Origin of the sequence: Polaromonas sp. JS666, assembly GCF_000013865.1 — a bacterium.
GTDB lineage: Bacteria > Pseudomonadota > Gammaproteobacteria > Burkholderiales > Burkholderiaceae_C > Polaromonas.
In genome coordinates, this window is sequence record NC_007948.1 from 1739148 (window position 1) to 1964871 (window position 225724).

Here is a 225724-nt window from a genome sequence, read left to right on the forward strand (position 1 = left end):
CGCCTTTGACTTCATGAATGGCTTCCACGATGCAGCCAATTCGATCGCGACGGTGGTGTCCACCGGTGTGCTCAAGCCGGGCCAAGCCGTCGTCTTTGCGGCCGCGTTTAACCTGATCGCCATTTTCGTCTTCCACCTCAGTGTGGCCGCCACCGTGGGCAAGGGCATTGTGCAGCCCGGTGTTGTCGACACACACGTGGTGTTTGGCGCGCTGACCGGCGCCATCACCTGGAACTTCGTGACCTGGTATTACGGCATCCCGAGCAGCTCGTCGCATGCCCTGATAGGCGGCATTGTGGGCGCGGTGATTGCCAAGGCCGGTGCTGGCTCCCTGGTTTCGGCGGGCATCCTGAAGACGGTGCTTTTTATTTTCGTGTCGCCATTGCTGGGGTTCCTGCTCGGATCCCTGATGATGGTGCTGGTTGCCTGGGTCTGTCGGCGCGCAACGCCGTCGAAAGTGGATGGCTGGTTTCGCCGCCTGCAGTTGGTGTCTGCCGGGGCCTACAGCCTGGGGCATGGCGGCAATGATGCGCAGAAAACCATAGGCATCATCTGGATGCTGCTGATTGCCACCGGCTATGCGTCGGCGAGCGACGCCGCGCCCCCCGGCTGGACGATCGTGAGCTGCTACCTCGCCATTGCGGCGGGCACCATGTTTGGCGGCTGGCGCATCGTCAAGACCATGGGCCAGAAAATTACCAAGCTCAAGCCCGTGGGCGGCTTTTGTGCTGAAACCGGCGGTGCGCTGACGCTGTTCCTGGCGACCGGGCTTGGTATTCCTGTCTCAACCACGCACACCATCACCGGTGCCATCGTCGGTGTGGGCTCCACGCAGCGCGCTTCTGCCGTGCGCTGGGGCGTCGCCGGCAACATTGTCTGGGCCTGGATTTTTACCATTCCCGCCTCCGCCTTCGTGGCGGCCATCGGCTACTGGTTCAGCCTGCAGATTTTTTAAACAATTTCCCGCAAGTCCGCCCCAAGCAAGTTCAGCCCCCGTGGAGGCATCCTTCGACAGGACGAACGGAATTCAGTGAATGAACGTTGGCCCCCAGCCGGGGCCGCGGAACCGGCTCCGCCGGGCCGCAGGCGCAGCGCCCCCTCGGGGGGCAGCGCATTACACGCAGTGAAAAGCGTGGGGGCCCTATTTACTGGCTGATCTTCCTTGCCTCTTCCACCTGGTATTCAAAATACCGCTGGAAGCTGAACGCGATGCTGGACATCAGGGACACGGCACCAAACAGCAAGGCAAACACCACGGCGCCTATCGTGAGCCAATTGGTGTGGCCGGCGGCGGCTTCGGGCGCATCCGGATTGTGGTGCGCATTCCATTTTTCGAACGGCATCAGGCCGTAGTAGATGGCGGTCAGCGCGGTGCCTGCCAGCGTGAAGCCCAGCAGCGGAATCAGCACCCAGGCGAGCTGATCGTCCTGGCCGTATAAGCGCACGCGCTCAACACCCCACCAGCCCAGGGCTGCGGCGATGGGGTGTACCCACAGCCAGCGGTCTCTCAGACCAAACAGGTACAGGCGATGCAGTCCCAACTGGCCGCCGATGAAGGCCAGCCAGGCGGCGGCCGTTTTGTTTTTTGAGGTGAGTGAGTGCATGCGGGGATTATGGAGCGGGCAGTTCGGTAGGCGGTTGCGTGTCGCCCACGCCCAGGGTCTTTTGCATGATGACGATGTCGCGCCAGGCGCCGAATTTCCACCCGCAGGACTCGACGATGCCAACTTGCGTGAAGCCCAGCGCGAGATGGACGCCGACGGACCCGGCATTGGCCGAGTCTCCAATAATGGCCATCATTTTGCGAATGCCCACAGCTTCGCAGTGTGCCAGCAGTGCGGTGAGCAGTGCGCGGCCCAGGCCCTTGCGGTGCAGGTCGGGTGCCAGGTAAATCGAGTCCTCCACCGAATACCGGTAGGCCGGCCGCGGCTTGAACCAGTTGCCGTAGGCAAAACCGGCGATTCTGCCGTCCTCCTCGGCGACCAGGTAAGGCAGGCCCTTGGACAGCACATCGGCCCGCCGGGCCGTCATGTCGGCCAAACTGGGTGGCTCGGTTTCAAAGGTGCCTGTGCCGTGGAGCACATGATGGCCGTAAATGGCGGTGATGGCGGGAAGATCTTCGTCGCGGCTGGGGCGTATGAGAGGCATGGGGTGCAGTAGTTCAAAAAAAGCCGGTTTGGCTGGGGGCAGGGGGAATCCATTTTCCGATAAATCCGCTTGGCTCGGGTCAGCAGGTTATAATGTCAGGCTTTGCAGCATTTCGCTGGCCGGGTGGCCATGTCGTGTGTCTCAAGCGCTGCAGGAATATTTGGGGTGTGTATTACCCGTCACATCCCACCACCCGAAGGATAAATCATGGTCGTCATTCGACTTGCACGCGGCGGTTCCAAACACCGTCCTTTTTTCAATATTGTTGTGGCTGACAAACGCGTTCGCCGCGATGGCCGCTTTATCGAGCGCATCGGTTTTTACAACCCGATCGCCAAAGGCGGTGAAGAAGGTTTGCGCATTGCGCAAGACCGTCTGACCCACTGGCTCGGTGTCGGCGCCCAGCCGTCGCCTACCGTTGAGCGTCTGGTCAAGCAGGGCGCCGCCAAGGCTGCCTGATTTTCAGCATTTTTCTGCAAAGATAAATGTTGGGGGTGAACAGGACAATTTCCCGCCGGGCCGCCCCAAGGGAAATTCGCCCCCTTGAGGGGCAGCGCAGCACACGAAGTGGCAAGCGTGGGGGCTAACAGTTCTTCGCCTGCGGGCTTGACACCGTCAAGCCTTCCGGACGACGCCATTGAGGTTGGGCGCATCCTGGATGCCTGGGGTGTCAAGGGCTGGGTGAAAATCCTGCCGCACAGCACCGATCCGGAGGCCCTTTTCTCGGCCAAATCCTGGTTTCTCCAGGCTCCGGAAGCCAAATTCCGCCCGGGTTTCAACGCGTTCTCCGGAACCGTTTTGCTCAGCGTGGACGAGGCCAAAACCCACTCCGACACTGTCGTCGCCAAATTCAGCGGCCAGGACGATCGCAATGCCGCAGAGGCCTTGCGGGGCGCCCGCATTTTTCTGCCGCGCAGCAGTTTCCCGGTTGCCTCCAAGGACGAGTATTACTGGGTCGACCTGATAGGCCTGAATGTCGTCAACCGCGAGGGCGTGCCCCTGGGGCAGGTGCGCGACCTGATGACGACCGGTCCCCATTCGGTGCTGTGCGTGGAGTACACGGCGCAGCAGGAAGACGGCACGGCTGTAACCGCCGAACGCATGATTCCCTTTGTCTCCGCCTATATCGACACGGTCGATATCGCGGGCAAATGCATCACGGTCGACTGGCAGCCCGACTATTGACGCCGGTGCAGGCTCTCGGGGGTGGATTGCCCTGAGCCGGCCGGTGCGCGCAAAATAGCCTTTCCATGCGTTTTGACGTCATCACCCTTTTCCCTGAGCTTTTTGGGCCATTTCTGGTCAGTGGCGTCACCCGCCGTGCCTACGAAACAGGCCTGGTCGAGGTGAAGCTCTGGAATCCGCGCGATTTTGCCGAGGGCAGCTACCGCCGTGTGGACGACCGGCCGTTTGGCGGCGGACCCGGCATGGTGATGATGGCTGAGCCGCTCACACTCTGCCTCGAACAAATACGTGCCGAGCGTACCGCTGGCGGCGTGGCAGATGTGCCCACCGTGCTGTTCTCCCCCATAGGCGAGGCGCTGAACCATGCGGGCGTCGAAGCCTGGTCAGCCAGCAGCGGTGCCGTGCTGGTTTGCGGCCGCTATGAGGGCCTGGACCAGCGTTTCATCGAAACCCATATCGATCGCCAGATCAGCCTGGGCGATTTCGTGTTGTCCGGCGGCGAGATCGCCGCCATGGCCCTGCTGGACGCCGTCGCCCGTTTGCAGCCCGGCGTGCTGAACGACGAAGGCAGCCACCAGCTGGACAGCTTCAATCCGGCGCTGGATGGCTTGCTGGATTGCCCGCACTACACCCGTCCGGAATCCTGGCGCGGCCAGCCTGTGCCGCCCATCCTGTTGTCCGGCAACCATGCCCAGATCGAGCGCTGGCGGCGCGAAGAGCGCCTGGCGCTGACCCAGCGCCAGCGTCCCGAACTGGTGCAAAAGGCGCGGGCGGCCGGCCATTTGACTGCGCGCGACGAAGCTTTCCTGGCAGATTTGTTCGAAAATCCTGAACAAGATGCCTAGCTGCTATAATCAAAGGCTTTTCGATCCTCTGGCGGCCACTGCAACCATCTGAATCATCTGCGGATGAATCCATGGATTTGCGGTCTTTAGCGTAGCGCGTGAATGAACGAAGAAGTTAGATGGAAAAATCATGAATCTGATTCAAACCCTCGAGCAGGAAGAAATTTCCCGCCTGAACAAGACCATTCCCGCTTACGCTCCCGGCGACACCGTCATCGTCAGCGTGAACGTGGTTGAAGGCACCCGCAAGCGTGTGCAGGCTTTTGAAGGTGTGGTGATTGCCAAGCGCAATCGCGGCCTCAATTCGAGCTTCATCGTTCGCAAGGTGTCAAACGGCGAAGGCGTTGAGCGTACCTTCCAGGTCTACAGCCCGCTGATCGCGAAGATTGAAGTCAAGCGCCGCGGTGATGTGCGTCGTGCCAAACTGTACTACCTGCGTAGCCGCAGCGGCAAATCCGCGCGTATCAAGGAAAAACTCGGCGCCAAAGCTGCGTAAAAGCAGTTCACCCCCCGAAAAGCCGCTCTTCCGGGCGGCTTTTTTGCGTCTGTCCTGCGGTGTGTCATGCTTGCGTGATAGCGCTATATATCCCGCCAAGCTGTGCTTCCCATGAACTTCACCAAACCCTTGCCAAAATTTGATCCCCGCAGCATCCCGGTGCTGGGCATCGATGACCATCTTGCCGGGGTGCCGCTGGAGCGCCTCATGCCGCAGGCCTTGCGCGACCGCTTCCGGCATCCGCCGGTCTGGACGCCAGAGCACAGCGTCGAAAAGAAATTTGCCGACCGTGAACCGGCTCTTGCGGCAGTGCTGCTGCCCCTGGTGATGCGGGACGAGCTCACCCTGCTGCTGACCGAGCGGGCGACCAACCTGTCTACACATTCCGGCCAGATCGCGTTTCCGGGCGGCCGCACGGACGAGTCCGACCAGGATGCGGTGGACACCGCCCTGCGCGAAGCCCACGAGGAAATTGGCCTGCCACGCGACCATGTGGAGGTGCTTGGTACCCTGCCTACCTATGTCACGGGAACGGCCTTCATCATCACGCCGGTGGTGGCGCTGGTGAAACCTGGCTTCGGCTTGCAGCCCAACCCTGGGGAAGTGGCGGATGTTTTTGAGGTGCCGCTGGGTTACCTGATGAATCCCGCCCATCATCGCCGCCATGAGGTCGAATTTGACGGCGTGCTTCGGCAGTGGCTCTCCATGCCTTACACCGAACTGGTGGGCGAGGCTGAGGGCAACGAATCGAGAGAGCGCTATATCTGGGGCGCCACGGCCGGCATGCTGCGCAACCTGTACCGCTTCCTGAGTGCGTAGGGCCTGTTAACGCTATTTTCGGTGGTGCGAACGTACTGAATCGGGTCGGGCGCCAATCCAGGCGCACGTCGCCGCCCGCACGCCTGTGCGGGTAAGGCGGGCAACAAAGCCTGCGCCCCGGTGCCAGACGCCGTTATGATTTGCCATGAGCTTTTTTGCCGTTTTGTTTGCACTCATCATCGAACAGGCCCGGCCCCTGGCCCGCGGCAACTGGGTTCATGCCGGATTTCGGGGATGGGCGCGCTGGGCCAATCGCAGCCTGGATGCCGGCAAACCACACCATGGCTGGATTGCCTGGACGGTCGCGGTGGTGTTCCCCGCGCTCGCAACACTGCTGATTCACTGGCTGCTCTGGAGCATCAACGCCTTGCTGGCCTTTGCGTGGAGTGTGGCGATTTTGTATGTCACGCTTGGCTTCAGGCAGTTCAGCCACTATTTCACCGACATACGTGACGCGCTGGACGATGGCGATGAAACCACCGCACGCGAGCTGCTGGCGCAGTGGCGCCAGGTGGATGCGAGTGAATTGCCGCGCAGTGAAATCGTCCGGCACGTCATTGAATACTCGGTGCTCGCCGCCCATCGCCATGTGTTTGGGGTGTTGGGCTGGTTTTCGGTGCTCGCCGCACTCGGCCTGGGGCCGGCCGGGGCGGTTTTTTACCGCATGAGCGAGTTTGTGTCGCGTTACTGGATCTACAAAAGCAAGCGGGCGGAAGCCGCCGGTGAGGGCGCCAGCCCAGCGCTCCAGCAGGCGGCCACGCGTGCGTGGGGCATCATTGATTTTCTGCCGGCCCGCGTCACCTCGCTGGGGTTTGCGGTGGTGGGCAGTTTTGAAGATGCCATTGACGCCTGGCGCAGCTACACCCAGCGCTTTCCCGCCAGTGCACCTGTAGCCTCCGAAAATCGCAACGACGGACTGATTCTTGCCGCCACGTCGGGCGCGGTGAATGTGCGGCTGGGTGGCGAAGCGCTTAAGACAGCATACTCGTCCGAGGCTTCCCGGGGCGGTGGGCTGGATGCCGAAGTGGTGGAAGGGCCTGGAATTATCGAGACCACGTCGGGCCGGGAACCGGAAGTGGCGCACCTGCGCAGCATTGTTGGCCTGGTGTGGCGCTCCGTGGTGCTGTGGATGGTGCTGCTTGCCTTGTTGACGTTGGCGCGCCTGCTGGGCTGAGCCGCGGATTCGAGTCGAATGAATTCTTCACAGTCTTTCTGGAGCCCGGTGGTCAGAGACCTGGTGCCGTACACGCCGGGTGAGCAGCCCAACATTGCGGGCTTGATCAAGCTCAACACCAATGAAAACCCGTATCCGCCTTCTCCGGCTGCAGTGCGGGCTATCGCTGCCACGGCACAAGATGGCTTGCAGCTTTATCCCGATCCGCAAGCCACTTCGCTGCGTCAGGCCATCGCGGCGTACCACGGCATTGACGCTGCGCAGGTGTTTCCAGGCAATGGGTCAGACGAGGTGCTTGCACACGCTTTTTTTGCGTTTTTCCAGCAAGATCAACCCATCCTGATGCCCGATATCACCTACAGTTTTTACAAGGTGTACTGTGGACTGTATGGCATTGCTTTCGAGGTCGTTCCCCTGGATGCTGCGATGCGCATTCAGGTGGCTGATTACCAGCGCGCTTGCGGCGGTGTGGTGATTGCGAACCCCAATGCGCCTACGGGCACGGGATTGCCGCTGGCGCAGATTGAAAAGTTGTTGCAACAGCACAGCCGGCGGACAGTGCTTGTGGACGAGGCCTATGTGGACTTTGGTGGTGAGAGTGCCATCGGCCTGATTGATCGTTATCCCAATCTGCTGGTGGTGCACACTTTGTCGAAGTCGCGCTCGCTGGCCGGTTTGCGGGTGGGGTTCGCCGCAGGGCAACGCCATTTAATAGAAGCGCTCGAACGTGTCAAAGACAGCTTCAACTCCTACCCGCTGGACCGTCTGGCGATTGCCGGTGCGGTGGCGGCCTACGAAGACAGGGCTCACTTTGAGAAAACACGGGCAGCCGTGATGCAGAGTCGGGAGCTTTTGAGCAGGCAATTGCAGGCATTGGGCTTTGAGGTGTTACCGTCACAAGCCAATTTTCTGATGGCCCGCCATGGGCAGTATGACGCTGCGGCGCTGGCAGCCCGCCTGCGTGAAAAAGGCATTTTGGCACGCCATTTCAAGCTGCCGCGCATTGAGCAATACCTCCGTATCAGCGTAGGCACTCCGTTGCAATGTGAGGCACTGGTAGGCGCTTTGCGTGTACTGCTTGCCGCCTGACGTCGGGTTTTCAGTATCGGGTCTGCGACAACTCCGCAAACAATTCGCCATACAAACGATAGCGGTTTGGGCTGATGCTGCTGGGCTTATCTGCCGAATTCACTTCTGAAATCACGCCGCAGCCGGGCTCATGAAGATGCGTGCAGTTGTAGAACTTGCAGTTCTGTGCGTGCGCCTTGAGGTCGGGCATGTAGCCGGCCAGCTGCATCGGGTCGATGTGGTGCAGGCCGAACTCCTGAAAACCCGGCGAGTCGATGAGTGCCGTGGTCCTGGCGCTGTCCACCCAGTACAGCGTGGTGCTGGTGGTGGTGTGCTTGCCTGAGTTCAGCGCTTGTGAAATCTCGGCCGTCAGCACCCGGGCCTGCGGCACCAGAAGATTGGTGAGGCTGCTTTTCCCGGCTCCGGAGGGCCCGAGCACCAACGTCTTTTTGCCCTGCAGCAGTTCGATGAGCCTGGCGGACTGCGTTCCGTCGATGTCGGTGTCGGCTTCGGGCTGGGCTGCCTTGGGCTTGATGGCCAGCGGCAGCATCTGGTAGCCCATGGCGCGGTAAGGCGCCAGTTTGGTCCATGCGCGCTGGAACGGCTCGGTCAAGTCGCTTTTGTTCAAGGCAATGATGGGGGTGATGCGCTCGGCTTCAGCCGCGATCAGGGCCCGGGTCAGCTGGCTTTCCGAGAATTCGGGCTCAGCCGCGATCAGGATGAGCACCTGGTCCAGGTTGGCGGCAAACGACTTGGTGCGCATCTCGTCCTGCCGGTAAAACAGGTTGCTGCGCTCCTCGATTTTCTCGATGGTGCCTTCATCCTGTGAGGGCAGCCAGCGTATGCGGTCACCGACCACGGCCTGGCTTTTCTTGCCGCGCGGGTGGCAAATCACGCGTTCGCCCGACTCGGTTTCCACCAGCACATGGCGGCCAAAACCGGCCACCACCAGACCTGGCCGGGTGCCCGAGACCGGCACCGCCCAGGCGCGGGCCGGTTTGCTCAAGTGAGCAGGGCGTCAACCTTGGACGCGCAGAAGAAGTCGCTGGCGGAAATGCCGTTTACATCGTGCGTGTTGAAGCGGACCGTGCATTTGCTGTAACTCACCGCCAGGTCGGGGTGATGGTCTTCGGCATGGGCAATGAAGGCCAGCGCGTTCACAAAGGCTATGGTTTCGTAGTAGTTCTTGAAGCTAAAGGTCTTTTCCAGCGCGCCATCGATCAGTCGCCAGCCCAGTGGCTGTTCGCCATTGAGCTTGCTCAGTTGCGTGACGATTTCCGTGGCGCTCAGGGCACGGCGGTTTTGATGTACGGGATGGCTCATGATGCTGCGCTTTGGGTTGAAGGGTTCATACGCCCCAGCCGCTCGGAGGCGGGCGGGTGCGAGTAATAAAACTTCACAAACACCGGGTCGGGCGTGAGGGTGCTGGCGTTGTCCTGGTAGAGCTTGAGCAGGGCACTTTGCAGATCCTTGCCGTCCGTTTGCGCAATCGCGTAGGCGTCGGCCTCGAACTCATGCTTGCGCGAGAACTGCGCGAACAGCGGCGAGACAAAAAAACTGAACAGCGGAACCACCAGCATGAACAACAGCAGGGCCAGCGCGTCGTTGGTCCCGGTCATGCTCGGCCGCACGCCCAGGCCGGTATAAAACCAGACCTGGGATGACAGCCATCCCAGCAGTGCAAAACCGGCCAGGCTCAGGGCAAACATCGCGACGATGCGCTTGATGATGTGTTTGTGCTTGAAGTGACCCAGTTCATGGGCCAGTACCGCGTCGACCTCGCCGGGGCTCAGTTGCTTGAGCAGGGTGTCATAAAAGACCACGCGCTTGGCCGCGCCAAAGCCGGTGAAGTAGGCGTTGGCGTGGGCCGAGCGTTTGCTGCCATCCATCACGAAAAGCCCCTTGGCCGCAAAGCCGCAGCGCTGCATCAATGCCGTCACCCGCGCCTTCAGCACTTCGTCTTCGAGTGGTTTGAACTTGTTAAAGAGTGGTGCGATCACGGTGGGGTAGAGCACCAGAACCAGCAGGTTGAAAGCCATCCACACCCCCCAGGCCCACAGCCACCACCAGTTGCCGGCGCTGCCCATCAGCCAGAGGATCAGCGCCACAATTGGCAGGCCGATGACAGCGCCGACCAGCGTGGACTTCACCAGGTCCGTCAGCCAGAGCCGCAAGGTCATTTTGTTGAAGCCGAAGCGTTCTTCAATCCTGAAGGTGCTGTACAGGGTAAAAGGCAAATCCAGCAGTCCGCTGATGACGCCGAAGGCCGCCAGCAGGGCAAGCTGGGGCACCAGGCTGCCATAGGCTGCCAGGCCAGAGTGGAGCAGCGCCTGATTGAGCGCATCGATGCCGCCCAGCAGCGTCCAGCCCAGCAGCAAGGCGGCGGCGAACGCCGTCTCCAGCATGCCGAAGCGCGCTTTGGCGACGGTGTAGTCGGCTGCCTTCTGGTGCGCCTCCAGTGAAATGGTGGCTGCAAACGCCGCGGGCACGCTGCTTCGGTGCCGCATCACATGGTGTATTTGCCGCGACGCCAGATAGAACCTGACCAGCAACCCGATCACCAGCAAGGCGGCAAACACCAGGGTAAAGACAAGTGAATAGTCGGTCATGATTCGCAGTTTAGGCTATCGGCGAGAATCGGGAGATGCCTGAAATTGAATCCACACTCAAAAAATCCGACCAGAACCTTGTCTGGCTTGACTGCGAAATGACCGGCCTGGACCCGGAAAAAGAACGGCTGATCGAAATTGCAGTGGTCGTCACCGGGCCGCAGCTCACGCCGCGCATCGAAGGCCCGGTACTGGCCATTCACCAGTCCGACGAGCTGCTGGACCAGATGGACAACTGGAACAAGGGCACGCACGGCCGCAGCGGGCTGATTGACAAGGTCAAGGCCAGCACGGTCACCGAGGAGGCTGCGGAGGCCCAGTTGCTGGCGTTTTTGGCCCAGTACGTACCCAAGGGCGGATCGCCCCTGTGCGGCAACAGCATCAGCCAGGACCGCCGTTTTCTGGTCAAGTACATGCCGAAGCTGGAAGCGTTTTTGCACTACCGCAATGTCGATGTCAGCACGTTCAAGGAGCTGGCCAAACGCTGGCGACCCGAGGTCTATAACAGTTTCAAGAAACGCCAGAGCCACACCGCCCTGGCCGATGTGCATGAATCGATTGACGAGCTGGAACACTACCGGCAGCATTTTTTGAAGTGATTCTTCAAGCGATTTCTGGCCATTTTCCGCGCAATGACGGAATTCGTAGCTCCTGAAATAATAGCAAACAGCCTGGCGAGCGCCTCCCGTGGAAAGCCGTAATGGCCTTGGTTGAGGCAGGGGACTGGTAGAAACCCGTAAACCAGGCTATAATCAAAGGCTTGCAGTTGCACAGGGTGCGCTGCATTTGTACATCTACCTCACACTTTTGGACTCTACCGACAGAGTCACCGCTTCAGGCTGATTCGCCTGAACCGCATATTCGTTTGATGGTTGGTGTTTTATTAACCATGAACGAATCCTCTCGCATCGCGGGGGGTGAAGTTTCCTGTCCTTCGCCAACAAGGCGTTGCGCACAGGTGATGATTGAGAATAAACATGACTGACTCTTTTGAGGCTCGCGGCGACTTTTTGCCTGAAGCAAACACCGATACCGACATCCTGGGCGTTCCGGACTTTTCCGATGCTCCCGCCGCTGCCGTGGCTACTTCGCTGGACGCCGTTGCACCCCAACCCAACGGTTTCGTGAAGCTGGGCCTGGCCAAGGAACTGCTGCAGGCCGTGGCCGACATGGGTTTTACCCAGCCGACCGCTGTGCAACTCGCCACCATCCCCAAGGCCATGCAAGGCCTGGACGCTGACGGCGCCGACCCGAAAGCCAAATTCACCGACCTGCTGGTTTCCAGCCAGACCGGCAGCGGCAAGACCGCCGCCTTCCTGCTGCCCGTGCTGCACACTCTGCTGATGCAGCAGGAAGAAGCCGAGCGCCAGGAACGCGCTGAATTTGAACGCCTGAGCGCGGAAGCCATCGCCAAGGGCGAAGCCCCTCCGAAAAAGCCCAAGCGCAAAGATCCGACCAATGCCCGCAACTTCAAGGCCGCCACCCCCGGCGCGCTGATTTTGTGCCCAACGCGCGAACTGGCCCAGCAAGTCTGCGCCGACGCCATTGACCTGGTTCGCCATTGCCGCGGCCTGCGCATCGCCAACGTGGTGGGTGGCATTCCTTACCAGCTGCAGATTGCCAAGCTGCAAAACGCCAACCTGGTGGTGGCCACGCCAGGCCGCCTGCTGGACCTGCAGCGCAGCATGCAGATCAAGCTCGACCAGGTGCAGTTCCTGGTGGTCGACGAAGCCGACCGCATGCTGGACCTCGGCTTTGCCGATGACCTGACCGAGGTCAACCAGCTCACCATTGAGCGCAAGCAGACCATGATGTTCAGCGCCACGTTTGCGCCGCGCATCATGCAGCTGGCCACGCGCGTCATGCGCACGCCGCAGCGCGTCGAGATCGATTCGCCGCACGAAAAGCACACGTCCATCACGCAGTCACTGCTGTGGGCCGACAACATGACGCACAAGCGCAAGCTGCTGGATCATCACCTTCGCGACACCACCATGAACCAGTCCATCGTGTTTGCCTGCACCCAGGTGGAATGTGATGGCCTGGCCAATGACCTGGTGCAAGAGGGCTTCAGCGCCGTGGCACTGCATGGTGCCCTGGGCCAGGGTCTGCGCAATCGCCGCCTGATGGCTTTCCGCGATGGCCGGGTGCAGGTTCTGGTTGCCACCGATGTGGCCGCCCGCGGCCTGGACGTGCCCACCATCACCCACGTGATCAACTACGGCCTGCCGATGAAAGCCGAAGACTATGTGCACCGCATTGGCCGTACCGGCCGTGCCGGCCGCGAAGGTCAGGCGATCACCATTGCCGAGTTCCGTGATCGCCGCAAGATCCAGGACATAGAGCACTACATGCAGCAAAACCTCAAGCCCAGCGTGATTGCCGGTCTGGAGCCGCAGCAGCGTTTTGCACCGACGTCCGAGCGTCCGCGCGGCAATTTCGGTGGTGATCGCGGTGGTCGCAGCTTTGGCGGCGGCGGCGGTGGTGGCTACGCAGGCCGCAAGCCGTCCGGCGGCTTTGGCGGTGGTTCGGGTGGTGGGTTTGGCGGCAACCGCGATGACCGCGGCGGCTCCTTCCCGGCGCGTCCTGCGCCGCAGGGCAACGGGTATGCCGACCGCACCAGTTTCAATGATCGCGGCCCACGCCGTCAGGACGACCGCGGCTTTGGTAACAACAGCGCTGGCTTCACGCCGCGCGATGACCGCAACTTTGGCGCCCGCAATGAAGGCTTTGCGCCACGCGCTGACTTTGCGAACCGCAAACCCGCGTTCGCCAAGCCTGCGGGCAAGGTGTTTGTGCCACGCGATGCCGCCAAGAAGGCGGGTAAGTTTGCCAAACCGGCTCGTGACTGAGCGGTTGATCAGCCTTTACAGCGCCTGAACAAAGAAAGGCCGCTGCGAACCGCAAGCTATACCGTGTAAAAGCTGTACTAATAGCGCGTGAGTGAGTGATTTCGGGGTTTTCCTAATAGTAAGCCAACTAAAAGCCGCCGAGAAATCTGCGGCTTTTTTTAAGAGTCTCGGGGCACTGCCCCCAACCCCAAGTTCACTAACTCCCGGCGCTGTGCGCCGCCTCCTCTACACGAGGGGCACCGAAGGTGGCGCGTATTCCAGTCCTTCCTGAGCAGGCAATCCAGTACGCCTTGATCAGCCAGCCTGACGCGGACTGCGCAAGCAGTCCGATCGATCTGATCAAGCGCCTAGTCCCTCATCTGTTCTTGCTGGACTTCACAGCCCGATCGATTCATCATCAATCCGATCCATCAAATGCCGGGGCTGGACACCTAGGTGCGGACGCTGGTTATGACTTTTATCCGGGCGCGTCAGCAGCAATCGTCCTGACGTAGCCGGCCTGTCAGTTGCTAGGGTTAAATGGCCGTCCGCACAGGCGCAACTTCCGACAACAGCTTCTCCAGACAGCCTGTCGTGAACTCGGGGTTTTCGATGCTTGGTAAATGCGCCATTCCCGGGAGCGCTTCGCATCGTCCGTCCTCGACCGATTCCGCGATCCAACGACTGCGCTCCTGAATGTATGGGACATCAAGATCCCCGCACAGAATTCGGATGGGGATCTGAATCTTCCGCAGTTGATCCCAGGCTGAGCATGGAGGCAGCATCTTGCTGATGCCTTGTGAATCAAGAATGATGCGGTGCATTTCGAGAAACTGAAAGCGGGCGACACCTTGCACCCGTGGATGTTTCGTATATGGTCCGTCCAGGAACAGCTTGGCTTTCAGTTGGTTCACCGCATCTTTTTCCCCGGATTTGCTCGCCGCCTCAATCTGTTTCAGGACTTGGTGAGTGACCTCATCGGTCTCGGGTGCAGGTGCGCCGCTGACTGAGGGAGAGATGAGCAGGAGCGCCGATATACGGTCTGGCATCTCAAGAGCGGCGTCAATAGCGATGCCACCACCCTGCGAGCACCCGACAAGAATCGCTTTCTCCCCCTTTGGCACGAGGTGATCGAGCACAGCCTTCAAATCGCCCGTGTTGCTATAAGCCGCATCAACAGCGTGTGTTTCCCCGCATCCCCTCCGGTCGTAGGCAATAGTTTTATAGCGCCCTCCAAGAACAGAAACTTGATGACGCCACATCCGGCGATCAGCGATTGCGGCGTGGAGAAACACAATGGCTTGTCCACTACCTACGTGCTCCACCGCGATGCTTGCGCGACCAGATTGCACGCGAGTGGTAGAGGTAGATAAAGCCGTGCACATCGAGCTGTCATCAGCAGGCATCACGTGGGTACCAACAATCTTCCGAATCGCTGTCACGTACCCAACTTTGTAGATCGCACGCCCTCTGGGGTTCAGAACTCGCCCGTGATCGTCCTGTGTCCAGCCCTCATCCTGCATCAGTTTCTCGCTGATGGCATACCGTAGCGCCTCCTTTTCAGAGTCGGTGAGGCCGGTGGAAGCCGGCAGGATCTGGATCGTATCCTTGGGCTGGCTTGCAGCCACCGTTCTCTGGTCAATCACCACTTCGGTGTTCGCCTTGAGCAGATTTACTTCGCCCCGCAGCTTCTTGTTCTCGGCCAACACCGCGCCCATGACGCCGCGAACCGCTGGATCGGGAATCTTGTCGAGGACGGCATAGACAGGGTTCTCGCTGACCTTGCGCACCTTGCGGGTCGCGCCACCCGTATGGCCGGCCCACGCCTGAATCAAGCCCTTGAAGTCATCGCCGGTCTTGTTGTGGATGGTCGATTTGACCGGACCCCCGCGCTCCTGGGCGATCCTTGAGATCGTCGCCACCGAGAAGTCGCTACTGCCGCGCTCGTGCTGCTCCCGGCACACGGCATGAATGATGTCGAGATTCCTGGCCTTGCGCGGCGTCGCGCTGGCCTTGAGTTGTTCCAGCAGTTCATCAGGATGCATCGCTGTCTCCACGGGGGGCGGGCAACATACGTTTGGCACGTGCCGCATCAAGGATTTCACGGGCGGGTGTCCCGGCGACATTCTCGGCAAGCACGTCCCAGGTCTCGTCGACAATGCCCAGATCGCGCAGCCGCCGCAGGCCTTCGACGTACTCCAGTGCGCCCTTGAGTGAGCCGGTGCGCGCCTGAATGAGTTGCATGACGGCGTTGCCTGCCGCCAGTTGCTGCCTGGGGTTCAGGCGGAAGAAGACCGGTGGCATCTTGTTGAATTCGAGCATGCAGTCGAGCAATTGACTGCGCCTGAGAACCGGTTTTCGGGCATCAATCTCGGGGTAGATCACGGCATTTTCGCAGAGGACTTCGATCTGGTGCAGTTCCGAAGGGGTCTCGGTGAAGGCCACTTTAATGTCGCTCATTTCACCGACCGCCACCAACTGCACCCCGTCCTTGTTCGCGTCCTTCATGATCTCCAGCGAGCGGGCGATCAGGTAGTGGGTTGCCTGCATGTCGTTGACCAGCATGCCCATCGCCTCCGCTTCGGCTTCGTAGCGCTGTGAGAGCCGTTCCAGCTCGCGGGTTTCGGTGAACAGCTGTCCATCACGTTCGCAGTCGGCACGCCGGTTTTCCATCAGGGTGACTTCTTCATGCAGCTCGTTATGGCGCTCGGAGCGTTCGTGCGCCTCGTAGCTGATGGCGTTGAAGTGCGCCTGCAGGCCCGGCAGGAAGGCGGGACCGGTCAGGAAGAAACGGCAACGCACGCAGTTGCGCTGCTGCGGGTAGCCGGAGACGGGAGCGTAGATTTGTTCAGTCAACCGCTCTTTGATGCACTCCCCGCCCACATCGCACATTGCGCCACCGACCGGGCAGATGCCCTTGTCCTCGAAGACAAAGGCGGCTGCCGACTTCTGCCCGATGGCGGCGCGCACGGCATCGACGCTCACGCTGGCAAAGCGCTGGCTGACCTGCTCCATCGTCGCATCCATCAGGAAGCGCCGATGGCTGGCTTCATCCGCCGCCAACACGTTGCGCTCGGCCGCATCCAGCACCTCCTTCATATAGGCGTGCCCGAACTTGGTGTAGTAGAGCGTCATGATGATGCGGGCGTGTCCGGCGATCAGCTTGGACACCACGGCAATAGGCAACTGCAGGTCCAGCACCAGATAGCTGATCAGAGACACCCGCAGCGCATGCGGAGGGTAATACGTCATTGTTTTACTGTCATGATCCACAAACTGGATGGGCGTGCCGTCGTCCAGCGTCTCGTCGTTCTCTGCGCAGCGCTGTTCGAGGCGGGCGAGGAGCAAATACCAGGGGCGGTCGAGCGCGGTCCTTGTCAGAGGCTTTTGCCGGTCGCGCCCCTCTGCCGCCGCATCGCGAAACAGGAAGCATGCGGTGCCGCGCGCTTCCAGCACCTCGGGGTGGGGCGGGGTGAAGCCGAAGTGCTTGGACTCCAGATCGCGCCACGCCATGGGCGCCCTGATCGGGTTGTAGCGCTCCTGCCACTGGCGCAGCTTGTCCAGCCAGTACAGCACGGTCTCGTGGGCCCAGGGAATGATGTAGCCTTTGGCGTTCTCCGGCTTGGTAATGTCGGCGGTCTTGTTGGTGTTGATGAACAGGCCCGCGCCGGATTCGCTGGCGTTGCGGTGAAACACGCCGCGCTGGTAGGGACGCCTGGCGCTGCCGGTGGCGAGCGGCGAATCGTTCAGCACGAAGCTGCCGCCTTGCGTTCCATGCAGGTAGCGCCAGGTATCGGCTTCACCGGAGTCCAGCATGCGGACCTGAAACGTGCGCAGCGGCAGCTCCAGCTTCACGTAGAGCGCCACGGCGCGTACCGGCGACCAGAGTTCGGTCACACGGGGCGGGAGGTCATGTGTTTTTTGCTCGTGCTCGGTCGTATCGCGCTCGCGCCACACGCAGTCCGGGTCGTCGGGGTTAATGGCTTGGGGGGCCACCATGAACCAGTCCCCGCCATTGCTGCCGCCCTCCATCGACTGCTGCGCCCAGACCCAGTCTCGGAAATGCAGGCCCTCGGCCAGCATCGTGCGCAGCTCCTTGATGTAGCGGATCGAGAGCGAGGATTTGGTGGTTTCCGTGGGCGCGGCGATTCCAGACCTGGACAGTCGCGCCACGGGATTGTGCAGTTCGTGCGGCACGATCCGGTGACCGAGATCGTCCTCGATGGAGAGCTTTTCGAGGAGCACCCAATCGATGAAGTCGGCGACATATTTATGGACTTTGACGTCCTCAGCGCTTAGCGAGCCGACGGCCCCTTTGGCTTTGGCCTTGAGCAGCACTTCGCTGAGGCTCGGTTTGGGTGTGGTGCGGGTCAGAAACACCATGGGATGGCGCGGCAGATCGCAAGCCAGGATGTACTGCACCAGAAACTTGTCGAGGGCTATGCGGCGTACGGACACGGCCGACTTTTGTACGCCCAGCCACTCGGCCGCGAGTTCCTGCCAATGCAGCAGGCGCGGATCAAGGGCCAGCACATGCGCGAACGTGATGTCCGAGCCCTTGCCGGTATGTTTGTTCTGAATACGCGGAAACGGATTTCTCAGTTGGGCTGGCACCACCCGATGACCAGCGGCATCGGGCTGCGCCAGTGTCGTGCGCAGCACCCAGTCGAGGAAGTCGCTGATGATGTCGTGCTGTTTTTTTCCTCGCTCTTCGCTTTGCCTGTCCAGTTCCAGTGTTGCCCACAGGTCGGGCTGGCGGGTGCCGGCGTCGAACAGGGTCGCGGGGCGCTTGTCCAGGGACTGCGCGTGAAGGCAGCGCACGAAGAAGGCGCTGAGCGCAACGGCCTTGTGGCTTGAGCCTTTCTGCTGCGCATACCACTCGGCGGCCAGCACCCGCCAGTCCTCGAAGGCCGGATCGAGGGCCAGCAGGAAGCGGAACCCGGGGTCGAAGCTTTGATCGGTTCCCTTAATTTTTTTGGCCATCTCAGTTTTTCCTCAACAATTTCGGGTTCGGACCGCTCATCAGTCCCAGCGGGTCGACGTCCTTGAAGCCATAGCGCAGCAGGTCGGGTGGCGGCAGTACCGTGCCGGCCTTCTCGCGCTCGGCGGCGGCCTCCAGTGCGCGCACGAGCCTGGCCCGATCCGGCTCGGTATAGACCACCTGCGATTCAAGCGACTTGTGGTGCAGCGCCTTCTTGCGGTAGATCGGGTCAATCTTGGCATCGGCCAGCGCCTGGCCGTAGGCATGGCGATGCCCGTGCGGCGAGGTGCCCAGGGCTTTGGCAGCTTGCAGCCCAATGCGCTCCACGGCGCGCCGATGCTGACGCTCGAACGAGTCGATGGCATAGGGTTTGCCCTCCCTGGTCACGAAGGCAAAGGGATGGTCACATTCCAGTTGCGCCCGCTGCGCCATGTACAGAAACCATAGCTTCCAGAACAACTCCCCCGCCCATGGTGGATACCAATTGACATACATGAAGTGTCCTTTGGAGTCGAGCGCATTGCCTTTCCAGCCGGCGTGCCACTGGTCGCTGCTGGCGTATTCGTCGCGTGGCCGCATCGCGTACTTGCCGTTCAAGTAGGCCAGACGGTTGCACTTGATGGGCTTGCCCCTGGCATCCAGCCAATCGGGCGGGGCGGTACCCAGACTCGGGTGGTAGATGTGCACCAAGGCCCGATCCGGACGGATGGGGTCGGCTGGACGCCTGGATTCGGACACCACGTCCCGCACATAGAGATGAAAGGGCTCGGACATGCGCAGCCCGCCGTAGTGCATCAGCATGGTGATCAGGATGTCGCGCAGGTTCAGCCGTTCTTCCAGACGCGGGCTTTTCTGTTTGCCCGGCACAATGAAGCCCTTGAACAGCAGATCGTGGATGCGATCCTCGGGAAACTTCTTGACCGGTTCATGGTCAATCACAGGCGTGCGCTTGAGCAGGACGTTGCGGGCGCGGGTCATGGCGAGCGACGCGGTTTCCCGATCCCAGCTGTGCGCCAGAAAGGCGCGGTCGCGCTTCTGATGCCACGCCGCCCAGGCCAGCATTTCTTCGCTGCGCGTGGCCTGGCGCCACGGGTTGAGCGGCTTGCTGCCCTGGGTTTGTGCCATCCAGTCCGAGAACCCCGAGATGCCCTGCACCAAGGGCCGCACGACCGCCGGGTTGCGTCCCTGCCAGTAGAGCCCGCTGGGATCGTTGCCGTCGTCGCCCACGGTGCCCGTGTAGAGACGCTGCGTAAAGGTTTCGAACAAGTCCTTGGGATCGTCGAAACAGTCATGGTTGGCAGCCATGTAGTCGATCAGGAGGCCGACCGCTTGCGTAACCTTGAGCATCCACGCATGGCTGCGCACCTGCACATGCGCCAACAGGTAGTCGACCAGCGGCTGCAAGGGGCCGTGCTCGGTCAGGATGATGGGGATTTCCGTGACCACGCCGCTGTTGTCGCGATGCACCTTGCCGCGAATCGTGGTGTGCTGCATCAGACCATCCTCTCGAACTGCTCACGCAGCAACGCGCCCAACGCGACATGCCGGCGATCCGAATGGCGCGGCGCTCGTATGGCTGTTTTGGCCGCTTCCACGTCGCCGACCAGAATCACCTGTTGCTCTGCCCGCGTCACGGCGGTGTACAGCAGCGTGCGATCCAGCAGCTTGCTCTGGCGCACAGGAATGATGACCCGCTGAAAGCCGCTGCCCTGCGCCTTGTGAATGGTGATGGCGTAGGCCAGTTCCAGATGCGCCAGCAACTCAGGGGTCAGGTCACGCGTGCGTCCGTCATCCCACAGGATGCGCCCAAGGCGGCGCTCCGGCGCAATGTCCGGCACGGGTGGCTCCACGGACAGCACGACGCCGAGTGAGCCGTTCTGCAAATCGATCTCCCAGTCATTGCGCAGACAGATGACAGGATCGCCCACGCGTATACCAGTGCCTTGCGGCTGGTCGAATTCCAGGTTCCAGTGCATCAGCCCTTCACCGTGGGCGTTGGTGTGGCGCTGGCACAGCGCGTTGATGGCATTCATGCCACCGGCTGCGGCATTGCGCGTGGCGCACAGAATCTGACTGGCACTGCGATCCTGGTCGTACAGACGCAGCACGACTTCGTTGATCTGATCCGGTGGACATGCCAGGAAGGCAATGTCGGCGAGAGCGTCGGCGGGCAAATCGGGCCACTCGCCGTCGCGGATCAGGGCGGCGGCCTCGGCAATCGCCCCGCCATAGCGCTTGACCTGCGAGAGTTCCACGACGGGAACTTGGGGTTGATGCGCCAGTTCATGCAGCAGCAAGCCTGGCCCAACCGGTGGCAGTTGGTTCGGGTCACCGACCAATACCACACGGTAGTGGAGCGGCAGATGCCGGATCACCCGATAAGCGGACGGCAAATCCACCATCGAGGCCTCATCGATCACCACCACCGCGTTCGAAGGCGCATCATCTGCATTGAAGTGCTTGAGGAAACCGGCGATGGTTTGGGCGCCATGGCCGGTGGCCTCGCCAATGCGCTTGGCGGCACGCCCGGAGAGCGCCATGGGGTAGATCGTGTGGCCAGCCGCCTCAAAGACGCGAAACAAGCCGCGCAACACGGTGGTCTTGCCGGTGCCGGCGCCCCCGGTAATGACGCAGAACGGGTTGGCATTCGCCAGTTCCAGCGCCTCGACCTGCTTTTGATGCAAGCTGATGCCGGCTTGTGCCTGATAGTCGGCGATGAGTTCCGCCAGTGAGTCGGCGTCGAGCAAGGGGTCTGGATTGGCGGCGCGGCGGGCGATGGCTTGGGCCACGCCCTGCTCCATCACAAAGGGGCCCGGCGCGTGCAGTCGCTCGCCATGGCGGATGAACCGCCCCGCTGATTCGGCTTGCGCCAGTGCCGACCCCAGCACATCGCTTCGCTGCAACAAGACGCGCAGGCGACGCGCAAGCTCAAGCTCGGGGATGCAGGTGTGGCCGGCGTCAAACGCGGCGTACAGCGCTTCCTCGACCGAGCCCGCGAGACGTCGCGGGTCGGTGGGACTGAGGCCGAAGGTGTCTTGCGCCAGGGCATCCACGGTGGCCCAGTTGGCGGCAAAGCTCAGCAGGCGATAGGGGTCGTCCTCGATCTTGCGGGCGGCGTCCTTGCCGAAGAAGTCCAGTACCTTGCGCCCGAGCGCTACGGCAAACCCCTTGGACTGCAGCCATTGCAGGGTAAAGGTGTTGCCCCACTGCTGCCATGCATCCGCGAGCTTTTGCGCCATCGGCCTGGGCAGTACCTCTGCGAGTCGGTCGACGTCCGACCGGTCGAGCAGGTCGTACAAGGCATCGCCAAAGTGTTCCCACAAGCGCCTTGCCTTGACTTCGCCGATGCCCTCGAAGGCTTCGCCCTGACCAAGCAGCGTAATGATGTGCTCGCCCGAGGGGCGCAGCATTTCCATGGATTCGGCCGTGATGGTGGCTTCGGTGAGCCGGTAGCCATTGACGACTATGGTGTTGGCCTCGGGTGTGCCGGCAATGCGCCACAGTTGCCCGCATTCGACCGGGGCCTGAAGCAATTGGCTGGAGGCTTTGATGACGTAGTGGGTTTTGGCATCGACGCGCCAGCCTTTGTCGTCCACCTCGATGCCCGTGAAGATCGCGCCACCCCGCCCACACGGGTTCTGGCTGCGCACGGCACTGATACGCACGGTGACACTTGGCACATTCATCGCGGCAGGCGTCCGGTGCTGCACAGCACGCTATCCATCAACCGGTAGCGATCCAGGTCCGCCCGCACCTGGGTGAGTTCGGCGCGCAGGGAGGCGTTTTCTGATTCGAGGCGCTTGAGACGCGCTTTGTCGGCTGCGACTCGTGGGTTGGGTGTTGCCTGAGCTGCCGCGTCGCTCTCGCCTGTTTCCGCCACAGGCGGCAGGACCTTGCGCTCACGCAATTGCGTCTCCAGCGTTTTGAGGGCATCCTTGACGCGCGGGTTCTGGAGCAGCGCCGATTTGGCGAATCCGCACTCGCGGGCAATTTCCTGGCGCGACAGCTGTCCCCGCGCCACCATCTCGCGGAAATCATCGTCGGTTTTGCTGGCCACCCATGAGCGGAAGGTGGCGAGGTTTTGCTCGGATCGTTGTTGGCCGTTCATGGGATTAGTAAGGGACTTACAATTAGTTCAAATAATACACCATAGCTAATAGCTTACAAGACAAAAAAATGCCACTCTCTGGATCGAGAGTGGCATTTTGGGGTGCTAATAGTAACGACTAGCTACACCATATAACGCAAGGTTTGCAGCGGCCTTTTTCATGGGCCGGAGCGAATCAGGCGGCTGAACCGACCTGATTGAAGCGACCTTATTCCAGCTTGATGCCGGTTTCCTTGACCACTTTGCCCCAGCGGTCCATCTCCTGCACCATGTACTCCGACATCGCCTCTGGGGTGGAGTGGGCCACTTCCACGCCAGCGTCGTACAGGGCCTTGCGGGTCTCTGGTGAACTCATCAGCTTGCCAATCTCCGTGTTGAGCCGGGTAACGATGTCACGCGGCGTGCCGGCCGGCGCAAGCAGTGCCAGCCACACTGACGCTTCATAACCCGGCACACCCGCCTCCTGCAGGGTGGGAACATCAGGTAGTTGCGGAATGCGTTTGGCCGTGGTCACGGCGAGCGCCTTGAGGCGGCCCTGCGGTACCTGGGCCAGGGCATTGGGCACACCCGCAAAGCTGCTTTCCACCACCCCCGCCACCAGGTCGGTGGCCGCACCGCCGCTGCCTTTGTATGGCACATGCTTGAGCCTGGCACCCGTCATCGACACAAAGAGTCCGCCCATCAGGTGCTGCGAACTGCCGTTGCCTGAGGACGCATAGTGAATGGTGTCGGGCGCAGCCTTGGCCAGCGCAATGAATTCCTGCACATTGCGGGCCGGCACCTTCGGGTTGACCAGCAGCACATACGGCGAGTCGACCAGTTTGGAGACCACCGTAAAACTCTTGATCGGGTCGTAAGGCATGTTTTTGTAGATCCACGGGCTGATCACATGCGTGGTCGACACCATCACCAGCGTGTAGCCATCGGGCGCTGCCTTGGCCACGAAGTCGGTGCCGATGATGGAGCCCGCTCCCGCCTTGTTTTCAATCACGAACTGCTGCCCCATGGCGGTCGAGAGCCGCAATCCGAGGATGCGGGCGACCACGTCGGTGAAGCCGCCGGGTGCAAACGGAACAATCAGCTTGACCGGTTTGGTCGGATAGGTCTGGGCCCATGCGGCAGACAGGGACACCGCGAGCAGCGAGCCCAGCAACAATGATCTGGCAATGGCTTTCATGGTCTTACCCCTTGTATGCCGGCTCTGGCATGGTGAAAAAGCTGTGCAGGATCTGGTAGACCATCATGTAGTTCTTCTGCTGGAAGCTCGCGTGCGATATGCCGCGCATCACGCTGAACTGCTTGTTCATGTTGGGCAAGAGCTTGAAGTAGTCGATCAGGTCGTCCATGCCGGCGATGCCGTCGTACTCACCGCGCAGGATGATGGTGGGCACGGTCAGCTTCTTTGGGTCCAGCAGCGGCAGTCTGGAACACATGTCCACGTAGGTTCCGGTGGGCATGGAGTCGTCCAGCGTCAGGATGGCATCGGCAAATGCCTCGACCACTGTCTGCTCCACCGTGTCCGGATGGTCGCGCTGAAAGATGCTGTGGACGAAAGGGCGGTCAATCGGGCGCCGGTTCCTGGCCAGGAACTCCGGCAGTTTTTTCCTGCGTTGCTCCAGCGTGTGACTGCCTTCGCCGGTCCACACAAACGCATCGAGTGCGACTTTGGCGATGCGCTCCGGATGCCGTTCGGTGAACAGGCCTGCCTTGAGCGCACCCGATGAAATGCCGTACATCAGCAGCGACGTAGCGCCGGAGACCTTCATGGCGTATTCGGTGCCGGCGGCGAGATCGTCGGCGCCGTTGCTGATGTCGAAGTTGATGTTGCGGTGCTTGTCCGAGCGGCCATAGCCCTCGTTGTCCATGGTCCAGGTGTTAAAGCCCTGGTCCGAAAACCAGTCCATTGCCGACGACCAGGGCCGGCCAGGCACGTGCAGGTCAAAGGTCGGTTGCGAGGCCATTGACGAGCCGTGCACAAAGAAAATAGTGCCCGCATGCGGCACCTTGGGCGAGGCTTTTTTCTCCCAGAGAAACAGCTTGATATCGCCCTCGGGCGTCTTCTTGTGGGTCCAGTGTTCCACACCGCCCGTCCACTTCACATCACTCATCAATGTCTCCTGTTACGGCACCCCGCAGGGCGTCTTTTTTTGATTCATGCCCGGATGGGCTCACACAAAACGGTTTTCAATCGCGCCGATGCCGTCAATCTCGATGCGCACGACGTCACCCGCTTTCAGGTATTGCGGTGGCTTCATGCCCATGCCGACACCGGCTGCCGTACCCGTGGCGATCACGTCGCCGGGGTAGAGCGTGATGCCGCGCGAACAGGTTTCGATCAGCGCCGGAATATCAAAGATCAGGTCGGTCGTCTGCGCGTCCTGGCGCAGCTCGCCATTGACCCAGCCGCGCACGCGCGTGCGGCTGCCGTCAAGCTCGTCAGCCGTGACGATCCACGGCCCCATGGGGCAAAAGGTATCGAAGGACTTGCCCAGGTCCCATTGCTGGTGCCGCATCTGGACATCGCGGGCCGTCACGTCGTTGATGATGGTGTAGCCAAATACATGCTGCATCGCCGCGGCGCGCGAGATGTTGCGCCCGCCTGTGCCGATCACGATGGCGAGCTCGGATTCGTAGTCGATCTCTTCGGAGACACCCGTTGGCAGCATCACGTCGTCCGTGGGACCGACCACGCATTCGGGCACCTTGGTGAACACGATGGGCCACGATGCCGGATTGGCGCTGTTGTCCTTGAACACCGACGCCGACAGCTCTTTGGCATGGGCATGGTAGTTGCGCCCCACGCAAAAGATATTGCGGCGTGGCAGCGGAATGGGGGCTTCCAGCTTCACGTCATGCAGCGATACGGACTCGCTGCGCAAAGGCAGCTTCTTCGGGTCGCCCAAAGCGATGACCGCCAGCGCGCCAGTGTCAGCCTGACCCGGCGCCAGGTTCACGGGTGTGAGGGACCGGCCGTCTTCAGACACGACGCCGACGTGCCGCTGTCCATTCCATTGATAAGTCGCGATGCGCAAAAGGATCTCCTTGACGATAACTGTTGGGATTGGCTGGCTCGGCGGGGCGGCCTCGATCGCGTTTCAGCGCGCATCGCCAGCCTGCGCAATTTCAACCAAATCACACCAATAGTCAACCAAAATGCGCAAGGAAATTCAAAATACCGGGAAAACCCCGTAAATGTAGAGTGAGAAATCTGTTGATCGTTAAAACCAATTAGGCCCAATTGTGTCGATTTTGGGACCGCCTCTGGCAAATTGGTATCATGTCGGCGGCTTCACCCCACACTTTTCGGATGAGATTTATGGACAGCGCGGCAGCTTTGGAAGAAACCATCCTCGACAACCTGAAGTCGCGGAAATGGCGCGCGGGTCACCGGATTCCGACCGAACGCGACTTCAGCGCCGAGAGCGGCCTGAGCCGGTCCACCGTACGGCGTGTGCTCGCAGGCCTGAAAGAGCGCGGGCTGATTACCCAGACCGTGGGCAGCGGCACTTATGTGAGCGAGCGCATTGCCGAGGCGCTGGGCAGTCTGCCTGATTCCGGTACGGTCACCTCGACCAGCCCGGCCGAGTTGATGAGTGCGCGTCTGGTGCTGGAGCCAGCCATCATCGACATGGTGATCGGCAACGCCAATTCCGCCGACTTTGCACGCATGGAAGAGTGCTGCAGCAAGGCTGAACTCGCCACCACGCTGGAAGATTTCGAGCGCTGGGACAGCCTGCTGCATGAGGTGATTGCGGATGCGGCCCACAATGCTTTGATTGCGGGCGTTTTTCGTCTCATGGGCCAGGCCCGCTCCGAAGCCGAATGGGGCATGCTCAAGCGCCGCAGTGCCACGCCCGCGCGACGGCTGGAGTACCAGCAGGAGCACCGCGCCCTGGTGGCCGCGCTGAAGGAGCGCGACGCGGTGCGGGCCAAGGCGCTGTGCGCCGCCCACCTGGCGCATGTACGCAGCAACATGCTGGGCTACTGAGCCGGCCTGCCTCCCCGGCCGTCCCGGCATCGGAGACGGTAGCGGAAGGCCTTCGCGGGCTTGAACTCAGCTCATGCCATTGCGGCTGGCCAGTTCCACAAAGAGTCCCGACTGGTCGAGGTCTGTCAGGCCGTGTTCCACACCCTCGGCGTAGAGCTGCTCGAAGAGCCCGGTGATGGGTGCATCAAAGCCGATTTCCTGCGCGGTCGCCAGCGCATTGCGCATGTCCTTGAGCTGTATCGACAAGCGCGCGCGTGGCGCGAAGTCCCGCTCCACCATGCGCTGGCCGTGCAACTGCAACACGCGGCTGTCGGCAAAACCGCCGGTGATGGCTTCCTTGACCTTGGCCATGTCGGCGCCGCCCTTGGTGGCGAACAGCAAGGCTTCGGCCACCGCGCCTATCGTGATGCCGACAATCATCTGGTTGGCCAGTTTGGTGAGCTGCCCGCTGCCGTGCGGGCCCACGTGCGTGGCGCGGCCGAATACCTTGAGCAAGGGCAGGGAGCGCTCGAAGTCGGCCGGCTTGCCGCCCGCCATGATGACCAGCGTGCCCTGCTCGGCGCCGACGGTGCCGCCAGAGACCGGCGTATCCAGGTGGGCGATGCCCAAGGCGCCCAGCCGCGCGGCGTGGTCACGTGCTTCACGGGGCGTGATGGATGCCATGTCGAGGAAGAGCGACCCTGGTTTCATCGCTGCAGCAACGCCTTGCGCGAACAGCACGTCTTGCACCACGGCGCCGTTTTCCAGCATGCTGACCACGATGTCGGCATCCCTGGCCGCTGCGCGGGCCTGCTCGTGAATGGTCGCGCCCAGCGCCGCCAGCGAGGCGGCCCTGGCTGGCGTGCGGTTCCACACCTGCAGTGCATACCCGGCCTCGCACAGGCGTCGGGCCATGGGCAGGCCCATGCTGCCTGTGCCCAAAAAGGTGATTTTTCTTGCGTACGGGTCGCTTTCAACGGTCATTCGGGTTCCTGGTTAATGGCAGATGTACCCATCATCCGGCACGCAGCGCAAGAAGGCTGTCAGGCAGCTTTCTTGATGGCCGGCGAGAACATGGTTTCCATTTCATGGCGCACCTTGTAGGCGGGCGTCGAGGTGTCCATGGCCACATCGGCCCAGCTCAGGCTCTGGCCCTTCTTGACCGCCCGCACCACCTTGACCTGGTGCGCCAGGCCCAGGGGCAGGCCGCCCATCTGCAGGGAGGTTTCGGCCGGCAGCAGCTTGCCCCAGACGGTATAGCCGCCTTCGCCGTCCAGCATGTCGCCGGGTTTGAGGTCGCGCTTGGCGGTGGCCACCACGTCGGCGTTCCAGCAGGTCGCCACGCCGGTCGGTTCGCCGCGCAGCGCCACGCTGGCCACCGACACGCCGACCTCCAGCCCGATCAGGTGCCAGCGCTTGTACAGCGTGAAATAGCGGCCGCTGGGATCGGTATGCGCGTTGTACTCTTCAAAGCAGTTCTTGATGTAGTCGGTTTCGGCCTCGACCGTGACCCAGACTCCCATGCGGATGTCGTAGGGAATCTTGCGGCCATTGGCTTCCAGCGAGGAGATGACTTCGACCATGCCCTTGCGTTCCAGCACGCCGCCCTCTTGAATAGGTCGCGTCACAAAGGGAATGTCTTCCACGCTGGCGGGCGGGTAGAGCAGGCCGTTGCTGGGCACGGTGAGGCCGGTGGCGTTGGCCACGGCAGTGCATTCGATGGACGGTTTGGAGCCATCGAGGAAGCTGTTGAACATTTTCGGGTTCAGTCCGCCACGCAGGGCCTGCTCGGGCGTGAGGCCGTAGTTGCCCCACACCGTATCGGGCGTGGATTCGCAAAAATGCGGCAGCCATTTATGGCCGCGGCCTGCCGCCACCACCGGAAACCCGCAGGTGCGGGCCCAGTCCACCAGGTCGCAGATCAGCGCCGGCTGGTCACCGAAGGCCAGCGAGTACACCACACCCGCTTCGGCCGCCTTGCGCGCCAGCAGCGGGCCGCAAAAGGCGTCGGCTTCCACCGTCACGTTGACCACATGCTTGCCATGCGCAAAGGCCTGCAGGCAGTGCTCGACGGCCGCCACCGGGTTGCCTGTGCATTCCACGATGATGTCGATCTGCGGATGCGTGACCACCGCCTGCCAGTCGTCGGTGATCCAGGTCGCTCCTGTCTTGATCGCCGTTTGCGCCGATTCCGCCTGGCTCATTTCGGGCTTCCAGCCGACGCGGGTGAGGTTGGTGCGGGCCGCGTCGGGCGACAGGTCGGCAATGGCGACGAGGTGCACGCCGGGGGTTCTGGGAATCTGCGCCAGGTACATGGAACCGAATTTGCCGGCGCCTATCAGGCCGATGCGCACGGGTTGGTTGTCGGCGGCGCGTTGCTGGAGTTTGGTGTAGAGGTTCATTGGGGTCCTGTCATTGCGGGCTTGACCCGCAATCCATGGTGGATCGAAATTAAAGTGGTTAACGGGTCATGGATGCCGGATCAAGTCCGGCATGACATGCCACTTGGCTCAGGCCGCTTTGCGTTCAGGTGCGATTTCATCCATCGAGGTCTGTAGTGCGCTCGCCGGCACACCGTCTTTCCACGGCAGGTCCACCGGGTAGTCTTTCAGCAGGCAGTCATCCGGCAGGCAACTGATCGGTGTGAAGTCGCGGTGCGCAATGTATTCAGGGCGCTTGTAGCGGCGAATGTGGTTGCTGACGGCGCACAGGCTCAGGTAGACGCTGACGCGGTTGAAGGGCGACAGGTTGCTCCCCGAGGCGTGGACCAGGCAGGAGTGGAACAGGATCATCGAGCCGGCTGGGCCTTTGGGGCTGACAATGCCACCCTGTTTGCCACCGGCGCGCTGCACCAGCTGGCGAATCAGGTCGTTGTCCACCGTCCACAGCGGGTAGCTGGTGGTGGTGAGGTCATGTTTGGCGTCCACCACGCCCTTTTTGTGGCTGCCGGGAATGAACATCAGCGGGCCGTTGTGCTCGGTGACATCGTCCAGGAAGATCGCCACATTCATCGCGCGTTCGGTCGGCATCATGTCGTCGTTCAGCCAGGTGCCGTAGTCCTGGTGCCACTGCCAGACATCGCCTTCAAAGGCCATCTTGCCGTTGATCTTGAACTGGTGCATGTAGAGTTTTTCACCCAGCAGGTCTTCCACCGGCTCGATCATGCGCGGATGCCGGCCCAGTTTGGCAAACGGCTTGCTGTACATGTGCGCGGCGAAGTTGGTGCGCACCGCGTCCTTGCCTTTTTCGCGCACGTTGTAGTCCTCGCGCCGGCTATAGAGCTCGGGTACGGCATCGTTGAGCGTTTGCGTTTCTTCCGGTGTGAACAGGCCAGGAAAAAACAGGTAACCGTCGCGGTCAAATTGGGCGAGTTGTTCAGGGGTCAGTTTCATCGCTTGTCTCCTTGGGGTGGGTGTGTTTGTGGCGGCTCAGGGCGCAGGGGCCGCAGAAGGGGCGGGCTGGCTGAGTGCGCTGGACAGCAGGCTCGCCAGGTTGCGGCTGGCGTCCTCGTCGTGTTGGCGGATCAGGGTTTCGGCCGCCTCTTCATCGCCGCGACCTATCGCGTTGGCAATCGCCTCGTGCTCATCCCAGATCGATTCGCGCATGGTCGACACCTGTAGCACCGCGCCCATGGCGCGGCGGATGTGGTGCCAATGCAGCTGCGCGCTCTGGGCGATCAGCGGGTTGCCGGATGCGGCATAAATCGCAGCATGAAACTGCGCATCCGCCGCCATCATGGCCTTGACCTTGTTGCTGCGTGCGGCAGCGCGACCCTGGCTGATCAGGCGCGGGTCCAGCGGGCTGCGGGCACGTGCAGCCAGCCGGGCGGCCAGCGCGTCCAGGGCGCCGCGCACCTGGTAAATCTGCACCAGCCAGGCCACGTCGAGCGGCGCCACCAGCACTCCGCGGCCGGGCGCGTCCAGCACAAAGCCATCTTTTTTCAGCAGCCGCAGGGCCTGCAGCACCGGCTGGCGCGACACCGCCAGCCGCTCCGCAATATCTTCCTGCATGATGCGCGAACCCGGCGCCAGGGAGCCGTCGCTGATGGCGTCCAGCAGGCTGCGGTAGACCTGGTCCACCAGGTCGGGGGTTGATTCGATTTTGATGAGATGGGAAGTCATTTTTGTACTCTGTATACAGAATACGCCAAATGGCAAAAAAGCTACTCCGGGTTTTCCCGTGGGGTCGGGGGCGTGTGCGACTGTGCCAAGATGGCGGCAGTTTGAGCAGTTTTGACGACTTGATCTTCAGGAGCATCCATGAACCAACCTGACCCTGCGTGGCTTGACCGCATGTACAACAACCGGGCGCGCGTGGCGGAGCACGAGGCGCATTTCACGCACTGGGCCGAGGCTTCGGCGCAGGCCAGAAGCACGCTGCCTTGCACGCTGGACATCCCCTACGGCCAGGGCCGCGGTGAAAAGCTGGACGTGTTTCCGGCTGCGAAGCCCGGGGCGCCGGTGGTGGTGTTCATTCACGGCGGTTACTGGCGGTCGCTGGACAAGGCCGACCACTCCTTTGTCGCTCCTGCCTTCGTGGAGGCGGGCGCCTGTGTGGTGATTCCCAATTACGACCTGTGCCCGGCCGTGACCATTCCCGACATCACGCTGCAGATGGTCAGGGCGCTGGCCTGGACTTACCGCAACGTGGCGCGGTTTGGCGGCGACCCGAAGCGCATCACCGTGATGGGCCATTCGGCCGGTGGCCATCTGGCCGCCATGCTGCTGGCCTGCCGGTGGCCGGTCCATGCCGGGGACCTGCCGGCCGACCTGGTCAAAAATGCGCTATCGATTTCGGGCCTTTATGAGCTTGAATCCATCATGCATACGCCGTTCTTGCAGGAGGCGCTGCGCTTGACCCCGGCGCAAGTCCTGCAGGTCAGCCCGGCGTGGATGCCGCCGCCTGCACAGGGCGTGCTCTACACGGTGGCCGGGGCCGACGAGAGCGAAGAGTTCCTGCGTCACAACGCGCTGATCGAGCAGGCGTGGGGGCCCCGGGTGGTGTCGGTGCGCGAAGCCTTGCTGGGGCTGAATCACTTCAGCATCGTCGAGGCCCTGGTGCAGCCTGGCCACCGGCTGAACCAGTTGGCCCTGGAGCTGTTGCGGGCTACGGCCTAGGGCCTGCTCACCCTAAAACGGGAGATGCATTGGTGCCTCATGTGGATGGGTGCGCGAAGGGCGGCGCAGCAAATAGCCGTAGCTATTTGCAAGCTGACCGACAAAGCAGACGCCGCATGAGGGACCAACCCGAAGGGAAGGACTCCCGTTTTAGGGTGAACAGGCCCTAAATATTGACGTCGTACTCCAGTGCGACGTCAGACGCCGGGATGCCGCCGCGAATCGCCCAGTTCTCGCGTGGCGCTTCCCGCATCACCACCTTGATGTGGTCGGCGGGGACGCCGCACAGGCCCAGGTTTTGCACGATGGCCTGGTACAGCGCGCGTTTGGTCTCGACGGAGCGCCCTATGAAGCAGTCAATGCTGACCAGGGTGTATTGGTCGCCCTTGTCCGGAGGCCCGACAAAGCGGTGCGGCTCGTGGACGAAAAGGCGAATCATCGTGGTGCAGTGCGGGACTTTAAGCGCCGCAATCATCGCGGCCTGCACGGCATCGATGAGGGCCGTTTCTTCTTCGCGTGAATATTTTCGGCGTATTTCAATGGCTGCAGTGGGCACGGATCCTCGCTTTCATGGTTTGGCGATGACTGTACTCCTGCGGCAGGCTGGATCGGCCAAGCCTCACATCAGCAGGTGCTCGCCTGCGTTGTCGCCGCCCAGGATCACGTAGTTGGCCTTGCGGATGTCCATCAGTTTTTTGCCCCCGGCATAGCTGATGGAGCTCTGGATGTCTTCTTCCATCTCGCGCAGGGTGTCCGCCAGCGTGCCCTTGATGGGTTCCAGGATGCGTTTGCCTTCAACGTGCTTGTACTCGCCCTTGTTGAAGTCCGAGGCGCTGCCGTAATACTCCTTGAAGAGCTTGCCATCGACCTCCACGGTCTTGCCGGGGCTTTCTTCCAGGCCGGCGAGCAGGGAGCCGATCATCACCATGGTCGCGCCAAAACGGATGGACTTGGCAATGTCACCGTGTTCGCGGATGCCGCCGTCGGCAATGATGGGCTTGGTCGCCACCCGGGCGCACCATTTGAGCGCCGAGAGCTGCCAGCCGCCGGTGCCAAAGCCCGTCTTCATTTTCGTGATGCAGACCTTGCCGGGGCCGATGCCCACCTTGGTCGCATCGGCGCCCCAGTTTTCCAGGTCAATCACCGCTTCGGGTGTGGCCACGTTGCCGGCAATCACGAACGATGCAGGCAGTTTCTGTTTCAGGTAGGCGATCATGCGCTGCACGGTGTCGGCATGGCCATGGGCAATGTCGATCGTGATGTATTCGGGGGCGAGACCCTCGGCCACAAACTGGTCCACCGTGTCGTAGTCTGGTTTTTTGACGCCCAGCGAGATCGACGCGTAAACGCCTTTGGCCTTCATGTTTTTGACGAACTGCAGGTTGTCCAGGTCAAAGCGGTGCATCACGTAGAAGTAGCCGTTTTTGGCCATCCAGGCACAGATGTTTTCGTCGACCACCGTTTTCATGTTGGCCGGCACCACCGGGATACGGAAGGTGCGCCCGCCCAGCGCCACACCGGCATTGCATTCCGAGCGGCTTTCCACCCGGCATTTGCGCGGCAGCAGCAGCACGTTTTCGTAATCGAAGATTTCCATAGTTTCCCAAGCTCCTGAAGACTGTTGATAACCAGGGATGCTCTGTCTAACTCGCGCCGCGCGCGGCGGGGCTTTTGCGGGATGAGCCGCAAGGCGCAAAACCCAAGGCAAGGCTGGACGCCTTGCCTGGTTTTGCAACGCGGCGGATCACCCGCAAAACCACGCCCCTTCGGGTTCGACCCAAAACGGGCGCTTTGCCCACCAAACCGCTTGCGTGTGCCTTCGGGCACGTGACGCGCGGTGTTGGCGGACAAATCATCCCGTTTTGGACTCGAACGCGCATGGCGGGAGTTAGGCAGAGCATCCCCAGGCACTTGGACTGGACCGGTCCTTGCTCGCATTGTCCCCATGGAACGCAGAAACAAAAAACCGGGCGCAATTGCTTGGGCCCGGTAAGTGATTCTAGGCGTGCGGGTGTCTGGCGATGATGCCGCGACCTGTATACCCTTTATATGGGCAGTCCCATTCCGGGACGCTATTCCGGGCTCCTATTTCGGGCCGCTATTTCGGGCCCTGGCTGGGTGTTTGGGGGCTTGCCTCGCAACGCGACTGGGCCGCAGCCCGCACCCGGTTTTTTTCATCCTCAACCCAGCCAATCACACGCAGCCGGCCCGCATTGGCGCCCTGCGCAATGGCCATGGAGCGCGCTTCGAAAAAGCGGTTCTGGTTCTGCTCTGTGTTTGACAGCTTTCGACCATCCCAGGAGACCTGGAGCAGGTTTCTGACGAGGTTCCGCTCGGTGGGCGAGCCTTCGGTGCCGGCGGGCAGGGTTTCAACCAATGCCAGCCAAGCCGTCCAGCGCTGGCCCCGTGCGGCGGGCGGGATGGGTTTGAGCTCTATCGAGGCACCCAGATAGTCGGCCAGCGGCAGGCCGTGGGCCACGCGCAGTGTGCTGCCTGTGAGGCGGTTGACGGAATGGGTACGGTTGCTGGCCTTGGCGGGAACGGCCTGCCCCGAGGCCTCCAGACGGGCCAGCGCATCGCGCGTTGCCACCGCAGACAGCGGCGCGTCGTCACCCTTGCTGCCCGGGACCACCCAATCCAGCGCGATCTGGCCGGCGCCCGCCTTGGGCGTGGCCGGGTCGGTCCAGCAGCTGTCGCAGTCGGCGTTGATGAAGCGCTCCATGAGCTGCGCGGGCCGCGGCTGGCCGTCGCTGGCGCAGAACGATTGGGCCCAGGTGCCGGGCGCGGTGCAACTGAACAAGGCGGTTAACAGAACAAGGTGTTTCATTTCAGGGGTTCCTGCAGCACAGGCATTTTCCCAGATGTCGTTTGGGGTGCCTGGCTCTTACATCCTCTAAGCAGCCTGGCCAAGCCTGAGCGCAGTCGCTATCAGGTGATCCCTGAAGTCGCTGGCCAGCGTGCCGGGCGTTTGCCCCTGCAGTGTCAGCACTTGCAGGCTGCGCTGGCGAAATTGCGGCTCGCTCACCGGCACGGCCACCAACTCACCTGCCCGAACGGCGTGCGCGGCGCTGACCAGCGCCGAGAGCGTCAGCACCTCGCCCTGCATGACCAGCGCCAGCAAGGTGGGGTAATTGCCGGTGTAGGCCACCTGGTAGTGCAGGCCCTTGAGGCTGCAGCACAGGTCCAGCATCTGCCGCACGGTGGTGCCGGCCTCGGGGACGGCCAGCGGATGGCGCACGATGTCAGCCACCGACACACTGCGTCGCCGGGCCAGCGCATGGCCGGGTGCCGCCAGCACCATGATGGGGGCGCTCTGGTTGTGTTCGATCTTCAGGCCCTTTTCCGGGGCGACGGAAAATTTGATCCCCAGGTCCACCTCGCCGCGCAGCAGGTGCCGGCTCACTTCGTCGGGCGTGCCCACCTGCAGGTGAATGCCGCAGCCGGGATGCGCTGTGCGAAATGAAGACATCACCTCCGCCATGAAGCCGCAGGCCAGGCCTTCGGTGCAGGCGAGGCGGATGCGGCTGGCGCGTTGCCCGCCCAGCCCCTTGACTTCGTCGACCACGCGTTCGGCATCGAGCATGGTGGTGCGCACATAGGCGGCCAGCCGCTCCCCGGCAGCGCTGAGCGCCATGCCGCGGGCCTGGCGCTCGAACAAGGCACAGCCCAGGCTGCCTTCGAGTTTGGTGATCTGGCGGCTGACGGCCGATACCGCCACATGCAGCTGCTCAGCCGCCTGGGTCACCGAGCCGGTACGGGCGACCTCCAGAAAGTAGCGGGTGGCTGTGCCCAGCAATGACAAGGACATCGTATGGCTTCCCGTGTGGCTTGCGTGCATTGCCGCCAACGCAAGGCTGAGTTGCTTATTCTCAAATTGTGAAAGCTTTTTGAGTTTATTAGACTTTTGGCAATGCTCCAAGGATGCCAAAACATGACGCGCGACCAATTACTCGAATCTGCCTCCGCCTGGTTTGACGCCGGGCATTTCCAGCGTGACCTGGCCCGCCGCGTGGCCTGGCGCACCGAGAGCGACGGCGGGCAGCCCGGCCCAGCCCTGGGCGACTACTTGCGCGATGACATCGTGCCATCCCTGATCCGGCTGGGCTTTGACTGCGAGGTGCAGGCCAACCCGGTGGCTACCGGTGGGCCGCTGCTGGTGGCGCGCCGCGTCGAGGGCCAGGACCTGCCTACCGTGCTGACCTACGGGCATGGCGACGTGGTCAACGGCCAGGACAAGCACTGGCGTGAAGGCCTGAGCCCGTGGCAATTGACCGTGGAGGGCGACCGCTGGTACGGCCGCGGCACGGCAGACAACAAGGGCCAGCACACCATCAACTTCGCGGCGCTGGAGCACACCCTGGGCGCGCGTGGCGGCCGGCTGGGCTACAACGTGACGGTGCTGCTGGAAATGGGCGAGGAGGCGGGCAGTCCGGGCCTGCGTGAGCTGTGCGAGCGCGAACGCGAGCTGCTGCGCGCCGATTTGCTGATCGCCTGCGACGGGCCGCGCGTGCAGGCGCAGCAGCCCACCCTGTTCCTGGGCTCACGCGGGCTGGTCAATTTCTCGCTGCGCCTGCAAAGCCGCGAGCGCGCCTACCACTCGGGCAACTGGGGTGGCGTGTTGACCAACCCCGGCATCGTGCTGGCGCATGCCATCGCATCCATGGTCGATGAACGGGGGCGTATCCAGGTCGATGGTTTGCGCCCACCGGCACTGGCGGACAACATCCGGCGCGCGCTGCGCGACGTGCAGGTCGGCGGCGGCACAGACGATCCGCAGATCAATCCCGCCTGGGGTGAGCCCGGCCTGACGGCGGCTGAACGCCTGGTTGGCTGGAACACGCTGGAAGTGCTGGCGCTGGGAGCTGGCTCGGCCGAGCGTCCGGTCAATGCGATTCCACCTCAGGCGGTGGCGCACTGCCAGCTGCGCTTTGTGCCGGGTACGCCGTGGCAGCAGTTGCAGAGCATCGTGCGCGCCCATCTGGACGCGCACGGCTTTGACGCCGTGGAAGTGAGCGTTACCGCCGACTCGCCCGCCACGCGCCTGGATCTGGACAACCCCTGGGTCGGCTGGGCCATGCAGTCCATGGCGATGAGCAGCGGCAAGCCCGTCACCCTGTTGCCCAATCTGGCCGGCTCGTTGCCCAACGACGTGTTTGCCGATGTGCTGGGCCTGCCCACGCTATGGGTGCCGCATTCCTATCCGGCCTGTGCCCAGCACGCGCCCAACGAACACCTGCTGGCGTCCGTCGCCAGCGAAGGCCTGCGCATCATGGCTGGACTGTACTGGGATCTGGGCGAGCCGGGCCTGCCCTGGCAGCGCAGTGCGCGTGCTCAATGAGCCTCACGGAGCCCCTCGCTTGAGTTTTTTAACCTGAAAAGAGAACAGCATGACATCGACATCGACATCGACATCGACATCGACATCGACATCACGCCGCGCGACGCTGATAACTGCCCTGGCCGCTCTGGTGACCAGCCTGGTGAGCCCGCTGGCCCTGGCCCAGAGCTGGCCCAGCAAGCCCCTCAAGCTGATCGTGCCGTTCCCGCCGGGCGGCGCAACCGACACCGTGGCTCGCCTGATTGCGGAGCGCCTGGGGCCACGCCTGGGGCAAGCCGTCATCATCGAGAACAAACCGGGTGCGGCGACCGTCATCGGTGTGGATGCGGTGGTCAAGTCCATCCCCGACGGCCACACGCTGCTGGTCTCAGGCACCAGCAGCTTCACCGTCGTGCCGGGCTTGCGCAGCAAGCTGCCCTTCGACGTGCTCAAGGATTTGACCCCGATCGCGCTGGTTGTCAATGCGCCCCTGGTGCTGGTGACGGCGCCGTCCAAGCCCTACCAGCGCCTGTCTGACGTCATTGCGCAAGCCAGGGCCAAGCCCAAATCGCTGACCTACTCCACCTATGGGCCCGGGACTGCGCCCCATCTTTCCGCGGAGCTGCTGGCCCACGCCGCCGGTGTCGAACTGGAGGCCGTGCCCTACAAGGGCAGCGCCGAAGCCCTGATAGGCCTGATGCGCGGTGATATTGATGTGGGCGTGGAAACCCTCTCGGCCGCCAGTGCGCAGATCAAGGCCGGCAAGCTGCGCGTGCTGGCGGTGACCAGCGGCAAGCGCACGAGCTTTTTGCCCGAAACGCCGGGCATGGAGGAGCTGCGCCTGCCGCAGGCCAGTTTTGATGGTTTCTATGCCGTCGCCGCACCTGCAGGAACGCCTGTGGCGGTGGTCCAGCGGCTGACGCGGGAAATCAGCGAAATCATGGCCATGCCGGAGGTGAAGGAAAAATGCGCCCAGTTGTCGCTGGAAGCCGTAGCCCTGGGCCCTGACGCGTTGCGTGCAATCATGAAAACCGACATCGCCAGGTTTCGTGAACTGGGGGAGCGGATCAAGATCAGTCTGGATTAACCATTCCCGGGGTGCGGGGAGGGGGTGTGGGTGCCGGTTTTCTACAATGGACCCATGTTTCCACAAGTCACCCGAGATTCCCCGCTGCTGCACAACCTCAACCCCGAGCAACATGCCGCTGTCACCCTGCCGAATGAGCACGCCCTGATTCTTGCCGGGGCGGGCTCCGGCAAGACCCGCGTGCTGACCACCCGCATTGCCTGGCTGCTGCAAACCGGCCAGGTCTCGCCCGGCGGCATCCTGGCCGTGACGTTTACCAACAAGGCTGCCAAGGAAATGCTGGCCCGCCTGTCTGCCATGCTGCCCGTCAATGTGCGCGGCATGTGGATTGGCACCTTCCATGGCTTGTGCAACCGTTTTTTGCGCGCGCATTACAAGCTGGCCAATCTGCCGCAGAGTTTCCAGATTCTGGACACGCAAGACCAGCTGTCGGCCATCAAGCGGCTGTGCAAGCAGTTCAATGTGGACGACGAGCGCTTTCCGCCCAAGCAGCTGGCATGGTTTATTGCCAGCTGCAAGGAAGACGGCCTGCGTGCCAAGGACGTGCAGGTGCGTGACGAGGAAGGCCGCAAGAAGGTCGAGATCTACGCGCTGTACGAAGAGCAGTGCCAGCGCGAAGGCGTGGTGGATTTTGGCGAGCTGATGCTGCGCAGCTATGAACTGCTGCGTGACAACACCGCCGTGCGCGAGCACTACCAGCGGCGTTTTCGCCACATCCTGATCGATGAGTTCCAGGACACCAACAAGCTGCAATACGCCTGGATCAAGATGCTGGCGGGCCAGGGCCCCGAAGCCACGCAGGGCGCCGCCGTGATGCCGGGCGGCTCGGTGGTGGCGGTGGGTGACGACGACCAGAGCATCTACGCCTTTCGCGGTGCGCGCGTGGGCAACATGACCGATTTCGTGCGCGAATTCGATGTGCAGCACCAGATCAAGCTGGAGCGCAACTACCGCAGCTTCGGCAACATCCTGGATTCGGCCAACGAGCTGATCAGCCACAACAGCAAGCGTCTGGGCAAGAACCTGCGCACCGAGGCCGGCCCTGGCGAGCCGGTGCGGGTGTACGAAGCCACCTCTGATTTTGCCGAGGCCCAGTGGTTTGTCGATGAGGTGAAGCAGCTGGTGCGAGACGGCGCCGAGCGCAAGGAGATCGCGCTGCTGTACCGCAGCAATGCGCAAAGCCGGGTGATGGAGACGGCGCTGTTCAACGCTGGTGTGCCTTACCGCGTGTATGGCGGCCTGCGCTTTTTCGAGCGCGCCGAGATCAAGCATGCGCTGGCCTACCTGCGCCTGCTGGAGAATCCGCACGATGACACCAGCTTTTTGCGCGTAGTCAACTTTCCGCCGCGCGGCATTGGCGCACGCAGCATTGAGCAACTGCAGGACATTTCGCGCGCCTCGGGTTGCTCGCTGCATGACGGTGTCAGTGCGGTGACTGGCAAGGCCGGAGCCAACCTGGGCGCCTTTGTGGCCAAAATCGATGTGCTGCGCGAGCAGACCACGGGCCTCACCCTGCGCGAAATCATCGAGCTGGTGCTGCAGCACAGCGGGCTGGAAGAGCATTACAAGCTGGAAAAAGAAGGCCAGGACCGCCTGGAGAACCTGGCCGAACTGGTCAACGCCGCCGAGTCTTTTGTCAGCCAGGAAGGCTTTGGCCGCGATGCCGTAGCCTTGCCGGTGGACGAACTGGGTTCGCGTGCGAACCTGGCCCTGGGCCAGTCGCCAGCCAGCCAGGGCCTCGATCCTTCGGCTGCGCTGCTGAGTGAACCCTTGCCGGAATTGCTGGCGCCCGACACCGAGACCGGTGAAACGCTGTCGCCGCTCGCGGCCTTTCTCACGCACGCCGCGCTGGAGTCCGGCGACAACCAGGCGCAGGCCGGCCAGGATGCCGTGCAACTGATGACGGTGCACTCGTCCAAGGGGCTGGAGTTTGACTGCGTCTTCGTCACCGGCATGGAAGAGGGCCTGTTCCCGCATGAAAATTCCATGAGCGACCACGATGGCCTGGAGGAAGAGCGCCGCCTGATGTACGTGGCCATCACGCGCGCGCGCAAGCGCCTCTACCTCAGCTATTCACAGACCCGCATGCTGCACGGCCAGACGCGCTACCACCTGAAAAGCCGGTTTTTTGACGAGCTGCCGGAAGCGGCGCTCAAATGGATCACGCCCAAAAACCAGGGCTTTGCTTCCGGCCTGGGCATGGGATCCAGCGGCTGGGGTGGTGCCGGTAATTCAGGTGCGAGTGGCACCCGTGGCGACTGGGCCAGCAACGTTTTTTCTTCAAAGTCCGGTTCATCGGAGCGCTTTGCCAATCCACCGGTGCCGCCGCAACGCAACGCGCCTTCGCATGGGTTCAAGGGCGGCATGCAGGTGTTTCACGCCAAGTTTGGCGAGGGCAAGGTGCTGATGCTCGAAGGCAGTGGTGACGATGCGCGGGCGCAGATCAATTTCACCCGGCATGGCGTGAAATGGCTGGCACTGAGTGTGGCCAAGCTGACGGTGGTTTAAGAGCCTTACATGGTTAAGATAGGTCAACCCTTGGTGCTGTGCCCGCATCCCCTTGATCCAGCCGCCCGCGAGAATACATGAACGAGCCCGAACCGTCCGCTGACACCTCTTCCCCGATTTACGTGCCGCATCAGGAGTTTTGCGCCGGTATGCCCATGGGGCGTTTCCGCTTGATCGTGAACCCGGAGCGCGCGCAAAAGTACGTCAAGCATCGGCTGTTTGTCGTGGGTATCTCGCTGCCTCTCCTGGGCATTGGAACGGCGCTGAGCCTGTGGGGTTACCTTTGGGCGGGGCTTCCGCTGGTCATCGTCGGCGTCCTGCTGCACCGTGTCATCAAGGCACACGCCGCGAAAATCCTGCTGTACCTTGCGATGCATGACGCCAAGACCTACGACCAGGCCATTGAATACGAAATCCTCGAAGTACGCTACGCGAACTGAGGACTGCCCGGGAACCCGCCACCAGCCTGCCTGACGGGCGCTCCCTGACCCGTCAACTCGCCAAAGGCAACAGCGCCAAAGGCAGCAGCCATCGCCGGCTCCCCGGCAGGCCGTGACTTGACCTGCATCAGGCGCCTGCCCCGCACCTGGCCCTGTTTGGTGCCTGGCGCCGGCGCGTCAGCTGCCGATACGCCCACCGTCGTTTTTCGTGATCACGATAGTGGCCGAGCGCGGGCGTTTGCCGGCGCCGTAACCCGCATTGGCCGGCCACTGGCTGGTGTATTTGGCCGGGTCGCCGACGTTGGCCTGTGCGGTAGTCTCGCCTGGGTGCTGGATGTTCACAAACAGGGTCTTGCCGTCCGGTGTTTCGGCCAGCCCCGTGATCTCGCAAGCCACTGGCCCCACCAGAAAGCGCTTGAGCTTGTCGGGCGTCGGTGCCTTGCCGACGTAGGTGTCAACCGTCAGCGCGCCACCATCCGCTTTGGGGTAGTTCAGCGTGACCTTGCGGCCGTCGCCCACCTGACCCGGCAGGCCGGCCAGCATCATGCAGTTGGTGACGTCGGTGTAGGCGCCGTCGTCGGTCTGGATCCAGCAAATGCCCGTGCTTGGGCTGAAGGCCAGGCCGTCAGGGCTCGAAAAATCCTGTTCGCCCGTCAATTTCGACAAATTCACCGAGCCGGGTGCTGCGCTGGCTTCGGCGCCAAAAAGATACACGTCCCAGGTGAAGCTGGTCGCTGCCGAGCCAGCGGCGCCTTCCTTCATGCGCAGGATGTGGCCATGTGGATTGCCGGTTTGCACCGTAACTGTGCCCTTGATGTCGGAGTAGGCACGCGGGTTGGCGCTGTCGGGGGCCAGCTGCGACGAACCGCTGGGCTCGACACGGCGGTTGCTGTTGTTGGTCAGCGAGTAATAAATTTCACCATTGGCCGGGTTGACCGAGCACCATTCGGGGCGGTCCATTTTGGTGGCACCCACGGCGTCGCCCGCCAGGCGCGTGTTCACGGCGATGTCGGCCTGATCGGCGAACGGGTATTTGGCATAACCGGCAACTGCCGGGTTGGTTTGCGAAAGCTCCAGCCACTGGCCGGTGCCGTCGGCGTTGAATCTGGCTGCGTAGAGCTTGCCGTTGTCGAGGTACTTGTCACCGGCGGCCAGGCGGTCGGCCGGGTTGGCGTCAGCCGCATCCCATTTGGCGGCAGACACCCACTTGTAGATGTACTCGTTGCGCGAATCGTCGCCCTGGTACATGGCCAGCGGCTGGCCGGGCACCACTTTGCCGAATGCCGCGCTTTCATGGGCGAAACGGCCCAGGCCGGTGCGTTTTTTGGCAAGTTTTGTTTTGTTGTAGGCGTCCATCTCGACGATGTAGCCCATGCCGTTGAGCTCGTTGCGGTAGTCGTCGCTGCCATCGGCGGAGGTGCCGGTCTTGGCGTTGATCCAGCGCGCGAACCTGTCGTCCTTACCGGCGGTTTCCCAGCCGTGGCGCGTGCTGGCGCCTTCTGCGCGGCCGTAGCGCACCAGTGCGGTGACGCTTTTGTGGCCTTCGCGGGCCGCGTCATCGCCCTTGGGTCGCGTGAAGTAGCCGGCCCAGTTTTCCTCGCCGGTCAAAAAGGTGCCCCAGGGCGTTTTGCCGGTACCGCAGTTGTTCAGCGTGCCGCGGGTTTTGGTGCCGTTGGGCGAGAACCTGGTGACCATCAGCGGGTTGCCGCGTGCTGGCCCGGCAATCTCGATTTCGCTCAGCGGTGTCAGGCGTGTGTTGAAAGCGGAGTCTTTGAGATATTCCCACTTGGCGCCCTTGCGGCGGACTTCGACCACGGCCACACCATGGATGGCAAGCTCTTTTTCGACTTCGCTGGCCGGGCGCGGCAGGCTGCTGGTGCCGCCGTTGGCATGCAGGAAGAAGGACGAGAGTTTTTCGTCGGTTGTCGCTTCGTGGTTCATTGCCAGCAGGCCGCGGCTATTGGCGTTGTTTGATGGCCGGCCGTTGTTGTCCAGCCCGAACCACTCCATGCCGTCGTGGTGGTCGCCCGCGCGGTTTTCATAGTCGCTGTCGGTGCCGTCGTTTTTGTAGGCGGGTGTGGACGCCGTCAGGGGGTCGCCCAACGCGTAGAGCACGCTGGTGGTATAGCCGGGCGGCACCACCACCATGTCGGCCAGGCCTTTGGCCACTTCCTTGAAACCCAGCAGCTTTTCATGGGGTGCGGCGACAGCTTCCTCGCCGATACCCACGGCCGACGCGGCCAGGCTGCCAAAGACGGCGGCGGCAGCGGTGCCTACCGAGCTCCGCAACACCGAGCGGCGGCTCAGGCGGGCATCCAGAACCGTTTCGAAAGACGGATTGTTCGACGTGTTGTTGTTCAGGTCATCAGGGTCGATATAGGTGCTATCGGTGTGGGTTGGCTTGGACATTGGCGGCTTTCGTGTGACATTGCATTGAAACTGGCAACGGGATCGCGTTGCCGATTCACGCATTGTGTGAAAGAAAGGTGTCAATTCCGTGACGCCCGCTCGCCCCAGGCTTGCCGGGATATGCGGGGATCAGGCTCGCGTATGAGCCTTGCCTGTGAATGCCCGGCCGGTTGCTTCTGCGATGTTCAGTCCGCGCTCAGGAGAGATCGGCTGGCTGGTCACCGGAGTCGGTGGGTAGCTCGGGCGTGGCCAGGAAGCTGTCCCGGAAGGTGAAGTAAATCGAGGTAAAAAACATCGCCACGATGACCAGCGCCACGGGAAACATCACGACCGTTGCGAGCGCGGGGTTGCCCAGCACGCTGGCAATCAATGAAACCAGCAGGGCGGCAAACAGAAACACGCCGGTCCAGGCGAAAGCAAATACGGTCAGGGCGCCCAGATTCTTGTAGCAGGCCATGAGGCTGAAAAACAGGCTTTTGATCGGCGTCACGCCATGCCAGTGCACCAGCGCCGGGGCATGCCAGAACAGCAGTGACAGCGGCAGGTAAAGAGCCAGCGCCACCCACATGGCCGTTTGAAAACCGCGTTGCAGCAGCAGCTCTTCGGTGATCTTGCCACCCACAAGATACAGCCTGGCAAATTCTCCGCCGTCGAACAGGGCCGAGATTCCCATCAGCGTTAAAAACCCTGCCGCGTACAGCCCGCCCAGCACCATCATGGCCCGCATGCGTTGCTGGCCGGCGCGAAACGCGCTGATCAGAATCGACGGCATTGGAAATTTGCCCTTGGTGGCTTCCTGCGTCGCAGCCATCAGGCCCAGGGTGGCGGCGGGCAGCAGGGCGAGTGCCAGCGCCGCGCCAATGAAGGGCACCAGCGTCGCCAGCGAGAGCATGGCCATGAACATGAAGAACAGGCCCGACATGGCCAGCGGCTGCATCATGAAGGTTTTGATGCCGAGCTTGACCCAGGTGATGCCGGTACGCGCGGGAACAATATTGAGTTTCATGGTGTTGACAGGGACGGGCCGAAAATAGGATGTAAAAGGGGGCAGGGGACAGGGCAAACCTGTTCAAGGATCTGCGACAACGCCGGATGACGCATAAATTGGACGCTGCAAAGGCACAGTTTGCCTCAAAGTCGGGCCGCCACGCCCGGAGTTGCCCCCTGCGGCGGGGAGCCGCAGGCTTGCTGGGGTTGAAGGTTGGTTTAAAGGGCGTACGGGTCTGTGAGCCGCTGGCGCAGCACACGCTCGAAATGGCCCGGGTCGTGCGCCTTGAGCACGGCCGCCTCGCGCGGCAAATGAAAGTCCCACAGCCGTGAGATCCAGAAGCGCAGCGCCCCGGCGCGTTGCATGGCCGGCAGCAAGGTGCGCTCCTGCGCAGTCAGGCGGCGCACGCTCTGGTAGGCGGCCACGAAAGCATCGGCACGCGCGCTGTCCTGCGCACCGCTGTCCAGATCAATGCACCAGTCATTGAGACAAACCCCGATATCAAACAAAAAGGTATCGCAGCCGGCAAAATAAAAATCAAAAAACCCGGTGAGCTTGCCGTCCTCAAACATGACGTTGTCACGAAACAGGTCGGCGTGCACCGCGCCCCGCGGCAGGCTGCGGCAGGCCGATGAGTCGGTGACATGGTTCTGATAAGCCAATTCACCCAGGATCAGGCTGCGCTGCTCTGGCGTGAGGTGCGGCAGCACCACGGGCACAGTTTCGTTCCACCAGGCGAGGCCGCGCAGGTTGGGCTGCTGGCGCGGGTAGTCCAGCCCGGCCAGGTGCATGCGGGCCAGCATCTCGCCTACGGCAGCGCAGTGCGCGGGTGTGGGGGCGAGTTCGCTGTGGCCACGCAGCTTGTTGACCACGGCAGTCGGCTTGCCCTTCAGCCGGTGGAGGATCTCACCCTTGCCGTTTTCGGCCGGATCGGGCACCGGAATGCCACGTGCCGCCAGGTGTTTCATCAGGTGCAGGTAATACGGCAGTTGTTCGAACGTCAGGCGCTCGAACAGCGTCAGCACGTAATGGCCCTGATCGGTGTCTACAAAGTAGTTGGTGTTTTCGATGCCGCCTGCAGCGCCCTTGATGCTCTGCAGTTGCCCCAAATTCAAGGCGTTCAAGAACGCTGCGGCCTCGTCAAACGAGACCTCGGTAAAAACGGCCATGCCTGAAACTGAACCCTGAGCTAAAAAATTAAAACTTGAGCACGTTCCAGACGCGCGAACCGTTGGTGTCGCCGCTGGCTGCTGCCGGTGCGGCGCCCCTTGCGCCTTCTGCCGGCTTGACCTCGTAGGCGGGGCCGCCGGTTTTGGGTTGGACGACGATTTGCTGGGTCTCGCCGCCTACCCGCAACTCGTCGATGCTCGTGCCGGCATCTTCGGTATGGATGCGTTTGATGGCTTTGTCCGGGCGTCCGGTGCGCGCTGGTGCCGCCTCTTTTTTCTCTGCGGCCGCAGGTGCCTGCGTTTGCGCCACAGCTGCAGCCAGCGGCAGCGCTGTGAGCACAGCGGCAAGAAGGGGGCTAAAAACGTGTTTCATACTTGTATTGTAGGCTTGCGGGGACGTGTTTACAAAGGCCTTGAGTGTCGTAAAAAGGTGGCTTGCGACGTAGGTGAAAATCCAGTGTGAAAGAAGGCGCCAGGCGCCGTTAGCGTTTGATGGAGGCATCCGCCGATATCCCTGACAATCAGGCCCTATGAGTTCTGACAAAAAAACACTGCTGCTGGTGGACGGCTCCAGCTACCTGTACCGCGCCTTCCACGCCATGCCCGACCTGCGCGCTAACCCGGGCGATCCCACCAGCCCGGCCACCGGCGCCATCCGCGGCATGATCAACATGATGCAGAAGCTGCGCAAGGACGTACGCGCCGACTACGCCGCCTGCGTGTTTGACGCCAAGGGCCCGACCTTTCGCGATGCGCTTTACCCGCAGTACAAGGCCCAGCGCTCGCCCATGCCCGACGACCTGCGCAGCCAGGTGGAGCCTATCCATGAAGTGGTGCGCCTGCTCGGCTGGAAGGTGCTGGATGTGCCCGGCGTGGAGGCCGACGACGTGATTGGCACGCTGGCCTGCCTGGCCTCGAAGCAGGGCATTGAAGTCATCATCTCCAGCGGCGACAAGGACCTGAGCCAGCTGGTCGACGAGAACATCACCGTCATCGACACCATGAACGACCGCCGGCGCGACCTGGCCGGCGTCGAAGCCGAATTCGGCGTGCCGCCGCGCCTGATGGTGGACTACCAGGCGCTGGTGGGTGATGCCGTGGACAACGTGCCCGGCGTGCCCAAGGTCGGTCCCAAAACGGCGGTGAAGTGGTTGCTGGAATACGGCTCGCTCGATGCCCTGGTGGCGCGCGCGGGTGAAATCAAGGGCGTGGTTGGCGACAACCTTCGCCTGTCGCTGGACTGGTTGCCCAAAGGCCGGGAACTGCTGACGATCAAGAAAGACTGCGACCTGATCGGGTACATCGATGGCCTGCCTGCCCTGGAGTCCATTGCCATCGGTGGTCAGCAGACGGATGCCTTGAAGGCTTTTTATGAGAAATACGGCTTCAAGGGGCTGGTCAGGCAAATCGACACCGAAAGTGCGCCGCCCGAATTGATTGGCGGACCCGAGGGCCGGCATGCCAAATCGCCGGGCTCCGTGGGTTCCGCGGGTTCTTCGGCTTCGCCCGGCCTGTTTGACGAACCCTCGCTGCCGGACGCCCCTTTGGCCGGGCGGGCCAGCAATCTCAAGTACGACACCATCTTCACCTGGGAGTTGCTTGACAGCTGGCTGGCCAAAATTGAAGCCGCAGAATTGGTGGCGGTGGACACCGAAACCACCTCGCTGGACGAAATGCTGGCCCAGATCGTGGGCATCAGCTTCAGCGTGACACCCGGCGAGGCAGCCTACATTCCGCTGACGCATGATTACCCCGATGCGCCCGCACAACTGCCACGCGACGAGGTACTGGCCCGCCTGAAGCCCTGGCTGGAAAACCCGGCTATAGCCAAGCTGGGCCAGCACGTCAAATACGACCGCCACGTATTTGCCAACCACGGTATTGAAGTGCAGGGCTATGCCCACGACACCATGCTGCAAAGCTATGTGCTGGAAGTGCACAAGCCGCATGGGCTGGCCAGTCTGGCCGAGCGGCATGTAGGGCGCAGCGGCATCAACTACGAAGACCTGTGCGGCAAGGGCGTGCACCAGATCAAGTTCAACCAGGTCGATATTGCCAAGGCCGCCGAATACTCGTGCGAAGACTCCGACCAGACGCTGGACGTGCACCGCGTGCTGTGGCCCCAGATCGAGGCCAACGACAAGCTGCGCTTTGTTTACGAACTTGAAATGAAAAGCAGTGAAACGCTCTACCGCATCGAGCGCAACGGCGTGCTGATTGACGCCCCCACGCTGGCCAAACAAAGCGGTGAGCTGGGCGCGCGTATTGTGCAGCTGGAAGCCGAGGCCCACGAGTTGGCGGGCCAGCCCTTCAACCTGGGCAGTCCCAAGCAGATCGGTGAAATCTTCTTTACCAAACTGGGTCTGCCGGTGGTCAAGAAAACCCCGAGCGGCGCGCCCAGCACCGACGAGGAAGTGCTGGAAAAACTGGCAGAGGACTACCCCTTGCCCGCCAAGATCCTGGAGCACCGCGGGCTTTCCAAACTCAAGGGCACCTACACCGACAAGCTGGCGCAGCTCGCGCACCCCAGGACGGGCCGGGTGCATACCCATTACGCACAGGCGGTCGCGGTCACCGGGCGCCTGTCGAGCAACGACCCCAACCTGCAGAACATTCCGGTGAAAACAGCGGAGGGCCGCCGCGTGCGCGAAGCCTTCGTCGCGCCTGCGGGCAGTGTGATTGCCAGCGCCGATTATTCGCAGATCGAGCTGCGCATCATGGCGCACCTCAGCGAAGACGAAGCCCTGCTGCGCGCTTTCACCGAGGGGCTCGACGTGCACCGCGCCACCGCGGCCGAAGTGTTTGGGGTGGCGGTTGACCAGGTGAGCAGCGAACAGCGCCGCTACGCCAAGGTCATCAACTTCGGCCTCATCTACGGCATGAGCAGCTTTGGCCTGGCGCGCAACCTGGGCATCGAAACCAAGGCGGCAGCCGCCTACATTGACCGCTATTTCCAGCGCTACCCAGGTGTCAAGCACTACATGGACGAAACGCGCCTTTCCGCCAAAAGCAAGGGCTATGTGGAGACCGTGTTCGGCCGGCGCCTGTACCTTCCCGAAATCAACTCACCCAACGGGCCGCGCCGGGGCGGCGCCGAGCGTGCTGCCATCAACGCGCCCATGCAAGGCACGGCGGCCGACCTGATCAAGCTCAGCATGGTCAAGGTGCAGGAGGTGCTCGACGCCGAGAAACGCGCCACCAAAATGATCATGCAGGTGCACGATGAACTGGTGTTTGAAGTACCCGAGGCGGAAGTCGAATGGGTGAGGGTCGAGATCCCTCGCATCATGGCGGGCGTGGCCGACCTCAGGGTCCCGCTGCTGGCCGAGATCGGAGTCGGCCCGAACTGGGACAAGGCGCACTGAACCTGCGGCGCTAGCGCGACACGGGAGGCAGCATGCCGGTCGCCAGACCGAGCGACAGGGCCTCGGGTGCGCCCAGCGTCTCGTGACTGCGGCAGGTCGCCTGGCGGATCTTCTCGTACAGCGAGGTCGCCGTCGGCAACGGCAGCATGGCGCGCAGATAGCGCAGCAGCGTGAGCTGCTGGCCGGGGCTGAGTTCGGTCGCACACGTTGCCTGACCGAAATCCAGGTCCGGGCGGACCTGCGACAGCAGCAGACGAGCCGGCGGGCTGCTGTCGGGCAGCAGGCGCTGGCGGCCTGCGGCCAGTACCAGCACGCAGGGTGTGTGGCAGTAGCTGCCCGGAAGCAATTCGGTGTTGAATTGGCGGTTTTTCAGCATGGAGCCGAGCGTGATGGCGGGGCCGATGTCACCGCCTTGCAGGTCCAGGGCCATGATCTTTCGCTGGCAGCGATGGTGCTCCATCTCGTACAAAGCCTGGTTCATCAGTGCCACGGCGTTGGAAGGGAACTCGCCGCGCCATTGCAGCTTGCAGGTCTGGCCCTGTATCTGCAACTCGAGTCGGCTGTTGTCAAAGCGCAGCAAGACAGGCGCATCACTGCCGCCCGGCACGGCTGGCGCCTGGGCGCCACGCCCCGCGGGCGGTGGTGAGGTGGCACAACCGGCCAGGGCCAACAGGCCGCAAATCGCCAGCCGGCAGGTCAATTTGAACCGGATGGCAGGCATGCCCGGACCTTTAAGTTGCGGGAGGGAGGTGACAGGGGAAAACATGGCTGTTCCTTTGCTCGACTGACGACGCTTTCACTGGCGCTCCGTTGCCGGGCACGCCGAAAGAAACCTTGAATTCGTCGGTGTTCATGTACCTTGGCGTAAAAGCGGTGAACAAGTGGTGGGCTCTGGATGCTGCGATGCGGACTGCTCGCCAGGACCAGGGCCTGTTTGTGCTATTTTGCACCGCATCAGGCCTCGGTTGGAACACTCGTGCGCCGGTACTGGCCAATAAGCTGAGAATACTGCGCATGACAGACATCAAGACCTATGGCATGTCCGAGCGCGCGGACCATCTCGACTTTGATATCCGGTCGCAACTGGTGCGGCCGCCGCTGGTGCGCCCGCATCGACACGAATATTTCCAGATCCAGATCAGCCTGCAGGGTGATACCGAGCAGAATGTGGCCGGTACCGTGCGGCCATTCCGGCGCGGTTACCTCAGCTTCATCCTGCCTTACCGCGTGCATGTGATCCCGCACCCGGAGGGTTCGCGCTACGTCATCATCAACATGGCGCAGCAGTTCCTGCGGCCCGGGCTGGATGTGGATCCGCTGGATCTGGAAGACGTGCCGCTGACCAGGGCGCCCGAGCTGGCACCGTTTCTCTTTCAGGAATACACCGACTTTTATTTTTCGGAGGACGAGTTTGCTGACGTTGAAGCCCTGCTGGACAAGCTGGCCCATGAAAACGCCAACCGCCGCTTCGGCTCGGTGGAAATCATCCGCGGCCTTATGCTGCAACTGCTGGGGCTGACCTGTCGCAAGTTTGAAGCCGACCTGCTGCGCTTGTCAGCCAGCCAGGCGCAACAGGGCAGCCGGCGGGCCGGCCTGCAACGGGCAGTCCGCTACATCCGCGAGCATCTGGCGGGCGAAATCACGCTGGCCGATGCCGCTGCGGCGGCCTTTCTGTCTCCCAATTACCTCGCGCATCTGCTGAAAAAAGAAACCGGCAAGACCTTCACCGATCTGGTGACGGAGCGGCGCCTGGAGTTTGCGCAGGAGTTGCTGGCGCACAGCAGCCAGCGCATTGCCGCCGTCGCCCATGCGTCGGGTTTTGCCGACGAGGCCTATTTCGCGCGGCGCTTTCGCCAGCGCTTCGGCCAGACGCCCAGGACCTTCCGCGACAGCGTGCGCGCCAAGATTTCCGGCGCAGCCTAAGAACCTGTTTACGATCTAAACGGGGCCGCGCAAGCACCTTCTCGGGATGGGATGCAAGGCGCGGTGCGCCGCCCATAGCTTGGGCTATGGGCAAGCGCCGCAACGCCGCAGACCGCCCGAGAAGGCGCTTGCCCTTCGGGTTGGGGTGAAATCGGGCGATTGAGCCACCCAGGCCCTTGCATGGGCATTAGCCCATGCGGCGGACCCGGGCGCCCCACTCATCCCGATTGCACCCCAACGCGGCCTCGTTTAGATCGTCAACAGGTTCTAAGAACCTGTTCCAAACCCTGCTGCAGCGCAACACCGCTGCATTGAATCGTCCGGTAAATGCGTAATTGCGTCTGCCTGCGCACGGCGCGCCCGCCCTAAGCTCAATAGTTGGAGAAAAACACGCTGACAACAAGCTCCAGCTTTTATCAATCCCAGGAGACACACATGACAAAACCAGACATGAGCAAACGCGGAGTTCTGCAAACAGGCGCCCTGATGGCGACGGGCGCCGTCGTCGGTTGCGCCACGCCGGGCACGGCGGCCAACGCACCTGCCACGCCTTTCAGCGTAGCCAATACCTATGTGCCCATCGCCGGCAGTGCCGAGATGTTTCCCGTGCGGCGCATTTACTGCATTGGCCGCAACTATGCAGCCCATGCGATCGAGATGGGCTCCGACCCCACCCGCGAGCCGCCTTTCTTCTTCCAGAAACCAACCGACGCGATTCAGGTCGTGCCGCCTGGCCAGGTGGCCGACCATGCCTATCCCACGCTCACCAAGAACTACCACTACGAAGTCGAACTCGTGGCGGCCCTGTCCAAAGGCGGACGAAACATTCCCATGAGCAAGGCGCTGGACCATGTTTACGGCTACACGCTGGGCCTTGACATGACACGCCGCGATCTGCAGCGCGGCATGGGCGACCAGAAAAAGCCGTGGGAAATCGGCAAGAGCTTTGACCGCTCGGCACCCATAGGTCCCATCCATAAAGTCGCGCAGACCGGCCACTACACCAAGGGCGCGATCTGGCTCAAGGTCAACGGCCAGGTCAAGCAGCAGGCCACGCTGAACCACATGATCTGGTCGGTGGCCGAGCAGATCTCCAAGCTGTCCGAAGCGTTTGAACTGTTTCCTGGCGACATCATTTACTCGGGTACGCCGGAAAACGTCGGGCCAGTCGTCAAGGGCGACGTGATTGAATGCCACGTTGATGGCCTGCCGGAGTTGAGCGTCAAGATCGTCTGAGCCGGCGGTCTCTGCGGTTGGGTCTGCTCCGGCAGGAACTTCCGCAGTCGCACGGACTCCGACTGCGTGCTTCAAACCGCTCCTTCTATGGAAATCACCATGCTGAACAACGACCAGAAAAATGACTTCAATGCCTTGTTGCCCGGGCAGTCCAGCGAAAACGGCGCCAGCCGTCGCACCGCCCTGAAAGCTGCCTTGGGTGTGGGCTACGCGGCCACCGCCATGCCCATCATGGCGCAGACCGCCATCAAGACGCCGGCTCAGGGTCTCAAGACCGGCGAGACGACCTATGAAGTCAACGGCTTCAAGGTGCCCGCTTTTTACGCGGCGCCTGAAGGCAAAACCGACCTGCCGGTGATTCTGGTGATCCAGGAAATCTTTGGCGTGCATGAATACATTGCCGACACCGCCCGCCGCTTTGCGAAGGCCGGCTACCTGGCCATCGCCCCCGAGCTGTATGCGCGCCAGGGTGACCCCGGCAGTTACAACGAAATGGCCAGGCTCATGACTGAAGTCGTCGCCAGGGTGTCGGATGAGCAGGTCATGGCCGATCTGGACGGCGCCGTCAAGTGGGCCGGTGCCAATGGTGGCAATGTTCAGAAGGTGGGCATCACCGGCTTTTGCTGGGGTGGCCGCATCACCTGGCTGTATGCCGAGCGGAGCAAAAACGTCAAGGCGGGCGTCGCCTGGTATGGCCGTCTGGTCGGCACCCCTTCGGCGCTCACGCCCAGGCATCCGGTCGACCTGGCGGCCAGCCTGAAGGCACCCGTGCTGGGCCTCTACGGCGGGCAGGACGGCGGCATTCCGCTGACCACCGTCAACCAGATGAAGGACGCGCTGGCCGAGGCCGCCGCCAGGGGCAACGCCGCCGCCAAAGCCAGCGAGTTTGTGGTCTACCCGAAGACCCCTCATGCTTTTCACGCTGACTATCGTCCCAGCTACCGCAAGGAAGCGGCGGATGACGGCTTCAGGCGTACGTTGGAGTGGTTCAAGGCCCGGGGCGTTGCCTGAACCCATAAGTTGACGCCAGGCGCGTGGGCGAGCGCGCCCTGGCGTTGTATGAGCCGCCGCCGCATGGGCCGGCGTCTTTTTTTACGTGCCCCTCTTGACACGCTTGATAAGATAAAGAGCAACCCCGGATGGCGGCGCCAACGCTGCATCCGGGGTTTTGTCGTCTGTGGTGTAACCTTCGGGTTGCCTCTACAGGTATCAGGTAATAATTCAGGGCCGCGGCCCAATAAAAACGGGCGTTATTGGCTATGATTTTGGTAGCAATTTTGGTGGGAACGCTGGCCGCCGGTATCGGCAGCGTGTGGCTGGCGGCCTTGCTCAGTTTTGGTGTGCTGGCCCGCTACACCCAGCACATGCTCAGTCTGGCGGCCGGGGCGTTGCTGGCCACCGCCTTCATGCACCTGTTGCCCGAAGCGTTTGAGAGCCAGGCCGGCGCCAAGGAGCTGTTTGCCACCCTGCTGGTCGGGCTGGTGTTCTTCTTCCTGCTCGACAAGGCCGAGCTGTGGCACCACGGCCATGAACACCATGACGGCGAACACCATGAGCCTGCCCAACCCGTTCACGATGCGCACGCGCATCACCATCACCGGCATGATCATCATCACCCCGCTGACGGCAAGAAGTCCGGCGGCTGGGCTGTGCTGGCGGGCGACAGCGTGCACGCCTTCGGCGACGGCATCCTGATTGCATCGGCCTTCATGGCCGACCTGCGCCTGGGCGCCGTTGCCGCGCTGGCGGTGCTGGTGCATGAAGTGCCCCACCACATGGGCGACCTGGTGGTGCTGCGCCAAAGCTCCAACAACAACCGCCGTGCGGCTGTGGTCAAAGTGTCACTGGCCGGCGCCGTCACCGCGCTGGGCGGCATGATCGGCTATGCGCTGGTCGACAAGCTGTACGACTACCTGCCTTTCTTTTTGATTGCCGCCTCCAGCAGCTTTATTTATGTGGCGCTGGCCGACCTGATTCCCCAGCTGCAAAAGCGCGTGACGGCGAAGGAAACCGCCGCGCAAATTGCCTGGCTGGTCATTGGCATCGGTATGGTGACGCTGATCAGCGGGCTGGCGCACTGGCATTGATGGGCAGGCGTGATTGATCGATTAATTCGCGGCCGGGCGCATCAGCCCTGCCAGCAGGAGATGTCAGTAGATGTCAGGAGATGTATGAGTAAGGATTTGCAGGCATTGATCAACTCTCTCCGGGAGTTTTCCAGCCAGCGCGATTGGGATCAATTCCATTCACCCAAAAATCTTGCTTCGGCCTTGACGGTGGAGGCTGCCGAGCTTCTGGAACATTTCCAGTGGCTGACGGAAGCTCAGAGCCGGGACCTCCCGGCCGACAAGCGCGTTGCCGTGGGGGAAGAGATGGCGGATGTATTGCTGTATCTGTTGCGCCTGTCTGACCAGTTGAACATTGATCTGGTCGAGGCGGCCAGGCGCAAGCTGACACTGAATGCAGCCAAGTATCCGGTAGACAGGTCGCGCGGAACCAGCAAAAAGTACACCGAGCTGTAAACGGCAGGGAGTAGCAGCTTCGTATCAATGGGTAGCTGCTACAAAAGCAGGCACTGATGCAGGCACTGATTTTTCTCAGGCTTTCCTGGCCGGCGTGTTGGGCGGAGGTTTGGCTGCAGGCAGGGCCGGCCCATCAATGATGACTTGATACTGGTTCTGCTATGAAGTCCCGGTGGCGAACACCGCCCCCGGCCGCTCCCCCGCCAGAGCCTGCAGCAGGTTGCTCGTCGCCAGCACCGCCATCGCATGCCTCGTCTCGAACGTGGCCGAGCCGATGTGCGGCAGGGCGGTCACCTTGGGATGGGTGCGCAGCGGTGAGTCCATTGGCAGCGGCTCGGTAGCAAATACATCGAGACCGGCGGCGCGCAGCGTGCCATGGTCCAGCGCATTGAGCAGGGCGTCTTCCTGCACGATGGCGCCGCGCGCACCGTTGACGAAGATGGCGCCGGGTTTCATCAAATCAAATTCGCGCGCACCCATCAGGCCGCGGGTTTCTTTCGACAAGGGCAGCACGGCGGCGACGATGTCTGCGCGTTGCAGCAATTCATCGAAGGGTGTGTGCGTGGCCTTGCCGGCGAGTTCGGGCAGCTCATGGGCGACGTCGACCGGCCGGCGGCTGTGGTACAGCACGGGCATGTTGAAGCCCAGCGCGGCACGCCGTGCCACGGCCTGGCCGATGCGGCCGAATCCGAGGATGCCCAGCGTCTTGCCGTGCACGTCCCAGCCAAACAGGTCTTCACCGATGTTGCGTGTCCAGCGGCCTTCGCGCACATGGCTGGCCAGTTCCACCAGGCGGCGGCTGGAGGCCATGATCAATGAAAAAATGGTATCGGCCGTGGTTTCAGTCAGCACGCCGGGCGTGTGGCACAGCATGATGCCGCGCGCAGCCAGGGCGGGCAGGTCGTAGTTGTCAACGCCGACGGAGACGCTGGAAATCACCTTGAGCTGCGGCGCGCTCGCCAGCAGGGAGGCAGTGATGGCGTAGCTCGAGCCGATCATGCCGTCCGCGCTGGCCAGGGCGGCGTGGAATGCGGCCAGCTGTCCGGGCAGGCGGGGGTTGGCCACGGTGACCTCGTGCATTGCCTGCAGGCGCGCCAGCTGGTCGGGCGGCAGCTCGCGGAAGACCAGGATCTTCTTGCGAACGGGTGGTGAAGCTGGCGCGCCCATGATTTAAAGCTTTGCGGCGTTGAGTTCGGCGCGCGTCGGCAGGCCTTCGCTGTCGCCCAGCACCTGCACCGCGCGCGCGCCGATCCAGGCGCCGCGCTTCACGGCCTCGGGCACGCCCAGGCCGTCGAGCAGCGCGCTGATCACGCCCACCGCGAAGCCGTCACCCGCGCCCACGGTGTCCACCACTTCGGCCACCGGAAAACCCGCCACACGGCCGCTGCCGGCTTCGCCGTCAAAGTAAGCCCCTTCTGCACCGAGCTTGACCACGACCAGCTTCGCACCGAGCTGGCGGTAAAAGCGGGCGACGCCTTCGGGCGTGGTTTCGCCGGTCAGGAAGCGGCCTTCTTCCATGCCGGGCAGCACCCAGTCGGCGCGCGTGGCCAGGTCGTTGATGGCGTCGCGCATCAGTTCGGGCGTGGCCCACAGCGTGGGGCGCAGGTTGGGGTCGAACGACACGCTGCGGCCGGCGGCGCGCATCAGGTCCATGGTCTTGCGGGCGGCGGGCAGGGTGGTGGCCGAGATGGCCGGAAACACGCCGGTGGCGTGCAGGTGCCGGGCCGACAGCAGCCAGGCTTCGTCAATGTCGGCAACGCCCATGTGGCTGGCGGCCGAGCCCTTGCGGTGGTATTCCACCGGCGGGTCGCTGCCGTCAGTGACCTTGCCCTTGAACTGGAAGCCGGTTTTTTGCGTCGCATCGCAGACCACGTGCGAGCAGTCGATGCCTTCGGCGGCCATGGCGGCCAGCAAGTAACGGCCCATGGAGTCTGTGCCCAGGCGGCTGGCCCAGCCGACCTTCAGGCCCAGGCGCGCCAGGCCGATGGCCACATTGGTCTCCGCGCCGGCGGTGCGCTTGTGAAAGGCCTCGGCATGCTCGAGCGGGCCTGGCCGGTCGGCAACCAGCAGCATCATGGCTTCGCCAAAAGTAATAACGTCCAGCGCACTGGTCATGAGGGGGCTCTCCTGCTGTTGGATGAAAGCGTGGGGCCGCGGCTTTGAAGGCTTAAAGCCGCGGCCAGATGGGCTTGATTGTGAAATCGGTTTCAGTGAATTATAAAAGAAGCGTGACTTGCGCCGCAACCGGGAATCTCCAGGGTTCCCGGGCATTCTTCCCGTCAATCTGGCGGCTAAGCAGTCCGGTCTGGCACCGACGAGCCGCGCGGCACCAGCCGGCCGGACAGCAAAATCTGGCGCGGCGGCAGGTCCAGGCCTTTGAGGCGCTCAATCAGGCAGCCGGCAGCCAGCTGGCCCAGTTCGTCGGTCGGCTGGGCGATGGTGCTCAGGCCTGGGCCCACATAAGGCGACCACTCGGTCTCGTCAAAACCCACCAGGCCCACCTCGGAGCCAAAGCGCCAGCCCAGCCGCGCCATGGCCGCCACCACCCGCAGGGTCACCACGGCGTTGCTGGAGACCACGCCGGGCAGGCGGTCACCGGCGCGCTGGCGCAAGTCACGCAGGGCCTGGTCCAGCCCTTGCGTGTCGTCTGCCGCGCTTTCAAACGTGTGGCCTGCCAGCCCTGGCGTATCCGCCGCAGACTCGCCGATAAAGTTGCGAAACGCGCTTTCGCGCTCCATGCGTGAGCTCACATCCTTCAGCGGCTCCGAGACAAAAAGCAGCTCGCGGTAGCCCGCCTCCACCAGGTGTCGGGCGCCCAGCCGCACGGCGCCGGCGTTGTCGAGCGACACGAAGTCGGCCTGCATGTCCTGGTGGCGCCGGTCCACCAGCACCACCGGCTTGCCGTGGCGCGCGGCTTCGGCGGCGGCGCCGGCATCGCGCCCCAGCGTGTTCAGAATCAGCCCTTCCACCTGGTAGGCGGTCAGGGCCTCGATGGCTTCGCTCTCGCGCTGGCTGTCATTGCCGAGGTTGAACAGCATGAGCAGGTAACCGGCCTCCCGGCAGGCCTTCTCGGCGCCCCGCAACACGGCGACGGAAAACGGGTTGCTGACATCGGCCACCACCAGGCCGATCAGGCGGGAACGGCCCCGCTTCAGCGCCTGGGCCATGGGGCTGGGGCTGAAGTTCAGCGCGGCAATGGCGACTTCAACGCGGGCCGCAATGTCCGGCGTGAGCAGCCGTTCGCGGTGGTTCAGAAATCGTGACACCGTGGCTTTGGAGACGCCGGCTTCGCGCGCGACATCGGCAATCGTGGCGCGTGCCGAAGGCTGGGTGGCGGAAAGAGGAGGCAGAATTTTCTTGCCGGGCATGGGTTGGGTGCTGGGGTTTTGAAACCAGTTTCAGCGAATGGTAGCACCAGTCGATTCATTCAAGGCGATCGAGTGGGCCTGCGATCTGACGAGCGATGCGGTCAGCGGCGGCGCCCGGCCTGGGCCGGCGGGCTGCGGATTATCGGGATTGGCCTTGACCATGGTCATCGGGTCACCGGGTCACTGATGATGGGTAGTGGGCTGCCGCGAATGTAGGTTTTTTCCTACTCGGTTCTCTGAAAAAGCTGAGGTGGCGCGTCCAGCCGAGTCCGTAAATTGAGGACATCGACCACCTGGCGCGAATCAATCACGTACAGCGAATTCCGGTGGAGCCAAGGAGACTTCCATGAAAAAAGGCATCGAGACAAGCGGCCCCAAGCCGGAAACCGGTCCGTGCAGGGAAGTCGTTTCCGACCGGCCCGATAACGGTTCACGGAGCAGCAAGGGCTCCGGGCCCAGTTCCGAGCCCCGCAAGGACAACCCGCATTGGCGAATCAAACTGGCCACCCACGCGAGTTGATACGGCGCGCTGGGCCGGCCTGCACCGGCGTCATCGCCGATGCCCTCAATTGAAGGCTCTCAATTGAATGCGCTGAAGTGAGCGGGCTCTGCAGGCTGGACCCGCGGTCGTTCCGCGTTCGTTATATTTCCCAGCCCCATGTCGCGCGTCTGCCCGGTGGCCCCGTCTGTGAAGGTCGACCCTGGAAGGCAAGACCAGGTCATAACCTCAGGCCTGTCTGGCGGTTCTCTTCAAGTTTTCGGGGCAAAATAACGGGGCGCCATTTATAGCGGGACGACATTTATAACGGGGCGACATTTGCCCCGCTGTCAGGTCGTGTAGCAGGGCTGCTTAGTTGCGGCTGCCCCGGTCGCCGCCTTGGTGATCATCCGGGCTGCTGCTGGCCTGGTTACCTCGCTGGTCGTCCCCTTGCCCTTGGCCAGTGCCTTGGTTGTCGCCCTGGCTGCTCCCCCGGTTTGCGCTCCGGTTACCGCCTCTGCTGGCCTGGCCTCCTTTGCGGCCCGCCTCGCTGGCTTCCCTGGAGGTGAACTGATGGGCCTTGCCGCTCTGGTGCGCAGCCTTGCCGCCTTCGCTGGCGATTTCCCGCTGGCGTTGCGGGTCCATGGAGGCGAAACCGCGCTCGGACTTGCCGCTGCCCGGGTTGTCGCCCCGGTTACCCATCTGGTTCTGCTTACCCTGATTGCCTTGATTCCCTTGATTGCTGGAAGCCATTTGAAAAAGTCTCCTTCAGGATTGAAACAACGCTGCGACTGATGGATTGCTCCGTCGCGTTGCCGGTGGAAGTGGCGGGCACCATTGCCCGCCACACCTTCAATTTAGGGAGGCAGAGGGCGCCTTTCTGTCAGCCCTGCCGGGCTGGCGATGTAGGACAGACGGAAGACGAAATTCGACGCGCATCTCGATGGCTGGTGTGGCAAATTTGCATTGTTATCGGCCTCCAGCCCGGTCAGGCCCGGCCGCAGCGCGATACAGCATAGCGACGCGGGGCGCAAGCCACTTTGGCAGCAGGCGAAGAATCCCTACAGGCGGGCAAGGCTGTGTCTCATGGGGAAAACGTGCGGTATGGCTACATTGAAATCTGGCTGGACACCCGGCCAATCCCCGTTTAAAAAAGGAAACATCTACATGCACGCATCCAAATTGAAATCCGCTGCCGCGACGGCGCTGGCCTTGTCTGCCTTGCTGGCGTTGGGCGCTTGCGGCAAGAAAGTGGACGACGCCACGAAAGCAACACCCTCACCGGAGCCCATGACGAGTCCTTCCACCACTCCCGGCTCCACCGGTTCCACCAGCGGTTCTGCCGGGTCTGCGGGCTCCACCGGTGCCGGCGCCATCTCGGGCAGCACCCCCATGGGAACCGATACGACGGGATCAGGCGCGACACCGCCGGCAGCGGCAGCCAGCGGCGCCCGCAACTGAACCGCCGCTGAATCTTCCCGCAGGGAAGGATGAGGAATTTGTCAAAAAAACGCCATGGCCCTGTGAACGCCATGGCGTTTTTACGCAGGTACTGACGGGTTTCAGCCCTGCGCCACCGGCCGGTCCGGGTTGCTGCACCAGTGGCTGCAGTTGCTGGTACTTTGGTTCTAAGTTCATGGTCATGCCTTACTTGCTCTGGAGTCGGGTGCTGCCTCCAGATTCGAGACGGCGGGGGGCTGAAGGCTTTTCGGCTGGGCAGATTGACTTTTCCCGTCCGTTTGTCCTGAGGCCTCAACGGGTACCTCAGGACGAGCGGGTCCTGGCCTGGTAGCTGAGCCCGAAACGGAAGGTGCCATGGGTTGGGTCAACATCAATAGAAGCTGCTTGCGTCCGTTGTTGTTGGGCTTGAGGTCGATTTAACCGGCACCCGGCCCGAAGCGCGGATCGAACGAGAAGTAAAAGCAGGCGCCAGCACCTTCGGTCGACTCGGCGCGTATCACGCCGCCGTGCCGTTCAAGAATGCGGTGCACGGTGGCCAGGCCGATGCCGCTGCCTTCGAACTCGTGCTCATGGTGCAGCCGGTGAAAGGGCTTGAACAGGCTGGCCGAGTAGGCCATGTTGAAGCCGGCGCCGTTGTCGCGCACAAACAGCATCTTGCGGCCGCCTTCGCGGGTCGGCAAGGCGCCAAATTCGATCTGCGCATCGGCTTGTGCGCGTGAGTATTTCCAGGCATTGCCGATCAGGTTTTCCAGAATGATGCGGGCGAACTTGCTGTCGCAGTGGGCGCTGATGCCGGGCTGGACGGTCACCCGCACCTGGCGCTGCGGCTCGCGCTGCCGCTCCTGCGCGATGACCTGCTGCGCCAGCGCACTGAGGTTGACCTGCTCAAGCAGCAGCTTGCCTTTGCTGACCCGGGCGAGCGCCAGCAGGTCGTTGATCAGCTCGTGCATGCGCACGACGTTGGCCTTGACCCGATCAAACAGACGCTGCTCCTCATGGCTGAGCCGCCCCCTGAGCCGGCGCGCCAGCAGCACGCTGAAGCCTTCAATGCTGCGCAGCGGCGACTGCAGGTCGTGCGATACCGAATAGCCGAAAGACTCGAGTTCGGCGTTGGTCGCCCTGAGCTGGTCGGTGCGTTCGCTGACACGCTGCTCCAGCGTTTCATTGAGGCGGGCGATTTCGCGGTCGCGGCGCAGCCGCATCAGCTCGGCCGTGATGCGGCTGGCAAAAATCTGCAACAGTGCGTCCCGATCCGGCGACAGGGGCTGGGGCTTGCGCCAGAGGGCGTTGACGATGCCGATAGGGGTGCCGTCCGCATCACGCAGCGCCACGCCGGCATAGGCCCGGTAGCCGCCGTCTACCAGGAACCCGTCTTGCGGAAACAGCTGTTGCACACCGTCGCCATAGACACAGAGATCGCTGTGTCCGATGACCATGTCGCAGGGTGTGCCGGCCAGTTCATAACGTATGTTGGGCTGCAGCAGGCCGTCCTGGACCATGGCCAGCGAGGTAACGCTCTGGTCGTCAGCCGTTTCGCCCACCATCACCAGGTCGGCCTCCATGGCCTTGGCTACATGCTGTACCACGGAGCGGAAGAAGGCTTCGCCGGTTTCAGTCGACAGGCTTCTTGCCACATCAATCAGCAGAGCCTCGCGCCGCTTCTGTTCGGTGATGTTGATGGTCGAGCTGAGTACGCAGGGCTCGCCCGCGATCTCGACAATCACCGCCCACATCCGGCAGTCGATCAGGGTGCCATCCTTGTGGCGCATCTGCCGGTCGTGGCTTTGAACCTGCCCCTGCGCGCGCAGTTCCTCCATGAACTTCTTGCGCTCCTCTTCATCGCGCCAGACGCCGGCGTCCACCGAGGTGCGCCCGATCAGCTCCGAGGCTGTAAAACCCTGCACCAGGTCTTCGGCGGAATTGACGGCCAGAAATTTTCCGTCGGAGACCCGGGTGATGGTCATGTTGATGGGGCTGAAGTCGAAGGCCTTGGAAAACAGCTCCGCCGACTGGCGCGCCGCCTGCCGGGCCTGGGTTTCGGCGGTGGCGTCGGTGATGGTGGACACCACGATGCGTTCCGGGCCCCTTCCCTCGATCTCGGACGACAGCAGGACGTTGATCAGCTGGCCGTCTTTTCTGCGTCCATCCAGCGGGAGGTTGATCACGCGGTCGGTCGCTTCCATCTGGCGCAGGAAGGCTTTGCGTGCCTTGGGGTCATCCCAGAGCGCGGCGTCGGTGCTGCCGATGAATTCGCCACGGGAGTAGCCATACAGGCGTTCGAAGGCCGGGTTGACGTCCAGCACCGTCATGTCATTCATGGCCTGCACGACGATCGCAGCCGGGCTGCTGCGGAATATCCGGCTGAACCGGGTTTCGCTCAGCAGCAGTTCATATTCGGCCTGTTCGCGCCGCTTCAGCTCGGTATGCTGCTCGCGCAGCGCCTGCAACACCACCTGGCGGCTGGTGTAGACACTGACGGCGATGCCTGTCAATAGCAGCACGAGGATCAGCCAGAACCGCAGGCCGACCCCGAAATCGGGCTTGACCAGCAACCCGGACGCCTCGGCCCATGTCAGTGCCGCAAGAGCTGCCGCGCTGAGTGCCACGGACAGGATCAGTGTTCTTTTACCCAGCGTCATGCCGGCTGTCACCACGGCGCCGGCAAAACCCAGCACCAGGGCATTGCGTACCGATCCGTAGGCAAGAATGCCCGCCACCGAGCAGGCGATCAGGGAGAAAACCACCAGTTGGCTGGCCAATGGGTAGTGGCCGCGGTGCAGCAGCCAGTAGGCCAGGCCGGTCAGCACGAGAGCCACCGCCACAATGGCGATCTGCGCGCCTGCGCTGTGTTGCACCACCGACAGACCCAGGACCAGCGGCAGGCCCAGCAGCAGCATCAGCAGTACAGACCGCAGTCCGCGTATGTAACGCTTTTCCAGCAGATCTCTGGCCGGCAGGTAGGCGGATTCAGGCAGAGAGGTGTTTGGCATGCGATGTTCGGTTCAACCCGATGCTAAAGCACCGCGATCGCGGTTGGCTGAACATTTCAAATACTCATCCGGCGCTTCCAGGCCCCCTCAGGCTCCCTGTGCCACTGGCCGGTCCGGGTCGCTGCACCAGTCGCTCCAGCTGCCGGCATACAGGCCGGTGCGACCCAAGCCCGCAATTTCCATCGCGATCAGGTTGGGCACCGCGCTGACACCGCTGCCGCAGTGGTGCACGACGGTGGCCGGGTCGCGCTGGCCCAGCAGGGCTTCAAATTCGGCCTTCAGTTGCGCTGCCGGTTTGAATTTTCCGTCGGCGCCGAGGTTCTGGCTGAAAGGCCGGTTCAGCGCGCCGGGAATGTGGCCGGCCACCGGGTCCAGTGGCTCCACCTCACCCCTGAAACGGGGTGCGGCACGGGCATCTATCAGGGTCTGGCCGGAGCGTCCGAGCTGTTCGGCCACCGTTTGCGCATCGACGAGCGTGGCGCGGGCAGGGGAGAGCAGAAAACTGGCCGCAAAGTGCGCAGGTTCTTCGCCGCTGTTGACGGCGCCCCCTGCTGCCTGCCAGGCCTGCAGCCCGCCGTTGAGTACCGCCACCTTGTCGTGGCCGGCCCATTTGAGCATCCACCACAGGCGGCCGCAGTAGTTGGCGCCGTTGCGGTCGTAGACGACGGCCTGCATGTCATTGGCCAAGCCGACGCTGGACAGCCAGGTGGCAAATTTTTCGCGATTGGGCAGCGGATGGCGCCCGCCTGAAGCGGGGGCGTCGGCGCCGGTGGCCGTGATCACGCCATGGGCGCCCGGCACCCCGTGCCTGGCGGTCAGGGCCCTGTCCAGGTCGGCGTACACGGCGCCGGGAATGTGCGCCTCCAGGTATTGCTGTTCTCCAGCGTGCGGCTGCATCAGGTCAAAGCTGCAGTCAAACACGCGCAGGCGTTGGCTCCGGGCCATCAGCCCCTGTAGCTGCTCCACGGAAATCAGGGTGGTGTAGTCCATCTCAATGCTCCTTCACTTGCAGGTCAATGCTCTTCAGCGGGGGCGTTGGGCGCCGCATTCGCCCGCAGCACGGTGGCAACAATCGCGCTGACAATAATGAGCGCCATGCCGGCCCAACCCATCAGGGGAATATTGTCACCAAACAGGATCAGGCTGTAGAGCGCCGCAAACACAATGCCAGAGTACTGCAGGTTGGCGACCATCAGGGTTCCGCCATGGCCATCGGAGGTGGAAGACATCGAATACGCCTTGGTCATGGCCAGTTGGCCGAGAGAAGCCAGAATCCCCAGCGGCGGCAGCCAGAGCGCATGTTGCCAGTGCCAGGGCGAAATTCCCATGACCAGCATGCCCAGGGCGCCGGCCACGGCGGTACCTACGGCAAAGTAGAACACTGTCCGCGTTTCGGGTTCACCCATGCGCGAAATTGCCATGACCTGCATGTAGGCAAATGCAGCGCCCAGCCCGGACAGCAGCCCAATAATGCCGGCAAAGGTCTGGTTCTGGTCCATGGCGGGGCGCAGCAGCATGACCACGCCGGCGAAGCTGGCCAGAATCGCCAGTACCAGCGGGCCCTGGCTGGTTCCCCGCTTGTTGGGGCGACCGAGCATGAGCGAGCCGCCCACCAAAAATGCGGCAATCCAGACGCTGCTCATGTAGTTGAGCGTCATCGCGGTGGCCAGCGGCAGGTGTGCAATCGCATAAAACCAGGCCGACAGTGCCACCACGCCGACGACGCTTCGCCACGCATGCATGGCGGGCACGCTGGTGCGCAGGGAGGTGCCGGTAGCGCGGGCATAGGCGGCCATGAAGAAAATGCCCAGCACGCCGCGGTAAAACACCAGCTCGGCGCTGTTGAAGTGTTGGGAGGCGTACTTGACGCAAACCCCCATCGTGGCAAACAGGAACGAGGAGGCGATCATCCAGACGGCTTGCATCGTGTGTGGTCGTCCGCAGATTTTTCAGGCGTAAAAAAAGGCCGTAACCCGGTACGGGTCCGGGTTGGCAGCCATCAAATGCATAGCGAGGGGCATGCCCTCAGATCATCTGCGTGGTTTTGCTGGCGCCCATTTCGCGGCGGTACCACTCGTGAAAGTGCTGCATGCCGTCTTCCATGGGGCTCTGGTAGGGGCCGAACTCGTTGTCGCCGCGCTGCATCAGCGCCTTGCGGCCGGCGTCCATGCGCAGTGCGATTTCGTCGTCCTCCACGCAGGTTTCCATGTAGGCGGCCTGCTGCGCTTCGATGAACTCGCGCTCGAAGGCGCAGATTTCCTCGGGGTAGAAAAATTCAACCACGTTGAGTGTCTTGTCCGGCCCCTGCGGGTGCAGCGTGCTGACCACCAGGGCATGCGGGTACCACTCGACCATCACATGCGGATAGTAGGTGAGCCAGATCGCGCCGTATTTGGGGGCTACGCCCTGGCGGTATTGCAGCACCACGTCATGCCATTTTTTGTAGATGTCTGTGCCGGGCTTGCCCAGTTTGTCGGACACGCCCACGGTTTGCACCGAGTAATTGGGTTTCAGTTCCCAGCGCAGATCTTCCGTGGTGACAAATCCGCCCAGCCCGGGATGGAAAGGCCCCACGTGGTAGTCCTCAAGGTAGACCTCAATAAAGGTCTTCCAGTTGTAGTTGCATTCGTGCAGGTGGACCTTGTCCAGCTGGTAGCCGACAAAATCCAGGTCGGCCCGGGTGGCCAGTTGCGACATCTCGCCGGCGATATCGCGGCCGTTGTCTTCGAATACCAGGCCGTTCCAGGTGGTCGTTTTGTAGCGGTTGAGGTTCAGGCAGGGGTCAATCTCAAAGTGCGGCGCACCGATCAGCTCGCCCGAGGTGTTGTAAGTCCAGCGGTGCAGCGGGCACACGATATTGCTGTCAGCCCCGTTGCCCAAAGAGCCGCGGCCCTGCAGCATGGTCGACTGGCGATGTCTGCAGACATTGGAAATCAGTTCAATGCCCGACCTGTTGCGCACCAGCGCGCGGCCTTCACCTTCGTGTGGCAGCGCATAAAAGTCGCCGAGGTTGGGCACCGCGAGCTCATGGCCCAGGTAGCGCGGCCCGCGGGCAAACAGTTTTTGCTGCTCCCGCTGGTACAGGCCGGTATCAAAGTAGCTGGAGATGGGAAGCTGGCTGGTGGCCTGCAGCAGGCGAAGGCTTAGATCAGACATGCAGTTTTGGTGGACATGCCGCAGCAGGCGGGCTTGGGAGGCAGGTAAATCGGCAGGCTGGGCAACCGTCAACGGGGGGAACAAGGCTGGAGGGATGCACTGCGCCCAAGGCGAGGTTATCAAGCGCTGTTATCGAGAACTGTTATCAATTGTACCCCGCGGGTGATTCGGGAGGGATATTGCGGACCGGTCACTGGATCGTCATCGGATAATAGTGCTGTGCCTCTGGAGAACCGGCCGGGGAGCCTAAAACGGACCTGTAACGGCCTAAAATCAGACCTTCACCCAATTGCCATGGCCAAAAGCTCCTCTTCCTCTTCCCCTTCCCCTGCTGCCGCTTCTGCGGCCACCACATCATCGGCTCCTCCATTACCTGCCAGCTATGAGGCTGCCCTGCAGGAGCTTGAGGGGCTGGTGGCTGGTCTCGAGTCGGGCCAGTTGCCGCTGGACCAATTGCTCACGGGCTACCAACGCGGGGCGCAGTTGCTGAAGTTCTGCCGCGACAAGCTTGAGGCGGTGGAAACCCAGATCAAGGTCCTGGAGGGCACGGAGCTCAAGCCCTGGGTGCAAGAGTAGGGTAAGGACAAGAGTAAGCGTAATTCGCAGGGTCATCCCTGAATACAAGTCATCAGATACAGATACAAGTCATAGAGACCATAGCTTGAACGCCCCTGAAAAACTGCCTTTGTTCACGTTGAGCGCCTGGAGCGCCCAGCAGCTTGAGACTATCGAGCAGGCCTTGTCCCGTTGGGTCGCTTGCCCGACCGATGCGCCCGCACCCGCGGGCCTGGGCGATGCCATGCGTTATGCCGTGCTCGACGGCGGCAAGCGCCTGCGCCCGCTGCTGGTGATGGCGGCCTGCGAAGCCGTGAACGGCAACGCAGAGGCCGCGCTGCGCTCGGCCTGCGCGGTGGAGCTGATTCACGCGTACTCGCTGGTGCATGATGACATGCCGTGCATGGACAACGACGTGCTGCGCCGTGGCAAACCGACGGTGCACGTCAAGTTCGGCGAGGCGCAGGCGCTGCTTGCGGGTGACGCCCTGCAAGCCCTGGCCTTTGAATTCCTCACACCCGACGATGGCTCGGTGGATGCCGCCACGCAGGCACGCCTGTGCCGCATGCTGGCGCAGGCCGCGGGCTTTCAGGGCATGGCCGGCGGCCAGGCGATAGACCTGGCCAGTGTGGGCCTGCCCCTGACGTCCGGGCAACTGCATGAAATGCACCGCCTCAAAACCGGCGCATTGCTGCAGGCCAGCGTGATGATGGGCACGGCCTGCGGCGCCGCGCCGCCGGCCGCCCAGCACGCCCTGCGCGAGTACGGCGCGGCGGTCGGCCTCGCATTCCAGGTGGTGGATGACATCCTGGATGTCACCGCGGATTCGGCCACGCTGGGTAAAACAGCCGGCAAGGACGCGGCCCAGGACAAGCCCACGTTTGTATCGCTGATGGGACTGCAAGCATCCAAAGACTACGCGCAGCAACTGCTGGGCAAGGCACTGGCCAGTCTTGACGCCAGCGGGCTTGGCAACACCCATGCCTTGCATGCGTTGGCCGACATGCTGGTCAATCGCCACCACTAGGAGCCGGGGACCGGCCTCGCCATAACAGACACACCACGATGTACCCATTGCTCGAAACCATCAACAGCCCCGCAGACCTGCGCAGGCTGCCCCGCGCCCAGCTCAAGGCCCTGGCTGACGAGTTGCGAGCCTTCGTGCTCGACAGCGTTTCCAAGACTGGCGGGCATCTGAGCTCCAACCTTGGCACGGTGGAACTGACGGTGGCGCTGCACTATGTTTTCAACACGCCCGAGGATCGGCTGGTCTGGGATGTGGGCCACCAGACCTATCCGCACAAAATCCTCACGGGGCGGCGCGATCGCATGGGCAGCCTGCGCCAGTTCGGCGGTTTGTCGGGTTTTCCGCGCCGGGACGAAAGCCCGTACGACACCTTCGGCACCGCGCATTCCTCGACCTCGATTTCTGCCGCGCTGGGCATGGCGCTGGCGGCCCACCAGCAGGGGGAAGACCGCCATGCGGTCGCCATCATCGGTGACGGCGCGATGAGCGCAGGCATGGCCTTTGAAGCTCTGAACAACGCGGGCGTGCATGACGACTGCAAGTTGCTGGTGGTGCTCAACGACAACGACATGAGCATCAGCCCGCCCGTCGGGGCCCTGAACCGCTACCTGGCGCAATTGATGAGCGGCCGCTTTTATGCATCGGCTAAAAATGTCGGCAAGCAGGTGCTCAGGGTGGCGCCGCCGCTGCTTGAACTGGCCAAACGCCTGGAGGCGCATGCCAAGGGCATGGTGGTGCCCGCCACGCTGTTTGAAAATTTCGGATTCAATTACATCGGACCGATTGACGGCCATGATCTGGAGTCCCTGATTCCCACGCTGGAAAACATCAAGCACCTCAAGGGCCCGCAGTTTCTGCACGTCGTCACCAAGAAAGGCCAGGGGTACAAGCTGGCCGAAGCCGACCCGGTGGCCTACCACGGCCCCGGCAAGTTTGACCCGGCCATGGGTCTGCAAAAATCCAGCGCGCCTGCCAAGCGAACCTTCACCCAGGTGTTTGGCCAGTGGTTGTGCGACATGGCGGAGCAGGACAAGCGCCTGGTCGGCATTACGCCCGCCATGCGGGAGGGCTCGGGCATGGTCGAGTTTCACAAGCGCTTTCCGGGCCGCTACCACGACGTGGGCATTGCCGAGCAGCATGCGGTCACCTTTGCCGCCGGCATGGCCTGCGAAGGGCTCAAGCCCGTGGTGGCGATTTACTCGACCTTTTTGCAGCGCGGCTATGACCAGCTGATTCACGATGTGGCGCTGCAAAACCTGCCGGTGGTGTTTGCGCTTGACCGCGCCGGCCTGGTCGGCGCCGACGGCGCCACGCATGCGGGCGCCTACGACATTCCGTTTTTGCGCTGCATTCCCAACATGAGCGTGGCCTGCCCGGCCGATGAGAACGAGTGCCGCAAACTGCTGAGTTCGGCGTTTGAGCAGAACCATCCGGTGGCCGTGCGCTATCCGCGCGGTGCGGGCGCCGGCGTCGAGCCTGAGCCGGGCCTGCAGCCGCTGCCCTTTGGCAAGGGCGAGATTCGCCGCGAAGGTTCAGGCGTCGCGATCCTGGCGTTTGGCACGCTGCTGTACCCGGCTCTGCAGGCGGCCGAGAAGCTGGGTGTCACCGTGGTCAACATGCGATGGGCCAAACCGCTGGACACCGAATTGCTGCTCAAGGTGGCGGCCAGCCATGAGGCACTGGTCACGCTGGAAGAGGGCGCCATCATGGGCGGTGCCGGCAGTGCCGTGGGCGAAGCGCTGCAGGCCGCCGGCCTCGGCAAGCCGCTGTTGCAGCTGGGCCTGAAGGACGAATTCATCGAGCATGGCGACCCCGCCAAGCTGCTGGCGCTGCAAGGCCTGGACGCGGCCGGTATTGAGGCCGCCGTCATGGCGCGGTTTGGGTCTGTGCTGCAGCCTGAAAAGTCCGGCAAGCCTGCCAAGCCGGCACTCAAGTCGGTCGCCTGAGTTCTCACATCTCTTCACTGGTTGAATCTAGCGTCCAGTTTTCCGCAGGATGCCCTTCGATACCTCAGGGTGAACGGCGGAGAAGGCGAACGCGAGGTTTCTACATTCCAGCCGGGGCCGCGGAACCGGCTTCGCCGGGCCGCAGGCGCAGCGGCCCCCGTCGGGGGGCAGAGAGCTACGCGCAGCGAGCGAACGAGGGGGCCACGCCGACAGCTTCCCGTCAGGTCTTCAAGGGTAAACCCGCGGGGATGCAGAGCGCCCCATTTTTACAATTTCCGAGGTCTTAGCAAACTGCAGCGCTGGCCGATCTGGCCAGTGCGGATTTCAATTCACAACTCGGAGTTAAACCTGATGGATCGTCGTTCCCTCATCAAGCACGCAGGCATTGCGGGTGTTCTGGCCGCCGGCGTCGCGCCTGCCGTTCACGCCCAGGCTGCGGTTCGCTGGCGCCTCGCCTCCAGCTTCCCCAAGTCGCTGGACACCATTTACGGCGGTGCGGAAACTTTTGCCAGGCATGTCAAAGCCGTGTCCGGTGGCAAGTTTGAGATTTCCGTCCACGCTGCCGGTGAGTTGATGCCTGCTTTCGGTGTGGTCGATGGCGTGCAGCAGGGCTCGATTGAGGCAGCCCATACGGCGCCGTACTACTTCTTCGGCAAGGATGAAACCTTTGCCATTGGCGGTGCGATTCCCTTTGGCCTGAACAGCCGCCAGATGAGCGCCTGGACTTTCGAGGGCAACGGCCTGAAGCTGATGCGCGAGTTTTATGCCAGGTACAACATCATCAGCTTCCCTTGCGGCAACACCGGTGCCCAGATGGGTGGCTGGTACCGCAAGGAAATCAAGTCGCTGGCCGACATGAAGGGTCTGAAGTTCCGCGTGGGAGGTTTCGCCGGCAAAGTCATTGAACGCCTGGGCGGCGTGCCGCAGAACATTCCCGGCGGCGAGATTTACCAGGCGCTGGAAAAAGGCACCATCGACGCAGCCGAATGGATCGGCCCCTACGATGACCAGAAGCTGGGTTTCAACAAGGTGGCGCCGAACTACTACTACCCTGGCTGGTGGGAGGGCGGCTTGCAGCTCGACCTGTACATCAACCAGAAAGCGTATGACGCGCTGACGCCCGAGTTCAAGGCCATTGTGGAAGTTGCCAGTGCCGCAGCGCATGTGGACATGCAGGCCAAATACGACACCAAGAACCCGACGGCCCTCAAGCAGCTCGTGGGCGCTGGCGCCAAGCTCCGCCCCTTCCCGGGCGATGTCATGAACGCGGCCTTCAAGGAATCCATGAAGCTCTATGAAGAGCTGTCCGCCAAGAACGAGAACTGGCGCAAGGTGTATGCGGACTACGCCAAGTTCCGCGGCGACCAGAACCTGTGGTTCCGCTTCACCGAAGCAACGTTTGACCGTTTCATGCAGGGCCAGAAGATGTAGCACAGTGTCGCGCTTTGAGTCGTCGAAAAACCGCAGCAAGCTGCGGTTTTTTTATGAGCGTCTACGGGTAAAAACCGGGGTCCGATGATTTTTAAACTGACAAAATGTCGAGGCTTCGCCTGATCGTTACAAGTTGTCTTGCAATGTCTTGACCTCCTGAGCGCGGTTCTGGCGAATCAAGGTCTAGCAAAACATTACATAACGTTCTAGGAGAGACTTCATGGATCGTCGTTCCCTTATCAAAAATGCCGGTATTGCCGGTGTGCTGGCAGCCGGTGTCGCGCCCGCAGTGCACGCGCAGGCTGCCATTCGCTGGCGGCTGGCTTCGAGCTTCCCCAAAGCGCTGGACACTATTTTTGGCGCAGCCGACATCTTCGCCAAACAGGTCAAGGCCATGTCGGGCGGCAAGTTTGAAATCTCGGTGCATGCCGCTGGCGAATTGATGCCGGCTTTTGGCGTGGTCGATGGCGTACAGCAGGGCTCCATTGAATGCGCCCACACAGCGCCTTACTATTTCTTTGGCAAGGACGAAACCTTTGCGCTGGGCTGCGCCATTCCCTTCGGCCTGAACAGCCGCCAGATGACGGCCTGGATGTACGAGGGCAACGGCATGAAGCTGATGCGCGAGTTCTACGCCAAATTCAACATTATCAATTTCCCTGGTGGCAATACCGGCGCCCAGATGGGTGGCTGGTACCGCAAGGAAATCAAGTCGCTCAAGGACATCAAGGGCATGAAAATGCGCATCGGTGGCTTCGGCGGAAAAGTGCTTGAGCGCATTGGCGGCGTGCCCCAGAACATTCCTGGAGGCGAGATTTATGCCGCGCTGGAAAAAGGAACGATCGACGCCGCCGAATGGGTGGGTCCGTACGATGACCAGAAGCTGGGCTTCAACAAGGTGGCGCCCAACTATTACTACCCAGGCTGGTGGGAAGGTGGTCCCCAGTTGGACTTCTTCATCAACAACAAGGCATTTGAAGCACTGTCCCCGGAAAACAAGGCGATTGTGGAAGCAGCGGCAGCCCAGGCCCACTCTGACATGCAGGCCAAGTACGATGCCCGCAACCCTGTTGCGCTCAAGCAATTGGTGGGTGCTGGTACCAAGTTGCGCCCCTTCCCCAAGGATGTGCTGAACGCCGCTTTCAAGGAGTCCATGGCGCTGTACAGCGAGTTGTCGGCCAAGAACGAGAACTGGCGCAAGGTCTACGCTGACTTTTCGAAGTTCCGTGCCGAGCAGCACCTGTGGTTCCGTTTCACCGAGGGCACGTTTGACCGCTTCATGCAGGAACAAAAACTGTAATTGAAGACTCCGGCCTGAGACTCCGGCCCTTTTTAAAAAACCGCATTTCGATGCGGTTTTTTTATGGGAAATTTGTCTGCGGGCGGCGACCATTTCGCGTGGAAAAGATATGTTCAAATAGGTTTCCCGCTATCCGTGGAGTTGGAAAAAAGCGGGTCATGAATCCGCGTGATTTCTATCGGGTGAGGCGGAAATGAGGCAGAAAAAACTGTTTTATTGTTAGTTGACACATTCCCCAGGAGTACAAAATGGATCGTCGCTCACTCATCAAAAACGCTGGTATCGCCGGTGTGCTGGCAGCCGGCGCCGCACCCGCGGTGCACGCGCAGGCCGCCATTCGCTGGCGCCTGGCTTCGAGCTTCCCGAAGTCCCTGGACACGCTGTTCGGCGGCGCCGAGACCTTTGCCAAAGCCGTGCGCACCATGTCCGGCGGCAAGTTTGAAATCTCCACCCACGCCGCCGGCGAGCTGATGCCTGCTTTTGGCGTGGTGGATGGCGTGCAGCAGGGTTCGGTGGAAATGGCCCAAACCGCGCCTTATTACTTTTTCGGCAAGGACGAAACCTTCACGCTGGGTTGCGCGATTCCCTTTGGTCTGAACAGCCGCCAGCTCACAGCCTGGATGTACGAAGGCAACGGCCTGAAGCTGATGCGTGAGTTCTACGCCAAATACAACATCGTCAATTTCCCCGGCGGCAATACCGGCGCCCAGATGGGCGGCTGGTTCCGCAAGGAGGTCAAGAGTGTCAAGGACCTGAAGGGCCTGAAGTTCCGCATCGGCGGCTTCGCCGGCAAGGTCATGGAGCGCATGGGTGTGGTGCCGCAGAACATTCCGGGCGGTGAAATCTACACCTCGCTTGAAAAGGGCACCATTGACGCGGCCGAATGGGTCGGCCCCTACGATGACCAGAAGCTAGGCTTTGTGAAGGTCGCCCCGTTCTACTACTATCCCGGTTTCTGGGAAGGCTCTGCGCAACTGGATTTCTTCATCAACCAGAAGGCCTGGGACAGCCTGTCGGCCGAAAACAAGGGCATTGTCGAGGCCGCGTGCTCGCAGGCCCACGTTGACATCCAGGCCAAGTACGACGCCCGCAATCCGCTTGCGCTGAAACAGCTGGTCGCCAGTGGCGCCAAGTTGCGGCCCTTCCCGACCGATATGATGAACGAGGCGTTCAAGCATTCCATGGCGATCTACCAGGAAACCTCGGCCAAGAACGAGAGCTTCAAGAAGATTTACGCCGACCTGTCCAAGTTCCGTGCTGACCAGAACCTGTGGTTCCGCTTCACGGAAGGCACCTTCGACCGCTTCATGCAGGCGCAAAAGCTCTGAGGCTTTCCCGCTCGCCCTCCCGCAAGTCAAGGCCGCCTTCGGGCGGCTTTTTCATGGGCGGTTGCGGAATGCCTTGAGTTCTGCAATCAGGCGTTCGAACTGGGCAATCATCTGTGGGTCAGCGGCGTAGAACACCTCGAACTTGCCCATCAGGGTACGCACATACAGCCGCGGTGCGATCAGCCAGTCCAGGCCAGGCACCCGGATCAGTTTGCCGAAGGCCAGCTCGCGTAATTCCATCTTTTTGTTCCAGATCCACGTCTGCTGCAGCATCTGCCCGTCCAGCCGGGTGACGCTGCGCATGATGCACCACCAGGTGTAGAACATCATCGCCATCGCCGCCAGCACCCAGACAAGCATGGAGGCTGCGCCGCCGCTCACCTTGCCGCCCCACCACAGCTGCGCAAACCAGCCCGCGGTACCGAACACCACGGCGCTGGCCAACAGCTTGAACAGTCGGGAGAAGGCGGGACCCTCGATCGCGGGGGGGCCGGAGGGGGTGAAGCGAAAGGGCGGCGGCCCCAGCGCTTCAAGAGGTATGTCGTTCATTTCTTGTTGAACAGATCGTCGATCTTCTTCTGCTCGTCGTCGGCATTCTGCGTGTCGCGCTGTCCCTGCGTTTCGCCCGGATTGAGCTCGGCAGGCTTGTCATCGATGGCTTCAGCGGGCATCTCGATCTTCACCTTGTCGATGTCGATCTTTTCCTCTTTGTCGAGAAACACGGTGACGGTTTGCGGCACGAAAATCACAATCGTCACGAGCACCAGCTGCATCGCCACCCAGGGAATGGCGCCGAGGTAGATATCGCTGGACTTGATGGCCTGGGGGATGCGGCCTTCCTTGAACAGCGTGTCGGCAATCCCGCGCAGGTAAAACAGCGCAAAGCCGAACGGCGGGTGCATGAAGCTGGTCTGCATGTTCACGCACAGCAACACGCCAAACCAGATCAGGTCAATGCCCAGCTTGTCGGCCACCGGCCCCAGCATGGGCAGGATGATGAAGGCGATCTCGAAGAAGTCGAGGAAGAAGGCCAGGAAGAAAATAAAGAGGTTGACCGCGATCAGGAAGCCCGTCTGTCCGCCGGGCAGGCCGCTGAGCATGTGTTCCACCCATTTGGCGCCGTCCACTCCCTGAAACACCATGGAAAAGACGCGAGCGCCGATCAGGATAAACACCACCATGGCGGTCAGCCGCATGGTACCGACCATGGCCTCCCAGATCAGCGCGCGGGTCAGTCGCTTATGCATGGCCGCCAGGATCAGCGCACCCACCACGCCCATGGCGCCGGCTTCCGTAGGAGTAGCGATGGCGGTGTTGATTCCTGGCAGACCGCCCATGGAACCCAGCACGGCGAAAATGAGAATTGCAGAGGGGATGATGCCGCGCAGGCATTTGGCCCACAGGGGCCAGCCGTTCAGGGTACGGGCATCTTTGGGCACGCCTGGCACATGATGGGGTTTGAAGACACCCAGCATGAAGGTATAGCCGGCAAAAATCAGCACCTGCAGGATGGACGGGCCCCAAGCCCCTTTGTACATGTCGCCGACGGAGCGGCCGAGCTGGTCGGCCATGACAATCAGCACCAGCGAGGGCGGCACCAGCTGGGTGATGGTGCCGGAGGCGGCCAGCACACCGGTGGCATAACGCATGTTGTAGCCGTAGCGGATCATCACGGGCAGCGAGATCAACGCCATGGCAATCACCTGGCCGGCGACCGTGCCGGTGATGGCGCCCAGGATGAAGCCGACAATAATGACCGAGTAGCCCAGCCCGCCCTTGGCCGGGCCAAACAGCTGGCCCATGGAGTCAAGCATGTCTTCCGCCAGCCCGCACTTCTCCAGGATGGCGCCCATGAAGGTGAAGAAGGGAATGGCCAGCAGCAACTCGTTCGACAGGATGCCGAACATGTTGAGCGGCAGGTTGGACATGAAGCTGGCCGGGAACCAGCCCATCTGAATGGCCAGGAAGCCTGAACCCAGCCCAAGTGCGGCTAGCGAGAAGGCGACCGGGAAGCCGATCAGCATGATCAGCACGAGGCCCGCGAACATGATCGGGGCAAAATTTTCCATCTGCATTTGGTGGTCCTGAGAGTATTTTTTTTCTGGATGAACGATGGAGCGGGTTATTGAACCGGCCTTTCGTAGTGGGTGTCCATCTCGAACTTGCCCTGCAGGTAGCAGATGCGCTTGATGATTTCGGACAGGCCCTGGACAAACATCAGGCCGAAACCGAGCGGCAGCAGCAGCATGGCCGGCCAGCGGATCAGGCCACCGGCATTGGGCGACATCTCGCCCGACTGGTACATGCTCACAAACAGCGGCCAGCTCAGGTAGGACAACAGGCCCATGACGGGAAGCAGAAAGAAGATCAGGCCGAACAGGTCGACATAGACAGGCCCGTAACCCTTGAGCTTGCCGTAAATGATGTCAACCCGCACATGCTCATTGAGCTTGAGCACCACCGGCGCACCCAGCATGACCATGGTCGCGAACAGATACCACTGGATTTCGAGCCAGGCATTGGAGCTGATGTCCAGGCCATAACGCACGAAGGCGTTGCCTGCTGAAATCAGCGCGGCCAGTAGTACCGTCCAGGCGGCGATTTTGCCGAACCGGGTGGAAATCCAGTCATAGGCAAGGGCGAGTTTGAGTAATGCGGACACAGATTGTCTCCGGAAAGATTTTGTAAAAATGCCCATGCGCGGGCCGTCAAGGCCTGAATGGTACGCTGTCTGCGTCCCCCGGCACTGAACAAAGACTGACAAAAAAATTTCGGGTTTACCCTAGTTTTTTTGCGCTATCCGGCCCTTCATTCGGGCCTTTTTATTCCGGCGCAGCAGACCGGGCGTTAGTGTCAGTAGACGCTGAGGCCATGTCCTGTGGTGACCTCGCCAATCACGGCGGCCTCGCCAAAACCCTGGGCCTGAAAAATCGCCATGACCTCGGCTGCAGCATCCGGGCTGCAGGACACCAGCAGGCCGCCGGAGGTCTGTGGATCACTGAGCAGCGCCCGGTCCACTTCGGCAAATGAGGAGGGCAAGGTGATCTCCTTGCCATAACTGGCCCAGTTGCGCCCCGACGCGCCGGTGATGCAGCCCTGCGCCGCCAGTTCGCGCGCACCGGTGATCAGCGGGATGCGTGACCACTCCAGCCTGACCTGCAGGCCGGCGCCGCGCGCCAGTTCCAGCCCGTGGCCGGCCAGGCCGAAGCCCGTGATGTCGGTCAGCGCATGCACGCCTTCGAGTTGGGCCAGGGCAATGCCCGGCTTGTTGAGCTGGGTGGTCAGGGCGATCATGCGGGCATAGCCCTCTGCGGGCAGGACTTCCTTCTTGAGCGCGGCCGACAGGATGCCGATGCCCAGGGGTTTGCCCAGCACCAGCACATCGCCGGCGCGGGCGCCCGAGTTTTTCTTGACGCGTGAAGGATGAACCAGGCCCATCACGACGAGGCCGTAGATCGGTTCCACCGAATCAATGGTGTGGCCGCCCGCAATCGGAATGCCGGCATCGCGGCAGACATCCTGCCCGCCGCGCAGGATGGCGCCAATGGTTTCCAGCGGCAGCACGTTGATGGGCATGCCCACCAGTCCCAGCGCCATGATGGGCGTGCCACCCATGGCATACACGTCGCTGATCGCGTTGGTGGCGGCGATGCGGCCGAAGTCGTAGGGGTCGTCCACGATGGGCATGAAAAAATCGGTGGTCGCAATCAGCGCCTGTTCGTCATTGAGCTGGTAAACGGCGGCGTCGTCAGCGGTTTCAATGCCGACCAGCAACTGCGGTGGGATCGGCAGATTGCTGGAATTTTTGAGAATCTCGCTCAGCACGCCCGGGGCAATCTTGCAGCCACAGCCGCCGCCGTGCGACAGGCTGGTTAATCGGGGCGCGGCGGGCGGTGTCACAGTCGAAATGGAGTCGGGCGCATTCATGATGAGTCTTTCAGGCAGGCTGGCTGGCGGGTCGGGGTATGCGGGGGCTACCCCAGGGCAGAAGTCACCAAGTTTATGACAAGGCGTTTTTCTTCCCGGGGGTCAAACAGATACGCGCGCTGGCCGCATTGCTTTTGCAGCAGCGCCAGGAAATCCGGCTCCAGCGCACAGCGCCGCACCAGCACGGCAAGCTGCGCGGCGTCCCCCAGCGTAAAGTAGCCCGCATAGTCCGGCCCCAGCATGCCTACATTGCCGCTGATGCGCGATGCCAGCACCGGCGTGCCCGACTGGACGGCTTCCAGGATGACGTGGGCGCCGCCTTCCATCCGGGAGCAGTTCACCAGCACATGCGCCCGCTTGATGTGCTGACGCGTTTGCGCGCGCGGCAGGCCACCCAGCCAGCGGTAGCGTAGCGTGCGCTGCGCGGTCGCACGTGCCGCCTCATCAAAATGGGGATCCAGCGCCAGGCCGATCTGGTCAAAATGGATGCCCGGCGGGAAGTCCTGGCAGGCGGCCTCCATGAAGGTCAGCGGATCTTTTTCGTCGCGCAAATGACCGACCATCACAGCACGAAAGCTGCGGCTGGATTTGACGGCGGGCCGTAGCGCCGGGGCTGACTGGTACACCACCTGCGCCTTGCCGCGCCACTCAGCGGGCAGCGCGGCCAGCCCGGCTTCCTGCAACACCACCAGGCGGGAGGCCAGGGCCAGCGACTGCTGGGCATCGGCATCGGTATGGATGTCGCGGTAGAGGTCGGTGCCGGTCAGTACCACGATGAGCGGCTTGTCAGGGTGCGCCCTGGCCCAGGCGTGAATGGATGGCGCCGAGCGGCGGGCGTGCAGCGCCAGCATGGCCTGCGGCGCGCGCCGGGGTGCCGGCTCTTGCGGCGGGGCAGGCCACCGCGAGGTCAGTGCGATGTCACAATGACCAGATAGAAATTGGGCCCAGCGGTGCGCGGTATGCCAGTTGCCGTTGTTGGCATCGGCCGTCGCCGGGCTTACGAGGACTATTGTTTTGGCTTCAGATTCCATACCCAACCCGTCATCCGGTTCGCCGGAAATTCACCCGCCATGGCCACCTCAGACCTGATCGATTCTTCCCAGATGCGCAGTGCCGGGCGGGAACTCCTGTCGCTGGCGCTGATGGATGCGCGCAATCATACGCTGCACCTCTTTGCCCAATACCAGAAGGCCCTGGAGGGCGTCAACTTCGTCGTGCCGCAGCTCGCCACGATCAATCCGCCCCTGTGGGAGTTGGGCCATGTGGGCTGGTTTCAGGAGTGGTGGATCGGCCGCAACATGCAGCGTGCGCTGGGCACGCGCTGTGAGCCCGCCCACCCCCGGCTGGCGTCCATCGAGCCGAACGCGGACCGCTGGTGGGACTCCACCCATGTGCCGGACGACACACGCTGGACGCTGGATGTGCCTGACATGGGCGGCTGCCGTGCCTATTTGCTGGACACGCTGGAAAGCACGCTGGATCTGCTCGACAAGGCTGCAGAGGAAGACCAGGCCCTGTACTTCTACCGGCTGTGTCTTTTCCATGAGGACATGCACGGCGAAGCTTTCGCCTACACCGCCCAGACGCTGGGCCTGCCGCTGGAGAAGCCCTTGCAGGAGGCATTGACCCCGGCACCGATGATGGTGCGCGAACCGTTGCTGATTCCGGCGACCGTCTGGCAAATGGGCAGCGCCGCCGGTGCCGAGGGCAATGGCTTTGCCTTTGACAACGAGAAGGCCGTCCACCCCATCAGCGTGCCCGAGTTTGAAATTGACGCGCAACCCGTCACCTGGGCGCAGTTTGTCGAGTTTGTGGACGATGGCGGCTATGACCGCGAGGAACTCTGGCAGGCCGACGGCTGGCAGTGGCTGCAACGCCAGGCGGCGGGTGAGGGCCGCCGCGGCCCGCGCTACGTGGACCAGATCGGCGTGGCCAGCGGCGCCGTCATGCAGACCCGCTTTGGCCACCCCATGCGTATGCTCGGCAACCAGCCGGCCATGCACATGACGTGGTGGGAGGCCGACGCCTGGTGCCGCTGGGCCGGGCGCCGCCTGCCGGCCGAAGTCGAGTGGGAAGTTGCCGCCCACTCGGCGGCGCGGCGCGGCTTTCGCTGGGGTGATGTGTGGGAGTGGATGGGCACGACCTTTCGCCCCTACCCGGGTTTTGTGCCCGATCCTTACCGTGAATATTCGGAGCCCTGGTTTGGCAGCCACAAGGTGCTGCGTGGTGCCTCCGTGGCCACCCGTGCGCGCATGAAAAGCCCGAAATACCGGAACTTCTACCCGCCCGAGCGCGATGACATCTTTTGTGGATTCCGATCCTGCTCGCTATAAAAACAATAGCCCTTGCCCAATAATTGATTGGGTCAGGGCTCTTTTTTATTGTTTTTTTCCTTGCGGTAGTTCCACCACGGCAAGGTGGCGCGCAGGGACAGCACCTTGCCGCTCTGGGCGTCCTTGCCGCTGTAGCCTGGCAGCTTTTCCAGGCTAGTCTGCCACTCGGGGCTTTGCAGCTCCTTCAGCAAGGCCTGCACCTGCGGCTCGGGCAGCGCCGACTTCAGGCACACCAGGTGGTAGCGCTCCTGGGTCAGGGGTACAAAGCCCAGCCCCTGCTCGCGTGCCGCCGCTTCAATGCCCAGCCCCGCATCTGCGGCACCGCTGGCCACCGCCTGTGCCACGGCCGCATGCGAGGGTTCCTGGCTCGGGTAGCCGTGGATATCCGTCGGACCCATGCCGGCCTGCGCCAGCAATTCGTCCAGCAGCACCCGCGTGCCGGTGCCCTCGGCGCGGTTGACATAGCGCAGGCCAGCCCGTTTCAAATCCGCCAGGCCCGTGATGCCCATAGGGTTGTTTCTGGCCACGATCAGGCCTTGTGTGCGGTGGGCAAAGCCGATCAGTTTGTGCAGGCCGGGCTTGAGCAGGCCGCGATAGGCGTGCGCCGCCACGGACTTGCTGCCAGGTTGGTCCAGGGCGTGAAAGCCGGCCATCATGCAGCGCCCGGCGTTCAGTGCGGCAATCGCATCCACACTGCCCATGAAGCGGATGTCCAGGTGCAGGCCGCGGGGAGCCGCCTGCTCGCGCAGGGCCGACAGCGCCGCGTCGTGGCTGGCATAGAGCGTCAGCACGTGGGCATTGTCGTCAAAGGCAGTTGAGAAGGCGCGTTCAATGTCGCCCCGCAGGGCTTCAATCTGCGGTGCGAGACGGGCCTGGGCCTGGCGCTCAGCCCACAGCAGTTTTTCGCCAAACTCCGTCAGCCTTGCATGCTGGCCTTTGTCCCAGACGATGAGCGTGCGGCCCAGCTTCTGCTCCCAGTTCTTCAGCGCGCCCCAGACATGGCGGTAAGACAGGTCCAGCGCCCTGGAGGCGCCGGAAATGGAACCTTCTTCCTGCACCGCATGGAGCATGTCCATCAGCGGGTTGCGGATCAGGGCATTTTTGCTCCGCTCGGTGGACAGCAGGTAGGAGAGTTCGACTTTGTGCATGGCGGGCGGTTTGCTGTGCTGATTATGCGGGCAAGGTCCCGAAGAAATCGGCGGGCCGGGCCACGCCTTCAGTGGTGCATGCGCATGGCGTCCTATGCAAACCCATTCATAACTGGTGAATCCCGATGCGGCTTCAGGCCTTCGCTCCTACGATAGAGTCTCCGCAGAACATTTGGCATGAACACCTTTTCCAGCAGCGCCTCCACGGCTTTTGCGCTCATCACCTCCCTCGATCCCACACTGGCCGGCATTGTCCTGCGGTCGCTGGCCGTAAGCGCCTGTGCCTGTGTCATCGCCTGCAGCAGCGGCCTGCTGCTCGGTGCGTGGCTCGGCGTGTCGCGCTTCAGGGGCCGTGCCGCGGTGCTGGCTGTGCTCAATACCGCCCTGGCCTTGCCGTCCGTGGTGGTCGGGCTGGTCGTCTACCTGCTGCTGTCGCGCACCGGGCCGCTGGGCTTTCTGGGCTGGCTGTTTTCCTTCAAGGCCATGGTGCTGGCGCAGGCCGTGCTGGTACTGCCGGTCGTCACGGCGCTGGTGCGCCAGACCATTGAAGACGCCGACCGCAGCCATGGCGAGCAATTTCAGTCGCTCGGTGCGCGCCGCTTCATGCGCAGCCTGATCCTGCTGTGGGATGAGCGCTACGCCTTGCTGACGGTGCTGATTGCCGCCTTTGGCCGCGCCATTTCAGAGGTGGGGGCGGTGATGGTGGTGGGCGGCAACATTGACGGCTTCACCCGCGTGATGACCACCTCGATAGCGCTGGAAACCAGCAAGGGCGACCTGCCACTGGCGCTGGCGCTGGGCATTTTGCTGCTGGCGGTGGTGCTGCTGCTCAACATTCTGATTGCGCTGGTGCGGCGTTGGCGTGAGCAGCTCGATGACCACCTGCCTGATGTGGCACCGGTCCCGGCCTCTGTCCTGGCAGCACAGAGCGCGCAAGGTGCGCAGCCATGAAGCCGCTGTTCAATTTGCATGCGGTCGGTGTGCAGTTCGGAAAGGTCCGTGCGCTCACCGCCTGCACCCTGCGCGTCGAGGCGGGGGAGCGGCTGGCGCTGGTGGGCTCCAACGGCAGCGGCAAAAGCACGCTGCTGCGCACGCTGCACGGCCTTGTGCGGCCCCAGTCGGGCGGGTTTTGGCACGATGCGCAGGCGCGCCAGGCCATGCTGTTTCAGCGCCCCTACATGCTGCGCGCCAGCGTCCTGAACAACGTGGCCCTGGGCCTGTGGCTGAATGGTCTGCCCTGGAAGCTGGCCCGCGATCAGGCACTGCAGGCACTCGGGCGGGTAGGGCTGGCAGACCTGGCCGGCCGCAATGCCAAGGCCCTGTCTGGCGGGCAGCAGCAGCGCGTGGCCCTGGCACGGGCCTGGGCCTTGAAGCCGCAGGTTCTGCTGCTGGATGAGCCCACGGCCAGCCTGGACCCGACGGCCAAGCGCGAGGTGGAGCACCTGATGGCCGAATTCGCAGATGCCGGGATGACGCTGATTTTCAGCAGCCACAACCTGGGCCAGGTCAAGCGCCTGGCCAGCCGCGTGATTTACCTGGAGCACGGGCGCCTGGTGGCGGATCTGCCGACGCCTGATTTTTTCAAGGGCCCCCTTCCTGCGGCGGCTGAGCATTTTTTAAAGGGAGAACTTGCATGAGTGGTTTGAGCATGGCGACGCGGGCTGTCAGGTCCACCAGAATGTTGAAGGCTGTGGTCGGCCTTGTCTGGGTTCTGGCGGCTGGCGCTTCAATGGGGCAGACGCCCTCCATCGTGATGGCGTCCACCACTTCCACCGAGCAGTCAGGACTGTTCGTCCACCTGATGCCCGCGTTCAAAAAGGCCACGGGCATGGATGTCAAGGTGGTGGCGGTCGGTACCGGCCAGGCCATCGACATGGGCCGCCGCGGTGATGCCGATGTGCTGTTTGTGCATGACCAGGTGGCCGAAGAAAAAGTGGTGGCCGAAGGCTTTGCCATCCAGCGCTTCGCGGTGATGTACAACGACTTCGTCCTGGTCGGTCCGGCGTCCGACCCGGCTGGCGTCAAGGGCAGGGACATTGCCCTGGCCCTGAAAAAAATCCAGGCAGCCAACGCCAACTTCGTCTCGCGCGGCGACAAGAGCGGCACCCATGCGGCCGAACTGCGCTACTGGAAGACCGCTGGTATCGAGACCCCGTCCGGAGCACCGGGCTTCGCCAACTACAAGGCCTGTGGCTGTGGCATGGGGCCAGCCCTCAATATTGCGGCCAATACCCCGGGTGGCGGCGCCTATGTGCTGGCCGATCGCGGCACCTGGCTGTCCTTCAAGAACCGGGCCGACCTTGCCGTGCTGGTCGAGGGCGACACACGCCTTTTCAACCAGTATGGCGTGATGGTGGTCAACCCGGCCAAACACCCGCACACCAAGGTGGCGCAAGCGCAGAAGTTTGTGGACTGGATTGTTTCGCCTGCGGGGCAAGCGGTCATTGCCAGCTACAAAATCAATGGCGAGCAGCTGTTTTTTCCCAACGCCGGGAAATAACGCCGAGGGGCGGACTGCCAGTCCCTGAAGGCCGTTTCCGTAGGCGGCGAGTGGGTGGCTCGTGCCCTGCGGGGGCTCTCTCCTGATTTGATGAACGAGCCCGGTTGTATCTTTCGGGCGAATCAGCCCCTACTTATAATCTGACCGTGTCCTGCCGTCCCTCCGCCCGCCCGCTGCTGTCTGTGTGGGTACGCCTTGCCGCTTTTTTAAGCTTCGTGGCCGTACTGTCGGCGCTGCTGGCACCGGTGTCCATGCTGGCCGAAGAAGTGCGCGTCGGCAAGCTGGGTGGCATTTGCACGGTTGCCACGGCATCAACTGCTGGCCAGCCGGCTTCCGGCGGTGATGGCGAGCACCAGGCGGGTTCGGGTTCGCATTGCGACTGGTGCGGCAGCTCTGGTGTCATGGCTGCGCAATGGCCCGTCCCGGCGCATTTCCCCTCGCTCGATCACAGCGTTTCTGCTGTTGCCTTTGCCGCGGTCTTTCCGGCTTCCGCCTTGGGGCTGCCGTTTAGTCGCGGCCCGCCTCCCGTCATCTGAACCCAAGCTTTTTCTTGTTGAATTTGAAGATGCCGCTCGCCTGAACGGCATCGTGTGTTCTTTTGGCGGAGTGATTCATGAAACATTGCTGTATTAATTTCGCGGCTGCCTGCGCCTTGCTGGCGGGTGGTGGCACCGCTTTTGCCCACGTGAGCCTGCAGGACCGGACGACGACGGTGCTCAGCACCTACAAAGCTGTCGTTCGCGTGCCGCACGGCTGTGAGGGTTCGGCCACCAAGCTGATCAGGGTCGCCCTGCCGGCCGGTTTTCAGGGCGTCAAACCCATGCCCAAGCCGGGCTGGAACCTGTCCACCACCCAGGGCAAACTGGCCGCGCCTTATGACGATGGCCATGGCGGCATGGTCACCGAAGGCGTGACCGAAGTGACGTGGGCCGCAGCCTCCAAAGACAGCATGCTGCCCGATGCCCACTACGACGAGTTCGTCTTCAGGAGCCGGGTGCCCAAGGAGGCCGGGCCGGTGTGGTTCAGGATTTTTCAGGGCTGTGAAAAAGGCAGCACCCACTGGGCGGAACTACCCGCCAGCGGCACATCTGACCGGGGGCTGAAACACCCGGCGGCCCTGCTTGAAATCCTGCCCGCCAAATGAGCGCCTTTGATCTTTTGTCTCCAGTCCTGAAAGGTCATACCATGAAGCCCATCCATTCTTTTCGCTGGCACCGTGTCGGCTTTCGTCCCCTGATGCTGATCGGTGCCCTGCTGATGTCCGTTTCGAGCCAGGCCTGTGACTCCGACGAGATGATTGCGCAGATGAGAGGTGCGTGCACTGAGATGATTGCCGGCTACCAGAAGGCGCTGGGCAAGCAGTTGGCCTCGCCGTCGGCTCTGAGCGCCATTGCCCAGGCCCGTACGCATTGCCAGGCGCTGGAGTTTGACAAGGCGGGGCTCAAGCTGGCGCTTGCCGCACGGCCTGCCAAGGCGGTGAATTGATCCATCCCGGTTGCTCGCGGGCCGCATCGCAAAAGGGTGAATACCCGTTTTTTAGAAAGAATCCTGTGAAACTGAACGTATTGATCACCGCAGCCATCGCTGCCCTTTCTGCTTTCTGCGTGGCCGGAACTTCGGCCTACGCGCAGACCATTGAAGTCAGGGAGGCCTGGATACGCACCACGGTGCAGGGGCAAAAAGGCACCGGCGCCTTCATGAAAATCACCGCCAAAGAAGGCGCCAAACTGGTGGGCGGCTCGACGCCGGTGGCGGGCGGGGCGGATGTGCATGAAATGAAAATGGACGGCAACATCATGAGGATGCGCGCCGTGCCGGCGCTAGACCTGCCTGCCGGAAAGACGGTCGAGCTCAAACCAGGGGGTTATCACTTCATGCTGACGGACCTCAAGCAGCCCCTGGTGAAGGGCAGCACCGTACCCCTGACGCTGGTGTTCAAGAATGCCCAAGGCGTTGAAAGCAAAGTCGAACTCAAGGTGCCCGTCGGTACCGAGGCACCGGGTGCCAGTGCTGCGGCGGCCAAGGCTGCGGATAAAGCGCATAGCGGTCACGGCGAACACAAGCACTGAACGGCTTGGCATCAGCCGGAGGGCAGGCCTGCCGGCAATATTCGGTGTCCGATTTCGGCCGCTGCAATAGGCGGAAGGCAGCTTTCCGCTCAATCCGCTTTCCCGGACGCCTGTCAACGGCTTGCGCGACGACGCTAAGCCGGCGGTGAGCCCACGATGGGGTCCGTACTTCGCAGCTCACCTGACAAGGCGAGTCGGCGCGCGATACCCACGATGATTTGGGCGGCCGCCTTGGCCGCCGGCGCCGTTGGGCTGTCGGCGCGCGTGTAGAGGCCCACATCCAGGGGCACCAGTGGCTTCGCCATCGGCAGCTCGACCAGCCGTCCGGCCGCCATGCATGAACGCAGCAGTGCGGGAGGCAACAGGCCCACCATGTCGCTTGCAGCGATGAGGTCAAGCGCAACGGAGTGAGACCCGCAATGCACAGCCGGCACTGGGGCGGGCAAGCCCTCCGCTAGAAACGACTGCCTGATGAGGTCGCCGGGAAGTCCCGGTGCGGCCATTGACAGCCACGCGCACTGCACGAGCTCGTTCAGGCTGCGCGCGCTGGCCAGCGGATGGCCCGGACGGACGACCACTCGCATCTGAATCTCGAACAAGGGCCGAAAGCGCAGGCCGGCATCGAGATGCGAGCGCGCGTGATGCGCCACCGCCATGTCCAGCGCCGCTTCGCGCACCAAAGGCGGCAAGGTCCCCGGGCTCAACTCGAGCAGGCGGATTCTGGTGTTCGGGCGCTGCTGCCGCAAGGCCGTCACGAATTCCGGCAGCAGCAGGCTCGCAGCCGACGGCGAGACACCCACCGTTACGAGGCCGCCGCCATCGTCGCTGCTGCGCCTGGCTTCGTCGGCACCCATGCGCAACTCCGCCTCGGCCACACGCGCGCGCGCAAGGAACGCGCTGCCCGCAGCGGTGAGCGAAGCGCCGCGAACGCTGCGCTGCATCAGCTGCACGCCCAGCTCCTCCTCGAGTTGCTGCAAGGCGCGGGTGAGCGCAGGTTGGGACACGCCGAGCCGGCGCGCTGCGCCACGGATGCTACCGGCGTCGACGACGGCGATGAATTGTTCGATTCTTTGAAGGCGCATGGCATTCCCCAGGGTGATGCACGGTCGGCATCGACATGCCGCATCATGCATCTTCCCCCAACTCGGCCGATGTGCGCAAATCGGGCTCATCGAATGCATCACCAACCGGGGAGATCACATGCAAGTTGACCCACGTTCCAACCCAAATTCGCGACGCGAGTTTCTTCGCGCAGGCTCGGCCACAGTCGCCGCCTTGCTGATCCTGGGCGCCGGCGAAAGCGCCCGTGCGCAGCCAGCGATCGAGACGTTGCATATTCTCAGCGGCTCTGCCGCAGGGAGCACACCCGACATTGTGGCGCGCCACGTCGCCGAGCAGTTGAGCGGCCGCTACGCCAAAACCGCCATCGTCGACAACCGTCCCGGCGCCGCAGGGCGGATCGCCATGAACGCCTTGAAGCTGGCCCCCACGGACGGGTCGACCGTCTGCCTGGCAGCCGGTTCGATCGCCACGGTCAATCCCCACATTTACGCCAATCTGGGGTACGACCCGGCGGTCGATCTGCAGCCGGTTTCGCTGGCGGCCGAGATGCCCTTGGCGTTGGCCGTCGGCCCCGCGGTGCCCGACAGCGTGGTCAACGTGCGCGACTTCATCGAATGGATGCGGCGCAACCCGACGCTTGCCAACGTCGGATCGCCGGGCGTGGGAAGCTTGCCGCACCTTCTCGAGGCCGTTCTCTTTCGTCAGGCCGATGTGGCTTGGCGGCATGTCGGCTATTCGGGCGGTGCGCCCACCGTGGTCGCCCTGCTGGGGGGACAGATTGCGGCGCTGGTCCTGCCCGAGGCGGTCTTGGGCCAGCACCGGGCGGCCGGAAAGTTGCGTGTCCTGGCCACGTCGGGGGCGCAGCGCAGCCGCTACATGCCCGACGTACCCAACCTCGTCGAGCAGGGGTATCGCGAGCTGGTGGTGAGCGAGTGGTTCGCGTTCTTCATGGCCGCCCGAGTGCCGGCGGCCATGATCGACGCCACCTCGCAAGCGATCCGCCTGGCCATAGCGCGGCCGGAACTGGCGGGCGCCTTCGCGGAGTTGGGCATGGTCGCGGCGTCGAGCACACCGGCAGAGCTGGCGGCTCGCATCGCGGCGGAACGACGCTATTGGGAGCCGATCATCCGCGCCACCGGCATTCGGGCCGAGTGATCTGGAGCGACCGTGGCACATGACGCTACCGATCCGGCGACCACGCTCCACCGCCTGGTGACCGGCTATCAGGTGTCGCAAGCGATTCACGTCGCGGCAACGCTTGGCATCGCCGACCTGCTCGCCGATGCGAGCCACACCGGTGACGAGCTGGCTGCGCTCACCAACACCCATCCACCCACGCTGTACCGTCTGCTGCGCGCACTGGCGAGCGTCGAAGTCTTGCATGAGCTCGACGGTCGGCGCTTCGAGCTGACACCGCTCGGTGAGCCACTGCGCTCGGGCGTTCCGGGCTCGATGGTCGACCTGGCCGCTTACATGGGCCGTCCCTACCGCCTGCAGGCATGGGGCGGGCTGCTGCACAGCGTTCGCACCGGCGAGAACGCCTTCCGGCATATATATGGCACCGACGTGTGGACGTACCGCTCGACCCGTCCGGACGAAAGTGCCATCTTCGACCGCGCGATGACCTCGCTCTCGCGCGGCGCCACTGCCGCGCTGCTCGCCGCGGTCGACTTCGGGGGATTTCGCACGGTCGTTGACGTCGGTGGCGGCAACGGCGCCCTGCTCGCGGCAATCCTGGCCGCGCACTCCCATGTCCAGGGCGTGTTGTTTGACCAGCCGCACGTGGTGTCAGGCGCCACCACGTTGCTCGAGCACGCCGGCGTTGCCGATCGCTGCCGGACGGTCGGCGGCAGCTTCTTCGAATCGGTCCCGGAGCATGCCGATGCCTACGTGCTTCGCGCCGTCATCCACGATTGGGACGACGACGCGTCCATTCGCATTCTCACGGCGGTCAGGCACGCCTTGGCGGACAACGGCCGGGTGCTGATCGTTGAGTACATGATCGCGCCTCCGAACGAAGGGCGCGAAGCTAAGTTCTCCGACCTGAACATGCTCGTCGGCCCGGGCGGCCGAGAGCGAACGCGCGAAGAGTTCGTCGCGCTTCTCGAAGCGTCTGGTCTGCGGTTGGCGCGCGTGATTGCGGCCGGAAGCCAATCCGTTGCTGAAGCCGTGCGCGCGTGAACTGTTCAAGCGAGCTGTTCAGGCGCGCCCTCGCGTGAGCCGGCGAGTGAGAAGGCGCGAGCGATCACTGCTCAGTTCGTCACGATTTCTCCGACGAAGACTTGTGCAGCAAGCGAGTCGGCAAGCCAGCGTTTATCGCGCATGGTAATGCTCGGCCTTCGAGTGTCCGTTTGGCCGCATTGACTTCCCCGCTGCACAGGGCCGCTGTGGGCCCAAAGCCCCGGCAGAATACAGCCAACAGCTGCCGGTCAAACGTGTGCCGCCGAATGCCTGCAACCCTTAACGATTTAAGCCGTTCAGCGCGAATCTCTGCATGCCAGAGGTCCGTTTTCCCGCCGTTTCCTATACCACCGTCCTTATACACGCCTCCGTCGACAGGCGCATTGAAATCCTGCGCCAGGCGCATTGAAATCCTGCGCCAGGCGCAGCGGCTCCATCACACAGTCCGGCGCGAAGCCGGGTCAACTACCAGGAGACTTGGCAGGCGATTGATGCGCTGACCAATCTGGCCGCATGGTTCTGATCGAGTGGGCTGAAAATTGCTATTGAATTGATAGCTTCTAGCGCGATATCGCCGAGGGCTAACGGGGTTTTTTGTTTCCAAGTTTGCGGTACACCGTTGCACGGCTGATGCCCAACTCACGCGCGGCTTTCATGACATTGCCTTTGGCGTCATCCACGGCCTTGCGGATCAGGCTGATCTCCACTTCCCTGAGTGGCATGCGCTCATCGGCTGCTTTGCCCGTGCGCGCCGTGGGCGGGCTGGTTTGCCCCGGGGCGAGCGCAAGGGCGTGCAGGCGCAGGCCTGACCACAAAGGCACCTCCAGCGGTTCGGCATCGCCAAACTTGTTGCGCCGCGCGGCATCAAACAGCATGTCGCAGGGTAGGGCCAGCAGCTCGCTGACATGCACTGGCACCGGGCTGGGCGCCATGAGCTGCGGCACCATTTGCCGGGCCGCATGGTTGACACCCGTCACCCAGCCATCGGCGTCGAGGCAGATCAGCCCGTCGGCGTCGTCGCCCAGTGTGCGGCCCGGCCAGTTCAGCCGGATCATCAGGCGATGCGCAAGGCTCAGGGTGAGCGCGTTTTCAATGCTGCGTGCAGATTGGGTGACCAGGTGCTTGAGCTCCGGCCGCTCGGCCGCTTCGATGCCTGTCAGGTCCAGCATGCCGACGCAGCGGCCATCAGGGCCAAACAGCGGCGCGCCAGCGCAGCTATACACCGAGGTCATGTTGAAAAAGTGCTCACCGCGGTGCAGCCAGACCGGCTGCAGCTCCGTCAGCGCCGCGCTGATCGCCGTGGTGCCGACCCGCTGCTCTGAAAGGTCCGTCCCTATGCGCGTGATCAGGTCGGCTCGCCGGTCACGCCGGTCGACAGGGCCGTTCACATCGACCACCACGCCGTGCTGGTTGGCGAGTATGGCAAAGTAACGGGTGTCGGCAATGGCGCGGCCCAGCGCCTCAAGCACCGGCCGCGCTGCCTGCACCAGCACACGGTTGGACTCCAGGGTACGCCGCAGCGCCGGGGCTGCAACCATGTCAAACGAGGGCTCGTGCTCCGGCCGGTAGCCGTTGCCCAGGCAGCGCAGCCAGGAGCGCTCTATCCAGCTCTCGATGGGCAGGGCCGTGCCGGCGGGTGGTCGGCCACCGTAAAGAATTGCCTGGCGTGCCTGGCTGATGTGCGCCAGGCGATCCTGCCCGGCAGGTGCCAGGCCGGAATGGGGGGAGCTCATGGAAGCCATGCGGCATTGTGGCCAATTTGGCAGGTTTGCGCGAGATGGCGACTTTGGTTGACTGCCGCCGTGTGGCAAGGTCTGGTCGGATGCGCGCGGCGCGTCCATGCCGAGGGCGCCGGTTTGGCAATAAAAATGCCATGACAAAATGCCATGACCTAAACGTCAACGGGCATTGTTTGCTATAAAAAACATAGCTGTTTTGAGGCCCGCCGCTGTCATGAGCAGCGAACCCAGCACATGCAGCACGGCCGTGAACACGGCCAGGCCGTAGCGCGCGTCCATCAGGTAGATGACGACCTCTGCCGAGAATGCGGAAAACGTCGTGAGGCCGCCCAGGAATCCCGTCACCAGCCCCAGGCGCCAGACCGGATCCAGCTGGGGCATGGACTCGAAAATGGCGATGCAGGCGCCGATCAGGTAACCGCCAACCAGGTTGGCGGCCAGCGTTCCCCAGGGGATCAGCCCGCCGGGCGTCAGCCATAAAGCCAGGCCCCAGCGGGACAGCGCGCCTAGTGAGGCACCGATACAGATGGCAACGACAGTCAGCATGGTGGTGGTCAAGGGTTGGTTTGGCGGGAAAATACAGGCATGACTTTAACCGCAGCGGTGATGACGGGCGCAGCCCGGCCCCAACCTCCAACCGGCGATGCAGGATTTCTGGGCATCCTGATGCTGGACACCCGGTTTCCACGGCCACCCGGCGACATCGGTCATCCGGATACCTTTGACGTCCCGACCCGCCGGCACGTGGTGCCGGGCGCATGGCCCGCCAAAGTGGTTCAGTCGGCCAGGAGTCTGCGGGCCGCACGGCTGCTGCCTGCTTTCCTCGGTGCGGCGCAGGCCCTGCAGCGTGACGGCGCACTGGCCATCGCGACCAGTTGCGGGTTCCTGGTGCTGCTGCAGCGCGAACTCCAGGCGGCCGTGCAGGTCCCGGTGGTCACGTCCAGCCTGCTCCAGTTGCCCGGGCTGCTGGCTGGCCAGCCTCACGTGGGCGTGCTCACCATCAGCGCCAGCCAGTTGGGCGCCGAGCACCTGCTGGCGGCCGGTGTGCCGCCTGAACGGCTGGGCGATGTGATCGTTCAGGGGGTGGACCCTGCGGGTGAATTTGCCACGGCCATTTTGGGTAATCGCGAGACCATGGATAGCCGGCAGGCCGGTGCCGATGTGGTCGCTGCCGCCGTGGCGCTGAAGCGGCGTGCGCCGTCGCTGCAAGCCATGGTGCTGGAGTGCACCAACATGCCGCCCTACCGACAGGCGATTGAGGCGGCGACGGGCCTTAAAACCTGGGCGCTGACCGATGACCCGCGGCTCACCCGGCCCTGGCGATGAAAAGCCACTTGCCGGTACTCAGGTGTCAGCCGTCTTGGCTATCAGCATTTTTGCGATTACATCTTGCCGGGCAGCCAGGTCGCTATCTGCGGGAAAAACCACAGCAGCAGTACCATGCCGCACATCAGGAAGAAGAATGGCAGCGTGACCCGCGCAATGTAGGTGATTTCCTTTTTGGTCATGCCTTGCAATACAAACAGGTTGAATCCGACGGGCGGGGTAATTTGCGCCATCTCCACCACGATGACGATGAAAATGCCGAACCAGATGAGGTCCAGGCCCGCCGTCTGCACCGTGGGCAGGATGACGCCCATGGTGAGCACCACCATCGAAATGCCGTCCAGAAAACAGCCCAGAATGATGTAAAACAAGCTCAGGGCGAGAATCAGCAGGAAAGGGCTCAGGCCCAGGCCGGATACAAACTCGGCCAGGTGGCGCGGCAGGCCGATGTAGCCCATGCTCAGCGTCAGGAACGCGGCACCCGCCAGAATCAGCGCAATCATGCAATACAGGCGTGTGGCGCCCAGCAGCGACTCTTTGAAGGTGGTCCACGTCATTGCGCGTTGCGCCAGCGATACCAGCAGTGACCCGACCACACCAATGGCCGCCGCCTCTGTCGCCGTGGCGATACCTGTGTAGATGGAGCCGAGCACAGCGCTGATGAGCAGCACCACGGGAATCAGGTGGCGCGATTCGTAGACCTTCTGGCTGAAGCTCATGGCCGCGTCGGGCGGCGGGATTTTGCCCTTGTTCATCAGCGCCCAGACGATTAGGTAGCCAGAGAACAGCGATGCGAGCAACAGGCCGGGGAAAACGCCTGCGATAAAGAGTTTGGCAATCGATACATCGGCGCTGACGCCGTAAACGATCATGATGATGGAGGGCGGGATCAACAGGCCCAGCGTACCGGCCCCGGCCAGCGAGCCGATGGTGATGTCTTCGGGGTAGCCGCGTTTGGCGAGTTCCGGCAATGTCATCTTGCCTATGGTGGCGCAGGTGGCGGCTGAGGAGCCCGACACCGCGGCAAAAATGGTGCAACCGATCACGTTGGTGTGCAGCAGGCCGCCCGGCAGGCGGCTGACCCACGGCGCCAGGCCTTTAAACATGCTTTCACTGAGCTTGGTGCGAAACAGGATTTCTCCCATCCACACGAAAAGCGGCAGGGCCGTCAGTGTCCAGCTCGATGAAGAGCCCCAGATGGTCACGGCCATGGCATCGCCGGCGGCGCGTGAGGAAAAAAGCTGCATGCCGATCCAGGCGACGCCCGACAGGGTGAGGCCGATCCAGACGCCCGAGCCCAATATGAGGAACAGCGAAAGAATCAGTAAAGAGGTGATGGCAAGTTCAGACATGGGATTTGTTCTTCTGATTATTCGTAGTGCAAGGCTTCGTCGCTGTCCGCCTGAACACGCCGCCCCATGATCTCCAGCACCAGTTCGTCGATGAAGGCAATCATCAGGATCACGGCCCCAACGCCCATGGTGATCTGTGGAATCCACAGTGGTGTTGCGTCATTGCCGGTGGAGATATCGTTGAACTGCCAGGAGTTGATCGATAGCTTGACGCTGTAGTAAGCAAACAGCATGGCCAGCGCCGTCGCTGCTGCAAGCGCCCATATTTCAATCGCCCGCCTGGCTCGTCCTCTGGCGGCGTTGAGAATCAGCGTGACGCGGATGTGTTCGCCTTTTTTGAGGGTGTGCGCCAAGGCCAGGAAGCCGCTGGCCGCCATGCAGTAGCCGGCGTACATGTCGGTGCCGCGCAGCGACCAGGCAAACTGCCGGTCCAGCACACCGGCCAGCACGGAGACCAGCGTGCCTATCATGCCGAGGGCACCCAGCCAGGCCGCGCCGTCATAAAGCGCATCAAGCAGCCGGCGCATGTTTATTTCTTGGCCGCGGCTGATTTCTCGTAGGCTGACAGCAGCGCTTCACCGTCGGCGCCTGCGCGTTTGATCCAGTCTGTTTTCATGATGCCGCCGACTTGCCGGAAGTCAGCCGCCAGCTTGGGCGACGGCGTCATGATCTTCATGCCTTTTTCAGCCAGCGCCTTTTTGTAAAACTCGTTTTTTTCTTCGCTGATTTTCCAGCCGCGCACCTCGGCGTCTGCGGCGGCTTTCAACACAGCGGCCTGGGTAGGCGCATCGAGCGCGTCAAACGATTTCTTGTTGACGATGACGGCGTTTTTCGGCAACCAGGCCTGCACGTCATACCAGTACTTGATGCTCTCGTAGGTCTTGGTGTCGTAGCCGGTCGAACCGGAGCTCATGTAGCTGTTGACCACGCCGGTGGCCAGCGCCTGGCTCAGCTCGGCAGCCTGTACTGTCACGGGCTGCGCGCCGATCAGCTCGGCGATCTTGCTGGTGGCGGGGCTGTAGGCACGCCACTTCAGGCCCTTCATGTCGGCGACGGCGGTGATTTCCTTGTTGACATACACCCCCTGCGGGGGCCAAGGCACGGTGTAGAGCAGCTTCATGCCTTGCGTGCCCAGCAGTTTGTCGAGCGCCGGTTTTTGCGCATCGGCCAGCTTGCGGGCGGCCGGATAGCTTGATGCCAGAAAGGGCAGACCATCCGCGCCATAAATCGGGTTTTCATTTTCAAAGTTGACGAGCAAAATCTCGCCCAACTGTGCCTGGCCGCCCTGAACGGCGCGCTTGATCTCATTGGCCTTGAAAAGCGATGCATTCGCATGCACCGTGATCTTCAGCTTGCCACCGCTGGCTTTGTCAACGTCTGCAGCGAATTGCGCCAGGTTTTCGGTGTGAAAGTTGGACGTAGGGTAGGCCGCCGGCAAATCCCATTTGGTCTGGGCGAATGCTGTAGTGCCAGTGCTCAGCACGGCGGCGATCAGTGCAAGTTTGAGTTTCATGAAAGCTCCAGGACAATAGGGTGATAAGTATGAAGAGGATAGACGCAAATCCCGCGCCAGCTTCCCCGGACATACCCCGAACACCTTAACGCCCGCTACAGAAGGCCCCCTCATGAATCTCCGGTTTGTTGAAGCTTTCTACTGGGTGGCATCACTGAAAAGCATCTCGCGGGCGGCTGAAAAGCTGTACCTGACGCAGTCCGCCATGTCCAGCCGCATCGCCACGCTGGAAGAAGAACTGGGCATCCTGCTACTGGACCGGCGCGACAAGCAGTTCAAGCTCACGGTGGCCGGTGCCCGTTTTCTGGTTTATGCGCAAAAGCTGCTGGAACTGCAGCGCGAAGTCAAAGCCGAGATGGGGTCGGGGCAGGCCATGGCGATGTCCATGCGCATTGGCGCGATCGAGTCGGTGCTGCACTCCTGGCTGATTCCCTGGCTGGAAAAGCTGCGTGCCGACTACCCGGGGCTGGAACTGGAACTGACGGTGGAAACCACGCCGATCCTGATCGACCAGATCCAGCGCGGCACGCTGGACCTGGTCTTTGCGGTGTTGCCCGCGTCGGCCGAGGGCGTGCGAAGCCAGGCCTTGCCATCCATGGACATGGCGTTTGTCGGGCACCCGGACCTGCACAAAAAAAGAATTTACAAACTCGATGAGCTGGCCGGGATGGAGTTGTTGACCTTCCAGAAAGGCTCCCAGCCGCATGTCACGCTGCTTGATTTGTTCAGGCAGCGCCGCATGGAACCCAAAAAGGTGCACGCCATTTCCTCAATTTCGGCGATGGTTCAGCTGGTGCAGGGCGGCTTCGGGGTGGCCTTGTTGCCGCGCGCCGCGGTAGAGCGGCTCACCGGCTTTGCGCGCCTGAAGCTGCTGACCTGCGACGCCAAGTTGCAGTCCTTGCCGATCAACGCCAGTTACCGCACCGACCCCAGTTCCAGGACTGTGGAGACCGTTGTGCAGTCGGCCATTGCTTTCGCCGGAGGCCGCAACAACGCACCAAAAAGGCGACTAAAGGTAAACCCTTGATATCGAAAAAATCGATGGTGTAAGCAAAAAATTTTGAATTTGCTGAAGGCTGAAGACCCCCACACAATTCGCTCATCGTCATCAAGGTGACACATGCAAACGGGGAATTTTCGGTGAGCACATCGTCTGAATCAGCACTGTCGGTTTTCGGGGCCGGCGACATCAACAATGCCGCGTATGTTCGCAGCATCATCCGGCAGGGCCGGTGGACCTCGCACACCAGCGGCCTGGCCAGCGAACACGTGCAGGGCAATGTGGTCATCCTTCCCGCAGACGAAGCCAACGACTTCCTGCGCTACTGCCAGCGCAACCCCAAGCCCTGTCCGCTGCTGGCGGTGTCGGAGCCGGGCCATGCCGGGCTGCCGACGCTGGGCGCAGACCTCGACATCCGTACCGATCTGCCACGCTATCGTGTCTGGCGGCACGGCGAGGTGGTGGACGAGCCTGCAGACATCAGCGCGCTCTGGCGCAAAGACCTGGTCACGTTTGTCATTGGCTGCTCTTTTTCGTTTGAAGAGGCGCTGATGCAAGCGGGCCTGCCCTTGCGCCATATCGAACAGCAACGCAATGTGGCGATGTATCGCAGCAATATCGCCACCGAGCCCGCAGGCGCGTTCCATGGGCCCATGGTGGTGTCCATGCGGCCCTTCAAGGCGAGCGATGCGATTCGCGCCATTCAGATCACATCGCGATTTCCCGACGTGCATGGTGCGCCGGTGCACATGGGCGATCCGGCTCAGATTGGCATCGCCGACCTGGCCAGGCCGGACTATGGCGATGCCGTCGAGGTGCTGCCTGATGAGATACCCGTGTTCTGGGCCTGCGGTGTCACGCCGCAAGCGGCCATTGCGCAGGCGCGCCCCGAGTTTTGCATCACGCACGCACCCGGGGCAATGCTGATTACCGACTTGCTTAACCATCAATTGGCTGCTTTTTAGACCCCAACTTTTACTGGAGATGATGATGAAAAGACTGCTTGTTTCTCTTGCTGCCGTTACGGCGCTGGGCGCTGCCTTTGCGCAAACCAAATGGGATTTACCGTCCGGTTACGGCGTCAATACTCTTCAGGTGCAAAACCTGTTGCAGTTTGCTGACGGTGTAGACAAAGCCACGGCGGGCAAGCTCAAGATCACCGTGCACGCCAATGCCTCGCTGTTCAAGGCCAACGAGATCAAGCGCGCTGTGCAGTCGGGTCAAACCCCGGTGGGTGAGTTCATCTTGTCGGGCGCTTCCAACGAGGCCCCCATTTTTGGTGTGGACTCCATTCCTTTCCTGGCGACCAGCTATGCCGATGCCAAACGGCTCGACACCGCGTCGCGCACGCTGCTGGTCAAAACCCTGGCGGCGCAAGGCCTCAAGCTGCTCTACACCGTGCCGTGGCCGCCGCAAGGTCTCTACTCCAGCAAGCCTGTGGCTTCGATGAAGGACCTCAAGAGCACCAAGATGCGGGCTTACAACCCGGCAACAGCCTTGATCGCCACATCGGTCGGGGCCCAGCCGGTCACCATTCAGCTGGCCGAGTTGCCCGCCGCGCTGGCAACGGGCGGGGTGGACAACTTTCTGACTTCCAGTGCCAGCGGGGTGGACAGCAAGCTCTATGAAAGCGTCAAGTATTTTTACGATGTGAATGCCTGGCTCCCCCGCAATGCGGTGGTGGTCAACCAAAAGGCCTTTGAGGCGCTGGACCCAGCCGCTCAGGGCGCCGTGCTGCAACAAGCGGCCACAGCCGAGCAGCGCGGCTGGCAGCTCAGCGAGAAAAAAGATGCGGAGTACATGCGTGAGCTGGCAGCCAAAGGCATGAAGATCGATACCACCAGTGATGGCCTGAAAAAGGAGCTGAAAGTCATTGGTGAACGCATGACGGCCGATTGGCTCAAGCTGGCGGGTGACGAAGGCAAGGCCATCGTTGACACCTACAACAAGAAGTGAAGCAGCCTGTGTCTTACGTTCTTGATGCGCTTGCTACCGAAGCCAAGGCAAGCTCGCCGGGCGGCACGGCGACGGTGCTTCGCCGGTGGCTGGACTACACCTATTTGATGGCTGCCGCGCTGGGAGCCCTGTGCATCGCACTGATTTGCGTCCTGATGGTCGCCCAGTCGCTGGGTCGGCAGTTCGGCATCACAACCGGCGCGGTCAACGACATCGTGTCGTGGCTGTGCGCTGCAGCGGCGTTTTTCACCATGGCGCATGCGTTCAAGCATGGCGACTTTGTGCGGGTGACCTTGTTGCTTGAACAGCTACAGCCCCGAGGCCGCAGGGCGCTTGAGTTAGCCAGTCTGTTTGTTGCGGTTTGCGCCGTGGGCTATCTTGCTTACTGGGCTTGCCGATTCACGTACCAGAGCTGGGAGTTCAACGAACTCGCTCAGGGTTTGTTGCCGCTGCCGATATGGATCCCACAGTCAAGTTTCGCGCTGGGCTCCGTGCTGCTGCTCATTGCCGTGGTGGATGAACTGGTCATTGTTCTGCGGGGTGGCGTTCCGACTTTTGTGCGCCTTGTCGAGGAGCGGCACGCCCAGGGCGATTTTTCGTCAGATCTTTGAGTCGTTTAAGTCAGGAAATACATCATGGACATTTTGACTATCGGCGGCATCCTGCTGTTTTTGATGCTGCTGCTCCTGTCGGGCGGGGTCTGGATTGCCATGACCCTGGCGATTTGCGGCTGGGTGGGGCAGGCGTTTTTTACCACCACCCAGCCAGGGCTCAACCTGTTTTCTGCATTTTGGGAAAGCAACGCGAGCTGGGAGCTGGCCGCCTTGCCGCTTTTCATCTGGATGGGCGAAATCCTGTTTCGTACCAAGCTGAGCGAGGAGATGTTTACCGGGCTGGCCCCGTGGCTGGGTCGGGTGCCGGGGCGCCTGTTTCACACCACCATTCTCGGTTGCGGCATTTTTGGGTCGGTATCGGGCTCGTCTGCGGCGACCTGTGCCACCATTGCCAAGGTGTCCTTGCCTGAGCTTAAAAAGCGCGGCTACAACGAGAAAATCGCATTGGGCTCCCTAGCGACGGCCGGAACCTTGGGCATCCTGATTCCTCCGTCCATCACGATGGTGGTTTACGCCGTTGCAGCAGACGCCTCCATCATCCGGATTTTTCTGGCGGGGTTTCTGCCGGGGATCGTTTTGATGCTGCTGTTTTCGGGCTACATCGCCTGGTGGTCCATGCGAAACAAAGCGCAAATGCCGCCTGCGGAACCGGTGACCAGTTTCAGGGAAAAGCTGAGGCTGTCGAAGAATCTGATCCCCTGCGCATTGCTGATCATTTTCATTTGCTGGTCTTTGCTGGCGGGCTGGGCCACGGCGACCGAGTGTGCGGCGTATGGCGTGGTGGGGGCGCTGGCTTTGGCTCTCTGGAGCCGCTCATTGACCTGGGCCAACTTTAACGAAGCCCTCATGGGGTCAGCGCGTACCAGTTGCATGATCATGTTCATCCTCGCGGGCGCAGCCTTCCTGACCAAGACCATGGCCTTCACCGGTGTGCCGAGAGAGCTGGCTGAGTGGGTCGGCTCCCTAAATCTTTCGCCCTACAGCCTGATTGCCTGCCTGGTGGTGGTTTATCTGGTGCTGGGTACCGCGCTGGACGGCATCAGCATGATTGTTTTGACTGCGGCCGTGGTGATGCCCATGATTCAGAAGGCCGGGTTTGACCTGGTCTGGTTTGGCATCTTTGTTATTTTGCTGGTCGAGATTGCCGAGGTGACGCCGCCTGTGGGCTTCAATCTCTTCGTGTTGCAAAACATGACGGGCAAAGACAGCAATGTGATTGCCAGGGCCGCCATTCCGTTTTTTATGTGCCTGGTGGTTTGCATCGCGTTGATCACGCTGTTCCCGCAGATTGTCACCATCGTGCCCGACCTGGTGATGGGAAAAGTCAAATGACAACCGGGTGCCGAGTGCTTGGCAGTGCGGTGGCCCTTGCAAGCGCGCATTCATCCTGCCACCGCTAAGGACTTCCCATGAAACGCAGATGGATCATGGCTGCCGTGGCAGCCTTGCTGGGCAGCTTTTGCCTGGCGCAAACCCCAAGCACCTGGAAGCTGGCCACGGGTTACCGGGCCGAGTCTTTCCATACGCTAAACATCATGCAGTTTTCGCGCGATGTCGAGCAGGCCACGGCCGGCCAGCTGCTCATTCAGGTGCACGCCAACAACACGCTGGCCAAGCTCAATGACATCAGCCAGGCGGTGCAGCAGGGCAAAGCCGAGGCCGGTGAAACCATCATGAGCAGCCTCGCCAAGGACATTGCGATTGCCGGTGCCGACTCTGTGCCGTTTGTGGTGAACTCCTACAAGGACGCGCAACGCCTGTGGAAGCTGCAGCGCCCCGGTATTGAAAAGCACTTCACCGAGCGCGGCTTGAAGCTGCTGTATGCCGTGCCCTGGCCACCGCAGGGCCTGCACTCCAGCAAGCCGGTTCGGGGCCTGGCCGACTTCAAAGGCACGCAGATGCGCACTTACAACCAGACCACCTTGCGAATTGCCGAAATGCTGGGAGCCAAGCCGGTTGACGTTGCCATGGTCGACGTGGGTCAGGCGCTGACCGAAGGCCGCATGGACAACATGATCACCTCGGCGCTGACGGGGGTTGAAAACAAGGTCTGGGGCTCGATCAGGTACTACTACGAGATCAATGCATGGTTTCCCAAAAACGTGGTGTTTGTCAGCAGCAAGGCCTTTGAGGCCCTCAGGCCCGAGGTGCGCAGCACCGTCCTCAAGGCTGCAACTGATGCAGAAGTCCGCGGCTGGCTGGCCAGCCAGGCGCTGGCCATGAGCGCTACGCAAGAGCTGCGTAAAAACGGCATCAGGATTGAGCGCATTCCCGCAGACCTGGAGCAGGAAGTCAAGCGCATGGGTGAGAAGTTTTCGCGCGAGTGGGTACGATCTGTTGGCAATGAAGCCAACAATATCTTTGTGCCTTACTACCTTGTGCAATAAGCTGGCCCTCAGTACAAGTACAAGTTCAAGTTGCATCAAGTCGCAGCTATCTTTTCGCAGCCCCTTTTTACCGTTACCGTATTCTTTAGAAAAGATTGTTAAAAATGACCCAAGAAAACACATCAAACACAGGCAGTGGACGCTGGCAGTTCTGGATCGATCGCGGTGGCACCTTCACCGACATCGTGGCCAGGAAGCCCGATGGTTCGCTGGTCACGCACAAGCTGCTGTCTGAAAACCCGGAGCAATACCGCGATGCCGCCGTGGCGGGGATTCGCCATCTGCTGGGGCTCAAGCCTGGCGAGCCTATTCATGCGGACGTGGTGGACTGCGTGAAGATGGGAACCACCGTGGCCACCAACGCACTGCTGGAGCGCAAGGGCGAGCCTACGCTGCTGGTCACCACACGCGGCTTTCGTGATGCACTGCGCATTGCCTACCAGAACCGGCCCCGGCTGTTCGACCGCAATATCGTGCTGCCCGAGCTGCTGTACAGCGCGGTGGTCGAAGCGCAGGAGCGCGTCGGTGCGCAGGGCGAAGCTCTGCAGGCGCTTGATGAGTCGCTGCTGAAAAAGGAACTGGCCGCGCACTACGCCCAGGGGCTTCGATGCCTTGCGATTGTTTTCATGCATGGCTACCGCTACACCGATCATGAAAAAGCGGCCAGGCGCATCGCGCAGGAGGTCGGCTTCACGCAAATCAGCACCTCGCACGAAACCAGCCCGATGATGAAGTTCGTCAGCCGGGGTGATACCACGGTGGTGGATGCCTACCTGTCGCCCATTCTGCGTCGCTACGTGGAGCAGGTGGCCAGCGAGATGCCGGGGGTCAAGCTCTTTTTCATGCAGTCGTCCGGCGGCCTGACCGATGCGCAGGTGTTTCAGGGCAAGGACGCGATTTTGAGCGGCCCGGCCGGTGGCATTGTCGGCATGGCGCGTACCGCCGCCATCGCCGGCATTGAGAAGGTGATCGGTTTTGACATGGGCGGCACGTCGACCGATGTGTCGCATTACGCGGGCGAGTTTGAGCGCGAGTTTGAAACCCAGGTGGCCGGCGTGCGCATGCGTGCGCCCATGATGAGCATTCACACCGTGGCGGCCGGGGGGGGGTCCATTCTTAAATTTGACGGGGAGCGTTTCCGCGTCGGGCCGCAAAGTGCGGGCGCGAACCCGGGGCCGGCGAGCTACCGGCGCGGCGGACCGCTGGCGGTGACCGATGCCAATCTGATGGTGGGAAAAATCCAGCCGCGATATTTTCCCAAAGTGTTCGGTCACGAGGCCAATGAGCCGCTGGATGCAGAGGCGGTGCAGGCCCGGTTCGACGAACTGGCAGCGCAGACCGGCCGCAGTGTCGAAATGGTGGCTGAAGGCTTTATCAGCATTGCCGTGCAGCAGATGGCCAACGCCATCAAGAAGATTTCGGTGGCGCGCGGCTATGACGTCACGCGCTACACGCTGCAATGCTTTGGCGGTGCCGGAGGCCAGCACGCCTGCCTGGTGGCCGATGCGCTGGGCATGACGCGGGTCTTTGTGCATCCGCTGGCGGGTGTTTTGAGCGCCTACGGCATGGGCCTGGCGGACCAGAACGTGATTCGCGAGCAGGCGGTGGAACTCAAACTCACGGCCGCGGCACTTGCCGAGATTGGCGCCAAGCTCGATGGGCTGGCCGCCACCGCCGAGACCGAGCTGCAACGCCAGCAGGTCAGTACCGGCGCCATCACCACGCACCGTCGCGTGCATGTGCGTTATGAAGGCAGTGACTCGGCGCTGGTCGTGTCCTTTGGCACGCTGGACCAGATTGAGGCGGGCTTCGAGGCGGCGTACCGCCAGCGTTTTTCCTTCCTGATGCAGGGCAAGGGGCTGGTGGTGGAGGCGGTGTCCGTTGAAGCGGTGGTGGCGGGCGATGCCCCCGCCGAGCCGCGCCATAGTCTGCATGAGCCGCGCGAAGTACCGCGCCGCGAGACGGTGCGCATGTACTCGGGCGGGCAATGGCACGATGCGGCGCTGGTCGTGCGCGAAGACCTGCAGCCGGGCGACATCATTTCCGGCCCGGCCATCATTGCCGAGAAGAATGCGACCACGGTGGTGGAGCCCGGCTGGGAGGCCGCCCTGACGGCGCTGGACCATCTGGTGCTGGACCGGAGGGCGGAACGTGCCATCACATTTGCAGCAGGGACGACGGTGGATCCGGTGCTGCTGGAGGTGTTCAACAACCTCTTCATGAACATTGCCGAACAGATGGGCCTGCAGCTGCAGAACACCGCCTATTCGGTCAACATCAAGGAACGCCTGGATTTCAGCTGTGCGCTGTTTGACATCGAAGGCAACCTGATCGCCAACGCGCCGCACATGCCGGTGCACCTGGGCTCCATGGGCGAGAGTATCAAGACCGTGATCCGCGAGAACGCAGGCAAGATGCAGCCCGGTGACGTGTATGTGCTGAACGACCCCTACCATGGGGGTACGCACCTGCCAGACATCACCGTGATCACACCGGTCTATTTGGGTGCGTCAGCGCAGGGCACGCCGACGTTCTACGTCGGCTCGCGCGGCCACCATGCCGACATCGGCGGCATCACGCCGGGCTCCATGCCGCCGTTCTCGACGCTGATCGAAGAGGAGGGTGTGCAGATCAACAACTTCCTGCTGGTCGAGCGCGGCGTGCTGCGGGAAGCCGAGATGATTGCGCTGCTGAAAAGCGGCAAATACCCCAGCCGCAATCCGCAGCAGAACATGGCCGATTTGAAAGCGCAGATTGCCGCCAATGAAAAAGGCGTGCAGGAGCTGCGCAAGATGGTCGAAACATTCAGCCTGGACGTGGTGCTGGCCTATATGCGCCACGTGCAGGACAACGCTGAAGAGTCGGTGCGCCGCGTGATCACGCGCCTGAAGGACGGCGAGTTCACCCTGCCCCTGGACAACGGCGCGCAGATCAGGGTGGCGATTCGGGTGGACACGGAAAGCCGCAGCGCCGAGATTGACTTCACCGGTACCTCACCGCAGCAAACCAACAACTTCAACGCGCCGACTGCGGTCTGCATGGCCGCGGTGCTGTATGTGTTCCGCACGCTGGTGGATGACGACATTCCGCTCAATGCGGGTTGCCTGAAGCCGTTGAAGGTCATCATCCCGGCAGGCTCCATGCTCAACCCCAATCCGCCGGCCTCGGTGGTGGCGGGGAACGTGGAAACATCCACCTGCATCACCAATGCGCTTTACGGCGCGCTGGGCGTGATGGCGGCCAGCCAGTGCACCATGAACAACTTCACCTTTGGCAATGCGCGGCACCAGTATTACGAAACCATTTCCGGGGGCTCGGGTGCCGGCGGCGTCATGGATGAGTCAGGCCGGCTGGTGTCTGGCTTTGATGGTACGTCGGTAGTGCAGACCCACATGACCAATTCGCGCCTGACCGATCCCGAGGTACTGGAGTTCCGCTTCCCGGTGCGCCTGGAGAGCTACGAGATCCGCCAGGGTTCAGGCGGCGCTGGCCGCTGGCGAGGCGGCAATGGCGGAGTGCGCCGCGTGAGGTTCCTGGAAGCCATGACGGCCAGCATTTTGTCGAATGGACGCAAGCGGGGCGCCTTTGGTATGGCTGGCGGCGAGGCGGGGCAGGTGGGCCGCAACGTGGTCGTACGGGCCAGTGGCCAGACCGAAATGCTGGACCACATCGGCCAGGCCGAGATGCAGCCGGGTGATGTGTTTGAAATCCATACTCCGGGTGGCGGGGGGTTTGGAAAGGCCTGAGGCTGGGCCGTCGGGTAGCGCCTTAAACACATTTCCCCTGGTTCTTGTGTTTTAAGTAAAAAGCGCACAAAGTCATTGTCAAATAAGCACATGCAGCTATCCACGCAGGAGCAAATGGCATGACGATGGTGTTTTCTGATCATTACCGTTTTTTGGCCCACTACAACCGCTGGATGAACCAGCGCCTGTATGACGCTTGCGAGGCGCTGACCGATGATGAGCGAAAGCTTGAGCGCGGTGCTTTTTTTGGCTCAATTCACGGGACGCTGAACCACCTGATCGTTGGCGACCAGATCTGGCTACGCCGACTTGCCCAGTGTGGCCTGGACAACGACATCAGGTTGGCCAGCCTGAATGCCAAGGTGCTGGATCTGCCCGCCGGCAGTCGGCTGAACACCGTGGTGTTCGACGACTGGAAGGAGCTGCGTGCCAAGCGCAAGCAGCTCGATGCCGCCATCGAGAACTGGGTGGTGGAGATGCCCGATGTTTTCCTGCAGCTCACCATGCGCTATGGCAACAGCAGTGGCGTTGAGCGCACGCATCCGGTCTGGCAGGCGATGACACACTTTTTTAACCATCAGACGCATCACCGTGGGCAGGTCAGCACGCTGCTCATACAGGCCGGTGTCGATGTTGGCGTGACCGACCTGATTGCGCTCGCCTAGGCATCATTGTCGCCAAACACTGACAAGGGGCGGAGAGAGTAAAAAGGCATTAAAAAACCCGCCAGGGGGCGGGTTTTTTGGGTCGGTGGACTTTGAAGGTTACTTCTTGGCAGCGCTGGCAGCAGGCTTGGCTGGCTCAGCCTTGGCTGCTGCTTTGGTTTCGGCCTTGGCTTCGACTTTTGCGTCGGCTTTGGGTGTCACGGCGGCCTTGGCGTCTTTGGCGGTTTCTTTCACAGCTTCCTTGGTGGCGACAGCGGCGTCCTTGACGGCTTCCTTAGTGGCCACTGCAGCGTCCTTGGCTTTTTCGGTCATGGGCTTGTCAGTTTTCTTGGCACCGGCTTTGGCTTTGGCGTCAGCCTTGGCTTCTGCGGCGCCGGCACCCTTGTAAGCTGCGCCACCGACTGTCAGGCCTTCAGCGGAAAACTTGGCGGCGCTTTTGTCGCCTACGCCTTTGACGCGTGCGATGAAGTCGTCCCAATTTTTGAACTCGCCTTTTTTACGCTCGGAAATAATCAGCTTGGTGGTGACAGGACCGATGCCCTTGATGCCGTCGAGTTCGGCTTCAGTGGCTTTGTTGACATCAACCGCCGCAAACGCTGCGACGAGGGACATGGCGGCAAGAAAAGCCAGCAATTTCTTGAACATGAGAAAACTCCTCAAAGATTGAATTGAACCAGACGCATGATCCATCCTTGTGAATAAGGATGTCCTTTTCAATAACGTACGGTTTCAGGCTGGGTTGACCGGCTCCAGGCGTTTTCGGTCGGGGAAACCCTGAATGAAACCCTAGATCTTTGCACTCGCCAGCCACTGCATGTAAGCCGCCACACCGGTCTGCACATCGGCAAAGGCATGCTGGCAGCCGGCCGCGCGCAGGGCTTGCAAGTCGGCCTGGGTATAGCTCTGGTACTTGCCCACCAGCGCGGGGGGGAAGGTGATGTAGTCAATCAGCCCGCCGCGCACCGCGTCTTCGAGGCTCATGGCTGCAGCGTTTTGGCTCTGGCGCAGGGTGTTGACGACGGCCAGGGCCACATCGTTGAAGGGCTGCGCCCTTCCGGTACCCAGGTTGAAAATGCCGGACTTCTCCGGGTGATCCAGAAACCAGAGATTGACTGCCACCACGTCATCGATGAACACAAAGTCGCGCATCTGTCCGCCGGCCTGGTAACCGCCGTAGTCTCCAAACAGCTTGACCTTGCCTTCTGCCTGGAACTGGTTGAACTGGTGAAAGGCGACGCTGGCCATGCGGCCCTTGTGCTGCTCGCGCGGGCCGTAGACGTTAAAGTACCGGAAGCCGGCCACCTGCGTGGCGGCGTTTTCAAACCGGGCACCGAGCTCACGCCGCATCCGCTGGTCAAACAGCAGCTTGGAGTAGCCATAGACGTTGAGCGGGCGCTCGAACTCGGGTGACTCGCTGAAGGTATCGGAGCCGCCATAGGTGGCGGCCGACGAGGCATACAGCAGGCGTGTGCCCTGCTCCTGGCAGGCATGAAACAGCTCGCAGGACAGCGTGTAGTTGTTGTCCATCATGTACTTGCCGTCAAGCTCCATGGTGTCGCTGCAGGCGCCTTCGTGGAACACCGCTTCTACCTGGCCAAAAGCGCCTTCGGCAAACAGGTCATAAAAGTCGTCGGCATCGATGTAGTCGGCAATCTGCAGGTCTGCCAGGTTGCGAAACTTGTCGCCGTGGGTCAGGTCGTCGACGGCGATGATGTCGTCGATGCCGCGGTCGTTGAGTCCCTTCACGAGGTTGCTGCCGATGAAGCCGGCGGCGCCGGTCACTACGATTTTCATGGGGAAATTCCTCGGTTTCAGTGCACTGACGGCGCTAATGGCAGTAATGGCTTCAGGGGGCGGCAAAGAGTTCGCTGTAGTTCACGGTGGCGGTACCGAATTTGCCGACCACGATGCCGCCGGCGCGGTTGGCAATGGGCACTGCCTCGCGCAGGCTCAGGCCGGCGGCGAGCATGGCAGCGAGCGTTGCAATGACCGTGTCGCCGGCACCAGTGACGTCGAACACTTCGCGGGCCACCGCCGGGACGTGAAGTTCGCCTTGCTCATCAAACAGGGTCATGCCTTCCTCGCTGCGGGTCAGCAGCACCGCCTGCAGCTTGAGTGAGCTGCGCAGATTATGGGCTTTGATCCGTAAATCGTCTTCATTGTTCCAGGTGCCAATGACATGTTCCAGCTCGGCGCGGTTGGGCGTGATGACACTGGCGTTTTTGTAGCGTTCATAGTCCGAACCCTTGGGGTCCACCAGCACGACCTTGCCGGCAGCGCGCGCTTGGGCAATCATCAGGACGATGTGCGCCAGGCCGCCCTTGCCGTAGTCGGAAAACAGCACGGCTTCGTGCTGCAGGTGCAGCCTCTCAAACGTGGCGGACTGCGATGCCAGCACTTCGTTTTCAGGTGTATTTTCAAAATCAAGGCGCAGCAGTTGCTGCTGGCGCCCGATCACGCGCAGCTTGACCGTTGTCTTCAGCTTGGCGTCGCGACCAAAGTAGGGCGTGATGCCGGTTTTGGCCACCAGGGCTTCAAGGTGATGGCTGGCTTCATCATCGCCCACCACGCTCAGCAGCGAAGCCTGTGCGCCCAGCGTGACGATGTTGTAGGCGACGTTGGCCGCCGCACCAATGCGCTCTTCCGTGCGGGTCACGCGAACAACAGGAACCGGTGCCTCCGGTGAAATACGGTCCACGGCACCGTACCAGTAGCGGTCCAGCATGGCGTCACCCACGACCAGCACGCGGGCCTTGGCGATTTTTTCAGGGGATAGGGAAAGTGTTGTCATGCTTGTTCTAATACGGCTCAACGCTGAGTGACTAGGCTTTCTCTTTTTCAAGCGGACACTGCGGAACCGGCTTTGCTGGGCCGCAAGTGTTGCCCCCTGCAAGGGGGGAGGCGAAGCGAAGCGTAGCCACGGGGGTGTTCATAGCTTTATAGTTCTTCAATGCGGCGTGTCGGGTAACTGTCCCAGGCCTGGCAGCCTGGGCAGTGCCAGAAATGCTGGGTGGCCTCGAAGCCGCAGGCTGCACAGCGGTAGCGCATCAGCGGCTTGATGGCCTGGTCCAACGTCCGTTGCACGAGGGCGCGGTGTTGTTCATTTTCCAGCTTTTCACCTGCCATCCATTTGTCGGCCGCCACAAGGGAGGTCTGGCCTTCCAGGTGCCGCACGTACCATTGCCGGGCCGTCACCGGGTCCTTCTCCAGCTTGACGAGCGCCTCGATCACATCGATGGACGGCATGTGTGCGTAGCTGGCCTCCAGAAGCGTCTTTGCGGCGGCTTGCTGGCCGCTGCCCTGTGCAATATTGGCCAGCAAACCAGCCGCCAGAGGCAGGCCCTGCGGCGCGGTTTTCTCCAGCTTGAGGAGGGTCTGCATCGCGTCCTGCGGCTGGCCCAGCTGGTTTTGCAGCTTGGCCAGGTCAATCAGGGGACGAGCCGACGCAGGGGCCATGGCAGCAGCTTCATGCAGGGCGCTTAGTGCCCTGGCCGTATCGCCAGCGGCCGTGCTGGCACTGGCCTGCTCGCACAGGTAATGCGCCTGCCGGGTGCTGAAATTGCCATGGCTGGAACTGTCCAGCCGCGCTGCGATGTCGGTGGCGTTGGCCCAGTCGCGCGAACGCTCGTAGATGGACAGCAAGGCGAGCCGAGCTTCTTCTTCAAACGGTGTGCCCTCGAGTTTGCGCAGGGCGATCTCGGCGCGGTCCAGCAAGCCGGCCTTCAGGAAATCCAGTGCCAGCGCGTGTTGCGCACGGTCACGTTCCGGCTGGGTCAGGTCGCCGCGCGACATCAGGTGCTCATGCACCCGTACTGCGCGCTCGTATTCGCCGCGCCGGCGGAACAGGTTGCCCAGCGCGAAGTGCAACTCGGACGTGTCGGGGTCGTTCTGGACGGCTTCAATGAAAGCATCGATGGCCTGGTCCTGCTGTTCGTTCAGCAGGAAGTTGAGGCCCTTGAAATAGGCCTTGGGGGCTTGGCGGTTCTCGATACGCAGTTGCCGCAAATCCAGCCGTGATGCCAGCCAGCCCAGCGTGAAGGCGATCGGAAACCCGAGCAGAACCCAGGTGAAATCAAATTCCATGGTGGAGCGTGGAGGCGTCGTCAGTCAAATTGGTTGAAGCCCCGAAGGAGGGGTGGCGTGCAGCTTTGCGTCTTTTCCACCAGCGCGGCATCATGACAAGAACACCCAGCGCCAGGCCGCAGGCGAAAGCAGCCAGAACAACCAGCACCAGAGGCGCCTGCCAGGACGTGCCAAAAAAGAAATGCACCGCAACCGTCTGCTGGTTGTTCAGTGCAAAAGCAAAGAGCGTAAAAAAAATGGCTGCCTTGAGCAGCCACATCAGGTATTTCACTGGCAATCCCCCTAGTGGTCTGGAGATTGTAGCCAGCCCACCGGGAGAAATACTGAAAGCCTCATCTGGAGTCCGTGACCGTCAGCAATTCCTCGGTCCGTGCATCGACCGCCTCCCGCAACGCCTTTCCCGGCTTGAAGTGGGGCACCCGCTTTTCGGGGATGGCCACACTTTCGCCGGAGCGGGGGTTGCGACCCATGCGGGGAGGGCGACGGTTGATGGAGAAACTGCCAAAACCCCTGATTTCAATCCGGTGGCCGCGTACCAGCGCGTCGCTCATGGCATCAAGAATCGTCTTGACGGCATATTCGGCATCGCGGTGCGTCAGCTGGCTGAATCGGGCTGCCAGTTCTTCTACAAGGTCGCTTCGGGTCATGGATAAAGATGCTGTGCAGCGATGCGACCCGCCTGGGGCGAATCACACCGCTGCGCGGTTGCTTTACTTCTCGTTGTTGTCCAGCTTGGCACGCAGCAGGGCGCCCAGGTTGGTCAAACCAGCGTTTTCACGCGAGGACTGCTGGCTCAGGTTGGCCATGGCCTCTTGCTGGTCCGCGTTGTCCTTGGCCTTGACCGACAGCTGGATGTTGCGGGTCTTGCGATCCACGTTCACCACGACGGCAGACACTTCGTCGCCTTCTTTCAGCACGTTGCGCGCGTCTTCAACGCGGTCACGGCTGATTTCGCTGGCGCGCAGGTAGCCAATAATGTCTTCGCCCAGATCGATCTCGGCACCTTTGGCGTCAACGGTCTTGACCTTGCCAGTCACGATTGCGCCCTTGTCGTTGATCGACACGAACGTGGTGAACGGGTCAGAGTCCAACTGCTTGATGCCCAGGGAGATGCGCTCGCGGTCGACGTCGACAGCCAGCACAATGGCTTCAACTTCCTGGCCCTTTTTGTAGTTGCGAACAGCGGCTTCGCCGGGTTCGTTCCATGAGAGGTCAGACAGGTGCACCAGGCCGTCGATGCCGGCAGCCAGGCCCACAAAGACGCCGAAGTCGGTGATCGACTTGATCGGGCCCTTGACGCGGTCGCCGCGCTTGGTGTCCTGGGCAAACTCTTGCCATGGGTTGGCCTTGCACTGCTTCATGCCCAGGCTGATACGGCGCTTGTCTTCGTCGATCTCGAGGACCATGACTTCGACTTCGTCGCCCAGCGCCACGAGCTTGCTCGGTGCCACGTTCTTGTTGGTCCAGTCCATCTCGGACACGTGGACCAGGCCTTCGATGCCGGGTTCGAGTTCCACAAACGCGCCGTAGTCGGCGATGTTGGTGATCTTGCCGAACAGGCGGGTGCCTTGGGGGTAGCGGCGGTTTACGCCCATCCATGGGTCGTCGCCCATCTGCTTGAGGCCGAGGGACACGCGGTTTTTCTCGGTGTCGAACTTCAGGATCTTGGCCACGATTTCCTGGCCAGCCGTCACCACTTCGCTTGGGTGACGCACGCGGCGCCATGCCATGTCGGTGATGTGCAGCAGGCCGTCAATGCCGCCGAGGTCAACGAACGCGCCGTATTCGGTGATGTTCTTGACGATGCCCTTGACTGCGGTGCCTTCTTTCAGGGTTTCCATCAGCTTGGCGCGCTCTTCGCCCATGCTGGCTTCCACCACGGCGCGGCGGCTCAACACCACGTTGTTGCGCTTGCGGTCGAGCTTGATGACCTTGAATTCCATGGTCTTGTTCTCGTACGGAGACAAGTCCTTGATGGGGCGGGTGTCGATGAGCGAGCCGGGCAGGAAGGCGCGGATGCCGTTGACCAGAACGGTGAGACCGCCCTTGACCTTGCCGCTGGTCTGGCCGGTGACGAACTCGCCGGATTCCAGGGCTTTTTCCAGGCTCATCCACGATGCCAGGCGCTTGGCCTTGTCGCGGCTCAGCAGGGTGTCGCCATAGCCGTTTTCGACGGAGTCGATGGCCACGGACACGAAGTCGCCGACCTGGACTTCAAGCTCGCCCTGGTCGTTTTTGAATTCTTCGAGGGGGACATAGGCCTCGGATTTGAGTCCGGCGTTCACAACCACGTGGTTGTGATCGATGCGCACTACTTCAGCAGTAATGACTTCACCGGTACGCATTTCGGAGCGTTGCAGTGATTCGTTGAATAGATCGGCAAAAGATTCAGACATGATTTTCCTAATCCACAGAACAGGGTTCCAATAGCGGGATTGCTATTGTTTTTATAGCTGCTTGCGGCGGTTTTTGCGGCCAGACGTCTAATAAGGCCGCGGGTTGCGTTAATGAACCTGCTGACCAGTGCGCCGTGATGAGGTGAGCGCGTCGGGGGTCAGAAGGGCCGACTGCCTTCCCACCAGTCAATCACCTGAGCTACCGAGTTTTCAATCGACAGATAGGAGTTGTCCAGCGGGCGGGCGTCATCAGCAGGTTTCAAAGGGGCGACCGGCCTGGACATGTCGCGGGCGTCGCGCGCCTCCAAATCTTGCTGAATCCCGGCGATTGTAGCCGAAATTCCCTTTGAAATCAATTGCTTATGCCTGCGTTCAGCCCGGTGCAGGGCGCTTGCCGTCAGGTAGACCTTGAGGGGGGCATCGGGGAATATGACGGTTCCCATGTCCCGGCCATCCGCCACCAGCCCCGGCAGGCGCCGAAAGCTGTGCTGGAGCTCCAGCAGGGCGCTACGCACCTCGGGGTGCGCCGACACTTTGGAGGCGGCCATACCCGCAGCCTCGGTGCGGATGGCTTCGGACACGTCTTCGGTGCCCAGGAATATCCGGTCGCCCCGAAAGCGGACCGGCAGCGTCCGGGCGATGCGCGCCACGTCGGCACCATTCTCCAGCGCCACGCCGGCGCGCGTGGCGGCAAAGGCGCTCAAACGATACAGGGCGCCGGAGTCCAGGTAGTGGTAGCCAAGCCGGTGGGCGGCCAGTGCAGCCAGCGTACCCTTGCCCGAGGCCGTCGGGCCGTCGATGCAGATGACGGGAATCTGCGCGGTTTCGGCTTCGGACACGGCAAACAGGGCTTCGAAATAATCGGGGAAGGTCTTGGCGACGCACTTGGGGTCGAGAATCCGTATCGGCTGCCGGGCCGGATTGAAGGCCGCCAGCGAAAAGCACATGGCGATGCGGTGATCGTCGTAGGTGTGAATGGCGGCACTTTTCCACGCCAGGGGCGGCGTGATCTTGAGATAGTCCGCGCCTTCCTCCACGGTGGCGCCGAGCTTTTGCAGTTCGCAGGCCATGGCGGCGATGCGGTCGGTTTCCTTGACGCGCCAGCTGGCGATATTGCGCAGCGTGGTCGTGCCGTCTGCATACAGCGCCATCACGGCCAGCGTCATGGCGGCATCGGGGATGTGGTTGCAGTCCAGGTCGATCGCCTTGAGCGGCCATCCCTGGCCTGGTTTGCCGCGGGAAATCCGCAGCGAGTTGGGCGTGCTTTCAATCTGCGCGCCCATCATCCGGGCAGCCTCAATAAAGCGGATGTCCCCCTGGATCGAGTCGGCGCCTACACCCAGAATTTCTATGTGGTTTTGCCCTGCAGCCGGCTCGGAAATTGCACCGAGTGCTATGAAATAGCTGGCGGACGAGGCGTCGCCCTCGACATGGATGTCGCCGGGCGACTGGTACTGGCTCCCGGCCGGGATGGTAAACCGCTGCCAGTTGTCAGCACCCAGCGGCCGCTGGACGTGAATGCCAAAGCGCTTGAGCAGGTTGAGGGTGATCTCGATATAGGGACGGGAAATCAGTTCGCCCACCACTTCAATGTGGATGTCCTGCCCGGCTACCAGCGGCAAAGCCATCAGCAGCGCTGTCAGGAACTGGCTGGAAACATCGCCCCGTACCCGGATAGGCTCTTCGATCTTCAGCTGGGCGGGACGCAGGCGCAGCGGTGGATAGCCCTCGTTGCCGAGGTACTCGATGGAGCAGCCCAGTTGCCGGAGCGCATCGACCAGATCGCCGATCGGTCTTTCATGCATGCGGGCAACGCCCGAGAGTTCAAACTCGCCACCCAGCAGCGCCAGGGCGGCCGTCAGGGGGCGCATCGCGGTGCCGGCATTGCCCATGAAAAGCGTGGCTTTGGCCTGTCCGACCTGGCCACCGAGCCCGTCGATGACGGCGGTGGTTCCGTGCTGTGCCACGCTGCAGCCCAGCTGTTTCAGGGCCGCCAGCATCACGGCGGTGTCGTCAGAGGCCAGCAGGTCGTGCACCGTGGTTTGTCCCCGGCTCAGTGCGGCCAGCAGCAGGACGCGGTTGGAAATGCTTTTGGAGCCGGGCAGTCGGACTGTTCCTCCCGCCCGGGCCAGTGGCGGAATATCCAGGTACTCAATATCGAACATGAACCGGGACTTATTTATGGGATTTATGCGAGGACATGCGCCAGTTGGCGCGCGTTTCGCTGGCTTGCTCGATCAGCACCTCCAGCACATCACCACTGCCACCGGAAATCAGCTGCTCCAGTGATTGCAGGGTGTCCTGGAAGATTTTGGACTGCGCCAGCAGTTCTTCGCGGTTGGCAATCAGGATGTCGCGCCACATTTTGGGGTCGCTGGCCGCAATCCGCGTGAAATCGCGAAAGCCGGGTCCCGCCAGGGACAGGTAGTCCTTGCCTTCCTGCTGGCCCGAGATGCCGTTCATCAGGGCAAAAGCGATCAGGTGGGGCAGGTGGCTGACCGCTGCGTAGGCCGCATCATGGGCCTGCGGCGACATCTTCAACACATGGCATCCCAGGGCAGTCCACACCTCGGTGGCCTTTTGCAGCTGGACGGTGAAAGTCCGCTCAATGGGCGTCAGGATGACCTGCTTGCCGCTGTACAGGTCCGCGTCCGCATGCTCGACGCCGGAGACTTCCTTGCCGGTGATGGGGTGGCAGGGAACAAAGGCGCCGACGTTGTCACGCAGGACGCGGCGCGCCGCATCCACCACATCCCGTTTGGTCGAGCCCACGTCCATGATCAGCGTGCTGGGCCCCACCAGATGCCGGATGGCCTTGAAGGTGGCCTCGGTGGCGGAAACCGGGACGGCCAGCAGCACGATATCTGCGCCCGAGACCGCGAGCAGGGCGGAGGGTGCTTCCACGTCGATCACGCCCATCTGGCGGGCGCGCTCGGTGGTAGAGGGGGATTTGCTATAGCCGACGATGCGCTTGACCAGGCCGGCCTGTTTGAGCGCGAGCGCGAAAGAACCGCCCATGAGGCCGCATCCGATGAGACCTAACTGTTCAAACATGAAGCGGTACCGGAAATTTTTGTAATTCTTGCATGGAGCTCTTGCTTGCGCCTCAATCGCTGACGGGGTAGGTGCCGAGAACCTTGTAAAACGCGCACAGTTGCTGCAAATCAGCCAGCGCTGCCTTGACGTGGGGCTGGGACGGGTGGCCTTGCAGGTCAATATAGAAATAGTATTCCCACTGGCCCGATCGTGCCGGACGTGACTCGAAGCGGGTCATCGAAACCCCGTGGGTTTTCAGCGGCACCAGGATGTCGTGCACGGCGCCCGGGCGATTGGGCACGGACACCACCAGGCTCACGCAGTCCTTGCCCGAGGCGGGTGGCGAGGGCAGCGTCTGCGGGAGGCAGACCACGGCAAAACGGGTGCGGTTAAAGGCGTCGTCCTGGATGGCGTGGGCTGCCGTGTGCAGGCCGAATTGCGCTGCCGCCCGATCGCTGGCGATGCCGGCCCACGCCGGATTGGTCGAGGCCAGGCGTGCACCTTCTGCGTTGCTCGACGCGGCCCGGCGTTCCGCATTGGGCAGGTGGGTGGTCAGCCATCCCTGGCACTGTGCCAGGGCCTGAGGATGTGCATACACGGCCTCGATGTCGTCCAGGGAGTCAGACAACCGCAGCAGGTTGTGCCGCACCATCAGGCTGATCTCGCCGACGATGTGCAGCGGCGAGTTCAGGAAGAGGTCAAGCGAGCGCGACACCACGCCTTCGGTGGAGTTCTCAACCGGCACCACGCCATAACCGGCACTGCCCGCCGCCGTGGCACGAAACACTTCATCAATGCTGATGCAGGGCACATGTTCAATGCTGGCGCCAAAAAATTGAAGGGCCGCCTGTTCGCTGAACGTGCCGGCAGGCCCCAGGTAGGCCACACGCACCGGCGATTCGAGGGCCAGGCAGGCCGACATGATTTCGCGCCAGACGGCTGCAACATGTTCGTTCTTGAGCGGACCGGTGTTGGCTTGCTGGATCTGCTCAATGACCTGGGCAACCCGGTCGGGCCGGAAAAAGGGCGTGCCTTCGAGTTTTTTGACATCTCCCACCTGCTCGGCGACCTGCGCGCGGCGGTTCAGGAGTGCCAGCAATTCCTTGTCTATGGCGTCAATCTGGACGCGCAAATCGGCGAGGTTGGCAGTCATATCGGTGCCCGCCCGGCCGTCTGAACGGCACTGGATGCCCCGTCAAGGGGCTGCGAACAAATGGAGCGTGGAGGCATGTCGTCCTAGGCGTGTTTTTGTTCGAATTCTCGCATGTAGCCGATCAGCGCCTCGATACCGGCCAGCGGCATGGCGTTGTAAATGCTGGCACGCATGCCGCCGACGGACTTGTGGCCCTTCAGTTGCAGCAGGCTGTGGGCTTTGGCGCCGGCCAGGAAAGCCTCGTTGCGCGACTCATCCCGCAACAAAAATGGCACATTCATGCGCGAGCGACACTCGCTGCCGACGCGATTGAAGTACAGCTGGGAACGGTCGATGGCGTCGTAAAGCAGTTGCGCCTTGGCAAGGTTGCGCTTTTCCATGGCGGCAATGCCCGTCACGTCGCCTTCTTTCTGGCGTTTGAGCCATTGAAAAGTCAGGCCTGCAATATAAATCGCATAGGTCGGCGGCGTGTTGTACATCGAGTGGTTGTCCGCCACCGTCTTGTAGTCAAAGGCGCTTGGGCACGCCGGCAGGGCGTGTCCCATCAAATCTTCGCGGACGACCACCAGCGTCACGCCGGCGGGCCCGAGGTTTTTCTGCGCTCCGCCGAAAGCCAGCCCGACCCTCGACCAGTCCACCGGCCGCGAGGCCACATGGGATGAAAAGTCGATGACCAGCGGCGCATCACTTCCCAGGGTCTTGATATCGGGCAGCTCCTGAAATTCCACGCCGTGGATGGTCTCGTTGGTGCAAACATGCACATAGCTGGCGTCGCGCCGCAAATTCCAGCTCGCAGGCGGCGGCAACTGGGTATGGTCGCTGCCTGCATTCGTGGCGGCAATCTGCACGTCGCAGTATTTACGGGCTTCTTTCTGGGACTTGTCGCTCCAGCTGCCGGTCACGACGAAATCTGCCGAGGCACCGCGTGACAGGTTCAGCGGGACGATGGCGTTTTCCGCCAGGCCGCCTCCCTGCATGAACAGGATTTTGAAGTTCGGCGGAATGGCCATCAACTCACGGAAATCGGCTTCCGCATTTTCGTAAATGGAAATGAACTCCTTGCCGCGGTGGCTCATCTCCATGACGCTCATGCCGCTGCCGTGCCAGTCCAGCATTTCGGCGGCGGCCTGCTGCAAAACCTCTTCAGGCAAATTCGCGGGGCCGGCGGAAAAATTGAAGGGTCGGGTCATTAGGATCGGGTTATTTTTTGGCGGGTGGCTTGCTCGCCCCTGGTGCCGCAGGTGCGGGGCCGACAATTTTCAGTGCGGCATCATCAAACTGCTTGACGCGGGCGACCACATCGGCGCGCGATGCTTCGACCAGTTTCTTTATGAAGATACTGCCCAGCTCTGGTGTGCTGGCCTGGTATTTCTTGATGGCAGGAGACTCGAAAAAGGCGGCGATCTGTTTGAGCTCGTCGACCGTAAAACGCTCCGCATAAGCGGGTACCAGGACGTCGCTGCTGACTTTGCTGACCTGTTTGCCAATCAGCTTGTTGGTGTCTTCGGCATACTTTTTGAGTTCTGCGTTGAGATCATCCGACGCTTTTTGCTGTTTGGCCTTGGGTACATTCGCCTCCAGCTTGGGGCCCCAATTGGCGATCAGTTCCTGGGCCGTACTGCCCGCGAGCTGAGCTACGAGCCTGTCAAGCTCCGGGCCTTGCTGCAGGGCGACGACTTTGGTGGCCCATTCGGTTTTCGGGTCTGGCGTTTGCGCATGAATGGCGGTGGAGCAGGCAAGGCCGGCCATCGCCAGTGTGGTGATCAGTTTTTTCATGAATAGCTTCCGGATTGGGACAGATTAAGGTGGTTAGAGCGTTAGAGCGGAGTCGAGGCGTCCTTGCCTGCGTCGTTTTCAACGTCGTTGTCGTCCAGGGTGGCATCGTTCTCGACGATTCGCTGGAGACCGCTCAATTGTGAGCCCTCATCAAGGCCAATAAGCGTAACACCCTGTGTAGCCCTTCCCATCTCCCGGATTTCACTGACCCGCGTGCGCACCAGGACACCCTTGTCGGTAATCAGCATGATTTCATCGTCGACATGCACCAGTGTCGCGGCAACCACTTTGCCGTTACGCTCGCTCTGCTGGATCGCAATCATGCCCTTGGTGCCGCGACCATGACGGGTGTATTCGGTGATGGAGGTGCGCTTGCCATAGCCGTTCTGGGTGGCGGTAAGCACGCTTTGCTGCTCGTCCTCGGCGACCAGCATCGCAATGACGCCCTGGCCGTCTTCGAGCGTCATGCCACGCACGCCGCGTGCGTTGCGGCCCATGGGGCGAACATCGTTCTCGTCAAAGCGCACGGCCTTGCCGCCATCGCTGAACAGCATCACGTCGTGCTTGCCGTCGGTCAGGGAGGCACCAATCAAATAGTCGCCGTCGTCCAGGTCCACGGCGATGATGCCGGCCTTGCGCGGGTTGCTGAATTCGTCCAGCGTCGTTTTCTTGACGGTACCCATGGAGGTGGCCATGAACACATACTGGTCGGCCGGGAAGCTGCGCTTTTCACCGGTCAGCGGCAGCACCACCGTGATTTTTTCACCTTCCTGCAGCGGGAACATGTTGACGATGGGCCGACCGCGCGAGCCGCGCGAGCCAGCCGGCACTTCCCAGACTTTGAGCCAGTAGAGCCGGCCGCGGTTGGAAAAGCACAGGATGTAGTCGTGCGTGTTGGCGATGAACAGCTGGTCGACCCAGTCGTCTTCCTTGGTCGCGGTGGCCTGCTTGCCACGGCCGCCGCGTTTTTGCGCCCGGTATTCGGACAGAGGCTGGCTCTTGATGTAGCCGGAGTGCGACAGGGTCACCACCATGTCGGTCGGCGTGATCAGGTCTTCGGTGCTGAGGTCGAACGAGCTGTGCTCGATCTGGCTGCGCCGCGCGCCGAGCTTGGTCTGGCCGAACTCCAGCTTGATCGCGGACAGCTCTTCGCCAATGATAATGGACACCCGCTCTGGCTTTGCCAGGATGTCAAGCAGGTCGTCGATTTCGGCCATGACTTCCTTGTACTCGGCCACGATCTTGTCCTGCTCAAGGCCGGTCAGGCGTTGCAGGCGCATCTGCAGGATTTCCTGCGCTTGCGTCTCGGACAGGCGGTACAGTCCGTCGCTGCCCATGCCAAAGGCCTTCTCCAGTCCATCGGGACGGTAGTCGTCTGCGTTGACCACGCCGCCATCGGCGCGCGTGCGCGTGAGCATTTCGCGCACCAGGCTGCTGTCCCACGGGCGCAGCATCAGTTCGGCCTTGGCCACCGGCGGTGTGGGCGCATTGCGGATGATGGCAATGAAGTCGTCGATGTTGGCCAATGCAACGGCCAGGCCTTCCAGCACATGGCCCCGTTCGCGCGCCTTGCGCAAGGTGAACACGGTACGGCGCGTCACCACTTCGCGGCGATGCGACAGGAAGACCTGGATCAGGTCTTTCAGGTTGCAGAGCTTGGGCTGGCCATTGACCAGCGCCACCATGTTGATGCCGAAGGTGTCCTGCAGCTGCGTCTGTTTGTACAGATTGTTCAGCACCACTTCGGGCACTTCGCCGCGCTTGAGTTCAATCACCAGGCGCATGCCCGACTTGTCGCTCTCGTCCTGGATATGGCTGATGCCTTCGATCTTTTTCTCGTGAACCAGTTCGGCCATGCGCTCCTGCAGCGTCTTCTTGTTGACCTGGTAGGGCAGTTCGTCCACGATGATGGACTGCCGCTGGCCCTTGTCGATGTCTTCAAAGTGGCATTTGGCGCGCATGACCACCTTGCCGCGCCCGGTACGGTAGCCATCCTTGACACCATTGATGCCATAAATAATGCCGCCGGTGGGGAAGTCGGGTGCCGGCACGATCTCCATCAACTCGTCAATCGAGGCTTCCGGATTCTTCAGCATGTGCAGGCACGCGTCGACCACCTCGTTGAGGTTGTGGGGCGGAATGTTGGTGGCCATGCCCACCGCGATGCCGCCGGAACCATTCACCAGCAGGTTGGGCAGCCGGGTTGGCATGACCAGCGGCTCCTGCTCACTGCCGTCGTAGTTGGGGCCGAAGTCGACGGTTTCCTTGTCGAGGTCGGCCAGCAATTCGTGGGCAATTTTGGACAGGCGGATTTCGGTGTAACGCATGGCCGCGGCGTTGTCGCCGTCGACCGAACCGAAGTTGCCCTGGCCATCAACCAGCAAATGACGCAAGGAAAAATCCTGCGCCATGCGCACGATGGTGTCGTAGACCGACTGGTCGCCGTGCGGATGGTATTTACCAATCACATCGCCCACGATACGGGCGGATTTCTTGTAAGGCCTGTTCCAGTCGTTGTTCAGCTCGTGCATGGCGAACAGCACGCGCCGGTGCACAGGCTTGAGGCCGTCCCGCGCATCGGGCAGGGCTCGGCCCACGATCACGCTCATCGCGTAATCGAGATAGCTTCGTCGCATTTCCTCTTCAAGACTGATGGGCAGGGTTTCTTTGGCGAACTGGGTCATGAGAGGCCTGGTTGGGATTTTTCAAGATTCTTGAGGGGAACCCATAATTTTAAGGCTTGAGTTTATAGCGGCTTGTTTGTGGCGAGTCAGCAACAAATGATTAAGAATCTAATCTCCGTGTCGGATGAAGCCGATAGCTTGCTTGAAGCTGAGAGTAGCTGTGGCACAATCGTTGTAACGCTTTGAGTGATGGTCACTCACGGCGTGTAAATCACTAATCGCAGCAAGTCTGCGGCTTTTCTCTAGAGGAGAACCATGAAGAAACTCAACAAAGTGGCAATGTTGTTTGCTTCCGCAGCGCTTGTTACCGCCGCTGGTGCACAAACTATCGACAACTGGAAAAACGGCAACAATGAGTTGGTCTGGAAAAACGGCACCAATGAACTGTGCTGGCGCGATGCCAACTGGACGCCTGCTACTGCGGCTCCTGGCTGTGATGGTGCGATCGTTGCTCCTCCTGCTCCCGCTCCTGCCGCCGCCCCCGCGCCTGCCCCTCGCGCAGCTGCCCCGGCGCCTGCCCCAGTTGCTCCTCCTGCCGCTACCAAAGTTACTTACGCCGCTGACGCATTCTTTGATTTCGACAAGTCCGTCATCAAGCCAGAAGGCAAAGCCAAGCTGGATGACCTGATCGGCAAGATCAAGGACATCAACCTGGAAGTGATCATTGCTGTGGGTCATACCGACTCCGTCGGCAGCGATACTTACAACCAGAAGCTGTCGGTTCGTCGTTCGGAAGCCGTCAAGGCTTACCTGGTGTCCAAGGGCATTGAGAAAAACCGCGTTTACACCGAAGGCAAAGGCGAGAAACAGCCCGTTGCTGACAACAAGACCGCCGAAGGCCGCGCGAAAAATCGTCGCGTGGAAATCGAAGTTGTTGGTACCCGTGCCAACAAGAAGTAATCCTCTCGGGATCGCTTAAAAACCGCGCTTCGGCGCGGTTTTTTTATGCCTCAACGATAATTGCGACATGCCTACAAGCCAAAATTTTGACCCCGCCGAACTGGCCAAGTTCTCTGATCTGGCCCATCGCTGGTGGGATACTGAAAGCGAATTCCGTCCCTTGCACCAGATCAACCCCTTGCGGCTTGACTGGATTGAGGGGCAGGCCCCATTGAAGGGCCAGCGCGTACTGGACGTGGGCTGTGGCGGCGGCATCCTGGCCGATGCCATGGCCCGCAAAGGCGCCGACGTGCTCGGGATTGATCTGGCCACCAAAGCGCTCAAGGTCGCCCAGCTTCATGCCCTGGAGGCCCAGACCGAGGGTGTCGAGTACCGCGAAATCAGCGCCGAAGCACTGGCTGCCGAGCAGCCTGCCAGTTTTGACGTGGTGACCTGCATGGAAATGCTTGAGCATGTGCCGAATCCGGCTTCCGTTGTGAAGGCCTGCGCCGCCCTGGTCAAACCCGGAGGGCATGTATTTTTTTCGACCATCAACCGTAATGCGAAGGCCTTTCTGTTTGCCATCGTGGGGGCGGAGTATGTGCTGAACCTGCTGCCGCGTGGAACCCATGAATACGCCAAGCTGATCAAGCCCAGCGAACTGGCTGGCTATTGCCGGACCAACGGGCTCACATTGCAGCAGACCAGGGGGATGGAGTACAACCCCTTGACCCAGCATTACTGGCTCAGCGCCGACACCAGCGTCAACTACCTGCTGGCGACCCAGAAAATCTGAGCAAGGCCGGTGACTACCATGTTTAATAATATTGATGCCGTGCTGTTTGACCTGGACGGTACCCTGATTGATAGCGCACCCGACCTGGGGGCCGCGGCCGACAAGATGCGCACTGACCGGGGATTGGCCTCGCTACCTTTGTCGCAATACCGGCCCATGGCGGGCGCAGGGGCCCGCGGCATGATTGGCGTCGCATTTGGCCTGACACCTGACGATGCCGGTTTTCCCGCATTGAGGGAAGAGTTTTTTGCCAACTACGAGGCCTGCATGACCGAGCGCACCTATGCGTTCGACGGGGTGGCCGAGCTGATTGCGAAAATTGACCAGGCAGGCCTCAAGTGGGGGGTGGTCACCAACAAGTCCGCCCGCTTCACGCTGCCCCTCACGCAGGCCATGCCGCTGTTTGGTACGGCCCAGGCCATTGTCAGCGGGGATACCACGCCGCATGCCAAACCGCATCCCGCTCCCCTGCTGGAAGCGGCCCGCAGGCTCAAGGTGGCGCCCGCGCGCTGTATCTATGTCGGCGACGACGAACGCGACATGGTCGCCGGCCGTGCCGCCGGCATGCCCACCGTGGCGGCGGCCTATGGTTATCTGGGCGCTACCGCCGACATGCAGGGCTGGTTCGCCGACGCCACCATCACAAAACCCGCGCTGCTCTTGAATTTGCTGCGAATGCCTTAAACTACCTGTCTTGGGGCTGCACTGGTTTCGACGCGGGTACGGACGCGCAGTGGGGCATGCCGAGCTTAGTGTGCTCGTAAAACTGACTAAAACAAACTAACTGCAAACGACGAACGTTTCGCACTCGCTGCTTAATAACCAGTGAGCCCTACAACAGCAGGCCGATGGGCTGGGCAAGGGGTCTTTAGCGCAAGTTGAAGGCTCCCGGCTGTAGGGTCATACACATCGGCTGGCCTGGTACCGGGCACCTTGGTATCAGGCGAGACAATAGGATGCTGGCAACCTGTATAGCGTGCTGCTGCGCGATACGGGAAGTGAGACTCAAATCAGACGGCTAAGCATGTAGAACTACGCGAAGAAGGCTTGCGGACGGGGGTTCAAATCCCCCCAGCTCCACCATACCCCTAAAGCCCAACTGTTTTCAGTTGGGCTTTTTCTTGCCCGAAACCCCAATACTGGCGCGGTTTCCGGGGATTTTCCTCTTGACTGTGATTCCTCCCAAATCGCGTATTCGGGAGCAAAATTTCCCGAATTCCCTCAAATCCCCCCGATTTCTCTCTGTTCTCTGTTGGCCAGCAAGCCAAGTGGTTTGCCTGCGCCAGATTGGGTGCAAATGGGTGTCGTAATGGGTGTTGCTCGAAATTGGGTGTAAATGGGCGTGGTATTGGTTGATGTTGCGAGCCATCCAGATCACCCGGAGATCCTGAGCCTCATCGCCAGGATCGATGAGTTCAAAGGCGCCTGGCGTGCCTTGGGCGCGTCTGCGCCCTATCGCCTGTCGGCCCTGCGGCGCGTGGCCACCATTGAGAGCATTGGCTCCTCACCCGCATTGAGGGCAGCAAGCTGTCCGACCGGGAGGTGGAGCAACTCCTGTCGAACCTGGGGATCAAGTCCTTCGTCATCCGCGACGAGCAGGAAGTGGCCGGCTATGCCGAGTTGATGGACCTGGTATTTTCTTCCTAGCAGGACATCCCGTTCACCGAGAACCACATCACGCAGTTGCACCAGATCCTGCTGCGCTACAGCCCTGGGCTGAGTGCACCTGCGCCTTGGGATCCTGGTAATCCTGGTGGGAGACCGCGGGATGCCGTGGGAGATGCGGAGATGCGTTCTCCATGGGTCGGGTACACGAGTCTCGGTTTCCGGTCCGTACCGCACCAGGCCGTATCTGGGGTTGCAGCCCGGCGACAATAGCGTCATGGCGACCATGCAATTACAGGACATTCTTTTCTCCCAGGGCTTTGGCACGCGGCGCGTTTGTGCGGGCCTGATTCAACAGGGTTTTGTGGCCGTAGCTGGCATCCCCTGTACGGAGCCAGCGATGGAATTTGTAGCGGAAGACTTGCGCTTCACGGTGCAGGGGGTGGCGTGGGAGTATCACGAAAAAGCCTACCTGATGCTGCATAAGCCGGCCGGTTATGAGTGTTCGCAGAAGCCCAGCACCTACCCCAGTATTTACACTTTGCTGCCGTCACCGATTCGCCAGCGTGGCGGTGGCGCTGCGGCGGGTGTACAGGCCGTGGGGCGGCTGGACCAGGACACGACCGGCTTGCTGCTGCTGTCGGACGACGGCAAGTTCATTCACCGCATGAGCTCCCCCAGGCACCATGTACCCAAGGTTTATGAAGTGACCGCAAAGCATGCGGTGGACGACAGGCAGGTTCAGAAACTGCTGGCGGGTGTGGTGCTGGATGACGATCCAAAGCCGGTGCGGGCCGCCGCCTGTGAAAAGACCGGCGAGCTGCAGTTAAGCCTGACGCTGACCGAGGGCAAGTATCACCAGGTCAAACGCATGATTGCGGCCGTCGGCAACCGGGTGGAAGACCTGCACCGCTCGCAGCTGGGGGGGCTGATGTTGCCTGAAGATCTCAAGCCCGGTCAGTGGCGCTGGCTCACGGCGCAGGATCTGTCCAGCATTTCGACCTGATGCTTGCTTGCGCGGTTACGCTTCAGCTTCAGCTTCAGCTTCATGCTACCTTGCGCCCGTCAGCGTGCCTCAACTCACTCGGCATACTGTTGGACTGGATGAGAAATGAATCGTGCCAGTCTGTGGGCATGCTGCTGCTGTCCCGGTAGTCATGGGTAGCCTGACGCTGGCGCATGTCGCGTTTCTGTACCAGAGTTTTCTGCAGGTTGGCCCGGGCGGCCGCCACTGCGGCCTGCTCGCGCTTCAGATCCCGGCTTCTTGCAGCCGCTTCACCGAGGAAATCATTGCGGAGTTCATCCGGGTTTGGCAGCCTCGACGCGTTGATCACGGCATAGGCAATACCACATTGCGCCAGTAAATTGTGCTTCAGATTTTTTGACTTCTGGGACAGTCCGGAAGACTTGGGCACATCGACACAGCCAACAACATGGCCATCCAATGAACACACGGTGAATGTACAGCTGGTGCTTTTGAGCAGGCTGTACCAGTACAGTCCATTTTCACTGGCATTAGGCCGGACGAAACGGGTAACCGGCACCTTGATCATGATGTGGTGGTCATCAAAAGTCTCGGCCAGCCAGCGCCAGAGCTGCGATTCCTCACTGTTTACCAGTGGCCGCGCATGCAAGGGCCAATGCCTGGGGATTCGGCGTTTCTCTTTCGCAATCCAGCGCAATCGCAGCCAGTACCAAAGGGTAAGCACGCCCATCAAGGGCAGCCCCGCCATCAGTAGTTCTTCTGGATTTTTTGTCATTTACGGCTCCCGGTTTGTCACCAATGCTTACAAGTTACGCTCAACAGGAGTAATTGGGTAGGAAAATAATCACACAATTCAAAAAATGTTACTAAAGTTGTCTGGTTTTGTGAATTTCGTGATTTAAGTAACGAAAAACCAGTACTGCCCGTCACGCTTCCGTAAAACGCCAGGCCATGAGCATTGCTTGAGGCGCTTTTTTGGGTAGCCGAGGCCTGCGGAAATGAAGATTGACAACCAGGCGACGGGCTTTATGCGCACTTTCATGGCGTGTGCAACACAGATTTGTTGCGTGGTAGCCATTAAATACCGTTTCATTCGTTTCATTGTGTATGTTAGCCGGGCGCTCGCCAGCGTGCCAGACCATTTGGAGCGTCTGGACCTCCTCCGGTTCGACCCGGCTCAGCAAAGGCAGACCTCCGCTATCGGTTTTCTGGCCCGGGCTTCTGCTGAAAGGGCGCTGCGATCCATGGGCCAAGTAAGGTTACCCCGCTGTATTGGCTCGCCCCGCCCGCACCAGGTGCGGGATCAGACGAGACCGTAATTCCTTCGTGAGTAGACCACGCCGGCCCGACCGGTGGCTGCGCAGAGGGCCTGCGGCCAGTCCAGCCCGCGCTGGGCCCACAACAGGCTTACCGAACCCGGCCCTTCGTGCAAAAACGATGGGAGCCAGGTGAGGGGAGCCGGGAATATGCCGCACTTCCAGCCGGCTGCCATTGGGATCCAGCAAGTTCATCGCTACATCCTGCGGGCTGCAATGGATTCCGGTCCTGAGGCACCGGCTACCGGCAGTCCGGGCATGCCCGCCCGGTACACTAGACGGTTGACCCTGGAAAGATATCTCTGTGAACGTTCCCGTCCGTAATCTGGCCGCCTGGTTGTGTGCAGTTGCTGGCTTGCTGCCTGCGGTTTGCCCGTCGGCGCTGGCCCAAACCGCCCCGCTTGCTTCGTTTTCCGCAGCGTCGCCCGTGTTTGTCCTCAATTCGCTCGATGACACGGTAAGTATTGTCAACCCCGCGACCTGGACCGAGACCCGGCGCATTGCCACGGGCAAGCAGCCGCATCACCTGTACCTCACGCCTGATGAAAAATCGGTGATTGTGGCCAATGCCTTGTCCGACACGCTGACCTTTATCGACCCGAAAACCGCCGAGGTGCAGCGCACCGTGCGCGGCATTCTGGACCCGTACCAGTTGCGCTTTTCACCTGACATGAAGTGGTTTGTGACCGCCGCCAACCGCCTGAACCATATCGACATTTACCGCTGGGACGGCAAGGACATCGTTCTGGCCAAGCGTGTGGCCACTGGCAAGACGCCCAGCCATTTGTGGATAGACAGCAAAAGCAGCACGATTTATTCCACCATGCAGGACAGCGATGAGCTGATTGCGGTGGACCTGGCAAGCCAGGCCATCAAGTGGCGCACCAAAACCGGCTCCATCCCGGCCGACGTGTACGGAACGGCCGACGACAAATTCATGCTGGTCGGTCTCACAGGCAGCGACGCGGTCGAGGTGTATGACGTGAGTGGCAAGGAGCCCAAGCGCAGCAAGGTCATCAAGACCGGTGCCGGTGCCCACGCCTTCCGCGCCCTGGGCGACCGGCGGCATGTGCTGGTCAGCAACCGCGTGGCCAACAGCATCAGCAAAATCGATTTGCAGACTCTGGAGGTGGTGGACAGTTACCCCGCGCCGGGCGGGCCGGACTGCATCGACGTGAGCCGCGACGGCAAGCAGATCCTGGTGACTTCGCGCTGGGCCCGCAAGCTCACCGTCATTGACATCGCCAGCCACAAGGTGGTACGCCAGATCAATGTTGGAAAGAGTCCCCACGGTGTCTGGACCCTTGATCACGCGCCGCGGTAGTGGGCCCCCACGGTCGCTCACTGCGTGTAGCTCCCGAGGCCTTGCAGGCCGCGGCTCGCGAGACGCTTCGCCTCTGTCGCCGGTCCAAAGCTGCTCAAGCAGCTTTGGAGCCGCAGGCTCCAGCCCCTCGGGGGCCGCTGCGCCTGCGGCCCGGCAAAGCCGGTTCCGCGGCCCCTGCTTAACTATGGGCTCACTACGGCCGCTGCTTGCTATTTTTTTTGTAGCTATTTGCGTGCATCCCGCTTGGGCTGCGGGCCCAAACAATGCCAAAGCAGTGGCCGAAGCCGCCCTCTGCAAGCCGCTGTACCTTACCCTGGACACCGGCCACATGGAGGTCGCGCCCCTGATGGCCGACATCCTTCGCAAGCACCAGGTGAAAGCCACGTTTTTCGCTGCCAACGAGCGGACCCAGACTGGTGATGGCAGCCTGGGTGCGCATTGGGCCGATTGGTGGAAGGCGCGCGCCGCCGAGGGCCATGAATTTGCCTCGCATACCTGGGACCACACCTACTGGCGCGCGGATGTGGCGGGCGGGCCGGGTGTTGAGCCGCAATTCAGGATGCGCCCCTCGGCCGGTCCTTCGGAGGGCCGGGATCTCACCTGGACGACCCGGCAGTACTGCGAAGAGGTGGGTCGCGCCAGTGCGCGCCTGCAGGCGATCACCGGCAAGAAACCGTTGCCGCTATTCAGGGCGCCTGGCGGCAAAACCTCGCCCCAGTTGCTCGCGGCAGCCCGGGCCTGCGGCTATCAGCATGTGGGCTGGTCGCCCGCCGGGTTTTTGGGGGACGAGCTTTCGAGTGAAAGATTTCCCAACGACATGCTGCTGAAAAAGGCGCTGCGCGACATCCAGCCCGGCGATATTTTGCTGGCGCACCTGGGCATCTGGTCGCGCAAGGATCCCTGGGCGCCGGCTGTGCTGGAGCCGCTCATCATCGGCCTGAAGTCGCGGGGATTTTGCTTTCAAACCCTGCGGGAACACCCCCAGTACAAGGCCTGGATTGAGGCGCAGGTCAGCCGCACGCCGGCCAAGCTTGCCAAATAAGCGACATGGACTGGTTGGGCAATTTTTTTTCCGTGGTGCAGCAGTGGCTGTTCGAGGCCGCCGTGCAACCAGCCATGTTTGCGCTGGGCATGGGCAACCTGCTGGAAGACGGCTATGAAGCAACCGCCTGGTTCATGGTGGGGGTGATCCAGATCATCATTTTTCTGGCCGTGATTGGCCCCTTGCAACGCTGGCGGCCGGTCGAGCCGGTACTCGATCGGGCCACCATCCGTACCGATATTCTCTACACCCTCATACACCGGCTGGGCCTCTTTCGCATTGCGCTGTTTTTCACGCTGGAGCCCTGGTTTGACGAGGCCTTTGGCGCGCTGCGCACAGCCGGATACGGCACGTTTCACCTGGACCAGGTGTGGCCCGGCGTGACGGACCATGCGGTGGTCAGCCTGCTGATCTACCTGGTGGTGTTTGACTTTGTTGCCTACTGGACGCATCGCGGCCAGCACCAGATCGAGTGGTGGTGGCGCCTGCATTCGCTGCACCATGCCCAGCGGCAAATGACCATGTGGAGCGACAACCGCAACCACCTGCTCGACGATGTCCTGGTGGACTCCATCGTTGTGCTGGCGGCTCAGCTCATTGGCGTGCCCCCGGGCCAGTTCATTGCTATCGTGGCCTTTACCCAGCTCAGTGAAAGTTTTCAGCACGCCAATGTGCGGATGTGGTTTGGGCGCGTCGGCGAGCGGCTGTGGGTCAGCCCGCGTTTTCACCGCTTGCATCACAGCATCGGTATCGGGCATGAAACCGTGAAGGCGGAAAAAACTGTCTTGGGTGGACATAACTTTGGCGTGCTGCTGCCCTGGTGGGATGTGCTGTTTGGCACAGCTAACTTCGAGCAGCGTTATGACCCCACCGGTATCCGTGACCAGGTCGAAGCCAACCGTGATTACGGCAAAGGCTTCTGGTCGCAGCAATGGATTGGCCTCAAGCGCTTGTTCGGCAAAGCCTGAAAACCCACCCCCGTCCAGGCTCACTGCGTGTAGCCTGTTCCCCCCTCAAGGGGGCGGCGCCTGCGGTCTGGCGAAGCCAGTCCCGCGGCCCCTACCGGGTTGTGATCCCTGAACTCTTCAACCAAGCATGAGCCGTGGAACCGGCTTTGCCGGGCCACAGGCGGGCGGCCCCCTCGGGGGGCAGGGAGCTACACGCAGTGAGCGACCGTGGGGGCTGATATCCTAGCTCCATGAGCAAGCTTTTGGATTCCTTCTGGCGGGCCGCCATGTACTGCCTGCATCCCCGGGTCATCGCCCTGTCGGTACTGCCCCTGGTGATCATGGCCGTCATCTCGCTCGGCCTGGGTTATTTCTTCTGGGAAGGCGCGCTGGCGGCGGTGCGCAGCAACCTTGAAAGCTATGAGCTGGTGGACACCATGGTCCGCTGGCTGGAAGGGCTGGGGCTGAGCGACCTTCGCGTGGTGCTGGCGCCTGTGCTGCTGCTGTTCCTGGCCATTCCCGTCATTGTGATTGCCTCGCTGCTGTTTGTGGCGATGTTCATGACGCCCGCCATGGTGGCCCTGGTGGCTGAACGGCGCTTCCCGCAACTGGAGCGCAAGCGGGGCGGCTCCCTGCTGGCCAGCGTGTTCTGGTCGCTGGGCTCCACCCTGCTGGCCGTGATTGCACTGGTATTGTCGATTCCCCTGTGGCTGATTCCGCCGCTGATCCTGATCCTGCCGCCACTGATCTGGGGCTGGCTCACCTACCGTGTCATGTCGTATGACGCCATGGTGGATCATGCAAGCGGTGAGGAGCGGCGCCAGATTTTCCGCGAGCATCGTGCCACGCTGCTGGGCATCGGTGTCCTCAGTGGCTACCTGGGCGCCGCGCCCAGCCTGATCTGGGCCTCGGGTGCGATGTTCGTGGCGATGGCGCCTATCCTCGTGCCCGTGGCCATCTGGCTATACACGCTGGTGTTTGCCTTTTCGTCGCTTTGGTTTGCCCACTACACGCTCGCCGCCCTGGAACAGCTGCGCAAGAAAAACAATGCACTGGCCCCCGATCCGTTTGCGCAGGAGGCTATTAAATCAATCGCGAACGAATTGGCGCCGACTGCTTCCGAGGGGCCGGCGCCCAGCTTCGGCTCGCTGGGCGGCAATCCCCATACCCAGCCTTGATGATCGTCCAGCGGCAACTTCACCACTACCCTTATGGCTACAAACTTTGGACTCGTCATTGTTGGCGATGAAATTCTCTCGGGCAAACGTGCCGATAAGCACCTGCCCAAAACCATCGAGCTGCTGGGTGCTCGCGGCCTGCAACTCGGCTACGCCGACTACGTGGGCGACGATCCTGACCGCATCACCGCCACCCTGGCGCGCGCCTTTGCGGCAGCGCGTAGCTCTGGCGACGTGGTGTTTTCCTGCGGGGGCATTGGCGCCACGCCGGACGATCACACCCGACAGTGTGCGGCCAAAGCCCTGGGCGTGGCGCTGGCCCTTCATCCCGAAGCCAAAAGGCTGATCATGGAGCGCATGCAGGATGTGGCGAAAGAGCAGGGGCTGCCGTATGAGCCCGACCGCGAGGACAACATCCACCGCCTGAACATGGGCGTGTTCCCCGTGGGCGCCCAGATCATCCCCAACCCCTACAACAAGATCCCAGGCTTTAGTTGCCAGGCCGGTGAGGGCTCGGTGCACTTTGTTCCGGGCTTTCCCGTGATGGCCTGGCCCATGATGGAATGGGTGCTGGATCAGCGCTACCCCCATCTGCACCAGAAATCCGCCTATATCGAAAAGTCGGTGATCGTGTTTGGTTCCATGGAGGCCACGCTGACCCCCCTCATGCTCGCAATTGAAGCGGCGCATGAGGGCGTGAAAGTGTTCAGTCTTCCCAGCGTGGATCATCCCGATTACGGTCGCCACATCGAGCTGGGCGTGAAGGGGGCGCCGGAGGCGGTGAGCCTGGCCTACCCCGCCTTGTTGACGGGCCTGCAGAAATTCGATCTCAAATTAGGCCCCGAATTGGTGCGATGAGAATTTGCGCTAAATTGGTGCATTGCCGTAATGACCCGTATTGGTGCATGTGCGGGCGGCCTCTTTTTGAGATTCTGGCGCCGCAAGGCCGGAATCTGGGCCAGATAACGGCACAATCAGGGGTTTGGCGAAAACCGATCAGCCATCCGCTGTGGCACAAAAAGTGCATTCACCATCCGAAGACAATTTTTTAACAACCATCCAAGCAACAGGAGATTTTGATGGCAAAGACCGTCGCAGACGTCATGAAAATGGTCAAGGAAAACGAAGTCAAGTTTGTTGACTTCCGTTTTACCGACACCCGGGGTAAAGAGCAGCACGTGACGGTGCCTGTCTCCCACTTTGACGAAGATAAGTTCACCTCGGGCCACGCGTTTGACGGTTCATCGATTGCCGGCTGGAAGGGCATTGAAGCCTCCGACATGCAGCTGATGCCTGATCCCAACACCGCGAACATTGACCCGTTCTTCGAAGAAACAACGCTGTTCATGAGCTGCGATGTGCTGGAGCCGAGCGACGGCAAGTCTTATGACCGCGACCCCCGCTCCATCGCCAAGCGTGCAGAGTCCTACCTCAAGGCTTCCGGCCTGGGCGATACCGCCTATTTCGGTCCGGAGCCAGAGTTCTTCATCTTTGACGACGTGCGCTGGAACACCGACATGTCGGGCACCTTCTTCAAAATCGAAGAATACGAAGCACCCTGGAACTCTGGCTCCAAGCTCGAAGGCGGCAACCGTGGCCACCGTCCAACCGTCAAGGGCGGCTACTTCCCCGTGCCGCCGGTTGACAGCACGCAGGACATGCGCGCCGAGATGGCCCTGATCCTCGAATCGCTGGGCATTCCGGTCGAAGTGTTCCACCACGAAGTGGCTGGCGCCGGCCAGAATGAAATCGGCACCCGTTTCAGCACGCTGGTGCAGCGCGCCGACTGGACCCAGATCCTGAAGTATGTGGTGCAGAACGTGGCCAATGCCTACGGCAAAACCGCGACCTTCATGCCCAAGCCCATCGTAGGCGACAACGGCTCCGGCATGCACGTTCACCAGTCCATCTGGAAAGACGGCAAAAATCTGTTTGCCGGCGACGGCTATGCGGGCCTGTCTGATTTCGCCCTGTACTACATCGGCGGCATCATCAAGCACGCCCGTGCCCTGAATGCGATCACCAACCCCGGCACCAACAGCTACAAGCGCCTGGTTCCCGGCTATGAGGCACCGGTCAAGCTGGCCTATTCGGCCAAGAACCGCTCGGCTTCGATCCGCATTCCGTATGTGGCGAACCCCAAGGGCCGCCGCATTGAGGCGCGCTTCCCCGATCCACTGGCCAACCCTTACCTGTGCTTCTCCGCACTGATGATGGCCGGCCTCGACGGCGTCGAGAACAAGATCCACCCGGGCGAAGCCGCTACCAAGGACCTCTACCATCTGCCGCCCGAGGAAGATGCAAAAGTGCCAACCGTGTGCCACAGCCTGGACCAGGCGCTGGACTGCCTCAACGCAGACCGCGGCTTCCTGACCAAGGGCGGCGTGTTCACCGACAGCATGCTGGACGCCTACATCGAATTGAAGATGGGTGAAGTGACGCGCCTGCGCATGGCGACGCACCCCATCGAATTCGAGATGTATTACTCCCTGTAATCGGGGCTGCAGGCTCGCGCCACTTACCGTTGCTTACGGTTTGTGGCCAAAAAAGGACGGCAATTGCCGTCCTTTTTTATGGCTGGTGGGTAATAAGGATGCTGACTTTGTGTTTTTGCAGCTTTGCCGCATACTGATAGACCGTCCTTTGCCTATACGGGCATCTGGAGTTCCGAATGAAAAACACTTTATCGCTGTCCCTTTTATCCTTGCTGTTGGCCGGTGCGGGGAATTCCGCATGGGCCCAGCAGGTTTACCGTTGTGTTGCCGCCAACGGCGGCGTGCCAGAGTACATCAACAACGCCAAGGATGCCCAGAACCGGAATTGCAAGCTGCTGTCGGGTGGCAATGTCACCGTGGTCCAGGGCAACCCCGTGGCCAAGGCGCCTGTGCGTGTCGCTGCGGCGGCGGCTTCTGGCGGTCCGCGAACCGATGGCAGCCCGGAGCAGCGTGCACGTGACAGCGACTCGCGCGCCATTCTGGAGTCCGAGCTGAAAAAGGCCGAGGCCCGATTGGCCGAGCAGCAAAAAGAGTACAACAACGGCGAGCCTGAAAAGCAGGGTATTGAAGGACGCAACTACCAACGCTACCTAGACCGCGTGGCTGAACTCAAGGAAAGCATCGCCCGCAACCAGAGCGATATTGCCGGCATCAAGCGCGAGATTTCGCGTCTCCCGGCCGCAAATTAAGCGTTTACCTCCACCGCTTATGGGCCAAAATGGACGGCTTGAACAAGCCACATTTACCCCCCGTTTTATCCGCCACCCCGGCGCCCCCGCGCTTTCAATCGTTTGACCTGCTGGCCACGCTCGTGGCCGTTGTGCGTACCAATGGCGTCGTGGTATTTGCCAATGCGGCGCTGGAAGATGCGCTGGGCACCTCACGCCGGACCATCGAAGGCTCGCAGCTCCCCGAGTGCTTTACCGAGCCGCTGATTCTGCAAAATGCGCTCGAGGGCGCCGGCAGCAATGAGTTTGCGGCCCTGCGTTATGACGCGTGGCTCAGGCGCCTGAACCACGAGCCCATGCCGGTCCACGTGGTGGTGGCGCAAACCGATACGCCGGGCGAGGCGATTGTGGAGTTGTTGCCGCTGGAGCAGCAGGCCAAGCAGGACCGGGAGGAACGCCTGATTGACCAGGCCCAGGCCAACAAAGAACTGATCCGCAACCTGGCCCATGAAATCAAGAATCCGCTGGGTGGCATTCGCGGTGCGGCGCAGTTGCTGCAGATGGAAATCGACAAGGAGTTGACCGAGTACACGCAGGTCATCATTCATGAGGCCGATCGCCTGCAAACGCTGGTAGACCGCCTGCTCGCTCCGCACCGGCGGCCGCATCTGGTGGGGGATGTGAATATTCACGAAGTCTGTGAGCGGGTGCGCTCGCTCATCCTTGCCGAATTTCCCAAGGGGCTGCGCGTCACACGGGACTATGACATTTCGATTCCCGGTTTCCGCGGTGACCGCGAGCAGCTCATTCAGGCGGTCCTCAATATCGCCCACAACGCGGCTCAGGCGCTCGCAGAGCGCATTGCGGCGGGCGATGCGCAGATCACTTTCAGGACCCGAATCGCCCGGCAGGTAACTTTCGGCAAGCAGCGCTATCGCTTGGCACTGGAATTGCATGTCATTGACAATGGACCGGGCGTGCCGGACTCCATCAAAGACCGCATCTTCTATCCGCTGGTATCAGGGCGCGAGGGCGGTTCGGGGCTGGGGCTGACATTGGCGCAAACCTTTGTTCAGCAACACCACGGTTTGATTGAGTGCGACAGCGTGCCGGGCCGGACAGACTTCAAGCTGCTGATACCGTTGCCTTGAGGTGTGTCCTTCCTACATGGCTTGACAAATAAAGCGCGATGACGCGAATGGCACCGAATGTACAACAAGGACTGCACAACATGAAACCGATTTGGATCGTTGACGATGACCAGTCCATCCGGTTTGTTCTGGAGAAGGCCCTGCTTCGTGAGGATCTTCCTACGCGCAGTTTCACCAACCCCCGTGAGGTCCTCCTGGCGCTGGAAAACGCGACAGAGGAAGAGGGCCCGCAAGTCCTGGTGAGCGACATTCGCATGCCCGGCGGGTCGGGGCTGGATCTGCTGGAGAAGGTCAAGCAAAAGCTTCCCGGCCTGCCGGTCATCATCATGACGGCGTTCTCCGACCTTGACAGCGCTGTTTCTGCTTTTCAGGGCGGCGCTTTCGAATACCTGCCCAAGCCCTTCGACCTCCCAAAAGCGGTGGAACTCATACGCCGTGCGGTGGAAGAAAGCCAGCGCGAGGAGGTGGCCGAGGAGCGCATGGCGGCCGCGCCGGAAATGCTCGGCCAGGCGCCGGCGATGCAGGATGTGTTCCGTGCCATTGGCCGCTTGAGCCAGAGCATGGTGACGGTGATGATCACCGGCGAATCGGGGTCGGGCAAGGAACTGGTGGCGCGCGCGCTGCACAAGCACTCACCGCGCGCCAACGGGCCTTTTGTGGCCATCAATACCGCGGCCATTCCCAAAGACCTGCTCGAGAGCGAACTCTTCGGTCATGAGCGCGGCGCCTTCACCGGCGCGCAGACCATGCGGCGTGGCCGCTTTGAGCAGGCAGAGGGCGGAACGCTGTTCCTCGATGAAATCGGTGACATGCCCTTTGACCTGCAAACCCGCCTGCTCCGGGTGCTGAGCGATGGTCACTTTTACCGCGTGGGCGGCCACAACGCCGTCAAGGCCAATGTGCGCGTGATTGCCGCCACGCACCAGGACCTGGAGCAGCGCGTCAAGGAGGGTGGTTTTCGCGAAGACCTCTTCCACCGGCTCAACGTGATTCGGCTGCGCCTGCCCGCGCTGCGCGAACGGCGCGAGGATGTGTTCATGCTGACCCGCCATTTCCTGCAGCAAAGCGCCAAGCAGCTGGGTGTGGAGCCCAAGCGCATTTCCGATGCGGCGCTGCAGCAATTGAGCAACTTCAGTTTTCCCGGCAATGTGCGCCAGCTGGAAAACATCTGTCACTGGCTCACCGTGATGGCGCCCGCGCAGGTGATTGAAGCCAAGGACCTGCCACCTGAAGTGCTGGGCGTGCCGCATGAACCGGCGCCGGGGGCTTCCGACAAAGCGCCTCTGGCGCCCGTCACGCCGACGATGCATATGCCCGAGCCTGCCGTCTTGGCGGGGCCGGCGGCTGGCGAGCAGAATTGGGAAGCCGGCCTTGAGGCGGAAGCCCTCGCTTTGCTGGCGGCCGGTCGCAGCGATGTGTGGGATGTGCTGACGCGCCGTTTTGAGTCCCGGCTGATCCAGACGGCGCTGCTCAATACCCGCGGGCGTCGCATCGAGGCCGCCCAGAAGTTGGGTATTGGCCGCAATACCATCACGCGCAAGATCCAGGAGCTGAATCTGGAGTAAAACCGGCTGCAATCCCTGAGGTTCCCCGGGGTGCAGTTCTATTTGCTATGGCAATCAGGGATGCGGAGCACACCCGATGGTCCAGCCGTGCTGCACGGACCAACCGGTACGCTGGCCAGCACTCAAGAGGTGGCTGGTCCCTGGACCTCGGCCAGGTATCGGTTTAGCTCCGTCAATTCCTGCTCGAATTCGATCATGCTGACCACGATGGTCTTCCAGTCGCCGTCGCGGCTGGCCCGCTCGATACGTTCACAGACGTTGGCCAGCGCGAGGGCTCCGACCATGGCGCAAGCGCCTTTGATGAGATGGGCCAGCCGTTTGACCTGGGCGATGTCACCGTCGGCCACCGCCTGTTCCAGAAGCGCGGCATCTCCCTCATTGGCCCGTTGAAACTCGATGAAAATGTCGCGCTCGACGGCCGCATCGCCCGCAGACACTCTGGCCAGCGCCACATGGTCAATCGGTGTCCTCGCCCGCCGTGCTACAGGAAAATAGGCGGGCGGTGTGACGGGGGCCGCGGGGATGGGTAGCCAGCGCGCCAGGCTGGCCGCAGTTTTTTTAACTCCACCGGCTTGACAAGGTAGTCGTCCATACCCGCGGCGAGGCAAATTTCTGCTTCACCGCCCATGGCATTGGCTGTGCAGGCAATGACGGGGTAGTGACGGGCGGCTGTGGCTGCTTCGAGCGCGCGTATAGCCTTGGCCAGTTCATAGCCGTCCATTTCGGGCATGTTGCAGTCTGTCAGGAGCAGCGAAAATCGGCCCGACTTCCACAGGTTCAGGGCTTCGACGCCGTTTCTGGCGCTCTCTGCCGCATAGCCGAGCAGGTTTACCTGGCGCATCAACAGCGAGCGGTTGGTGGGGTGGTCATCGGCCAGCAGGATCAGCGTGCCCTCTGCCTCGGCTTGCGCCACGTCAGGCGCTGCCCTGCGTGTCTCCAGGCTCGCAAAAAATGAGTCCGGGGCACCTGGATTTCCTTCTGGAAGCTGCGCGGGATCCGCTATGGGCAGCGACAGATCAAGGGTCATGGTGGTTCCTTTGCCAGGCGTGCTCTCCATGGTGATGGAGCCGCCTATCAAGGCCGCCAGCCGGCGGCAGATAACCAGACCGAGGCCTGTATCGCCAAAGCGCTGCGTCGTACTCGCTCGGCCTGGGCAAAAGGCTGAAACAGCAGCCGTTGATGTTCCCCGGAAATGCCGATCCCGGTGTCTTTCACGCTGATCCTCACCCGGTCTTCAGCGTCTTTTCGTTCCATCAGGTCCGCCGTGATTTCGACCCGGCCGTGAGACGTGAATTTGATGGCGTTGCTGACAAAGTTGCCCAGTATCTGCCGCAGCCGCAGCGGGTCCACCATCAGGGCAGGGCTGAGCGCTGTATCGACATGATGGGTGATGAGCAAGCGCTTGCTGCTGGCATTGCCGGAGTAAACGTGGTGGACATCTTCGATCAGGTCCTTGAGGGACGTGGCCTCGGGCTGAATGTCCAGCTTTTGTGCTTCAATTTTCGAGAAGTCCAGGATGTCGTCAATGATCCGCATCAGTGACCGGCCGGACTCGCGTATGGCCTTGAGCGTGGTGTGTTGCGTACCGTTAAGCGGGGTGAGGCCCAGCAGCTCAACCATGCCCAGCACGCCGTTCATCGGCGTCCGGATTTCATGGCTCATGGTGGCCAGGAAGGCGCTCTTGGCGCGATTGGCTGCGTCGGCCAGCTGCCGCGCCCGATTTTCGCGACGAATTTCGCGGTACAGGGCCACAAAAATGCAGGCGGCGACCAGCATGGTCAGCAGCATGGAGGCCATGCATATAGCGCTGAAAGCGCGCCGCAGCCGCTTCGCGTTTGACCAGCAAGGCGCGTGTGCGGTCTATCAATGGCTGAAGGGGTGCCAGATTTTCCGTTTGGCGTGGGTTGTCACTGACGAGCGAACCTATTGATTCGGTTTGGGCGGCTATCTTTGAAGCCAGATGCCGGTATTGATCGAGCTGCTCGGGCCGGCCGGTGATCAGGTAGTTGCGCTGGGCGAAGCCCGCTTCAGAGATATCACCGTAGCGGCGGCCCAAGGCAGCTCGCACCTGCTGTGTGTGGGCTACCTGTTGTGCCGAGCTTGCAAAAACCGTGGTGGCCTTGTAGGTGAGTCCTCCCCCGATCGCCAGCAGCAAAACGCGCCGACAAAGCCCGTGAGGATTTTTCCCTCCATCGAGGTCATCGTGAAGGGAGAGACTGTCTGTTGCGTCATGCGCTTGTGGATGGCCAGCAGCGTGCCCGTGCTGAGAAAAATGAAGGCGGCCGCCGTATTCACCGCCACTGGCGGCAGCACAACATCCGTTGTGAGTTCGCTGGCATTCCAGGCGTAGCCGATCGCCGAAAGCGTGCCAATGATCAGGGTTACCGCGGTGGCCAAAAATGCCGGCGAGCGCAGGCCGGATCGCGGCAGGATCAGCAAGGCCAATCCAATGCAGGCGAAAGCCACGGCGCTGTAGGGTGACATGCGGCCGCGAATCGCGTTGTAGGCGCCCTGGCGGTCCAGGAACAGCAACTCGTCAATGCCCAGGCGCCAGTCGAACAGATACTGCCCCAGGGTGGCCAGGCCCAGCACGCAGACAAAAAGCGCCAGTGCCTGCCCTCCATACTGAAAAACTACCGGCCGCTGGAAATCCAGCATCCACAAGGCCGCGCCCGCCGCGATCAGCGCCAGTGACGTATTGGCTTTCATTTCCACGGCACCCGGCAACACACTTTTGAGCAGCGGCACATCCCATACCCAACCCGCCAGTACCGACAGTCCTGTGAGGAGGGTCACGCTGGCGGCGAGCCTGATCACCAGTGTGGTCAATGGTGCGGCGGCACCCGGTTTGTAAGGGACATCTTGATGGTCACTCTGGCTGGATTCATGCAAGGTGCTGGACATGGGCTAAGGCTTCAACGTGGGCTGCCGGTGCAAACAGCCCGGGCTGATGGCTGCAAGGCCGTTCAAGTCTTGAGACCGGGCGCTGCTGACGCTATACGGGCAGCGCAAAATGAAACACCGCACCCTGACCCACCTTGCCCTCGGCCCACACGCGGCCGCCATGCCGGGTCACCACGCGCTGGACGATGGGCAAGCCCACCCCGTTCCCTTCAAACTCCTCGTCGGTGTGCAGTCGCTGAAATATTTCGAAGAGTTTGTCGTAGTGGTCCATGCTGAAGCCGGCGCCGTTGTCACGCACCGAATAAACGGCCTCCGCGCCGTCTATGCGGCCACTGATTTCGATCAGGGGGTTGGGTGTGCGACTGCTGTACTTCACGGCGTTGGACAGCAGGTTCACCCAGACCTGGCGCAGCAGCGAAGCGTCTGCCTGCGCCGGCGGCAGCGACTCCAGGACGACGCGTGGTTTGCTGCCCTCCGGATGGCGTTGCAGGAGTTCTTCGATGACCTGTTGGGCCAGTCCATGCATGTTCACACTGGCTTTGCTGATCTCGCGCTGGCCCAGCTTGGAGAAGGCCAGCAGGTCGTCAATCAGTTTGGCCATGCCTTTGATATTGTCCCGGATGATCGACACATAGCGCTGACCCTTTTCGTCCAGCCGGCTGGCGTAATTTTTCTCCAGCAGGCCGGCATAGCCGCCGATGATGCTCAGTGGCGAGCGAAGGTCGTGCGTCGCTGCGGACGTAAAGCTTTCCAGGCTTTTGTGACTGGCTTCCAGTTCTTCAGCGCGAGCCTTCAAAATCGCATTGAGGTTGAGGATTTCCTTTTCCATTTCCTTTTGCTGGGTAATATCCTCGGAAATTCCCAGGAGGTGAGTCGCTAGGCCGTTCTCGCCGAGCACCGCCACCTTCTTGGTGCGAAGCAGGCGTATCCCCTTGTTGGCCGTCTGCACGGGCTCCTCAGCGATTTCCAAGACTTTTCCGCTGGCCAGCACCTCGCGCTCCCTGGCCACAAAATGATCGCTCTCATTCTTGGGGAAGAAGTCATGGTCACTTTTTCCGAGCAACTGGTCGCGCGAATAACCAAGCAGGTTCTCGCCCGCCCGATTGAGCCTGACAAACTTCAATTCCGCAGCATCCTTGATAAAGATCATGTTCGGAATGTTCTCGATGATCGAGTCGAGGAAACGGTTTGCCGCCAGCAGCTCGGTGGTGCGTTTGGCCAGTTCCTCACGGCTTTCGTGAAGTTCCCTGTTGCGCTGGGCGGTGGTTTCGTAAGTCGACATCAGCAGGTTGAGGATTTGGGCACGGCTGGCCGTAATCTGGTGCTTCTCGCCATGGAAGGAGATCTCCACCCCCGGGCCTTCTTCTGCGGTGGAGCGAAGGTGCTGGTTGCTGAGCGCATGCTGCACGCGCGCCAGCATATGGGTTCGGTCATAGGGTTTGATGACAAAGCTGTCAGCGCCGCTTTTGAGCCCGAGCAACACGTCATCGGGGTCCGACAGGTTGGTCACCAGAATCACCGGAATATGGCAAAGATCGGGGTTGGCCTTGATCTGCCGGCACAGCTCGTAGCCGCTCATCTCCGGCATGTTGACGTCGCTGACAAGCAGTGAGGGGCGTATCCGGGCAGCCAGTTCCAGGGCGAGCCGGCCGTTTTTCGCAACGCTGGTTGCGTAGCCTTCTTCTTCGAGGAGGCGGCGCAGCATGTAGGCCTGCACGCCACTGTCTTCTGCGATCAGGATGTGCGCGGGTGGAGCGGGTGAAGCAACTGGAGAGGGCTCAGCAGAAGGCATGGGGCCCTTCCGCAGGATGAGCTAGCGGGCCGTGCATGGGACGTGAGCTGCTCGCAATGAGACCCACTGCGGACTTTTGGGAGTCACGCACGGTAGTAGCGCGGTTGCCACAGAGTCGCGCATGAAGGCAGAGGGGCTGCGTCCCGCTAATGGTGTCCATTAATTAAGCCTGCTCCCTGGGCGCAAATCCCAAACACCACGTGGTGGTCATGAGTGAGACTTGTGCGTATCAGCTTGTTTTGGCTAGTTTAGCTAGCATTCTTTTACCAGACAAGGCAGTCAGCCATTCGATTTCAGGGAAAGTTTAACTATCATGATGACAATTTTTCTATCTTTCCGTGGGAATATCCTCATACTCCATGAGCATTCACACACTAATCCGCGAAAAACGCCGGCTTTTAGGGCTGAGCGTGCAGCAATTCGCTGATGCGGCTGGGGTAAGCCGTGGTGCTGTCCAGCAATGGGAAAAACCAGACGGAACAGCGCCCAAGCGCGCCAATCAACCCAAAGTAGCCGAACTGCTGGGAATTTCGGTGGCCGAACTTGTTTCCGGCGATTCCCGCATGAGCCCGGGCCTGGGCATAGACGTGCGGGCTGAAATACCGCTGATCTCTGAAGTGCATGCTGGCAATTACACGGCCATCGACAACTTCCAGCCCAGGAGCGGCTTTGAGATGGTGCCTGTCACCGTGCCGGTCAAACGCCAGACTTTTGCCCTGCGCGTGCATGGCGACAGCATGGTGGGTATTACCGGCGACTCCTTTCCCGAAGGTTCGATTCTGGTGGTGGAGCCCGAATTGACGGCCGAGCCGGGCGACTACGTGATTGTGCTGAACAGCAAGAACCAGACGACGTTCAAGCAGCTGGTCAAGGACGGCGCCGATTACTACCTTAAGCCCCTGAACACCCGCTACCCCGTCAAACCGCTGGGTAGTGCCGAGATCATCGGCGTGGTGCGCGAGTTCAGCAAACGTTTTCGTTAGTGGTTAGTGGTTAGTGGTTAGTGGTTAGTGGGGTGCAGGGCCTGCGACCTTTTTTGCGGGCTTGACTGACCGCTCACTGATTCAGGGCAGTTCGAGCTCGACCAGTACCGGCGCATGGTCGCTCGGGTGCTCGGGTGCTCGGATACTTGGTTTTACGCGGCAGCTTGTCAATCAGGCAGTTTGTGGCGGCCGGCTTGAGTGCATTATTGAGTGCATAACTCACCAGGATGCAATCATTGCGCAGGCCGCAATTCCTGCGAAACACACACTCCCGGTAGTCCCGCCGCGAGTCGTTTTCTTCGGGCGGCTGAAATGGGCTCAAACAGGCGCAAGGGCGCCCGTCAGACCTCGGTCTAGTGGCGCCTGAAAGTGTTGGCTTTCTTCTTGGGCGTGATGATGGTTCCGCGTTCTTGCGTTTTCGCAAAAATTACAGCGCTCGCATCATATAGTTGCCGGATCAGAAACCATAAAAGGACCATCATGAGTCTTTCCGAGGCCGACATGCGGGTGCGCCACCTGCAGGAGACGGCCCTGCGTTATTTCTTCGAGGTAGCGCGCTGCGGCTCACTGACGGAGGCCTCGGAACGGCTTCACGTGGCGACTTCGGCGATCAGCCGCCAGATTGCCGGGCTGGAGCAGGCGCTGGGTACGGCGCTCTTTGAGCGGCATCCGCGCGGCATGGTGCTGAACGCGGCCGGCGAGATACTGGCAACGCACGCGCGCCGGGCGAGCCTGGATGCGGAAAGAGCGATCCATGAGATCCTTGCCTTGCAAGGCCTGCGCTCGGGCAAGGTGCGAATCGCCGCATCAGAGGCATTTGCCAACGAGTTCCTGCCGCCGCTGATCATCGCATTCAGAGCCGCGAATGAGGGCATCGTTTTCGAGTTGAATGTCGAGCCACCGGCCCAGGTGTCGGTGCGCGTTCGCGACGGCGATGCAGACATCGGATTGAGATTCAGTCGTGTCCCGGACAAGGAGATCAAGGTTGAGTACCGCCAGCCGGCGCCCGTGCTGGCGCTGATGCGCCACGATCATCCCCTGGCCCAGTCCCGGTCGGTCACGCTGGCGCAGATGAGCGCCTATCCGATGGTGCTGCCTGCACCGGACACGGCGGTGCGCCAGATGATCGACATGGAGTGCAGCCGCCAGCAATTGCTGATGGAGTCCGTGCTGACCAGCAACAGCATGACGACGCAGCACAACTTTGTCGTGCATGGCGGCGGCATCACCTTCTGCGGCGAGGTGTCGGTGCGGCACCTGGTCGCTGCCGGCACGCTGGTGGTGATTCCGATTCGCGATCACGGCATGGGCTTGCGCTACATCGAGGTGCAAACGCTGGCCGGCCGCAGCTTGCCGCAAGCGGTGCAGTCCTTTCTCGACTATCTCAAGCAACGCCTGGCCGACCAGCCATAGACGGGTTTCGGGTTTTGATGCCACATCGCTAGCCGCAATACGGTTCAGTCAAGCCCTTGCCGCTGGTTTGTCATTCCCGGACTTGATCCGGGATCCATGGATTGCGGGCCAGGCCCGCAATGACAAGTCAGGGTTTTTGGTCATTCCGATTCAGGGTGAATAACTTAACTGAACAGTATTGCCGCTAGCCGTTTGATCCGTCCGACGAGCGACAAGTCCTTGCGGTTTTTGCGCGCCTGGTTGTGTGTCTTGGTTTGCCGTTTCGGCAATGATACATTGCAAATTCTCTTATTGTGGTAATGCTGAAGTCTTCCTAAGATGCTGTCGGACCTGACTTTCCTGGCATCGCTCGCCCCACCATTCAAGGAAAATTTCACATGCGTTATCTGTCTAACTGCCTCCGCATGCTCGGAGTCGTCGCGCTCATTGCCGCATCCGCAGCCGCTCAAGCCCAAACCTGGCCCGAGCGGCCGGTGCGCTTGGTGGTGCCGTTTCCTGCCGGCGGCGCAACCGACCTGGTTGCCAGGGTTATTGCCCAGCGCGTGTCAAAAGACATCGGGCAGCAAATCGTCGTTGATAACAAGGCCGGTGCGGGCGGCACCATAGGCTCGGCCGAGGCCGCAAAGGCGACGGCCGATGCCTATACCCTGCTATTGACGACGAGCAGCACGCACGCCATCTCGCCGCACCTCATGCCCAAGCTGCCCTACGACGCCATCAAGGATTTCACGCCGATTGCGCACCTGGCCGACGCCGCGAGCGTGCTGCTTGTGACACCGTCGCTGCCTGTGAAAACGGTGCCCGAGCTGATCGCTTACGCCAAAAAGCATCCTGGCCAACTCAATTACGCCAGCAGCGGCAATGGCACTATCGTGCATTTGACGACCGAAGCCTTCAAGGCCCAGGCTGGCATTTTTATTACCCACGTGCCTTACAAGGGCACGGCACTGGCCATTCCCGATGTCATTGCCGGCTCGGTGCCGGTGCTGATCGACTCCATCCCGTCGGGCATGCCGCATGTCAAGAGTGGTCGGCTGCGTGCCTTGGCCGTCACCGGAGACAAGCGCTCCGCACTGGCGCCCGAGCTGCCGACCGTGGCCGAGGCGGGCCTTCCTGGTTTTTCATCCGTGACCTGGTTTGGGCTGTATGCACCGCGCGGCATGAAGGCTGATCTGGTGGTGCGTGTGCATGAGGCCTTCGCTAAGGCGGCCCACGCGCCCGAGGTGGTGGAAAGCCTGGCCAAACTCGGTGTTGAACCCGCCCCACCGGGCACGCCCGCACAGTTCGCCGAGATGGTGTCTGCCGACAGCCAGCGCTGGGCGCGCATCATTCGCGAACGCAAGATCACCCTTGAATGAAATACACACCCATGCCCATTCCATCCGCCATGGACTTCACGAATCCCTATGCCTCGGCACGTTCTGCCGTGCTGGGGCGCAACGTTGTCAGTACCTCGCAGCCACTCGCCGCACAGGCTGGCCTGCGCATGCTTCTTGCCGGAGGCAATGCCGTTGACGCCGCCATCGCCACGGCGATGGCGTTGACGGTTGTCGAGCCGACCGGCTGCGGCCTCGGCAGCGATGGCTTCGCGATTGTCTGGGACGGCAAGGAGTTGCACGGTCTGAACGCCTCCGGCCGTTCGCCCGCGGCCTGGTCAGCCGACCGTTTCGCCGGCCACGGCGCAATGCCCGACAAAGGTTGGGAGGCCGTCACGGTGCCTGGTGCCGTTTCGGCCTGGAGCGCACTGTCGCGCCGTTTCGGCCGCCTGCCATTCACCGCCCTGGCCGCGCCTGCCATTGATTACGCCCGCAACGGCTTTGCGGTATCGCCGGTCATCGCGCATTTATGGGCGCTGGGCGGGGCGCGGCTGGGCGAGCAGCCCGGCTTTGCCGAATGCTTTTTGCCCGACGGCCGCGCCCCGCGCGCGGGGGAATTGTTTCGCAGCGAGGCCCATGCGAGCACGCTGGAGGCCATTGCCGAAAGCCATGGCGAGGCGTTTTACCGCGGCGCGGTGGCCCAGCGCATCGCGGCCCATGCCAGGGCCCATGGCGCGGCGCTGACGGAGGACGATCTGGCCAACCACCGCGCCGACTGGTGCGGCACGCTGGCTCAGCCCTTCGCTGGCTCCGTGGTGCACGAACTGCCGCCGAATGGGCAGGGCATTGCAGCCTTGATGGCGCTGGGCATGATGGAGGCATTGGGTATTGGCAACCAGCCGCCCGACCATGTTGATACGGTGCACCTGTCGATTGAGGCGATGAAACTCGCGCTGGCAGACCTGCATCAATACAACGCCGACATTGACGCCATGCAGATCCCGCCCAGCGCGCTGCTGGCCCCAGCCTACCTGGCCGAGCGAGCCAGGCTGATTGACCGCCACCGCGCTGCCGACCCCGGCCATGGTGCGCCCAAGCCGGGCGGCACCGTCTATGTGGCAACGGCGGACGCCTCCGGCATGATGGTCTCCTTCATCCAGTCCAACTACATGGGATTTGGCTCGGGCGTTGTCGTGCCGGGCACCGGCGTCAGCCTGCAGAACCGGGGCCATGGCTTTTCTTTGGAACAGGGGCATGCCAATCAGGTAGGGCCTGCCAAGCGCCCTTCGCACACCATCATTCCGGCGTTCGCCATGCATGCCGATGGCACGCCGCAAATGGCCTTCGGTGTGATGGGGGGGCCGATGCAGTCACAAGGCCATGTGCAAATGGCCTTGCGCGTGCTCCACTACGGGCAGAACCCGCAAGCCGCGGCCGATGCGCCGCGCTGGCGCGTGACGGGCGGACGCAAGGTGGCCGTTGAACCGAACTTTGACGCCGACGTGGTTCGCGAGCTTGCTGCGCGCGGGCATGAAGTCACTGTAGAGCGCGGTAATGGTGTTTTTGCCTTTGGTGGCGCGCAGCTGGTGTACAAGCGTGGCGACAGCTACGTCGCAGGCTCCGACCCGCGCAAGGACGGCCAGGCCGTGGCATTCTGATTTCCTGAACATCGACCTTATCGTGATCGCCGGGTTGACCGCGCTGGGCTGCGTTGGCGACTGCCTGGCCAACAGGCGGAGCCGGACGCGCGCCGACCCCGTGCAGGGGACAGGGCCTGGATTTTAGTAAATAGTGGCTCTACCTATCGTGGAATGAGACAGTATTGCTATTGTTTTTATAGCCAATCGAGTTCCGCCACGACCGGCGCGTGGTCGCTCGGGCGCTCGTTTTTGCGTGGCAGCTTGTCGATGAGGCAGCTTTTGACGGCGGGCTTGAGTGCATTGCTCACCAGGATGTAATCAATGCGCAGGCCGCGGTTTCTGCGAAACGCAAACTCCCGGTAATCCCACCATGAGTAGGTTTTTTCCGGTTGTTCGAACAGGCGGAACGCATCGTGCAGACCCAGCCCCAACAGTGCCTGCAAGTGTTGCCGTTCGTCGGCGGTATGGTGAATCGTTTCGTGCAGCCCTTGCGCGTCATACGTGTCGCGGTCGTCGGCGGTGATGTTGAAGTCACCCACCAGCACAAGCCTGGAGTGTTCGGCGAGTTCTTCGCGCAGCCACGCGCGCAGGCCGTCGAGCCAGCGCATCTTGTATTCAAACTTCTCGGTGCCCGGTGCCTGGCCGTTGACAAAATAGCCATTGACAACGCGCACCTCGCCGCTCGGCGTGTCCAGCGTCGCCGCGATCACGCGTGACTGCTCGTCCGTGAAACCGGCTATGTTCTTCACAATGTTGCGCGCCGGCGTGCGACTCAAAATGGCCACGCCGTTGTAGGTTTTCTGGCCGAACACCGCACTTTGGTAGCCCGCGTCGGCCAGTGCCTGCAGTGGAAACTTGTCGTCGGAAAGTTTGAGTTCCTGCAGGCACAGCACATCCACCGGATTTGCCGCCAGCCAGTCAAGGACCTGCGGCAGCCGCACGGCCAGCGAGTTGACATTCCAGGTGGCGATTTTCATGGTTTTGGTGTTCCAGGGCAAGCAAGATAAGGAGGAGATGCTATCAAATATGCAGCAACGCGAGCGCGCCGACCGCCATGCCCACGCCGGCCAGCGCGAACATGCCATATTCCAGCCAACGCTTGCGTGTCAGCAGGGCAATGGCCGCCAGCGCGATGGAGACCTGCAGCACCGTGGTGGCCTGTGCCCAGCGGTGGTGCTGATGCATCTGGTCGTCCGACGACTTGTCCCAAGTGGCGGCTTCAGCCTCCAGTTTCTCGGCGGCTGTCTTGATTTCGTTCTTCTCTTTTTCGTAGCGCTCGATCTTGCTCAGGTAGCCGGCCTTCCTGTCTTCAGGCGCCAGATCGCGGGCGAATTCGGCGAGCGACTGCTTGGTGCTCTTGGCCTGAAAGTAATTCCACTGATTGGAGGCTTCGGTTTTTTTGATGGCGGCGTTATTTTTATACAGGCCTGCATTGGCCTGGGTCGCACCGCCCATGTAGGCAAAAATGGCCCCCACGGTCGCAATGATGGCCGTCACGACGGCGATCTGGGCGATCATGCCGCCGCCGCCGTCGTGTGCTGCGCCATGAGCGCCTTGGGCGGCATGCTCCAGCTCGTGGTCGTGCGGCCCGTGGACGTGAAATCCGGCTCCTGACATGTCAATTCCCTTTGTGTTTGTCGTAAGTGATAAAACTGAACTTCAGCCCATTGGAGGAGATGTGATCCTCACGCGCAGCTTCAATCCATTCGGAACCCAGCGGGGGCGCAAAGGCATCCCCTTCAAAGTCCTGGGCAATTTCGGTGACTTCGATGCGCTGCGCCAGGGGCTTGGCTTGCGCGTAAATTTGCGCGCCACCGATGACCCAGACTTCTTCAGACTGCCCGCAAAGGCTCAAAGCGTCGGCCAGGCTGGCTGCTGGCTCGGCGCCATCTTCTTTCCAGTCCTGCTGCCGGGTGATGACAATATTGGTGCGGCCGGGCAGGGGGCGGAATTTGGGCGGCAGTGAGTCCCAGGTCTTTCGCCCCATGATGACGGGCCAGCCCTGGGTCAGGCGCTTGAAGTGGGCCATGTCTTCCGGCAGATGCCAGGGCATGCGATTGTTGTTGCCGATCACGCCGTTGGCGGCGCGGGCAAAAATCATGTTGATGCGCATGAACTACACCGCTACCGGCGCCTTGATGGCCGCATGGTGCTGGTAGTCAAGGAACTCGAAATCGTCGAACTGGTAGTCGAAGATCGACTCGGGCTTGCGCTTGATGTGGAGTGTCGGATAGGGGAAGGGGGCCCGGCTCAGTTGCAGGGCCACCTGCTCGGCGTGGTTGCTGTAGATGTGGCAGTCGCCGCCCGTCCAGATGAAGTCGCCCACGTCCAGGTCGCACTGCTGCGCCACCATGTGCGTGAGCAGCGCGTAGCTGCCAATGTTGAAGGGCACGCCGAGGAAAATGTCGGCGCTGCGCTGGTAGAGCTGGCAGCTGAGCTTGCCTTTACCGCCAGCTTCAGTGGCAGGCGCGACGTAGAACTGAAAAAATGCGTGGCAAGGCATCAGCGCCATTTTGGACAGGTCAGCCACGTTCCAGGCGCTCACGATGATGCGGCGCGAGTCAGGGTTGGTTTTCAGCGTCTTGATGACTTCGCTGATCTGGTCAATATGCCCGCCGTCAGGCGTCGGCCAACTGCGCCATTGCACGCCATAGACCGGGCCCAGGTCACCGTCTTCGCGGGCCCACTCATCCCAAATCGTCACGCCGCGTTCTTTCAGCCAGTTGTTGTCGCTGCTCCCGGTCAGAAACCACAGCAGTTCCTGCACGATGGATTTGAGGTGAACCTTTTTGGTGGTCACCAGCGGAAAGCCTTCGTTCAAATCAAAGCGCATCTGGTAACCAAACACGCTTTTGGTGCCGGTGCCGGTGCGATCGGCCTTGAAGACGCCGTGCGCGTCCACATGGCGCATGAAGTCTTCGTACTGGGAACGAATGGGGCGGTCAGGGCGGGTTTCGGGAGGGGTGTTCATGAATAGCCAACAGCTTGATGATTTTGAGTGCCTTGCCCCGCTGCAGCAGCAACTTTTCCAGGCCGGGGATGGCAGATTTTATGCGGACTGGCGTTGGCTGCTGGTTTGCTGCGCTGGACACGTTGTGGGTTTGACGGGCTAATTGGAAGCTGACCCCAGTTACTCAGCATCTCCGCAGCCATGGGGCCTCGCCTTCTCCTACCGCGCGTCCGCCGCTGCTTGCTTTCCGCCGACCGGCGCGCTAGGCTAATCCTGCGCTCAACCTGGCCCGAGCAAACGGCGCGTCGCACCGCCTACTCGGGCCGGTCAGCGTTGACGTCAGGCGTGTCTTTATGTCTACAGCGAGTGTAAACATCCAGAAAGGCGGCAAACATGGACAAGCATCAATTCCCGAGGGCTGGCTTGGGCTTCTCACGACGAATCCTCTTGCACAAGAGTGCCGTGATACTTGGGGGCGGGCTTCTGGCCGGCCCCGCTTTTGCTGCCAAGCAAGGCTGTCGGCCCACCGAGTCCGAAGTCCTCGGTCCGTTCTATCGGTTCGGCGCGCCATTTCACTCCCGGCTGGCAGGTCCTGACGAGCCCGGTGACAGGCTTGTTCTGACCGGCACGGTGTTCAGTTCAGATTGCCGTACACCCCTCCCGGGGGCATTGATCGAGGTGTGGCAAGCGAATCACGCTGGCTTATACGACACCAACAAGCCCGGCAACTTCACCGAGGCTGGTACCTTCCACTTGCGGGGGATGCTGTATACGAATGAAAAGGGGCAATACGAGATTGAGACGATTGTGCCGGGCCGATACCCGATTCCGCCAAATCTCCCGGGGCTCGAGAAATATGCGGGGCTGACGCGACCTGCGCATATTCACTTTCGGGTCATGGAATCGCTGCACGTTCCGGTGACGACGCAGCTCTATTTCAAGGGCGACCCCTTCATTGCCAAAGATCCGTGGGCCGGCCGCAAGCCATCATTGGCCATTGATTTAAAGCAGGATGGCAAGCTACGCCGCAGTGTGTTTGACGTCGTACTTGCCAGGGGCTTATAGAAGACGCACTTGTCGAAGCGCAGTGGCGGCAAGTGCGTTGGCTGCACCTCAGCGTCAAGCCGCTCAACGAGTGCGGCGATCGTGCCTGACCCGTTCTGCTACTGCGTCGTGCACATGTTGTGCTGGAGTCCGCCATGCCCGAGCAACTCACCAAGCATCCCGAGGTGACCCTGCAGGTCCTGCGCAGCGCGGGCGCCAAGTGCGCTGAGGGTGTTTCCCAGGACATTCTCACCACTTGCCCCACCGAGCGCTTCTGCAAACTGCCGGGTGGTGAGATCTGCGTCTTCGGCTTGAACGATGCCTCGAAAATGACACAGATCACGTCTGCCGAGTGGAAAACTCTATTGCCATCTGCCGTGCCCGAATCACCGCCCACGTCTGAATCGTTCATGGGCGAAGCGCTGCTGAGCGGCGGTTTAGGCCTGCTGGCTGGCGTGGCCATAGGGCTGGCCGTCTCGCACTTGCGCCGTCGGCACCCTTGAGGCAGGGCGGTACTGTCAAGCCTGCGAGGCATCATGCCAACACAACAGACGCTCCCGTCCAAACAGCGGCCTGGCTACAAGGTCTTCCCCATTTTGCGGTGCGAACGATGGATGTCCTGCTAAAAGTGTTGACCGTGGGCGGCGCGGTGTATGCCGTGTTGTTGGCCATCGTGTTTGTGCTGCAGGGGAACCTCCTCTACTTCCCCGACGCGGGGCGGCAGATTCTGCAGACGCCCAAGGACGTCGGGCTTGACTATGAGCAGGTGTGGTTGACGACGGAAGACGGAGTCCGGATCGAGGCCTGGTACGTCCCCGCGCCGGCGGCGCGCGGCGCGGTGCTGCTTGCCCACGGCAACGCCGGCAACATCTCGCACCGGCTGGACTACGCCCTCATGTTCCACCGCCTCGGCTACTCGCTGCTGCTGCTCGAATACCGCGGCTACGGCCGCAGCGAAGGCAAGCCGAGCGAGGAGGGCACCTACGCCGATGCCCGCGCCGCCTGGCGCCACCTCGTGGCGCAGCGGGGATTCCCGCCCGAGCGCATCGCGCTGGTGGGCGAGTCCCTGGGCGGCGCCATCGTCGCCCGGCTCGCCACGGCCGAGCGCCCCGGGGCGCTGGTGCTCGCATCAACTTTCGTCTCGGTACCCGAGCTGGCGGCGGAGCTCTATCCCTGGCTGCCGGTGCGGTGGCTGGCGCGCTACCGCTACGACGCGCTGGAGGCCCTGGCCCGCGTCTCGAGCCCGGTGCTCATTGCCCATAGCCGGCAGGACGACATCGTGCCGTTTCGTCACGGCGAGCGGCTGTTTGCCGCCGCCAAGGGGCCGAAAGCGTTCCTGGAGCTGGCCGGTGGGCATAACGAGGGTTTTCTGTTCACGCGTGAGGCATGGCGCGAGGCGCTGGGGCGCTTCCTGGCACAGCACCTTCCGGCGGAAGCCATGGACCCTGTTCCACGGTAAAAAGTTCGGCAACAATATTTTTATTCGAGGTTACCGTGGTCGCCATCAAATACGCCGATTTGCTTGATGCCTTTGAATTCGTCAGCTTCGGTGCCCCGTTCGACAGCAGTGCCTTCATCTGCGTGGATACGGGCGTGATTTACTGCACATCGGACACCCTTGAACTCGACGAGGAAGTCCCGGAGGACCTCGAAACATCTGATCAGTACATCGCCATTCCGCACAAGAACGAGTTGAGCCTCGGTCGGGACCTGGTTTTGTCCTTTGTTGATCAAGCGCTGCCGAATGACTACAACACCGTGGCAGGCTTTTTCCGACGCAAAGGTGCCTACAGCCGCTTCAAACAATTACTGGAGTCCCGAGGTGTCCTCAACGCCTGGTACCTGTTTGAAACCCATGCTGTCGAAGTCGCATTGCGCCAATGGTGTGACGAGAATAACGTCCAGCTCAGCCCGGCTCAACCGGAGGCCTGAACGTGGGAGGGCGCATGGCGAGCCATCCTGCCTGTGCTGAATTCTGGCCAGATGAGTGGCTTCATCAGTCGCTCGAAGGTGTTCGTTCAAGCTATATCCGCAGCACCCGCCCCGGATTAAACAGGTTTTGCGGGTCAAGGGCGTGCTTGATGGCCCGCATCATGCCCAGCGCCACGGGGGATTTGTAGTGCTCCAGCTTGTCGAGCTTGAGGCTGCCCACGCCGTGCTCGGCAGAAAATGAGCCGCCAAAGCGCGCCACCGAGTCATAGACCAGCGAATTGACGGTGTCCTCATGCTCCCGCAGAAAAGCCTGGGCATCGCCGTCAGCGGGCGCCTGCACGTTGTAGTGCAGGTTACCGTCGCCCAGGTGGCCAAAATTCACCAGCCGCACACCCGGAATGGCCTGCACCAGCAGGGCATCGGTGACCTCCACAAACTCCGGGATGCGCGAAACCGCGACCGAGATGTCGTGCTTGATGTTCAGGCCTTCCTCGGCTTGCGCCAGCGGAATGCTTTCACGGATGTGCCAGAGCTGGTGTGCCTGGGCCAGATTTTCAGCAACGACCGCATCCGTCACGCAGCCCTTGTCCAGCGCGGTCTCCAGCAGCCGTTCGAACTGTTCGCGGGCATGGGTTTCTGATTCCGGGTCAGAATTTTCAAGCAGTACGCAGAACGGTGTCTCTTCATACAGCGGCACGCGCAGTTGCCTGAAGTTTTTGGCAACCAGGCTCAGGGCAAACTGTCCCATGACCTCAAATCCGGTCAGGCCGGCGCCCAGGTGCCGGTGGGCCAGTGCAAGAAGGTTTACGGCATCCTGCATCGACGGTACGGCCGCCCATGCGGTGAGCTGGACGGCGGGCTGCGGATACAGCTTGAGCGTGGCGGCGGTGATGACGCCGAGCGTGCCTTCGCTGCCGATGAACAGGTCGCGCAGGTCGTAGCCCGTGTTGTCCTTGCGCAGGCCGGAAAGGCCATTCCAGATGTCACCTTGCGCTGTCACCACCTCCAGCCCCAGGCACAAATCACGCGCATTGCCGTAGCGCACGACCTGCGTGCCACCGGCGTTCGTCGCCAGGTTCCCGCCAATGGTGCAGCTGCCTTCGGCGGCCAGGCTCAGCGGGAAAAGAAACCCCGCCTTGTCGGCGGCTTCCTGCAGCGTTTGCAGAATGCAGCCGGCTTCCACGGTGACCGTGAGATTTGCCGCATCGATCTGGCGCACGGCATTCATGCGCTGCAGGCTCAGCACCACCTGCCGGCCCGAGTCGTCGGGGATGGATCCGACCGCCAGCCCGGTGTTGCCGCCTTGGGTGACGATGCTCACGCCGGCCGCCGCGCAGGCCTTGACGATGGCGGCTACCTCCGCGGTGGTGGCGGGCCTGACCACGGCCAGCGCCTTGCCGCGTGAGCGCTTTCGCCAGTCGAGTTCCCAGGCGGTCAGGTCGCCTTCACTGAGTACCTGGCCGGGGCCGGCGATTTGCCTCAGGGTTTCCAGTAAATCAGGGTGAGCGCTCATGCTGTCTTTTCTCCGGTGGCGGCGGGTGGCGCCGCATTTTTCAGCCGTACCCGCACATGCAGCGCACAGGCCGCAAAAAGTACCAGGCACAGCAGGACTTCCAGCATGGCAAAGTAGTTGCCCGGCGCGCGGTCGCTCCAGGCCCGCACCGCGCCTTCGGTGAAGTAAAGCCACACCAGCAGGCTGACCCAGCGGTAGGTGTACATGCGGTTTTTCAGGATGCCGGCCAGCGGAATGCACAGGGGCAGGACCTTGAGCGCGAGCAGGGAGCCGCCCGGCCGGATGGGCGCGAGCCACAGTTCCCAGGCCAGGCCCAGCACAATCAGGCCGGCCAGACTGCCCAGGGCCAACCAGCGCGTGAGGTCAATTTGGGTTGCTTTGTTCATGGAGTGGAGTGTCATCAACCGGGTGGTTTCGCGTCATTGCTGAATCACCGATCTGTCGATTTTCTGATTTGCCGTCAGGCATGATACCGGGGATGAAATTCCAGCAATCCCTGCAGGCGTTGTTGACCGACCTGTCCCGTTTTCCGTGGCGCCATACCGCGCTCACGCTGCGCGACCGTTTTCGCGAAGACCACATGGGCCTGACGGCCAGCAGCCTGACCTTCACCACCTCGATCGCCCTGGTGCCCTTCTTCACCGTGGCGCTGGCCATTTTTACGGCCTTCCCCATGTTTGCCAAACTGCAGGGCGCCCTGCAGGCCTGGCTGGTTCAGAGCCTGATTCCCGACGACATCGCCCGGCAGGTGCTGGGTTATTTGACCCAGTTCAGCCGGCAAGCCAACAAGCTGGGCATTGCCGGACTGGCGGTGCTGCTGGTGACCGCGATTGCGCTGATTTTGACGATAGACCGCACGCTCAACGGGATCTGGCGTGTCAGGAAGGCAAGGCCGCTGGCGCAGCGCGTGCTGATTTACTGGGCGGCCATTACCCTGGGGCCGCTGCTGCTGGCGGCCAGCCTGGCGGGGACTTCCTATGTGCTGTCGGCCTCCCGGGGCCTGGTGGGCGTGATGCCCATCAGCCTGCGTTTCCTGCTGGACGTGACCCAGTTTTTCCTGGTGGCCGGCGGCATGGCGGCGCTGTACCGCTACGTGCCCAATACCTATGTGAAATGGTCCCATGCCTGGGTGGGCGGGCTGTTCGTGGCCGCTGGCCTGGAGCTGGGCAAGCGGATTGTCAGCCTCTACCTCAGTGCGGTGCCGACCTACTCGCTGGTTTACGGCGCCTTCGCCACCTTGCCGATCCTGCTGGTGTGGATCTACTTCTCCTGGGTCATCGTGCTGATGGGCGCGGTCATTGCCGCCTACCTCCCCAGCCTGCTGGCCGGCGTGGCGCGCCGGGGCAGCGCGCACGGCTGGTATTTCCAGTTGGCCATCGAGGTGCTGCAGCAGCTGAACCTTGCACGTATCACCGCGCGCAAGGGGGTGAGTGCATCCCAACTGGCCGAACAGCTCGAGGTCGACGTACTGCAGCTCGAGCCTGTCCTGGAAACCCTGGTTGGGCTGGACTGGGTAGGCCAGCTCAACGAGGCCGAGGGCGCTGCCGAGTCCCGCTACCTGCTGCTGGCCGACCCCGACACCACGCCCCTGGAGCCCCTGATGCAGCTGCTGCTGCTGGACAAGGCGGATTCGGTCAAAAAATTATGGGAAAAAGCCCGTTGGCCAGCAATAAACCTGCGTGATGCGCTGTAAAAAGTAGCAAAAAAGTACCCTGACGACTCTTTGGGGTGCCAAGGCGCTGGTTAATCATCCGAAACCCTGATCTCGCGACGCAGATTCCCTTGATTACTTTGTGGCATCTGTAACAAAATATCTCGTCCACTCTTCAAGGCGTGCCGATGACCCACGACAAGAGCCCCAGGGAAAAATTGCAGGAAGCGATCTCCGACGAACGAACCGCCTCCCGGGAGGCCGAGCGAACCTACGAGCTGCTCAGCGCAAAAATGCGGGCTTACCAGCTGGGCAGCGGCCCGGCGCCCACCAACGAAGACTTTTTGCTGTGGAGCAGGATCGTTGAGCAGCGCGTCAAGATGAAGCAGATCGGCCTTGAACCCGGTGGCGAGCAGCGCGGGTAGCCTTCAACGCCCCTCGCGTTTTCGGGCCTGAGCCACCCCCGTGCCGGCGCACCACCAGGCTTCCAGTCAGACAGTTCGTACAGCCCGTGGGGGGCCTGGACCCACGCGGGCATGACCTGGGCCTTCAAGCGCACGGGTGAAATTCTTACAACACACGTCAAGCCGCCACGGGAAGATTTCTCCAGACCGAACACTTCACTACCGGAGAAACAAGTGACTTTTCCCTTGAGAGAACCTTTGAGAGCGCAACGGCCCGATCTTCATGCGCTGAATAACGAGCCGATCAACATCAATGAAGAAGCATCGGTGAACTACTGGGTGGCCGCCCTGGGGTGCACCGAGGCGGCATTGCGCCTGGCCGTCGCGGAGGTGGGCCCCGCGGCACAGGATGTGAGCAACGAACTTGGTGTAGCGGTATGAACATGCCACCCACAACCTTCTCGGGCCCCCTGTTCGTCAGGGTGAGGGAGCCGTCAGACGGCCTTTTTTACTGGGTGGTCACCCAACTGTCGCCAGAAGAGCATACGGCTGACCGGGCAATTGACACGTCAGACCACCCTTATCCAACCCATGAAGCCGCCATGCGCGCGGGTGCAGCCTGTCTCAAGGTGCTCAAGGTGCTCAAGAGCGAACACCTGTTGCCTTGACGGTGGCGCGGGGCATCCCGGACATTGAATTGAGGTGCCGATTCCAGGCACGAGCCGGATATTCAACCAACAGTCGAATCCAGAAACCAGATCCAGAAAACAAATCCAGAAAACAAATCCGGAAAACAAATCCGGAATTCCAAGGTACCGCTCCGACTTCCATAAAACGGTAAAGTGGTCGGGTGAGCAACACTGAATTCATCTCGCCGCCCCTTCCGTCCACACCGGAGGGTCGCTCCCGGATGCGCTGGGTTATCTGCCTGTGTGCCGACTGGTGCGGCCTGTGCCGTGAATACAGCGACCTGTTCGCGCAAATGGCGGCGCGCTACCCCTCAAGCCGCTTCGTCTGGCTGGATATTGAAGACCAGGCCGATCTGGTCGGTGATATCGAGGTGGAAACTTTCCCGACATTGTTGATCGCCGATGCGAGTGGCATGCAGTTCATGGGGCCCTTGCTGCCGCACGCAGAGACGCTGTCGCGTCTGCTGGACTCGTTGTTGCAGCCGGATGCGAAAGCCACGCCGCATTTGCCGGCCACTCGGCAATTGCTGCAAGCGGTTCACGGCACACCCGAGCACTGGGTTGGCCCAGGTGAAGGAGATCACGCGATCGAAAAGGGCGCCTGAAGAAAACCCCTGAACCGTGCCCGGCCGCTCTGGGTGGGACAGGCTGTCAGGCAATAGCCGGGGAAGCGCTGCAAAAAGCGGCCGATCGCCACGCGGCCTTCCAGCCTTGCGCGCGCGGCAGACCTGGCGGGGTTGCCGCGAAGCCAGGTGTCATGGTCGCAGAAAGTCTTTCAGCGCAAACAGCACGGCGTCGGGCGCTTCTGTCATGAGCTGGTGGCCCGCATCCAGCATCACGACCTTGCCGCGCCTGGCCTTGTTGATGATGGGTTGTGCGAGCTTGGGCAGCGTCATCTGGTCGTTCTTGCCCAGGATGAACAGCACCTCGCAGGTCGTCCGCTCCATCGCGGCTTCTCCTCCGGTGTAGTCGTTGCAGGCCTTGAAGCCCGTGTGAAAAATCCTGCCCGCCGGGTCGCTGGCCAGCACGCGTTTCATCAATGCCTTCGAGCTCCCATAGAGCCAGGTGCCGGGGCCCAGTGCGGAAGGCGGCGGAGCCAGCATCGAGTGAGAAAAAACATTCACCAGGTCGATCGCCTTGAGTGGCTGGTTGAGCGACAGCTCCAGCAATGCGGGAGAGACCTTCATGGGCACGGCCGTGCCGACCATCACCAGCTGGCGCACGCGTTCGGGCGCGCTGCCAGCCAGTTCCAGGGCAATCAGCGAGCCAAAGCTGTGGCCCACCAGCACGGCTTTCTGCACACCCAGGGCGTCCAGCAGGGCGGTGATGAATGCGGCGGCTTCTTCCACTGTCCGGGGTGCTTCGCCCGCACTTTTGCAGTGGCCCGGCAAGTCGGGTGCCAGCGCGTTCCAGCCGTGGTGGGCGAAGTAGCGTGTCTGCAAAATCCAGACGCTGTGGTCATTGAGCACGCCGTGGACAAACACCACGGTGGGCCTGGCGGCATCAAACGCTTTACCACCGGTGTAGCAATAGGTTTTGTGGCCGTTGACGGTGATGTCCATGTCAGGCACCCGCTTTCTCGGCAGCCTTGAGGGCTCGCTTCAGGTCGTCCACCAGATCGTCCGGATCCTCCAGACCGATCGACAGGCGAATCGTGCCCTGCGTGATGCCGGCGCCGAGCAGCGCTTCATCCGTCATCCGGAAGTGCGTGGTACTGGCCGGGTGAATCACCAGGCTGCGGCAGTCGCCCACATTGGCCAGGTGGCTGAAGACCTTGAGGGTTTCAACAAAGGTTTCGCCCTGCTCGCGGCTGCCTTTCAGGTCAAAGCTGAACACCGAACCCGCCCCGCGCGGCAGCAACTGCCTGGCCAGCGCGTAGCTGGGGTGTGATTCCAGCATCGGGTGGCCTACGCGTGCCACAAAGGGGTGGCTGGCCAGGAAGTCCACCACTTTTTCAGTGTTGCTCATGTGCCGCGCCATGCGCAGCGGCAGGGTTTCAATGCCCTGCAGGATCAGCCAGGCGGTGTGCGGGCTCATGCAGGCGCCGAAGTCGCGCAGTCCTTCGCGGCGCGCGCGCAGCAAAAAGGCGCCCACGGTGCTTTCCTCGCTGAACACCATGTTGTGAAAGCCGTCATAGGCTTGGGTCAACTCGGCAAACTTGCCCGACTTTTCCCAGTCAAACGAGCCGCCGTCGACGACGACGCCGCCGATGACCGTGCCGTGGCCGCTCAAAAACTTGGTCGCGGAGTGGTACACCAGGTCGGCGCCGTGGTCGAAAGGCTTGATCAGCCAGGGCGAGGTCAGGGTGGAATCGACCAGCAGCGGCACGCCGGTTTCATGGGCAATGGCGGCCACGGCGGAAATGTCCAGCACGTCCAGCCCCGGATTGCCCACGGTTTCACCAAACAGGAGCTTGGTGTTGGGGCGCACGGCGGCGCGCCAGCCGTCCAGGTCGCCGGGTTTCACAAAGGTGGTTTCAATGCCGAAGCGGCGCAGCGTGTAGTGCAGCAGGTTTTGCGAGCCGCCATAGAGGGCGGTGCTGGCAACAATGTGCGAGCCGGCGCCCATCAGCGTGGCAATCGACAGGTGCAGGGCGGCCTGTCCGCTGGCGGTGGCAATGGCGCCAATACCGCCTTCCAGCGCCGCTACGCGCTGCTCCAGCACCGCATTGGTGGGGTTGCTGATGCGTGAGTACACGTGGCCCGCACGCTCCAGGTTAAAGAGGCTGGCGGCGTGGTCGCTCGACTCAAAGACAAAGGAGGTGGTGAGATAAATCGGCACCGCGCGGGCGCCCGTGGCGGGGTCGGGTGCGGCACCTGCGTGCAGCGCCAGGGTGTCGAAACCGGGGTCGGAGTAGCCGGACATGGGAAGTCTCCAGTAGAAAAAGCGTGGGCTGCGGGCGGTACCTGGCTGCGAAAGCCGGAAAATCGTTACAGCCCGCTGCTTGATTGTGGGCTATATTTAAACTGAATTCCCCGGCGCGCCCTGGCTGTAATGCCTGTTGCGGGGGGACAATGACAGACCAACCGAGGAGAAAGCGATGAAGGTTCTTGACATCCTGCGCGTTAAAGGCAACACGCTTTACACCGTTCAGCCTGATGAACCCCTGGCCAAGGCGACACAGATCATGGCCGACAAGGACATCGGTTCGCTGGTCGTCATGGAGCACGGTGACCTGGTGGGCATGCTGACCTTCCGCGAAGTGATCGTCTGCATCGTCAAAAATGGTGGCGAGATCGGCAACACCCTGGTACGCACGGCCATGGACGACCATCCCTTGACCTGCACGTCGGAAACCGAACTCGACGAAGTGCGCCGCATGATGCTGGACCGCCATGCGCGCTACATGCCGGTGATGAACCAGAAAATGCTGATGGGCGTGATCAGCTTTTACGACGTCGCCAAGGCCGTGGTGGACAGCCAGAACTTCGAGAACAAGATGCTCAAGGCTTACATCCGCGACTGGCCGGCCGGGCAGGAAGAAGAGGGCGAGTCCAAGCTGCCGTGAGCTTGGCACAACCCGCTTGGCGCGCCTTGGCGTCAACCGGAGTCAGGGTTTTGCGATGACAATTTCAGTGACGGCGTTCTGGCTCGCGTCGTAGGTCATCAGCGGACCGGAGATGCCGGTCACGGTGACCTTGGCCGAATCTGTGCTCCGGATGATGGAACTGGTCAGTGTGCAACTGCCGCTGGGGTCCGTCACGCAACTGACCGAGCCGCCTGGTGAGAAGCTGCCCGTGACGGTGGCGCCGGCTGCGGGATCACCGATACTCCAGTCGCTGTTCCGCTTGCGAACCGTCACCGTGGCCGAGGCGTTCCAGCCATTGCGACCGCTGAGCGTGCTATCGGTTATGGACGAGATCGCCACGGACGTTGATGCCCACGTCGTTCCCAGGGAATAAACGAGCAGGTTGGGCGAGCCTCGTCCGATCGAACCGAGCTTGTTGCGCGTGGCATTGTCGGTCAGGAAGGAGGCAATGCCCGCAGGCAATGTCGCGGGTTTTTCTGCCAGCGCCAGCGCGGCGACCCCGGCTACGTGGGGCGATGCCATTGAAGTGCCGCTTTTGATAGTCGACGCATCGTTGCTGGAAATCGAGGCCGAGGTGATGCTGCTGCCTGGCGCGAAAAGGTCCAGACACTTGCCATAGTTCGAGTAGAAGGCGCGCTTGTCGCTGCTGGTGGTTGCGCCCACCGTGATGGCGCTTGGTTCCCGGGCCGGAGAATATCTGCAGGCATCGGCGCTGCTGTTGCCGGCCGCCACCACCATGGTCACGCCGTTGTTCACGGCATTTGCCACGGCGGTGTCCACCGCTGGGGATGCGCCACCACCCAGCGACATGTTGGCCACGGCGGGGAGCAGCGGATTTGGAGACTTGGTGGCTTGCCCGATCACCCAATTAATGCCGGCAATCACGCCGCTCCAGGTGCCGGAACCACTGCAATCGAGTACGCGCACTGGAATCAGTGCAACCCCCTTGGCCACGCCCCAGGTTAAGCCACCCACAGTGCCGGCGACATGCGTGCCGTGACCATTGCAGTCGTTGGTGCTATTGTTATCGGTAATTGCGGTGTAGCCGGATTGCACACGGCCTTGGAAGTCGGTGTGCGTCGCGAGAATGCCGGTGTCGATGATGAAGGCATTCACGCCCGCGCCGGTGTAGTTGTAGTGGTACCAGGTGTCGAGGGGGCGATCGGTCTGGTCGATTCGATCCAACCCCCAAGTTGCGGTGCTCTGCACTTGCGTCGACGATAACTTGGCTTCATTGAGCGAAACCGTCTGGTCCTGCTCGATGTAGTCCACGTTCGGGTTATTGCGTATGCCCTGCAGCGCCGCGTCCGGCAGGCTGGCGGCAAAGCCCTTGAGGGCGCTGGTATAGGTATGGTGCAGTTGCCCGCCCAGCCCGCGTGTCAGGTTGGCGGCTTCCGCGGCCGGGTTGGCCACACTGTCCTTGAACACCACGATGTAACGCCCGGGAATCGGCTGCGACTGCGCGTAGGGATGGGTAGCCGGGGGATCGACCGCCTGGGCGAGGGCCGCTGGTGCGCCAATGGCGAGCGCTGTTGCGTACACGCTGAGCGCCAGGAGGCGAGTGAGGAGGGTTTTTTTCATGATGACCCCGACATGGATGCTGGGACAATGAAAGAGCACTCTCGATTCTGTGCTTGTCATGCTGGGGGGTCAAGCCGTTTTACAGACTCCCACATCGTCCAGGAAATATGGCGCCTTCTTCCCCGCTCAATGACGCAGAGGGCGGTAGGGCTATCTTGTTTGAATCCTGCGCGCGTGCCCCACGCTCACTTTTTTCGCGAGGGGCGGTGTCTTGAAACCGGGCGCCTATGAGGATGAGCTACGCGTGGCCGGCCGAAGGCGACGTCGCTGCAGATCAGCCGGCTCGCTGAATCGGCCGGCCCCGCATGACCCGCTTCAGCCTGCGCTGTTGTCGCTGTTGTAAATGACGTCCCGCACCCGCGGGTAGATTTGCTGGTTCCATTTTTTGCCGCTGAAGACGCCGTAATGCCCCACGCCGGTTTGCACGTGGTGGGTCTTCATGTAAGGCCGGATGCTGCTGCACAGGTCTTGCGCGGCGACCGTCTGGCCGACAGCGCAGATGTCATCCCGCTCACCCTCCACCGTCAGCAAGGCGGTACGCCGTATCGCCTGGAGATTGACTTTTCTGCCATGCCAGGTGAGTTCGCCCCGCGGCAGGTCATAGGTCTGGAATACCTTGGCGACAGTTTGCAGGTAAAAGGCGGCGGGCAGGTCATTGACGGCCAGGTATTCGTCATAAAACGCGCGGATGATCTGGGCCTTGTCAAATTCGCCCTCCCGGACATGCCGGTACAGATCTTCAAATGACTTTTTGTGTCGCTCCAGGTTCATGCATAAAAACGCCGTGAGCTGCAAAAAACCGGGGTAGACCTGCCGCATCATGCCCTTGTGGGGCCAGGGTACGGGGCTGATCAGGTTTTTTTCAAACCACTCGATGGGCTTGCTGTTGGCCAGTTCATTGACGCCGGTGGGGTTGATCCGGCAGTCCACCGGCCCGGCCATCAGGGTCAGGCTGCTCGGCTGTGCCGGGTTGTCGTCTTCGGCCATGAGTGCGGTGGCGGCAAGGGCTGCCACGCAGGGCTGGCAGACTGCGATCATGTGCGTGCCAGGGCCCAGCACTTCCAGGAATTTGATCAGGTAGTCGGTGTAGTGGTCCAGCCCGAACTCACCCTGGGACAAAGGCACATCGCGGGCGTTGTGCCAATCGGTGATGTACACGTCATGGTCGGCCAGCAGCGTGCGCGCCGTTTCACGCAGCAGCGTGGCGAAGTGGCCGGACAAGGGCGCGACCAGCAGCACGCGCGGCATGGGGGTGGCCAGCGCTTTCCTGAAATGCAGCAGGGTGCCAAAAGGCAACTCGCAGACTTTGTGCTCCGTCACGGCGACGGGTTCGCCGGCGACTTCCACGGTGTCCAGGTTGTAGGCTGGCCTACTGTGCGTCAGGCGCAGGCGAGCGAGCACTTCGCAGGCCGCAGAGAGCTTGCTGGCCGATTGACTGATCCAGGGGAATAGGGGGGCCGGGCTGGACAGGCCGGACTTGACCGAGCCGACCATCAGCCCGGCCTGTTCGGCGAACATCCGCAGGGGGGAGGTCAGGTCAGACTGCAACTGATAGGCGTGATAAAGCATGCTTCTTTCTTGCTGCACCAGAGCGAGCGGCGGCATGAGTTCGGAGCAATTTACGGGCCACTGCTTGCGGGCCGTCCACGCCGGGCATGTAAAGATTCGCCATTGGAGCGGGAAACATTCAAGTTCTGGCACAGGGCTTGCTCAGTGACCTTGCGTCAAGGGTTGTTGGCGCGGGGACGGCGTAACAGCGCTGCTTTTACCTTTGTGAAAGACATCGGCATCATGGCTCAGGCAGTCCTTACCATCAGCAGCAAGAACTACGGCGCCTGGTCGCTGCGTGGCTGGCTGCTTGCCAGGCTGGCCGGTCTGGAGTTCGCCGAGAAGGTGATTCCGCCCGACGATGCGGACATGCGCGCCGAAATCCTGCTGTTGTCACCCTCCATATTGGTGCCCAGCCTGGAGCACAACGGCATCAAGGTGTGGGACACGCTGGCCATTGGCGAATACCTGCATGAAGTCAATCCCAAGGCGGGCCTGTTGCCCAGCGACATGGCCGCCCGGGCGCATTGCCGCGCCATCTGCGGCGAGATGCACTCTGGTTTCAGCTCCATGCGTTCTTCCATGCCCCTGAACATCAAGGCTTTTTTCCCGAAGTTCAGGACATGGTCGCGTGCTGACGCCGATATCCGGCGCATCGTGGACATATGGACCGACTGCCTCACCCGCTATGGCGGTCCCTACCTGTTTGGCAAAAATCCCTGTATGGCGGACGCCATGTACGCGCCGGTGGTCAGTCGTTTCAGGACCTATGACATCCCCCTGGATGCCCTGTGCGTGGGCTACTGCACCAGCATCTGGACGCTGCCCGCCATGCAGGAGTGGATTGCTGCCGCGCAGGAAGAGCCTGATGATTTTGACGAACTGGACGCGGAGTTCTGAACTGGCATCAACCTGCAAGTGGCAGAAGGGGTAGCTCTTCAGCCCAGCAGGGGCCGCGGAACCGGCTTAGCCGGGCCGCAGGCGCAGCGGCCCCCTTCGGGAGGCAGCGGCTACACGCAGTGAGCAAGCGTGGGGCTCAGAAGTAGCAGCTCTCCAGCCAGCAGGGGCCGCGGGACTGGCTTTGCCAGACCGCAGGCGCAGCGGCCCCCTCGGGGGGGCAGGGAGCTACACGCTAGTAGAGCGACCGTGGGGGCTATCTCCCCCAGGGCGTAGGCTCGGGAATCTCGCACACAGGCTCCACATCAATGCTCTTGAAGTCCGCCGGCGAGACAATTTCCAGGTATTCCATGTCGGGTGAATAGTCAAACAGGTAGTGTCGTATGCCGGGGCGCTGGTGCACACAATCGCCTGCGGAAACCAGTGTTTCCCGGTCTTCGTACATGAATCGGGCCCAGCCCTTGAGCATGATGACGATCTGGAAGTCCGCTTCATGCCGGTGCCAGCCCGTGCCTTTTTCTGGTGCCATATTGGCCTTCACCAGGTGCGCGATGACCTTGCCGTGGGTCGCCTCGGCAATGCCCAGGTCGCGGTAGAGGAAGAAATCGCGCAATCCGTCGGATTTGAATGGCGTGTCGCCGGGTTTGACATGTGAGAACAGGGTGTTGGTTCGCTCAAGCATGGTGCCCTCCGGTAGTGCGCAGCCATTTGCGCCCGTGCCTTCATGCATGAAGCGTTCCAGTCGCAGTTTCCCCGTCACGGCCCGGCGATGCCCGACGGTTAAAATCATTGCACTATGTCTGGCAGTACCTTTGGCAATCTCTTCGCAGTCACCAACTTTGGTGAATCCCACGGCCCGGCCATTGGCTGCGTGATTGACGGCTGCCCGCCGGGGCTGGCGCTGACCGAAGCGGATATCCAGACCGATCTGGACCGCCGCCGTCCGGGCACCAGCCGCCATGTGACGCAGCGCAACGAACCCGACGCGGTGGAAATCCTGTCGGGCGTGTACGAGGGCAAGACCACCGGCACGCCGATCTGCCTGCTGATCAGGAACACCGACCAGCGCAGCAAGGACTACGGCAACATCCTGGAAACCTTCCGGCCCGGCCATGCCGACTACAGCTACCTGCACAAATACGGGCGGCGTGACCCCCGCGGCGGCGGCCGCGCCTCGGCCCGCCTGACGGCGCCCATGGTGGCCGCCGGCGCGGTGGCCAAAAAATGGCTGGCTGAGAAATATGGCACCAGCTTTCGCGGCTGCATGGCGCAGATTGGCGACATCGCGATTCCCTTTGAGTCCTGGGAGCATGTGCCGCGCAATCCCTTCTTTGCGCCGGTGGCCGACGTTTCCCACCTTGAAGACTACATGGATGCACTGCGCAAGGCCGGTGACTCCTGCGGCGCGCGCATCCGGGTCACCGCTTCCGGTGTGCCCGTCGGGCTGGGCGAGCCGCTGTTTGACAAGCTCGATGCCGACATCGCATTTGCCATGATGGGGATCAATGCCGTCAAGGGCGTGGAGATCGGCGCCGGCTTTGCCAGCGTGACCCAGCGCGGAACAACCCATGGCGACTCACTGTCGCCCGAAGGTTTCCTTTCGAACAATGCCGGTGGTGTGCTCGGCGGCATCAGCACTGGGCAGGACCTGGAAGTCTCGATCGCCATCAAGCCCACGAGCTCCATCATCACACCGCGCCAGTCGATAGACACGGCGGGCAACCCCGCCGAGGTGGTGACCAAGGGCCGGCACGACCCCTGCGTGGGCATTCGCGCCACGCCGATTGCCGAGGCCATGCTGGCGCTCGTCGTGATGGAGCATGCGCTGCGCCAGCGTGCGCAAAATGCCGATGTGACGGTCAGCACGCCGGACATCATGCGCGCACGCGGCTGAGTCCCCGCTCAACGCGGTTGCCTTCTGGCTCAGGGTTCGGACGAGGAGCTTCGAAAGGGGTTGAAGCCGGTGATCAGCGCCGTGGCGGCCAGCACCAGCACACAGCCGGGCAGCATGCTGGCCGTGACCGCCTCCCCCAGGAAAAGCGCGCCCCAGGTGACCCCGAACAGCGGAATCATGAAAGCGGCTGACGTGGCCGCGCTGGCCGAAATTTCGCGCATCAGCCGCATGCTGATCCAATACAAGAAGCCCGAGGTGACGATGCCCAGCATGGCCACCGCCAGCAGCGCGCCGGGGGTAGGGTGCGCTGAAGGCGCGGCCATGCCTGCCGGGAGCAGCAAAATCAGCGTGGCCGCGACAAACACGGCGGCGGACGCCGGCAACGGTGCGTAGGCCATGGTGGCGCGTTTCATCAGGACGGTGCCCACGCCGTAGCTGGCTGCGGCCGCTGTGCACGCCAGCGCGGCCAGCACGACTTGCGGTGTGACGGCCACCGGTCCCAACTGGACCAGCAGCGCCACGCCGGCAAAGCCCACGGCACAACCCAGCAGGCGCCGTGAGGTGAGCCTTTCCTCGCTGGCAGCGGCGGCGCCCAGCACGCCGAACAGCGGGGCCGTGGCATTAAGCACTGCCGAATAGCCTGCGGGAATGACCAGGGCGGCCCAGTTGAACAGCACGAAGGGAATGACCACGGTGAGCAGGCTCAGCAGCGCCAGGCGCGGCCAGGCGGCGCGGGGAGGCCAGCGGTCACGCAGTGTGTGCATGAGCACGGCCAGCACCATGGCGGCCAGGGTGCAACGCAGGCTGGCGACCACCCAGGGACCGAGCGCCGGACTGGCAATGCGCAACAGGGGAAATGATGCGCCCCAGAAGGCGGACAGGGCGATGAGCTGGATGAAATGTCGGGTCTGCATGTCGGGTGCCGAGATTGTGCGTGATTCGGCTGAATGCTGCTGACTCACCCTTGGAGCGGGTCAGGGCCTTTGGCCGGCAGAGCTGTCGCGGGCCCGAGTGTTTCTGGCCGCGACCGCTTGCGCCAGTGATACCACCGGTATGGTGCTGTCGAACACGGCTTGCGTTGAGGCCTGATCGCCGGAGACTCATTCATGAATCAGGCTGCAGCCTGGTAAATTCTGGCTAGATTGCTATAAAAGTAATAGCGGTCGATCGATGCAATGCCACCCTGTTCTATCAAACGTCGCCACCGTCTGTTCAGGAGGCCGTCAGCAGGGTGGCGACGCCCCATCCGATCAATAGAAGGCCCGCGCCCCGGCCTATCCAGTGGCCGGCGGGTACGAGTTTTTCCACCAGCACAAAGAGGGCAATTCCCGCGATCCAGACCAGATTCATCACGCCGCCGACAAAGAGCAGGAGCATCAGCATCCAGCAGCAGCCAACGCAGAACATGCCATGGTGCAGGCCCATCAAAAACGCGCCCGTTGGTCCATTGCGCCAGTGCATCAATACGAAGTCCAGGGGAGAGCGGCAGCGCCGAAGGCAGGCTTGCTTGAGCGGCGTCCACTGATAGATGCCGGCCGCAATCAGGACCGTGCCGGCCAGACCGATGCTGGTCGTTTCCATCATGGGTGAGAGCAGCGCGGCCTTGTCCAGCCCGAACTGAAGCGCCACCGCCACCAGGCTGAACGCCGTCCAGATGGTGACGTATCCGCCCACAAAAAGGATGGATCCCGATGCCTGTTCGCCTTTTGCGCGGCGGCCGTGGGCGATGGTGGTGTAAAGCAGGATCATGGGCGTGGCGCTCGGCAGCATCATCGCGGCCATCATCACGACCCACATCGCCAGCATGATCATTGCGTGCGTTGGCGTCCACGGGCCTGAACTCATCGGCATCAGCATGCCACCCATTTCCTGCAGGGTCCCGGCGCCCGTCAGCAGGTAGGCCCAAGCCAAGGCCACCACCAGCAACAAACCGGAAATAACCAGCAGCCGGTCGTGCTTCAATGCCTTTTCAACGCTCGCACTGGCCATGCCCATTTGTCGTGGCTACGCGCCGGGAAGGCCGCCGCCCGGTCAGGCGACAACGCCCTGCGGAGTCTGGACAACATGGGCAAGCGTACTGTGCGACCCTGTGGTGTCGAACGGAATCGCGCCGGTGCTGTGGATGTTGGCCGATGCGATCTCACCCTCGATGTGCTCGAACCCCTCCGGCATCACGACCTGAATGCGATGCGGTGCCCCGGTCACCGGGTTCTTGATTGGTTCGACGTCGGTTTCAAGCACGCCGGGAATGCTCAGGCGTGCGGTCCGGGCCTTCTTGTCAAACTCGAAACTCACGGGCGCGAAGATCGGATCGTGCATCTTGGTGACGATCAGGCTGAAGATATTGAACAGCGTTCCTTCCGCCGAGTTCTTGCCCGACATGATCGAAAACAAAGCCTCGCGTTGCGCCGGTGTCGCGCGCTCTTCGATGATCGGTTGGGCCTGTCCGTTTCCTTCGTGCAATGCGCCAGGAAAGCGCACCGTCACAAAAAAACTCAGTCCGTCAAGGCGCGTGTCTTCAAAGTTTCCCTTGGTGATCCGCATCCCGAGCAGGCCTTCGCAGTAGCCCTTGGTGGGCGGCGCGTTGAAATCGCAGGGGCAGCCAAATGCGCAGTTGCAGTTCTTGATCCATTCACCTTCGAGACGCCAGTTTGCCTGTGCCATGATCGCATCCTCCTGTTTGCCGTTTTCAACAAATGCAGCGAGAGTTGTTTTTTGAATCTGCAACTCCTCCTGCAAACCCGGCCGAACGCAAAACGCATGCGCGGGTACAGTGCTGTACCCAGGGCCGTCAGAAAAAAGGTGTGCTTGCCACTTGCGTTTGGTGTTTGACCATACGCCTATTTTTGGCGGTCGGCAATACCGGCAATACCGGCAATAACTTTTGCTGAATGCACGGTCGGCGTTCAGATGATGTTCAGATTACGTACCGACGGCATTCAGATCAGGTTGCGCATGGCCTGCGCCGTTTCGCGCAGTACCTGCAGCACACGGGCGACGGCCTCTTCGCTTGATTCATGGCCCATGGGCATGGTCACGCTCAGGGCGCCGGCCACATCACCATGCCGGTCACGCAACGGCACGGCAATGCCGCGGTAATTGAGTTCCAGCTGCTGCTCTGAAATGGCCCACCCTTGGGCACGCACGCGCGCCAGCTCGATGCGCAGGCGGTCCTTGCTGGCAATGGTGTAGGAGGTATAGGCCTTGAGTTCGTGGGTGGCGAACCAGTTTTCCAGCCAGCCGGGGTCGCGCAGGGACAGCATCAGCAGGCCGGCGGCGGTGACCTGGGCCTGCACGCGCGAGCCGAGTACGTAGCCGGTGTTCATCGCGCGGTTGGTGCCGTTGCGCGCGATGTACACGACCTCGTCGCCGTCCATCACGCTCACATAGGCGCTTTCCTGCGTGCCGGCGGTCACGCGCTGCAGGAAGGGCTGCACGATGCGCGGCAGCCGGGCCGATTCAAGGTAAGACTGCCCGAGCCTCAAAACGCGTGGGGTCAGCCAGAACAGCTTTCCGTCGCTGGCCACGTAACCCAGGTATTCCAGCGTCAGCAGGTAGCGGCGTGCCGCGGTACGTGTCATGCCACAGCGGGCGCCAGCCTGGCTGGCCGTCAGGCGGGGATTCGCGTCGTCAAAACATTCAATGATGGAAAGGCCTTTTTCCAGCCCGGCAATCCAGTCACGTTTGTCGAGTGCTGGCGAGGGGGGCGCTGGCGGGGCAGGCATTGTCATGGGCCAAGTATTGTGGGAGTGGTTCGGCCATCAATATGAGGTGAAACCCTCGCTTTGATCGATGATCGATCAATAATGTTCGATTATCGTTCAATTTCGAAAAATCAGCTTTAAATTAAAACTTCAAACCACTAAAGTTCAGCCGAAATCTGCAAGTTAAATCGATTATCGAACATTTAGCCCAATCCACCATGCATTCCACCATCCAGGGCAGCACCGATGTTTATTTGATCTCCGGCGATCCGGTGGAGCAGGTGCGTGCGCCCGAGGTGTTCAACCTGATCTTCAGGACGCTGGGTATCAACGCGGTGCTGGTACCTGTGCATGTGCCCCTCCAGGACATCGAGGCTTTCGTGCGCACCGCTTTCCTGGCCAAAAACATCAAGGGCATGCTGCTGACCATTCCGCACAAATCGCGGGTGATGGGCCTGCTTGCGCGTTGCAACGACGCTGGTCGCGTGGCGGGCGCGGTGAACGGCATACGCCGCAACGCAGCGGGCGAGCTGGAAGGCGCGCTGTTCGACGGCAAGGGTTTTGTCTTGTCGCTGGACTACTTCGGGGTGGCCTACGCCGGCAAGCGCGTGCTGATCCTGGGCGCCGGTGGCGCAGCTGCCGCCATTGCCGTCTCGCTGGCGATGGCGGGTAGCCGCGCACCTGCCGGGATTGCACTCTATGACCCGGCACCTGGCAAGGCGCAGGCCCTGGCAAGCCAGCTTGCTGCGGCGGCGCAGACGCCCCTGAAAAAGGTTGTGGCCGCGACCAGCAGCGACCCGTCGGCTTATGACCTGGTGGTGAACGCGTCACCGCTGGGGCTCAGGGCTGGCGATCCGCTGCCGTGCGATGTGTCGCGGCTGGCTCCGCATGCGGCCGTGGTGGACATCCTGATGAAGAACCAGCCGACACCGCTGGTCCAGGCTGCCCGGGCACGGCATCTGGTCGCACAGCCCGGCTTTGAAATGCTGATCCAGCAAGCACCGGATTACCTGGCTTTTTTTGGCTACGCCGAGGCGGCGCAAGCCGTTCGCAACAACGCCACCTTTATTCGCGAACTTCTGTATCCGGCCGCCATGCAGGGTGAGATCAACCGCCCAGGCCAGCGCATCCCCAGCTCCGAATTTGCCAGCGTTCCAGTCCCGGGAGTCGGGGAATCACGACTCCCGGCCCATTGATTCCATGTTGATTCCATATTGATCCCACATTGATTTTTTTACTGACTTTCAACCCTTAGTGGAGACAACCATGCAGAAACGATTTGCTCTTAAAGTGATAGCTGCTTGCGCAATAACCATGGCGGCTACGGCCGGATTTGCACAAGACGTGATCAAGATTGCCAACATTGTCGAGCTGTCCGGTGGTGGTGCCACGGCCGGCACCAACTTCAAGAACGGCGTGGAACTGGCCGTCAAGGAAATCAATGCCGCGGGCGGTATTCTCGGCAAAAAAATCCAGACCACCACCACCGACACCCAGAGCAACCCCGGCGTGGCCAAGGGCCTGACGCAAAAGGCTATTGACGACAACGTCTTCGCCATCTTCGGTCCGGTGTTTTCCGGCTCCATCATGGTCAGCATGGCCGAGTCGCGCCGTGCCGAGGTGCCCAATTTCACGGGCGGCGAGGCGGCCAGCATCACCGAGCAGGGCAACCCCTATGTGTTCCGGACCAGCTTCACACAGGCGACGGCCATGCCCAAGGTCGCCCGCTATATCAGCGATCAGGCCAAACTCAAAAGCATCGCCATCATTTATGTGAACAACGATTTCGGCAAGGGTGGCCTTGACTCGATCAAGAAGGCGCTGGCCAATTCGTCAACCAAGGTTGCCACCGAAATTTCCACCGAGCCCGGCCAGATCGACTTTTCGGCTGCCGTGCTGCGTGCCAAGCAGAGCAATGCGGAAGGCGTGTTCGCCTACTCCAATGAAGAAGAGTCGGCGCGGCTGCTGCGCGAGTTGCGCAAGCAGGGCTGGAACAAACCCGTCATTGGCGAAACCACGCTCACCGGCCAGAAGGTCATTGAGCTGGCGGGTGAGGCTGCCAACGGCGCCGTGGCCCATGTGGGCCTGACGGTTGATGCGCCGCAGCCAGCCATTCGCGCCTTCCGTGCCAAGTTTGAGAAGGAATACAAGTATGTGTCCGACCACAACGGCATGAAAGGCTACTCCGGCATCTACGTGCTGAAGTCCGCGATCGAGAAGGTCGGCAAGCTCGACCGCAAGGCAGTGGCGGCTGCCCTGCATACCCTGAAGGTGAAAGCGGCGGATCAACCCGGCGTGCTGATGGATGTCTCGTTTGACAGCAAGGGCGACCTGGACCGCGAGAGTTTCATGATTGAAGTGAAGAACGGCAAGCAGGAAGTGGTTGCCATCTTGCCACCGCTGGGTGCTGCGCCCGCTGCCGCACCAAAGAAATAAGCCACCGGCCTCCGGCATCAACGCTTGACGTGACGCGCCGGTACGGGTGGCCCCGGGCCGCCGGTACCGGCAGCATGAAACCCTCCAGCAAGTACCTTCTTATGTAAGCACTGCCATGACAGACTTCCTCCAACTCTTTTTCTCGGGCCTGGCCACCGGCAGCATCTATGCGCTGGCAGCCTTGGGTTTTACCTTGCTGTGGCAAGCCTCCGGCACGATCAACTTCGCGCAGGGTGAGTTTGTCATGCTGCCCGCCTTCATGCTGCTGGGCTTCATCTCGCTGGGCGCGCCCATGCTGGTCAGCTTTGTGCTGACCGTGCTGCTGGCCGTGCTGCTGCTGGGCTGGGTCTTCAAGCGCGGCGTGGTCGATCCGCTGTTCAAGTACGGCATGATGCCCATCGTCGTGGCCACCATCGGCCTGTCGATCGCCATGCGCAACGGCGTGCGCGCCGGCTACAGCGCCGAAGCCCATCCCTTCCCCAGCCTGTTTGCCGACAAGCTGTACAACATCGCAGGCGTCACCATCACCCTGCAGGACGTCGGCACCTTTGCCCTGGCCATGATCATCGTGCTGGCGACCCAGGCCTTCCTGGCCAGGACGGTCACGGGCCGCGCGATGCAGGCCGTGGCGCAAAACACCGAGAGCGCCAGCGTGCTCGGCATCAACGTGCCGCGCATGATCTTCTACACCTTCGCCATCAACGCCGTGCTGGCCGTGGCGGCAGCGCTGCTGGTCACGCCGACTTACCTGGCCAAGTTCGACATGGGTGAGGGCCTGGGTACCAAAGCCTTCTTTGCCGCCATCATCGGCGGCTTCAACAATTCACGCGGCGCGCTGCTGGGCGGCCTGATCGTGGGCGTGTGCGAAAACCTCGCATCCGCCTACATCTCGCCGGCCTACAAGGACGCCGTGGCGCTGGTGATTTTCATGATCGTGATCCTGTTCAAGCCGCAAGGCCTGCTGGGCAAAAAAGAGGAGCGCAAGGTATGAAGCTCTTGGACCATAAATTTGCGACCGTTTTCACCGTGCTGGGCGCCTTGCTGGTGCTGGTCGCGCCGCAGTACCTGAAGAACTACGGCATCTACCTGCTGACCTACTGGCTGATCTTCATCATTGCCACCATGGGCCTGAACCTGACCATCGGCTATGCGGGCCAGAAGTCTTTGGGGCACGCGGCATTCTTTGGCATCGGCGCCTACACCGTGGCCATCCTGATGAAGGCCGGCTTCAGCTTCTGGCTCGGTTTGCCGGCAGCGGCGCTGATCTGCTTTGCCGTCGGGCTGATCCTGGGTTTTCCGGCGCTGCGGGTGCAGACCATTTACCTGGCCTTTGCCACCCTGGGCTTCAACACCGCCATCTGGCTGGTCATGCGCAACGAAGAGTGGCTCACCGGCGGCACCTTCGGTATCAACAACATCGCGCGGCCCGCCATATTGGGCTACTCGCTTGAAGCCAACCGGCCGTATTACTACTTTGTGCTGGTGGTGACGCTGATCCTGTCGGGCCTGCTGTGGGGCCTGCTGCGCTCACCCTGGGGCAAAGCCTTCAGGGCCCTGCGCGACAACCCGATCCGCGCCGAAAGCCTGGGGGTCGACATCCGCAATTACACGCTGCTGAGTTTCGCCATTGGCGCGGTGTATGCCGGTATCGCTGGCGCGCTGTTTGCCTCGCTGGTGCAGTTCATTGAACCCGCACCATTCGCGGTGGGCGCCTCCATCATGATGTACCTGATGGTCGTCGTCGGCGGTGCCGGTTATTTCCTCGGCCCCATCGTCGGTGCTGCCGTGGGTGTGGTGCTGCCGGAGTGGCTGCGCGACGTACCGGGCGTGGCCAACTGGTATTTGCCCATGTTTGGCGCCGCGGTGGTGGTGCTGATGGTCTGGCTGCCCGACGGTTTGCTCAGCATTCCGGACCGCATCCGGGACCGGCGCGCCGCGCGTGATGCCTCGGCAGCCCGCAAAATTGCAGCGGGCATGGCGGCCACCAAGCGGGTGGGAGCAGCATCATGATGAGCCCTCTGCTGAAAGTCACCGACCTCAGGAAATCCTACGGTGCCATCCAGGCGGTCGGCGGTGTGTCATTTGAAGTCATGCCGGGCGAGATCTTTGGCGTGATCGGGCCCAACGGCTCGGGCAAGACCACCATGTTCAACAGCGTGCTGGGCCAGATCAGCCCGGACACCGGCGCCATCGAGCTCAACGGCAAAAACATCACGGGTTTGTCACCGCTGGAGTTGAGCCGGCGCGGCGTGGGCCGCACCTTCCAGACCCTGCAGGTGTTTGGCAAGATGACAGTGCGCGACAACCTGATCGTGGCCGCGCAGGAGCACAAAGGCAGCATGCTCAGCCGCATGTTTGCCCCCGGCGACTCGGGGCTGGGCGCGAAGGCCGATGCGCTGATCGACCAGTTCCGCATCCGCCATGTCGCCGACAAGCCGGCCGGCACGCTGAGCTACGGCCAGCAAAAGCTGGTGGACATTGCCATGGCCTTCATGGCCGAGCCCGACCTCGTGCTGCTCGACGAGCCATGTGCCGGTGTCAACCCCAGCCTGGTGGGCGGCATCTCGACCCTCCTCAAGGAATTGAACCAGAACCCGAAGTTCGGGCGCAAGGGATCGTTTGTGGTGATTGAGCACAACATGGACTTTGTGATGGATTTGTGCCACCGCATCATGGTGATGGTGGAGGGGCGGGTGCTGGCGATTGGCACACCGGCTGAAATTCGGGGCAACAAAGAGGTGCTTGATGCTTATTTAGGGAATTAGCCCCTGTCTCGGCTCACTGCGTGTAGCCGGAATCCCCCTCAGGGGGACAACCGCTGCGGCCCGGCGAAGCCGGTTCCGCGCCGTTGCTGATAAAGAAATTGGATTGCGATTTCACGGAGTGTAGAAATGACAAGTGACATCTGTATTGAATTTGACGATGTGGTGGCCGGTTACAAGGACTTCATGATCCTGAACAACCTGTCGTTCAAGGTCAGGCGCGGCTCCATCACCTTGCTGCTGGGTCCCAATGGCGCGGGCAAGTCCACCGTGCTGAAAACCCTGTTCGGTCTGCTCAAGCCGCGCCAGGGCCGCATCCTGCTCGATGGGGTGGACATCTCCGGCGCCACACAGAAAGAATTGCTGGCCAAGGGCATTGCCTTTGTGCCGCAGGGGCGCAACCTGTTTGGCCAGCTCACGGTCTGGCAGAACCTGGAGCTCGGCGGCATCACCTTGGGCACCAAGACCACGCATGAGCGGATTCCCGAGGTGCTGGAGTTCTTCCCGCGCGTGAAGGAGCGCCTGCACTCCCAGGCCTCGGCCCTGTCCGGCGGCGAGCAAAAGCAGCTGGAGGTCGGCCGTGCCCTGCTGCTGCGTCCCAAGGTGCTGCTGATTGACGAGCCTTCCATCGGCTTGTCGCCGATAGTGGTGCAGGATGTGTTCAAGCTGCTGCAAAAACTGGCCTCGCAGGGAACCACGGTGCTGATGGTGGAACAAAATGTCAAGAGCGCCCTCAAAATGGCGGATGACGCGATTGCGCTGGAGTCGGGCCAGCTGGTGCTGCACAAAAAAGCTTCCGAGTTGCTGGCCGACCCGAATATCGAGCGGCTTTTTCTGGGCGGCGGGCATGTGCCTGGTGTGACGGTCGAATCCGCTTTTCCGGCAAACCAGCCGCTTTGATGTCCTGATCATTCCTGAACTCAACCGGAGAACACCATGAGCACCCACCTCCAGACGGCAAGCACTGACCGGGAATCCATCCTCGACGCTGTCAACCCGCTCGGACTGGACGGCATTGAATTCATCGAATACACCACCGCCAAGCCGCAGGCGCTGGGGCAGGTGCTGGAGATGATGGGCTTTCGCCCCATCGCACGCCACCGCTCGCGCGAGGTGCTGCTGTACCGGCAGGGTGGCATCAATGTGATCGTCAATGCCCACATACCTGCGCTGCCCGACGGCGCGGCGCCGACCGACAAGCCGGTGATTGCAGCGGTGGCCGTGCGCGTGCGGGATGCGGCAGAGGCCTATCGCCGGGCGCTGGAGCGCGGTGCCTGGGCCGTGCCCTCGCGCGTGGAAGTCATGGAGCTGAACATTCCCGCCATCCACGGTGTGGGCAAGAGCCGCATCTATTTCGTGGACCGCTACGACAAGTTTTCCATCTATGACGTGGACTTCGTGCCGATTCCCACGGTGGACCCGCATCCACCTGCTGTGGCCGGCCTGCATTTTTTCGGCATCGTGCAGTACATCGGCAATGACCGCACCGAAGACTGGGCGGAGTTTTATCGCGAGCTGTTCGGCTTCACCGAGTTGCCCGCCGAGCAACGCTTTGGCATCCTGCCCAAGGGGCGAATTCTGCGCAGTCCATGCCCGCCAGCATCGCGTTTTTACCTCCAGCTGATCGAGCCCGAAGCCAGCGTGCTGGATGTGGAGGGCGATGAGGGACTGCAGCGCATCGGCCTGGGCACTGCCGACGTGTTGCAGGCGGTGGCCGAACTGGGCATGCGCGGCGTGGAATTTGTCGAGTCGCGCGGCGTTCACACCGAGGACCGCGGCGCCTTGACCAAAACCTGGCTGGGCAGCGTGAGCTTTGAGCTCGTGCACGACGAGCGCGGTTGAAGATCATGAGTCACTACAGCGGAAACATAGACGATTTCGGGATGGACACCATCTCGCTGGCCGGCCCGCTCGAGGCCAAGCTCAAGGCTGTTCGCGAGGCGGGGTTCACCCAGATCATGCTGGCCGCGAGGGACCTGGTGGGCCACCCCGACGGCCTTGACGCCGCGATTGCGGCGGTGCGTACCAGCGGCTTGCGCGTGACCGGCTTTCAGGTGCTGCGCGATTTTGAGGGCCTGTCGGGCCATCTTCACGATTACAAGGTCGACATTGCCAAATCGATGCTGGAGATGTGCCACGCGCTGGACTGCCGGCTGTTGCTGATCTGTTCATCCACGTCCGTGCATGCCACGGACGACACCCGGGCGCTGGTGAAGGACTTGCGCAAACTGGCCATGCTGGCGATTCCCATGAATATCCGCATAGCCTATGAAGCCTTGTCGTGGGGGCGTGTCGTCAATGAATTCCCACAGGCCTGGGACATCATTTGCGAGGCTGACATGCCCAATCTCGGCCTGGGATTTGACTCCTTCCACATGTTTGCGACCAAGACCTCGCTGGACGAGCTGGACATGCTGGATCCCGACAAGATATTCCTGGTGCAGCTGGCCGACTTCATGTGGACCGAGATCAAGTCGGTCGAGGAACGCATTGCCACCGCGCGGCATTTTCGCGTGTTTCCCGGGGAAGGCGTACACAGCGAAGCACTCGCCACGCTGGTGACCAAACTCCACGGGCTGGGTTACCGCGGTGACTACAGTTTCGAGGTCTTCAATGACGACTACCAGCAAATGCCTTTACCCACCGTGGCGCAACGCGCCTGGCGTTCGGCCTTGTGGCTGGGCGAGGACGTCTTGCGGCGTTCCGTGCCCTTGCCCAACCAGATCCGCCTGAAGCGTTGAAGGCCTGTTAATTCACTTTTATGACCCCTGACATCGCATGAGCAGCATTTTTGAAGGTTTCCTGTCCACGTCCGAAATCCTGGAGGCGTTCAGTGAGCGCAATTTTCTGGATGCCATGCTGCGCTTTGAGGGCTCGCTGGCGCGCGCGCAGGCCAGCGTCGGGCTGATTCCCGAGGCCGTGGCCCAGTCCATCAGCGGGACCTGCAAGGTCGAGCTGTTTGATGTGGCCAAGATCGTGCGCGAAAGCGGGCGCGCCGGCAGCATCGCGATTCCGCTGGTCAAGAGCCTGAAGGAAACGGTGGGCCTCTTCAACAAGGATGCCGCCGGTTTTGTCCACTTTGGCTCTACCTCCCAGGACGTGATCGATACCGCGCTGGCGCTGGTGACCCGCAATGCGCTGAACCTGATCGAAGCCGATGTCCACAAGGCGGTGGCGGCGTTGCTGGTCCTGGCCGGGCGCCATGCCGCCGATCCTGTGCTGGCGCGCACACTGATGCAGCCGGCGTCGGTCACCAGTTTTGGCCTGAAATGCGCCGGATGGGCCGCACCGCTGGTACGCAGCCTGCAGCGCCTGCAGGCGACAGCCGGCAATGCCCTGAGCGTGCAGCTGGGTGGCGCGGTGGGCACGCTCGCCCAGATGCAGAAAGCAGGAAAGAATCTGGGGCCGCAGGTCATCGCGCACATGGCGAGCGAGCTGAAACTGAGGGCGCCTTCCTGCGCATGGCATACGCAGCGCGACGAGTGGGTCGCGCTCGGTTGCGAGTTGGGGCTGCTGGTGGGCAGTCTTGGCAAGATCGCCAAGGACATTGCCCTGATGGGCCAGTATGAAGTGGGCGAGGTGGCCGAGCCGACCGAGCCGGGGCGCGGGGGGTCGTCGGCCATGCCGCACAAGCGCAATCCGGTTGCCTGCATGGTGGCGCTGGCTGCGGCGCAGCGGGCGCCGCAACGGGTGGCCGCGTTGCTGGCCGCCATGCCGCAGGAGCACGAGCGAGCCCTTGGCAATTGGCAGGCCGAGCTGGCCGAATGGCCGGGCCTGCTGATGTCGGCGCACGGCTCCGCCCGTGCGATGGCCCAGGCGCTGCCGGGCCTGCAGGTGGATACGCAGCGCATGCGGGCCAACCTGGACGCCTTGCGGGCGGTGCTGCCCGCCGAGGCTGCAGACGAGTGGTTCAGTCCCGGCCTGGCCCGGCATGCGGCGGAGCTGACGCAGGCCCAGGTGCTGGCCCACACCCAGGCGCTGGCTGCGCTGAAGCCCCCGAAATCACCAGATACCAACACAATGAAAGTGATGCCATGAGCACGAGTGACTCCATGAATGATTACGACAAGGGCATGGTCAATCGCCGCAGGGTGCTGGGCGATGCCTGGGTAGACAAATCCCTTGCCAACAGCAATGCGTTCAACGGGGAATTCCAGGCCTTGATCACGCGCTATGCGTGGCACGAAATCTGGGGACGCCCCGCATTTGGCGACAAGACACGGCGCCTCATGGTGCTGTCCACCATGATTGCGCTGAAGGCCTTTGAGGAATTCGCCATGCACGTTCGCGCCGGGCTGGACGGCCCGCTGGACTCCCGGCTGACGCCCGAAGACATCAAGGAGGTCATCCTGCAGGCGGCGATTTACTGCGGTGTGCCTGCGGCCAACCATGCGTTCGCGGTCGCCGGCGATATCCTGCGCGAAAAAGGCCTGCTGGCCGCCACACCCTGAGGACACCCCAGACAATGAAAAAAACTGTTTTGCACTGGACGAAAGAGGGCCAGGGACCGGTGGTGGTGTTGAGCCATGCGCTCGGCTGCGACATCCGCATGTGGGATGGCGTGACGGCGCTGCTCAAGAGCCGCTACACCGTGCTGCGTTATGACCACCGGGGGCACGGCCAGTCGCAAGCGCCTGCCGGGCCGTACAGTCTCGACCTGCTGGCCGAAGACGCCGCCGGCCTGATCCGCGAACAGGCGGCAGGCCCGGTGCATTTTGTCGGCCTGAGCATGGGCGGCATGACGGCGCAGGCGCTCGCTGCCAGCCAGCCGCAGCTGGTCAAAAGCATTGTCATCGCCAACGCGGCCAGCTGGTACGACGATACGGCCCGCGCGCTGTGGCAGGCTCGGGTCCAGACTGTGCTCGCCCAGGGCGTCGCAGCCATCGCCGACGGCGCCATGCAGCGCTGGTTCACACCGGAATTCAGGGCGGACCTTGCCGGAGGCGGCGCGCAGCGCGTGGCGGACCTGCGCCACCAGCTGGAAAACACCGACGCTGCCGCCTATGCCGCCAGTTGCGAGGCGGTGGCATCCATTGACTTTCGTGCCAGCAATCGCCGCATCGAATGCCCGGCGCTGGTGATCGCGGGCACACGTGACGAGGCCACGCCGTTGGCCATGTCGCAGACCATTGCGGACAGCATCCCCAGCGCGCAATTGCGTACGCTGGAGGCTGCCCATCTCAGTGCCGTGGAGCAACCCGAAGCGTTTGCCCGTTTGCTGGAAGGTTTTTTTGACGGTGTGAAGTAGCCGTCTTGCGTGATGCCGGCGTGCCGCAAGTGTGATGCCAGCGAGGCAGGCCCGATAATCACCGGATGTGGGCCCATCCAATTACCGTTTTCAGCTTGAACCCCGCGCAGCATTGACCATGCCGACCTCGAAATTTCTGGTTGATGAGCGCGAGGTGGAGTTCAGCGCTATCCGCGCCCAGGGCGCGGGCGGACAAAACGTCAACAAGGTGTCCAGCGCCGTGCACCTGCGCTTTGACATTGCGGCGTCTTCACTTCCCGATGAGGTCAAGGGCCGCCTGCTGGCGCTGAGCGACAGCCGAATTACCCAGGAAGGCGTGTTTGTGCTGAAGGCGCAGCAGCACCGTACACAAGAGATGAACCGGAGCGACGCCTTGATGCGCTTGCAGGAAGTGGTTGACAGCGTGTCGTCGCCACCCAAACCCCGACGCGCTACCAAGCCGACCTACGGCTCGAAACAGCGGCGTCTGGCCGGCAAAAGCCAGCGCTCGGAGATCAAGAACCTGCGTGGCAAGGTCAATGAATGATTGACCCTGGAGCCCTGGCCGGCACCTGGCGCCGCCAGGCTGCCGGGTTCATTCCCAATCAGGTTTTTTGAACGCGCCAGCCAGGTACTCGACCATGCGCCGCACCTTGACCGACAGGTGCTGTCGGCTCGGGTACACCGCATGGATGGCGAGGGTCGGCGCGCGGTAGTGCGGCAGCACTTCCACCAGCCGGCCCGCCTTGAGGTCGGCGCCGACAATGAAGGTGGGCTGCAGGATCAGACCCTGGCCCGCCAGCGCTGCGGCCAGGCAGGTGTCGCCGGAGTTGCTGCGCAGGCGGGCCTGCGTGAGCACCTCGACAGGGCCCTCCGGCCCCTCGAACGCCCAGCTGTCACCGCCTGACCAGTAGCTGTAGGCGATCACCGGGTGCGCGGCGATGTCTTCAATGGTGCTCAGCCGGGCCTGCCGTTTCAGTTTCAGGTAGGCGGGCGAGGCGCACAGCACCAGCCGGGTGCTGGCGAGCTGCCGTGAGATCAGGCTGGAATTGAGCAGGCGGGCGATACGGATAGCCAGGTCGTAGCCGTCTTCCACCAGGTCCACCTGCCGGTCGGAGAGTGTGACGTCCAGCGTCACGTCGGGGTGCCGCTGCAAAAAACCGCCCCACAGCGGCGCCAGATGCAGGTTGCCGAAACTGACCGGCGCGTTGATGCGCAGCCGGCCTACCGGTCGGGCGGTACTGGCGCTGGCGGCCAGGTTGGCTTCGGCCAGATCATCCAGGATCTTGCGGCAGCGCTCAAAATAATCGGCCCCCGATTCGGTCAGCGACTGTTTGCGCGTGGTGCGATTCAGGAGCCGCGTGTCCAGCCGGGCCTCGAGTTCCAGCACCAGGCGCGACACCGCGGCCTTGGAGTCGCCCAGCTTTTCGGCGGCTTTGACGAAGCTGCCGTTTTGCACCACGGCAACAAAGGTTTCAATCTGGCGGAGCTGGTCCATGGTGTGCGTTTTCGCCTTTTCAACGGTGAGTGAGCCGAGTGGGTTCAAGTAAGGTCAGAGTGCTGTTCTGACCATTTATTGTCAATTATTCAGAGTCAATGAATCAAGATTTACGATATTTATCTTTAATTTATGGATAACTACAGTATCAGTAATCTTTGGAAAGGATTTCGTCATGCCGGCCTCAACACTTCCAGCCCTGTTTTTATCCCACGGCGCACCGCTGTTCGCCATTGAAGCCGGCAGCACCGGCCCCGCGCTGACACGCTGGGGCGCAGCACTTGCGCAGGCGCCCGGCGATTTGCGCGGCATCGTCATCATGTCGCCGCACTGGATGGCGCGCACCCCGGCGGTCATGGCCAACCCGGCCCCTGCCACGTGGCACGACTTTGGCGGTTTTCCGCCTGCTCTGTACGAACTGCAATACCCCGCCCCGGGCAGCCCGGCATTGGCGGCCGAAGTGCGGGACTTGCTGCAGGGCGCGGGCATGGCCGCTGACAGCGATGCGGAGCGCCCGCTCGACCACGGCGCCTGGGTGCCGCTGATGCATCTCTTCCCGAAGGCGGATGTACCGGTGGTGCAAGTGGCCTTGCCGCTGGGTTACGGCCCGGCCCAGGTGCTGGCCATGGGCCGTGCGCTGCGCAGTCTCCGGGCCAAAGGTGTGCTGGTCATTGGCTCGGGCAGCATGACGCACAACCTGCGCGAGTTTTTTGGCGGCGAGCGCGAGCCGTCGCCTTATGTGGTCGAGTTCAGCCGCTGGGTGGAGTCGGCCATCGTGCGCGGCGACAAGGCTGCACTGCTCGACTACCGCCGCCAGGCACCGCATGCGCAACGGGCGCATCCCAGTGAAGATCATTTCCTGCCGGTATTTTTTGCTTTGGGGGTCGCTGGTTGGGGCGACGAGGAAGCGGTGCAGGCCGACTACCTGAGCCGCGAGGTGATGTACGGCATCCTCGCGATGGATTCGTTTGCGCTGGCATCAGCGCAGCCTGCCTGAAAACCCGGCCATCGTCCGAAGGAAGAATTTTTATATGACTGAAAACAACGTGAAATTCAATGAATCTGGCAGTATTCCGCTATCTTTTTTGAAGCGTGATGCGGCGCCCGGAACCGCCAACCCGTGGTTGCTGGTGCTGTTGCACGGCGTGGGCAGCAGTGAAGAAGACCTGTTCGGCCTGGCATCCCATGTCCCGGCCAACTTTCATGTGGTCAGCCTGCGCGCACCGAATGTGGTGGGGCACGGTTCATATGCCTGGTTTCAGTTTGGCGTTTCACCGCAGGGCCAGCGTGTCATCCATCAGGCGCAGGAGGCCGCCAGTCGCCGGCTGGTGGCCGACACCCTTGCGGGCCTGTCGCGGCAACTGGGCGTGCCGCCCGAACGCGTGGTCGTGGGGGGATTCAGCCAGGGCGGCATCATGTCGCTCTCGTTGCTGCTGACACAGCCAGAGCTTGTGCACGGTGCGATGGTGCTGCACAGCCGCCTGCTGGATGAAGTGCTGCCGTTCGCGGCACCCGGGGCGCAGCTGCAGGGCAAGCAGCTATGGGTCAGCGGTGGAACCCGGGACCAGGTGCTGCCCGTAGCCCATTCCCAGTCGATTCGCGAGCAGGTGCAAAAGCTGCCGATCACGCTGCGCTATACCGAGTTTCCCAACGCCCACGAGATCACGCAGGATGAATTGGCGGGTGCCATGCAGTGGCTGCAGCAGCTGGCGGCGTAGCGGCATAGAGGCGTAGAGGCGTAGAGGCCAGGCAGGGCGTGGCCCCGTGCGGCGTGATCGTCAAACAGTCCGGAAGTCCAACCAGGTTCAAGCCGGCCAAGTGGCTCGGCAAATGGATATGGCCGCCGGTTGGAGCTCTCGATGGCAGCAGGCCCGAACCCCAAAAACGAGTTGCCAAAAGGCCAAGGGCAGGTCACCATATCCGCCGACAACATTGAGGAGTTGCGGCCATGAAGATCACTCGAATCGAGCTCCACCCCATCCGTGTGCCGTTCGACATGGGGGCGGCACCGACGGCGTTTGCCGGGATGAACTGGACTTCAGTGGACTCCCTGTTCGTGCGCGTTCGCACTGATGCGGGCGTCGATGGCTGGGGCGAGGGATGGGGGCACGTTGCCTGTCCGACCACCAGCGCGGCCTTGACGACACTCGTTGGGCCTGCGTTCATCGGGCGCGATGTTTCCGACCGGTCGCGATTGATGACGGAGATGTTCCACCGTTTCCATATCCATGGTCGAACGGGCCCGGTGGTGTACGCGCTTTCGGCCATCGAGATTGCGCTGTGGGACATCGCCGGCAAGTTGGCGTCGTTGCCGATCGCATCGCTGCTGGGGGGCGCGCCGCGTGAGTTGACCGCTTACGCGAGCCTGCTGCGCTATGCGGAGCCTGAGTTGGTTGCATCGGCCGTCGATCGCGCCTTGGCGCAGGGGTTTCGCCACATCAAGCTGCACGAAGTCCGCCTGGACACAGTGCGCGCGGCGCGCGCCGCTTGCGGTGAATCGGTATGGCTCGCGCTCGACACCAACTGTCCGTGGAGCGTGTCCCAGGCTATCGAGCATGCCCGCGCGCTCGAGGCATCGCGTCTGGCCTGGCTGGAAGAGCCCGTGTGGCCGCCGGAGGATCACGCCGGCCTGGCGCGTGTACGCGCGGCGACGACGATTCCGATCGCCGCGGGAGAGAACGTTGCCGGTGTGCACGAATTGGCCGCGATGCTGCGGGCTGGGTCGGTCGACATTTGCCAGCCCAGCGTCATCAAGTTCGGCGGCATTGAGGCGGTGGCACGGGCTGCGATCCTGGCGCGCACGCATGGCGTCGACTACGTGCCGCACTGTTTCTACTTCGGCCCGGGCTTTCTGGCGTCGCTTCACCTCGCGGCGGCCTTCGCGCCGGAGGTTGCTTTCGAGCTCTTCTTCGGCGACCTGCAAGCCAGTCCGTACCACGACGCCGTGCGCGCTCGCCAGGGCCGACTGTCAGTGCCGCCTGGGCCGGGCCTGGGGCTAGACCCGGACATGGAGATTCTGAATCGCTACCGTCTCGGTCCCCCGGTCGTGATCGAAAGCTGAGGGGTCCTGTTTCGCGTCAACATCGAGGAGCGGGGCAAGGTATAAACGCTGAATGACTCTTTCGGTACAGGTTCAAATCCAAGTCCCCCCTGAAGCACAAGCGCTTTTAGAAACAGCGGTCCGCAAGGAAACGCCCTGCGGGGCGGGCAGCATGGTCTGGCATGTCTGGGGTGAGGCGGGTGGCAGCCGCGCGCTGGCGCCCGTGGTGCTTCTTCATGGCGGCAGCGGCAGCTGGACGCATTGGCTGCGCAACATTCTTCCCTTGGTCGAGTCGGGGCGCCGGGTCTATGTGCCGGACCTGCCCGGTTTTGGCGATTCAGCCGCACCGGCACAGGGGACGGACGCCGATGCCGTGCCCGGTCCGGTTGAGCAGGGGCTGAAGTTGCTGCTCGATGACGAGGCCTGTGATCTTGTGGGTTTTTCGTTTGGCGGCATGGTGGCCGGGTTTCTGGCGGCCCAGTTTCCGGCGCGGGCTGCCCGTGTAGTGCTGGTGGGCGCGCCCGGTTTGGGCATCGCACCCGAGAAGCCGATTCAGCTCAATTCGTGGCGGCACCTGACAGACCCAGCCCAGCGCGATGCCATTCACCGCGGCAACCTGGCGGCGCTGATGCTGTACCGCCCGGAGGCGATCACCGAGCTGGCGCTTCGCCTGCATGTGGCCAACGTGCTGCGCGACCGGATGAAAGGGCGCAGCCTGTCGCGTACCGACGTGCTGGCGCGTTCACTGGAGCAGGTGCGCTGCCCGGTGCATGCCATTTACGGCAGTGAAGACGCCCTGTACCGGGGCAAGCTGGATGCGCTGGCGGCGGCTGTGCGGCAAGCCCGAAATTTCCGGACCCTGACGCTCATTGATGCCGCCGGCCACTGGGTTCAGTTTGAACGGGCAGATGCCTTTAACCAGGCACTGCTGGCGGCACTCAGCGAGGCACCGTAAGCGGTGGCGTGAGGCCGCGTCCGTGCGGGCTGCTTATTTCTCGATGGCCAGCAACTCAACTTCAAACGTCAGCGTGGCATTGGGCGGCACCACACCGCCGGCGCCGCGCTCGCCATACGCCGTGGCGGGTGGGCAGGTCAGCGTGGCCTTGCCGCCGACCTTGATTTTCTGCAGGCCTTCCGTCCAGCACGGCACCACCCGGCTGAGCGGGAAGGTGGCGGGTGTGCCGCGTTTGTAGGAGCTGTCAAATTCCTTGCCGTCGGCGAGCGTTCCGCGGTAGTGCACTTTGACCGTGTCCGAGGCCTTGGGCTGCGCGCCGGTGCCGTCCACGCTGTGCACAATTTTCACGCCGGTGGGCAGCGTTTCGGCGGGTGCTGCGGCCAGCACGCTGGTGGCCAGAGCGCAGGAGGCCAGCAGGGCTGGAACGGATTTCATGATGTTCATGGGGTTGGTCATAAATGGTGGCGGATGGTGGCGGGGTACCGCTGACGGAAGCAGGCAAAACGGAAAACGCGCGGGAAACAGTCCGCCGCATTATCTCCGGGTCGGCGCAATGCCCTGTAACGGTGAAGTTACAGGCACCGCATCAGCTCGCCCGGCCCAGCAGCTGTGGCAGCGAGGAGCCCAGCAGGGCTGCACCCGAGGCGGTCAGCAGGCTCAAGATGATCTTGCGGAACATTACTTCGCTGATGCCAATGTAGACCCGCGCGCCGATGAGTGAAGGCAGCAGCATCGCCGGCGCCACGATGGCCAGCATGGGTACGGTTTCGCGGGTCACGATGCCGGTGGCGATGTAAGTGGCCATGGTGACCATCAGCATGGCCAGATTGAAGTTCTGAATGATGGCGCGCTGGGCGTGCTTGTCATAGCCGCGCAGCGTGCACCAGAGCGTGGGAATGACACCCGAAAAACCACCCATCGCACTCATCATGCCGCCTACGCCGCCCGCCAGCCCGTCGCCGAGACGACCGCCCGCGGTGATGCGGGGTAATTGGCCTGCCATCAGCATGGCGGGGCACCAGAGCATAAGCAGCATGCCCAGAAAGGCCTTGAACATCTGCACGTCCATCAAGGGCAGCATCAGCAGTCCGGCGGGAATGCCGAGCAGGCCACCGGCCACAAAAGGGGCCAGCCGCCGCAGATCAAAACCGCGGCGCACCGTAGCGGCAGCCACCAGCTGCCCGGTCAGGGCACCAAAAACCGCCATGGCGGCGGCAAGCCGCGGATCAATCGTCCAGGCCCAGACAGACATGGCGACGAGGCCGAAGCCAAAGCCTGAAAGGCCCTGCACAAAGCCGGCAAGTGCGGCACCCATCACGACCAGGAGTGTCTGCGAATCCATGCAGGGCGAAGAGGCAGTGAATGGCAGTGAACGGCAGTAAACCTTGAAAAACCCCTGGTTTGTTTCAGGCGTAGTCGCTCACGGGCACGCAACTGCAAAACAGGTTGCGGTCGCCATAGACGTTGTCGACGCGGCCCACTGGCGGCCAGTATTTGGCGTGCTGGGTCTTGCTGAGTATGGCTGCCCCCACATCGCGTGTGTAGGCATGCATCCATTCGCCCTTGAGCAGGCTTGCCGCCGTATGCGGCGCGGCCTTCAGCGGGTTGTCGTCCTGCGGCCACTCGCCTTTTTCGATGCGGCGGATTTCCTGCCGAATGGCGATCATCGCGTCGATGAAGCGGTCCAGCTCGTCCAGCGTTTCGCTCTCGGTTGGCTCCACCATCAGCGTGCCGGCGACCGGGAAGCTCAGCGTCGGCGCGTGAAAACCGTAGTCGATCAGCCGCTTGGCGACGTCTTCGGCGGTGACGCCGCTGGTTTCCTTCAGCGGACGCAGGTCCAGAATGCACTCATGCGCGACATGGCCGTTTTCACTGGCGTACAGCGTTGGGTAGTGGTCTTTCAGTCGCGAACTGATGTAGTTGGCGCTCAGGATGGCGATCTCGGTGGCCTGCTTCAGGCCTTCGGCGCCCATCATGCGGCAGTACATCCAGCTGATCGGCAGCACGGCTGCATTGCCCAAAGGCGCGGCGGAAATGGCCCCCACGCTTTTCACTTCGTGTAATGCGCTGCCCCCCGAGGGGGCTTCTTTTCCTTGGGGCGGCCCGGCGGAAAAGCTGGTGCCCTCTCCGAAGGCTCGGCCGCCTCCTGCATATCCGGCTGTGGCATGGCCGGGCAGGTAAGGCACCAGGTCGGCCACCACGCAAACCGGACCCACGCCCGGCCCGCCGCCGCCGTGCGGGATGCAGAAAGTCTTGTGCAGATTCAGGTGGCTGACGTCGCCGCCGAATTCGCCGGGGGCTGCCACGCCGACCAGCGCGTTCATGTTGGCGCCATCGACATAGACCCGGCCGCCGTGCGAATGCACCAGCTGGCAAAGGTCTTGCACATGGGTTTCAAAGACGCCATGCGTGCTGGGGTAGGTGATCATCATGCAGGCCAGATTGGCGCTGTGCTTCTCACACTTGGCTTTCAGGTCCTCCATGTCCACATTGCCCTGCGCATCGCAGGCCGTGACGACGACCGTCATGCCCGCCATCTGGGCGCTGGCCGGGTTGGTGCCGTGGGCCGATGAGGGAATCAGGCAGATGTTGCGATGGCCCTGGCCATGTGCTTCGTGGAAGGCCTTGATCACCAGCAAGCCGGCGTATTCGCCCTGCGAACCCGCATTGGGCTGCAGGCTGATACCTTTGTACCCGGTGGCCTGGCACAGCCAGTCGCGCAGCTGCTTGTCGAGTTCGGCATAGCCCTGCAGTTGCTCCTGGGGGGCAAAGGGGTGGATGTTGGCAAACTCGGGCCAGGTGATGGGAATCATCTCGCTGGTCGCGTTGAGCTTCATGGTGCAGCTGCCCAGCGGGATCATGCTGCGGTCCAGCGCCAGGTCCTTGTCGCTGAGCATGCGGATGTAGCGCAGCATGCCGGTTTCGGAGTGGTGGGTGTTGAACACCGGGTGGGTCAGGAAGGCGCTGGTGCGGCGCAGGTCGGCCGGAATCAGGGACTCGATGCCCTCTTCAAAGGCGCTGACCACGGGCACCGTCTGGCCGGGCTGGGCAAAGAAGGACCACAGCAGTTCAATGTCCTTGCGGCTGGTGGTTTCGTCCAGTGACACGCCCAGGTGATTGTTCAGGCGACATCGCAGGTTGGCCCCGGACTGACGGGCGCGTTCAGCTATTAAATTGGTGGCATCTCCGGTCTTGACGGTGACGGAGTCAAAGGCCCCCAGGTCGGTGATCTCATAGCCGAGTTCCTGCAGGCCGCGCACGAAGATGGCGGTGTATGCCGCCACGCGCTCTGCGATGCGCCTGAGGCCCTGCGGCCCATGGTAGACCGCATACATGCTGGCAATCACGGCGGGCAGCACCTGGGCGGTGCAGATGTTGGAGGTGGCTTTTTCGCGGCGGATATGCTGCTCGCGCGTCTGCAGCGCCAGGCGGTAGGTCGGATTGCCGTGGACGTCGACACTCACGCCCACCAGGCGGCCGGGCAGGGAGCGCTTGAACTCGTCGCGGCAGGCGAGGTAGGCCGCGTGCGGGCCACCGTTGCCCATGGGCATGCCAAAGCGCTGGGTGTTGCCCAGCACGATGTCGGCGTCCCATTCGCCGGGCGGCGTGAGCAGGGTCAGTGCCAGCAGGTCGGCGGCCACGCACAGGGCCGCGCCGTCTACATGCGCCTGGCCGGCCAGCGGGCGCAGGTCGTGGATGCTGCCGGTGGTGGCCGGGTACTGGGCCAGCACGCCAAAGTAATTGCCTTCGGCCATGAGCTGCGGCAGGGTAGTCACTGCGGTGCTGACCTTGACTTCAATGCCCAGCGGCCTGGCGCGGGTCTGGATGACTTCAATCGTTTGCGGATGACAGTCGCCGGCGACGATGAACACATTGCTTTTGCTTTTCACGCTGCGCCTGGCCAGCGTCATGGCCTCGGCGGCGGCGGTGGCCTCATCGAGCATGGAGGCATTGGCAATCGGCATGCCGGTCAGGTCGCAGACCATGGTCTGGAAGTTGATCAGCGCCTCCATGCGGCCCTGCGAAATCTCGGCCTGGTAGGGCGTGTAAGCGGTGTACCAGGCGGGATTTTCAAGGATGTTGCGCAGGATCACGCCCGGCGTGTAGGTGCCGTAGTAGCCCTGGCCGATGAAGTTCTTGAACACCTGGTTTTTGGCTGCGATCGCCTTGAGCTGCTTGAGGGCTGCCGCTTCAGTCACTGGCGCCGGAATGGCCATGGTGCTGGTGCGCGCGATCGAACGCGGAACAATCCCGTCAATCAGGTCGCGGCGCGAGGCGGAGCCCACCACACTGAGCATGTGCACTTCATCGGCCTCATCAATGCCGATGTGGCGCGGGATGAATTCAGAGGGGTTTTCAAGCTCGCCCAGCGGCTTGGCGGATGGCATCAACATGTGTTTATTCCGATAAAAGACAGACAGACGGACGTGCGCCGCGCAGGGCCGACCCAAGCAAGCACAGCCCCCTCGGGGGGCAGCGCAGCACACGAAGTGGCAAGCGTGGGGGCCATTAACCTGCGGAAAACTGGGTGTAGCTGGTTTCGTCCATCAGGGCGTCCAGCTGCGAGGCGTCAGACAGCCTGATCTTGAAGAACCAGCCGGCGCCCAGCGGGTCGCTGTTGGCCAGCGATGGGTCGTTGCGCAGGGCTTCGTTGACTTCAACGACCTCGCCGCTCACGGGCATGTAGACGTCTGCGGCGGCCTTGACTGATTCCACCACGCCGGCGGCTTCCTTCTGCGCCAGGGTGGCGCCGACGGCAGGCAGGTCGACAAACACGACATCGCCCAGCGCGTCCTGCGCATGAACCGTGATGCCCACGGTGGCGGTGTCGCCGTCAATCTTGAGCCATTCGTGGTCTTCGGTGTATTTGACAGTCATGAGGTTCTCCAGAAGTTCAGTGAAAAGGATTCAGCAAGTTAACGTAAAAGTAACGTGAATAACTTGAAAGGCGGCAGTGAAAGTCGGTAGGTTGCTCAGCCGCGGTAGTAGTGGTTGGGCACAAACGGCATGGCGGCTACTTCCATGGGAACGGGCTTGCCGCGCACCAGGGCATGGATTCGCGTGCCGATGGCGGCAAACTCGGGACTGACATAGCCCATGGCCACCGGCTGGTTGATGGTGGGGCCGAGCAGGCCGCTGGTCACCTGGCCAATGGGTGCGCCCGCCGTGCTTTGCAGTTCGGTGTGGTCGCGCACAGGCACGCGTTCCAGCGCGACCAGTCCCACGCGTTTGCGGGTCAGTGTCGCGGCCGGGTCGGCCAGTTGCGCCAGAATTTTTTCCGCGCCGGGAAATCCGCCGGCCCGCGCGCCGCCAGTGCGCCGGACCTTCTGGATGGCCCAGTTGAGCGCCGCTTCCACCGGCGTGGTGCTGGTGTCGATGTCGTTGCCATACAGGCACAGGCCGGCTTCGAGCCGCAGCGAGTTGCGTGCGCCCAGGCCAACGGGTTTGACTTCGGACTGGGCCAGCAGGGCCCTGGCCAGGGTGTCCGCCTGCGATTCGTGCACCGAGATCTCGAAGCCGTCTTCGCCGGTGTAGCCGCTGCGGGTGATGAAGCAGTCGCAGCCCGCCACCGTGAAACGGCCGCCGGTCATGAACACCAGCTTGTCAACACCGGGTGCCAGGCGCTGCAAGGCCGTCACTGCCTGCGGCCCCTGCAGGGCCATCAACGCCATCTCGGGCATGGGGATGACTTCGCACCGGCTGCCGATTTTTTGCTGGATGTGCGCGATATCGCCGACCTTGCAGGCGCCGTTCACGATGAGGAACAGGTCGCCGCCGTTGGCGCTGTCGTGCATGTTGCGGTTGAAAAACATCAGGTCGTCGATGATGCCGCCGTCGTCATTGAGCAGCAGGCCATAGCGCTGCTTGCCCGCCGGCAGGTCGATCACATCGACAGGCAGCAGGGTTTCCAGTGCCGCCGCTGAATCAGGACCCACCAGGCGCAGCTGGCCCATGTGGGATACGTCAAAAAGGCCTGCCGCCTGACGTGTGTGGTGGTGCTCGGCCATCAGGCCGGCAGGGTACTGCACCGGCATGGAATAACCCGCGAACGGCACCATGCGCGCGCCGAGTTCCACGTGCAGATCATGCAGCGGTGTTTTGAGAAGATCTTCGGGGGTAGCAGAAGAGGCGTTGGACAAGGCGGTCTCCGGGGGCAAACATGAATCCATGACCGATGGTCATGCGCTGCCCCTGCTGTCCACTTTACCTGAGAGATTCACCTGGCGATGCAGGCTTGCTCCTTCGGTGGGCCGCCTCGAAAGCGGTCTCTCTCCAGTAGGGAACGTTTTCCGGCGCCAGGCGCCGGAAAACGGTTGCCAGTCCTTTTGCCTGAGCGTTCAGTACACCACGAGGGGTGCCCTCATGGTGTTCGTGCGCCTTCGGCGGTTTTCGCGATGAAAACTCTCTCCTGACCTCTCAAGTGTAGCCCAAGGTGCGGGCCTTCCTACTTGGAGTACACCAGATCGCGCAGCGTGAGCGACAGCGCCGGGAAATAGGTGATCACCATCAGGCAGGCCAGGATGACCAGCACGAAAGGAAGCAGGTGCACGACGATGCGGTCCAGTGAAATACGCGCCACCGTACAGGCCGCAAACAGATTGACGCCGAAGGGTGGCGTGATCATGCCCAGCGCCAGGTTGACCACCATGACCATGCCGAAATGCACCGGATCTATGCCGAAATGCATGGCCACGGGCGCCAGGATGGGCGCCAGCACAATGATGGCTGCGCTGGTTTCGATGAACATGCCAATGATGAACAGCGCGGTGTTGACGCCCAGCAGGAACAGCGCCGGCGATTGCAGAACGGCTTCCAGCCAGCGGCCAATCGCATCCGGTACGCCCGCCCGGGTGATCAGAAACGCAAAAAGTCCTGCGTTGGCGATGATGAACATGATCACCGCGCTGGAAAGGACGGATTTACGCAAGACAAGTATGAGAGCCGGCAGATTGATTTCGCGATAAATCACCATGCCCACAATCAGGGCATAAAAAACCGCTACCGCCGCGGCTTCGGTGGGCGTGAAGATGCCGCCGTAAATGCCGCCAAGAATGATGACGGGCATCAGCAGTGCCCAGCCGGCCTGCCAGGTGGCCTTGCCAAAACTGAGCCGGCCATCGCCGTCATTTTTCCCCCAGCCCTTGATCTTGCAATACACATAGACAAAGGCCATCAGCGCGAGGCTGATAAAGATGCCGGGGCCGACGCCGGCGATGAACAGTTCGCCGATGGATACCTCGGCGCTGACGCCATACAGAATCATCGGAATCGACGGCGGAATGATCACGCCCAATTCGGCGCTGGTGGCCTGCAGGGCAGCCGCATAACTGGTCGGATAGCCGTGCTTGATCAGGGCGGGAATCAGGATGGCACCGACGGCAAATGTGGTGGCAACCGATGAACCCGACACGGCGGCAAAAATCATGCAGGTCAACACGCAGGTCATCGGCAGGCCGCCCTGAACGCCGCCGACAATGCTCTTCGCAAACTCGACGAGTCGGCGTGAAATGCCGCCTGTTTCCATCAAATTTCCGGCCAGGATGAAAAACGGGATCGCTGCGAGCGGAAACTTGTTGATCGCATTGAACATCTCCTTCACCGAGATCAGCATGTTGGAGTTCGAAACCTGGATGCCGAGCACGGACGCCAGGCCGATAGACACGGCAACGGAGATCGTCAGTGCAAAACACACGACCATGGTTGTCAGCATCGCGGCGGTCATTGTGCAGTCTCCTGAAAAAAGTTGGGGCAAGAAGCCGGCATTGGCCGGCTCGCGCGGGGCTTTGCCGCGACGCCTGTAGAAAATTTATGGATCATGTTGCCGTTTCCAGTTCGTGGTGCTGCGGATCCAGCATGTTGCCGATAATGCCGATCACGCAAAACAGTCCTCCGATTGGCATGGCTACATAGCCCCAGAACATCGAGATGGATTCGAGTCCGGCCATGGACTGTACGCGGCCGCGCATTGCATAGTCCCAGCCCCACCAGATGATGATGGCGATCAGCGTGAGTGCCGCCAGGCCGACCACCCAGTCCAGGATCCGCTTGACGCGGGGAGGGCTCCAACGGTAAAGCACGTCCACGCTGACCATGGCGCCTTGCCGGAAAGCCGCTGGAATGCCTAGAAATACCATCCAGATCAGACTCAGGCGTATCAGGATCTCGCTCCACTCGGCCGGCTGTTCCAGCACAAAGCGCGTGATGATCTGAAACATGCCGAGCGTTGAGGCGATCACCAGCATGCCGCAGGCTCCCGCCATGGAAATGCTGGTACACCAGCGCTCGAACTTGAGAAATGCTTGCTTCATGGCAACTCGCTCCGCTCACAAATGAAACGCCCGCCAGTCCAGTGACTGCGGGCGTAGAGGGCTAAAAAAATGAAAATGCAATGCGCAATTGGACCGCTTACTTGTAATTGCGGATCTTCTCGATGTTGGCCTTGCCGAACTGCTTTTCGAATTCGGCGTTGACCGGTGCCAGGGCAGTGACAAATTTCGATTTGTCAATATTGTCAATCACCGTCATGCCCTTGGCGCGCAGGTCGGCGACCCCTTTGGCGTCGTCCTCATCGACCCGTGCGCGGTTGGCCTTGGTGCCTTCCTTGGCGGCGTCAAGAAACGCCTGCTTGTCGGCCGCGCTGAGCTTGTCGAAGACTGCCTTGTTCATCACCCAGATGCAGGGCGAGTAGACGTGGCCCGTCAGCGACAGGTGCTTTTGCACCTGGTCAAACTTGGACGCAATGATGACCGACAGCGGGTTTTCCTGGCCATCGACCGTGCCCTGCTGGAGGGCGGTGAACACTTCGGGGAATGCCATCGGCGTGGTAATGATGCCAAAACCCTTGTAAGCGGCAATATGCACCGGGTTTTCCATGGTCCGCATTTTCAGACCTTTCAGATCCTCGGGGCCCTTCACGTCACGCTTGCTGTTGGTCATGTGGCGAAAGCCGTTTTCGCCCCAGGCCAGCGCCTTGAAACCCTTGGCGTCAAATTTGCCCAGCAGGTCCTGGCCGATGGGGCCGTCGAGTACGGCGCGTGCGTGGGCCTTGTCGCGAAACAGGAAGGGCACGTCGAGAATCTTGGTCTCCGGTACAAAGTTGGGGACGGGGCCGGTGGAGGAGAAGGCGAGTTCCTGGGTGCCCAGTTGGACTGCTTCGATGGATTCGCGTTCGCCGCCCAGTGCACCGCTATAGAAAGTCTGAACCTTGTAGCGGCCGCCGGTGCGCTTTTCCACCTCTTTGGCAAAGGTGTCAATAGCGACACCCTGGTGGGAATTCTGCGACGTCGAAATACTGATTTTCATCGTGGTCTGTGCAGCGGCGCTGGCGACAATACCGAGGGCCATGGTCATGCCGATGATGAGTTTGTTGAGTTTCATGGGGTCTCCGAAGGGGTGGGTGGTCGTTCTGACGGGCTTCCGGCCCGTCAAAAGTTGTCATACAACTCTGGATTATGTCCGTTCGGCCAGAGTCGCCACACTGGGGTTTTCGAGCACATAGTTACGAATAATGGTTTCAAAGTCGGGGTCGGGCAGCAATCCGAGCTCGCGGGCGCGTACGGCATTGATGTGGGCGGGCCAGCTGGTGACGATTTTTGCAACCGCAGCGTCCGGCGTCCAGTCGATCAGTGCCGCAACCTGCTTGCCTGCCACGCGTTCCAGCGCGGCGGCCATCTCGCCAGCCGTCGTTTTGAGCGCCGGCAGGTTGATGGCGGTGCGGGCGCCCCATTCGGCATCGCTCGCTTGCGCCGCCCGTATCAACCCATCAATCGTGCGGCCTGGCGACGACAGGGCCACGGCCGTTTCCGGCGGGACCGGACAGGCCACCCGCACGCCAGCCAGCGGCTCGCGGATCATGCCGCTCAGAAAGCTGGACGCCGCAGCATTGGGCCTGCCGGGCCGCACGCTGACGGTCATCAGGCGCACATTGCGGCCCCGGATGAAGCCCTTGCGCGCGTAGTCGGCTACCAGCTGCTCGCCGATGAATTTCTGGATGCCATAGCTGTTTTGCGGCGTGGGCAGCGTCGTGTCGTCAATCACCGCGGGCAGGGGGTGCTCTGGCGAATTGCCGAAGACGGCGAGTGAGCTGGCAAATACGACGGTGGGGGATGTTTTCAGCGCGCGGCAGGTCTGGAGCAGGGCCCGCGTGGCGTCCAGATTGCTGCGCATGCCGAGGTCGAAATCAGCCTCGCACTCGCCGCTGACGGCCGCGGCCAGATGAAAAACGATAGCGTCTTCCGCCCGTACGACAGGAGTTGCGGCCGGGTCTCCTTCCAGGAGCTGGTTCAGGTCGCCCACCACCTGGCGTATTCGCCTGTCTGCCGCCAGATCCGCGGGCGGTGCCGCACGGTCCACCAGTGTGATGGTCTGAATGGTTTTCGGTGTGGCGCCTGCCAGTGCAAGCTGGCCTCGCTTGAGAAGCTCGCGGGCGAGTCGGGCGCCCAGGAATCCGGCGCCGCCTGTGATGACGATGTTCATGGATGTTGTCTCTGTTGATGTGTCTGTGATGCCTGTGATCGCCCGCGCCCGCCAGCCGGACACATGGGCGTGCCCTGCGGAGCGGTACATGGCGGCACTGCAGTTTAGCGCGCGGGGGAGAGTGCGCAACAACCGGTTGGCGAGTGGCGCAGCGGCAGGTCACGGGGCCGCGGCGGCAGGTTTCAGGCGGCTGTCGCTTTTATCTTTGCATGGCTTCCCAGCAACCACAGATTGAGGCCCTGGTACCGGCCGATGACCAGCGCGGCAACGATGGGGCCGCCCACACCGAAGGCCAGGCCGAGCATCAACAGCACATAGGTATCCGTGATCCCGAGCTTCTGAAAGATGATCCGGCTTGCAGCCGTGAAAAAAACATGGAGCAGATAAATTGCAAATGAAAACGAGCCGATGTAGGCAAGGTTTTCGGAGCGCCAGCCACTCCTGAGCAACAGAAAGACGCCCGAAATGCCGAGTGCCAGTGCGGGCAGGGAGCCTCCTTGCCCGGAAATCTGGGGAAATGACATGACAACCGTTGCGGCGCCGATGAAGACCGCAGCGGCCAGAAGGCGCGCGGCGGATGTCCCGATCTCAAATCTTTTGCAGGCCAGCCCTCCCAGGAAAAATGGCAACAGGTAGACCGCACCGCGAGCCGCAAAATAGTTGGGCGGATGAAGGTAGGTAAACATCATCGCGCTGACGATCCAGACTGCTGTGAAGCCGGCTCCAGTGGCAAGTGCGCCCAGGTGCTCCAGCAAGAGAACCATTAAAAAGACAATGAAAAGCGCTTCCAGGAACCAGAAATGTCCCACGGGTTCTATATGCAGCAGCCACCAGTGGTCAACAGTCGCATTGGTACCTGGCGTGACCGCCTGGATAACCGCAAAAAGGGTTCCCACCGTGATCAGAGGCAGCAGAAGCCGCCGCACCTTGCCTTTGATAAAACCCAGCGGATTGCCCTGGTAGGGACGAAAGCCGTAGACGTATCCCGAGATAAAGGAAAAGAGCGGCATCCGGACATAGGCCAGCGCTTCATTGACCACCTGCAGCCAGTGCCCCTCCGGAATTCTCAACCCGACCGATGGTGTGTCGCCCACGACATGGAAAAGCACGAGCAGCACGCATGCGATGCCTCGCAAGGTATCCACCTCAATGCTGCGTTTCATTTTTTTGCTGCTCATCGGCCCTTGCGTTTCTCTCAAAATCAATGGACGTAGCGTAATCCGAAGAGGCATCGATGCGGCTGATATTTGCAAAATGCTACAGACAAACTGTTGCAAGTCGTAGGAAGACCACCCTTGCCGGCAGGTGAGCCGGTGAGGTCAAGCGCATGGCCGGCCGCGTTCGGGGGAACAGTGAAGACGCAGCAGGGCGTTATCCGACGTGGCCCGCGGTAATGGCCTACAGGCCACCGTTTTTCTCTCCTACATGGACTGTCTGCCATCCTTCTATTGTTCAGGCAGGAGCATCCCCCATCATGAGTTTAGTTTTTATTGCGGCCACTTCAATGTTGGTCAACGAATGAAAAAAATGAATCGGGAAATGGTGAAAAATGAAGTCTCCTATATCGCCCACAGGCGAAAATTCTGCGGCCGAGGGCTATTTGAAGTTGATCAGTCAGGCCGTAGCGACCGGATGGCGGCATATTGACTTGTTGAACTGGTTGCAGGGCGACGTCCAGCATTACCTGCCTCATGACATCCTGCTCGCCGGATGGGGGGATTTTCGGGAGGGTTCGATACACCACGATGTCCTGTCCAGCCGGCCTGGCGTGCGCTCTTATGCGGCGGGCACGGAGGTGCTTCCGTTCCTGTTGGGGAAATTCCACGACAGTTGGGTCGCGGCGCAGAGAAAACCCTGCCGTCTGGATTTCGGTGAATTTGCGTACCTGCTGGGCAATGCCAGCCTGCCTGGTTCCTTTTCCAGCGTGCTGCGCACGATGCGCTCTGTGTTGATACATGGGATCTGCGATGAAAGAGGCCGCCATGAGTGCCTCTATGTGCTGTTAAGGGCAGGCGAAATTCCCGCTGAGCCCGCCACGACGGCCATGGGCGTGCTGATGCCCCACATCGACACCGCATTGCGGCAGGTCACGCACTTGCCGCAACAACACCAACATCAACCGCATCGTCAGTCATCGCCGCCTACGCGGAGTGCCCCGGAGGACTCCTGTGGCTTGAGTGAGCGGGAGACCCAGATCATGGCCTGGGTGGCCATGGGCAAGACCAATTCAGAGATCGGAACCATTCTGAATATCAGTGGGTTCACTGTCAAAAACCACATGCAGCGCATCTTTCAGAAATTGAATGTTTTCAATCGGACGCAGGCAGTTTCCAAGGTAACCAGGGTGGCTCTCAATGGCTGAATTCAACCCGGTCAATTCGGCATCGGCATCAGCCTGGCTGGACCGCCGTGAGCCCCGATCCATGGGGTTGGGCAGAAGCCATCTTTTCATCGCCATCGAAGCCGCGCTGGAGCCTCTGGTCCTGGTATTTTCGCTGTGGGCGTTGGCGTTTTACTTTGAAGACCAGGTCAGCCCGGCCTACCTGATCCTGTCGGTCATCGTGTTCTCGCTGTCTTTCCCGGGCACTTCCCAGCTTCGCCTGCCGGTGGGCAAAGCCGTGCTCAATATCGCCATTCACTGGCTCTGGATCGCCGGGCTGTTGTTGCTGGCTGGTGTGGCCACGGAATACCTTTACAGCTTGTCCGTGCCCGTGGTGGGCAACTGGTTATGGATTGCGCCGGTGGCCCAGATCGCTGCACACCTCGGGCTTAGAGCTGCCGCACCCCAACTGCTGAAGTTGCAGGGCCCGCCCCGAAGCGCGGTCATTGTGGGCATGAACGAGCAGGGCGTGTCCCTGGCCCGGCATATCGCCGGGTCGGCCTACTCGGGTATCGAGGTGCTGGGATTTTTTGATGATCGCAGCGAAGAGCGCAGGGGCGCACAGGATGAGCAGGGGCCGATCGGCAAAATCGATGACTTGCCGGCGTATGTCAAGCAGCACCGGGTCCAGTTTATTTACCTCTCCTTGCCGATGGCTTCGCGGCCACGCATTTTGCAGGTTCTTGACGGATTGAAGGACACCACCGCCTCCATCTATTTTGTGCCCGACATGTTTGTGACGGACCTGATTCAGGGCCGAAGCGATTCGGTATGCGGTGTCACGGTGATATCCGTTTGCGATACGCCGTTTCGTGGTGTCAATGGCGCATTGAAGCGAGTCAGCGACATTGTGTTGTCATTGCTCATACTGCTCCTGATGTCTCCCCTCATGCTGGTGATTGCGCTGGCGGTGAAACTGGACTCGCCGGGGCCGGTGATCTTCAAGCAGCGGCGCTACGGACTGGATGGCGAGCAGATCCTGGTCTATAAATTCCGATCCATGGCCGTGACCGAAGACGGCAACACGATTCAGCAAGCGCAGAAAAATGACATGCGGGTCACCCGGCTGGGCGCCTTCCTGCGCAGAACCTCGCTCGATGAGCTGCCGCAATTCATCAACGTCCTGCAGGGGCGCATGAGTATTGTCGGGCCCCGTCCCCATGCGGTTGCGCACAACGAAATGTACCGGACCCTGATCAAGGGCTACATGGTTCGCCACAAGGTCCGGTCCGGAATTACCGGTTGGGCCCAGGTCAATGGGCAGCGCGGCGAAACGGACACCCTGGACAAGATGGAGGCCCGCATTGACTGCGATCTTGATTATTTGAGAAATTGGTCGTTGCAGCTCGACCTGTTCATTATCTTGAAGACTGTGCGGCTTGTTTTCAAAGACAGTTCCGCATACTGAAACGGATGGGATGCAATGCGTCAAAGCGTCAATGTGCCCAGTAGTGCAAAAGAGCTATTTCACAACCTACACATTCCTATGAAACTAACATCTTTACTCCTCAATCAACGCGTTGCAATTCAACCCCGGAGGGGCACCCTGACTGATTCGTTTCCTCAAATCCGGCGCAGCCTTGGCCGCCCGCCTTCCTCGCGAGACTTCGCACTGATCCCGCTGGGCTCGCTTGCCTTGATGGGTCTGCTTCCGCTGGGGGCGTACGCGGACGAACTGGACACCCTGCAGTTTCAGGCCGGGCAAAGTGTCCAGCACGACAGCAACGTGTTTCGCTTGTCCGACTCGGCGGACACCCAGGCGCTGCTGGGCACGTCAGATCGTTCAGACACCATCGCCGTGACAACGGCGGGTTTCAAGGTGAACAAGCCCTACGGCTTGCAGCGGTTTGAGGTGGCGGCCAATGTCGAGAAACACAATTACAGGAACTTCTCGAATCTGGATTTCACGGCGTTTAACTATGGTGCGGCATGGCGCTGGAGTTTCACCCCGGCCCTCCACGGCAACCTGACGACGGACCGGCGGGAGTACGTCGACACCACGGCGGACGTGCAAACCACAGGTCAGCTCAATCGCCGGACGAACCGCTCGACGGTGTTCGATGCAGAGTACGAACTCGACGGTGCCTGGCGCGTGCTGGGGGGTGTTTTTGAACGCACCAGCACCAGTAGCCAGCCTTTTACCTTTGAGGGCGACTACAAGATACGCGGCGCGGAGGCCGGCGTGCGGCACGTCTGGTCATCGGGTACGTCGCTGGCCTATCGCTTCAAGAACGGCGAGGGCGAATATCCAGGCCGCACATTGTCGGCGGTGTCTGCCAGCGACTTTACCGACCGCGAACATGAATTGCGGCTTGACTGGGCGCCCACAGGGAAAACCACGGTGAAGGCCCGGCTTTCGCATTTTGACCGCGCCCACGACGGACTTTCGGTACGAGACTTTTCCGGCGTCACGGGCCAGGTTGATGCAACCTGGGCCGTGACCGGCAAGACCAGCATCACGGGTGGCCTGGCACGTGAACTGGGCAGCTACCAGACCACGACATCGAGCTATTACCAGGGCTTGCGCTTCTTCATTGCGCCGACCTGGAAACCGACGGAAAAAACCGCCGTGCGGCTGCGTTACGACCATGGTGTGCGGGATTTCCGCGGGCCGTTGCCCGGCTTCATGGCCACCGACCGCGAAGACACGACCAGACTGGCTTCCCTGATCCTCGAATGGCAGCCGGTTCGTGCGCTCAAGTTGATGGCAACGGCGCAGCGCGACAGGCGCACGTCCAACGCGCCGGGGTTTGATTACACGAGCAATGTGTTCGGCATTTCGGCCCTGGCGAGTTTTTAGGTCGGGCAGGGCCGTCCCGTACGTCCCTGGCTTCCTTGCCGCACATTGATCCATTCCTTCCAACATTTCATCCACTAAAAGGTGCCAAGATGAAACCCCTCCTGATCAGGTATTTCGCCACAGCAGCACTCTCTCTTTCCGCCATGGCTGCATTGGCACAGACGGCAACGACTGCGCAGACGGCGCCAGCCCTCCAGGCGACGGTCGCGCCTCCCGTGCCTTCGGGTCCATCAGTACCTGCGGTCCCATCGGTGCCGGGCAACCAGGATTACCGGCTGGGACCCGGGGATGCGATCGGTGTGCAGGTTTACCAGAGCCCGGACCTGACGGTTGACGCCCGTGTTTCCGAAAGCGGGGTGATCAGCTATCCGCTGGTTGGCAGCGTGCAACTGGGTGGTTTGACCATCGGCGAGGCCGAGAAAAAAATTGCCGATGCGTTGCGTACCGGTGGCTTTGTCAAGGTGCCGCAGGTGAACATTGTGTTGCGGCAGGTGCGCGGCAACCAGGTGGCGGTTCTGGGGCAGGTGAGCCGGCCTGGCCGATTCCCGCTCGAAACATTCAACACCCGTGTCAGCGACATGCTCGCGGCAGCCGGCGGCGCGACGCCGACGGGGGATGATGTGCTGATCATCACCGGTCAGCGTGACGGCAAGCCCTTCCGCAAGGTCATCGATATTCCGGCGCTGTTCCTGAACGAGAAATCGGAAGAGGACATCCTGGTGGCCGCCGGCGACACGCTTTATGTGAACAAGGCGCCGATGTTCTACATCTATGGTGAAGCGCAGCGACCCGGCCCCTACCGTATTGAGCGCGGCATGACGGTGATGCAGGCGCTGGCCCAAGGGGGTGGTCCGACCGCCCGTGGCAGCCAGAACCGCCTGCGCCTGCACCGCCGTGATGCGTCCGGAAAGGTCGTGGAAGCCGTTCCCCAGCTCACTGACAAGATTCGACCCGAAGACGTGATCTTTGTTCGTGAAAGCCTCTTTTAAGCTGCCATGACACTCCATCAATTCCTGTTGATCCTGCGGGCCCGCTACCGGGTGGCCTTGATGATCATTGTGGTCGCCGTGCTGTCGGCTCTGGCGGTCAGCCTGGTGCTGCCCAAGAAATACGTGGCCGAGACGGCTGTTCTCGTTGACATCCGGTCACCCGACCCGGTCGCTGGCGCTGGCGCTGTCGTGCCGGGCCTTGTTGCCCCCAGCTACATGGCAACCCAGGTCGACATCATCGGCGGCGACCGCGTGGCGCAGCGCGTTATCAAAATGCTCAAGCTGGACGAAAACCCCGGCACGCGGGAAAGGTGGATGCAAGCCACGCAAGGACGCGGAACGATGGAGGCATGGATCGTCGAGTCGCTGCAAAGGAGGCTGGAAGTGCGACCTGCACGGGAGAGCAATGTGATCAACATCACGTACAAGGGCAGCGATCCGGACTCTGCGGCCCAGATAGCCAACGCCTTTGCCCAGGCGTATCTCGATATCAATCTGGCGCTGAAGACAGAGCCTGCCCGCATCTATGCGGAATGGTTTGACGAGCAGACCAAGGCCTCGCGCGCCAAGCTTGAAGTGGCCCAGGCGCGCTTGTCTGATTTCCAGCAAAAAGCCGGCATCGTCTCCAGTGACGAACGGGTCGACTACGAAACCACCAAGCTGAGCGAACTCTCGTCGCAGCTGACCGTCGTTCAGGGGCAAACCACGGACAGCCAGAGCAAGCGCAACTCCCGCGGCGACACCGTTGCCGAAGTCATGCAGAGCCCCCTGATCAACGGCTTGAAGGCCGACATCGCGCGGCTCGAAGCCAAGGTGCAGGAAACCAGCGTGAATCTCGGGGCGAACCATCCCGTGCGCCAGCGTGCCGAATCTGAACTGGCCTCCCTCAAGAGCCGGCTTGCCAGCGAATCGGGGCGCATTTCAGCCTCGATCGACACGGCCTATCGTGTGGGCAAGGACCGCGAAGGCGAATTGCAGGCTGCCGTCGGCGCGCAAAGGTCGCGGGTGCTCATGCTGAACAAGCAGCGTGACGAGCTCAATGTGTACCGTCGCGACGTCGAGGCGGCCCAGCGCGCCTATGAAGCGGTGAGCCAGAGCGCGTCGCAGACGCGTTTGCAGAGCCTGACCAACCAGACCAATGTGGTCCGCCTCAACACGGCCACAGCGCCCGCCAATCCCTCCAGCCCGAAATTGCTGTTCAATCTGCTGATTGCGGCTTTTGGCGGAACATTGCTCGGCGTGGCCTGTGCCTTGTTGCTGGAGCTCGCCAACCGCCGCGTGCGGTCCTCGGAAGACCTGGTGCAGATGCTGGATCTGCCCGTGCTGGCCAGCATCAGCTCAAGTGGCAGGTCCCGCCGGCTCCCCGGCTCGGGTCGCCTGGCCCTTGGTAACGGAAGCACGGCATGAAGAGAAATGATTCCCCACTCATCCGGCCGACTCCCCTGACCTTGCCGAGCAAGCCCGCAGTCGGCGCGGGTCGCTCCATCGGTGCGATATTGGTCGATGCGGGCCGGCTGTCACTGGCCGATACCGAGCGCATCCTGCGGGCCCAGCGGGAAGGTGGTGCGCGCTTTGGCGATACCGGCATGGCGCTGGGCTTGCTGACCGACGATGACGTGCGTTATGCCCTGTCCGTGCAGTTCGACTACCCTTATATTTCCCGCGGAAGCAATTTGAGTCGTGAACTCGTCGCGGCTCACCAGCCCGCCAGTCGTTCGGTGGAGCAGCTGCGCGCCTTGCGCAGCCAGCTGATGCTGCGCTGGTTCGACACCGGCGTGGACCGGCGGGGGCTGGCGATTGTCAGCGCGGGATCCGTGGAAGGGCGCAGCTACCTTGCGGCCAATCTGTCCATCGTGTTTTCCCAACTGGGCGAGCGCACCTTATTGATAGACGCGGATATGCGGTCGCCGCGCCAGCACACCCTCTTCAATCTCGGCAAGCGTGCCGGCCTGTCGGACATGCTCGCGGGCCGGGCGGGACCGGAAGCCGTGGTCGGCATTGCGGCGCTGCAGGACCTGTCGGTGCTGCCGGCCGGCACCATTCCGCCCAACCCCCAGGAGTTGCTGGGCCGGCAGGATTTCTCCAAGTTGTTGCAGTCACTCGGCGAGGAATTTGACGTGATCATCATTGACACACCACCAGCCAGCAGGTACGCGGATGCCCACACTGTGGCGGTCCGCGCAGGGGCCGCCTTGATCGTGGCACGGCAAAACAGGAGTTCCGTGCCGCAAATGGCCCAGCTCACCCAGGGTCTGCGCGAATTTGGGGTGACCCTGGTCGGGTCGGTGCTTAACGATGCCTGATGAGGTTTCAACTGATGAGGATTCAATGATGCCTGGCAGTCCACCTGCGTATCGCTCCCGGGACGGCAGTGAGCAACACGGCGCCCAAGAGGCCCCCCATGGCGTCGGCCGCCAGGTCGGACCAGCTGGCGATGCGTCCCGGCAAATAGGCCTGGTGCAACTCGTCCAGCACGCCGATGGCGACCGCGCCGGCAAGGCAGCAGGCCGTTCTGCGCCAGCCGCGCGCTCCGCTGGCGACACCGATGGCGCTGCCAATGATCGCAAATGTCACTGCGTGCGCGAGCTTGTCCCACGGGGCCGGAATCAGTCCTGCCGCGAAAGGCTGGGCGCCCAGCGCATACAGGCCGGCGCCCACCAGGACCACGGTCAGGGTCGCCCAGGTACGGGCGCTGCGCAAGGGCGGTTGGCGGGGTGTTCTCACAGGGCTCGGCATGCGATGTGCCCCCCTGAACCTGGGAAACCCGGAAACACCAGTAGCGGGATCGTAGCGGTGGCAGTGGCCCGGAGGGTGGCGATATGTTGAGCCGTTACCTGAAAGCCTCCAGGGACTGGAGGCAGCGGTGGGCACTGCTGGTCGACAAGATCGAACGCGTGCAAACGGCCACTGACGAGCAGCAGCTGCTGGCCCGTCTCAGCCGTCCCGCCAAGCCCTTTGTACTGGCCTTTGCCAATGCGCATGCCATGAATTCCCTTGCTGCCTCGGCCCCGTTTTTTGCCGCATTGCAATCGGCCGACATGGTGCTCAGGGACGGCTCCGGCATGGCGACCCTGTTCAAGCTTCTCGGAATGCCGCCTGGCCGCAATCTCAATGGCACCGACTTCATTCCCGAACTGGTGAGGCAGTTTGACGGCCGCAGCATTGCCGTGTTCGGAACGCAGAATCCCTACCTGGAGCGGTGCCTGAATGTCTTTGCCCGCAAGCTGGCGCCCCGCAGTTCGTATGTCAGCGCGCATGGTTTTCTCGATATCGCCGCCTATACCGCTCTTGCGCAGGCGCAACAGCCCGAACTGATCGTGCTGGGCATGGGCATGCCGCGGCAGGAGGAAGTGGCGGCGGCGTTGCGTGCGGCACTGACTCGCCCCTGCCTGATCGTTTGCGGTGGCGCCATCGTCGACTTTCTCGGTGGCAAGACACCGCGTGCGCCGATGTGGATGCGAAAGTTGGGGCTGGAGTGGATGTTTCGCCTGGCCATGGAGCCGCGTCGCCTGTTCCAGCGCTATGTGATCGGCAATCCGCTGTTCCTGTCGCGGGCCGTGCGCCTGGCATCGGCTCGCCGCGGCTGATGCCGGCTCGCAGCCGCAGGGCTCAGGCCACGAAACGGTTGTCCACATCAGGCGTGCAATTGCTTTTGACGATGTTGCCGGGATTGCCGAGCACCATGCTGTAGGGTGGAATGCTTTCATACACATAGGCGCCGCCGGCAATCCGGCTGCCTCGGCCTATGGTAACGCCACCCACCACAATGGCGTGCGGTCCGATCCAGACCTCGTCTTCAATCACCGGATAGGTGGTGAACCGGCGGCCGTCGTCGTCGATATGGTCGCGCTGCCCGAGCGTGACGCCGTGAAACAGGGTCACGTTGCTGCCAATGCGGGCTCCCGCATTCACCACGATTCCCCGCCCATGGGTCAATGCCAGACCGGGTGCCACCGAAGTTCGCCAGGGCAGTTCAATGCCCGCCAGCTGGCTCGCCAGGCGATGCAGCAGCCTGGCGAGCGTCAGCAGCAGCCATCGCAGCGGCACAGCATAGTGGTCGGCTGCCTGGCAACAGCGCAAGGTGACCACCACGCGAAATGCAGGATGCAAGACCACGCCCTTGAGAACCAGCCACCCGCTGAAGCGCCCGAATTCCCGGTAGGTGTCGGCTTTCAGGGCGTGCATACGGCCTTGCCAATGGGCAGCTTGCGTTGTGCCTTGTTGCCGGCAAACCAGTCTGCTGAACTCTGCAGACCGACAGCGTAAGGTGTCCAGGTCAACCCCAGCGTCTGCGCTGCCTGCGTGGCATCGAGGTGGATGTGCTGGGCCCACAGGCGAATCAGTCCGGGCGGCATCGGGTCTGGGACGCCGGAAGCCGGCCTGCCCAGGCGCTTCAATGCCAGTTGCATGACCTTGAGCGGTGGCCCGGCCAGCAGCGCGTCAAGGCGGAGCTGGCGCGGCCCGATGCGCAGCACGGGTGTTGCCTGAAGCGCCAGGGCCAGATCTACGAAATAGTCGTTCCAGCGCGGGCTGTCCGGCGCCGCCAGGTTGAAGACCGGCATGTCACCCGACCTGACGGGCAGCTGCAGCGCCGCCATCAAGGCCTGGCTGACGTCGTCCACGTGGACCAGGTTGGACCAGCCGTCGCCGGCCGCCCCCAGATCGCCGAGACGGCCGGTTTGCAGCCACCTGCCGACACGGCCGACCCACAACTCGCTGCCGGGGCCGAACACGCAGCCCGGCCGCAGCACCACGACCTCACCGCCGCGGCGTGCAAATTCGCGCATGTGCTTTTCCGCGTCGCATTTGGCCTGGCCGTACCAGCCGAGGCTGGGGTTGATCGCCGTGTCTTCGCGGACCATGCCTTCCACGGGGCCATAGACCGACATCGTGCTCAGGTGAACAATGCGCCGGCACTGCGTGCCCAGTGCGGCCTGCACCAGTACCCGGGCGCCTTCAGAAATCGAGCGTGCATCGCCCGCGACGCAATTGACCACGGCATCAAAGCCTTCCAGCGCCGAGGTCAGCGCCTGGACGTCCCGGCTGTCCACACGCATCGTCTCGACATTCCCATGGCCCGCGCTGACAGTGCTGCGCGAGGCGCTGACCGGTACCGCCCACGGGGTGCTTTTCAGCGCCTCAACGAGCTGCGTTCCGATGTGGCCGGACCCGCCCAACACCAGGACTCTCAGTATTTTCATGCGCACGCTCCCACGGGCGCGGCATGCTCTGTGTGCAGGCGCCGCGCCAGGTGCTCGCCCAGCCTGAGCGACATCGCAATCAGGGTGAGCGTGGGGTTGGCCTGGCTGGAGGTGGGGAACACGGCGCTGCCCGCCACGAACAGGTTGCGTACCGAATGCACCCGGCAATCGGCGTCGACCACGCTGGTGCGTGGATCGAGGCCCATGCGTGCCGTACCGATGTGGTGACCGCCATAGGCGCCGAAGCGCATGATGTCTTCCTCCAGTGTGTCGCGGTTGTAGTCAAAGCTGGCAACTCCGCTTTGCGCAAACTCCTGCACCAGCACGTCCAGTGTGCCGCGGACCGAATCAATGTCCGCCTGGCTGTAGCGCCAGTCCACGCGCAGCTGCGGCATGCCGAGGGCATCGAGCTTGTCGGTCAGCGTCACGCGGCTGCCGGCTTGCGGCATCTGCTCGCCGTGCACCTCCAGGCTGAAGCGGTTGGTGCGGTTGCGCAGGATCACCGACGGGAATTTGCGCTCGGCGAGCGAGCGTCGCAGCAGCCAGTGACCCAGGAATGCCGTGGTGTCCATCGGGTCGGCCACCACATTGAAGAGATGGCGGGCATAGTGCCCCGGCGAGGTGGCGTTGCCGTCGTTCAGCCGTTTGCCGTATTCATAGCTGATCAGCCGGCGTGCCAGAAACAAGCCGGACAGCACGCCGTTGCGGTGTGCCGGGTCGGTGATGCGCGGAAAGTGCAGGCGCGCGACCGCGTTCGCCAGCCCCAGCCGCCGCTGCTCGGCCGCTGTCACCGACAGCCGCCGGCGGCAGTAAATACCCTCCGGCGCCACCTCGTAGCCGTGCCGCACGTTGCGGGTCGGGCCCTGGACGGTCAGGGTGCCGACGTTGCCCGCGATGTGGCACATGTAATAGCGGCCGACCACGTCGTGGAAGTTGCCCACGCCTGCCGGTGTGACGTCACGCGAGGCCAGCAGCAGGCGCGCGGTTTCAAGGCCGCCGGCGGCCAGCACCGCCGCGCGCGGCGTGACGGTAAAGCGCTTGCCGGCCAGGGTGGCAACTTCCAGCGTGCGCACCGCCTGCCCGTCGGCCTGCAGCCGGACGGCGGTGCAATTGGCACCGAGCAGGACCTGCACGCCAGGCGCCAGTTGCAGCCGCTTGGCGTAACGGGTGCCGAAGTGGGTCGGGCAGGAAAACCGCTCGAGCCCGCAGGTGCGCACGCGCGGGCTGTCGAAGCCGCGGATCAGCGGCTCCAGCTGCGGGCCGAAGGCTTCGCCGGCGTCATAGCTGAAACGCCCGGCTTCTGCCAGCGCGTTGGCCTGCGGGTAATAGGGCAGCAGGTCGTCATACGACAGCGGCCATCCGCTGTTCGGCACATGGTTGCGGGTTTCAAAGTCGATGGGATCAAACGGCATGCAACGGCCACCCCAGATCGCCGACGACCCGCCCAGGCGCCGCTGCCGGTACTTGTCGGGCGGGCTGTGCAATCGCTCATCGGCGACCTCGCCCTCATAGAGCGACTGGGTTTTGGCGTCTTCCTGCAGTTGCCCGGACTCCAGCATCAGCACCGAGAGGCCGCGCTCCGACAGGGACAGCGTGAGCGCAATGCCCGCCGGGCCTCCGCCCACCACGCAGACATCGGCCTGCAGCTCGGCGCCGTTCTGGATGCTGTTGGCATCAAGAATCATGGCGACCGTTCCTGCGCAGAGGCGCTGCTGATGTGGGTGTTCCGAGGCTGGCCGGCAATGCCGAAGTGGCGCTGGTGAACCCGTGCCACGCTGGCAAAAAATCGGGCCAGGGAAAATTGCTGTTCATACAGCGCGCGTCCGTTGCGTCCCAGCCTGTCCATCAGTTCCGGCTGCTGCAACACCCGCTGCAAGCCTGCCGCGAGGCCGGCCACGTCACCGGGCCGGACAAAGCAGGCGTTGACATCATGCGTCAGCACCGAGGGAATTTCGCCAACCGGGCTGCAGACCACCGCCACCCCGTTGGCCAGTGCCTCCAGGATGACCAGGGGCAGGCCTTCGTCGTAAGAGGGCAGCACCAGGACGTCGGCACGAGCCATCAGGCGCGCCACCTTGGTTTGGTCCGACCAGCCCTCAAAGCGCACGAAACGGTCAATACTGAGTTCCTGGGCCTTGGCCTGGTAAGCCTGCACATCCCCGCCGCCCGCCAGGCACACCTCCAGCCGGGCGGTATCAAAGCCAGGCAATGCCAGGGCCTGCAGGAGGTCAGACACGCCCTTGCGCTCTGACAGGTTGCCGACAAAGAGCACCCGCTGCATCGCATTCGGAACGACTTTTCGCCGTGCTTCCGTGGGTTCGGGAACGCCGTTGATGACGATTTCCACGCGATCGGCCGGCACCCGCAGCTCGTCGGTGACAAAGCTTCTTGCGGCTGTTCCGAGCACCACGCAGCTGGCCGGCAGTGAAAATACCCAGCGCGTCAGGGCCTGCAGCGGACGCGGCAGGGTCCGGTAGAAGTGATGCAATTGCGCGGCGTGGAGGTGCAACACTACCGGCACGCCAAGGGCGCGGCTCATGATGACCACGGCACTTTTGCGAAACAGGCTCAGCCGTTCCGCCATGTTGACGTGCACGCCGGCCAGCCGCCCGTTCAGGCGCCCGCGTACCAGCCGGGCCAGGGCGGTTGTGAGAACCCAGAACGAATAGAGCGCGTTGGCACCGCCGCGCGTGTCCAGCGGGCGCAATTCAGCGGCCCCCGCGGGCGTCGAACAAGCCTGGGCCTGGATCAGGTAATCCGCCACCTTGAACATGCCTCCGCCCTTCGGGGTCCAGGGGCAGGCAATGTAGATGTAGCGGCCCTCAACCTCGCGGACGGCTGTGCCTGGCATCGGTTCACTTCGCATGGTTATTTTCCAGGATGTTGATAAGAGAGTCGGGACGGACTGAACAGGGCACGCTTGAGAAAGCTGGTCATGGGGCGTTCAAGCCACAGATAGGAAAAGCAACCAGTCACGATCACCAGCAGGCCCACTGCCAGCACAATGACGAGACCGCTCTCCACGCCCAGCCACTTCAGTGCCAGCACGCCCGCCGGGACCACAAAAGTGTGTGAGAGGTAAATGGAGTAGGAGGCATCTCCCAGGAAGGACAGCGGCGAAGCCATGCGGCTACGCGCTGTCCAGGGTTCCAGCCATACCGCACCGAGCACCACCAGGGCCGCCCCCAGGCCCCAGGTGAACAGACGGTCGACCGGCGCGTCCCCGCCCACGGCAAACATGAGAGCTGCACCGGCGATCATGGCGAAGGGCCCCATGGCCGGCGCCACCGTTGGGCCAAGCAACAGCACCTGCGCAATGCACACACCGAGGATGAATTCGAACACGATGGAGTTGGCGTAGAAAGCCAGCGCTACAGACCCGGGAATGTAGCTGCCGGCCAGAAAAATCGCCAGGAATACCAGCAGGCAGAACCTGATGCGTGGTGCACCGAGTGCCAGGGCCAGTGCAAACACCGCGTAAAAAAGCATCTCGAAATTGAGCGTCCAGCCGACGGGAAGTGTCGGCTGGATGAATCCCCACGGGCTCGTGGCCGGAATGAAGAGCAGCGATGCCGCCAGATGGCCGGACTCCACCGACGATCGCGATGCCAGGGTGGGCAGGGCCAGCAGCAGGGCGGCCTTGAGCAGGGTATAAAACCAGTACAGCGGCGCGATCCGCAGCAGGCGGCGCTTCATGAAGATCCAGGCGGCCGCCACACGGGCGGCGCTGCTGGACGGCGGTGTGCGGGTGGACATGGCCATGACAAAACCGCTGATCACAAAAAAGATGTCCACCCCGGCGGAGCCACCGCTCCAGTGGTGGCTCGGCCCCTGGCCGGTAATGTGAATCGAGATGGCCTGGGTAATGTGCATCACCACGACCAGCATGGCCGCGATGAACCGCAGGATTTGAACGCCGGTGAACTGCTGGGTCATACGCGATCTCTGCCGGGCCGATCCATGCTGGGGACAGTTTCGTTTCTCATGGGGAAACGCCTTGCGCCGGTTGCGAAGGCAGGCCTGTGGGTTCCTTCACGATGCGGCTGGAAATGGGTTCATGCGCGGGCCGGCGTGCGCGGAGCAAGCCACGTACCAGGCCGGCGGCGTTGAAGCACCAGGAGACCACGGAATAAACCGCTTTGGTTACCGAGCGCTTGCGCCAGGCCATCAACAGGAAAGGCGCTGCGGCCAGTGCGCAAAACAATCCCAGACTGGCAGCCCCGGACACGGGCCAGAAGGGCACGCTGAGCAACACGGCCCACCAGGCCAGAACGGCCAGGTAAAGCCGCAACTCGCGCAGGCCCTTCACCACCAATGGCAGGCGCGGCTGGCCGGCCGCGGCGCGGACCAGTTCGCCCAGGCCGCAGACATAACGGCTGCGCCAGCGCCGCATCAGCAGGTCGTAGGGCGGCGCATCATGCCCAAAGTGATAGGCCGCATCCACCGGCAGGCGCCAGAGCTGCCAGCCCAGGGCACGCAGGCGCACGGCCAGGTCAAATTCTTCATAGCTGTGCAGGTTGCGGTCCGAGAAGTACCCTGCGGCCTCGATCGCACTGCGCCGGTACAGGCCACCGCCGTCGAGCCGGTCGACCCTGCCCGGCGACAGGTGAGCGGACTTACGCTCCCCGCGCGACAGGTATTCCAGGCTGTGGTTGTTTTGTTCGACGAGGCGGCCACCGACACCGGCAATATGGGGGTGTTCCAGAAGGAAGTCGAGCGCCCGTTCCAGAAAACCTTCGAGCATCTGCATGTCGCCGTCAAGGATATAGACAAACTCGCCGTGCGAGTGCTGGTAACCCAGTTGTGGGCCGGCACCGCAGCAACGTTCACTGGCATGGGCAAACTGCACGATGCGGATCGGATAAGGCCGCGCCCGTTCCACCGTGCGGTCCGTGGAGCACGAGTCTGCGAGCACCACCTCGCCACCGATGGCGGCCACCGCGTGCAGGGCGCTTTTCACGGTCGCCACGATGTGCTTTTCTTCATTCAGCGCCTTGATGATGACGGATACGCGGCATGCCGGCGCACCTGCGTGAAGTGTTTGCCAGGAAGTTTCTGCTTTCATTTTTTCTTATCCTCCATCGGCGACATCGACCGCCCGGGCAGCACGGCGTATGCGCCAGAGTTGCCAGTTCCTGACCAGCAGTCCCGGGAAAAAACAGGCCATGGCTGCGGTCATCCACCAGCGTTTGGTGCTGGCGGCGCGGCGACCCTGAATGAGCCAGCGCAAGCCCTCGAGGCGCCTGCCCGACGCCAGCGCCTGGCGCGCCAGTGTCACTTCCTGCTGGGCCACCAGCCATAACGCGGACTTGCGTCTGGCCTCGGGCATGGCGCCGCCCAGCGCGCGTTCTTTCATGCGTTGCAGGAAGGGGGGCATGGTCAATGCCGCGTGGTGTGCCGTCAGGCTGCCCGCCACCGCCGTACGGTAGGCCATCATGGGCGCCCGGGCCAGCGCAATGGGTGACTGCTCGGCCAGCCGGAACCAGAGGTCCAGGTCTTCCCCATGGGATTCGCCGGGTGCAAAGCAGGGCTGCATGCGCTGAAGCAGCGCGGTCCGCACGGCGATGGCGCTGGTGCACAGCGACGGGCCGCTCATCCATCGCAAAGCCAGGTCAGTAATCAGCTCCACGTCGGGTGATTCTGCCGGGACGGACCAGCGCGGCGGCCAGATGCCGTCACGGTGCGGCGCAGACACAAAGTTGGTGGCCAGGATGTCTGCTGCCGGACAAGTCTGATGGGCCAGCAGCAGGGTCGCCAGATAGCGGGGATGGTGCCAGTCATCAGCGTCCAGAAACGCTACCCACTCGCCGCGCGCCAGTTCTATGCCTTTGTTGCGCGCCGCCGAAACACCTGCATTGGCCTGCTGCACCAGCCGTACGCGAGGGTCGTCGGCGACCGCCGCGACCAGATCGGCTCCGCCGTCGCTGGAGCCGTCGTCGACAACAATGACCTCGAAGTCCATGAAGGTCTGGGCCAGCACGGAATCAAGGGTGCTCTGGATGTAAGGCGCCTTGTTGTAAAGCGGAATGACGATGGAAAATTTCATGGTCTGGCGCGGGCGGAAGCCAACCCGTCTTTGGCGGTGGAAAAACCTGCATGCGCACGGCTGCGCGCCGCTTGTACTTTGGTAACTCGGGCAACGCGGGCCTCGTTGGCGGCGGCCGCCAGCGTCATCAGCAGCAGCACATGGGTCACCAGTTCGGGGCCGTAGCCAAACAGCAGCAGCGGGACCTCGCTCATGGCTCGCAGGGCCAAGGCGACGAATAGCGCCAGCGTGAGCCCGCCGCTGGCGCGTGCATAGCGCAGCGAGAGCACCAGCAGGATCACTGCATAAAGCACCAGGGCCGTCGCCCCGACCGTGCCGGAGCGCGACAGCGTATCCATGAACTGGTTGTGTGCGTGCGTCGCGTTGGGCATGCCGATGCTCGCCCGGAAGCTGGCGTCCCATAAGGTGGGCCCGTAACCGAACACGGGGTTACGGCGCCACTCCTCGTAGGCGATCGCCCATATTTGGTCCCGTCCCGTCAGGGAGGCGAGCTGGGCCCCCTCGGCGCTGGCAAAAAAGCTGCTGAGCCTGGCGTCCAGTTCACCAAACATCAACAACACGGCGAGGGCCGAGACCCCGGCCATGAACACCAGCAGGGAGACGACACCTACTTCGGGATGCAAGGGGTCACCAACACGGCGCCAGAAGGACGGGCCTTGCCGCACGACGAGGAGGCAGAGCGAACAGACCACAAACGCAATCCACGCGGTTTTTGACTGGGCCAGCAGCAGCACCGCCAACCCGAGGGCCCACGCCAGCCGGGTAAGCCACGCGCGCTCGAAGGGGCGCGCGAGCAGGCACAGCAAACCGAGCTGGGCCAGTACGCCCAGGGAGACCGCGTGCGCCGCGAGGCCCGCCAGGCGCGGTACGCCCGGCAGAAAGCCCTGCGTGTAGGAACTGTCCAGCACCAGGCTGGGCTTTAGCGGGATCAGGAGCAGGCCGGCGGCCATGAACAGCAGCAGCGCGTTGCGCGCCGCCCTCAGGGCAAGATCGCGTTCCATGCCAGTGATCAGTATGGCGGCAATCCCTATCACCAGCGGGTAGACGTAGTCGTGCGACAGGTGCGGGTGCGCGCCGAGCAGGGCAGGGGCGGCTACCGTTGCGGCCCAGAAAAAAATGAAGGACACCAGTATCACCGGCGGTGCCGGCGTAGCTTTTCCGCGATTGAGGAAGCGGGTGACGATGCGCTCGCCTGCAATGGTCAGCAGCAGCAGCGACATCAAGGGTTGCGCCAGGCGCACCAGCGGGTGGCGCACCAGCACGGCAGGTTCGGTCAGGCTCAGCGCATGGACAGACAGGTCGCGGCCGGAGAGCAGGTTGCTCATTGCCACCATCAGCAGCATGGCATAGAAAATCACATGCATGTAGCCGTGGGACTGGCGCTCTGTCAATTGGACGGCGCCCGCCATGCCCGCACTCGCGGACAGCGCCGCCAGGACGGCGCCGGTGACGAGGATGGCAATGGTAATGGCTTGTTCCATGGTGGTTTATCCCGGAGTTACCTCAGAGGCGCTGTTCGCCGAGGGGCTCTGCAAGCGGTGATGCAGGTGTTGCGCCGAGGTGGCCGGCCAGTCCCGGGAAGAACCGGCTGAGCATACCGGCGGTTTGATCACCCAGCGCCTGCGGGCGCACGGCGACGAGCAAGGCCATGACAAGCAGGACCATCAGCGTGCTGGCTGCCAGCGACAGCAGCGGCATGTCAAACCGCGCGACGGCATGCTGACCCGCGAGCGCAGCCGCGGCGCACAAGGCGCTGAGCAGCAGGCCGCGCGCTGCATGGGGCAGCAGGGCGGTCCAGGGCAGCTGTACCGCCCGGAAAGCGGCCGTGCCCACGACCAGTGCGCGCAGTACCAGCAGCGCAGCTGCAACGGCTGCGGCCGCATGGATTCCCTGTGCGGCATAGAGGTAAAAGCCCAAAGCGCCCAGGACCACAAGCGGCAGCTGCAGCGCAAATTCATGGTGCTTGCGCCCGGTATTCCAGAGTACGGGGGTCGACAGGCCCCACACCACATACGCCGGCATGCTCAAAAACAAAATCCCCAGCACCCAGGCCGCGTCGCTCCACTGGGGGCCGTACAGCAGCCGCACCAGATCCGCTGAAATGAGCGCGAGAAATACAAAGGCTGGAAGACCCAAAACGAAAACGGTGGCCAGCATCTGAAGATAGGCCCGGCCAAGCCTTTGCAGGTCGCCCTGCAACCGTGCACCAGCCGCCAGGAATGCGGGCTGCAGTGCGCCGAGCAGCAGGGTGTTCGGCATGGTGGCCAGGTTGTAAGCCACGTTGTAAAGACCCAGTGCCTGGGCATTGAGCAGGCGCCCTATCAGTACCCGGTCAAGATTGTTGAGCAGCCAGTTGACGATGTTGGTGGCAAACACGGCGCGGCCGGTGCCCACAGCGGCCGCCGCATCGGGGTACCAGAAAAGCGGGCGCACGGCATGCGGTTTCAGTGCATAGCTGGCCACCAGCAGCACGCCGGACTGCACCAGCCACGCGGCCACCAGCGAGGCGGCGCCCCACCCCAGCAAGGCCATGGGCACACCTACCGCCACATAGCCCGCGGCGTAGCTGCCCACCTGAATCAGTCCGACGGCCTTGAAGTTGAGGTCGCGCTGCAGCAGGTAGCTTGACGGCGCAGCCGCTGCGGCGAGCAGGCAGGCCAGCGAGAGCCATTCAACGACGGCTTGTGCGCGTGGTTCCCTGAAATAGACGGCCAGCAGGGGAGCCAGAAAATACACGGCGAGCGTCGTCAGCGCGCCCACGATCAACTGCCAGGTCCATGCAAAGCGGATGTCCTCCTCGCTCAATGTTTCCCGCTGCAGCAGGCTCCAGCTGAAGCCGAAGCCGGAAAAAAAGGTCGCAAAGGTCAGCACCACCATGCCGATGGCGAACACGCCGAAGATATCCGGGCCCAGCGTACGGGCGAGCACCACCTGCGCCACCAGTTGCAGCGCAAAGCGGGCACCGGTGGAGACGGCACTCCATTTCACCGCAGCCACACCGGGCCGGCCGAGTCCGCCCGTGCTCATCAGGGTCTGCCTGAGCCACGTCGCCGCAAGGCAATAGCGCCCATCAACACCAGCGTGATGAGCAGCGTGGCATAGGGGTTGTCTTCGGAATCCCCGGCGGTTGATTCATGGGCGGTGGATGGCGGCGGGGGCCTGCGGCTTTGCCCTTCCGAAAGTTTTGTATTGATCTTGATGTTTTGGGCTTCGCGCTGCCGTGCGACTCGCGCAGCGGCATCGCTTGTCAGGGTGTGGGGGGCGGAACCCACCGGGGTGGCGGCGAAAGCGGAAACGGAAACGGAAGCGGAAGCAATGCAGACGTTCAGAACGACTGTAAGCAAGGCGCGGTACATGATTTTTCCCCTGTTGGCGCAAATATGAAGTTTGTTGTGCAGTGCAGCAATTGGCAATAGTCCGATCGGCTCATGAGCGTTTGTGCTTGAGAGACCGCGGGCGGGAACCTGTGCCGTGTGTCTGCCTCGTGACATCGTGAGGTGCGTGATGAGGCTCAGGCAACTGCCGCGGGCTGAGCGGGCTCGTTTGGCCTGCTGCGCAGGCCTGGCCGCGGAGGAATATCCGGGCCGGCCTCGTAGCCCTCGGGATTGGTTTGCTGCCAGCGCCATGAGTCACGGCACATGTCGTCAAGCGTGCGTGTTGCGCGCCAGCCCAGTACGGCCTCGGCCAGCGACACATCGGCGTAATACTGGGCCACATCACCGGCCCGGCGCGGCGCGAATTCAAAGGGCACGCGCCGGCCGCTCGCACGCTCAAACGCGCTCAGGACCTCCAGTACGCTCACTCCCTTGCCGGTGCCCAGATTGACCGTAAAACTCTGGTGGCGTGTCAGCAGCGCCTGCACGGCGGCCACATGGCCCTCGGCCAGATCCATCACATGCAGGTAGTCGCGCACGCCCGTTCCGTCGGGCGTCAGGTAGTCATCGCCAAACACCTGCAACCTGGCGCGTTTGCCGACGGCCACCTGGGTCACATAAGGCATCAGGTTGTTGGGCGTTCCGCGCGGGTTTTCGCCGATCAGGCCGCTGGGGTGCGCACCCACCGGGTTGAAGTAACGCAGCACGCCCACGCGCCAGGCCGGATCGGCCGCGCCCAGGGACGCCAGGATGTCTTCACACATCAGCTTGGTCTGGGCATAGGGACTCTCGGGCGCACACGGGAACTGCTCATGGATGGGAACGCTGGCCGGATCGCCGTACACCGTGGCGCTGGAGGAAAAAACCACTGAGCGGCAAGCGCTTGTCTCCATGGCCTGCAGCAGGCTCACCAGGCCCCCGACGTTATTGCTGTAGTACTTGAGCGGCTGTTGAACACTTTCACCGACCGCCTTGACGCCGGCAAAGTGGATGACGGCTTCACATGCGTAGTGGCGCAATACCTCGGCCACAAAACCGGCATGCAGGACATCGCCCCGCTCACGCACGACGCGTTGTCCTGTCAGCTGCTGCAGCCTGTCCAGCACCGCCGGATGGCTGTTCGAGAAGTTGTCGAGAATGACCGGTTGGTAGCCCGCATCGATCAGGGCTGCAAAGGTATGGCTGCCGATATAGCCGGCACCCCCGGTCAACAGGATGGTGGTGGTTTTTTCCAAAGTCATTCCAGGTAGCCGGAAAGCTGGCGGATTCATCGGTCGGGGCAAATTGCACCTACTGGACGGAAAGCCTTGCCGTGCCGGCACGGGTTAAAAAACGAAGCAGGAACAAAAAGAAACGGAGGCAATGAAGCCATGAAAGAAGGGCGACACACGCTGCTGCTTGATGCGGCGAACAGCTGCAAGTCGCAACGTGTGGTGGCAGCGAGCAGCAGCGCCGTCTCCCAATTGCTTTCAGTATCTCCAGCGGAGACGCGAGTAATGTCGGTGCTGTCCGACTCGGTGCGTGGGACGGATGCCTGAATTTGCCGTGTTCCCGCGAAAGCGTTTCCAATCGTTTTTTTCGCACGACCATGAACGACCGCATGGGGGGGTGTGTCCAGTCCTTCACGCAGGCCCACGCAGACCCTGGAAGGCCTTTTTGGGCCGTTACGCGGAAAGATGACGGGTGGGCAGGGGCGAGTAGCCTGGTTCAGGCCACGGAAAGTAACAAAGATTTTTTGACGCCGAAGCTGCTTTGAGGCGCTGCTTTGTTTGTCATGCGGCCCGGGCCAAGCCGCGTGGGCACGGCACCAGCCAGCCAGGCCCTGGCCTGTCGGCCGGTGCAGACTTGTTTAAACCTAGTGTGGTGTTGCACGCTATCCGGCACCTAAAACCGCGTCTTTTCGTCCATGGCGGCGTTGCAAATCCGCGCAATAGCGGGGCTATTGCTGTGGTTTGCGCCTTGCCCTGACCAAAAATCCATCGGTTTTATGGGTGCCGTCAAGCATGCAACACCACACTAGAAACTGCAGTTGACCGCTCGTAAACTTCAGGAAAGCCGCATGTCCATTGACTTTCCCCTCTTCGATGGCGTTTACCTTCTGGGTGACAGCGCTATGCGCCCGATTGCACCATGCTCGGCGCGCCATGCTGCGTTGCTCCGCCTTGTGGGCAGCAGCCCACTGCGTTGTCACCCTTGCAGGGCGCGGCTCAGTCGCAGTCTGAGCCTGTTCGCGCTGTCCACTGGCACGCAGGTGCCAGCGGAGCCGCAGCGCTCACCCTTGCCTGGCACGCCGATCACGGCGCACTCGGACGCATCCAACTGCCGTTTCCAGGTTAAAGCGGCCCTGGCGGGGCGCCGCCCGCATGACCAAAGGCCCGGGTTGGAGACTGCGCCCGAAGGCGCAGGGCGCTTACATGCCGCTGTAGTTGGGCCCGCCGCCACCTTCGGGGGTGACCCAGACAATGTTCTGCGTCGGGTCCTTGATGTCACAGGTCTTGCAGTGCACGCAGTTTTGCGCGTTGATCTGCAGGCGGTCCGTGTTGTCGGCGTTCTTCACAAACTCATACACGCCGGCCGGGCAATAGCGGCTCTCGGGGCCGGCATAGGTGGCCAGGTTGATATTGACCGGAACGTTCGCGTCCTTGAGTGTCAGGTGCGCCGGCTGGTGCTCTTCATGGTTGGTGTTGGACACGAACACCGACGTCAGGCGGTCAAAGGTGATCTTGTTGTCGGGTTTGGGGTAGACGATGGGCTGGCACTCTGCGGCCGGCTTGAGCATGGCGTAATCGGGCTGGGTGCGGTGAATCGTCCAGGGCGGGCTCTTGATGCCCAGCCTGGGCAGCAGCCACTGCTCGATGCCGGTCATGAAGGATCCCATGTACAAGCCCTTCTTGAACCACGCCTTGAAGTTGCGCGACTGACCCAGCTCCTGCGCCAGCCAGCTGCTGGCATAGGCTTCGGGGTAGGCGCTCAGCTCGTCGTGCTGGCGGCCCGACGTCACCGCGGCATAAGCGGCCTCCGCGGCCAGCATGCCGCTCTTGATTGCGGCGTGGCTGCCCTTGATGCGCGCGGCATTGAGGTAACCGGCTTCACAGCCGACCAGCGCACCGCCAGGGAACACCGTTTTGGGCAGGCTCAATGCGCCCCCGGCCGTGATGGCGCGCGCACCGTAGCTGATGCGCTTGCCGCCTTCCAGGTATTGCCTGATGCTGGGATGCGTTTTCCAGCGCTGCATTTCCTCAAAAGGGCTGAGGTAGGGGTTGGTGTAATCGAGGCCGGTGACCAGGCCCAGCGTGACCTTGTTGTCTTCCAGGTGGTACATGAAGCCGCCGCCATAGGTCTTGCTGTCCATGGGCCAGCCGGCGGTGTGAATGACCAGGCCGGGTTTGTGTTTGGCCGGATCAATCTCCCACAGCTCCTTCACGCCCAGCGCATAGGCCTGCGGGTCCTTGCCTTCGTCCAGCTTGAAGCGGCTGATCAGCTGGCGGCCCAGGTGGCCGCGCGCGCCTTCGGCAAACACGGTGTACTTGCCATGCAACTCCATGCCCAGCTGGAAGTTGTCTGTCGGCTCGCCATCCTTGCCAATACCGAGGTTGCCGGTGGCGACCCCCTTCACCGAGCCGTCCTCGTTGTACAGCACTTCGGCGGCCGCGAAGCCCGGGAAAATTTCCACGCCGATGGTTTCGGCCTGCTGCGCCAGCCAGCGCACCACATTGCCCAAGCTGATGACATAGTTGCCTTCGTTGTGCATGCAGTCGGGCATGAGGAAGGCGGGCGTTCGTGTGGCGCCTGTTTCGCTGAGGAACAGGACTTCATCCGTCGTGACCGGCTGGTTCAGTGGCGCGCCCAGCGCCTTCCACTCGGGAATCAGTTCGGTGATGGCCTTGGGATCCATCACGGCCCCTGAAAGAATGTGCGCGCCGGGCTCTGAACCTTTTTCGAGCACGACGACGGAAATATCCGTGCCTTTTTCGGCGGCCAGCTGCTTCAGGCGAATTGCAGTGGCCAGTCCACCCGGGCCGCCGCCGACAACGACGACGTCGTATTCCATCGCTTCACGGGGACCAAACTGCGCCAGAACTTCTTGGGTATTCATCGGGGGACTCGCTGATAATGATTTGGGTGATCGTTGTCTGTTCCGCGGCAATTTTAAGTCGCGAATCCAGGCGCCCGACTGATCGCTCATTTTTAATCGAGAGGAGTCCCTAATGGCCTACAGCATCGATCTTTCAGGACGTGTCGCGCTCGTGACCGGCGCTTCTGGCGGTCTGGGCGCGCAGTTTGCCAAAACCCTGAGCCGTGCTGGCGCCGCCGTGGTGCTGGCAAGCCGCAGCCTGGACAAGGTCAAGGAGCTGCGCGCACAAATTGAGGCTGAGGGGGGCGATGCGCATGTGGTGTCGCTCGATGTGATGGACCACACCAGCATCAAGGCCGGCGTCGCCCATGCCGAGACCGAGGTAGGCCCCATCGACGTTCTCGTCAACAACTCCGGCGTGAGCACCACGCAGCGAATCCAGGATGTGAGCGAAGAGGACTATGACTTCATCTTCAACACCAATGTGAAGGGGGCGTTCTTCGTTGCGCAGGAAGTCGGCAAGCGCATGCTCGCCCGGGCCAGGGGAGAAGCCCCGGGCACCTATGGCGGCGGGCGCATCATCAACATCGCGTCCATGGCGGCCCTGCGGGTGTTGCCGCAAATCGGCGTGTATTGCATGAGCAAGGCCGCGGTGGTGCAGATGACCAAATCCATGGCGCTGGAGTGGGGCAAATTCGGCATCAACGTCAATGCCATTTGCCCGGGCTACATCGACACCGAAATCAACCACCATCACTGGGAAACCGAGCAGGGCAAGAAGCTGGTCCAGATGCTGCCGCGCAAGCGCATCGGCAAGCCGGAAGACCTGGACGCGCTGCTGGTGATGCTGGCCAGCCGGGAAAGCCATTTCGTCAACGGAGCGGTGATTGCGGCAGATGACGGCTTTGCGACCTGAGCATTCGCGAATGACGGGCGGCATTCTGGCCGGCCTGCTGGCGGGCGCACTGTGGGGGCTGGTGTTTGTCGTGCCGCGCATGTTGCCCGTGGGGCCCGGGGCCTACTCGTCGGTGGACCTGACGGCCGGGCGTTTTGCGGCGTATGGTGTGGTGGCCGCTGCGGTGATGCTGCTGGGCCGGCGTAACCGGCGCCTGCCCACGATGCGGCAGGCCTGGGCCGCCCTGTTCATGAGCGTGCTGGGCTTCACCGCCTACTACCTGCTGCTGGTGCTGGCCATTCGCGATGCCGGCACCGAGGTGCCCACGCTGATCATCGGCACGATTCCCGTGTGGGTGATGCTGCTCGGCAAACCGCACGGCCTGCGCTGGGCAGCACTGGTGCCCGGGCTGGCGCTCACGCTGGCCGGCCTGCTGCTCATGATGGGCTCCACGCACGCGGCGGGCGACGCGTCCGCCACGCAGTTCTGGCGCGGTGTTGTGCTGGCGGCGGCGTCGCTGGTGTGCTGGACGGTGTTCGCGATTGTCAATTCCGCATGGCTCAAGCGGCATCCCGAGGTCAACGCCACAGACTGGGCCAACTGGCTGGGCGTGGCCACCGGCCTGGGCGCTGTGCTGATGTGGCTGGTGGCAGGCTCTGATGCGGGCGTGCTGATGGTGCGCGAAGACCGGACCCTCTTTATCGTCCTGTGCGTGTTGGCCGGGTTCGGCTCCACCTGGCTGGCCACCATTTTCTGGAACATCGCCAGCCAGCGGCTCAGCGCCAGCCTGTGCGGTCAACTCATCGTCAGTGAAACCATTTTTGCCCTGCTGTATTCTTTTGTCTGGGATGGCCGCTGGCCCACAGCAGCACAGCTCATCGCCTGCGTGCTGTTCACGCTGGGGATTCTTGCCTCCATCCGGGCTCACCGCTGAATCATTTCCCGAGCTTCCAAAATTTCCCAAACTTTCCAACATGAAAATTGAAATTCCCGAGAAGAAAAAGCTGGTGCGTGAAATGCACATTCCGATTCGCTGGGGCGACATGGATGCGATGGGCCACCTCAATAACACCAGTTATTTCCGCTACATGGAAACCATACGCATCGACTGGATGTGCGCGATTGGCTGCCAGCCTGATCCGCAAGGCGAGGGCCCGGTGATTGTCAATGCCTTCTGCAATTTCTACAGGCAGCTCGAGTACCCGGGTGATGTGTTGATCAGGATGTATGTGAGCGATCCGGGCCGAACCACCTTCGAAACCTGGGCCACCCTGGAGCGTGCTGACAAGCCGGGTGTGATTTGCGCCGCGGGCGGCGCCACCACGATATGGGTGGACTTTCCGGCGCAGAAGGCCACAACACTGCCGGACTGGATGCGTCAGGCGGTTGAGGGCTGAATTTGCGTTAACTGCGGCGCGTTCAGGTTGGTTTGGCGGGTTTGGGAACGCGGCCCATCAGGTAGAACTCCGGGTTGGGTTGCATGCCGCTGAAATTTGCCATACGGTTTGACAAGCCAAAAAATGCCGTGATGGCGGCGATGTCCCAGGCGTCCTCATCGTCGAAACCATGGGCATGCAGGGCTTTAAAGTCGCCGTCTTCAATCTCGTCGGAACTCAGGCACACCTTCATCGCAAAGTCGAGCATGGCGCGCTGGCGCGGTGTGATGTCGGCCTTGCGGTAGTTCACTGCCACCTGGTCGGCGACCAGGGGTTTCTTTTCGTAAATGCGCAGGATGGCGCCGTGCGCCACCACGCAGTACAGGCAGTGGTTGGCCGCGCTGGTCGTCGTCACGATCATCTCGCGCTCGCCTTTGGTCAAAGAGCCCGTGGGGTTGGAGCCTTCCTCTTTCAGCATCAGTGCGTCGTGGTAGGCGAAGAAAGCGCGCCACTCGGCCGGACGCCGGGCCAGCGCCAGAAATACGTTGGGCACAAAGCCGGCTTTCTCCTGCACCTCCAGCACCTTGGCCTTGATGTCCTCGGGCAGGTCCTTGAGCACAGGGGCAGGGTAGCGGGGGGTGATGGCCGGGGGGCGGGTGTGATGTGCGGTCATGTGGGTCTCCGTGTAGTGGCCTGGACTGAAGCGTAACTGTCGCAGTCATCCTGATGGGGAAAAGGGCTTGTGCGAGGACAGGCAGGGCTTCTATTGATAAAGACTATTCGAGTAATTTTATTAATTGAGTTCGGTTATTTTGCAGTGAAAACTGGAATTATTTCCGGGGCCAAACCGTGATGAAGCCCGATGCCCAGGATCGCCTCACCACCAATATCGCAGGTGCCATGAAAGATGTGAGCGACGACATCAGGAAAGTCCAGATTGACCACTTCACCAAGGCCGACCCGGCTTATGGCGCGGCCGTGGCCGGCAAGCCGCTGTCGGTAGCCAGGGCGTCGTGAGATGAAAAATGCGCGTCGCGCTGTGGGTGCTGTCATCTGCAGCTCCGATCTGCTGGGTACGCTGGCCAACCTCGCGCGGGGCTACGCAGGATAAGTTCGGCCGGGGCGGTAGACACCGCCCACCGGTCTGCCCCAGCTGTGCCTGTGGCAACGCGAACGCCTGGCCGACCCTGGCCGGCAGGCTTTTTTTGTTTCATCTATCCTCGGGATTTTTCAGGAGCACGGCATGACGCTTCCCGCAGACAAGGATTTCGACAAAGGCCTCGCCACCCGCAAGCAGGTGATGGGTGAGGAGTTTGTTGCCAACGCCTTTGGCAAGGCCACCGGTTTTTCCATGCCCATCCAGCACTACATCACCCGCAATGCCTGGGGCGACGTCTGGCAGCGGCCGGGGCTGGACCTGAAGATGCGCAGCCTGATCACGGTGGCCATGCTGACCGCGCTGGGCAAGCAGCATGAGCTCAAGGGCCATGTGCGTGGCGCGCTGAACAATGGCGTGACGCCGGAGCAGTTGCAGGAGGTGCTGCTACACGCTAGTATTTATTGCGGCCTGCCTGCCGCGGTAGAGGCTTTTCGCACGGCGGCTGAGGTGGTGGATGCGCCCAAAGCCGGTTGAAGTGCTGGACTTTGACGTTATTGGGGTGTAGATAGCTGGTAAGGCCGAGAGGCCCTTACTGCCGTGAGGGAACGGGGCCTACACACTCTGGCATGGGTGGCGCGCACAATGGGCTTTCAGTCGCCTCCGCGTGCGGCTCCATCACGGCGCCGATCCTGTCTGCAGGCCCGCGCCGCAGCTTCCTGAAGGGAAAAGACACATGCAAGTCCAGGTCAACTCCAACCACACCATCCACACCGGCGAAGCATTTGAACGCTGGGCCAGCACAGAGTTGAACGACTCGCTGAGCCGTTTCAAGGGTGACATTACGCGGGTGGAAGTGCATATGAGTGACGACACCGGCGACGGCGCTGGCGCGGGCTCCAGGCGCTGCGTGATGGAAGCGCGCCTGTCGCACCACGAGCCGCTGTCAGTCAACCACCACGCGCCCAGCCAGGACGAAGCCTTCCGTGGGGCCAGCGACAAACTCAAGCGCCTGATCGAACACACCCTCGGCAAACTGCGCGACCAGCACCGTGCGCGCGAGTCAATCCGCCGTGAGGTGGACCCCGGCGAAGACTGAGCCACCGCCGGCCCCGCCAGAGTGCCGTGGCCAGGGGTCGTGGATTTGCAAGCCCACTGCCTGTTTACGCCAGGCGTTTTCTGTCAAATCACTGGCGTCTGCGGGTCTGCACGCGCTGTCAGTTAAAACTTCCGAGGAAATCCATCTTGCCCAGCGGCACACCCTGGTTGCGCAGGATGGCATAGGCCGTGGTGACGTGAAAATAAAAATTGGGCATCACAAAATTGAGCAGGTAGGGCTCACTGGGAAAACTCATTTCCTTGCCGCGTATCTTGAGGGTGATGGTGCCGCCTTCGCTGGCGTTGATTTGTGCCTCGCTCACGGTCCCCATGAATGCGACGGTGTTGGCGATACGGGCCTGCAGTTCTTCGAACGTGGTTTCGGTGTCGGCCATGCTGGGCGGCGTAACACCGCCAAGCCGTGCAACGCCAAACTTGGCCGCATCACTGGCACCCTGGATCTGGCCCGTCAGTGGATACATGTCGGGCGCGAGGCGGGCGTTGAGGTAGGTGGCCAGGTCGATGTTGTTGGCCAGGGCGTGGGCCCTGGCCTTTTCCAGCACGGCGGCCAGATTGCTGAAGCCGCGGGTGAAGACGGGGACTGAGGCCTGGTAAAGGGTCAGTGGCATAGGAAACTCTCCGGTTGGGTGGTGTGACGGATTGTGCT

213 protein-coding genes, 1 other RNA gene, 1 pseudogene and 2 riboswitches (1 of these 217 running past the window's edge) are annotated in these 225724 nt (G+C 62.1%); of the genes and pseudogenes, 108 read left to right on the forward strand and 107 right to left on the reverse strand.

From position 1 onward, the window contains the following. Window positions 1-955, forward strand: the 3' portion of a protein-coding gene (locus BPRO_RS08400; protein WP_011482622.1) for an inorganic phosphate transporter. Its footprint begins 56 nt before the window's first position; 955 of the gene's 1011 nt are visible here — the last part of the coding sequence; its start codon lies off the left edge, out of view; the stop codon is at window positions 953-955. A 190-nt stretch (window positions 956-1145) separates the two neighbouring features. On the opposite strand, the gene BPRO_RS08405 is transcribed toward BPRO_RS08400, so the two are convergent. After that, a complete protein-coding gene (locus BPRO_RS08405; RefSeq protein WP_011482623.1) occupies window positions 1146-1604 on the reverse strand; it encodes a hypothetical protein in 459 nt (152 codons plus the stop codon). Between the two features lie 7 nt (window positions 1605-1611). Further along, entirely contained in the window at window positions 1612-2148 is a 537-nt protein-coding gene (locus BPRO_RS08410; protein ID WP_011482624.1) for a GNAT family N-acetyltransferase, read from the reverse strand. 207 nt (window positions 2149-2355) lie between these two features. On the opposite strand from BPRO_RS08410, the gene rpsP reads away from it, so the two are divergent. From rpsP to hisC, 7 genes are all read left to right on the forward strand, one after another. After that, window positions 2356-2607: a 30S ribosomal protein S16 gene (gene rpsP / locus BPRO_RS08415; protein ID WP_011482625.1), complete on the forward strand. Its 252-nt coding sequence runs from the start codon at window positions 2356-2358 to the stop codon at window positions 2605-2607. A gap of 117 nt (window positions 2608-2724) precedes the next feature. Then, on the forward strand, window positions 2725-3333 hold the full coding sequence (gene rimM / locus BPRO_RS08420; protein ID WP_041389442.1) for a ribosome maturation factor RimM: 609 nt from the start codon (window positions 2725-2727) through the stop codon (window positions 3331-3333). Between the two features lie 65 nt (window positions 3334-3398). Further along, window positions 3399-4178 (forward strand): tRNA (guanosine(37)-N1)-methyltransferase TrmD, encoded by a 780-nt coding sequence (gene trmD, locus BPRO_RS08425; protein WP_011482627.1) that lies wholly within the window; start codon window positions 3399-3401, stop codon window positions 4176-4178. Between the two features lie 130 nt (window positions 4179-4308). Continuing rightward, window positions 4309-4674 carry a 50S ribosomal protein L19 gene (rplS, locus tag BPRO_RS08430; RefSeq protein ID WP_011482628.1) on the forward strand — a complete coding sequence of 122 codons (366 nt, stop codon included), beginning with the start codon at window positions 4309-4311 and terminating at the stop codon, window positions 4672-4674. A 111-nt stretch (window positions 4675-4785) separates the two neighbouring features. Next, complete coding sequence (locus BPRO_RS08435) at window positions 4786-5493, forward strand: CoA pyrophosphatase (protein ID WP_011482629.1); 708 nt, start codon at window positions 4786-4788, stop codon at window positions 5491-5493. Between the two features lie 145 nt (window positions 5494-5638). Beyond that, entirely contained in the window at window positions 5639-6667 is a 1029-nt protein-coding gene (locus BPRO_RS08440; protein ID WP_011482630.1) for a CobD/CbiB family protein, read from the forward strand. Between the two features lie 18 nt (window positions 6668-6685). Beyond that, window positions 6686-7756 carry a histidinol-phosphate transaminase gene (gene hisC / locus BPRO_RS08445; protein WP_011482631.1) on the forward strand — a complete coding sequence of 357 codons (1071 nt, stop codon included), beginning with the start codon at window positions 6686-6688 and terminating at the stop codon, window positions 7754-7756. A 10-nt stretch (window positions 7757-7766) separates the two neighbouring features. Here the strand turns inward: hisC and rsgA are convergent, their stop codons facing one another. Genes rsgA through BPRO_RS08460 form a run of 3 tightly spaced genes read right to left on the reverse strand, consistent with a single transcriptional unit; the run spans window position 7767 to window position 10344 of the window. Next, on the reverse strand, window positions 7767-8741 hold the full coding sequence (gene rsgA, locus BPRO_RS08450; protein ID WP_011482632.1) for a ribosome small subunit-dependent GTPase A: 975 nt from the start codon (window positions 8739-8741) through the stop codon (window positions 7767-7769). Continuing rightward, on the reverse strand, window positions 8738-9058 hold the full coding sequence (locus BPRO_RS08455) for a 4a-hydroxytetrahydrobiopterin dehydratase (protein WP_011482633.1): 321 nt from the start codon (window positions 9056-9058) through the stop codon (window positions 8738-8740). The genes rsgA and BPRO_RS08455 overlap by 4 nt, the downstream gene beginning before the upstream one ends. Continuing rightward, window positions 9055-10344 carry a M48 family metallopeptidase gene (locus BPRO_RS08460; protein WP_011482634.1) on the reverse strand — a complete coding sequence of 430 codons (1290 nt, stop codon included), beginning with the start codon at window positions 10342-10344 and terminating at the stop codon, window positions 9055-9057. The genes BPRO_RS08455 and BPRO_RS08460 overlap by 4 nt, the downstream gene beginning before the upstream one ends. A gap of 35 nt (window positions 10345-10379) precedes the next feature. Between BPRO_RS08460 and orn the strand changes: the two genes are divergently transcribed. Beyond that, window positions 10380-10943 carry an oligoribonuclease gene (orn, locus tag BPRO_RS08465; protein ID WP_011482635.1) on the forward strand — a complete coding sequence of 188 codons (564 nt, stop codon included), beginning with the start codon at window positions 10380-10382 and terminating at the stop codon, window positions 10941-10943. A gap of 378 nt (window positions 10944-11321) precedes the next feature. Further along, window positions 11322-13196, forward strand: coding sequence for a DEAD/DEAH box helicase (locus BPRO_RS08470; protein ID WP_011482636.1), 1875 nt, complete (start codon window positions 11322-11324; stop codon window positions 13194-13196). A 515-nt stretch (window positions 13197-13711) separates the two neighbouring features. On the opposite strand, the gene gmtX is transcribed toward BPRO_RS08470, so the two are convergent. From gmtX to BPRO_RS08515, 8 genes are all read right to left on the reverse strand, one after another. After that, window positions 13712-15220: a gamma-mobile-trio protein GmtX gene (gene gmtX / locus BPRO_RS28495; RefSeq protein ID WP_011482638.1), complete on the reverse strand. Its 1509-nt coding sequence runs from the start codon at window positions 15218-15220 to the stop codon at window positions 13712-13714. Continuing rightward, the gene (locus tag BPRO_RS08485) at window positions 15210-18158 is read right to left on the reverse strand and encodes a gamma-mobile-trio integrase GmtZ (RefSeq protein WP_011482639.1); all 2949 of its coding nucleotides are present in this window, start codon (window positions 18156-18158) and stop codon (window positions 15210-15212) included. The genes gmtX and BPRO_RS08485 overlap by 11 nt, the downstream gene beginning before the upstream one ends. Before the next feature lies 1 nt (window position 18159). Next, window positions 18160-19650 (reverse strand): gamma-mobile-trio recombinase GmtY, encoded by a 1491-nt coding sequence (gene gmtY, locus BPRO_RS08490; protein ID WP_011482640.1) that lies wholly within the window; start codon window positions 19648-19650, stop codon window positions 18160-18162. Further along, window positions 19650-21842, reverse strand: coding sequence for an ATP-dependent DNA helicase (locus tag BPRO_RS08495; protein ID WP_011482641.1), 2193 nt, complete (start codon window positions 21840-21842; stop codon window positions 19650-19652). Before BPRO_RS08495 ends, gmtY begins: the two co-directional genes overlap by 1 nt. Continuing rightward, on the reverse strand, window positions 21839-22264 hold the full coding sequence (locus BPRO_RS08500) for a VPA1267 family protein (RefSeq protein ID WP_011482642.1): 426 nt from the start codon (window positions 22262-22264) through the stop codon (window positions 21839-21841). Before BPRO_RS08500 ends, BPRO_RS08495 begins: the two co-directional genes overlap by 4 nt. Window positions 22265-22472: 208 nt before the next feature. Next, window positions 22473-23441, reverse strand: a complete 969-nt coding sequence (locus tag BPRO_RS08505; RefSeq protein ID WP_011482643.1) for a Bug family tripartite tricarboxylate transporter substrate binding protein — start codon at window positions 23439-23441, stop codon at window positions 22473-22475. A 4-nt stretch (window positions 23442-23445) separates the two neighbouring features. Then, window positions 23446-24372 carry an alpha/beta fold hydrolase gene (locus BPRO_RS08510; protein WP_011482644.1) on the reverse strand — a complete coding sequence of 309 codons (927 nt, stop codon included), beginning with the start codon at window positions 24370-24372 and terminating at the stop codon, window positions 23446-23448. 60 nt (window positions 24373-24432) lie between these two features. After that, the gene (locus BPRO_RS08515) at window positions 24433-25296 is read right to left on the reverse strand and encodes a fumarylacetoacetate hydrolase family protein (protein ID WP_011482645.1); all 864 of its coding nucleotides are present in this window, start codon (window positions 25294-25296) and stop codon (window positions 24433-24435) included. Window positions 25297-25580: 284 nt separating this feature from the next. On the opposite strand from BPRO_RS08515, the gene BPRO_RS08520 reads away from it, so the two are divergent. Then, a complete protein-coding gene (locus BPRO_RS08520) occupies window positions 25581-26252 on the forward strand; it encodes a FadR/GntR family transcriptional regulator (protein ID WP_041388591.1) in 672 nt (223 codons plus the stop codon). A 66-nt stretch (window positions 26253-26318) separates the two neighbouring features. On the opposite strand, the gene BPRO_RS08525 is transcribed toward BPRO_RS08520, so the two are convergent. The 4 genes from BPRO_RS08525 to BPRO_RS08540 form a co-directional block, all read right to left on the reverse strand. After that, entirely contained in the window at window positions 26319-27215 is an 897-nt protein-coding gene (locus tag BPRO_RS08525; RefSeq protein WP_011482647.1) for an NAD(P)-dependent oxidoreductase, read from the reverse strand. Window positions 27216-27274: 59 nt separating this feature from the next. Continuing rightward, window positions 27275-28633: an NAD(P)H-dependent oxidoreductase gene (locus BPRO_RS08530; RefSeq protein ID WP_011482648.1), complete on the reverse strand. Its 1359-nt coding sequence runs from the start codon at window positions 28631-28633 to the stop codon at window positions 27275-27277. 108 nt (window positions 28634-28741) lie between these two features. Next, window positions 28742-29623: a phytanoyl-CoA dioxygenase family protein gene (locus BPRO_RS08535; protein ID WP_011482649.1), complete on the reverse strand. Its 882-nt coding sequence runs from the start codon at window positions 29621-29623 to the stop codon at window positions 28742-28744. A gap of 36 nt (window positions 29624-29659) precedes the next feature. After that, the gene (locus tag BPRO_RS08540; protein ID WP_011482650.1) at window positions 29660-30352 is read right to left on the reverse strand and encodes a GntR family transcriptional regulator; all 693 of its coding nucleotides are present in this window, start codon (window positions 30350-30352) and stop codon (window positions 29660-29662) included. A 138-nt stretch (window positions 30353-30490) separates the two neighbouring features. Here BPRO_RS08540 and BPRO_RS08545 point away from each other — a divergent pair, with 138 nt between their 5' ends. Next, window positions 30491-31348 carry an alpha/beta hydrolase gene (locus BPRO_RS08545; protein ID WP_011482651.1) on the forward strand — a complete coding sequence of 286 codons (858 nt, stop codon included), beginning with the start codon at window positions 30491-30493 and terminating at the stop codon, window positions 31346-31348. A 166-nt stretch (window positions 31349-31514) separates the two neighbouring features. Here the strand turns inward: BPRO_RS08545 and BPRO_RS08550 are convergent, their stop codons facing one another. From BPRO_RS08550 to BPRO_RS08565, 4 genes are all read right to left on the reverse strand, one after another. Then, window positions 31515-31904 carry a tautomerase family protein gene (locus tag BPRO_RS08550; RefSeq protein ID WP_011482652.1) on the reverse strand — a complete coding sequence of 130 codons (390 nt, stop codon included), beginning with the start codon at window positions 31902-31904 and terminating at the stop codon, window positions 31515-31517. A 63-nt stretch (window positions 31905-31967) separates the two neighbouring features. Then, window positions 31968-32945 carry a GMP reductase gene (locus tag BPRO_RS08555; protein WP_011482653.1) on the reverse strand — a complete coding sequence of 326 codons (978 nt, stop codon included), beginning with the start codon at window positions 32943-32945 and terminating at the stop codon, window positions 31968-31970. 501 nt (window positions 32946-33446) lie between these two features. After that, entirely contained in the window at window positions 33447-34175 is a 729-nt protein-coding gene (locus BPRO_RS08560; protein ID WP_011482654.1) for a hypothetical protein, read from the reverse strand. A gap of 66 nt (window positions 34176-34241) precedes the next feature. Next, complete coding sequence (locus tag BPRO_RS08565) at window positions 34242-35156, reverse strand: LysR family transcriptional regulator (protein ID WP_011482655.1); 915 nt, start codon at window positions 35154-35156, stop codon at window positions 34242-34244. Between the two features lie 123 nt (window positions 35157-35279). On the opposite strand from BPRO_RS08565, the gene BPRO_RS08570 reads away from it, so the two are divergent. The 4 genes from BPRO_RS08570 to BPRO_RS08585 all read left to right on the forward strand — a co-directional run bounded on the left by BPRO_RS08570 (window position 35280) and on the right by BPRO_RS08585 (window position 40700). Next, window positions 35280-36686: a M20 family metallopeptidase gene (locus BPRO_RS08570; RefSeq protein ID WP_011482656.1), complete on the forward strand. Its 1407-nt coding sequence runs from the start codon at window positions 35280-35282 to the stop codon at window positions 36684-36686. A gap of 49 nt (window positions 36687-36735) precedes the next feature. Next, a complete protein-coding gene (locus BPRO_RS08575) occupies window positions 36736-37752 on the forward strand; it encodes a Bug family tripartite tricarboxylate transporter substrate binding protein (protein ID WP_011482657.1) in 1017 nt (338 codons plus the stop codon). A gap of 54 nt (window positions 37753-37806) precedes the next feature. Next, window positions 37807-40260, forward strand: a complete 2454-nt coding sequence (locus BPRO_RS08580; RefSeq protein WP_041389452.1) for a UvrD-helicase domain-containing protein — start codon at window positions 37807-37809, stop codon at window positions 40258-40260. 77 nt (window positions 40261-40337) lie between these two features. Next, a complete protein-coding gene (locus BPRO_RS08585; protein WP_041388594.1) occupies window positions 40338-40700 on the forward strand; it encodes a hypothetical protein in 363 nt (120 codons plus the stop codon). A 177-nt stretch (window positions 40701-40877) separates the two neighbouring features. Here BPRO_RS08585 and BPRO_RS08590 read toward each other — a convergent pair whose 3' ends face one another. From BPRO_RS08590 to BPRO_RS08605, 4 genes are all read right to left on the reverse strand, one after another. Next, window positions 40878-43109, reverse strand: coding sequence for a PhoX family protein (locus BPRO_RS08590; protein ID WP_041388596.1), 2232 nt, complete (start codon window positions 43107-43109; stop codon window positions 40878-40880). A 196-nt stretch (window positions 43110-43305) separates the two neighbouring features. Then, window positions 43306-44115, reverse strand: a complete 810-nt coding sequence (locus BPRO_RS08595; RefSeq protein WP_011482661.1) for a BPSS1780 family membrane protein — start codon at window positions 44113-44115, stop codon at window positions 43306-43308. Between the two features lie 200 nt (window positions 44116-44315). Next, window positions 44316-45266, reverse strand: coding sequence for a homoserine kinase (locus BPRO_RS08600; RefSeq protein WP_011482662.1), 951 nt, complete (start codon window positions 45264-45266; stop codon window positions 44316-44318). Window positions 45267-45294: 28 nt separating this feature from the next. After that, window positions 45295-45639, reverse strand: coding sequence for a hypothetical protein (locus tag BPRO_RS08605; RefSeq protein ID WP_041388598.1), 345 nt, complete (start codon window positions 45637-45639; stop codon window positions 45295-45297). Window positions 45640-45796: 157 nt separating this feature from the next. Between BPRO_RS08605 and polA the strand changes: the two genes are divergently transcribed. Continuing rightward, window positions 45797-48631: a DNA polymerase I gene (gene polA, locus BPRO_RS08610; protein WP_011482664.1), complete on the forward strand. Its 2835-nt coding sequence runs from the start codon at window positions 45797-45799 to the stop codon at window positions 48629-48631. Window positions 48632-48641: 10 nt separating this feature from the next. Here the strand turns inward: polA and BPRO_RS08615 are convergent, their stop codons facing one another. Then, window positions 48642-49397, reverse strand: coding sequence for a hypothetical protein (locus BPRO_RS08615; protein WP_011482665.1), 756 nt, complete (start codon window positions 49395-49397; stop codon window positions 48642-48644). Window positions 49398-49645: 248 nt separating this feature from the next. On the opposite strand from BPRO_RS08615, the gene BPRO_RS08620 reads away from it, so the two are divergent. The 5 genes from BPRO_RS08620 (at window position 49646) to BPRO_RS08640 (ending at window position 54312) form a co-directional block, all read left to right on the forward strand. Continuing rightward, window positions 49646-50554 (forward strand): helix-turn-helix transcriptional regulator, encoded by a 909-nt coding sequence (locus BPRO_RS08620; RefSeq protein WP_011482666.1) that lies wholly within the window; start codon window positions 49646-49648, stop codon window positions 50552-50554. Window positions 50555-50989: 435 nt separating this feature from the next. Beyond that, complete coding sequence (locus tag BPRO_RS08625; RefSeq protein ID WP_011482667.1) at window positions 50990-51790, forward strand: fumarylacetoacetate hydrolase family protein; 801 nt, start codon at window positions 50990-50992, stop codon at window positions 51788-51790. A 99-nt stretch (window positions 51791-51889) separates the two neighbouring features. Continuing rightward, window positions 51890-52801 (forward strand): dienelactone hydrolase family protein, encoded by a 912-nt coding sequence (locus BPRO_RS08630; RefSeq protein WP_041389455.1) that lies wholly within the window; start codon window positions 51890-51892, stop codon window positions 52799-52801. A gap of 248 nt (window positions 52802-53049) precedes the next feature. Further along, on the forward strand, window positions 53050-53877 hold the full coding sequence (locus BPRO_RS08635; protein ID WP_011482669.1) for a ZIP family metal transporter: 828 nt from the start codon (window positions 53050-53052) through the stop codon (window positions 53875-53877). 84 nt (window positions 53878-53961) lie between these two features. Then, window positions 53962-54312, forward strand: a complete 351-nt coding sequence (locus tag BPRO_RS08640) for a nucleotide pyrophosphohydrolase (RefSeq protein ID WP_011482670.1) — start codon at window positions 53962-53964, stop codon at window positions 54310-54312. A gap of 159 nt (window positions 54313-54471) precedes the next feature. Here the strand turns inward: BPRO_RS08640 and BPRO_RS08645 are convergent, their stop codons facing one another. The 3 genes from BPRO_RS08645 to BPRO_RS08655 all read right to left on the reverse strand — a co-directional run bounded on the left by BPRO_RS08645 (window position 54472) and on the right by BPRO_RS08655 (window position 57680). After that, entirely contained in the window at window positions 54472-55479 is a 1008-nt protein-coding gene (locus BPRO_RS08645) for a 2-hydroxyacid dehydrogenase (protein WP_011482671.1), read from the reverse strand. Window positions 55480-55482: 3 nt separating this feature from the next. Further along, window positions 55483-56427 (reverse strand): sugar kinase, encoded by a 945-nt coding sequence (locus tag BPRO_RS08650; RefSeq protein WP_011482672.1) that lies wholly within the window; start codon window positions 56425-56427, stop codon window positions 55483-55485. A gap of 176 nt (window positions 56428-56603) precedes the next feature. Continuing rightward, window positions 56604-57680, reverse strand: coding sequence for a LacI family DNA-binding transcriptional regulator (locus BPRO_RS08655; RefSeq protein ID WP_011482673.1), 1077 nt, complete (start codon window positions 57678-57680; stop codon window positions 56604-56606). A gap of 346 nt (window positions 57681-58026) precedes the next feature. On the opposite strand from BPRO_RS08655, the gene BPRO_RS29520 reads away from it, so the two are divergent. Further along, complete coding sequence (locus BPRO_RS29520; RefSeq protein ID WP_157045759.1) at window positions 58027-58200, forward strand: hypothetical protein; 174 nt, start codon at window positions 58027-58029, stop codon at window positions 58198-58200. 330 nt (window positions 58201-58530) lie between these two features. Here BPRO_RS29520 and BPRO_RS08660 read toward each other — a convergent pair whose 3' ends face one another. After that, entirely contained in the window at window positions 58531-58911 is a 381-nt protein-coding gene (locus BPRO_RS08660; RefSeq protein ID WP_011482674.1) for a KGG domain-containing protein, read from the reverse strand. A 414-nt stretch (window positions 58912-59325) separates the two neighbouring features. On the opposite strand from BPRO_RS08660, the gene BPRO_RS29525 reads away from it, so the two are divergent. Next, window positions 59326-59619, forward strand: coding sequence for a hypothetical protein (locus BPRO_RS29525; protein ID WP_157045760.1), 294 nt, complete (start codon window positions 59326-59328; stop codon window positions 59617-59619). Window positions 59620-60035: 416 nt separating this feature from the next. On the opposite strand, the gene BPRO_RS27950 is transcribed toward BPRO_RS29525, so the two are convergent. The 4 genes from BPRO_RS27950 to BPRO_RS08685 all read right to left on the reverse strand — a co-directional run bounded on the left by BPRO_RS27950 (window position 60036) and on the right by BPRO_RS08685 (window position 65765). After that, window positions 60036-62609: a PAS domain-containing sensor histidine kinase gene (locus BPRO_RS27950; protein WP_011482676.1), complete on the reverse strand. Its 2574-nt coding sequence runs from the start codon at window positions 62607-62609 to the stop codon at window positions 60036-60038. 87 nt (window positions 62610-62696) lie between these two features. Then, window positions 62697-63599: a sulfurtransferase gene (locus BPRO_RS08675; RefSeq protein WP_011482677.1), complete on the reverse strand. Its 903-nt coding sequence runs from the start codon at window positions 63597-63599 to the stop codon at window positions 62697-62699. Between the two features lie 23 nt (window positions 63600-63622). Next, on the reverse strand, window positions 63623-64534 hold the full coding sequence (locus BPRO_RS08680; RefSeq protein ID WP_011482678.1) for a DMT family transporter: 912 nt from the start codon (window positions 64532-64534) through the stop codon (window positions 63623-63625). 100 nt (window positions 64535-64634) lie between these two features. Then, complete coding sequence (locus tag BPRO_RS08685) at window positions 64635-65765, reverse strand: aromatic ring-hydroxylating oxygenase subunit alpha (protein ID WP_011482679.1); 1131 nt, start codon at window positions 65763-65765, stop codon at window positions 64635-64637. A gap of 294 nt (window positions 65766-66059) precedes the next feature. Here BPRO_RS08685 and BPRO_RS08690 point away from each other — a divergent pair, with 294 nt between their 5' ends. The 6 genes from BPRO_RS08690 to BPRO_RS08715 all read left to right on the forward strand — a co-directional run bounded on the left by BPRO_RS08690 (window position 66060) and on the right by BPRO_RS08715 (window position 73352). Then, window positions 66060-66341: an exodeoxyribonuclease VII small subunit gene (locus BPRO_RS08690; protein WP_011482680.1), complete on the forward strand. Its 282-nt coding sequence runs from the start codon at window positions 66060-66062 to the stop codon at window positions 66339-66341. An 85-nt stretch (window positions 66342-66426) separates the two neighbouring features. Further along, window positions 66427-67347: a polyprenyl synthetase family protein gene (locus tag BPRO_RS08695; RefSeq protein ID WP_011482681.1), complete on the forward strand. Its 921-nt coding sequence runs from the start codon at window positions 66427-66429 to the stop codon at window positions 67345-67347. A gap of 38 nt (window positions 67348-67385) precedes the next feature. Then, window positions 67386-69293 carry a 1-deoxy-D-xylulose-5-phosphate synthase gene (gene dxs / locus BPRO_RS08700; RefSeq protein ID WP_011482682.1) on the forward strand — a complete coding sequence of 636 codons (1908 nt, stop codon included), beginning with the start codon at window positions 67386-67388 and terminating at the stop codon, window positions 69291-69293. Between the two features lie 351 nt (window positions 69294-69644). Beyond that, window positions 69645-70724, forward strand: coding sequence for a TRAP transporter substrate-binding protein (locus BPRO_RS08705; RefSeq protein ID WP_011482683.1), 1080 nt, complete (start codon window positions 69645-69647; stop codon window positions 70722-70724). Window positions 70725-70944: 220 nt separating this feature from the next. Next, complete coding sequence (locus BPRO_RS08710) at window positions 70945-72024, forward strand: TRAP transporter substrate-binding protein (protein ID WP_011482684.1); 1080 nt, start codon at window positions 70945-70947, stop codon at window positions 72022-72024. A 248-nt stretch (window positions 72025-72272) separates the two neighbouring features. Further along, window positions 72273-73352, forward strand: coding sequence for a TRAP transporter substrate-binding protein (locus BPRO_RS08715; protein ID WP_011482685.1), 1080 nt, complete (start codon window positions 72273-72275; stop codon window positions 73350-73352). Window positions 73353-73403: 51 nt separating this feature from the next. On the opposite strand, the gene BPRO_RS08720 is transcribed toward BPRO_RS08715, so the two are convergent. The 5 genes from BPRO_RS08720 to senB form a co-directional block, all read right to left on the reverse strand. After that, window positions 73404-73901: a hypothetical protein gene (locus tag BPRO_RS08720; RefSeq protein ID WP_011482686.1), complete on the reverse strand. Its 498-nt coding sequence runs from the start codon at window positions 73899-73901 to the stop codon at window positions 73404-73406. After that, on the reverse strand, window positions 73898-75427 hold the full coding sequence (locus BPRO_RS08725; protein ID WP_011482687.1) for a TRAP transporter large permease: 1530 nt from the start codon (window positions 75425-75427) through the stop codon (window positions 73898-73900). The genes BPRO_RS08720 and BPRO_RS08725 overlap by 4 nt, the downstream gene beginning before the upstream one ends. Window positions 75428-75474: 47 nt before the next feature. Continuing rightward, entirely contained in the window at window positions 75475-76014 is a 540-nt protein-coding gene (locus BPRO_RS08730) for a TRAP transporter small permease subunit (protein ID WP_041388607.1), read from the reverse strand. A gap of 191 nt (window positions 76015-76205) precedes the next feature. Beyond that, the gene (gene selD / locus BPRO_RS08735; RefSeq protein ID WP_011482689.1) at window positions 76206-77279 is read right to left on the reverse strand and encodes a selenide, water dikinase SelD; all 1074 of its coding nucleotides are present in this window, start codon (window positions 77277-77279) and stop codon (window positions 76206-76208) included. Between the two features lie 47 nt (window positions 77280-77326). Next, window positions 77327-78310 carry a selenoneine biosynthesis selenosugar synthase SenB gene (senB, locus tag BPRO_RS08740; RefSeq protein ID WP_011482690.1) on the reverse strand — a complete coding sequence of 328 codons (984 nt, stop codon included), beginning with the start codon at window positions 78308-78310 and terminating at the stop codon, window positions 77327-77329. 39 nt (window positions 78311-78349) lie between these two features. Between senB and senA the strand changes: the two genes are divergently transcribed. Beyond that, the gene (gene senA, locus BPRO_RS08745; protein WP_011482691.1) at window positions 78350-79612 is read left to right on the forward strand and encodes a selenoneine synthase SenA; all 1263 of its coding nucleotides are present in this window, start codon (window positions 78350-78352) and stop codon (window positions 79610-79612) included. Window positions 79613-79644: 32 nt separating this feature from the next. On the opposite strand, the gene BPRO_RS08750 is transcribed toward senA, so the two are convergent. After that, entirely contained in the window at window positions 79645-80760 is a 1116-nt protein-coding gene (locus BPRO_RS08750; RefSeq protein ID WP_011482692.1) for a substrate-binding domain-containing protein, read from the reverse strand. A 177-nt stretch (window positions 80761-80937) separates the two neighbouring features. Here BPRO_RS08750 and BPRO_RS08755 point away from each other — a divergent pair, with 177 nt between their 5' ends. From BPRO_RS08755 to BPRO_RS08785, 7 genes are all read left to right on the forward strand, one after another. Continuing rightward, window positions 80938-81711, forward strand: a complete 774-nt coding sequence (locus BPRO_RS08755; protein ID WP_011482693.1) for an ABC transporter permease — start codon at window positions 80938-80940, stop codon at window positions 81709-81711. After that, the gene (locus BPRO_RS08760) at window positions 81708-82397 is read left to right on the forward strand and encodes an ABC transporter ATP-binding protein (RefSeq protein ID WP_011482694.1); all 690 of its coding nucleotides are present in this window, start codon (window positions 81708-81710) and stop codon (window positions 82395-82397) included. The genes BPRO_RS08755 and BPRO_RS08760 overlap by 4 nt, the downstream gene beginning before the upstream one ends. 41 nt (window positions 82398-82438) lie before the next feature. Continuing rightward, the gene (locus tag BPRO_RS08765; RefSeq protein ID WP_049764088.1) at window positions 82439-83260 is read left to right on the forward strand and encodes an extracellular solute-binding protein; all 822 of its coding nucleotides are present in this window, start codon (window positions 82439-82441) and stop codon (window positions 83258-83260) included. A 146-nt stretch (window positions 83261-83406) separates the two neighbouring features. Further along, a complete protein-coding gene (locus BPRO_RS08770) occupies window positions 83407-83796 on the forward strand; it encodes a DUF2946 family protein (protein ID WP_157045761.1) in 390 nt (129 codons plus the stop codon). Between the two features lie 77 nt (window positions 83797-83873). Beyond that, the gene (locus BPRO_RS08775; RefSeq protein WP_011482697.1) at window positions 83874-84404 is read left to right on the forward strand and encodes a YcnI family copper-binding membrane protein; all 531 of its coding nucleotides are present in this window, start codon (window positions 83874-83876) and stop codon (window positions 84402-84404) included. Window positions 84405-84445: 41 nt separating this feature from the next. Continuing rightward, window positions 84446-84745 carry a hypothetical protein gene (locus tag BPRO_RS08780; RefSeq protein ID WP_011482698.1) on the forward strand — a complete coding sequence of 100 codons (300 nt, stop codon included), beginning with the start codon at window positions 84446-84448 and terminating at the stop codon, window positions 84743-84745. Between the two features lie 65 nt (window positions 84746-84810). Next, on the forward strand, window positions 84811-85329 hold the full coding sequence (locus BPRO_RS08785) for a copper chaperone PCu(A)C (protein ID WP_041388616.1): 519 nt from the start codon (window positions 84811-84813) through the stop codon (window positions 85327-85329). A 134-nt stretch (window positions 85330-85463) separates the two neighbouring features. Here BPRO_RS08785 and BPRO_RS08790 read toward each other — a convergent pair whose 3' ends face one another. Next, window positions 85464-86411, reverse strand: a complete 948-nt coding sequence (locus tag BPRO_RS08790) for a LysR family transcriptional regulator (RefSeq protein ID WP_011482700.1) — start codon at window positions 86409-86411, stop codon at window positions 85464-85466. 118 nt (window positions 86412-86529) lie between these two features. On the opposite strand from BPRO_RS08790, the gene BPRO_RS08795 reads away from it, so the two are divergent. Together BPRO_RS08795 and BPRO_RS08800 are read left to right on the forward strand one after the other, a co-directional pair. After that, a complete protein-coding gene (locus BPRO_RS08795) occupies window positions 86530-87546 on the forward strand; it encodes a Bug family tripartite tricarboxylate transporter substrate binding protein (RefSeq protein WP_011482701.1) in 1017 nt (338 codons plus the stop codon). Between the two features lie 12 nt (window positions 87547-87558). Then, on the forward strand, window positions 87559-88572 hold the full coding sequence (locus tag BPRO_RS08800; RefSeq protein WP_011482702.1) for a methyltransferase: 1014 nt from the start codon (window positions 87559-87561) through the stop codon (window positions 88570-88572). Between the two features lie 581 nt (window positions 88573-89153). Here the strand turns inward: BPRO_RS08800 and BPRO_RS08805 are convergent. Beyond that, window positions 89154-90314 carry a sigma-54-dependent Fis family transcriptional regulator gene (locus BPRO_RS08805; RefSeq protein ID WP_011482704.1) on the reverse strand — a complete coding sequence of 387 codons (1161 nt, stop codon included), beginning with the start codon at window positions 90312-90314 and terminating at the stop codon, window positions 89154-89156. A gap of 156 nt (window positions 90315-90470) precedes the next feature. Beyond that, a complete protein-coding gene (gene crcB / locus BPRO_RS08810; protein ID WP_011482705.1) occupies window positions 90471-90857 on the reverse strand; it encodes a fluoride efflux transporter CrcB in 387 nt (128 codons plus the stop codon). A gap of 39 nt (window positions 90858-90896) precedes the next feature. Here crcB and BPRO_RS08815 point away from each other — a divergent pair, with 39 nt between their 5' ends. Then, entirely contained in the window at window positions 90897-91637 is a 741-nt protein-coding gene (locus tag BPRO_RS08815; protein WP_011482706.1) for an aspartate/glutamate racemase family protein, read from the forward strand. Between the two features lie 56 nt (window positions 91638-91693). Here the strand turns inward: BPRO_RS08815 and BPRO_RS08820 are convergent, their stop codons facing one another. From BPRO_RS08820 to BPRO_RS08830, 3 genes are read right to left on the reverse strand one after another with little or no spacing between them, the layout of a single operon-like run. After that, entirely contained in the window at window positions 91694-92989 is a 1296-nt protein-coding gene (locus BPRO_RS08820) for a TRAP transporter large permease (protein WP_011482707.1), read from the reverse strand. A gap of 17 nt (window positions 92990-93006) precedes the next feature. After that, the gene (locus tag BPRO_RS08825; RefSeq protein WP_011482708.1) at window positions 93007-93516 is read right to left on the reverse strand and encodes a TRAP transporter small permease; all 510 of its coding nucleotides are present in this window, start codon (window positions 93514-93516) and stop codon (window positions 93007-93009) included. A 2-nt stretch (window positions 93517-93518) separates the two neighbouring features. Next, a complete protein-coding gene (locus BPRO_RS08830) occupies window positions 93519-94502 on the reverse strand; it encodes a TRAP transporter substrate-binding protein (protein ID WP_041388619.1) in 984 nt (327 codons plus the stop codon). Between the two features lie 112 nt (window positions 94503-94614). On the opposite strand from BPRO_RS08830, the gene BPRO_RS08835 reads away from it, so the two are divergent. From BPRO_RS08835 to BPRO_RS08870, 8 genes are all read left to right on the forward strand, one after another. Continuing rightward, the gene (locus BPRO_RS08835; protein ID WP_011482710.1) at window positions 94615-95529 is read left to right on the forward strand and encodes a LysR family transcriptional regulator; all 915 of its coding nucleotides are present in this window, start codon (window positions 94615-94617) and stop codon (window positions 95527-95529) included. A gap of 113 nt (window positions 95530-95642) precedes the next feature. Beyond that, window positions 95643-96467, forward strand: coding sequence for a putative hydro-lyase (locus BPRO_RS08840; protein ID WP_011482711.1), 825 nt, complete (start codon window positions 95643-95645; stop codon window positions 96465-96467). A gap of 25 nt (window positions 96468-96492) precedes the next feature. Beyond that, window positions 96493-97458 carry a TRAP transporter substrate-binding protein gene (locus BPRO_RS08845; protein WP_011482712.1) on the forward strand — a complete coding sequence of 322 codons (966 nt, stop codon included), beginning with the start codon at window positions 96493-96495 and terminating at the stop codon, window positions 97456-97458. Between the two features lie 107 nt (window positions 97459-97565). Next, entirely contained in the window at window positions 97566-98069 is a 504-nt protein-coding gene (locus BPRO_RS08850) for a TRAP transporter small permease subunit (RefSeq protein ID WP_198141030.1), read from the forward strand. 24 nt (window positions 98070-98093) lie between these two features. After that, window positions 98094-99404, forward strand: a complete 1311-nt coding sequence (locus tag BPRO_RS08855) for a TRAP transporter large permease (RefSeq protein ID WP_011482714.1) — start codon at window positions 98094-98096, stop codon at window positions 99402-99404. A 77-nt stretch (window positions 99405-99481) separates the two neighbouring features. Further along, the gene (locus tag BPRO_RS08860) at window positions 99482-100459 is read left to right on the forward strand and encodes a TRAP transporter substrate-binding protein (protein ID WP_011482715.1); all 978 of its coding nucleotides are present in this window, start codon (window positions 99482-99484) and stop codon (window positions 100457-100459) included. A 104-nt stretch (window positions 100460-100563) separates the two neighbouring features. Continuing rightward, window positions 100564-104205, forward strand: a complete 3642-nt coding sequence (locus BPRO_RS08865) for a hydantoinase B/oxoprolinase family protein (protein WP_011482716.1) — start codon at window positions 100564-100566, stop codon at window positions 104203-104205. Between the two features lie 119 nt (window positions 104206-104324). Further along, entirely contained in the window at window positions 104325-104870 is a 546-nt protein-coding gene (locus tag BPRO_RS08870) for a DinB family protein (RefSeq protein ID WP_011482717.1), read from the forward strand. A gap of 99 nt (window positions 104871-104969) precedes the next feature. Here BPRO_RS08870 and BPRO_RS08875 read toward each other — a convergent pair whose 3' ends face one another. The 13 genes from BPRO_RS08875 to gyrA form a co-directional block, all read right to left on the reverse strand. Further along, the gene (locus BPRO_RS08875) at window positions 104970-105515 is read right to left on the reverse strand and encodes a ComEA family DNA-binding protein (RefSeq protein ID WP_011482718.1); all 546 of its coding nucleotides are present in this window, start codon (window positions 105513-105515) and stop codon (window positions 104970-104972) included. Window positions 105516-105656: 141 nt separating this feature from the next. Beyond that, window positions 105657-106664 (reverse strand): ADP-glyceromanno-heptose 6-epimerase, encoded by a 1008-nt coding sequence (gene rfaD / locus BPRO_RS08880; protein ID WP_011482719.1) that lies wholly within the window; start codon window positions 106662-106664, stop codon window positions 105657-105659. A gap of 52 nt (window positions 106665-106716) precedes the next feature. Then, window positions 106717-107661 (reverse strand): D-glycero-beta-D-manno-heptose-7-phosphate kinase, encoded by a 945-nt coding sequence (gene rfaE1 / locus BPRO_RS08885; protein ID WP_011482720.1) that lies wholly within the window; start codon window positions 107659-107661, stop codon window positions 106717-106719. A 146-nt stretch (window positions 107662-107807) separates the two neighbouring features. Beyond that, window positions 107808-108953 (reverse strand): lipopolysaccharide assembly protein LapB, encoded by a 1146-nt coding sequence (gene lapB, locus BPRO_RS08890; protein ID WP_011482721.1) that lies wholly within the window; start codon window positions 108951-108953, stop codon window positions 107808-107810. After that, window positions 108943-109224, reverse strand: a complete 282-nt coding sequence (locus BPRO_RS08895; protein ID WP_011482722.1) for a LapA family protein — start codon at window positions 109222-109224, stop codon at window positions 108943-108945. The genes lapB and BPRO_RS08895 overlap by 11 nt, the downstream gene beginning before the upstream one ends. Before the next feature lie 61 nt (window positions 109225-109285). After that, window positions 109286-109600 carry an integration host factor subunit beta gene (locus BPRO_RS08900; RefSeq protein WP_011482723.1) on the reverse strand — a complete coding sequence of 105 codons (315 nt, stop codon included), beginning with the start codon at window positions 109598-109600 and terminating at the stop codon, window positions 109286-109288. A gap of 63 nt (window positions 109601-109663) precedes the next feature. Beyond that, window positions 109664-111349 (reverse strand): 30S ribosomal protein S1, encoded by a 1686-nt coding sequence (rpsA, locus tag BPRO_RS08905; protein ID WP_011482724.1) that lies wholly within the window; start codon window positions 111347-111349, stop codon window positions 109664-109666. Between the two features lie 158 nt (window positions 111350-111507). Beyond that, window positions 111508-113514, reverse strand: a complete 2007-nt coding sequence (locus tag BPRO_RS08910) for a bifunctional 3-phosphoshikimate 1-carboxyvinyltransferase/cytidylate kinase (RefSeq protein ID WP_011482725.1) — start codon at window positions 113512-113514, stop codon at window positions 111508-111510. 10 nt (window positions 113515-113524) lie between these two features. After that, complete coding sequence (locus tag BPRO_RS08915; RefSeq protein WP_011482726.1) at window positions 113525-114403, reverse strand: prephenate dehydrogenase; 879 nt, start codon at window positions 114401-114403, stop codon at window positions 113525-113527. 52 nt (window positions 114404-114455) lie between these two features. Next, a complete protein-coding gene (gene pheA / locus BPRO_RS08920; RefSeq protein WP_011482727.1) occupies window positions 114456-115538 on the reverse strand; it encodes a prephenate dehydratase in 1083 nt (360 codons plus the stop codon). An 83-nt stretch (window positions 115539-115621) separates the two neighbouring features. Continuing rightward, complete coding sequence (gene serC / locus BPRO_RS08925) at window positions 115622-116728, reverse strand: 3-phosphoserine/phosphohydroxythreonine transaminase (protein WP_011482728.1); 1107 nt, start codon at window positions 116726-116728, stop codon at window positions 115622-115624. 10 nt (window positions 116729-116738) lie between these two features. Beyond that, window positions 116739-117314 (reverse strand): DUF2059 domain-containing protein, encoded by a 576-nt coding sequence (locus tag BPRO_RS08930; RefSeq protein ID WP_011482729.1) that lies wholly within the window; start codon window positions 117312-117314, stop codon window positions 116739-116741. Between the two features lie 41 nt (window positions 117315-117355). Further along, window positions 117356-119998, reverse strand: a complete 2643-nt coding sequence (gene gyrA, locus BPRO_RS08935; RefSeq protein ID WP_011482730.1) for a DNA gyrase subunit A — start codon at window positions 119996-119998, stop codon at window positions 117356-117358. Window positions 119999-120253: 255 nt separating this feature from the next. Between gyrA and ompA the strand changes: the two genes are divergently transcribed. The 5 genes from ompA to BPRO_RS08955 all read left to right on the forward strand — a co-directional run bounded on the left by ompA (window position 120254) and on the right by BPRO_RS08955 (window position 124284). Further along, the gene (ompA, locus tag BPRO_RS08940) at window positions 120254-120898 is read left to right on the forward strand and encodes an outer membrane protein OmpA (protein WP_011482731.1); all 645 of its coding nucleotides are present in this window, start codon (window positions 120254-120256) and stop codon (window positions 120896-120898) included. 67 nt (window positions 120899-120965) lie between these two features. Continuing rightward, window positions 120966-121673 carry a bifunctional 2-polyprenyl-6-hydroxyphenol methylase/3-demethylubiquinol 3-O-methyltransferase UbiG gene (ubiG, locus tag BPRO_RS08945; protein WP_011482732.1) on the forward strand — a complete coding sequence of 236 codons (708 nt, stop codon included), beginning with the start codon at window positions 120966-120968 and terminating at the stop codon, window positions 121671-121673. An 18-nt stretch (window positions 121674-121691) separates the two neighbouring features. Continuing rightward, window positions 121692-122357, forward strand: a complete 666-nt coding sequence (locus BPRO_RS08950; RefSeq protein WP_011482733.1) for an HAD-IA family hydrolase — start codon at window positions 121692-121694, stop codon at window positions 122355-122357. A 12-nt stretch (window positions 122358-122369) separates the two neighbouring features. Beyond that, window positions 122370-122756: a transfer-messenger RNA gene (ssrA, locus tag BPRO_RS28500) on the forward strand. An 808-nt stretch (window positions 122757-123564) separates the two neighbouring features. Then, entirely contained in the window at window positions 123565-124284 is a 720-nt protein-coding gene (locus BPRO_RS08955) for a pseudouridine synthase (RefSeq protein WP_011482734.1), read from the forward strand. 40 nt (window positions 124285-124324) lie between these two features. On the opposite strand, the gene BPRO_RS08960 is transcribed toward BPRO_RS08955, so the two are convergent. Further along, window positions 124325-125038 (reverse strand): DUF2726 domain-containing protein, encoded by a 714-nt coding sequence (locus BPRO_RS08960; protein ID WP_011482735.1) that lies wholly within the window; start codon window positions 125036-125038, stop codon window positions 124325-124327. Window positions 125039-125883: 845 nt separating this feature from the next. Between BPRO_RS08960 and BPRO_RS08970 the strand changes: the two genes are divergently transcribed. The 9 genes from BPRO_RS08970 (at window position 125884) to ntrC (ending at window position 135949) form a co-directional block, all read left to right on the forward strand. Continuing rightward, entirely contained in the window at window positions 125884-126903 is a 1020-nt protein-coding gene (locus tag BPRO_RS08970) for a selenium-binding protein SBP56-related protein (RefSeq protein WP_011482736.1), read from the forward strand. Window positions 126904-127087: 184 nt separating this feature from the next. Further along, window positions 127088-127945, forward strand: a complete 858-nt coding sequence (locus tag BPRO_RS08975; protein ID WP_081430501.1) for a polysaccharide deacetylase family protein — start codon at window positions 127088-127090, stop codon at window positions 127943-127945. 5 nt (window positions 127946-127950) lie between these two features. Then, window positions 127951-128913, forward strand: coding sequence for a sterol desaturase family protein (locus BPRO_RS08980; RefSeq protein ID WP_011482738.1), 963 nt, complete (start codon window positions 127951-127953; stop codon window positions 128911-128913). A gap of 230 nt (window positions 128914-129143) precedes the next feature. After that, the gene (locus tag BPRO_RS08985; RefSeq protein WP_011482739.1) at window positions 129144-130070 is read left to right on the forward strand and encodes an EI24 domain-containing protein; all 927 of its coding nucleotides are present in this window, start codon (window positions 129144-129146) and stop codon (window positions 130068-130070) included. Window positions 130071-130103: 33 nt separating this feature from the next. Beyond that, window positions 130104-130928: a competence/damage-inducible protein A gene (locus tag BPRO_RS08990; RefSeq protein WP_011482740.1), complete on the forward strand. Its 825-nt coding sequence runs from the start codon at window positions 130104-130106 to the stop codon at window positions 130926-130928. A 221-nt stretch (window positions 130929-131149) separates the two neighbouring features. Next, entirely contained in the window at window positions 131150-132565 is a 1416-nt protein-coding gene (gene glnA / locus BPRO_RS09000) for a type I glutamate--ammonia ligase (RefSeq protein ID WP_011482741.1), read from the forward strand. Between the two features lie 176 nt (window positions 132566-132741). Continuing rightward, window positions 132742-133254, forward strand: coding sequence for a hypothetical protein (locus BPRO_RS09005; protein ID WP_011482742.1), 513 nt, complete (start codon window positions 132742-132744; stop codon window positions 133252-133254). Window positions 133255-133283: 29 nt separating this feature from the next. Then, complete coding sequence (gene glnL / locus BPRO_RS09010; protein ID WP_011482743.1) at window positions 133284-134384, forward strand: nitrogen regulation protein NR(II); 1101 nt, start codon at window positions 133284-133286, stop codon at window positions 134382-134384. 80 nt (window positions 134385-134464) lie between these two features. Beyond that, the gene (gene ntrC, locus BPRO_RS09015; RefSeq protein WP_011482744.1) at window positions 134465-135949 is read left to right on the forward strand and encodes a nitrogen regulation protein NR(I); all 1485 of its coding nucleotides are present in this window, start codon (window positions 134465-134467) and stop codon (window positions 135947-135949) included. A 122-nt stretch (window positions 135950-136071) separates the two neighbouring features. Here ntrC and BPRO_RS27955 read toward each other — a convergent pair whose 3' ends face one another. From BPRO_RS27955 to BPRO_RS27970, 6 genes and pseudogenes are all read right to left on the reverse strand, one after another. Then, window positions 136072-136401 (reverse strand): Hpt domain-containing protein, encoded by a 330-nt coding sequence (locus BPRO_RS27955; protein ID WP_011482745.1) that lies wholly within the window; start codon window positions 136399-136401, stop codon window positions 136072-136074. Between the two features lie 29 nt (window positions 136402-136430). Beyond that, the gene (locus tag BPRO_RS27960) at window positions 136431-136976 is read right to left on the reverse strand and encodes a response regulator (RefSeq protein ID WP_011482746.1); all 546 of its coding nucleotides are present in this window, start codon (window positions 136974-136976) and stop codon (window positions 136431-136433) included. 39 nt (window positions 136977-137015) lie between these two features. Next, window positions 137016-137611: pseudogene (locus BPRO_RS27965) on the reverse strand (ATP-binding protein); the annotation flags it as partial. Beyond that, window positions 137601-138017, reverse strand: a complete 417-nt coding sequence (locus tag BPRO_RS30895; RefSeq protein WP_369794700.1) for a CHASE3 domain-containing protein — start codon at window positions 138015-138017, stop codon at window positions 137601-137603. The gene BPRO_RS30895 and the pseudogene BPRO_RS27965, both read right to left, overlap by 11 nt. A 14-nt stretch (window positions 138018-138031) precedes the next feature. Further along, a complete protein-coding gene (locus BPRO_RS30100) occupies window positions 138032-138853 on the reverse strand; it encodes a hypothetical protein (RefSeq protein ID WP_041388627.1) in 822 nt (273 codons plus the stop codon). Between the two features lie 91 nt (window positions 138854-138944). Then, on the reverse strand, window positions 138945-140645 hold the full coding sequence (locus BPRO_RS27970) for an ATP-binding protein (protein ID WP_011482747.1): 1701 nt from the start codon (window positions 140643-140645) through the stop codon (window positions 138945-138947). Window positions 140646-141004: 359 nt separating this feature from the next. On the opposite strand from BPRO_RS27970, the gene BPRO_RS28520 reads away from it, so the two are divergent. The 4 genes from BPRO_RS28520 (at window position 141005) to BPRO_RS09055 (ending at window position 146015) form a co-directional block, all read left to right on the forward strand. Then, complete coding sequence (locus BPRO_RS28520) at window positions 141005-141628, forward strand: LexA family protein (RefSeq protein WP_011482748.1); 624 nt, start codon at window positions 141005-141007, stop codon at window positions 141626-141628. A 480-nt stretch (window positions 141629-142108) separates the two neighbouring features. Continuing rightward, the gene (locus BPRO_RS09045; RefSeq protein ID WP_011482749.1) at window positions 142109-143041 is read left to right on the forward strand and encodes a LysR family transcriptional regulator; all 933 of its coding nucleotides are present in this window, start codon (window positions 142109-142111) and stop codon (window positions 143039-143041) included. A gap of 377 nt (window positions 143042-143418) precedes the next feature. After that, window positions 143419-144399, forward strand: coding sequence for a Bug family tripartite tricarboxylate transporter substrate binding protein (locus BPRO_RS09050; RefSeq protein ID WP_011482750.1), 981 nt, complete (start codon window positions 143419-143421; stop codon window positions 144397-144399). Between the two features lie 11 nt (window positions 144400-144410). Next, window positions 144411-146015: a gamma-glutamyltransferase family protein gene (locus tag BPRO_RS09055; RefSeq protein WP_041388631.1), complete on the forward strand. Its 1605-nt coding sequence runs from the start codon at window positions 144411-144413 to the stop codon at window positions 146013-146015. Between the two features lie 176 nt (window positions 146016-146191). On the opposite strand, the gene xth is transcribed toward BPRO_RS09055, so the two are convergent. The 4 genes from xth to BPRO_RS09075 are packed head-to-tail and all read right to left on the reverse strand — an operon-like array spanning window position 146192 to window position 148968. After that, on the reverse strand, window positions 146192-146974 hold the full coding sequence (gene xth / locus BPRO_RS09060; RefSeq protein WP_041388633.1) for an exodeoxyribonuclease III: 783 nt from the start codon (window positions 146972-146974) through the stop codon (window positions 146192-146194). Window positions 146975-147017: 43 nt separating this feature from the next. Continuing rightward, complete coding sequence (locus BPRO_RS09065; RefSeq protein ID WP_011482753.1) at window positions 147018-147614, reverse strand: DUF4337 domain-containing protein; 597 nt, start codon at window positions 147612-147614, stop codon at window positions 147018-147020. Window position 147615: 1 nt separating this feature from the next. After that, window positions 147616-148110 (reverse strand): dihydrofolate reductase, encoded by a 495-nt coding sequence (locus tag BPRO_RS09070; RefSeq protein WP_011482754.1) that lies wholly within the window; start codon window positions 148108-148110, stop codon window positions 147616-147618. Window positions 148111-148113: 3 nt separating this feature from the next. Beyond that, on the reverse strand, window positions 148114-148968 hold the full coding sequence (locus BPRO_RS09075) for a thymidylate synthase (RefSeq protein WP_011482755.1): 855 nt from the start codon (window positions 148966-148968) through the stop codon (window positions 148114-148116). A 372-nt stretch (window positions 148969-149340) separates the two neighbouring features. Between BPRO_RS09075 and BPRO_RS09080 the strand changes: the two genes are divergently transcribed. From BPRO_RS09080 to BPRO_RS09095, 4 genes are all read left to right on the forward strand, one after another. After that, the gene (locus tag BPRO_RS09080) at window positions 149341-150012 is read left to right on the forward strand and encodes a twin-arginine translocation pathway signal protein (protein WP_011482756.1); all 672 of its coding nucleotides are present in this window, start codon (window positions 149341-149343) and stop codon (window positions 150010-150012) included. A 134-nt stretch (window positions 150013-150146) separates the two neighbouring features. Further along, window positions 150147-150494 (forward strand): hypothetical protein, encoded by a 348-nt coding sequence (locus BPRO_RS30430; protein WP_011482757.1) that lies wholly within the window; start codon window positions 150147-150149, stop codon window positions 150492-150494. A gap of 107 nt (window positions 150495-150601) precedes the next feature. Next, on the forward strand, window positions 150602-151450 hold the full coding sequence (locus BPRO_RS09090) for an alpha/beta hydrolase (protein ID WP_011482758.1): 849 nt from the start codon (window positions 150602-150604) through the stop codon (window positions 151448-151450). Window positions 151451-151485: 35 nt separating this feature from the next. Continuing rightward, the gene (locus BPRO_RS09095; RefSeq protein ID WP_011482759.1) at window positions 151486-151923 is read left to right on the forward strand and encodes a hypothetical protein; all 438 of its coding nucleotides are present in this window, start codon (window positions 151486-151488) and stop codon (window positions 151921-151923) included. A gap of 91 nt (window positions 151924-152014) precedes the next feature. On the opposite strand, the gene BPRO_RS09100 is transcribed toward BPRO_RS09095, so the two are convergent. Continuing rightward, on the reverse strand, window positions 152015-153436 hold the full coding sequence (locus BPRO_RS09100; RefSeq protein WP_011482760.1) for an FAD-binding oxidoreductase: 1422 nt from the start codon (window positions 153434-153436) through the stop codon (window positions 152015-152017). Continuing rightward, entirely contained in the window at window positions 153433-153822 is a 390-nt protein-coding gene (locus tag BPRO_RS09105) for a DUF2069 domain-containing protein (RefSeq protein WP_198140997.1), read from the reverse strand. The genes BPRO_RS09100 and BPRO_RS09105 overlap by 4 nt, the downstream gene beginning before the upstream one ends. A gap of 92 nt (window positions 153823-153914) precedes the next feature. On the opposite strand from BPRO_RS09105, the gene BPRO_RS09110 reads away from it, so the two are divergent. From BPRO_RS09110 to BPRO_RS09130, 5 genes are all read left to right on the forward strand, one after another. After that, window positions 153915-155129: a YihY family inner membrane protein gene (locus BPRO_RS09110; protein WP_011482762.1), complete on the forward strand. Its 1215-nt coding sequence runs from the start codon at window positions 153915-153917 to the stop codon at window positions 155127-155129. 146 nt (window positions 155130-155275) lie between these two features. Then, window positions 155276-155512 carry a hypothetical protein gene (locus tag BPRO_RS09115; RefSeq protein ID WP_011482763.1) on the forward strand — a complete coding sequence of 79 codons (237 nt, stop codon included), beginning with the start codon at window positions 155276-155278 and terminating at the stop codon, window positions 155510-155512. Between the two features lie 111 nt (window positions 155513-155623). Further along, window positions 155624-155932 (forward strand): DUF3606 domain-containing protein, encoded by a 309-nt coding sequence (locus tag BPRO_RS28525; protein WP_011482764.1) that lies wholly within the window; start codon window positions 155624-155626, stop codon window positions 155930-155932. Window positions 155933-155934: 2 nt separating this feature from the next. Next, window positions 155935-156159 carry a hypothetical protein gene (locus tag BPRO_RS09125; RefSeq protein ID WP_157045764.1) on the forward strand — a complete coding sequence of 75 codons (225 nt, stop codon included), beginning with the start codon at window positions 155935-155937 and terminating at the stop codon, window positions 156157-156159. A gap of 182 nt (window positions 156160-156341) precedes the next feature. Beyond that, entirely contained in the window at window positions 156342-156785 is a 444-nt protein-coding gene (locus tag BPRO_RS09130; RefSeq protein WP_369794701.1) for a thioredoxin family protein, read from the forward strand. A 150-nt stretch (window positions 156786-156935) separates the two neighbouring features. On the opposite strand, the gene BPRO_RS09135 is transcribed toward BPRO_RS09130, so the two are convergent. Both BPRO_RS09135 and BPRO_RS09140 read right to left on the reverse strand, forming a co-directional pair. Then, complete coding sequence (locus tag BPRO_RS09135) at window positions 156936-157742, reverse strand: alpha/beta fold hydrolase (RefSeq protein ID WP_011482767.1); 807 nt, start codon at window positions 157740-157742, stop codon at window positions 156936-156938. 1 nt (window position 157743) lies between these two features. Continuing rightward, entirely contained in the window at window positions 157744-159045 is a 1302-nt protein-coding gene (locus BPRO_RS09140; RefSeq protein WP_011482768.1) for an O-acetylhomoserine aminocarboxypropyltransferase, read from the reverse strand. 175 nt (window positions 159046-159220) lie between these two features. Between BPRO_RS09140 and BPRO_RS09145 the strand changes: the two genes are divergently transcribed. Beyond that, the gene (locus BPRO_RS09145; protein ID WP_011482769.1) at window positions 159221-159688 is read left to right on the forward strand and encodes a CBS domain-containing protein; all 468 of its coding nucleotides are present in this window, start codon (window positions 159221-159223) and stop codon (window positions 159686-159688) included. A gap of 42 nt (window positions 159689-159730) precedes the next feature. On the opposite strand, the gene BPRO_RS09150 is transcribed toward BPRO_RS09145, so the two are convergent. Together BPRO_RS09150 and BPRO_RS09155 are read right to left on the reverse strand one after the other, a co-directional pair. Continuing rightward, complete coding sequence (locus tag BPRO_RS09150) at window positions 159731-161290, reverse strand: S8 family peptidase (RefSeq protein WP_011482770.1); 1560 nt, start codon at window positions 161288-161290, stop codon at window positions 159731-159733. Window positions 161291-161605: 315 nt separating this feature from the next. Continuing rightward, on the reverse strand, window positions 161606-162859 hold the full coding sequence (locus BPRO_RS09155) for a polyhydroxyalkanoate depolymerase (protein WP_041389492.1): 1254 nt from the start codon (window positions 162857-162859) through the stop codon (window positions 161606-161608). 222 nt (window positions 162860-163081) lie between these two features. On the opposite strand from BPRO_RS09155, the gene BPRO_RS09160 reads away from it, so the two are divergent. After that, window positions 163082-163738: a glutathione S-transferase family protein gene (locus BPRO_RS09160; protein WP_041389494.1), complete on the forward strand. Its 657-nt coding sequence runs from the start codon at window positions 163082-163084 to the stop codon at window positions 163736-163738. A 253-nt stretch (window positions 163739-163991) separates the two neighbouring features. Here the strand turns inward: BPRO_RS09160 and BPRO_RS09165 are convergent, their stop codons facing one another. Further along, window positions 163992-164417, reverse strand: coding sequence for a cupin domain-containing protein (locus BPRO_RS09165; protein ID WP_011482773.1), 426 nt, complete (start codon window positions 164415-164417; stop codon window positions 163992-163994). 114 nt (window positions 164418-164531) lie between these two features. Between BPRO_RS09165 and aroC the strand changes: the two genes are divergently transcribed. Further along, window positions 164532-165629, forward strand: a complete 1098-nt coding sequence (gene aroC, locus BPRO_RS09170; protein ID WP_011482774.1) for a chorismate synthase — start codon at window positions 164532-164534, stop codon at window positions 165627-165629. Between the two features lie 29 nt (window positions 165630-165658). Here aroC and BPRO_RS09175 read toward each other — a convergent pair whose 3' ends face one another. The 4 genes from BPRO_RS09175 to BPRO_RS09190 form a co-directional block, all read right to left on the reverse strand. Next, window positions 165659-166543, reverse strand: coding sequence for a DMT family transporter (locus BPRO_RS09175; protein WP_011482775.1), 885 nt, complete (start codon window positions 166541-166543; stop codon window positions 165659-165661). A gap of 298 nt (window positions 166544-166841) precedes the next feature. Then, a complete protein-coding gene (locus BPRO_RS09180) occupies window positions 166842-167618 on the reverse strand; it encodes a DUF2182 domain-containing protein (RefSeq protein WP_041389496.1) in 777 nt (258 codons plus the stop codon). Window positions 167619-167660: 42 nt separating this feature from the next. Next, window positions 167661-168356 (reverse strand): DUF1326 domain-containing protein, encoded by a 696-nt coding sequence (locus BPRO_RS09185; protein ID WP_198140998.1) that lies wholly within the window; start codon window positions 168354-168356, stop codon window positions 167661-167663. Between the two features lie 212 nt (window positions 168357-168568). Beyond that, a complete protein-coding gene (locus tag BPRO_RS09190; RefSeq protein WP_011482778.1) occupies window positions 168569-169360 on the reverse strand; it encodes an IclR family transcriptional regulator domain-containing protein in 792 nt (263 codons plus the stop codon). 191 nt (window positions 169361-169551) lie between these two features. Here BPRO_RS09190 and BPRO_RS09195 point away from each other — a divergent pair, with 191 nt between their 5' ends. The 12 genes from BPRO_RS09195 to arfB all read left to right on the forward strand — a co-directional run bounded on the left by BPRO_RS09195 (window position 169552) and on the right by arfB (window position 180305). Then, entirely contained in the window at window positions 169552-170529 is a 978-nt protein-coding gene (locus tag BPRO_RS09195) for a shikimate dehydrogenase family protein (protein ID WP_011482779.1), read from the forward strand. Between the two features lie 70 nt (window positions 170530-170599). Then, the gene (locus tag BPRO_RS09200; RefSeq protein ID WP_011482780.1) at window positions 170600-171769 is read left to right on the forward strand and encodes an ABC transporter substrate-binding protein; all 1170 of its coding nucleotides are present in this window, start codon (window positions 170600-170602) and stop codon (window positions 171767-171769) included. Between the two features lie 115 nt (window positions 171770-171884). After that, the gene (locus BPRO_RS09205; protein WP_011482781.1) at window positions 171885-172760 is read left to right on the forward strand and encodes a branched-chain amino acid ABC transporter permease; all 876 of its coding nucleotides are present in this window, start codon (window positions 171885-171887) and stop codon (window positions 172758-172760) included. Beyond that, window positions 172757-173779 carry a branched-chain amino acid ABC transporter permease gene (locus BPRO_RS09210; protein ID WP_011482782.1) on the forward strand — a complete coding sequence of 341 codons (1023 nt, stop codon included), beginning with the start codon at window positions 172757-172759 and terminating at the stop codon, window positions 173777-173779. The genes BPRO_RS09205 and BPRO_RS09210 overlap by 4 nt, the downstream gene beginning before the upstream one ends. Further along, window positions 173776-174534 (forward strand): ABC transporter ATP-binding protein, encoded by a 759-nt coding sequence (locus tag BPRO_RS09215; RefSeq protein ID WP_011482783.1) that lies wholly within the window; start codon window positions 173776-173778, stop codon window positions 174532-174534. Before BPRO_RS09210 ends, BPRO_RS09215 begins: the two co-directional genes overlap by 4 nt. A gap of 126 nt (window positions 174535-174660) precedes the next feature. Continuing rightward, the gene (locus tag BPRO_RS09220) at window positions 174661-175431 is read left to right on the forward strand and encodes an ABC transporter ATP-binding protein (protein ID WP_011482784.1); all 771 of its coding nucleotides are present in this window, start codon (window positions 174661-174663) and stop codon (window positions 175429-175431) included. 36 nt (window positions 175432-175467) lie between these two features. Beyond that, window positions 175468-176373, forward strand: a complete 906-nt coding sequence (locus tag BPRO_RS09225) for a VOC family protein (RefSeq protein WP_011482785.1) — start codon at window positions 175468-175470, stop codon at window positions 176371-176373. A 5-nt stretch (window positions 176374-176378) separates the two neighbouring features. Then, window positions 176379-177272 (forward strand): sugar phosphate isomerase/epimerase family protein, encoded by an 894-nt coding sequence (locus tag BPRO_RS09230; RefSeq protein WP_011482786.1) that lies wholly within the window; start codon window positions 176379-176381, stop codon window positions 177270-177272. 37 nt (window positions 177273-177309) lie between these two features. Further along, complete coding sequence (gene pcaB, locus BPRO_RS09235; protein ID WP_011482787.1) at window positions 177310-178569, forward strand: 3-carboxy-cis,cis-muconate cycloisomerase; 1260 nt, start codon at window positions 177310-177312, stop codon at window positions 178567-178569. Next, complete coding sequence (locus BPRO_RS09240) at window positions 178566-178982, forward strand: carboxymuconolactone decarboxylase family protein (RefSeq protein ID WP_011482788.1); 417 nt, start codon at window positions 178566-178568, stop codon at window positions 178980-178982. Before pcaB ends, BPRO_RS09240 begins: the two co-directional genes overlap by 4 nt. Window positions 178983-178996: 14 nt before the next feature. Next, window positions 178997-179779: a 3-oxoadipate enol-lactonase gene (gene pcaD, locus BPRO_RS09245; RefSeq protein WP_011482789.1), complete on the forward strand. Its 783-nt coding sequence runs from the start codon at window positions 178997-178999 to the stop codon at window positions 179777-179779. Between the two features lie 118 nt (window positions 179780-179897). Then, complete coding sequence (arfB, locus tag BPRO_RS09250) at window positions 179898-180305, forward strand: alternative ribosome rescue aminoacyl-tRNA hydrolase ArfB (protein WP_011482790.1); 408 nt, start codon at window positions 179898-179900, stop codon at window positions 180303-180305. A 48-nt stretch (window positions 180306-180353) separates the two neighbouring features. On the opposite strand, the gene BPRO_RS09255 is transcribed toward arfB, so the two are convergent. Further along, window positions 180354-181256, reverse strand: a complete 903-nt coding sequence (locus BPRO_RS09255) for a LysR family transcriptional regulator (RefSeq protein WP_011482791.1) — start codon at window positions 181254-181256, stop codon at window positions 180354-180356. A gap of 175 nt (window positions 181257-181431) precedes the next feature. On the opposite strand from BPRO_RS09255, the gene BPRO_RS09260 reads away from it, so the two are divergent. From BPRO_RS09260 to BPRO_RS09275, 4 genes are all read left to right on the forward strand, one after another. Next, the gene (locus tag BPRO_RS09260; protein ID WP_011482792.1) at window positions 181432-182253 is read left to right on the forward strand and encodes a DODA-type extradiol aromatic ring-opening family dioxygenase; all 822 of its coding nucleotides are present in this window, start codon (window positions 181432-181434) and stop codon (window positions 182251-182253) included. Between the two features lie 34 nt (window positions 182254-182287). After that, window positions 182288-182974: an alpha/beta hydrolase gene (locus BPRO_RS09265; protein ID WP_011482793.1), complete on the forward strand. Its 687-nt coding sequence runs from the start codon at window positions 182288-182290 to the stop codon at window positions 182972-182974. A gap of 230 nt (window positions 182975-183204) precedes the next feature. Continuing rightward, window positions 183205-184317 carry a mandelate racemase/muconate lactonizing enzyme family protein gene (locus BPRO_RS09270; RefSeq protein ID WP_011482794.1) on the forward strand — a complete coding sequence of 371 codons (1113 nt, stop codon included), beginning with the start codon at window positions 183205-183207 and terminating at the stop codon, window positions 184315-184317. Between the two features lie 52 nt (window positions 184318-184369). Further along, window positions 184370-185251, forward strand: coding sequence for an alpha/beta fold hydrolase (locus BPRO_RS09275; RefSeq protein ID WP_011482795.1), 882 nt, complete (start codon window positions 184370-184372; stop codon window positions 185249-185251). A 33-nt stretch (window positions 185252-185284) separates the two neighbouring features. Here the strand turns inward: BPRO_RS09275 and BPRO_RS09280 are convergent, their stop codons facing one another. From BPRO_RS09280 to BPRO_RS09325, 10 genes are all read right to left on the reverse strand, one after another. Then, on the reverse strand, window positions 185285-185686 hold the full coding sequence (locus BPRO_RS09280; RefSeq protein ID WP_041389504.1) for an FKBP-type peptidyl-prolyl cis-trans isomerase: 402 nt from the start codon (window positions 185684-185686) through the stop codon (window positions 185285-185287). Window positions 185687-185837: 151 nt separating this feature from the next. After that, window positions 185838-186593 carry a sulfite exporter TauE/SafE family protein gene (locus tag BPRO_RS09285; protein ID WP_011482797.1) on the reverse strand — a complete coding sequence of 252 codons (756 nt, stop codon included), beginning with the start codon at window positions 186591-186593 and terminating at the stop codon, window positions 185838-185840. Window positions 186594-186657: 64 nt separating this feature from the next. Continuing rightward, window positions 186658-189645, reverse strand: coding sequence for an aminomethyl-transferring glycine dehydrogenase (gene gcvP / locus BPRO_RS09290; RefSeq protein ID WP_041388648.1), 2988 nt, complete (start codon window positions 189643-189645; stop codon window positions 186658-186660). Window positions 189646-189760: 115 nt separating this feature from the next. Next, complete coding sequence (gene gcvH / locus BPRO_RS09295; protein WP_011482799.1) at window positions 189761-190129, reverse strand: glycine cleavage system protein GcvH; 369 nt, start codon at window positions 190127-190129, stop codon at window positions 189761-189763. Between the two features lie 95 nt (window positions 190130-190224). After that, window positions 190225-191421: a glycine cleavage system aminomethyltransferase GcvT gene (gcvT, locus tag BPRO_RS09300; protein WP_011482800.1), complete on the reverse strand. Its 1197-nt coding sequence runs from the start codon at window positions 191419-191421 to the stop codon at window positions 190225-190227. A gap of 15 nt (window positions 191422-191436) precedes the next feature. Then, window positions 191437-191538: riboswitch (glycine riboswitch) on the reverse strand. 21 nt (window positions 191539-191559) lie between these two features. After that, a riboswitch (glycine riboswitch) is annotated at window positions 191560-191673 on the reverse strand. A gap of 23 nt (window positions 191674-191696) precedes the next feature. Continuing rightward, window positions 191697-192974: a TRAP transporter large permease gene (locus tag BPRO_RS09305; RefSeq protein WP_011482801.1), complete on the reverse strand. Its 1278-nt coding sequence runs from the start codon at window positions 192972-192974 to the stop codon at window positions 191697-191699. A gap of 91 nt (window positions 192975-193065) precedes the next feature. Further along, window positions 193066-193560 carry a TRAP transporter small permease gene (locus BPRO_RS09310; protein ID WP_011482802.1) on the reverse strand — a complete coding sequence of 165 codons (495 nt, stop codon included), beginning with the start codon at window positions 193558-193560 and terminating at the stop codon, window positions 193066-193068. Between the two features lie 97 nt (window positions 193561-193657). After that, window positions 193658-194629, reverse strand: a complete 972-nt coding sequence (locus tag BPRO_RS09315; RefSeq protein ID WP_011482803.1) for a TRAP transporter substrate-binding protein — start codon at window positions 194627-194629, stop codon at window positions 193658-193660. A 72-nt stretch (window positions 194630-194701) separates the two neighbouring features. Continuing rightward, the gene (gene denD, locus BPRO_RS09320) at window positions 194702-195727 is read right to left on the reverse strand and encodes a D-erythronate dehydrogenase (protein WP_011482804.1); all 1026 of its coding nucleotides are present in this window, start codon (window positions 195725-195727) and stop codon (window positions 194702-194704) included. Window positions 195728-195909: 182 nt separating this feature from the next. Continuing rightward, window positions 195910-196890: an acyltransferase family protein gene (locus tag BPRO_RS09325; protein ID WP_232291518.1), complete on the reverse strand. Its 981-nt coding sequence runs from the start codon at window positions 196888-196890 to the stop codon at window positions 195910-195912. Window positions 196891-197276: 386 nt separating this feature from the next. Here BPRO_RS09325 and epsA point away from each other — a divergent pair, with 386 nt between their 5' ends. The 6 genes from epsA (at window position 197277) to epsG (ending at window position 204199) form a co-directional block, all read left to right on the forward strand. Then, window positions 197277-198089 (forward strand): XrtB/PEP-CTERM-associated transcriptional regulator EpsA, encoded by an 813-nt coding sequence (gene epsA, locus BPRO_RS09330; protein WP_011482806.1) that lies wholly within the window; start codon window positions 197277-197279, stop codon window positions 198087-198089. Then, window positions 198082-199515 (forward strand): undecaprenyl-phosphate glucose phosphotransferase, encoded by a 1434-nt coding sequence (locus BPRO_RS09335; protein ID WP_011482807.1) that lies wholly within the window; start codon window positions 198082-198084, stop codon window positions 199513-199515. The genes epsA and BPRO_RS09335 overlap by 8 nt, the downstream gene beginning before the upstream one ends. 231 nt (window positions 199516-199746) lie before the next feature. Further along, complete coding sequence (epsL, locus tag BPRO_RS09340; RefSeq protein WP_232291551.1) at window positions 199747-200907, forward strand: XrtB/PEP-CTERM-associated polysaccharide biosynthesis outer membrane protein EpsL; 1161 nt, start codon at window positions 199747-199749, stop codon at window positions 200905-200907. 89 nt (window positions 200908-200996) lie between these two features. Beyond that, window positions 200997-201896 carry a polysaccharide export protein EpsE gene (gene epsE, locus BPRO_RS09345; RefSeq protein WP_041388655.1) on the forward strand — a complete coding sequence of 300 codons (900 nt, stop codon included), beginning with the start codon at window positions 200997-200999 and terminating at the stop codon, window positions 201894-201896. Window positions 201897-201902: 6 nt separating this feature from the next. Next, complete coding sequence (gene epsF, locus BPRO_RS09350) at window positions 201903-203303, forward strand: chain length determinant protein EpsF (RefSeq protein ID WP_011482810.1); 1401 nt, start codon at window positions 201903-201905, stop codon at window positions 203301-203303. After that, the gene (gene epsG, locus BPRO_RS09355) at window positions 203300-204199 is read left to right on the forward strand and encodes a chain length determinant protein tyrosine kinase EpsG (RefSeq protein WP_011482811.1); all 900 of its coding nucleotides are present in this window, start codon (window positions 203300-203302) and stop codon (window positions 204197-204199) included. The genes epsF and epsG overlap by 4 nt, the downstream gene beginning before the upstream one ends. A gap of 22 nt (window positions 204200-204221) precedes the next feature. On the opposite strand, the gene BPRO_RS09360 is transcribed toward epsG, so the two are convergent. Continuing rightward, complete coding sequence (locus BPRO_RS09360) at window positions 204222-204620, reverse strand: VanZ family protein (protein WP_232291519.1); 399 nt, start codon at window positions 204618-204620, stop codon at window positions 204222-204224. Between the two features lie 95 nt (window positions 204621-204715). Between BPRO_RS09360 and BPRO_RS09365 the strand changes: the two genes are divergently transcribed. After that, a complete protein-coding gene (locus tag BPRO_RS09365; RefSeq protein ID WP_011482813.1) occupies window positions 204716-205483 on the forward strand; it encodes a WecB/TagA/CpsF family glycosyltransferase in 768 nt (255 codons plus the stop codon). Window positions 205484-205505: 22 nt separating this feature from the next. On the opposite strand, the gene BPRO_RS09370 is transcribed toward BPRO_RS09365, so the two are convergent. From BPRO_RS09370 to BPRO_RS09425, 12 genes are all read right to left on the reverse strand, one after another. Further along, the gene (locus BPRO_RS09370; protein ID WP_011482814.1) at window positions 205506-206081 is read right to left on the reverse strand and encodes a serine acetyltransferase; all 576 of its coding nucleotides are present in this window, start codon (window positions 206079-206081) and stop codon (window positions 205506-205508) included. After that, window positions 206069-207097 carry an NAD-dependent epimerase/dehydratase family protein gene (locus BPRO_RS09375; RefSeq protein WP_011482815.1) on the reverse strand — a complete coding sequence of 343 codons (1029 nt, stop codon included), beginning with the start codon at window positions 207095-207097 and terminating at the stop codon, window positions 206069-206071. Before BPRO_RS09375 ends, BPRO_RS09370 begins: the two co-directional genes overlap by 13 nt. Then, entirely contained in the window at window positions 207094-208782 is a 1689-nt protein-coding gene (locus tag BPRO_RS09380) for an FAD-dependent oxidoreductase (RefSeq protein ID WP_011482816.1), read from the reverse strand. The genes BPRO_RS09375 and BPRO_RS09380 overlap by 4 nt, the downstream gene beginning before the upstream one ends. Next, window positions 208779-209963, reverse strand: coding sequence for a glycosyltransferase family 4 protein (locus tag BPRO_RS30780; protein ID WP_157045767.1), 1185 nt, complete (start codon window positions 209961-209963; stop codon window positions 208779-208781). The genes BPRO_RS09380 and BPRO_RS30780 overlap by 4 nt, the downstream gene beginning before the upstream one ends. Before the next feature lie 2 nt (window positions 209964-209965). Then, complete coding sequence (locus BPRO_RS09390; RefSeq protein WP_011482818.1) at window positions 209966-211033, reverse strand: acyltransferase family protein; 1068 nt, start codon at window positions 211031-211033, stop codon at window positions 209966-209968. A 46-nt stretch (window positions 211034-211079) separates the two neighbouring features. After that, a complete protein-coding gene (locus tag BPRO_RS09395; RefSeq protein ID WP_011482819.1) occupies window positions 211080-212162 on the reverse strand; it encodes a glycosyltransferase family 2 protein in 1083 nt (360 codons plus the stop codon). A gap of 6 nt (window positions 212163-212168) precedes the next feature. Next, window positions 212169-213143: a glycosyltransferase family 2 protein gene (locus BPRO_RS09400; protein WP_011482820.1), complete on the reverse strand. Its 975-nt coding sequence runs from the start codon at window positions 213141-213143 to the stop codon at window positions 212169-212171. Further along, window positions 213140-214624, reverse strand: coding sequence for an O-antigen ligase family protein (locus tag BPRO_RS09405; protein WP_011482821.1), 1485 nt, complete (start codon window positions 214622-214624; stop codon window positions 213140-213142). The genes BPRO_RS09400 and BPRO_RS09405 overlap by 4 nt, the downstream gene beginning before the upstream one ends. 22 nt (window positions 214625-214646) lie before the next feature. Beyond that, window positions 214647-216170 carry a lipopolysaccharide biosynthesis protein gene (locus tag BPRO_RS09410; protein ID WP_011482822.1) on the reverse strand — a complete coding sequence of 508 codons (1524 nt, stop codon included), beginning with the start codon at window positions 216168-216170 and terminating at the stop codon, window positions 214647-214649. Then, a complete protein-coding gene (locus tag BPRO_RS09415; RefSeq protein WP_041388657.1) occupies window positions 216170-216499 on the reverse strand; it encodes a hypothetical protein in 330 nt (109 codons plus the stop codon). Before BPRO_RS09415 ends, BPRO_RS09410 begins: the two co-directional genes overlap by 1 nt. 155 nt (window positions 216500-216654) lie before the next feature. Beyond that, complete coding sequence (gene galE / locus BPRO_RS09420) at window positions 216655-217758, reverse strand: UDP-glucose 4-epimerase GalE (protein WP_041388659.1); 1104 nt, start codon at window positions 217756-217758, stop codon at window positions 216655-216657. Window positions 217759-218927: 1169 nt separating this feature from the next. Then, window positions 218928-220613 (reverse strand): electron transfer flavoprotein-ubiquinone oxidoreductase, encoded by a 1686-nt coding sequence (locus tag BPRO_RS09425; RefSeq protein ID WP_041388661.1) that lies wholly within the window; start codon window positions 220611-220613, stop codon window positions 218928-218930. 112 nt (window positions 220614-220725) lie between these two features. On the opposite strand from BPRO_RS09425, the gene BPRO_RS09430 reads away from it, so the two are divergent. Genes BPRO_RS09430 through BPRO_RS09440 form a run of 3 tightly spaced genes read left to right on the forward strand, consistent with a single transcriptional unit; the run spans window position 220726 to window position 222884 of the window. Continuing rightward, on the forward strand, window positions 220726-221508 hold the full coding sequence (locus BPRO_RS09430) for an SDR family oxidoreductase (RefSeq protein WP_011482828.1): 783 nt from the start codon (window positions 220726-220728) through the stop codon (window positions 221506-221508). Window positions 221509-221518: 10 nt separating this feature from the next. Continuing rightward, a complete protein-coding gene (locus tag BPRO_RS09435; protein ID WP_041388663.1) occupies window positions 221519-222421 on the forward strand; it encodes a DMT family transporter in 903 nt (300 codons plus the stop codon). A gap of 40 nt (window positions 222422-222461) precedes the next feature. Further along, entirely contained in the window at window positions 222462-222884 is a 423-nt protein-coding gene (locus BPRO_RS09440) for an acyl-CoA thioesterase (RefSeq protein ID WP_011482830.1), read from the forward strand. Between the two features lie 22 nt (window positions 222885-222906). On the opposite strand, the gene BPRO_RS09445 is transcribed toward BPRO_RS09440, so the two are convergent. Then, the gene (locus tag BPRO_RS09445; protein ID WP_011482831.1) at window positions 222907-223536 is read right to left on the reverse strand and encodes a peroxidase-related enzyme; all 630 of its coding nucleotides are present in this window, start codon (window positions 223534-223536) and stop codon (window positions 222907-222909) included. Window positions 223537-223715: 179 nt separating this feature from the next. Between BPRO_RS09445 and BPRO_RS28530 the strand changes: the two genes are divergently transcribed. The 3 genes from BPRO_RS28530 (at window position 223716) to BPRO_RS09455 (ending at window position 225058) form a co-directional block, all read left to right on the forward strand. Beyond that, window positions 223716-223880 carry a catalase-related domain-containing protein gene (locus BPRO_RS28530; protein WP_011482832.1) on the forward strand — a complete coding sequence of 55 codons (165 nt, stop codon included), beginning with the start codon at window positions 223716-223718 and terminating at the stop codon, window positions 223878-223880. A 226-nt stretch (window positions 223881-224106) separates the two neighbouring features. Further along, entirely contained in the window at window positions 224107-224496 is a 390-nt protein-coding gene (locus tag BPRO_RS09450; RefSeq protein ID WP_011482833.1) for a carboxymuconolactone decarboxylase family protein, read from the forward strand. Window positions 224497-224695: 199 nt separating this feature from the next. After that, on the forward strand, window positions 224696-225058 hold the full coding sequence (locus BPRO_RS09455) for an HPF/RaiA family ribosome-associated protein (RefSeq protein ID WP_011482834.1): 363 nt from the start codon (window positions 224696-224698) through the stop codon (window positions 225056-225058). A gap of 118 nt (window positions 225059-225176) precedes the next feature. On the opposite strand, the gene BPRO_RS09460 is transcribed toward BPRO_RS09455, so the two are convergent. Beyond that, window positions 225177-225686, reverse strand: a complete 510-nt coding sequence (locus tag BPRO_RS09460; protein WP_011482835.1) for a DUF1993 domain-containing protein — start codon at window positions 225684-225686, stop codon at window positions 225177-225179. Window positions 225687-225724: the final 38 nt, after the last annotated feature.

Coding starts and splice junctions, on each gene's coding strand:
- BPRO_RS08570 (WP_011482656.1), top strand. CDS start 35,280: ATGACGCGCGACCAATTACTCGAATCTGCCTCCGCCTGGTTTGACGCC.
- BPRO_RS08525 (WP_011482647.1), bottom strand. CDS start 27,215: ATGACCGTTGAAAGCGACCCGTACGCAAGAAAAATCACCTTTTTGGGC.
- rfaE1 (WP_011482720.1), bottom strand. CDS start 107,661: ATGACAACACTTTCCCTATCCCCTGAAAAAATCGCCAAGGCCCGCGTG.
- BPRO_RS08755 (WP_011482693.1), top strand. CDS start 80,938: ATGAACACCTTTTCCAGCAGCGCCTCCACGGCTTTTGCGCTCATCACC.
- BPRO_RS09335 (WP_011482807.1), top strand. CDS start 198,082: ATGGCTGAATTCAACCCGGTCAATTCGGCATCGGCATCAGCCTGGCTG.
- BPRO_RS08875 (WP_011482718.1), bottom strand. CDS start 105,515: ATGTTCAAGAAATTGCTGGCTTTTCTTGCCGCCATGTCCCTCGTCGCA.
- BPRO_RS08690 (WP_011482680.1), top strand. CDS start 66,060: ATGGCCAAAAGCTCCTCTTCCTCTTCCCCTTCCCCTGCTGCCGCTTCT.
- epsL (WP_232291551.1), top strand. CDS start 199,747: ATGGGTCTGCTTCCGCTGGGGGCGTACGCGGACGAACTGGACACCCTG.
- BPRO_RS09090 (WP_011482758.1), top strand. CDS start 150,602: ATGGATGTCCTGCTAAAAGTGTTGACCGTGGGCGGCGCGGTGTATGCC.
- BPRO_RS08405 (WP_011482623.1), bottom strand. CDS start 1,604: ATGCACTCACTCACCTCAAAAAACAAAACGGCCGCCGCCTGGCTGGCC.
- BPRO_RS08750 (WP_011482692.1), bottom strand. CDS start 80,760: ATGCACAAAGTCGAACTCTCCTACCTGCTGTCCACCGAGCGGAGCAAA.
- BPRO_RS08930 (WP_011482729.1), bottom strand. CDS start 117,314: ATGAAAAAACTGATCACCACACTGGCGATGGCCGGCCTTGCCTGCTCC.
- BPRO_RS09455 (WP_011482834.1), top strand. CDS start 224,696: ATGCAAGTCCAGGTCAACTCCAACCACACCATCCACACCGGCGAAGCA.
- BPRO_RS09210 (WP_011482782.1), top strand. CDS start 172,757: ATGAAGCTCTTGGACCATAAATTTGCGACCGTTTTCACCGTGCTGGGC.
- BPRO_RS08720 (WP_011482686.1), bottom strand. CDS start 73,901: ATGAACGACATACCTCTTGAAGCGCTGGGGCCGCCGCCCTTTCGCTTC.
- BPRO_RS09225 (WP_011482785.1), top strand. CDS start 175,468: ATGAGCACCCACCTCCAGACGGCAAGCACTGACCGGGAATCCATCCTC.
- BPRO_RS08685 (WP_011482679.1), bottom strand. CDS start 65,765: ATGTCTGATCTAAGCCTTCGCCTGCTGCAGGCCACCAGCCAGCTTCCC.
- BPRO_RS09180 (WP_041389496.1), bottom strand. CDS start 167,618: ATGGCCAGTGCGAGCGTTGAAAAGGCATTGAAGCACGACCGGCTGCTG.
- BPRO_RS08455 (WP_011482633.1), bottom strand. CDS start 9,058: ATGAGCCATCCCGTACATCAAAACCGCCGTGCCCTGAGCGCCACGGAA.
- BPRO_RS09190 (WP_011482778.1), bottom strand. CDS start 169,360: ATGACAATGCCTGCCCCGCCAGCGCCCCCCTCGCCAGCACTCGACAAA.
- serC (WP_011482728.1), bottom strand. CDS start 116,728: ATGACCCGACCCTTCAATTTTTCCGCCGGCCCCGCGAATTTGCCTGAA.
- BPRO_RS09175 (WP_011482775.1), bottom strand. CDS start 166,543: ATGCAGACCCGACATTTCATCCAGCTCATCGCCCTGTCCGCCTTCTGG.
- rplS (WP_011482628.1), top strand. CDS start 4,309: ATGAATCTGATTCAAACCCTCGAGCAGGAAGAAATTTCCCGCCTGAAC.
- BPRO_RS09425 (WP_041388661.1), bottom strand. CDS start 220,613: ATGAATACCCAAGAAGTTCTGGCGCAGTTTGGTCCCCGTGAAGCGATG.
- BPRO_RS08495 (WP_011482641.1), bottom strand. CDS start 21,842: ATGAATGTGCCAAGTGTCACCGTGCGTATCAGTGCCGTGCGCAGCCAG.
- BPRO_RS08675 (WP_011482677.1), bottom strand. CDS start 63,599: ATGGACTACACCACCCTGATTTCCGTGGAGCAGCTACAGGGGCTGATG.
- BPRO_RS09075 (WP_011482755.1), bottom strand. CDS start 148,968: ATGAACACCCCTCCCGAAACCCGCCCTGACCGCCCCATTCGTTCCCAG.
- BPRO_RS09100 (WP_011482760.1), bottom strand. CDS start 153,436: ATGAGCGCTCACCCTGATTTACTGGAAACCCTGAGGCAAATCGCCGGC.
- BPRO_RS09065 (WP_011482753.1), bottom strand. CDS start 147,614: ATGTCAGGAGCCGGATTTCACGTCCACGGGCCGCACGACCACGAGCTG.
- BPRO_RS08820 (WP_011482707.1), bottom strand. CDS start 92,989: ATGTCTGAACTTGCCATCACCTCTTTACTGATTCTTTCGCTGTTCCTC.
- BPRO_RS08985 (WP_011482739.1), top strand. CDS start 129,144: ATGAGCAAGCTTTTGGATTCCTTCTGGCGGGCCGCCATGTACTGCCTG.
- BPRO_RS08625 (WP_011482667.1), top strand. CDS start 50,990: ATGACAAAACCAGACATGAGCAAACGCGGAGTTCTGCAAACAGGCGCC.
- BPRO_RS08470 (WP_011482636.1), top strand. CDS start 11,322: ATGACTGACTCTTTTGAGGCTCGCGGCGACTTTTTGCCTGAAGCAAAC.
- gcvH (WP_011482799.1), bottom strand. CDS start 190,129: ATGACTGTCAAATACACCGAAGACCACGAATGGCTCAAGATTGACGGC.
- BPRO_RS08975 (WP_081430501.1), top strand. CDS start 127,088: ATGGGCTCACTACGGCCGCTGCTTGCTATTTTTTTTGTAGCTATTTGC.
- rfaD (WP_011482719.1), bottom strand. CDS start 106,664: ATGAAAATCGTAGTGACCGGCGCCGCCGGCTTCATCGGCAGCAACCTC.
- BPRO_RS09140 (WP_011482768.1), bottom strand. CDS start 159,045: ATGTCCGGCTACTCCGACCCCGGTTTCGACACCCTGGCGCTGCACGCA.
- BPRO_RS09265 (WP_011482793.1), top strand. CDS start 182,288: ATGACTGAAAACAACGTGAAATTCAATGAATCTGGCAGTATTCCGCTA.
- crcB (WP_011482705.1), bottom strand. CDS start 90,857: ATGCTGACTGTCGTTGCCATCTGTATCGGTGCCTCACTAGGCGCGCTG.
- glnA (WP_011482741.1), top strand. CDS start 131,150: ATGGCAAAGACCGTCGCAGACGTCATGAAAATGGTCAAGGAAAACGAA.
- BPRO_RS08520 (WP_041388591.1), top strand. CDS start 25,581: ATGGACAGCGCGGCAGCTTTGGAAGAAACCATCCTCGACAACCTGAAG.
- trmD (WP_011482627.1), top strand. CDS start 3,399: ATGCGTTTTGACGTCATCACCCTTTTCCCTGAGCTTTTTGGGCCATTT.
- BPRO_RS09005 (WP_011482742.1), top strand. CDS start 132,742: ATGAAAAACACTTTATCGCTGTCCCTTTTATCCTTGCTGTTGGCCGGT.
- BPRO_RS08870 (WP_011482717.1), top strand. CDS start 104,325: ATGACGATGGTGTTTTCTGATCATTACCGTTTTTTGGCCCACTACAAC.
- BPRO_RS09160 (WP_041389494.1), top strand. CDS start 163,082: ATGGCTCAGGCAGTCCTTACCATCAGCAGCAAGAACTACGGCGCCTGG.
- BPRO_RS08530 (WP_011482648.1), bottom strand. CDS start 28,633: ATGAACCTCTACACCAAACTCCAGCAACGCGCCGCCGACAACCAACCC.
- BPRO_RS09230 (WP_011482786.1), top strand. CDS start 176,379: ATGAGTCACTACAGCGGAAACATAGACGATTTCGGGATGGACACCATC.
- gmtY (WP_011482640.1), bottom strand. CDS start 19,650: ATGCAGCACACCACGATTCGCGGCAAGGTGCATCGCGACAACAGCGGC.
- BPRO_RS09325 (WP_232291518.1), bottom strand. CDS start 196,890: ATGAAACGCAGCATTGAGGTGGATACCTTGCGAGGCATCGCATGCGTG.
- BPRO_RS08505 (WP_011482643.1), bottom strand. CDS start 23,441: ATGAAAGCCATTGCCAGATCATTGTTGCTGGGCTCGCTGCTCGCGGTG.
- epsE (WP_041388655.1), top strand. CDS start 200,997: ATGAAACCCCTCCTGATCAGGTATTTCGCCACAGCAGCACTCTCTCTT.
- BPRO_RS08510 (WP_011482644.1), bottom strand. CDS start 24,372: ATGAGTGATGTGAAGTGGACGGGCGGTGTGGAACACTGGACCCACAAG.
- BPRO_RS08535 (WP_011482649.1), bottom strand. CDS start 29,623: ATGAAACTGACCCCTGAACAACTCGCCCAATTTGACCGCGACGGTTAC.
- BPRO_RS09195 (WP_011482779.1), top strand. CDS start 169,552: ATGCATTCCACCATCCAGGGCAGCACCGATGTTTATTTGATCTCCGGC.
- BPRO_RS08620 (WP_011482666.1), top strand. CDS start 49,646: ATGACAGACATCAAGACCTATGGCATGTCCGAGCGCGCGGACCATCTC.
- BPRO_RS09165 (WP_011482773.1), bottom strand. CDS start 164,417: ATGCTTGAGCGAACCAACACCCTGTTCTCACATGTCAAACCCGGCGAC.
- BPRO_RS08860 (WP_011482715.1), top strand. CDS start 99,482: ATGAAACGCAGATGGATCATGGCTGCCGTGGCAGCCTTGCTGGGCAGC.
- gyrA (WP_011482730.1), bottom strand. CDS start 119,998: ATGACCCAGTTCGCCAAAGAAACCCTGCCCATCAGTCTTGAAGAGGAA.
- BPRO_RS08910 (WP_011482725.1), bottom strand. CDS start 113,514: ATGTTCGATATTGAGTACCTGGATATTCCGCCACTGGCCCGGGCGGGA.
- dxs (WP_011482682.1), top strand. CDS start 67,386: ATGTACCCATTGCTCGAAACCATCAACAGCCCCGCAGACCTGCGCAGG.
- BPRO_RS08775 (WP_011482697.1), top strand. CDS start 83,874: ATGAAACATTGCTGTATTAATTTCGCGGCTGCCTGCGCCTTGCTGGCG.
- BPRO_RS08630 (WP_041389455.1), top strand. CDS start 51,890: ATGCTGAACAACGACCAGAAAAATGACTTCAATGCCTTGTTGCCCGGG.
- BPRO_RS08500 (WP_011482642.1), bottom strand. CDS start 22,264: ATGAACGGCCAACAACGATCCGAGCAAAACCTCGCCACCTTCCGCTCA.
- BPRO_RS08835 (WP_011482710.1), top strand. CDS start 94,615: ATGAATCTCCGGTTTGTTGAAGCTTTCTACTGGGTGGCATCACTGAAA.
- BPRO_RS09200 (WP_011482780.1), top strand. CDS start 170,600: ATGCAGAAACGATTTGCTCTTAAAGTGATAGCTGCTTGCGCAATAACC.
- BPRO_RS09055 (WP_041388631.1), top strand. CDS start 144,411: ATGCCCATTCCATCCGCCATGGACTTCACGAATCCCTATGCCTCGGCA.
- BPRO_RS09460 (WP_011482835.1), bottom strand. CDS start 225,686: ATGCCACTGACCCTTTACCAGGCCTCAGTCCCCGTCTTCACCCGCGGC.
- BPRO_RS09255 (WP_011482791.1), bottom strand. CDS start 181,256: ATGGACCAGCTCCGCCAGATTGAAACCTTTGTTGCCGTGGTGCAAAAC.
- BPRO_RS08765 (WP_049764088.1), top strand. CDS start 82,439: ATGTTGAAGGCTGTGGTCGGCCTTGTCTGGGTTCTGGCGGCTGGCGCT.
- BPRO_RS08955 (WP_011482734.1), top strand. CDS start 123,565: ATGCAATTACAGGACATTCTTTTCTCCCAGGGCTTTGGCACGCGGCGC.
- gcvT (WP_011482800.1), bottom strand. CDS start 191,421: ATGGATTCATGTTTGCCCCCGGAGACCGCCTTGTCCAACGCCTCTTCT.
- BPRO_RS08540 (WP_011482650.1), bottom strand. CDS start 30,352: ATGACTTCCCATCTCATCAAAATCGAATCAACCCCCGACCTGGTGGAC.
- xth (WP_041388633.1), bottom strand. CDS start 146,974: ATGAAAATCGCCACCTGGAATGTCAACTCGCTGGCCGTGCGGCTGCCG.
- BPRO_RS08410 (WP_011482624.1), bottom strand. CDS start 2,148: ATGCCTCTCATACGCCCCAGCCGCGACGAAGATCTTCCCGCCATCACC.
- BPRO_RS09045 (WP_011482749.1), top strand. CDS start 142,109: ATGAGTCTTTCCGAGGCCGACATGCGGGTGCGCCACCTGCAGGAGACG.
- BPRO_RS08585 (WP_041388594.1), top strand. CDS start 40,338: ATGAACGAGCCCGAACCGTCCGCTGACACCTCTTCCCCGATTTACGTG.
- selD (WP_011482689.1), bottom strand. CDS start 77,279: ATGAATGCGCCCGACTCCATTTCGACTGTGACACCGCCCGCCGCGCCC.
- BPRO_RS08555 (WP_011482653.1), bottom strand. CDS start 32,945: ATGGAAATCTTCGATTACGAAAACGTGCTGCTGCTGCCGCGCAAATGC.
- BPRO_RS09370 (WP_011482814.1), bottom strand. CDS start 206,081: ATGCACGCCCTGAAAGCCGACACCTACCGGGAATTCGGGCGCTTCAGC.
- BPRO_RS09430 (WP_011482828.1), top strand. CDS start 220,726: ATGGCCTACAGCATCGATCTTTCAGGACGTGTCGCGCTCGTGACCGGC.
- BPRO_RS08845 (WP_011482712.1), top strand. CDS start 96,493: ATGAAAAGACTGCTTGTTTCTCTTGCTGCCGTTACGGCGCTGGGCGCT.
- BPRO_RS09380 (WP_011482816.1), bottom strand. CDS start 208,782: ATGATTCTTGATGCCAACAGCATCCAGAACGGCGCCGAGCTGCAGGCC.
- orn (WP_011482635.1), top strand. CDS start 10,380: ATGCCTGAAATTGAATCCACACTCAAAAAATCCGACCAGAACCTTGTC.
- BPRO_RS08815 (WP_011482706.1), top strand. CDS start 90,897: ATGACTTTAACCGCAGCGGTGATGACGGGCGCAGCCCGGCCCCAACCT.
- BPRO_RS08440 (WP_011482630.1), top strand. CDS start 5,639: ATGAGCTTTTTTGCCGTTTTGTTTGCACTCATCATCGAACAGGCCCGG.
- BPRO_RS08660 (WP_011482674.1), bottom strand. CDS start 58,911: ATGGCTTCCAGCAATCAAGGGAATCAAGGCAATCAGGGTAAGCAGAAC.
- pcaB (WP_011482787.1), top strand. CDS start 177,310: ATGAGCAGCATTTTTGAAGGTTTCCTGTCCACGTCCGAAATCCTGGAG.
- BPRO_RS09315 (WP_011482803.1), bottom strand. CDS start 194,629: ATGAAACTCAACAAACTCATCATCGGCATGACCATGGCCCTCGGTATT.
- epsF (WP_011482810.1), top strand. CDS start 201,903: ATGACACTCCATCAATTCCTGTTGATCCTGCGGGCCCGCTACCGGGTG.
- BPRO_RS09215 (WP_011482783.1), top strand. CDS start 173,776: ATGATGAGCCCTCTGCTGAAAGTCACCGACCTCAGGAAATCCTACGGT.
- rpsA (WP_011482724.1), bottom strand. CDS start 111,349: ATGTCTGAATCTTTTGCCGATCTATTCAACGAATCACTGCAACGCTCC.
- BPRO_RS08715 (WP_011482685.1), top strand. CDS start 72,273: ATGGATCGTCGCTCACTCATCAAAAACGCTGGTATCGCCGGTGTGCTG.
- BPRO_RS28530 (WP_011482832.1), top strand. CDS start 223,716: ATGAAGCCCGATGCCCAGGATCGCCTCACCACCAATATCGCAGGTGCC.
- BPRO_RS08790 (WP_011482700.1), bottom strand. CDS start 86,411: ATGCGCCTTCAAAGAATCGAACAATTCATCGCCGTCGTCGACGCCGGT.
- pcaD (WP_011482789.1), top strand. CDS start 178,997: ATGAAAAAAACTGTTTTGCACTGGACGAAAGAGGGCCAGGGACCGGTG.
- gcvP (WP_041388648.1), bottom strand. CDS start 189,645: ATGTTGATGCCATCCGCCAAGCCGCTGGGCGAGCTTGAAAACCCCTCT.
- BPRO_RS08680 (WP_011482678.1), bottom strand. CDS start 64,534: ATGCAAGCCGTCTGGATGATCGCCTCCTCGTTCCTGTTTGCCACGATG.
- BPRO_RS09155 (WP_041389492.1), bottom strand. CDS start 162,859: ATGCTTTATCACGCCTATCAGTTGCAGTCTGACCTGACCTCCCCCCTG.
- BPRO_RS09145 (WP_011482769.1), top strand. CDS start 159,221: ATGAAGGTTCTTGACATCCTGCGCGTTAAAGGCAACACGCTTTACACC.
- hisC (WP_011482631.1), top strand. CDS start 6,686: ATGAATTCTTCACAGTCTTTCTGGAGCCCGGTGGTCAGAGACCTGGTG.
- BPRO_RS09150 (WP_011482770.1), bottom strand. CDS start 161,290: ATGAAAAAAACCCTCCTCACTCGCCTCCTGGCGCTCAGCGTGTACGCA.
- ntrC (WP_011482744.1), top strand. CDS start 134,465: ATGAAACCGATTTGGATCGTTGACGATGACCAGTCCATCCGGTTTGTT.
- BPRO_RS08645 (WP_011482671.1), bottom strand. CDS start 55,479: ATGGGCGCGCCAGCTTCACCACCCGTTCGCAAGAAGATCCTGGTCTTC.
- BPRO_RS08655 (WP_011482673.1), bottom strand. CDS start 57,680: ATGCCCGGCAAGAAAATTCTGCCTCCTCTTTCCGCCACCCAGCCTTCG.
- epsA (WP_011482806.1), top strand. CDS start 197,277: ATGAAGTCTCCTATATCGCCCACAGGCGAAAATTCTGCGGCCGAGGGC.
- BPRO_RS09440 (WP_011482830.1), top strand. CDS start 222,462: ATGAAAATTGAAATTCCCGAGAAGAAAAAGCTGGTGCGTGAAATGCAC.
- BPRO_RS08760 (WP_011482694.1), top strand. CDS start 81,708: ATGAAGCCGCTGTTCAATTTGCATGCGGTCGGTGTGCAGTTCGGAAAG.
- BPRO_RS08960 (WP_011482735.1), bottom strand. CDS start 125,038: ATGACAAAAAATCCAGAAGAACTACTGATGGCGGGGCTGCCCTTGATG.
- BPRO_RS09445 (WP_011482831.1), bottom strand. CDS start 223,536: ATGACCGCACATCACACCCGCCCCCCGGCCATCACCCCCCGCTACCCT.
- BPRO_RS27960 (WP_011482746.1), bottom strand. CDS start 136,976: ATGACCCTTGATCTGTCGCTGCCCATAGCGGATCCCGCGCAGCTTCCA.
- ompA (WP_011482731.1), top strand. CDS start 120,254: ATGAAGAAACTCAACAAAGTGGCAATGTTGTTTGCTTCCGCAGCGCTT.
- senB (WP_011482690.1), bottom strand. CDS start 78,310: ATGGAATCTGAAGCCAAAACAATAGTCCTCGTAAGCCCGGCGACGGCC.
- aroC (WP_011482774.1), top strand. CDS start 164,532: ATGTCTGGCAGTACCTTTGGCAATCTCTTCGCAGTCACCAACTTTGGT.
- BPRO_RS30430 (WP_011482757.1), top strand. CDS start 150,147: ATGCCCGAGCAACTCACCAAGCATCCCGAGGTGACCCTGCAGGTCCTG.
- BPRO_RS08830 (WP_041388619.1), bottom strand. CDS start 94,502: ATGAAACTCAAACTTGCACTGATCGCCGCCGTGCTGAGCACTGGCACT.
- BPRO_RS30780 (WP_157045767.1), bottom strand. CDS start 209,963: ATGCGAAGTGAACCGATGCCAGGCACAGCCGTCCGCGAGGTTGAGGGC.
- BPRO_RS08460 (WP_011482634.1), bottom strand. CDS start 10,344: ATGACCGACTATTCACTTGTCTTTACCCTGGTGTTTGCCGCCTTGCTG.
- BPRO_RS08565 (WP_011482655.1), bottom strand. CDS start 35,156: ATGTCCTTGTCATTGCTGGGCACAGCCACCCGCTACTTTCTGGAGGTC.
- BPRO_RS08575 (WP_011482657.1), top strand. CDS start 36,736: ATGACATCGACATCGACATCGACATCGACATCGACATCGACATCACGC.
- BPRO_RS09070 (WP_011482754.1), bottom strand. CDS start 148,110: ATGCGCATCAACATGATTTTTGCCCGCGCCGCCAACGGCGTGATCGGC.
- BPRO_RS08795 (WP_011482701.1), top strand. CDS start 86,530: ATGCAAGTTGACCCACGTTCCAACCCAAATTCGCGACGCGAGTTTCTT.
- arfB (WP_011482790.1), top strand. CDS start 179,898: ATGCCGACCTCGAAATTTCTGGTTGATGAGCGCGAGGTGGAGTTCAGC.
- BPRO_RS09310 (WP_011482802.1), bottom strand. CDS start 193,560: ATGAAGCAAGCATTTCTCAAGTTCGAGCGCTGGTGTACCAGCATTTCC.
- BPRO_RS09405 (WP_011482821.1), bottom strand. CDS start 214,624: ATGGAACAAGCCATTACCATTGCCATCCTCGTCACCGGCGCCGTCCTG.
- BPRO_RS08855 (WP_011482714.1), top strand. CDS start 98,094: ATGGACATTTTGACTATCGGCGGCATCCTGCTGTTTTTGATGCTGCTG.
- BPRO_RS09435 (WP_041388663.1), top strand. CDS start 221,519: ATGACGGGCGGCATTCTGGCCGGCCTGCTGGCGGGCGCACTGTGGGGG.
- polA (WP_011482664.1), top strand. CDS start 45,797: ATGAGTTCTGACAAAAAAACACTGCTGCTGGTGGACGGCTCCAGCTAC.
- BPRO_RS27950 (WP_011482676.1), bottom strand. CDS start 62,609: ATGCCAAACACCTCTCTGCCTGAATCCGCCTACCTGCCGGCCAGAGAT.
- ubiG (WP_011482732.1), top strand. CDS start 120,966: ATGCCTACAAGCCAAAATTTTGACCCCGCCGAACTGGCCAAGTTCTCT.
- BPRO_RS30100 (WP_041388627.1), bottom strand. CDS start 138,853: ATGTCCAGCACCTTGCATGAATCCAGCCAGAGTGACCATCAAGATGTC.
- BPRO_RS28525 (WP_011482764.1), top strand. CDS start 155,624: ATGACCTGGGCCTTCAAGCGCACGGGTGAAATTCTTACAACACACGTC.
- BPRO_RS08590 (WP_041388596.1), bottom strand. CDS start 43,109: ATGTCCAAGCCAACCCACACCGATAGCACCTATATCGACCCTGATGAC.
- BPRO_RS08950 (WP_011482733.1), top strand. CDS start 121,692: ATGTTTAATAATATTGATGCCGTGCTGTTTGACCTGGACGGTACCCTG.
- BPRO_RS09415 (WP_041388657.1), bottom strand. CDS start 216,499: ATGTACCGCGCCTTGCTTACAGTCGTTCTGAACGTCTGCATTGCTTCC.
- BPRO_RS08780 (WP_011482698.1), top strand. CDS start 84,446: ATGAAGCCCATCCATTCTTTTCGCTGGCACCGTGTCGGCTTTCGTCCC.
- BPRO_RS09115 (WP_011482763.1), top strand. CDS start 155,276: ATGACCCACGACAAGAGCCCCAGGGAAAAATTGCAGGAAGCGATCTCC.
- BPRO_RS08435 (WP_011482629.1), top strand. CDS start 4,786: ATGAACTTCACCAAACCCTTGCCAAAATTTGATCCCCGCAGCATCCCG.
- BPRO_RS08650 (WP_011482672.1), bottom strand. CDS start 56,427: ATGACCAGTGCGCTGGACGTTATTACTTTTGGCGAAGCCATGATGCTG.
- BPRO_RS08580 (WP_041389452.1), top strand. CDS start 37,807: ATGTTTCCACAAGTCACCCGAGATTCCCCGCTGCTGCACAACCTCAAC.
- BPRO_RS29525 (WP_157045760.1), top strand. CDS start 59,326: ATGCACGCATCCAAATTGAAATCCGCTGCCGCGACGGCGCTGGCCTTG.
- BPRO_RS09220 (WP_011482784.1), top strand. CDS start 174,661: ATGACAAGTGACATCTGTATTGAATTTGACGATGTGGTGGCCGGTTAC.
- BPRO_RS08600 (WP_011482662.1), bottom strand. CDS start 45,266: ATGGCCGTTTTTACCGAGGTCTCGTTTGACGAGGCCGCAGCGTTCTTG.
- BPRO_RS08725 (WP_011482687.1), bottom strand. CDS start 75,427: ATGCAGATGGAAAATTTTGCCCCGATCATGTTCGCGGGCCTCGTGCTG.
- BPRO_RS08545 (WP_011482651.1), top strand. CDS start 30,491: ATGAACCAACCTGACCCTGCGTGGCTTGACCGCATGTACAACAACCGG.
- BPRO_RS08605 (WP_041388598.1), bottom strand. CDS start 45,639: ATGAAACACGTTTTTAGCCCCCTTCTTGCCGCTGTGCTCACAGCGCTG.
- pheA (WP_011482727.1), bottom strand. CDS start 115,538: ATGACTGCCAACCTCGCCGATTTGCGCGTCCAGATTGACGCCATAGAC.
- BPRO_RS09400 (WP_011482820.1), bottom strand. CDS start 213,143: ATGAAATTTTCCATCGTCATTCCGCTTTACAACAAGGCGCCTTACATC.
- BPRO_RS09260 (WP_011482792.1), top strand. CDS start 181,432: ATGCCGGCCTCAACACTTCCAGCCCTGTTTTTATCCCACGGCGCACCG.
- BPRO_RS09205 (WP_011482781.1), top strand. CDS start 171,885: ATGACAGACTTCCTCCAACTCTTTTTCTCGGGCCTGGCCACCGGCAGC.
- BPRO_RS08825 (WP_011482708.1), bottom strand. CDS start 93,516: ATGCGCCGGCTGCTTGATGCGCTTTATGACGGCGCGGCCTGGCTGGGT.
- BPRO_RS08990 (WP_011482740.1), top strand. CDS start 130,104: ATGGCTACAAACTTTGGACTCGTCATTGTTGGCGATGAAATTCTCTCG.
- BPRO_RS09275 (WP_011482795.1), top strand. CDS start 184,370: ATGACTCTTTCGGTACAGGTTCAAATCCAAGTCCCCCCTGAAGCACAA.
- BPRO_RS09125 (WP_157045764.1), top strand. CDS start 155,935: ATGCCACCCACAACCTTCTCGGGCCCCCTGTTCGTCAGGGTGAGGGAG.
- BPRO_RS27970 (WP_011482747.1), bottom strand. CDS start 140,645: ATGCCTTCTGCTGAGCCCTCTCCAGTTGCTTCACCCGCTCCACCCGCG.
- lapB (WP_011482721.1), bottom strand. CDS start 108,953: ATGGAATTTGATTTCACCTGGGTTCTGCTCGGGTTTCCGATCGCCTTC.
- galE (WP_041388659.1), bottom strand. CDS start 217,758: ATGACTTTGGAAAAAACCACCACCATCCTGTTGACCGGGGGTGCCGGC.
- BPRO_RS09280 (WP_041389504.1), bottom strand. CDS start 185,686: ATGAAATCCGTTCCAGCCCTGCTGGCCTCCTGCGCTCTGGCCACCAGC.
- BPRO_RS28520 (WP_011482748.1), top strand. CDS start 141,005: ATGAGCATTCACACACTAATCCGCGAAAAACGCCGGCTTTTAGGGCTG.
- BPRO_RS08635 (WP_011482669.1), top strand. CDS start 53,050: ATGATTTTGGTAGCAATTTTGGTGGGAACGCTGGCCGCCGGTATCGGC.
- BPRO_RS08915 (WP_011482726.1), bottom strand. CDS start 114,403: ATGTTTGAACAGTTAGGTCTCATCGGATGCGGCCTCATGGGCGGTTCT.
- BPRO_RS08980 (WP_011482738.1), top strand. CDS start 127,951: ATGGACTGGTTGGGCAATTTTTTTTCCGTGGTGCAGCAGTGGCTGTTC.
- BPRO_RS09105 (WP_198140997.1), bottom strand. CDS start 153,822: ATGAACAAAGCAACCCAAATTGACCTCACGCGCTGGTTGGCCCTGGGC.
- BPRO_RS09135 (WP_011482767.1), bottom strand. CDS start 157,742: ATGGACATCACCGTCAACGGCCACAAAACCTATTGCTACACCGGTGGT.
- BPRO_RS09110 (WP_011482762.1), top strand. CDS start 153,915: ATGAAATTCCAGCAATCCCTGCAGGCGTTGTTGACCGACCTGTCCCGT.
- BPRO_RS09410 (WP_011482822.1), bottom strand. CDS start 216,170: ATGAGCACGGGCGGACTCGGCCGGCCCGGTGTGGCTGCGGTGAAATGG.
- BPRO_RS09050 (WP_011482750.1), top strand. CDS start 143,419: ATGCGTTATCTGTCTAACTGCCTCCGCATGCTCGGAGTCGTCGCGCTC.
- BPRO_RS08705 (WP_011482683.1), top strand. CDS start 69,645: ATGGATCGTCGTTCCCTCATCAAGCACGCAGGCATTGCGGGTGTTCTG.
- rpsP (WP_011482625.1), top strand. CDS start 2,356: ATGGTCGTCATTCGACTTGCACGCGGCGGTTCCAAACACCGTCCTTTT.
- BPRO_RS09450 (WP_011482833.1), top strand. CDS start 224,107: ATGACGCTTCCCGCAGACAAGGATTTCGACAAAGGCCTCGCCACCCGC.
- BPRO_RS08805 (WP_011482704.1), bottom strand. CDS start 90,314: ATGGCTTCCATGAGCTCCCCCCATTCCGGCCTGGCACCTGCCGGGCAG.
- BPRO_RS08595 (WP_011482661.1), bottom strand. CDS start 44,115: ATGAAACTCAATATTGTTCCCGCGCGTACCGGCATCACCTGGGTCAAG.
- BPRO_RS09375 (WP_011482815.1), bottom strand. CDS start 207,097: ATGAAAATACTGAGAGTCCTGGTGTTGGGCGGGTCCGGCCACATCGGA.
- BPRO_RS09270 (WP_011482794.1), top strand. CDS start 183,205: ATGAAGATCACTCGAATCGAGCTCCACCCCATCCGTGTGCCGTTCGAC.
- BPRO_RS09240 (WP_011482788.1), top strand. CDS start 178,566: ATGAGCACGAGTGACTCCATGAATGATTACGACAAGGGCATGGTCAAT.
- BPRO_RS08850 (WP_198141030.1), top strand. CDS start 97,566: ATGGCTGCCGCGCTGGGAGCCCTGTGCATCGCACTGATTTGCGTCCTG.
- BPRO_RS08900 (WP_011482723.1), bottom strand. CDS start 109,600: ATGACCCGAAGCGACCTTGTAGAAGAACTGGCAGCCCGATTCAGCCAG.
- senA (WP_011482691.1), top strand. CDS start 78,350: ATGGCCACCTCAGACCTGATCGATTCTTCCCAGATGCGCAGTGCCGGG.
- gmtX (WP_011482638.1), bottom strand. CDS start 15,220: ATGCATCCTGATGAACTGCTGGAACAACTCAAGGCCAGCGCGACGCCG.
- BPRO_RS09390 (WP_011482818.1), bottom strand. CDS start 211,033: ATGACCCAGCAGTTCACCGGCGTTCAAATCCTGCGGTTCATCGCGGCC.
- BPRO_RS08485 (WP_011482639.1), bottom strand. CDS start 18,158: ATGGCCAAAAAAATTAAGGGAACCGATCAAAGCTTCGACCCCGGGTTC.
- glnL (WP_011482743.1), top strand. CDS start 133,284: ATGGACGGCTTGAACAAGCCACATTTACCCCCCGTTTTATCCGCCACC.
- BPRO_RS09285 (WP_011482797.1), bottom strand. CDS start 186,593: ATGGATTCGCAGACACTCCTGGTCGTGATGGGTGCCGCACTTGCCGGC.
- epsG (WP_011482811.1), top strand. CDS start 203,300: ATGAAGAGAAATGATTCCCCACTCATCCGGCCGACTCCCCTGACCTTG.
- BPRO_RS09365 (WP_011482813.1), top strand. CDS start 204,716: ATGTTGAGCCGTTACCTGAAAGCCTCCAGGGACTGGAGGCAGCGGTGG.
- BPRO_RS09305 (WP_011482801.1), bottom strand. CDS start 192,974: ATGACCGCCGCGATGCTGACAACCATGGTCGTGTGTTTTGCACTGACG.
- BPRO_RS29520 (WP_157045759.1), top strand. CDS start 58,027: ATGAAAAAAGGCATCGAGACAAGCGGCCCCAAGCCGGAAACCGGTCCG.
- BPRO_RS08640 (WP_011482670.1), top strand. CDS start 53,962: ATGAGTAAGGATTTGCAGGCATTGATCAACTCTCTCCGGGAGTTTTCC.
- BPRO_RS08710 (WP_011482684.1), top strand. CDS start 70,945: ATGGATCGTCGTTCCCTTATCAAAAATGCCGGTATTGCCGGTGTGCTG.
- BPRO_RS09395 (WP_011482819.1), bottom strand. CDS start 212,162: ATGAAAGCAGAAACTTCCTGGCAAACACTTCACGCAGGTGCGCCGGCA.
- BPRO_RS08865 (WP_011482716.1), top strand. CDS start 100,564: ATGACCCAAGAAAACACATCAAACACAGGCAGTGGACGCTGGCAGTTC.
- BPRO_RS09080 (WP_011482756.1), top strand. CDS start 149,341: ATGGACAAGCATCAATTCCCGAGGGCTGGCTTGGGCTTCTCACGACGA.
- BPRO_RS08560 (WP_011482654.1), bottom strand. CDS start 34,175: ATGAAACACCTTGTTCTGTTAACCGCCTTGTTCAGTTGCACCGCGCCC.
- denD (WP_011482804.1), bottom strand. CDS start 195,727: ATGAACATCGTCATCACAGGCGGCGCCGGATTCCTGGGCGCCCGACTC.
- BPRO_RS08615 (WP_011482665.1), bottom strand. CDS start 49,397: ATGTTTTCCCCTGTCACCTCCCTCCCGCAACTTAAAGGTCCGGGCATG.